Annotated in this window: 221 protein-coding genes, 1 tRNA gene, 2 rRNA genes, 2 pseudogenes and 1 riboswitch (2 of these 227 running past the window's edge); of the genes and pseudogenes, 136 read left to right on the plus strand and 90 right to left on the minus strand. The window is 43.4% G+C overall.

What is annotated here, in order from left to right; genetic code table 11:
* Both JJQ94_RS12365 and rrf read left to right on the plus strand, forming a co-directional pair.
* A 23S ribosomal RNA gene (locus JJQ94_RS12365) occupies positions 1 to 1,066 on the plus strand; it begins 1,913 nt to the left of the window's first position.
* Between the two features lie 116 nt (positions 1,067 to 1,182).
* Positions 1,183 to 1,296: ribosomal RNA gene (rrf, locus tag JJQ94_RS12370) — 5S ribosomal RNA — on the plus strand.
* A gap of 364 nt (positions 1,297 to 1,660) precedes the next feature.
* Here rrf and JJQ94_RS12375 read toward each other — a convergent pair.
* From JJQ94_RS12375 to JJQ94_RS12455, 17 genes are all read right to left on the minus strand, one after another.
* Positions 1,661 to 2,179, minus strand: a complete 519-nt coding sequence (locus JJQ94_RS12375; RefSeq protein ID WP_099031043.1) for a hypothetical protein — start codon at positions 2,177 to 2,179, stop codon at positions 1,661 to 1,663.
* A gap of 89 nt (positions 2,180 to 2,268) precedes the next feature.
* A complete protein-coding gene (locus tag JJQ94_RS12380) occupies positions 2,269 to 2,493 on the minus strand; it encodes a hypothetical protein (RefSeq protein WP_099031042.1) in 225 nt (74 codons plus the stop codon).
* Positions 2,486 to 4,126 (minus strand): hypothetical protein, encoded by a 1,641-nt coding sequence (locus tag JJQ94_RS12385; RefSeq protein WP_099031041.1) that lies wholly within the window; start codon positions 4,124 to 4,126, stop codon positions 2,486 to 2,488. Before JJQ94_RS12385 ends, JJQ94_RS12380 begins: the two co-directional genes overlap by 8 nt.
* Entirely contained in the window at positions 4,117 to 4,446 is a 330-nt protein-coding gene (locus JJQ94_RS12390) for a hypothetical protein (protein ID WP_099031040.1), read from the minus strand. The genes JJQ94_RS12385 and JJQ94_RS12390 overlap by 10 nt, the downstream gene beginning before the upstream one ends.
* Positions 4,434 to 5,246 (minus strand): hypothetical protein, encoded by an 813-nt coding sequence (locus JJQ94_RS12395; protein WP_141557622.1) that lies wholly within the window; start codon positions 5,244 to 5,246, stop codon positions 4,434 to 4,436. The genes JJQ94_RS12390 and JJQ94_RS12395 overlap by 13 nt, the downstream gene beginning before the upstream one ends.
* 8 nt (positions 5,247 to 5,254) lie before the next feature.
* Complete coding sequence (locus tag JJQ94_RS12400; RefSeq protein WP_099031038.1) at positions 5,255 to 7,327, minus strand: hypothetical protein; 2,073 nt, start codon at positions 7,325 to 7,327, stop codon at positions 5,255 to 5,257.
* Between the two features lie 2 nt (positions 7,328 to 7,329).
* The gene (locus JJQ94_RS12405) at positions 7,330 to 7,689 is read right to left on the minus strand and encodes a hypothetical protein (RefSeq protein WP_099031037.1); all 360 of its coding nucleotides are present in this window, start codon (positions 7,687 to 7,689) and stop codon (positions 7,330 to 7,332) included.
* On the minus strand, positions 7,686 to 11,426 hold the full coding sequence (locus JJQ94_RS12410) for a tape measure protein (protein WP_099031036.1): 3,741 nt from the start codon (positions 11,424 to 11,426) through the stop codon (positions 7,686 to 7,688). Before JJQ94_RS12410 ends, JJQ94_RS12405 begins: the two co-directional genes overlap by 4 nt.
* A 64-nt stretch (positions 11,427 to 11,490) precedes the next feature.
* Positions 11,491 to 12,237, minus strand: coding sequence for a hypothetical protein (locus JJQ94_RS12415; RefSeq protein WP_010604397.1), 747 nt, complete (start codon positions 12,235 to 12,237; stop codon positions 11,491 to 11,493).
* Positions 12,234 to 12,653, minus strand: a complete 420-nt coding sequence (locus JJQ94_RS12420) for a phage tail terminator protein (RefSeq protein WP_099031035.1) — start codon at positions 12,651 to 12,653, stop codon at positions 12,234 to 12,236. Before JJQ94_RS12420 ends, JJQ94_RS12415 begins: the two co-directional genes overlap by 4 nt.
* Positions 12,653 to 13,081 carry a gp436 family protein gene (locus tag JJQ94_RS12425; protein WP_099031034.1) on the minus strand — a complete coding sequence of 143 codons (429 nt, stop codon included), beginning with the start codon at positions 13,079 to 13,081 and terminating at the stop codon, positions 12,653 to 12,655. Before JJQ94_RS12425 ends, JJQ94_RS12420 begins: the two co-directional genes overlap by 1 nt.
* A gap of 3 nt (positions 13,082 to 13,084) precedes the next feature.
* On the minus strand, positions 13,085 to 13,567 hold the full coding sequence (locus JJQ94_RS12430) for an HI1506-related protein (protein WP_099031033.1): 483 nt from the start codon (positions 13,565 to 13,567) through the stop codon (positions 13,085 to 13,087).
* 63 nt (positions 13,568 to 13,630) lie between these two features.
* The gene (locus JJQ94_RS12435) at positions 13,631 to 14,545 is read right to left on the minus strand and encodes a Mu-like prophage major head subunit gpT family protein (RefSeq protein WP_095729138.1); all 915 of its coding nucleotides are present in this window, start codon (positions 14,543 to 14,545) and stop codon (positions 13,631 to 13,633) included.
* Positions 14,545 to 15,720: a phage protease gene (locus JJQ94_RS12440; RefSeq protein ID WP_236596600.1), complete on the minus strand. Its 1,176-nt coding sequence runs from the start codon at positions 15,718 to 15,720 to the stop codon at positions 14,545 to 14,547. The genes JJQ94_RS12435 and JJQ94_RS12440 overlap by 1 nt, the downstream gene beginning before the upstream one ends.
* Positions 15,721 to 15,854: 134 nt before the next feature.
* Positions 15,855 to 16,958 (minus strand): DUF3800 domain-containing protein, encoded by a 1,104-nt coding sequence (locus JJQ94_RS12445; protein WP_099031031.1) that lies wholly within the window; start codon positions 16,956 to 16,958, stop codon positions 15,855 to 15,857.
* Between the two features lie 176 nt (positions 16,959 to 17,134).
* Positions 17,135 to 17,392, minus strand: a complete 258-nt coding sequence (locus tag JJQ94_RS12450; protein ID WP_099031030.1) for a hypothetical protein — start codon at positions 17,390 to 17,392, stop codon at positions 17,135 to 17,137.
* A 173-nt stretch (positions 17,393 to 17,565) separates the two neighbouring features.
* Positions 17,566 to 18,024: a phage virion morphogenesis protein gene (locus tag JJQ94_RS12455; protein WP_099031029.1), complete on the minus strand. Its 459-nt coding sequence runs from the start codon at positions 18,022 to 18,024 to the stop codon at positions 17,566 to 17,568.
* 37 nt (positions 18,025 to 18,061) lie between these two features.
* Between JJQ94_RS12455 and JJQ94_RS12460 the strand changes: the two genes are divergently transcribed.
* Positions 18,062 to 18,132 (plus strand) — tRNA-Gln (locus JJQ94_RS12460).
* Here JJQ94_RS12460 and JJQ94_RS12465 read toward each other — a convergent pair.
* The 12 genes from JJQ94_RS12465 to JJQ94_RS12520 form a co-directional block, all read right to left on the minus strand.
* Positions 18,124 to 19,464: a phage head morphogenesis protein gene (locus tag JJQ94_RS12465; RefSeq protein WP_099031028.1), complete on the minus strand. Its 1,341-nt coding sequence runs from the start codon at positions 19,462 to 19,464 to the stop codon at positions 18,124 to 18,126. The two genes, JJQ94_RS12460 and JJQ94_RS12465, sit on opposite strands and share 9 nt — an antisense overlap.
* The gene (locus tag JJQ94_RS12470) at positions 19,457 to 21,016 is read right to left on the minus strand and encodes a DUF935 domain-containing protein (protein WP_099031027.1); all 1,560 of its coding nucleotides are present in this window, start codon (positions 21,014 to 21,016) and stop codon (positions 19,457 to 19,459) included. The genes JJQ94_RS12465 and JJQ94_RS12470 overlap by 8 nt, the downstream gene beginning before the upstream one ends.
* Entirely contained in the window at positions 21,010 to 21,165 is a 156-nt protein-coding gene (locus JJQ94_RS12475; RefSeq protein WP_172439961.1) for a hypothetical protein, read from the minus strand. Before JJQ94_RS12475 ends, JJQ94_RS12470 begins: the two co-directional genes overlap by 7 nt.
* A complete protein-coding gene (locus JJQ94_RS12480) occupies positions 21,165 to 22,823 on the minus strand; it encodes a terminase family protein (RefSeq protein ID WP_099031026.1) in 1,659 nt (552 codons plus the stop codon). Before JJQ94_RS12480 ends, JJQ94_RS12475 begins: the two co-directional genes overlap by 1 nt.
* Positions 22,823 to 23,404 carry a DUF3486 family protein gene (locus tag JJQ94_RS12485; protein ID WP_099031025.1) on the minus strand — a complete coding sequence of 194 codons (582 nt, stop codon included), beginning with the start codon at positions 23,402 to 23,404 and terminating at the stop codon, positions 22,823 to 22,825. The genes JJQ94_RS12480 and JJQ94_RS12485 overlap by 1 nt, the downstream gene beginning before the upstream one ends.
* Positions 23,405 to 23,406: 2 nt before the next feature.
* A complete protein-coding gene (locus JJQ94_RS12490; protein ID WP_099031024.1) occupies positions 23,407 to 23,709 on the minus strand; it encodes a VpaChn25_0724 family phage protein in 303 nt (100 codons plus the stop codon).
* Complete coding sequence (locus tag JJQ94_RS12495) at positions 23,696 to 24,154, minus strand: DUF2730 family protein (protein WP_095729147.1); 459 nt, start codon at positions 24,152 to 24,154, stop codon at positions 23,696 to 23,698. The genes JJQ94_RS12490 and JJQ94_RS12495 overlap by 14 nt, the downstream gene beginning before the upstream one ends.
* Positions 24,155 to 24,156: 2 nt before the next feature.
* On the minus strand, positions 24,157 to 24,378 hold the full coding sequence (locus tag JJQ94_RS12500) for a TraR/DksA C4-type zinc finger protein (RefSeq protein WP_099031023.1): 222 nt from the start codon (positions 24,376 to 24,378) through the stop codon (positions 24,157 to 24,159).
* Complete coding sequence (locus JJQ94_RS12505; RefSeq protein WP_099031022.1) at positions 24,365 to 24,817, minus strand: 3TM-type holin; 453 nt, start codon at positions 24,815 to 24,817, stop codon at positions 24,365 to 24,367. The genes JJQ94_RS12500 and JJQ94_RS12505 overlap by 14 nt, the downstream gene beginning before the upstream one ends.
* Positions 24,810 to 25,070: a hypothetical protein gene (locus JJQ94_RS12510; protein WP_099031021.1), complete on the minus strand. Its 261-nt coding sequence runs from the start codon at positions 25,068 to 25,070 to the stop codon at positions 24,810 to 24,812. Before JJQ94_RS12510 ends, JJQ94_RS12505 begins: the two co-directional genes overlap by 8 nt.
* Entirely contained in the window at positions 25,060 to 25,653 is a 594-nt protein-coding gene (locus JJQ94_RS12515; protein WP_099031020.1) for a glycoside hydrolase family 108 protein, read from the minus strand. Before JJQ94_RS12515 ends, JJQ94_RS12510 begins: the two co-directional genes overlap by 11 nt.
* Positions 25,654 to 25,727: 74 nt before the next feature.
* Positions 25,728 to 26,141, minus strand: coding sequence for a DUF4124 domain-containing protein (locus JJQ94_RS12520; protein ID WP_010604417.1), 414 nt, complete (start codon positions 26,139 to 26,141; stop codon positions 25,728 to 25,730).
* A gap of 382 nt (positions 26,142 to 26,523) precedes the next feature.
* Between JJQ94_RS12520 and JJQ94_RS12525 the strand changes: the two genes are divergently transcribed.
* Positions 26,524 to 26,685, plus strand: a complete 162-nt coding sequence (locus tag JJQ94_RS12525; RefSeq protein ID WP_172439960.1) for a hypothetical protein — start codon at positions 26,524 to 26,526, stop codon at positions 26,683 to 26,685.
* 35 nt (positions 26,686 to 26,720) lie between these two features.
* On the plus strand, positions 26,721 to 27,227 hold the full coding sequence (locus JJQ94_RS12530; RefSeq protein WP_099031019.1) for a hypothetical protein: 507 nt from the start codon (positions 26,721 to 26,723) through the stop codon (positions 27,225 to 27,227).
* 317 nt (positions 27,228 to 27,544) lie between these two features.
* Here the strand turns inward: JJQ94_RS12530 and JJQ94_RS12535 are convergent, their stop codons facing one another.
* Entirely contained in the window at positions 27,545 to 27,946 is a 402-nt protein-coding gene (locus tag JJQ94_RS12535; protein WP_099031017.1) for a helix-turn-helix domain-containing protein, read from the minus strand.
* Positions 27,947 to 28,081: 135 nt separating this feature from the next.
* Here JJQ94_RS12535 and JJQ94_RS12540 point away from each other — a divergent pair, with 135 nt between their 5' ends.
* From JJQ94_RS12540 to JJQ94_RS12615, 16 genes are read left to right on the plus strand one after another with little or no spacing between them, the layout of a single operon-like run.
* Complete coding sequence (locus tag JJQ94_RS12540) at positions 28,082 to 28,354, plus strand: helix-turn-helix domain-containing protein (RefSeq protein ID WP_099031016.1); 273 nt, start codon at positions 28,082 to 28,084, stop codon at positions 28,352 to 28,354.
* A gap of 56 nt (positions 28,355 to 28,410) precedes the next feature.
* Positions 28,411 to 28,788 carry a hypothetical protein gene (locus JJQ94_RS12545; protein WP_099031015.1) on the plus strand — a complete coding sequence of 126 codons (378 nt, stop codon included), beginning with the start codon at positions 28,411 to 28,413 and terminating at the stop codon, positions 28,786 to 28,788.
* The gene (locus JJQ94_RS12550; protein ID WP_010604423.1) at positions 28,778 to 29,257 is read left to right on the plus strand and encodes a hypothetical protein; all 480 of its coding nucleotides are present in this window, start codon (positions 28,778 to 28,780) and stop codon (positions 29,255 to 29,257) included. The genes JJQ94_RS12545 and JJQ94_RS12550 overlap by 11 nt, the downstream gene beginning before the upstream one ends.
* A gap of 11 nt (positions 29,258 to 29,268) precedes the next feature.
* Positions 29,269 to 29,424 (plus strand): hypothetical protein, encoded by a 156-nt coding sequence (locus JJQ94_RS12555; protein ID WP_157757237.1) that lies wholly within the window; start codon positions 29,269 to 29,271, stop codon positions 29,422 to 29,424.
* Positions 29,421 to 29,687: a hypothetical protein gene (locus tag JJQ94_RS12560; RefSeq protein WP_088531225.1), complete on the plus strand. Its 267-nt coding sequence runs from the start codon at positions 29,421 to 29,423 to the stop codon at positions 29,685 to 29,687. The genes JJQ94_RS12555 and JJQ94_RS12560 overlap by 4 nt, the downstream gene beginning before the upstream one ends.
* Positions 29,684 to 29,989, plus strand: coding sequence for a MarR family transcriptional regulator (locus JJQ94_RS12565; RefSeq protein ID WP_088531224.1), 306 nt, complete (start codon positions 29,684 to 29,686; stop codon positions 29,987 to 29,989). Before JJQ94_RS12560 ends, JJQ94_RS12565 begins: the two co-directional genes overlap by 4 nt.
* Before the next feature lie 2 nt (positions 29,990 to 29,991).
* The gene (locus tag JJQ94_RS12570; protein WP_099031014.1) at positions 29,992 to 30,912 is read left to right on the plus strand and encodes a hypothetical protein; all 921 of its coding nucleotides are present in this window, start codon (positions 29,992 to 29,994) and stop codon (positions 30,910 to 30,912) included.
* Positions 30,909 to 32,687: a DDE-type integrase/transposase/recombinase gene (locus JJQ94_RS12575; protein ID WP_099031013.1), complete on the plus strand. Its 1,779-nt coding sequence runs from the start codon at positions 30,909 to 30,911 to the stop codon at positions 32,685 to 32,687. The genes JJQ94_RS12570 and JJQ94_RS12575 overlap by 4 nt, the downstream gene beginning before the upstream one ends.
* 3 nt (positions 32,688 to 32,690) lie before the next feature.
* Positions 32,691 to 33,836 (plus strand): ExeA family protein, encoded by a 1,146-nt coding sequence (locus JJQ94_RS12580; RefSeq protein ID WP_141557621.1) that lies wholly within the window; start codon positions 32,691 to 32,693, stop codon positions 33,834 to 33,836.
* Positions 33,837 to 33,838: 2 nt separating this feature from the next.
* Positions 33,839 to 34,201, plus strand: a complete 363-nt coding sequence (locus JJQ94_RS12585; RefSeq protein WP_099031011.1) for a hypothetical protein — start codon at positions 33,839 to 33,841, stop codon at positions 34,199 to 34,201.
* The gene (locus JJQ94_RS12590) at positions 34,194 to 34,868 is read left to right on the plus strand and encodes a DUF7168 domain-containing protein (RefSeq protein WP_172439959.1); all 675 of its coding nucleotides are present in this window, start codon (positions 34,194 to 34,196) and stop codon (positions 34,866 to 34,868) included. The genes JJQ94_RS12585 and JJQ94_RS12590 overlap by 8 nt, the downstream gene beginning before the upstream one ends.
* A gap of 12 nt (positions 34,869 to 34,880) precedes the next feature.
* Complete coding sequence (locus JJQ94_RS12595) at positions 34,881 to 35,498, plus strand: DUF3164 family protein (protein ID WP_099031009.1); 618 nt, start codon at positions 34,881 to 34,883, stop codon at positions 35,496 to 35,498.
* Positions 35,499 to 35,508: 10 nt separating this feature from the next.
* Positions 35,509 to 36,156 (plus strand): gp16 family protein, encoded by a 648-nt coding sequence (locus JJQ94_RS12600; RefSeq protein ID WP_099031008.1) that lies wholly within the window; start codon positions 35,509 to 35,511, stop codon positions 36,154 to 36,156.
* Positions 36,149 to 36,550: a Mor transcription activator family protein gene (locus tag JJQ94_RS12605; RefSeq protein WP_095729168.1), complete on the plus strand. Its 402-nt coding sequence runs from the start codon at positions 36,149 to 36,151 to the stop codon at positions 36,548 to 36,550. Before JJQ94_RS12600 ends, JJQ94_RS12605 begins: the two co-directional genes overlap by 8 nt.
* On the plus strand, positions 36,544 to 36,789 hold the full coding sequence (locus JJQ94_RS12610) for a hypothetical protein (RefSeq protein ID WP_099031007.1): 246 nt from the start codon (positions 36,544 to 36,546) through the stop codon (positions 36,787 to 36,789). Before JJQ94_RS12605 ends, JJQ94_RS12610 begins: the two co-directional genes overlap by 7 nt.
* The gene (locus JJQ94_RS12615) at positions 36,779 to 36,970 is read left to right on the plus strand and encodes a hypothetical protein (protein ID WP_010604434.1); all 192 of its coding nucleotides are present in this window, start codon (positions 36,779 to 36,781) and stop codon (positions 36,968 to 36,970) included. Before JJQ94_RS12610 ends, JJQ94_RS12615 begins: the two co-directional genes overlap by 11 nt.
* A gap of 78 nt (positions 36,971 to 37,048) precedes the next feature.
* Here the strand turns inward: JJQ94_RS12615 and JJQ94_RS12620 are convergent, their stop codons facing one another.
* On the minus strand, positions 37,049 to 38,635 hold the full coding sequence (locus JJQ94_RS12620; protein WP_236596601.1) for an adenylyltransferase/cytidyltransferase family protein: 1,587 nt from the start codon (positions 38,633 to 38,635) through the stop codon (positions 37,049 to 37,051).
* Positions 38,636 to 38,828: 193 nt separating this feature from the next.
* Between JJQ94_RS12620 and JJQ94_RS12625 the strand changes: the two genes are divergently transcribed.
* A complete protein-coding gene (locus JJQ94_RS12625; RefSeq protein ID WP_236596602.1) occupies positions 38,829 to 39,848 on the plus strand; it encodes a tetratricopeptide repeat protein in 1,020 nt (339 codons plus the stop codon).
* 151 nt (positions 39,849 to 39,999) lie between these two features.
* On the opposite strand, the gene JJQ94_RS12630 is transcribed toward JJQ94_RS12625, so the two are convergent.
* Both JJQ94_RS12630 and JJQ94_RS12635 read right to left on the minus strand, forming a co-directional pair.
* A complete protein-coding gene (locus tag JJQ94_RS12630; RefSeq protein ID WP_099031005.1) occupies positions 40,000 to 40,779 on the minus strand; it encodes a nucleoside-binding protein in 780 nt (259 codons plus the stop codon).
* A 73-nt stretch (positions 40,780 to 40,852) separates the two neighbouring features.
* The gene (locus JJQ94_RS12635; protein WP_088530882.1) at positions 40,853 to 42,166 is read right to left on the minus strand and encodes a Na+/H+ antiporter NhaC family protein; all 1,314 of its coding nucleotides are present in this window, start codon (positions 42,164 to 42,166) and stop codon (positions 40,853 to 40,855) included.
* A gap of 271 nt (positions 42,167 to 42,437) precedes the next feature.
* On the opposite strand from JJQ94_RS12635, the gene dapB reads away from it, so the two are divergent.
* The 8 genes from dapB (at position 42,438) to JJQ94_RS12675 (ending at position 53,557) form a co-directional block, all read left to right on the plus strand.
* On the plus strand, positions 42,438 to 43,241 hold the full coding sequence (dapB, locus tag JJQ94_RS12640; RefSeq protein ID WP_099031004.1) for a 4-hydroxy-tetrahydrodipicolinate reductase: 804 nt from the start codon (positions 42,438 to 42,440) through the stop codon (positions 43,239 to 43,241).
* Positions 43,242 to 43,447: 206 nt separating this feature from the next.
* A complete protein-coding gene (gene carA, locus JJQ94_RS12645; RefSeq protein WP_099031003.1) occupies positions 43,448 to 44,584 on the plus strand; it encodes a glutamine-hydrolyzing carbamoyl-phosphate synthase small subunit in 1,137 nt (378 codons plus the stop codon).
* 16 nt (positions 44,585 to 44,600) lie between these two features.
* The gene (gene carB, locus JJQ94_RS12650) at positions 44,601 to 47,819 is read left to right on the plus strand and encodes a carbamoyl-phosphate synthase large subunit (protein ID WP_099031002.1); all 3,219 of its coding nucleotides are present in this window, start codon (positions 44,601 to 44,603) and stop codon (positions 47,817 to 47,819) included.
* 46 nt (positions 47,820 to 47,865) lie between these two features.
* Positions 47,866 to 48,342, plus strand: coding sequence for a transcription elongation factor GreA (greA, locus tag JJQ94_RS12655; RefSeq protein ID WP_010377973.1), 477 nt, complete (start codon positions 47,866 to 47,868; stop codon positions 48,340 to 48,342).
* A gap of 155 nt (positions 48,343 to 48,497) precedes the next feature.
* Positions 48,498 to 49,103: a hypothetical protein gene (locus JJQ94_RS12660; RefSeq protein ID WP_099031001.1), complete on the plus strand. Its 606-nt coding sequence runs from the start codon at positions 48,498 to 48,500 to the stop codon at positions 49,101 to 49,103.
* A 149-nt stretch (positions 49,104 to 49,252) separates the two neighbouring features.
* Positions 49,253 to 49,528: a hypothetical protein gene (locus JJQ94_RS12665; RefSeq protein ID WP_010377978.1), complete on the plus strand. Its 276-nt coding sequence runs from the start codon at positions 49,253 to 49,255 to the stop codon at positions 49,526 to 49,528.
* Between the two features lie 252 nt (positions 49,529 to 49,780).
* Complete coding sequence (locus JJQ94_RS12670) at positions 49,781 to 52,579, plus strand: collagenase (protein ID WP_099031000.1); 2,799 nt, start codon at positions 49,781 to 49,783, stop codon at positions 52,577 to 52,579.
* A 225-nt stretch (positions 52,580 to 52,804) separates the two neighbouring features.
* Positions 52,805 to 53,557 (plus strand): substrate-binding periplasmic protein, encoded by a 753-nt coding sequence (locus tag JJQ94_RS12675; protein WP_099030999.1) that lies wholly within the window; start codon positions 52,805 to 52,807, stop codon positions 53,555 to 53,557.
* Positions 53,558 to 53,638: 81 nt separating this feature from the next.
* Here JJQ94_RS12675 and JJQ94_RS12680 read toward each other — a convergent pair whose 3' ends face one another.
* Positions 53,639 to 54,079 carry a VOC family protein gene (locus tag JJQ94_RS12680; RefSeq protein WP_017219233.1) on the minus strand — a complete coding sequence of 147 codons (441 nt, stop codon included), beginning with the start codon at positions 54,077 to 54,079 and terminating at the stop codon, positions 53,639 to 53,641.
* Positions 54,080 to 54,258: 179 nt separating this feature from the next.
* On the opposite strand from JJQ94_RS12680, the gene JJQ94_RS12685 reads away from it, so the two are divergent.
* The 7 genes from JJQ94_RS12685 to JJQ94_RS12715 all read left to right on the plus strand — a co-directional run bounded on the left by JJQ94_RS12685 (position 54,259) and on the right by JJQ94_RS12715 (position 62,810).
* The gene (locus JJQ94_RS12685) at positions 54,259 to 55,431 is read left to right on the plus strand and encodes a sensor domain-containing diguanylate cyclase (protein ID WP_099030998.1); all 1,173 of its coding nucleotides are present in this window, start codon (positions 54,259 to 54,261) and stop codon (positions 55,429 to 55,431) included.
* A gap of 123 nt (positions 55,432 to 55,554) precedes the next feature.
* Complete coding sequence (locus tag JJQ94_RS12690) at positions 55,555 to 56,616, plus strand: DUF2066 domain-containing protein (protein WP_099030997.1); 1,062 nt, start codon at positions 55,555 to 55,557, stop codon at positions 56,614 to 56,616.
* Position 56,617: 1 nt separating this feature from the next.
* On the plus strand, positions 56,618 to 57,322 hold the full coding sequence (gene hda / locus JJQ94_RS12695) for a DnaA inactivator Hda (protein WP_141557620.1): 705 nt from the start codon (positions 56,618 to 56,620) through the stop codon (positions 57,320 to 57,322).
* A gap of 83 nt (positions 57,323 to 57,405) precedes the next feature.
* Positions 57,406 to 58,386 carry a phenylalanine--tRNA ligase subunit alpha gene (gene pheS, locus JJQ94_RS12700; protein ID WP_010604038.1) on the plus strand — a complete coding sequence of 327 codons (981 nt, stop codon included), beginning with the start codon at positions 57,406 to 57,408 and terminating at the stop codon, positions 58,384 to 58,386.
* Between the two features lie 13 nt (positions 58,387 to 58,399).
* Entirely contained in the window at positions 58,400 to 60,787 is a 2,388-nt protein-coding gene (gene pheT / locus JJQ94_RS12705) for a phenylalanine--tRNA ligase subunit beta (protein ID WP_099030996.1), read from the plus strand.
* 2 nt (positions 60,788 to 60,789) lie between these two features.
* The gene (gene ihfA, locus JJQ94_RS12710; protein ID WP_010377997.1) at positions 60,790 to 61,089 is read left to right on the plus strand and encodes an integration host factor subunit alpha; all 300 of its coding nucleotides are present in this window, start codon (positions 60,790 to 60,792) and stop codon (positions 61,087 to 61,089) included.
* A gap of 110 nt (positions 61,090 to 61,199) precedes the next feature.
* Positions 61,200 to 62,810, plus strand: a complete 1,611-nt coding sequence (locus tag JJQ94_RS12715) for an EAL domain-containing protein (protein WP_099030995.1) — start codon at positions 61,200 to 61,202, stop codon at positions 62,808 to 62,810.
* 30 nt (positions 62,811 to 62,840) lie between these two features.
* On the opposite strand, the gene JJQ94_RS12720 is transcribed toward JJQ94_RS12715, so the two are convergent.
* The gene (locus JJQ94_RS12720; RefSeq protein ID WP_099030994.1) at positions 62,841 to 64,460 is read right to left on the minus strand and encodes an alpha-glucosidase family protein; all 1,620 of its coding nucleotides are present in this window, start codon (positions 64,458 to 64,460) and stop codon (positions 62,841 to 62,843) included.
* Positions 64,461 to 65,095: 635 nt separating this feature from the next.
* Here JJQ94_RS12720 and JJQ94_RS12725 point away from each other — a divergent pair.
* The 5 genes from JJQ94_RS12725 (at position 65,096) to JJQ94_RS12745 (ending at position 75,531) form a co-directional block, all read left to right on the plus strand.
* On the plus strand, positions 65,096 to 67,954 hold the full coding sequence (locus JJQ94_RS12725; protein WP_099030993.1) for a TonB-dependent receptor: 2,859 nt from the start codon (positions 65,096 to 65,098) through the stop codon (positions 67,952 to 67,954).
* Positions 67,955 to 68,112: 158 nt separating this feature from the next.
* Complete coding sequence (locus JJQ94_RS12730; protein WP_099030992.1) at positions 68,113 to 69,627, plus strand: tryptophan halogenase family protein; 1,515 nt, start codon at positions 68,113 to 68,115, stop codon at positions 69,625 to 69,627.
* Between the two features lie 119 nt (positions 69,628 to 69,746).
* The gene (locus JJQ94_RS12735; protein WP_099030991.1) at positions 69,747 to 71,621 is read left to right on the plus strand and encodes an alpha-amylase family glycosyl hydrolase; all 1,875 of its coding nucleotides are present in this window, start codon (positions 69,747 to 69,749) and stop codon (positions 71,619 to 71,621) included.
* A gap of 3 nt (positions 71,622 to 71,624) precedes the next feature.
* Complete coding sequence (locus JJQ94_RS12740; RefSeq protein ID WP_099030990.1) at positions 71,625 to 73,124, plus strand: MFS transporter; 1,500 nt, start codon at positions 71,625 to 71,627, stop codon at positions 73,122 to 73,124.
* 10 nt (positions 73,125 to 73,134) lie between these two features.
* Positions 73,135 to 75,531, plus strand: a complete 2,397-nt coding sequence (locus tag JJQ94_RS12745) for a glycoside hydrolase family 15 protein (protein WP_099030989.1) — start codon at positions 73,135 to 73,137, stop codon at positions 75,529 to 75,531.
* 341 nt (positions 75,532 to 75,872) lie between these two features.
* Here JJQ94_RS12745 and JJQ94_RS12750 read toward each other — a convergent pair whose 3' ends face one another.
* Positions 75,873 to 76,892: a LacI family DNA-binding transcriptional regulator gene (locus JJQ94_RS12750; protein WP_039495539.1), complete on the minus strand. Its 1,020-nt coding sequence runs from the start codon at positions 76,890 to 76,892 to the stop codon at positions 75,873 to 75,875.
* A gap of 318 nt (positions 76,893 to 77,210) precedes the next feature.
* Here JJQ94_RS12750 and glk point away from each other — a divergent pair, with 318 nt between their 5' ends.
* From glk to adk, 6 genes are all read left to right on the plus strand, one after another.
* The gene (glk, locus tag JJQ94_RS12755; protein WP_099030988.1) at positions 77,211 to 78,212 is read left to right on the plus strand and encodes a glucokinase; all 1,002 of its coding nucleotides are present in this window, start codon (positions 77,211 to 77,213) and stop codon (positions 78,210 to 78,212) included.
* A 10-nt stretch (positions 78,213 to 78,222) separates the two neighbouring features.
* The gene (locus JJQ94_RS12760) at positions 78,223 to 79,242 is read left to right on the plus strand and encodes a LacI family DNA-binding transcriptional regulator (RefSeq protein ID WP_010378018.1); all 1,020 of its coding nucleotides are present in this window, start codon (positions 78,223 to 78,225) and stop codon (positions 79,240 to 79,242) included.
* A 290-nt stretch (positions 79,243 to 79,532) separates the two neighbouring features.
* On the plus strand, positions 79,533 to 81,386 hold the full coding sequence (gene edd / locus JJQ94_RS12765) for a phosphogluconate dehydratase (RefSeq protein ID WP_017219245.1): 1,854 nt from the start codon (positions 79,533 to 79,535) through the stop codon (positions 81,384 to 81,386).
* Positions 81,387 to 81,409: 23 nt separating this feature from the next.
* A complete protein-coding gene (locus JJQ94_RS12770; RefSeq protein WP_010378022.1) occupies positions 81,410 to 82,030 on the plus strand; it encodes a bifunctional 4-hydroxy-2-oxoglutarate aldolase/2-dehydro-3-deoxy-phosphogluconate aldolase in 621 nt (206 codons plus the stop codon).
* Positions 82,031 to 82,047: 17 nt separating this feature from the next.
* Positions 82,048 to 83,052, plus strand: coding sequence for a type I glyceraldehyde-3-phosphate dehydrogenase (gene gap / locus JJQ94_RS12775; protein ID WP_010604051.1), 1,005 nt, complete (start codon positions 82,048 to 82,050; stop codon positions 83,050 to 83,052).
* Between the two features lie 168 nt (positions 83,053 to 83,220).
* Positions 83,221 to 83,865: an adenylate kinase gene (adk, locus tag JJQ94_RS12780; RefSeq protein WP_010378026.1), complete on the plus strand. Its 645-nt coding sequence runs from the start codon at positions 83,221 to 83,223 to the stop codon at positions 83,863 to 83,865.
* Between the two features lie 220 nt (positions 83,866 to 84,085).
* On the opposite strand, the gene JJQ94_RS12785 is transcribed toward adk, so the two are convergent.
* The 3 genes from JJQ94_RS12785 to cmoA form a co-directional block, all read right to left on the minus strand.
* On the minus strand, positions 84,086 to 84,415 hold the full coding sequence (locus JJQ94_RS12785) for a hypothetical protein (protein ID WP_236596603.1): 330 nt from the start codon (positions 84,413 to 84,415) through the stop codon (positions 84,086 to 84,088).
* A gap of 347 nt (positions 84,416 to 84,762) precedes the next feature.
* Entirely contained in the window at positions 84,763 to 85,731 is a 969-nt protein-coding gene (gene cmoB / locus JJQ94_RS12790) for a tRNA 5-methoxyuridine(34)/uridine 5-oxyacetic acid(34) synthase CmoB (RefSeq protein ID WP_099030986.1), read from the minus strand.
* Between the two features lie 8 nt (positions 85,732 to 85,739).
* Positions 85,740 to 86,465, minus strand: a complete 726-nt coding sequence (cmoA, locus tag JJQ94_RS12795) for a carboxy-S-adenosyl-L-methionine synthase CmoA (protein WP_010378032.1) — start codon at positions 86,463 to 86,465, stop codon at positions 85,740 to 85,742.
* 115 nt (positions 86,466 to 86,580) lie between these two features.
* Between cmoA and JJQ94_RS12800 the strand changes: the two genes are divergently transcribed.
* The gene (locus JJQ94_RS12800; protein ID WP_099031045.1) at positions 86,581 to 87,255 is read left to right on the plus strand and encodes a DUF3334 family protein; all 675 of its coding nucleotides are present in this window, start codon (positions 86,581 to 86,583) and stop codon (positions 87,253 to 87,255) included.
* Positions 87,256 to 87,366: 111 nt separating this feature from the next.
* Here the strand turns inward: JJQ94_RS12800 and JJQ94_RS12805 are convergent, their stop codons facing one another.
* Entirely contained in the window at positions 87,367 to 91,098 is a 3,732-nt protein-coding gene (locus tag JJQ94_RS12805) for a response regulator (protein ID WP_099030985.1), read from the minus strand.
* Positions 91,099 to 91,203: 105 nt separating this feature from the next.
* Between JJQ94_RS12805 and JJQ94_RS12810 the strand changes: the two genes are divergently transcribed.
* The 8 genes from JJQ94_RS12810 to JJQ94_RS12845 all read left to right on the plus strand — a co-directional run bounded on the left by JJQ94_RS12810 (position 91,204) and on the right by JJQ94_RS12845 (position 100,593).
* Positions 91,204 to 92,325, plus strand: a complete 1,122-nt coding sequence (locus tag JJQ94_RS12810) for a hybrid sensor histidine kinase/response regulator (protein WP_099030984.1) — start codon at positions 91,204 to 91,206, stop codon at positions 92,323 to 92,325.
* Between the two features lie 386 nt (positions 92,326 to 92,711).
* On the plus strand, positions 92,712 to 93,554 hold the full coding sequence (locus JJQ94_RS12815; RefSeq protein WP_017219251.1) for an isopenicillin N synthase family dioxygenase: 843 nt from the start codon (positions 92,712 to 92,714) through the stop codon (positions 93,552 to 93,554).
* A gap of 322 nt (positions 93,555 to 93,876) precedes the next feature.
* Entirely contained in the window at positions 93,877 to 94,788 is a 912-nt protein-coding gene (gene nagK, locus JJQ94_RS12820) for an N-acetylglucosamine kinase (RefSeq protein ID WP_099030983.1), read from the plus strand.
* Positions 94,788 to 95,912 (plus strand): N-acetylglucosamine-6-phosphate deacetylase, encoded by a 1,125-nt coding sequence (nagA, locus tag JJQ94_RS12825; RefSeq protein WP_099030982.1) that lies wholly within the window; start codon positions 94,788 to 94,790, stop codon positions 95,910 to 95,912. Before nagK ends, nagA begins: the two co-directional genes overlap by 1 nt.
* Before the next feature lie 259 nt (positions 95,913 to 96,171).
* Positions 96,172 to 97,305: a transmembrane glucosamine N-acetyltransferase NagX gene (gene nagX, locus JJQ94_RS12830; RefSeq protein ID WP_099030981.1), complete on the plus strand. Its 1,134-nt coding sequence runs from the start codon at positions 96,172 to 96,174 to the stop codon at positions 97,303 to 97,305.
* A 262-nt stretch (positions 97,306 to 97,567) separates the two neighbouring features.
* A complete protein-coding gene (gene nagB, locus JJQ94_RS12835; protein WP_045988699.1) occupies positions 97,568 to 98,362 on the plus strand; it encodes a glucosamine-6-phosphate deaminase in 795 nt (264 codons plus the stop codon).
* A gap of 147 nt (positions 98,363 to 98,509) precedes the next feature.
* Entirely contained in the window at positions 98,510 to 99,412 is a 903-nt protein-coding gene (nudC, locus tag JJQ94_RS12840; RefSeq protein ID WP_099030980.1) for an NAD(+) diphosphatase, read from the plus strand.
* 2 nt (positions 99,413 to 99,414) lie between these two features.
* Entirely contained in the window at positions 99,415 to 100,593 is a 1,179-nt protein-coding gene (locus JJQ94_RS12845; protein WP_099030979.1) for a cystathionine beta-lyase, read from the plus strand.
* Positions 100,594 to 101,844: 1,251 nt separating this feature from the next.
* Here JJQ94_RS12845 and JJQ94_RS12855 read toward each other — a convergent pair.
* A pseudogene (locus JJQ94_RS12855) lies at positions 101,845 to 101,979 on the minus strand (IS66 family transposase); the annotation flags it as partial.
* A 271-nt stretch (positions 101,980 to 102,250) separates the two neighbouring features.
* Positions 102,251 to 102,340 carry an IS66 family insertion sequence element accessory protein TnpB gene (tnpB, locus tag JJQ94_RS24430; RefSeq protein WP_099030978.1) on the minus strand — a complete coding sequence of 30 codons (90 nt, stop codon included), beginning with the start codon at positions 102,338 to 102,340 and terminating at the stop codon, positions 102,251 to 102,253.
* A gap of 298 nt (positions 102,341 to 102,638) precedes the next feature.
* Here tnpB and JJQ94_RS12865 point away from each other — a divergent pair, with 298 nt between their 5' ends.
* The 12 genes from JJQ94_RS12865 (at position 102,639) to JJQ94_RS12920 (ending at position 113,633) form a co-directional block, all read left to right on the plus strand.
* Positions 102,639 to 103,658: a beta-ketoacyl-ACP synthase III gene (locus JJQ94_RS12865; RefSeq protein WP_099030977.1), complete on the plus strand. Its 1,020-nt coding sequence runs from the start codon at positions 102,639 to 102,641 to the stop codon at positions 103,656 to 103,658.
* 43 nt (positions 103,659 to 103,701) lie between these two features.
* A complete protein-coding gene (locus JJQ94_RS12870; RefSeq protein WP_017219259.1) occupies positions 103,702 to 103,932 on the plus strand; it encodes an acyl carrier protein in 231 nt (76 codons plus the stop codon).
* Positions 103,929 to 105,146 carry a beta-ketoacyl-[acyl-carrier-protein] synthase family protein gene (locus JJQ94_RS12875; RefSeq protein WP_099030976.1) on the plus strand — a complete coding sequence of 406 codons (1,218 nt, stop codon included), beginning with the start codon at positions 103,929 to 103,931 and terminating at the stop codon, positions 105,144 to 105,146. Before JJQ94_RS12870 ends, JJQ94_RS12875 begins: the two co-directional genes overlap by 4 nt.
* A 13-nt stretch (positions 105,147 to 105,159) precedes the next feature.
* Positions 105,160 to 106,971 (plus strand): acyl-CoA dehydrogenase family protein, encoded by a 1,812-nt coding sequence (locus JJQ94_RS12880; RefSeq protein WP_099030975.1) that lies wholly within the window; start codon positions 105,160 to 105,162, stop codon positions 106,969 to 106,971.
* Positions 106,964 to 107,389, plus strand: coding sequence for an acyl-CoA thioesterase (locus JJQ94_RS12885; RefSeq protein ID WP_099030974.1), 426 nt, complete (start codon positions 106,964 to 106,966; stop codon positions 107,387 to 107,389). The genes JJQ94_RS12880 and JJQ94_RS12885 overlap by 8 nt, the downstream gene beginning before the upstream one ends.
* Positions 107,386 to 108,273, plus strand: a complete 888-nt coding sequence (locus JJQ94_RS12890; protein WP_099030973.1) for a fumarylacetoacetate hydrolase family protein — start codon at positions 107,386 to 107,388, stop codon at positions 108,271 to 108,273. Before JJQ94_RS12885 ends, JJQ94_RS12890 begins: the two co-directional genes overlap by 4 nt.
* Positions 108,254 to 109,279, plus strand: coding sequence for a branched-chain amino acid aminotransferase (locus tag JJQ94_RS12895; RefSeq protein WP_099030972.1), 1,026 nt, complete (start codon positions 108,254 to 108,256; stop codon positions 109,277 to 109,279). Before JJQ94_RS12890 ends, JJQ94_RS12895 begins: the two co-directional genes overlap by 20 nt.
* 25 nt (positions 109,280 to 109,304) lie before the next feature.
* Positions 109,305 to 110,042: a 3-oxoacyl-ACP reductase FabG gene (gene fabG / locus JJQ94_RS12900; RefSeq protein ID WP_099030971.1), complete on the plus strand. Its 738-nt coding sequence runs from the start codon at positions 109,305 to 109,307 to the stop codon at positions 110,040 to 110,042.
* A gap of 9 nt (positions 110,043 to 110,051) precedes the next feature.
* Positions 110,052 to 111,464 (plus strand): FAD-binding oxidoreductase, encoded by a 1,413-nt coding sequence (locus tag JJQ94_RS12905; RefSeq protein WP_236596604.1) that lies wholly within the window; start codon positions 110,052 to 110,054, stop codon positions 111,462 to 111,464.
* Positions 111,465 to 111,466: 2 nt separating this feature from the next.
* Positions 111,467 to 111,943, plus strand: coding sequence for a MaoC family dehydratase (locus JJQ94_RS12910; RefSeq protein WP_099030969.1), 477 nt, complete (start codon positions 111,467 to 111,469; stop codon positions 111,941 to 111,943).
* Positions 111,944 to 111,995: 52 nt separating this feature from the next.
* Positions 111,996 to 112,919 carry a DMT family transporter gene (locus JJQ94_RS12915; RefSeq protein ID WP_039495567.1) on the plus strand — a complete coding sequence of 308 codons (924 nt, stop codon included), beginning with the start codon at positions 111,996 to 111,998 and terminating at the stop codon, positions 112,917 to 112,919.
* Between the two features lie 279 nt (positions 112,920 to 113,198).
* A complete protein-coding gene (locus JJQ94_RS12920) occupies positions 113,199 to 113,633 on the plus strand; it encodes a hypothetical protein (RefSeq protein WP_141557619.1) in 435 nt (144 codons plus the stop codon).
* 13 nt (positions 113,634 to 113,646) lie between these two features.
* Here JJQ94_RS12920 and JJQ94_RS12925 read toward each other — a convergent pair.
* A protein-coding gene (locus JJQ94_RS12925; RefSeq protein WP_201435417.1) for an IS3 family transposase occupies positions 113,647 to 114,827 on the minus strand; the annotation gives its coding sequence in 2 pieces (ribosomal slippage) (positions 113,647 to 114,569 and positions 114,569 to 114,827; 1,182 coding nt in all).
* Positions 114,828 to 115,136: 309 nt separating this feature from the next.
* On the opposite strand from JJQ94_RS12925, the gene JJQ94_RS24190 reads away from it, so the two are divergent.
* Positions 115,137 to 116,876 (plus strand): alpha/beta hydrolase family protein, encoded by a 1,740-nt coding sequence (locus tag JJQ94_RS24190; RefSeq protein WP_236596605.1) that lies wholly within the window; start codon positions 115,137 to 115,139, stop codon positions 116,874 to 116,876.
* Positions 116,877 to 117,204: 328 nt separating this feature from the next.
* On the opposite strand, the gene JJQ94_RS12935 is transcribed toward JJQ94_RS24190, so the two are convergent.
* The 4 genes from JJQ94_RS12935 to JJQ94_RS12950 form a co-directional block, all read right to left on the minus strand.
* Positions 117,205 to 117,756, minus strand: a complete 552-nt coding sequence (locus tag JJQ94_RS12935; protein ID WP_010371911.1) for a DUF4136 domain-containing protein — start codon at positions 117,754 to 117,756, stop codon at positions 117,205 to 117,207.
* Positions 117,757 to 117,863: 107 nt separating this feature from the next.
* Positions 117,864 to 120,641, minus strand: a complete 2,778-nt coding sequence (locus tag JJQ94_RS12940; RefSeq protein ID WP_099029760.1) for an ATPase — start codon at positions 120,639 to 120,641, stop codon at positions 117,864 to 117,866.
* Entirely contained in the window at positions 120,638 to 121,186 is a 549-nt protein-coding gene (locus JJQ94_RS12945; RefSeq protein ID WP_099029759.1) for a condensin complex protein MksE, read from the minus strand. The genes JJQ94_RS12940 and JJQ94_RS12945 overlap by 4 nt, the downstream gene beginning before the upstream one ends.
* Positions 121,187 to 121,190: 4 nt before the next feature.
* Positions 121,191 to 122,435 carry a hypothetical protein gene (locus JJQ94_RS12950; RefSeq protein WP_099029758.1) on the minus strand — a complete coding sequence of 415 codons (1,245 nt, stop codon included), beginning with the start codon at positions 122,433 to 122,435 and terminating at the stop codon, positions 121,191 to 121,193.
* A 156-nt stretch (positions 122,436 to 122,591) separates the two neighbouring features.
* Between JJQ94_RS12950 and nhaD the strand changes: the two genes are divergently transcribed.
* The 4 genes from nhaD (at position 122,592) to JJQ94_RS12970 (ending at position 127,648) form a co-directional block, all read left to right on the plus strand.
* Positions 122,592 to 123,839, plus strand: a complete 1,248-nt coding sequence (gene nhaD, locus JJQ94_RS12955; protein WP_010371900.1) for a sodium:proton antiporter NhaD — start codon at positions 122,592 to 122,594, stop codon at positions 123,837 to 123,839.
* Between the two features lie 144 nt (positions 123,840 to 123,983).
* Positions 123,984 to 124,154: riboswitch (Lysine riboswitch) on the plus strand.
* A gap of 88 nt (positions 124,155 to 124,242) precedes the next feature.
* Positions 124,243 to 125,589 carry a lysine-sensitive aspartokinase 3 gene (gene lysC / locus JJQ94_RS12960; RefSeq protein WP_099029757.1) on the plus strand — a complete coding sequence of 449 codons (1,347 nt, stop codon included), beginning with the start codon at positions 124,243 to 124,245 and terminating at the stop codon, positions 125,587 to 125,589.
* 122 nt (positions 125,590 to 125,711) lie between these two features.
* Positions 125,712 to 126,242 carry a DUF924 family protein gene (locus JJQ94_RS12965; protein ID WP_099029756.1) on the plus strand — a complete coding sequence of 177 codons (531 nt, stop codon included), beginning with the start codon at positions 125,712 to 125,714 and terminating at the stop codon, positions 126,240 to 126,242.
* Between the two features lie 80 nt (positions 126,243 to 126,322).
* A complete protein-coding gene (locus JJQ94_RS12970; protein ID WP_099029755.1) occupies positions 126,323 to 127,648 on the plus strand; it encodes a sodium-dependent transporter in 1,326 nt (441 codons plus the stop codon).
* A 62-nt stretch (positions 127,649 to 127,710) separates the two neighbouring features.
* On the opposite strand, the gene JJQ94_RS12975 is transcribed toward JJQ94_RS12970, so the two are convergent.
* Positions 127,711 to 128,511 (minus strand): DUF2989 domain-containing protein, encoded by an 801-nt coding sequence (locus JJQ94_RS12975; protein ID WP_099029754.1) that lies wholly within the window; start codon positions 128,509 to 128,511, stop codon positions 127,711 to 127,713.
* 188 nt (positions 128,512 to 128,699) lie between these two features.
* Between JJQ94_RS12975 and JJQ94_RS12980 the strand changes: the two genes are divergently transcribed.
* From JJQ94_RS12980 to JJQ94_RS13010, 7 genes are all read left to right on the plus strand, one after another.
* Positions 128,700 to 130,145, plus strand: coding sequence for a glyceraldehyde-3-phosphate dehydrogenase (locus JJQ94_RS12980; protein WP_099029753.1), 1,446 nt, complete (start codon positions 128,700 to 128,702; stop codon positions 130,143 to 130,145).
* 245 nt (positions 130,146 to 130,390) lie between these two features.
* On the plus strand, positions 130,391 to 131,518 hold the full coding sequence (locus JJQ94_RS12985; protein ID WP_099029752.1) for a M14 family metallopeptidase: 1,128 nt from the start codon (positions 130,391 to 130,393) through the stop codon (positions 131,516 to 131,518).
* A 154-nt stretch (positions 131,519 to 131,672) separates the two neighbouring features.
* Positions 131,673 to 133,343, plus strand: a complete 1,671-nt coding sequence (locus JJQ94_RS12990; RefSeq protein ID WP_099029751.1) for an alanine/glycine:cation symporter family protein — start codon at positions 131,673 to 131,675, stop codon at positions 133,341 to 133,343.
* A 108-nt stretch (positions 133,344 to 133,451) separates the two neighbouring features.
* On the plus strand, positions 133,452 to 133,778 hold the full coding sequence (locus tag JJQ94_RS12995) for a hypothetical protein (protein WP_099029750.1): 327 nt from the start codon (positions 133,452 to 133,454) through the stop codon (positions 133,776 to 133,778).
* 2 nt (positions 133,779 to 133,780) lie between these two features.
* Complete coding sequence (locus JJQ94_RS13000) at positions 133,781 to 134,062, plus strand: YeaC family protein (RefSeq protein ID WP_010371878.1); 282 nt, start codon at positions 133,781 to 133,783, stop codon at positions 134,060 to 134,062.
* Positions 134,052 to 136,736, plus strand: coding sequence for a DUF349 domain-containing protein (locus JJQ94_RS13005; RefSeq protein ID WP_099029749.1), 2,685 nt, complete (start codon positions 134,052 to 134,054; stop codon positions 136,734 to 136,736). The genes JJQ94_RS13000 and JJQ94_RS13005 overlap by 11 nt, the downstream gene beginning before the upstream one ends.
* 171 nt (positions 136,737 to 136,907) lie before the next feature.
* Entirely contained in the window at positions 136,908 to 137,507 is a 600-nt protein-coding gene (locus tag JJQ94_RS13010) for a polymer-forming cytoskeletal protein (protein WP_099029748.1), read from the plus strand.
* Positions 137,508 to 137,550: 43 nt separating this feature from the next.
* On the opposite strand, the gene JJQ94_RS13015 is transcribed toward JJQ94_RS13010, so the two are convergent.
* On the minus strand, positions 137,551 to 138,213 hold the full coding sequence (locus tag JJQ94_RS13015; protein ID WP_099029747.1) for an FMN-dependent NADH-azoreductase: 663 nt from the start codon (positions 138,211 to 138,213) through the stop codon (positions 137,551 to 137,553).
* A 107-nt stretch (positions 138,214 to 138,320) separates the two neighbouring features.
* On the opposite strand from JJQ94_RS13015, the gene JJQ94_RS13020 reads away from it, so the two are divergent.
* From JJQ94_RS13020 to JJQ94_RS13030, 3 genes are all read left to right on the plus strand, one after another.
* Positions 138,321 to 139,208: a LysR family transcriptional regulator gene (locus JJQ94_RS13020; protein WP_099029746.1), complete on the plus strand. Its 888-nt coding sequence runs from the start codon at positions 138,321 to 138,323 to the stop codon at positions 139,206 to 139,208.
* Positions 139,209 to 139,330: 122 nt separating this feature from the next.
* Positions 139,331 to 140,134, plus strand: a complete 804-nt coding sequence (locus tag JJQ94_RS13025) for a phosphate/phosphite/phosphonate ABC transporter substrate-binding protein (protein WP_099029745.1) — start codon at positions 139,331 to 139,333, stop codon at positions 140,132 to 140,134.
* Positions 140,135 to 140,165: 31 nt separating this feature from the next.
* Complete coding sequence (locus JJQ94_RS13030) at positions 140,166 to 141,779, plus strand: sensor histidine kinase (RefSeq protein WP_236596606.1); 1,614 nt, start codon at positions 140,166 to 140,168, stop codon at positions 141,777 to 141,779.
* Positions 141,780 to 141,878: 99 nt separating this feature from the next.
* On the opposite strand, the gene JJQ94_RS13035 is transcribed toward JJQ94_RS13030, so the two are convergent.
* On the minus strand, positions 141,879 to 142,250 hold the full coding sequence (locus JJQ94_RS13035; RefSeq protein ID WP_236596607.1) for a VOC family protein: 372 nt from the start codon (positions 142,248 to 142,250) through the stop codon (positions 141,879 to 141,881).
* A 228-nt stretch (positions 142,251 to 142,478) separates the two neighbouring features.
* Between JJQ94_RS13035 and JJQ94_RS13040 the strand changes: the two genes are divergently transcribed.
* Entirely contained in the window at positions 142,479 to 142,784 is a 306-nt protein-coding gene (locus JJQ94_RS13040; RefSeq protein WP_099029743.1) for an NIPSNAP family protein, read from the plus strand.
* A 27-nt stretch (positions 142,785 to 142,811) separates the two neighbouring features.
* The gene (locus JJQ94_RS13045) at positions 142,812 to 143,327 is read left to right on the plus strand and encodes a GNAT family N-acetyltransferase (protein ID WP_099029742.1); all 516 of its coding nucleotides are present in this window, start codon (positions 142,812 to 142,814) and stop codon (positions 143,325 to 143,327) included.
* Positions 143,328 to 143,376: 49 nt separating this feature from the next.
* Here JJQ94_RS13045 and JJQ94_RS13050 read toward each other — a convergent pair whose 3' ends face one another.
* A complete protein-coding gene (locus JJQ94_RS13050; RefSeq protein ID WP_172439910.1) occupies positions 143,377 to 144,276 on the minus strand; it encodes a DMT family transporter in 900 nt (299 codons plus the stop codon).
* 116 nt (positions 144,277 to 144,392) lie between these two features.
* Between JJQ94_RS13050 and JJQ94_RS13055 the strand changes: the two genes are divergently transcribed.
* The gene (locus JJQ94_RS13055) at positions 144,393 to 144,875 is read left to right on the plus strand and encodes a MarR family winged helix-turn-helix transcriptional regulator (RefSeq protein ID WP_099029740.1); all 483 of its coding nucleotides are present in this window, start codon (positions 144,393 to 144,395) and stop codon (positions 144,873 to 144,875) included.
* Positions 144,876 to 145,026: 151 nt separating this feature from the next.
* Here JJQ94_RS13055 and speB read toward each other — a convergent pair whose 3' ends face one another.
* The gene (gene speB, locus JJQ94_RS13060; RefSeq protein ID WP_099029739.1) at positions 145,027 to 145,947 is read right to left on the minus strand and encodes an agmatinase; all 921 of its coding nucleotides are present in this window, start codon (positions 145,945 to 145,947) and stop codon (positions 145,027 to 145,029) included.
* Between the two features lie 3 nt (positions 145,948 to 145,950).
* Positions 145,951 to 147,864, minus strand: coding sequence for a biosynthetic arginine decarboxylase (gene speA / locus JJQ94_RS13065; RefSeq protein ID WP_099029738.1), 1,914 nt, complete (start codon positions 147,862 to 147,864; stop codon positions 145,951 to 145,953).
* 472 nt (positions 147,865 to 148,336) lie between these two features.
* Between speA and JJQ94_RS13070 the strand changes: the two genes are divergently transcribed.
* From JJQ94_RS13070 to JJQ94_RS13105, 8 genes are all read left to right on the plus strand, one after another.
* The gene (locus JJQ94_RS13070; protein ID WP_099029737.1) at positions 148,337 to 149,287 is read left to right on the plus strand and encodes a calcium/sodium antiporter; all 951 of its coding nucleotides are present in this window, start codon (positions 148,337 to 148,339) and stop codon (positions 149,285 to 149,287) included.
* Positions 149,288 to 149,377: 90 nt separating this feature from the next.
* Positions 149,378 to 150,220 carry an alpha/beta hydrolase gene (locus tag JJQ94_RS13075; protein ID WP_099029736.1) on the plus strand — a complete coding sequence of 281 codons (843 nt, stop codon included), beginning with the start codon at positions 149,378 to 149,380 and terminating at the stop codon, positions 150,218 to 150,220.
* Positions 150,221 to 150,283: 63 nt separating this feature from the next.
* Positions 150,284 to 150,673, plus strand: a complete 390-nt coding sequence (locus JJQ94_RS13080) for a hypothetical protein (protein ID WP_099029735.1) — start codon at positions 150,284 to 150,286, stop codon at positions 150,671 to 150,673.
* 3 nt (positions 150,674 to 150,676) lie between these two features.
* Positions 150,677 to 151,321, plus strand: a complete 645-nt coding sequence (locus tag JJQ94_RS13085) for a DUF6058 family natural product biosynthesis protein (RefSeq protein ID WP_099029734.1) — start codon at positions 150,677 to 150,679, stop codon at positions 151,319 to 151,321.
* 118 nt (positions 151,322 to 151,439) lie between these two features.
* Entirely contained in the window at positions 151,440 to 152,573 is a 1,134-nt protein-coding gene (locus JJQ94_RS13090) for a type 1 glutamine amidotransferase domain-containing protein (RefSeq protein ID WP_236596608.1), read from the plus strand.
* Positions 152,566 to 153,477, plus strand: coding sequence for a dienelactone hydrolase family protein (locus JJQ94_RS13095; protein WP_099029732.1), 912 nt, complete (start codon positions 152,566 to 152,568; stop codon positions 153,475 to 153,477). Before JJQ94_RS13090 ends, JJQ94_RS13095 begins: the two co-directional genes overlap by 8 nt.
* Complete coding sequence (locus JJQ94_RS13100; protein ID WP_099029731.1) at positions 153,477 to 154,178, plus strand: response regulator transcription factor; 702 nt, start codon at positions 153,477 to 153,479, stop codon at positions 154,176 to 154,178. Before JJQ94_RS13095 ends, JJQ94_RS13100 begins: the two co-directional genes overlap by 1 nt.
* Positions 154,179 to 154,199: 21 nt before the next feature.
* Positions 154,200 to 155,462, plus strand: coding sequence for a sensor histidine kinase (locus JJQ94_RS13105; RefSeq protein ID WP_099029730.1), 1,263 nt, complete (start codon positions 154,200 to 154,202; stop codon positions 155,460 to 155,462).
* A 103-nt stretch (positions 155,463 to 155,565) separates the two neighbouring features.
* On the opposite strand, the gene JJQ94_RS13110 is transcribed toward JJQ94_RS13105, so the two are convergent.
* Positions 155,566 to 156,261, minus strand: a complete 696-nt coding sequence (locus JJQ94_RS13110; protein ID WP_099029729.1) for a hypothetical protein — start codon at positions 156,259 to 156,261, stop codon at positions 155,566 to 155,568.
* A 255-nt stretch (positions 156,262 to 156,516) separates the two neighbouring features.
* On the opposite strand from JJQ94_RS13110, the gene JJQ94_RS13115 reads away from it, so the two are divergent.
* Complete coding sequence (locus tag JJQ94_RS13115; RefSeq protein WP_099029728.1) at positions 156,517 to 157,368, plus strand: GNAT family N-acetyltransferase; 852 nt, start codon at positions 156,517 to 156,519, stop codon at positions 157,366 to 157,368.
* A 6-nt stretch (positions 157,369 to 157,374) separates the two neighbouring features.
* Here JJQ94_RS13115 and JJQ94_RS13120 read toward each other — a convergent pair whose 3' ends face one another.
* Positions 157,375 to 158,271, minus strand: a complete 897-nt coding sequence (locus JJQ94_RS13120; RefSeq protein WP_099029727.1) for a LysR family transcriptional regulator — start codon at positions 158,269 to 158,271, stop codon at positions 157,375 to 157,377.
* 109 nt (positions 158,272 to 158,380) lie between these two features.
* Between JJQ94_RS13120 and JJQ94_RS13125 the strand changes: the two genes are divergently transcribed.
* Complete coding sequence (locus tag JJQ94_RS13125) at positions 158,381 to 159,136, plus strand: SDR family oxidoreductase (RefSeq protein ID WP_099029726.1); 756 nt, start codon at positions 158,381 to 158,383, stop codon at positions 159,134 to 159,136.
* A gap of 24 nt (positions 159,137 to 159,160) precedes the next feature.
* Here JJQ94_RS13125 and JJQ94_RS24195 read toward each other — a convergent pair whose 3' ends face one another.
* On the minus strand, positions 159,161 to 159,364 hold the full coding sequence (locus tag JJQ94_RS24195) for an ATP-binding protein (protein WP_236596609.1): 204 nt from the start codon (positions 159,362 to 159,364) through the stop codon (positions 159,161 to 159,163).
* Between the two features lie 405 nt (positions 159,365 to 159,769).
* Here JJQ94_RS24195 and JJQ94_RS13135 point away from each other — a divergent pair, with 405 nt between their 5' ends.
* The 6 genes from JJQ94_RS13135 to JJQ94_RS13160 all read left to right on the plus strand — a co-directional run bounded on the left by JJQ94_RS13135 (position 159,770) and on the right by JJQ94_RS13160 (position 165,765).
* Positions 159,770 to 160,150: a BlaI/MecI/CopY family transcriptional regulator gene (locus JJQ94_RS13135; protein ID WP_099029725.1), complete on the plus strand. Its 381-nt coding sequence runs from the start codon at positions 159,770 to 159,772 to the stop codon at positions 160,148 to 160,150.
* 3 nt (positions 160,151 to 160,153) lie between these two features.
* Positions 160,154 to 161,482 (plus strand): M23/M56 family metallopeptidase, encoded by a 1,329-nt coding sequence (locus JJQ94_RS13140; protein ID WP_099029724.1) that lies wholly within the window; start codon positions 160,154 to 160,156, stop codon positions 161,480 to 161,482.
* 1 nt (position 161,483) lies between these two features.
* A complete protein-coding gene (locus JJQ94_RS13145; RefSeq protein WP_099029723.1) occupies positions 161,484 to 162,827 on the plus strand; it encodes a M23 family metallopeptidase in 1,344 nt (447 codons plus the stop codon).
* Entirely contained in the window at positions 162,787 to 164,043 is a 1,257-nt protein-coding gene (locus tag JJQ94_RS13150) for a DUF418 domain-containing protein (RefSeq protein ID WP_236596610.1), read from the plus strand. Before JJQ94_RS13145 ends, JJQ94_RS13150 begins: the two co-directional genes overlap by 41 nt.
* An 88-nt stretch (positions 164,044 to 164,131) precedes the next feature.
* Complete coding sequence (locus JJQ94_RS13155; RefSeq protein WP_099029721.1) at positions 164,132 to 164,716, plus strand: GNAT family N-acetyltransferase; 585 nt, start codon at positions 164,132 to 164,134, stop codon at positions 164,714 to 164,716.
* A gap of 116 nt (positions 164,717 to 164,832) precedes the next feature.
* Positions 164,833 to 165,765 carry a class I SAM-dependent methyltransferase gene (locus JJQ94_RS13160; protein ID WP_099029720.1) on the plus strand — a complete coding sequence of 311 codons (933 nt, stop codon included), beginning with the start codon at positions 164,833 to 164,835 and terminating at the stop codon, positions 165,763 to 165,765.
* A 305-nt stretch (positions 165,766 to 166,070) separates the two neighbouring features.
* Here JJQ94_RS13160 and JJQ94_RS13165 read toward each other — a convergent pair whose 3' ends face one another.
* The 3 genes from JJQ94_RS13165 to JJQ94_RS13175 form a co-directional block, all read right to left on the minus strand.
* Positions 166,071 to 167,453, minus strand: coding sequence for an alkaline phosphatase D family protein (locus JJQ94_RS13165; protein WP_099029719.1), 1,383 nt, complete (start codon positions 167,451 to 167,453; stop codon positions 166,071 to 166,073).
* Between the two features lie 178 nt (positions 167,454 to 167,631).
* Positions 167,632 to 168,393 (minus strand): AraC family transcriptional regulator, encoded by a 762-nt coding sequence (locus tag JJQ94_RS13170; protein WP_099029718.1) that lies wholly within the window; start codon positions 168,391 to 168,393, stop codon positions 167,632 to 167,634.
* Positions 168,371 to 168,832, minus strand: a complete 462-nt coding sequence (locus JJQ94_RS13175; RefSeq protein ID WP_099029717.1) for a carboxymuconolactone decarboxylase family protein — start codon at positions 168,830 to 168,832, stop codon at positions 168,371 to 168,373. Before JJQ94_RS13175 ends, JJQ94_RS13170 begins: the two co-directional genes overlap by 23 nt.
* A gap of 133 nt (positions 168,833 to 168,965) precedes the next feature.
* On the opposite strand from JJQ94_RS13175, the gene JJQ94_RS13180 reads away from it, so the two are divergent.
* From JJQ94_RS13180 to JJQ94_RS13195, 4 genes are all read left to right on the plus strand, one after another.
* On the plus strand, positions 168,966 to 169,973 hold the full coding sequence (locus JJQ94_RS13180) for a phytanoyl-CoA dioxygenase family protein (protein ID WP_099029716.1): 1,008 nt from the start codon (positions 168,966 to 168,968) through the stop codon (positions 169,971 to 169,973).
* A 115-nt stretch (positions 169,974 to 170,088) separates the two neighbouring features.
* Positions 170,089 to 170,559, plus strand: a complete 471-nt coding sequence (locus tag JJQ94_RS13185; protein WP_099029715.1) for a DUF3291 domain-containing protein — start codon at positions 170,089 to 170,091, stop codon at positions 170,557 to 170,559.
* Positions 170,546 to 170,905, plus strand: coding sequence for a cupin domain-containing protein (locus JJQ94_RS13190; RefSeq protein ID WP_236596611.1), 360 nt, complete (start codon positions 170,546 to 170,548; stop codon positions 170,903 to 170,905). The genes JJQ94_RS13185 and JJQ94_RS13190 overlap by 14 nt, the downstream gene beginning before the upstream one ends.
* Positions 170,906 to 170,910: 5 nt before the next feature.
* Complete coding sequence (locus tag JJQ94_RS13195) at positions 170,911 to 171,129, plus strand: DUF6500 family protein (RefSeq protein ID WP_099029765.1); 219 nt, start codon at positions 170,911 to 170,913, stop codon at positions 171,127 to 171,129.
* A 51-nt stretch (positions 171,130 to 171,180) separates the two neighbouring features.
* On the opposite strand, the gene JJQ94_RS13200 is transcribed toward JJQ94_RS13195, so the two are convergent.
* Entirely contained in the window at positions 171,181 to 171,366 is a 186-nt protein-coding gene (locus tag JJQ94_RS13200; protein ID WP_010604566.1) for a hypothetical protein, read from the minus strand.
* A gap of 146 nt (positions 171,367 to 171,512) precedes the next feature.
* On the opposite strand from JJQ94_RS13200, the gene JJQ94_RS13205 reads away from it, so the two are divergent.
* The 9 genes and pseudogenes from JJQ94_RS13205 (at position 171,513) to JJQ94_RS13240 (ending at position 176,442) form a co-directional block, all read left to right on the plus strand.
* The gene (locus JJQ94_RS13205; RefSeq protein ID WP_099029714.1) at positions 171,513 to 172,310 is read left to right on the plus strand and encodes a PhzF family phenazine biosynthesis protein; all 798 of its coding nucleotides are present in this window, start codon (positions 171,513 to 171,515) and stop codon (positions 172,308 to 172,310) included.
* Positions 172,297 to 172,590, plus strand: coding sequence for a hypothetical protein (locus JJQ94_RS13210; RefSeq protein WP_236596612.1), 294 nt, complete (start codon positions 172,297 to 172,299; stop codon positions 172,588 to 172,590). Before JJQ94_RS13205 ends, JJQ94_RS13210 begins: the two co-directional genes overlap by 14 nt.
* A gap of 4 nt (positions 172,591 to 172,594) precedes the next feature.
* Positions 172,595 to 172,738, plus strand: coding sequence for a hypothetical protein (locus JJQ94_RS24200; RefSeq protein ID WP_236596613.1), 144 nt, complete (start codon positions 172,595 to 172,597; stop codon positions 172,736 to 172,738).
* Positions 172,739 to 172,779: 41 nt separating this feature from the next.
* Positions 172,780 to 173,238, plus strand: coding sequence for a YaiI/YqxD family protein (locus JJQ94_RS13215; RefSeq protein WP_010371749.1), 459 nt, complete (start codon positions 172,780 to 172,782; stop codon positions 173,236 to 173,238).
* Between the two features lie 2 nt (positions 173,239 to 173,240).
* The gene (locus JJQ94_RS13220) at positions 173,241 to 173,678 is read left to right on the plus strand and encodes a GFA family protein (RefSeq protein WP_099029713.1); all 438 of its coding nucleotides are present in this window, start codon (positions 173,241 to 173,243) and stop codon (positions 173,676 to 173,678) included.
* Positions 173,675 to 174,076, plus strand: a complete 402-nt coding sequence (locus JJQ94_RS13225; protein WP_099029712.1) for an ACT domain-containing protein — start codon at positions 173,675 to 173,677, stop codon at positions 174,074 to 174,076. Before JJQ94_RS13220 ends, JJQ94_RS13225 begins: the two co-directional genes overlap by 4 nt.
* A 25-nt stretch (positions 174,077 to 174,101) precedes the next feature.
* A complete protein-coding gene (locus JJQ94_RS13230; RefSeq protein WP_099029711.1) occupies positions 174,102 to 174,650 on the plus strand; it encodes an HPP family protein in 549 nt (182 codons plus the stop codon).
* 31 nt (positions 174,651 to 174,681) lie between these two features.
* Positions 174,682 to 175,215, plus strand: a complete 534-nt coding sequence (locus JJQ94_RS13235; protein ID WP_099029710.1) for a GrpB family protein — start codon at positions 174,682 to 174,684, stop codon at positions 175,213 to 175,215.
* Positions 175,216 to 175,467: 252 nt separating this feature from the next.
* Positions 175,468 to 176,442 (plus strand): annotated as a pseudogene (locus JJQ94_RS13240) (transposase).
* A gap of 167 nt (positions 176,443 to 176,609) precedes the next feature.
* On the opposite strand, the gene JJQ94_RS13245 reads toward JJQ94_RS13240, so the two are convergent.
* On the minus strand, positions 176,610 to 179,024 hold the full coding sequence (locus JJQ94_RS13245; protein WP_099029709.1) for a hypothetical protein: 2,415 nt from the start codon (positions 179,022 to 179,024) through the stop codon (positions 176,610 to 176,612).
* Between the two features lie 74 nt (positions 179,025 to 179,098).
* On the opposite strand from JJQ94_RS13245, the gene JJQ94_RS13250 reads away from it, so the two are divergent.
* Positions 179,099 to 180,844 (plus strand): MFS transporter, encoded by a 1,746-nt coding sequence (locus tag JJQ94_RS13250; protein WP_099029708.1) that lies wholly within the window; start codon positions 179,099 to 179,101, stop codon positions 180,842 to 180,844.
* A gap of 90 nt (positions 180,845 to 180,934) precedes the next feature.
* Positions 180,935 to 182,200, plus strand: a complete 1,266-nt coding sequence (locus tag JJQ94_RS13255; protein ID WP_099029707.1) for a Xaa-Pro dipeptidase — start codon at positions 180,935 to 180,937, stop codon at positions 182,198 to 182,200.
* A 119-nt stretch (positions 182,201 to 182,319) separates the two neighbouring features.
* Here the strand turns inward: JJQ94_RS13255 and JJQ94_RS13260 are convergent, their stop codons facing one another.
* The 22 genes from JJQ94_RS13260 to JJQ94_RS13365 form a co-directional block, all read right to left on the minus strand.
* Complete coding sequence (locus JJQ94_RS13260) at positions 182,320 to 183,228, minus strand: hypothetical protein (protein WP_099029706.1); 909 nt, start codon at positions 183,226 to 183,228, stop codon at positions 182,320 to 182,322.
* A 9-nt stretch (positions 183,229 to 183,237) separates the two neighbouring features.
* Positions 183,238 to 184,032 carry a hypothetical protein gene (locus JJQ94_RS13265; RefSeq protein WP_099029705.1) on the minus strand — a complete coding sequence of 265 codons (795 nt, stop codon included), beginning with the start codon at positions 184,030 to 184,032 and terminating at the stop codon, positions 183,238 to 183,240.
* A gap of 18 nt (positions 184,033 to 184,050) precedes the next feature.
* A complete protein-coding gene (locus tag JJQ94_RS13270) occupies positions 184,051 to 185,067 on the minus strand; it encodes a hypothetical protein (protein ID WP_099029704.1) in 1,017 nt (338 codons plus the stop codon).
* Between the two features lie 56 nt (positions 185,068 to 185,123).
* Complete coding sequence (locus tag JJQ94_RS13275) at positions 185,124 to 185,396, minus strand: RebB family R body protein (protein ID WP_010371716.1); 273 nt, start codon at positions 185,394 to 185,396, stop codon at positions 185,124 to 185,126.
* A 538-nt stretch (positions 185,397 to 185,934) separates the two neighbouring features.
* Positions 185,935 to 187,308 carry an ATP-binding protein gene (locus tag JJQ94_RS13280; protein ID WP_099029703.1) on the minus strand — a complete coding sequence of 458 codons (1,374 nt, stop codon included), beginning with the start codon at positions 187,306 to 187,308 and terminating at the stop codon, positions 185,935 to 185,937.
* Positions 187,309 to 187,493: 185 nt separating this feature from the next.
* The gene (locus tag JJQ94_RS13285; protein ID WP_017218634.1) at positions 187,494 to 188,156 is read right to left on the minus strand and encodes a hypothetical protein; all 663 of its coding nucleotides are present in this window, start codon (positions 188,154 to 188,156) and stop codon (positions 187,494 to 187,496) included.
* 203 nt (positions 188,157 to 188,359) lie between these two features.
* Complete coding sequence (locus tag JJQ94_RS13290; RefSeq protein ID WP_099029702.1) at positions 188,360 to 189,202, minus strand: glycosyl hydrolase family 18 protein; 843 nt, start codon at positions 189,200 to 189,202, stop codon at positions 188,360 to 188,362.
* 163 nt (positions 189,203 to 189,365) lie between these two features.
* A complete protein-coding gene (locus JJQ94_RS13295) occupies positions 189,366 to 190,037 on the minus strand; it encodes a hypothetical protein (RefSeq protein WP_099029701.1) in 672 nt (223 codons plus the stop codon).
* A 135-nt stretch (positions 190,038 to 190,172) separates the two neighbouring features.
* A complete protein-coding gene (locus JJQ94_RS13300) occupies positions 190,173 to 190,670 on the minus strand; it encodes a hypothetical protein (RefSeq protein ID WP_099029700.1) in 498 nt (165 codons plus the stop codon).
* Between the two features lie 179 nt (positions 190,671 to 190,849).
* Positions 190,850 to 191,137, minus strand: coding sequence for an eCIS core domain-containing protein (locus tag JJQ94_RS24205; protein ID WP_236596615.1), 288 nt, complete (start codon positions 191,135 to 191,137; stop codon positions 190,850 to 190,852).
* A gap of 292 nt (positions 191,138 to 191,429) precedes the next feature.
* The gene (locus tag JJQ94_RS13310; protein ID WP_017218638.1) at positions 191,430 to 191,687 is read right to left on the minus strand and encodes a hypothetical protein; all 258 of its coding nucleotides are present in this window, start codon (positions 191,685 to 191,687) and stop codon (positions 191,430 to 191,432) included.
* Between the two features lie 27 nt (positions 191,688 to 191,714).
* Complete coding sequence (locus JJQ94_RS13315; RefSeq protein WP_099029698.1) at positions 191,715 to 193,124, minus strand: hypothetical protein; 1,410 nt, start codon at positions 193,122 to 193,124, stop codon at positions 191,715 to 191,717.
* 26 nt (positions 193,125 to 193,150) lie between these two features.
* Positions 193,151 to 193,618: a hypothetical protein gene (locus tag JJQ94_RS13320; protein WP_010371699.1), complete on the minus strand. Its 468-nt coding sequence runs from the start codon at positions 193,616 to 193,618 to the stop codon at positions 193,151 to 193,153.
* 15 nt (positions 193,619 to 193,633) lie between these two features.
* Entirely contained in the window at positions 193,634 to 194,641 is a 1,008-nt protein-coding gene (locus tag JJQ94_RS13325; RefSeq protein WP_099029697.1) for a hypothetical protein, read from the minus strand.
* A 39-nt stretch (positions 194,642 to 194,680) separates the two neighbouring features.
* Complete coding sequence (locus JJQ94_RS13330; RefSeq protein ID WP_017218642.1) at positions 194,681 to 195,040, minus strand: hypothetical protein; 360 nt, start codon at positions 195,038 to 195,040, stop codon at positions 194,681 to 194,683.
* Between the two features lie 41 nt (positions 195,041 to 195,081).
* The gene (locus tag JJQ94_RS13335) at positions 195,082 to 195,417 is read right to left on the minus strand and encodes a RebB family R body protein (protein WP_099029696.1); all 336 of its coding nucleotides are present in this window, start codon (positions 195,415 to 195,417) and stop codon (positions 195,082 to 195,084) included.
* A 16-nt stretch (positions 195,418 to 195,433) separates the two neighbouring features.
* On the minus strand, positions 195,434 to 195,625 hold the full coding sequence (locus JJQ94_RS13340; RefSeq protein ID WP_099029695.1) for a RebB family R body protein: 192 nt from the start codon (positions 195,623 to 195,625) through the stop codon (positions 195,434 to 195,436).
* 81 nt (positions 195,626 to 195,706) lie between these two features.
* A complete protein-coding gene (locus JJQ94_RS13345; protein WP_010371682.1) occupies positions 195,707 to 195,973 on the minus strand; it encodes a RebB family R body protein in 267 nt (88 codons plus the stop codon).
* Between the two features lie 71 nt (positions 195,974 to 196,044).
* Complete coding sequence (locus tag JJQ94_RS13350) at positions 196,045 to 196,311, minus strand: RebB family R body protein (RefSeq protein WP_010371679.1); 267 nt, start codon at positions 196,309 to 196,311, stop codon at positions 196,045 to 196,047.
* 138 nt (positions 196,312 to 196,449) lie between these two features.
* Positions 196,450 to 196,746, minus strand: coding sequence for a RebB family R body protein (locus JJQ94_RS13355; protein ID WP_010371676.1), 297 nt, complete (start codon positions 196,744 to 196,746; stop codon positions 196,450 to 196,452).
* Positions 196,747 to 197,046: 300 nt separating this feature from the next.
* The gene (locus JJQ94_RS13360) at positions 197,047 to 198,267 is read right to left on the minus strand and encodes an AraC family transcriptional regulator (protein WP_099029694.1); all 1,221 of its coding nucleotides are present in this window, start codon (positions 198,265 to 198,267) and stop codon (positions 197,047 to 197,049) included.
* Between the two features lie 109 nt (positions 198,268 to 198,376).
* Positions 198,377 to 199,447 (minus strand): AAA family ATPase, encoded by a 1,071-nt coding sequence (locus JJQ94_RS13365; RefSeq protein WP_236596616.1) that lies wholly within the window; start codon positions 199,445 to 199,447, stop codon positions 198,377 to 198,379.
* A gap of 703 nt (positions 199,448 to 200,150) precedes the next feature.
* Here JJQ94_RS13365 and JJQ94_RS13370 point away from each other — a divergent pair.
* The 4 genes from JJQ94_RS13370 to JJQ94_RS24440 all read left to right on the plus strand — a co-directional run bounded on the left by JJQ94_RS13370 (position 200,151) and on the right by JJQ94_RS24440 (position 203,421).
* A complete protein-coding gene (locus JJQ94_RS13370; RefSeq protein WP_099029692.1) occupies positions 200,151 to 201,455 on the plus strand; it encodes an NAD(P)/FAD-dependent oxidoreductase in 1,305 nt (434 codons plus the stop codon).
* A gap of 302 nt (positions 201,456 to 201,757) precedes the next feature.
* On the plus strand, positions 201,758 to 203,080 hold the full coding sequence (locus JJQ94_RS13380; RefSeq protein WP_099029691.1) for a methyl-accepting chemotaxis protein: 1,323 nt from the start codon (positions 201,758 to 201,760) through the stop codon (positions 203,078 to 203,080).
* A 148-nt stretch (positions 203,081 to 203,228) separates the two neighbouring features.
* Complete coding sequence (locus JJQ94_RS24435) at positions 203,229 to 203,294, plus strand: hypothetical protein (protein ID WP_442960340.1); 66 nt, start codon at positions 203,229 to 203,231, stop codon at positions 203,292 to 203,294.
* A 4-nt stretch (positions 203,295 to 203,298) separates the two neighbouring features.
* Positions 203,299 to 203,421, plus strand: coding sequence for a hypothetical protein (locus JJQ94_RS24440; protein ID WP_367302661.1), 123 nt, complete (start codon positions 203,299 to 203,301; stop codon positions 203,419 to 203,421).
* A gap of 516 nt (positions 203,422 to 203,937) precedes the next feature.
* On the opposite strand, the gene metG is transcribed toward JJQ94_RS24440, so the two are convergent.
* Positions 203,938 to 205,974, minus strand: a complete 2,037-nt coding sequence (gene metG, locus JJQ94_RS13390) for a methionine--tRNA ligase (RefSeq protein WP_099029688.1) — start codon at positions 205,972 to 205,974, stop codon at positions 203,938 to 203,940.
* 202 nt (positions 205,975 to 206,176) lie between these two features.
* Between metG and apbC the strand changes: the two genes are divergently transcribed.
* The 3 genes from apbC (at position 206,177) to JJQ94_RS13405 (ending at position 210,791) form a co-directional block, all read left to right on the plus strand.
* Entirely contained in the window at positions 206,177 to 207,280 is a 1,104-nt protein-coding gene (gene apbC, locus JJQ94_RS13395; protein WP_099029687.1) for an iron-sulfur cluster carrier protein ApbC, read from the plus strand.
* 2 nt (positions 207,281 to 207,282) lie between these two features.
* On the plus strand, positions 207,283 to 207,867 hold the full coding sequence (dcd, locus tag JJQ94_RS13400; protein ID WP_010371648.1) for a dCTP deaminase: 585 nt from the start codon (positions 207,283 to 207,285) through the stop codon (positions 207,865 to 207,867).
* Positions 207,868 to 208,325: 458 nt separating this feature from the next.
* Positions 208,326 to 210,791, plus strand: coding sequence for a bifunctional diguanylate cyclase/phosphodiesterase (locus tag JJQ94_RS13405; RefSeq protein WP_099029686.1), 2,466 nt, complete (start codon positions 208,326 to 208,328; stop codon positions 210,789 to 210,791).
* On the opposite strand, the gene JJQ94_RS13410 is transcribed toward JJQ94_RS13405, so the two are convergent.
* Together JJQ94_RS13410 and JJQ94_RS13415 are read right to left on the minus strand one after the other, a co-directional pair.
* Entirely contained in the window at positions 210,751 to 211,539 is a 789-nt protein-coding gene (locus tag JJQ94_RS13410) for a CLCA_X family protein (RefSeq protein ID WP_099029685.1), read from the minus strand. The genes JJQ94_RS13405 and JJQ94_RS13410 overlap by 41 nt on opposite strands.
* Positions 211,540 to 211,548: 9 nt before the next feature.
* A complete protein-coding gene (locus JJQ94_RS13415) occupies positions 211,549 to 212,139 on the minus strand; it encodes a tRNA-uridine aminocarboxypropyltransferase (RefSeq protein ID WP_099029684.1) in 591 nt (196 codons plus the stop codon).
* 119 nt (positions 212,140 to 212,258) lie between these two features.
* Between JJQ94_RS13415 and JJQ94_RS13420 the strand changes: the two genes are divergently transcribed.
* Both JJQ94_RS13420 and JJQ94_RS13425 read left to right on the plus strand, forming a co-directional pair.
* Complete coding sequence (locus JJQ94_RS13420) at positions 212,259 to 212,603, plus strand: Hpt domain-containing protein (protein WP_039495682.1); 345 nt, start codon at positions 212,259 to 212,261, stop codon at positions 212,601 to 212,603.
* A gap of 187 nt (positions 212,604 to 212,790) precedes the next feature.
* Positions 212,791 to 214,005 carry a pyridoxal phosphate-dependent aminotransferase gene (locus tag JJQ94_RS13425; protein ID WP_099029683.1) on the plus strand — a complete coding sequence of 405 codons (1,215 nt, stop codon included), beginning with the start codon at positions 212,791 to 212,793 and terminating at the stop codon, positions 214,003 to 214,005.
* A gap of 65 nt (positions 214,006 to 214,070) precedes the next feature.
* Here JJQ94_RS13425 and JJQ94_RS13430 read toward each other — a convergent pair whose 3' ends face one another.
* Both JJQ94_RS13430 and JJQ94_RS13435 read right to left on the minus strand, forming a co-directional pair.
* Positions 214,071 to 217,241 (minus strand): efflux RND transporter permease subunit, encoded by a 3,171-nt coding sequence (locus JJQ94_RS13430; protein ID WP_099029682.1) that lies wholly within the window; start codon positions 217,239 to 217,241, stop codon positions 214,071 to 214,073.
* A 5-nt stretch (positions 217,242 to 217,246) separates the two neighbouring features.
* Positions 217,247 to 218,422 carry an efflux RND transporter periplasmic adaptor subunit gene (locus JJQ94_RS13435; protein ID WP_099029681.1) on the minus strand — a complete coding sequence of 392 codons (1,176 nt, stop codon included), beginning with the start codon at positions 218,420 to 218,422 and terminating at the stop codon, positions 217,247 to 217,249.
* Between the two features lie 236 nt (positions 218,423 to 218,658).
* On the opposite strand from JJQ94_RS13435, the gene JJQ94_RS13440 reads away from it, so the two are divergent.
* Complete coding sequence (locus JJQ94_RS13440) at positions 218,659 to 218,907, plus strand: YkgJ family cysteine cluster protein (protein WP_010371625.1); 249 nt, start codon at positions 218,659 to 218,661, stop codon at positions 218,905 to 218,907.
* 258 nt (positions 218,908 to 219,165) lie between these two features.
* Here the strand turns inward: JJQ94_RS13440 and rsmF are convergent, their stop codons facing one another.
* Positions 219,166 to 220,605 carry a 16S rRNA (cytosine(1407)-C(5))-methyltransferase RsmF gene (gene rsmF / locus JJQ94_RS13445; RefSeq protein ID WP_099029680.1) on the minus strand — a complete coding sequence of 480 codons (1,440 nt, stop codon included), beginning with the start codon at positions 220,603 to 220,605 and terminating at the stop codon, positions 219,166 to 219,168.
* A gap of 154 nt (positions 220,606 to 220,759) precedes the next feature.
* Here rsmF and JJQ94_RS13450 point away from each other — a divergent pair, with 154 nt between their 5' ends.
* The 4 genes from JJQ94_RS13450 (at position 220,760) to JJQ94_RS13465 (ending at position 225,016) form a co-directional block, all read left to right on the plus strand.
* The gene (locus JJQ94_RS13450; protein ID WP_099029679.1) at positions 220,760 to 222,187 is read left to right on the plus strand and encodes a sigma-54 interaction domain-containing protein; all 1,428 of its coding nucleotides are present in this window, start codon (positions 220,760 to 220,762) and stop codon (positions 222,185 to 222,187) included.
* A gap of 141 nt (positions 222,188 to 222,328) precedes the next feature.
* The gene (gene ccoG, locus JJQ94_RS13455) at positions 222,329 to 223,711 is read left to right on the plus strand and encodes a cytochrome c oxidase accessory protein CcoG (RefSeq protein WP_099029678.1); all 1,383 of its coding nucleotides are present in this window, start codon (positions 222,329 to 222,331) and stop codon (positions 223,709 to 223,711) included.
* Positions 223,712 to 223,864: 153 nt separating this feature from the next.
* Entirely contained in the window at positions 223,865 to 224,440 is a 576-nt protein-coding gene (locus tag JJQ94_RS13460) for a cytochrome b (RefSeq protein WP_099029677.1), read from the plus strand.
* Between the two features lie 3 nt (positions 224,441 to 224,443).
* Positions 224,444 to 225,016 (plus strand): YceI family protein, encoded by a 573-nt coding sequence (locus JJQ94_RS13465; RefSeq protein WP_099029676.1) that lies wholly within the window; start codon positions 224,444 to 224,446, stop codon positions 225,014 to 225,016.
* A 94-nt stretch (positions 225,017 to 225,110) separates the two neighbouring features.
* Here JJQ94_RS13465 and JJQ94_RS13470 read toward each other — a convergent pair whose 3' ends face one another.
* Positions 225,111 to 225,941 (minus strand): TIGR02285 family protein, encoded by an 831-nt coding sequence (locus tag JJQ94_RS13470; RefSeq protein WP_099029675.1) that lies wholly within the window; start codon positions 225,939 to 225,941, stop codon positions 225,111 to 225,113.
* 283 nt (positions 225,942 to 226,224) lie between these two features.
* On the opposite strand from JJQ94_RS13470, the gene JJQ94_RS13475 reads away from it, so the two are divergent.
* The 4 genes from JJQ94_RS13475 to JJQ94_RS13490 all read left to right on the plus strand — a co-directional run.
* Complete coding sequence (locus tag JJQ94_RS13475; protein ID WP_099029674.1) at positions 226,225 to 226,812, plus strand: hypothetical protein; 588 nt, start codon at positions 226,225 to 226,227, stop codon at positions 226,810 to 226,812.
* A 69-nt stretch (positions 226,813 to 226,881) separates the two neighbouring features.
* Positions 226,882 to 227,859 carry an acetoacetate decarboxylase gene (locus JJQ94_RS13480; RefSeq protein ID WP_099029673.1) on the plus strand — a complete coding sequence of 326 codons (978 nt, stop codon included), beginning with the start codon at positions 226,882 to 226,884 and terminating at the stop codon, positions 227,857 to 227,859.
* A 114-nt stretch (positions 227,860 to 227,973) separates the two neighbouring features.
* Positions 227,974 to 230,217, plus strand: coding sequence for an NAD(P)-binding protein (locus JJQ94_RS13485; protein ID WP_099029672.1), 2,244 nt, complete (start codon positions 227,974 to 227,976; stop codon positions 230,215 to 230,217).
* 204 nt (positions 230,218 to 230,421) lie between these two features.
* Positions 230,422 to 230,686: the beginning of a TonB-dependent receptor gene (locus tag JJQ94_RS13490; protein WP_099029671.1), read on the plus strand. It continues 1,976 nt past the right edge of the window; only the first 265 of its 2,241 coding nucleotides appear in the window; it begins with the start codon at positions 230,422 to 230,424; its stop codon lies off the right edge, out of view.

Below are 230,686 nucleotides of genomic sequence, written 5' to 3' on the forward strand. Positions count from 1 at the left end.
GTGCCGGAAGGTTAATTGATGGGGTTAGCTTAGGCGAAGCTCTTGATCGAAGCCCCGGTAAACGGCGGCCGTAACTATAACGGTCCTAAGGTAGCGAAATTCCTTGTCGGGTAAGTTCCGACCTGCACGAATGGTGTAACCATGGCCACGCTGTCTCCACCCGAGACTCAGTGAAATTGAAATCGCAGTGAAGATGCTGTGTACCCGCGGCTAGACGGAAAGACCCCGTGAACCTTTACTACAGCTTGGCACTGAACATTGACCCTACATGTGTAGGATAGGTGGGAGGCTTTGAAGCAGAGACGCTAGTTTCTGTGGAGCCGACCTTGAAATACCACCCTTGTAGTGTTGATGTTCTAACTTAGGCCCCTGAATCGGGGTTGAGGACAGTGCCTGGTGGGTAGTTTGACTGGGGCGGTCTCCTCCCAAAGAGTAACGGAGGAGCACGAAGGTTTGCTAAGTACGGTCGGACATCGTACGGTTAGTGTAATGGTAGAAGCAAGCTTAACTGCGAGACAGACACGTCGAGCAGGTACGAAAGTAGGTCATAGTGATCCGGTGGTTCTGAATGGAAGGGCCATCGCTCAACGGATAAAAGGTACTCCGGGGATAACAGGCTGATACCGCCCAAGAGTTCATATCGACGGCGGTGTTTGGCACCTCGATGTCGGCTCATCACATCCTGGGGCTGAAGTCGGTCCCAAGGGTATGGCTGTTCGCCATTTAAAGTGGTACGCGAGCTGGGTTTAGAACGTCGTGAGACAGTTCGGTCCCTATCTGCCGTGGGCGTTTGAGAATTGAGAGGGGCTGCTCCTAGTACGAGAGGACCGGAGTGGACGAACCGCTGGTGTTCGGGTTGTGATGCCAATTGCATTGCCCGGTAGCTACGTTCGGAACTGATAACCGCTGAAAGCATCTAAGCGGGAAGCAGGCCTCGAGATGAGTTCTCACTTTGACTTAGAGTCAACTGAAGGGCCGTTGAAGACTACAACGTTGATAGGCGAGATGTGGAAGTGCTGTGAGGCATTAAGCTAACTCGTACTAATTACCCGTGAGGCTTAACCATACAACGCCAAAGTGGTTTAAGCGACAGAAGTTAATAGACTAAAGTAGACAAAAGAATTTAATAAGCTTTTTCCGGATTTACATTGATGAGGGAGACTTCATTGATGAACAGAATTTCCTGGTGACTATAGCGTTTTGGACCCACCTGACCCCATGCCGAACTCAGAAGTGAAACAAAACAGCGTCGATGATAGTGTGGATTACCCATGTGAAAGTAGAACATCGCCAGGGCCAAATAAGAGAAACCCGTTGCAGCAATGCGACGGGTTTTTTGCTATGTGTGATTTGAAAACCTCGCGAGGTAAACTCGCTCCCACTCCCACCATAGTATCAGCACAGTGCAACATGGTAGGAGGTGGTTTATCCGCCGATGGCTTGACTTCCTGTCGATGATGGTGAAGAACACACATGTACATTAAAATCCGTTTCAACACTCGCTCCCAGCAGATACACAGCGTTAACTCCCATTGAAGTTTTGTATTCTTTCTTGATGCCGCGCGCGAAAACCTAGCTTGAATTGCGCGAAAACTGAGAATTATTACGTTTTTAGTATTTTAAAACTTCTTTCAAATGCTAAAACAGCCCTGTTATTGTTTTAGTAGGTAGGGTCGTGCTCGATTTTACAAATCGCTTGTGATTTTATAATCGAGTTTAGTTCTAGTTGATTACTTCTTACTAATTTAAGCTCCTTCAGCGCCTTGTTGTGTTCTTCACTGAATAATTCATAAGCTTTGTGCGGTATGTTGATTTCTGACTTTATGGCATAGATACTGATGCCCGCTGAAAGTATCATAGAAGCTATTGATATGCAGATAGCCACCATAGCTTTTCTATTGGCATCTTTTGAGGATTGTCTAGCTTCTTTAAGCTCTACATATTCCAAATACCTAAAGTGATCTTCTGCACTTGCGAATATTTTTACATCAGGGTGATTGTATGAAGTGTAGAATGCGCTGTGATTATGGAATAACACAGATTTATAGTTTATCAGCAGAACTAGTTGCTTTTTCTCAGTATCATTTAGTTGAACATGCTCACATAGCTCTTGGAAACTGAACTCTGTTTGCTTTGTTGCCCACTCTAATACTCGTATCATAAGGTTATCATCATTCATTTTTATTCCCAGCAGGTCCTTATTTCTAGTTAATGAACTTTAAACGATTGGCGCTTCTTCTCACAATAGAGTTTATAGAATTAATTATCTCAAACCTCTACCTCACTATACGGCAAGTCCGGTGCTTGCCCTGTAATGCGATCATTCTCTATATATGCAGAGCCTTCTTGAACACTATCACCCAGTACGCGGCTGGTTGTGCCGTCGCTGTGCTCTACGGTGGTAGTGCCATCATTATTTACTGTTAGCACTTTTACTATACTGCGCTGTGTGCCAGAGAGGACCGATCCGAGTCTGTTTAGTGTGTTAGACATTGCGTACCGCCTGAATTGTTTGATTTACCATAATCGCGCCTTGGTTACTGATACTGGCAGAGATAGCCAGTGAGTCCACCGTTGCCTTGTATAGCTCGTCTTCGAACCTTACACCTAACAACATCCCCGGTCTGATTGGTGGCAGATCAGCTTTGAGCTTGGTGCGAATGGTTGCGGTTCGTTTATTGCCACTTCTGGCAAGCTCACAAGTACCACGTTGACGCGCGGCTTGTACATCGGTGATTAGATTGTCTACGATGTCGCGAGCGTAATCAGTGGCAGGAGTATTTTGGCGCTTGATTTTACATGCAACGCCTTGTTGTTCACCCCTCACAAAAACAACGTTGTGCTCAGGCTGAATGGTGTCTCGTGTATTGTGCTCTAGTATTAGAGCATCATTGAGAATGACATCAGGCGTTGCTTGCTCAGTACTCCACGGGTTAACTGGCCACTCAGGCACAACTGAGACGGTTTTGATTGTATCGTTAATGTCCAATATCGCGCCAATACTGCTGGCCACTTTTAATAGTGCGGCCGCTGGCGTCAATCCTCGATACGAAAACGCCCCCTCTGGGATTGGGTAATCAATCATTTTGTTGTCTAACGTCCAGCCAGTGTTTTCGAGTATGTCGGTCATGATACCTGCGAGCGTCTTATCTACGGTGTTTACGTAATTACGCTCCCGCTGATACGGCGCTGCAAGCTCTGCAAACCTTGAGCGTATCGACGCGCTGTAGCTATTATTTGCAAATCGATTGCTTGTACTGGGTTGCTCGCAAATCACCACAAACTCGTAGCCATTAATGACTAGCTTTAACTGTTGGCCAATTGCACGCTCCATATCTATTCTGCTGCAAAACTTGATGTTGCCCGTTGCAGCAAACTGGCCACGTTGCCATGTAATGTTGATACTATTTATCAGTATTTTTAAATCATCACTTAGTCGATTACAGCTGATTGATGGTTGCATGATGTAATATCTCTGTATCTGTGGCTCTATGGGGATTTTGGAATCAATAGGGGGAATGTCATCATCGGAGCGAACTGGCCCGCCGGGTAACCCCCAGTAGCAGACTTTTTCTATTGGCATCATTTTAATAGTTACTCTAAACTCCGGACTAACTTGGGACTTGTTCAGCGACATCTTTATCGAACCAGCCTTGGGATGCTCCACTCGATAACAGATGTACTTTCTTTCAGCTAGCCCATAATAAATCACGTAGTTACTTTCATGGGTTGCTGTTTTACCTCGCCACTCTATGCAACTTTTAGCGCCGACTGATTTACCTTTTAGCCAAGAAAAGTCACGTTCAATTGAGTATTGTGCGCTTAAAGACCATCCAAATGAACACTCTTTCGTGCCACTTTTGGTTTGATTGAGGTAGTTGAAATATACATTATTGCCTATCGAGCCTGCTGACGATGAAATTAGTTGGTTGATAGTATCTATGTCTTGGGCTCTCCCAAATGCCAATGCTACGTTATTAGTAATGCTTTTCTGGCTAGATAAATTAAAATCCATCTCACAGGAAATGTACTCAATTACTGGGGTATCACCACCTCCAAATGTAATTGTTATTGGGGATGTTTTATTACTCGCTTGCTGAGCAAGCTTAATGACAATCACAGCCATACAACTTCAGGTTTACAGTTATCAACGGCCTCAGCCTCAAGATCCTGTTCATTATCTATTGCTATTAATAAGAACTCATTCAGTGGTCGGGCATTGTACGTTTTAATAACACACTCTTTATTTGTTGGACGAGCAGCGCCGATGAGTTTGTAGTTATTTGCTTTGTCATAGGCCAAAACCAATTCATTGCTATTCTCTCTCGACGTATCAAGCTTAATAGAAAAAACATAGTGGGCTGCACTATCTTTGGCTGGCAGATCTTCTCGACGTCCAATCAATCTTTCACTGCTTCCTATAAAGCGACGGCTTACTGTAAACATAAGTACACCTCACCATTGGCATGGCTATTCCAGCTGCCCGTTCTGTGATATTTAAAGAACTGATACCCCTCTATATTTAAGTCATTGATTGAGTTGAATAATGCACCAAACATTCCTGGGAAAAAGGCTTCAGTGCCGTCTATGGTAATGCCGCACTGGTAAATTAGATTCTTTTCGCCCACAGGCTTAATTTTAGAAACTTCCAGTATGTAATGGTTTGGTTTTAACTTAATAAACTCACGACCAGCCATCGCACGAATAAACATAGTGTGGTAGTCAGCTCCAAATGGAAATCCTCTATCCATTCTTGTGTCGTCCCAACCGTGGAACCCACCTGTTATACAATTGGGAGCCGCCCCTTTGCTGTCGAGGCTGCCTATAAATGCACAAATTCCGTTATCACTCAGGACGTAGCAGCAATACTCATTAGCTAAAATTGTCCAATTTGCACTGAGCTTAGGCATAGTTGGAACGCTATCAGGGGAGTACTTTGGGCCACTGGAATCAATATCAGGCATCCTATTAACGCCATCATTAATAGTGGTCATTGCATCGTAGCCGTGTATTGCTAGCCCTTTTGAGTAGTTCACGGCGGGATATACCTTAAAGAAGTAATCATCATTGGCTGTTTTCAATACGATACTATTTGTACTACTAAATGGGGCACTCCAGCCCGCAGGTGAGACCTCTCCATATCCATCTACTAACACCTTTTTTAATACATCAACCGTTCCAGCGTCTGAGTTATTACCACTCGGAGCACCAACGTCTGTGCTTTGGAATAATTTAAGTCGATTCATTGCCGAAATCATGAGTTACTGCCTCTAAATGCTAATGTTGATTTATCATATTGAATGTCACTGTGTCCTGGGCTTACCGAGCGTGTCAGCATAACTGGCTTACTTGCAGTGGTGGTTTCAAATAAAAACGCTTCGCCTGGGTTTAGCCCTGAGCCTAAAGCCTCTTTGCGTAGAACAAAAAATGGTGAACCTGCATTAGCATTAATGGGTGTGCAGTCGCTGGTAATGTCGCCGTTATAAATGGTGCCTACATGCTCGCCAACTACATAAAACGCAGTGGTGCTGGTAAATACTATTGCCCAACGCTGGGCAATGGTGCCAAGGTTGCTCAGCTCGATTGGGTATTGTGTGGTGTTGATCGCACTCGATGCCGGAGAGCCAAAATCACCAAAGTTATTTTGCCAGGCTGAGAGTGTCCGTTCATCTTTAGTCAGCGCTTGTAAGTCGCCGAGCACATAGGCGCTAGAAACGGTTGCGCCAACGTCATATGTTCGTTTAAGTGGTGAGAGTATTTTGAGCGTGTCGCCGTCGATTGCATCCACTAAGACCAACTCACTCAAGACGGTGGTTATGATGAACGGGCCAGAAAAGTTGGTAATGCCAGGCTTGATTGTGACTTTGCCTGTGGCTTTGTCATAGCTGTAATTGTCATCATTGGCGCTGTAGAGCGATAGCCCCTCATTATCAACGATATCTACCCAGTTAGCGTCAACGGTTACCGTTAATTCTTGGCCATCGCTCAGTGTTGCGTGTTGGGTCCGGTGACGGTCTTGCACGCACACAAGATTAAACTCATGAAATATTGGTACATAGCCGCCTTCCGGTAGTTTGCTGCGGTCAATGCCACCAGGTGGACTAGGCACATTGATAATAGTGAGTTCATCATAATCATAGGTAATAGATTCCTGCACCATATCTACTGCAAACACCAGTGAAACCGTGCCATTACTACTTACTGAGCCAGTTATATTAGTACCAGTGATGTTGCCGTTGTCATCGCTAGATGCACTATATTCAGTGCCTGCCTCAGACGTTGCGCGAATATAAATACTATTTCGAGCAAATGATTGAGACGGTAACGCAAATTCGATTTCTCGCAGTGAAAGTGGCTTTAACTGAATTAACGCGCCCAGTTCTTCGCTTACCGTCCCGCTATAATCGATTGGCTCTAACTCTGTAATTACGCCCGTATCATAATCAATCGTCGCGATAATGTAGCCAGAATGGATAAAGCGACCAGCGCCATCATCTGTGATTATTTGGCTAGAGCCGGATTTTTTTAGCTTAACCGTCCCTTTAACAATGGTTTCTGTCGCGCCTAATGTGATGTTTTGACTTGAGCCAAAAGAATGAAACCTAAAATCCAGCTTTGATAAGTAGTAGATCCAAAGAAAGTAACCGCTAGGCAAATATCTTCCTTCATACGTTTCCCCTGATACCACCGTGCCGTTGATAGTGTGCTGCTTCCAAAGAGAAAACCACGAATGCTCGCGCACAACAACTCTTGTGTAATCGAGCAATAAGTCTGGAATATCGATACTAAACTCACTTAAATTACCAAATGACTCAATCTTTTTGTATCGATATCCCGTTACATCACTATCGCTGTCCATCTGTGGTCTCAGTCCTTGTTTAGACTGAGTACGGGTAACACTTGGCGCTAAGGAGCGCTGCAAGTCTCGCACTCTTAGGTGCAGTTCGCCGCTTTGATATGGCGATGTTAAATGACTCAACCCGTGGTACTTGGTCGCGCTTGCAGTCATAAGCTCCAACATATCTTCAAGCAGTGAATCGTCGCGTAAATCTGGAGATTCAACCAGCAATGTGTGAACTAAAGGGTCTTCTGGTTGGTCGGAAATAAATACATGAGCCTTAGATAATTTTGTTGCATCATCCGTTGCCACAGCAGGGTAAAGCTTGACCAAATCAAAAGCGCTGCGTGCATGGTCGACGTCGCTGATTGAGCTAAATACATCATTTAGCTTTCCGCTTACCACCGCGTTGTTGGTGCGGTGGCCGCCTGCATTGGGGGCGCTGCCAAGCCGCTGGGGCTTAAATATTTTAAGGTGACTTCTTAACATGGTTACACCGTTTTTAGTCGTAAGGTTATGTTTTCAAAAAAATCAGGTGCTGCATCCGAGTAATAACTGACGGCGCTGCCCGTGACAGGCTTTTGGCTGTGGTCCCAAACCACGGTGTATACCGTGCCTCGTATCGATATATCAAACACGGTTAGTGTGGTTCGGCTATGGTCAAATAGTGCAATGTAGGCATTCGCTGCCTCCAGCACACTCTCAATTGTGATAGGCCGACCAGGTAGCAGCGTTTTTTCAATATGGGGCGCGCCGTTAATGGCGAGTTCCGTTTGCTCGGCAACGGCTTGATAATCGTGCTCATCTGTCCACACGGCGTGTGGTAGTTCTATGGCGTTAATTACTATCATTGGGCGTTACTCAATTGTTCAAGCTCTTCTAATAGTTGGTCTCGAATGGTGGTGTACAGCTCAGCAGTGTTGCCACTGGGTAATTTGAGTTCCAATACAATGCGTTTACCGGATTGCTGGCCTGTCAGTAGGGTTAGCAATTTATCGAGTTTGCCATTAACAGCATCACTCAGCGGGGAGCTATTGTTTGGCCTAGTCAGCACAGGGCTTGGGCTGTAATACTCAGTGTTTTCACGCGGTGTGATTGTGTTTGAGCGTGTGGGATTACGCTTGGCACTGGCAACTTGTTTGAGCGATTCACGCTGGCGGTCAATTAAATCTCGCAATGCGCGCTTTTGTTCGCCATCGATATAAACGAGCTGTTTAAATATCCGGTCATAAATTTTGGATAACTCTGACGTTGATGTGGATGCGTTAATTGCACGCTCAAACTGCGCGTACTGTTGCTGCTGCATTTTCTCGCGCTCGCGACGGGCGCGTTCGGCAATGACTTCATCACTTTCAAATCGATAAGCTGCACCGCGCCCAGTTTCGTACTTTTCCTGATAGTCCACTATCTGCTCAACCGTTGGGCGGTTGCGGTTTTGGTAGTTACTCATGCTGGTTGCAGCACGGTTGGCGCTTTGGCTTACACGCTCTAACTCTTCTTTTTGCTCGCGCAGGCTTTTTAGAGACCGCTCATTGGCCTTTGTTGCATCTTCAGTTGCGCGGGTTCCTCGCTTGGTTGCATCCGTTGCTGCATCCTGAGCACTCTTAAAATCACCGAGCAAGTTGTTTACCACAGACAAGATTTGGCTAACTCGGTCTTTTTTGTGCTGGTAGTCTTCAGCTGACAACGCACCGACTTGGTACTGTTGATTAACTTGCTCTAGCTCTTGCTCCAGTTTGCGCTGCTCAGAACTTAGCTGCTGCAAGCTTTTGGTTTCTAGCTCTCGTACGCGAGCTAGGTCGGATTCTTGCTCTATAACCAACCCTGTTTGATGGTTAAGGGCAGCTTGCGCCTTTCGCTTTTGCTCAGCGCTTGCAGTGGAGCTATCAAGTATCCTCTTGTGATTTTCCATTGCAGCTTTGGTTTTATCCAAAGCCGTAGCAAAGCGGTTTACTGCATCGCTATTAATGTCTGTGGCAGGCTTGAGTTTATTCGCAGCATTAACCAGTTTATCCAATTCAGCAGTTAAACCCAGTGCGGCCGCTGCGGCTTGAACGGACGCAGGCACAGTTTGGTCAGTTGCACTAGCAGCTTCAATTGCAGCTTGCGCCCACTTCAAAAATGCTTGCTGTTGCATAGCAACTGGTTCGTTGCTTTGTTGGAGTAGTTCAAACGCTCCTTGCAGCTTGGTAGCCGTTTGAGTGAGTGCGTCGGCGCTGGTGATACCTAGCTCTTTATAGGCTTTACTTACATCATTGGTCAGATATGCTTGGCGCTCTAGCGATTCACTGTGTGCTGTAAACTTCGTTTTTAATGAATCGAGTAACACTAGCTGTTGGTTATACTCTTCTCCAGCACCAGCGAGCGCGGTACGTGCCGACTCAATGGATTGGATAAAACCATCAACACCAGCGCGTACACCATTTAGGTTTTGCGCCTGTTGCTCTAATGTTTCGATCACACGCAGCGCTTCAGGTATGGTGAGCCTGAGCAATTCTTGGCGCTTGCGCTCTTCTTCAGCGGCAATGCGTGTGGCTTCGGCGAGCGCTTCGGCTTTACGTGCTGCGTTTTCATAGGCTCCGGTGGTTTCATTCATGACCAGCGTGCCAGCAGCCACAGCTGCTTCCACTTCTTCTAAACTGGTAACAAGAATGCCTGTGGTTGAGCTTATTAACTCAAGCTCACCTTTCAGTTTGGCGGCCTGTAGCTCGGCATTGCGCTGGCTTTCCGCGACGCCTGCTTCAGCAACTTTTAAATTTTGATACTCACCAATCAGGTTAATAACCTCATTGGTTAGCGCTAAATACACACCGCCTCGGGCAATCACACCAGCCACATTACGCCAGCGGTTTGCAGCAACGGTCGCAGCATTGGTGGCTGTTGTCGCTGCGGTTATAGCGGCTCTATAGGTAACAAATGCCCGGGTGGCACTCACTGCACCTGCCACAACACTACTAAAATAAGAGCCGATTTTAAGGGCCAGCCACGCTTTGGCTACAAATCCTATTTCTTCACGGTATTCATACAGCGTAGTGATGGTGTCTTTTATCGCTGTGCCGGTTGCCACAATGGTGTCGCTGATTGACTGCGCCCATTCTTGCAATCGGCCATCAGCTGCCATTGCTGCGAACTCTTTGTTTAGTTCGCCAATTTGGCCCTTGAGCCAATCCATCGCGCCAGACTTAGCGATGAGGTTATAAAACTGCTCCAGATTGTCTTTGGCGTTAGAGACTTGGCCGCTAAATAGTGCCATTTGTGCAGCCGCACTGCCTGTGCTGGTTCTGCCCATTTCATCAATCAGCTGCTTGATAACGTCACGGCCTAGCTGGCCTGCGCTACTTAACTTTTGTAGTTCCTGGACGTTTTTACCCGTGACCGTTTGCAGCATATCCCATACAGGAATACCACGTTCAACTAGCTGCAAAATCTCTTCACCTTGCAGTTTCTGTTTAGCCCAAGCTTGGCCAAGCGCAAGGCTTATTCCCTCAACCTCTTGAAACCCACCACCTAGCTTTAGTGCGCTGTCCGTGATGGATTGCAGCGTGCCGTCCATTGGGTCGAGGCCGAATGCCTTGAGCTTCACAAATGCTTGGCTAACTTCACCCATTTGTAGTGGCGTATTTTTAGTAAATTCAGTTATCCAGGCGCTGGCCTTTTCACCTTGGGCAATGCTGCCCATGAGACCATTCATTTGCACCTGGAGCTTTTCAAACTTATCGCCCGTTTCAAACACGGAGCGCACGGCTTGGCCAACTTGGTCTAACCCAAAGTAGGCAGCAGCAACCGCCGCGATTTGGCTTGCGACGTTACCCAGGCTTTCTGCATGTGCTTGTTGGGCAGCACTGCCTTGTTTTAGGTCTTGTGTAAACCCATCAACGGACTTACCAGCTTTAGCAAAGCCTGCGGCTAAATTACGCTTTGCAACGGTAAGGTCTTTAGTATCAATGCCTGAGCGTTTTAGCTCAGCTTGCAGAGAGTTGTGTTTGGTAATTTGCTGTGTCAGCTCAGCCCGCATTTGCTGCAAGTCTCGCTCTGCAAGGTCAATGCCTCGCGCAAGCTCTACAAATGGCGCAGTGGTATCTTGTGCTTGTTTTTGTAATAGGTCGAGTGCATGCGCGGCGGCAGCCGTGGCAATCTCTTGCTCTTCGAGTTCACGCTTCGAACGCTCAAAGGCACGGATAAGTTCTTGTTGATTGCCTAGCTCATCTATGACATCCGCAAGGACGCCTGCTTTTTGGCTCGCGTTCGTTGTAGCAGTGCCAACCTGATTTAAGTCGCCACTCAGCGCTTGGGTATTACTCGCCGTGGTTTTCGCTTTATCTGAAACGTCTCTGAGCGATTCACCAAGCTTAGCGCTTGCGGTAGTTGACGACGCTAAGTCATCGGCAAGTTCAGTTGATTGCTTACTCGTTTGCTTTGCAGCTTGGGCCGCCTCATCTAAATTCTGGCCGAGTTGGTCTGTGGCAGGTGCAGCATCATCTGCGCTTTGCTCAATACGGCGCAGCTCAGCAACTAACTGTTCAAGGTTTTGTTTGCCAGTGGCTTCGGCCACTATTCGGAGTGCAAGTTCAAGAGTCTTATTAGCCATTACAACCGCTCAGTTTGAAAATGAGTTTAAGGATTTGAAAAAGGGGCCGAAGCCCCAACGGGAGCTATGCGTCTAGTTCGGTATAGGTGAATGGGGTTGCTTTACCAGCTGGCAGCTTGGCAGTACCTGCTAGGCCACCACTCACAAACTCACTGGCTGCGAAATCAATTTCTTTATCTGGCATCAGTGATACGTCGTATACTTCAAGCTCGATAGCTTTACCGTTGGCAAGGTTGGTTCCCTCACCAAAAATACGTGCTCGAACTTGTGATTCAATGCCACCTTGGATGGTTTTACCGCTTCGCGCATTGTGTTGATAGCTCACGGTAATGCTGCCACCTGCATCTACTTCGCCACCTTTGACTGAGCGGATCAAACCCAGTGCATAGTTGATCTCAAAATCAGTTCCCAGTGTGAGTGTGGTAGTTGCCTGCTTAACTGTAAGACCTTCAGCGGCTAGGTTCTTATGGCCAAGCTCTAGCCAGCCCTGATTGGCGGGCAAGGTTTTTGCTGCATCCGTTACCGTGCCGCTGGCTTCGTTTAGATCAACCACTTTACCCATCAGCGCCATTGCCAATAACTCAGAGGGTTGGTCGTCAAACTCGCACGACACTTCAGCAGGCTTGGCAATCTTGACGTCATCTAACGCTTGGCCATAAGACTCTTTTTTACGAGATGCACGAGTCTTGGTCTCAGCTTCTGTTTTGATGCTGAGCTTGGTCATATTGATAGGGCCAAAAATACCGAGGCTTTGGCCTTGTGGGTTTAATCGGTCAATAAAGAAATTGCCCGCTACTAGTAAGCCACTCATGTAAGTGCTCCTTTAAACTTCATTTGACAGGTAACGGCCAGCGGGTAAAACGCATGGCCACTGGTGTATCTTGGTTTGATTGGGGTGTTAACGCGCTGCCAAGGGCCAGCATCGCCAGTCATCTTTCCGGCAATGGCACGGATAGTGGCGGCAATGTTTTTGCCTGCGGTTTTGCTGCCTTTTCGCTCAGCTAAGATGACAAGCCAAGTTTGCGTTAACAGGGTATTAGCTCCAGCGTAAGCGCTCTCCTTTAATTGCTCGCCGTAGTAGAGATAAAACAAGCTCGGGGTATGATTGGTTTTGTCTATCTCGGCTAAGTCATCGAGTGCCTTAACGTGGCGTATGCCAGGCACTGCACTTAGGGCAGTTTCTAACAGTTGGCCCGCTGCTAAAAAGTCATCTTTAATTTCAAACATCAGATGAATCCCTTGGCTTTGTTGCGAGCAAATACGCTGCCTGCTGATTCCATCACGGCGGTGTCGTTAGTCTCCGCTTTATCACCTTGACTATCGATACCCAGCGACACTGTGCCTGCATTCACCGCTTTTAAAAACTTCACTGCATCCATGTAGCGTTGGTGAATATGCTCCGGCGCGTTATCGCCGCTTAAAAAGTAGCGGGCAATATCACAACAAATGCGCACTAATGCCGTGGGTACAATGTTAAGTGGCAGCATGTAACGGCCAGATAAGTAGGCGTTAATCTCAGCTGTGGCATCTTCAAGGGCTTGCGTGAGCACAGCCATATCCACTTCACCTGGTGTGCTGTGCTCACGCTCAGTAAGCAGCACCAAGTCTTGGTGGTTAAAGCGGTTTTGCATGTCTTCAGCGGCAGCGTAAGTCATGGCTTATTGCTCCACGTTCTTTAGGGCAGATTGATAAACCTGCCATGCAGCATCACGCTGAGCAGCGCTTGGCTTTAGTTCACCAGTGACTGTCTCACCATTTTCATCATCACTGATTGAAATGGTTAGCTGCTCGACCGACGGCTTTTTAGTGAACTGCTCAATGGCCATTACACCAATGAATGGGTGCAGCTCAGGGTCAACACCTGCAAGGTCAATTTCAACGCCCTCTACACTGGTACAAATACTTCCTGGCTCCATGTTTGGTGTCGTTGTTGTATCTTCACTCGCTTGAGCAATGCGCGACACCGCAAGGCGTGGATCTTTTTCCAAATTTTCCAGTTGTTCAATAGAGATTTTTTCTGCGGGGATGTTGTTTTCACCACTTTGCAAAGTGATCCTCGCTCGCCTATAGCCCGTGGGTTGTGAGTTATGGATCTTGATAAAAGCCAAACCAATGGCGCTAGCAATCTGAGTCTTTTCCATTTCATAGGTTCTCTCTGGAAGCTCTGGTGTGTAACTCACCAGAGCAATTAACTTACGGGTGAATTAGGCGTCTAAGTAGTCCGCTACGCAGAGCTTCAAGCGGCCTTTGAGTTCATTAGATGTGTTGTTTTCGATTTCACGCTCAAGCAGTTTGGTTGCGACATCTTCAAGCTCTGGTGGCACAACCAATTTAGTCGGGCGAATACCAAGCTTGCGGCCACCGTCAGCTTTAAAAGTACGCATCTTTTTAATTGCGTCCCACAGGTTGTCGGCATTCAGGGCGCGTTTGTTCGCAAAGGCTAATTGCCAGAAGCTGAAGCCTGCGGCATCACGACAATCTACGCCGTAACGGAATAGCTTTTTGGTGAACACGGCTTCGTCATCGACTTTGGTCATACTGACAAAAACGGGCTTCTTCCGTTCTTGGAATATGATTGGCTTAATGACTTTCGAGCCATCAATCACATACCAAATTGGCCCTGTATAAGTGCCATCTTCAGCCATGTTAGCAACGCTTTCAACTGCGCCAGTACCGTCTGCTTTTTCGTAAACAGGGTGGTCAGTATCAAAATAATTTTGGCCGTCATAGCAAAGCGTGGTAAAGCCCGCTCTAAGCAGCGGCCAGCACACTTCATCCGGGTGAATGCCCGCTGAGCGTCCCATTTCTTGCATAAGTGGCGCATATACGCCTAGCTCATCATCTTCAATGTCGTTGCGGTCAACACTGACTGTGCCTTCAAAATCTTCATTCACAATCGTGTAGCCGTGGGCTTTCATGGATTCAAGCTGACGCTCTCCAACCCACTTTTTAAGTGCAGGGAACTTACCGAGCCAACCATATGTATTTGACTTAGTGTTGGAGCTGATCACCGTTGCTATTTCGGTATATTGCGGCTGTGCTTCACCAAGGCCATCTTGGAAGTTCTTTTTAAAGCCCGTTTGTAGGCTGGTTAATAATGCAGGAGTAATAATCGCCATTACTGGTCTTCCTCTTTCAGTGCTGCGTAATCTTTGTGGCTAATACCCAGTTGGTCAGCCGCGTATTTATCCTCGGCAGACAAAGCGGCAACGCCTGTTTTGTCCTGCGATGGTGTTGGGGTTGGTTTGGACTGCTGAGCGTTTAGCGCTGCAATAGGTTGTCGGCTATCTAACACCGCATTGAGGGCGGCAAGTCCGCTTTGCTCACCAAGTTGTTTGAGGTAATCAATCTCGGCGGCAATCACGCGGCCCTCAGCTTTGGCTTTATCAATAGCGGTCTCAATAGTCACCCCTTGGTGCTGGCTATTGAGTGCGGCCAGTTCGCCACGTAGTGCGTTGTGTACATCAACTGGCACAAACTTGGTTAAGTCCACTTTAGTATTCGACGTGGCTTGTTGAATTTGTGTGTTCAAGGCAGCAATTTGCTTGTCTTTACCTTCTGCGCCGTCGGCCTTGCTTTTCAGCTCGGTAATGGCCGCTTTGCCTTTTTCGATATGCTCGCTGGTAACATCACCGTCTACGGTAATGCCAAGCGCAGCGAGGAGTTGCTGGGCTTCGTTCATCTTGGGTGCTCCTGAGGAGTATTGCAGGTTTAACACTGCTACCTCTTCCATGCCCAGTACTGCGGGGTCATTGGTTAAGGCAACGTGAAGTAATTTGAATGGGCGACCTGTAGACTTGTCGTAAGCAAACACGGGGCTAACGTAGCGGTACTCTTTATTGCGCAGCGCACTCAGTGCCGCCGTAGTCCACTTTACGTTCTTGGCATACACGCCTTCGCCTGGCACATATTCCAAACTGTCAGATGCAAACCAACCAGCCGCTGGTGCAGGTTGGCCGTTCTGTGCTTTAAATAGGGTTTGGTGGTCGTAATCAAAGAGGTAATCGTTAGCACGGCTAAGGGCAGCGGTTTTAAGATTATTAAACGCCGTTTCATCCATTAGCCATTTGTTGCCAGGTACTTCAAATGGTCTACCGTCATGGCCAGAGAATGCCCCATCAGGCATAAGCAGCACACGAGGGCTAATACCACTTTCTTCAGGTTCGCTTGCCAAGCTACATACCGCAAGGCCAAAGTGCTGCGCTTGTGTATTACACACAGCAACAGAAGTCACCTCCATGTGTGATTGCTTGTGCTGGCAGTTTATGGTTTGTTGCGTTGAGGTATTTTGCATGTTCTGGCACTAAAACGTTTGTCTTGGTGCCAGTATGTGGAATTGGGTTGGAAGTGTATTTTAAACTGGATTAAAAAACTTATTGAGTAGAGTTCTTCTATCAGCCTTAAGGCTTGGTTTCGTATACCTCAACTTTAAATCATGTCCAAAATTGAAGTACAATCACCCAGCAGTTCAATTGAGTTTGATCTTGAACTCATTCCGAACTCTGATAAGAAGGCATTTGCAAAAATATCTTTTGGGCCATCTCCTGCAGTATTTAAGATTCGATTTATACTGCTAGTGAATAAATCTGCGATTTGCATGAAATGCAGATCCTTTGAGTCTACAGAGCGAAACTCATCTAGATATAGGTCATCATTGTATTTGGTTGCTGAATGTATGCGCAGTTTTTCCTTTAAATCGGCGAGCATTAATTTATCAGGTCCCTCACTTGCCATGTCTTTGTCGAAAGAAAGAGATCTAGGTAATGGTGCTCTGCCTGTTGAGTTTTCATGTTCAACTCCAAGGCATAATAAATTAAAGAAAAGTTGATTTAAGGCTTGGTCGACATTCTTTATACCTTTCCTTTCAACATGAAGCGCCTTAAAACTGAAAGTCGAAGAGTGTTCTTTGAGTAGACTAAGAAACTCAAGGTGGAGCTGAAGATTATTTTTATCAATGCGCTTGAAGTGAAATTCGCTAGTTAAGTTTTTCTCATTTCTAAACTTTGCAATTGCATCTATTAATTTTCTTGTTCCTATTCCATTTAGTATCCATAGGCTACCAACGATGAGATAGGTATCTGTTTTGCCACTTTCGTCAGCAAAAACACTGTATGACTTAGATGGTTTATCACGGACTATTACATCAGATCTTTTGTCTTCTTCTAACTTTCCTCGCCGCTTTCTAACTTCTTCAGAAGCCAGAAATAAATTGTGGTCATTTTGGATATGAGCCCGACTTCTTGCAATACTTGGTAATCTCGTGGCTTGCTTATAATTATTCAGATCAATATAAGAGCCTCCAACCAAGTCACTCTCAAATGCCTTCCAGTATTCAACTTGTAAGGTAACATCAGAGTTTCTTGTCTCAGGTTTATGGTTCAGCAGCCAGGCAACTCTTTGTTCTAAAGTATTTAAATTACAATTTGATAAATCATTGAGTAGCTGCTGGCGTTTTTTCTCGAGTTTCTCAAGTTTCTTTGCAGCTTTTTCTTCTTCAGTAAGTGAGCTACTTTGATTATTCTTGATATCCATTACTATCCTTAATAGCTTAATCTAACACTATAAAAGTTATATTGACCAAGTTAGATAAGCATTACATGATTAGAAATTTTGCTATGGTAGTTCCATTAAAAAGCATCAAACTGGGGGCTTTGTTCGATGCTAAAGAGGCTAAAAGTCGTTTTAATAGCTCATCAAAACTAAAACGGTTAACTAACTTCGACCGCGAAGAAGTTTTTACCTACTTCATTGTTATACGAGATGGACCAAGCCTCACTCTTTACATGCTTTTCAACTTCTTCCATTACTTTTTTAGCAACACCGTAAGGTACGTGCTTTTCAAACGTAATATTTCCCGAGAAAAAACCTTCTTTAGTTAAGCTCTTCTCTATAATCTCAATTGTTTCATTTAGCTCTTTTTCAATAAGCTCATCGTATTGACTTAAAAAACTTTGTTTATCTAGCATTATTTTAATTCCTTTAGGCTCAACTGTATTGAGAATTTAATTTAGCAGTAATATTCCATCAAGCCAACTTAGAAACGTTTCGAAACGCCCTTAACAGCCATATTACACTACGCAACACCCAACGCTAGCACTTGAACATGTAAAAACGCCTCAGAGGGCTTCTGAGGCGTTTTTTAGTTTTCGGTAAAATAGTGACTCAACACGGCTAGAATATCGGATTCCTCATCGGGGCTTACTCCCAGATATTGCCGCTGGTCTATCGCGGCAGGCCCTGGTGCCATTTCTGGCAAGCCGCCAAAGTTATGAATAGCAGCGTAAGGTTTGTTACTACTAATCTGCGCCCAGAACGCGCCGCTATCTGCGGTAATGCTTGATGCTAAGCCGCCAGCACTTACCTGTAGCATTTGCCCGCCAACACGTTTGGGGTTTTGTTTTAGGTAGTTTTCACTAAGCGCTGGCCATGCGATGCCTGTTACAGGGCTGCGCTCTTCTGCAAATGCATCTTCCGTTGCGCCTTCCATGATGGCGGCTATCTCATTCATTGGGTCGCTCAGGTCGTTAAAGCGCTGTGCTATTTGTTCAAGCACCTTAGTTGCATCACCGCTTGTGAGAATTTCAATTCTAGTGGTCATATTGTAATCACCGAGTCGTTGGGTAATAATTGTTTGTGGCGGTGGTGTACCCCGATAGGTAAGGGGCTGTCTGACAGTGATGTGAGTTCGATTCTCACCCTACCGCCATACCTCATACAATCCACCGCTAATAGCTGCATCAATGGTGTGTGTCTTAACCTTTAGTGCATTAATTAATGTGTCTAACTCAATTCCTTTACCCTGATAACGCACCACAACCTTAATTGACTCTTCACCCTCACGCTTCACATAAAGCAGTTCGTTGCGTTCACGTTCCCATAGTACTTGAGCTTTTGGATCATTCATCAAAGTGCTTAACTCTGTATAGGCCTTTAGCGCTAAAGCTGTACCGTTTGCTTGGTGTTTCTCGCTATGCGCATGAGCCAGCGCGCGCTCAGATAAAATCAAAGTACGGGCCGCATCAATGCCCTTATCTTTAAGCTTTTGGCGAATGTCATCATTGAGAAATGACACCACCGTTTTATGTTGTGGCCGTGGGCCAAACGCTCTAAGCCCAGCAGTATCGCCAGCAAGTTTTGCTGCTTGATACTGCTCTATACGCTCAATGCTTTTACGCGTCCACAGCTCAAATGCTTTAGCCCGTTCATCACTATTGTTGAGTGCTTGGATAGTTTCAGCGCGTAGCTGTGTGCTTTCCACTTTGCCTAGCTTCTGTGCCACGGCGACATCGGTGCCAAAGGCTGATTGGCCAGGCGAATAGGCCCAGCCCACATCTGGCGTCATCACATCACCACTAGGCAGTTTAATCCTAGCGTGCTCAGTGGTTTTAACTTCGCCAGATTCGCGGCTCACAATCTCTGCATCAAATTGCTGTACATAGCCGCTACCGTCTTCTACGGTTAAGCCACGCGCTTTTACTTGCTCTGCCGTGAGCGCACGAACGCGACAGCGACAACCCCAGCCATTGGGCGGGAATATGGTTTGCCAAATGGGGTCATCAAATCGAAAGACCTTGCCATGCAGCAGCCTATGTTCAGGCCGTGTTTGTGCATCATCAATAGCAACATACTGCCAATACGGATGCGTTTTACTGCGAGCCAACATGCGGCGATAGCGGCCACTCATATAGGCGGTTTGTAGATTGGTGCGGTAAATATTATTTAAGCGATAGGGGCTGCCCAGTTGAACGCTATCACCTTGCTCATTCTTGGTTTTTCCCCACCAACCAAGCTTTTGCAGCTCGGGCGTTAGCTGATCTCTAAATTGCTTTGCCGTTAAGCCTTCAGCAAGCGCCCTGTCGGTGTACTTGCGTATGGCCTCTAGTACTTCCATGCTTTGCACCCGCGCCACAGTAAATGCTTTGGCATGCGCCGTAGTCAGCACATCGTGCCATTCATCGCTGACGGTGTAGCCTTTAGATTTAAAGTACGCCACAGCATCCGCAGGCGGTTTATTAAAAGCAATACTGAGATCAATCATTGATCATGCCCCAAATCTCACTCACAAAAATCAGCTTGGTGAGCATTTCGGTTAGTTGGCCTTGGTCGATTGTGGGATAAAGCTCGGCAAGCTCAATAGCTGCCAGTTCTTCACTTTGGTTAAGTTTATCTAGCAGCGGTTGCAGTGTTGCTTTGTACTCTTCGCGCATATCGCCACTGGTGATTGCATCAATGGCAGTATCTAGCTCTGTTTGCGTGCTGCGTGTTTGGTATTCCGCATTAAGTGCGGCCACTGCTGTATTGAGTGCAGCGGTGTTATTGCCAGGCATCGGCTCGCTTGGCACTTCCAACACCGCTTCGCCTTCGCTTGGCTCAGGTATGTTCAAACGCTCATGCACCCATGTTTTAGGGATCTGCATTCCAAGGCTCACAAGCGAGCGCAGCGGATAAGCTAGATCGCGCATTTCATCACTAGTCGAGGTATCAAACTCAAAACGTGGCAACCGGCGATTACCGTTGTACGATTTGCCATTCAGTGCGTACATAGGGTAGATCACATCGCGGTTTATGGTCTGCTCAAGCTGGTGTAAATCGCTAAGTGTGATGTCCTCTTTTACTTCCTGGTGGACACTACCAAGGGCATTTGTGCTGGTTTTACCGTCCGCTTGGCTTGTCAGCGTGCCGCCTAACACCGCTTTAGACTGAGTTAGTTCACACCACCGGATCATACTTTCAAACGGATCTGCTTGGCCGTTAGCTGCACTTTGAAAATCAATTTCCATTCCACGCGGTATGATACCGCCAGCGTTATGGCCAATTGCCATCACTGCGCGCAGAAGCGTGGCTTTCTCTGCATCGGTTGCGCCACTGGGGTATTTGCCCACTCGCACAGGTAAGCCATAAATCTCTAAAAACTCCGCTAAGTCTCGTACGCTAAAATTCTTAAATAGGAATGGCCAAGCAAGTACTGACAGCAAACCTGCACGATGCACATAGCCACTCTTAGATTTATGAATATGCAGCGCCCAGCCAAATGGATTCAACGCTTCGCCTTCGTCGCTGCTGTCATTAAGCATAATGCGATTAAAGTCTGCGGGGTGGGTTTTAAATATGTTTTGGTCTCGGTATGCGTAACCTGTGATCAACTGCTGCTTCTCGATGTAGTCCCATTGCAACTCGTTGGCACAAAAGCCTTTTAGCATGGCGTCTGTTAAATCAAATTTAAAATCCGTAAACCAAGTCGCATCCTCTAAGACCTCGGCGATCATTTCTGCGTCGCGCTTTTCAGCGGTTGAGGCATTACGAGGGGGCTTAATTTTCCAATCAAACCCAAGCACAGCGCGGCGGCGTTTACCCAGTTCGCAGCTTATGTGGCCGTCTTTGTCCTCAACATCTTTGGCCAAGTCGGCCATCGCAGCCAAATTGCCTTCTTCCGCTTCTTTCAGCAAGCTGGCCAGCTTTGCAGGGGTTAGTCCTTGCGTTGGGTGTTCAGCATATTGCCTAAGCAACATGCCCACTTGGGCATTGTCTTCGGTTTGATTTTTATCTAGTTTATTAACTGATAGCGGATCGCCATTAATGTCTACTAGCATAGTTTTACTCGCAAAATAGGTTTGATTGATACCACGTATACATCGAGGTCAAGGGTGTAGCGCTCTGCGGCTTCATAGCTTGGGGCTTCAATATCGATAAAGTCGCTATCGATGGTAAAGGCATATTCGAACTTGATACGCCAGCGCATTACCAGCACCCCGCGCCCTGAAAACTGCCTAGGTCGTCGTAGTTAAAGTCGTTGCTGCCACTTTTGCTTGGTAGCGGGGTAAACTCAATGGCGCTGCCATCCATCCAACTGGCGCGGTTGGCCATGGCTAAACCCACCGCAAAGTCGCCGTGGCGCTGGCGGCCGTCACTGCCTTTTTCTGAGCCTTTATCAATTTTTGGGGTGCCGTTACGCACCGAGATTTTTTGCATGTCGCCCAAGATGTCTTGGTGCTTAGGGATGAGTATGTTTTGGTCTTCAAACTCGGCTTTTAGCTTGGGCATCCACTCCCTGTACCAATTGTCGTTAAGCATGACTTGCTCAACCATTTCTGTGCCGTAATGCAGTGCTGCGGCTTCGGCCAAGTAGCCACCGTTACCCGTGGCGTCAAACGCTAAACCTTGTAAACGCGGCAAGCGCTGGGTGAGGTAAAGCATAATGTAACGCTGGGCATCGTAAGTTAGGTTAGTTAGCTCAACCACGAACGGCACGCGTTTAGCCAATGCTTTACTGATTTCGAGAGGCACAAACACCGATAAATCCCCACTGCGGGCGAAGTCTTCCCCAAAGCTGTGGTTTAGCTCGGGGTTAAGTTTGTTCAGTTCAGGGTCTAACTGCTCGGCTATCCAGTCATCAATAAACTGTTGGCGGCGGGCTTCAGGCCAGCCCATAAAATCGCTAGGGGCTTCAAGGCGTAAAATTGGGATGGTGTTCACCATCGCCGCTTCAATCAAGGTGCGGCCAATGTAGGCACCACCGCCTTTTTTCGGCTCACAAAAATACTCTTCCCGGGCATCTTCTTGACTGGCTGTGTCATTGAGTAAGTCATCAATCCACTTGCTCTCGGCTTCTCGTGTCCATTTCTTTTTCTGACGCTGACAAATACGTTGATATAGCCCTTCTTTGCACGCGTCAGCTAGGGTAATGGTATGCACTGAGTAGCGTTTTTTACCCGCGCGGCTATCTTGAATTAACTCATTGAATAGGTTGTCTACGCCATTGTGCGTGCTGATCAAACGCACTTTAGCGCCCCACATGGTGAGTGCGAGTGCGGCCTTTAATACTTCCGCTAGTCGGTCATGGAATGCAGCTTCGTCAATGGTTACGTTACCTTGCATACCACGCAAGTTTGCGGGGTTAGAGCTGAGCGCTTGGATTTTAAAGCCACTGGCAAAGTAAATAACAAAGGTTAAGATCTCTTTGCCGTCTTGGCCGTCGTCAATAAACAACTCTTCTTGAATATCACCAGCAGCCTTGTTAAATGCTTTGGCCCACATGGCCGCCGCTTCAATAAACTCGCGGGCCATTTCTTTGTTCGAGCCAACATAAAAATGGTTAGTACCTTGGGCATCTTTGCTTTTACTGGCTTCTAGCACAGCGTCGGCAGCCTCAGCCCATGTAATACCTGTACGGCGACTCTTTTCTGCAATTTTTAGTGGTGATTGATCAGCTATCCAGCGCTTTTGATAGCCTAGTAGTAGCTCGTTAGGATCAAATGGTATGAATATCGGCAGGCCGAATTTTTTTTCATACTCGTCGCATTGCTCTAATTTTTGCTGTAAATCAGATAGCGCAATCTCTGCAACATGCTCTAGTTCTTCAGCTTGAATGCGCTTCGTTTTATCAACAATATCAGCCATTACGCAATACCCAATATTTGGTTTTTAATGAGCTGAGCACCCTCAGCGGTTAGGCCCGCCTGTATGGCGCTTTCTTCAACCTTTGCGGCTGCTTCTTCAGCGAACGCTTTACGTATATCTTTTTCACGTTGATGCACTTTCATGGCGGTTTCTTCTAGCCACTTGGTTGAGCGCATTACTTCTTTGATTTCACCAATATCTATGTCGGCGTCTTCGTCGGGGTTCATCAACTGGCGTTGCATGGCTTTAAACAACTGAGTTCGGCCCATTTCTAAAATGAGTTTTGACGTTTCGCCCATCGGCTTGTCGCCCAGTTCTGCAACCAGTGCTTTGGTCGCGGCTTGCGTTTCACGCAGTTGTTTACCTATAGCTTCCGTCTTTTGTGCATGGCGACTTAGGCCACTGCGCGAAATAGTCGCCTCCTCATCCATGCCCGCATCGAGGATCAGCTGATTTACAGCAACCAAAATATCAGCTTGTGAATTGCCACTATCGCGTAGCATTTCATCAAGCCGCTTTTTTATCTCGTCCGGCAAAGCGTCAATCTTACTGGGTTTGCCTCTGCGTACAGCATCACTCATAGCTATAAACTCCGAGGTGCTGGGCGTTTAATGCCTGGTACTGTGCTGGTGCCTTCAGCTACATCAATGCCAGCGCTCGTAATGCGTGCAACCCATGTATTCTCGCTGAGCTTTTCGTTTTTAATGTAGCCGTTTTGTTCCAGCCAATTCAGCAGGGTTTTAAGCTGGTCGAGGCTACAGCCGAGGCCAAAGCGCTTCAGCACATCTCGCAACATGCTAGTGTTTGCGCCATAGTCCGCAGACTCTTTAAGCGCAATCAAAATACTGATCCGTTGGTGTTCAGCTTGTACTTCATGCATCGCCATTGCGTTTCTCTCTTAGTTCGTTTTCCATCAGCAAATCTGTGAGCTTTTGCACATTACTCAGCCCCGGCTTTACCGATTCAATGTTGGTGTTTAGTCGCTCAATTTTTAGCTCAAGGTCGTGTAAGTCGTCGGTTGTAGGCATTTTCTCAATGCGTCGTTCAAGCTCTCGCACATCATCACTCACCGCACGTTTTACTTCCGCTAGCTGTTCTTGCAGTTCGCTTTTGTGCGCCCCCAGCTGCTCGTGTAACTCGGTTTTATGTTTGCTGAGCTGGTTTTGCACGTTTGTTTGCGTGTCGCTAACCTGTTGCTGGGCGGCCGATTTATAGCTGTTAAATTCTTTGCGTGAGGGGAACCGTACATACAAAAATGCCATGATGAATACACCCATCACACCGAGCGCCCACACAATCACGGTTTGCCATTTTTGAAAAAACTCATACATGGTTAAACTCCATTTACTCGTTGTCTGCGCTCAATCAGCGATTGGCAATCAACACAGGTTGTACAGTTGTGAATGGCAGCCTTTCTGGCCTGTGGTATTTCAATGCCGCACTCGATGCATTCATCTAGGTCTACGTCAGCGCCTGCAAATTGTTTACTGTGCTCCGCTAGTTTGCGGCTCATTGACTCATCAATGATTTGCTGCGCTTTATCAGCGATGTCCATCTTTTGGTTTCCTTAGATTTTGAATGGCTGAAGCAGCCATGCTTTTAACACCCGGGGCGGCTTTCTCAACGGTGCGCCCAATTACATAGCCGCCAATGCCGAGCTGTAGCAGTTCCCACGCTTGCTCGCTGAGCCTAAACGCCAGCACGCCGAAAGAGTCCAGCACAATGAGCACCAAGAACGTCAGCATGGTGATAGGTCGCCAGCAGCGTTGCAGGCGGCTTTCGCCTTTGGCTTCAGCGGTAATAATTTGAGATTGCGCAGCCAGCACTTGCCCTTGTAGCTCAACAATTCTGCCCTCAAGGGCCAATACCTGCGCATGGCGCTGGTTGTCGATTTTTGCAAGTTCATTAGCAAGCTGTTGCCGCTCTTCATCGGATGTAAAAACATCATCCAATAGATTGCTAACCACTGTGCCTAGTCTTACCCAATCACTCATGGCGCGCTCCAAATGTCTCAGCAAGGCGCTGTCGCACTTGTTGATAGGTGTTATGGCCGTTTAGTCGGCACTGGATATCTGTCTCACAAACAGACTGCCAACCACGTTTGAATTTGGACTGCATCGTGCCGTCGTAGCTGTGCAGCGGTATTTGGTTGGCATCAAATGGCTCGCCGTTCTGGTGTGCGGCAACCTCAGCCTTTAATCGTTTTATGCGGCCTTGTTTATAGCTCCACTCCCAGTTACGCCCCACGGTACACCTCGGCATAACAGCGTTCGGTAATGTGGCTTAGGCGGTTCATCCAACCATTTAGGTTAGGGATTTGGCTATTGTCATCTAGGCAAATGCGCGCATATTTACGGGCGCGGCGGCTGATCAGCTGGCTAATAAACAGGTTAGGTAAAATTGACTGACATTTTTTGAGTGTACGTGAGCCAAATACGCCATCCACCTCAGCATCTGCAATGCGTTGTACTATTCGTGTAATGCCGCTTAGTCCATGTTGTACGGAGCCATCCAAGAGCATGAGTGCTACGCCGCTGTTTAACTCATCGCAGTGCATCGGCTCCCAATAGTCGCGATAGTACAGTCGTATAGCATGGTCAATGGTGAGGTTGGCGATATCGAGTCGAGGGTATGCGAGCTGGCTAATGCCAAATTTAGTTAGGCCGCCACGGTCAGACGCAACATCGTTTAGGCCGCCATCGTCACGCAAGCCGCCCTCTAAATACAAAATGGTTAATACGCTACGGCTAAACGCATCACTGTAGCCACGCAACGCAGCGGCAATATTGGGTAGTTGGCGGTAATGTTCGAGTTGTTGAGGTGTGATCATTTGGCATCTCCATCAGGCTGTGCTGATAGAGTGCCAATAGCGTTGGTGAGTGTATTTTAAACTGGATTAAAAAATTACAGCAGCTCTTGCACGCTACTTAAGCCAGTGCCACTGTGATTTAAGAAACAAGAGGAATGCGTTGTGCCGTCATAGGCCCCATAACTGTTTTTTGCTTTGACCTCCAATCTAAGCACTTGTCTTGCTCCACTGCTGTCATGTGTCCATATTTTTCTATAGCTAACAAGTTGTACCGAGTCAGGATCTTTCCAAGCACGATTTTCTTTGACGTAAGCGAGGCATTCTTCAACCAATTTGTCAGGCGATGGCCTAGTGCTTGGTGCGTTACTTCTTACTTTTACTTTTTCAGCATCTTTAGCACATGGCCTATCACTATATGTTATTACACCATCTACGTCGCATTTGTAGACTTCAAACGCAAGGGTAGAACTACTGACGCAAAGAATAAGTGGGATCATCATTAATTTCATAAAACTATCCTTAGTTAGGTTGGCTTTTTAATATAAGCGAAAAAACCGATAAGTAAAAAGGCTTTTAAGTAAATTTGTTAACATAAGGTATCAATAAATAACCAGATATCTGGTGTTTTTTTCACAACGAATCCTGGTCCACTTTCAAAGAGTAACGCTAAATTCGTGCGCTCTGTCGCAAATCATTACAATTATTCCGAAAATAAACACAAAACTGTTTGCCTAACATTTGGCAAATGTTATAGTTGAGTTAATGGATTGAGTAACCAGTAGTAACGTAGCACGGACAGCCACGGCATCCGTTCCCATTTTTAATCTAAGTTAAAGATTATTTCTCAATTTTGCTGCTATGCTGTGTGCTCTATTTCAAAGGAGCAAAACCATGAAGAACCAAAAAAATACACAAAAATCACTATCATCAGCTGACTTAGCAAAGGTTGTAGGTGGCAATGGGAGTGGTAATAACCCGATTGAATACCCAAAAAAGAAAACTGTAGAAAGTAATGCATTCGTCGAGTCAGTGATTGTTTCTAACGTATTTTAGAAACACAGATTTAACGAGTACTAGGGAGAAGTATAATGTTGGCTGGCTATTCTGAACTACTAAACCAATTAAATAGTTGGTTATGGTTAGTTTCAATATCATTGCCGTTTGTTGTGTTGTTTATGGGCAAGGGTAGCCAGTCATACTTTATTGTCGCTGCTGTTTGGTGTACAGCTCAATTGTTTAATCTTCAATTTGAAGAAAAGCTCTGGGCCATCGCAACTGAGCCTGGAAACCTATTTTATTGGTTTGGTTCTTGGGCCACAATTGATGTTTTGTGTATTGCATTAATCATCTTTTGCCATAAGTCACTAAAGATAAAGATTGATTTTGAAGCTTTTAGTATTTCAATATGCTTAGCTATGTTAGCTATTCTCCAAATACTAACTTACCTTGATGGAGTAGTATGGCAGACTTATTTGCTAGGAGAAGCTTATACACTGGGAGTCAATACAGGCAACCTCGCCAATAGCTTAATTTTAGCAGTTCCCATCGTTTGTAAAGCCATCGAATCTTTCAATCTTAAAAGGGGGACCACGTAATGTTCGCTGTTTCATACATATGTATATTGTTTGTATTCATTACGTACCTTGTGTGCCAGCTTTTTAAATATAAATCAACGCCCGAAGACCGCGTTCGGAAGCTTATCGAAAAGCGTGTGCAGCGTGACTTTCAAATTAGGGCACACAACATTTTAGTAAAAAAACCAATGATCAATAAAATGGTAAATAACGATCATAGGTATAATGCATTGCTCGACTGGAAGAAAGAAGTTGAAGATTATTACAGGGACTATGAAGCACAGGTTGAATTAGAAGTTTCTCAATACAACGTTATCAAATTAAAAATCTAAAGAGAGTTAACCCTCTTTAGATTTTACCGATATTTCAGGCATATCTTTAAAATCCACATCCTCGCCAGCTGCCTTCTTTATCGAATACAAAGCGAAGTTCAATACTGTATTAAAAGGGGTTTCCCTTGATTTGGTAACCCAACCAAGCTCAGCTGTATCAAACAAAAATGAGGTCATTCCTTCCAATATCTGAGTTTCAGAATAATTTCCGTGGTTTTTATTACCTGTCAGTACGTACTGGATATCCACTCCAAACTCAGCAAATGCAGCTAGTTGAACCGCTGTAGGTGATGTTGAGCCTTTCTCCCAGTCAACCAAAGTTCGTCTTTTTGCGCCTGCAATTGCGGCAAAGCTCTCTTGGTTCATTCCCAATTTTTCACGCTCTTCTTTTAGACGAGTTCCAATCATGTGCAGATATCCGCCATAAATATATTGACATGTGCAGATATCTGCACAATAATCAACTCAACATTTAACCAAACCCTTTGCTAACCGTTCGCCAAAACACTTTAGAAAGGGTTTTATTCAAAAAGGTAGAGTACTATGAAATCAACGGAAATTAAAGAAGCCATCGCACACGAAGGCTATACACTATCAATGGTTGCAGATGCTTTAGGCGTGAACCTAGCAACTGTTTCTGGTGTGGTTTGTGGTCATACTCAATCCCGCCGTATTGCCGCTGCAATTTGTAAAATCATCAATAAGCCCCTCAATGTTGTATTTCCTAAAACGGATTTTTACGAGGCCCCTACCGTATTAAAGGGAGAAGACCGCAAACAAAGTGTAGAGCAGCTTAAGCAACTCTTGGCGTCGTAAGGGCTAAGTAACCACTTTACTAATAACTGAGTTACCGAACTTACAGGAGCCACACAATGCACATAATTAGCCCGTACATAGCACAATGCTATCAGCGCCAACAAAGCCGTGTTTTGTTGTTGGTACAAGCGATTAACCACCACTCTGCGCTCAATATGCGTATAGCTGCCAAGTTCAACAATAAGTTGACGCAGTTCTTTAGCGCTCGCGCAGTGCACAGCGGCACAAGGTTTATCGTCAATACACAGCCATTCAAGCAGATTTTTAAACTGGTAAGTAATAAAGTCGGTTTGCATGGTTTGATCTCCCGTTTACGTGATGATCAAATTCTAGCCAGTAAGATCCTCTATTTGGAAGTTCCAAAAATTCTTTCTTTTTGGAATGGACTATTTGCTGCACCTCGCTTGCAAAAAGGAGGTTGCTATGACTACTAAAACAAAACGCCGCCAATGGAATCGAGTTGTCGCTCGTAGCCTTCAAGAGTCCCTACAACTTTGTAAAGAGCATGCTCAAGCAACACGCAATATGAGCGTGCCACGCATTGCTGATAGAACGGGGGTTAGTAACGATATGCTCTATAAACATCTTGGTAATGGCGATATGCCAGCAAGCTTGCTAATACCATACATGGCAGCAACAGGTAGAGAGTACCCACTCCAATATATGGCGCATAGTCTAGACAAACTTATTGTTGATATGCCCAAAGGTAAAAAGCCTAGCATGCCCACCATTAACCACCTGAATCAGTTTGCAAACCAAGTGATTGGCATGGTGATGCAACTAGAAGAAGGCAACGGTAACGCCCAGCACGTAGCCGACCAAATTGTTTTACTTATGCAAGATCTTGCCTATCACAAGCTCGAAGCTGAAAGGCTCGACGACCCACAACAAACCCTGATTTAGGAGCAAATAGTATGACTATCAAAGACCAAGTTGCGCCTAAAAAACGCCAACCAGAGCAAAATACAAGTATTTGTATTGGTAAGCATGCAGGTAAAACTGTGCTGCTAATGAGTATGGAGCAGCTAAAAGCACTGGCACACGGAAAACCACAAGGAGAGAACGCATGAGCTTATTAACCAAACCCGTTAGCGCTGAGCATATAAGCGTACACAACAACCGCCCTTTAATTCAGTGCAATTGTTGTAAACGAATTGAGCAAGCAAAGCAGGCGGTAACTAAAAGCGCATGGCTGCAAGCTGCAAATCATATTGGATGGCGTCATGTTCAAAGTGAGGCGTTTGATATCGATGTTGTGTGCCCCAGTTGCGTGAGTGATTTTAACAACCCAGTTAGAAAACCAATGAAGCCCATTAAGAGAGTGTCAGCATGAGCCAATACATATCAGCACAAGTGCAACGTGTACTGGCAGCGGTTGAGTTGATGGCGGGTAAAGAGCTGGATGGTGTTGAGCCAAAGCAGCTGGCCCAGGAGTTAGACACTAGTCCAGCAGATGTAACGCGCATATTGGCAAATTTGGCACATGCGGGATGGGCTGAGCGTCTACCGGGGAATGAAAAGCGCTGGCGCTTACATAAAAAGCCAGTGCAGCTGAGTAACACGGTAGACCACAACATGAAAAACGTACTGCGCAACTTACAGCAAGAGTACAACAACTACAGTATTTTGAGGTAGTTATGAGCGAGAAAGATATAACACCGACGGTTGAGAAAGCACTAGTTGACGGGAAAGACTTACTTGCTTCAAAAGAGCAAGTATTAGTTGAGTTAGGTCAAATACAGGCTTTTGACTTTATACAAAAACTGGCGACTGTCGCCAGTTTACGCTTACTCCAAAAAGCTAAAGAAACCAAAGCATATAAAGGGCTAGCCTATTCTGATGAAAGTGGAAAAGTGGCGACTGTCGCCACTTGGGATGAGTACTGTACTCACAAGTTGGGTGTGGCAAGACGCACTATTGATGACCGATTAGTGAATCTTCAACAATTCGGAGAAGAGTTCTTCGAGCAGTCACAACGTATGCAGCTTGGTTATCGGGACTTAAGAGCCTTACGTCAATTACCTGAAGAAGATCAAACATTGGTTATTGAATCAGATGCCGTTGAAGCAGGTGATAAAGAAGCCGTAAAAGAGCTAATCGATGAACTCAAAGCCAAGCATGCCAAAGAGAAAGACAAGTTAGCACAGGAGCTGGACGCAACCGAGCGCATGCTCAAAGTGTCTCGTGATTCTTCATCCAAAAAAGAAGAAGAAATCATCAAGCTTAAAACCGACTTAGAAAGCAAAAAGTTTAGTGCCGAACGCTGGAAAGGCGAAGCCAAGTCATTTTTTGAGGCATTGGCTAAAACCCAAAACCAAGTGCGTGAAGGGTTTAACCAAATGTTGGTGCTTAGTGAGCAACTAGAGACGGTAAAGATTGATGATAAAACCTATGATGCCGCTAAATCCGCATTTTACGCTGACAGCAAAATTTTACTAACTCAGCTGGCTGGCGTGTGGAACGAGATACACCGCACCTATGGCGACTTAGACGATGCGCGCCCCAGTGGTGAGTGGCTGGCAGAAATGGGCTTTGAAGGCACGGAGGTGATGGAATGAACGCATTATCTTTAGAGTACTGGGCAGAGCAGCTAGACAACGCAGGTCACGGCCAAAAAGGCACAATCCGCGAAAAGGCGTGTGAAACACTGGGCCTAAGCAAAGACGCGCTATATCGCAAACTCAAAAAGCTAGGTTGGCAAAGTGGCAAGGCTAAACGCAGTGATGCAGGCACAACAGCGATGGACGATGAAGCCTTGAATATGCTGGTGGCCATTTTAAACCAAGGGGTACGTGATAATGGTAAGCGGATCATGGATGTTACCACGGCTAAATCAATCTTGGTTGCTAATGGCTATGCCTGCTTAAGTACAAGCCAGATCAGCCGTGTACTAGCTAAACGTAATGCCTCAGTTAGCGCGTTAGATAGAGCAACACCGCATGTTCAAATGCGCAGTTTAGCGCCTAATCATGTACATCAAGTAGACCCTAGTTATTGTTTGCTTTATTACCCGCCAGGTAAAAAAGGCAAAGTGCAGCGTTACGCAAATGACTCTGAGTTTTACGCAAATAAGCCAGAGAACTTAGAGCGCATAAAGCACTTACGAGTGTGGCGTTACGTATTGGTTGACCACAATAGCGGCATGATCCGCGTGCGTTATTACGAGTCAGCGGGTGAAACGCAAGCCAATATGTTCGACTTTTTAATGTGGTGTTGGAAGCAACACGAAGGCTCGCCATTTATGGGCGTGCCACAAATTCTGTTGTGGGATAAAGGCAGTGCCAACACAGGTAAAGCAATTACCAATGTATTAGATGCACTCAAAGTTAAAAACATACCCCATGAGGCTGGTAACCCCCGCGCTAAAGGGGCTGTGGAAGTGGCAAACAACATTGTTGAAAAGCAATTTGAAAGCCGCATTTTGTTTGAACCGGTTAGCAGTGTTGACGAGCTAAACGAGTCGGTATGGGCATGGCAAGAGGCATTTAACGCCAACAAAATACCTGGCATGAACTGCAAGCATAGTCGGCACAAACAAGCACGTTCCGATGTATGGCTAACCATATACCAACCACAAAACCGCGACTACCTGCGCATGCTGCCAGATGAGCAAGTTTGCAGACTACTACTGACCAAAACAGGTGAAACACGGAAGGTGAACGGTGATCTGGAGATCACTTATGTTCACCCACGTACCAAACAGCAGCACCGCTATGACGTTAGTGAACTGGAGCATGTACGTAACGGGATCACGGTTTCGGTTAGTCCAATTATTGTGGGTGATACGCCGGATTTATTAGTAGGTGTTACAACCCCCCTTGATGAAGTGGTGTATCACCAAGTTCAACCAGCAGATGTTGGTGAAGATGGCTTTAGGTTAGATGCCCCTGTAATTGGTGAAGAACACATCCAAAACAAAGACACGGCGACTCAAAGCGCAGCTAAAGCAGCGGATAGGCTCGCTTTTGAAAATCTCAGTGATGCAGAAATCAAGCAGGCTAAGAAGAAAAAGCTAGCTCCATTTGGGGGCGCTTTGGTCGCTCACACACACCTCAAAAATGTTGAGCACGACACCCGCATTGCGCCTAAAGGAGAAACTATTGAGCCAGACAATCCGATTGCTAAGCAAGTCGCCGAAGGCTCGCGCAAAGGCAAAGTGTTGGACTCGCTCGATTTACGCATGGTTGTAGCACAGCGTTTGGGTAGGCCCCTGCGTCCTAACGAAATTGATTGGCTGCATGGCCAAAGTATTGCTGAAACGGAAGTGTCAGCGGTTGTTGAACAGTTGCACCTAGGAATTGCGGAGACTCCAGTGCTGAAGATAGCGAGATAGCAGTTGAAAATAACAAAGCTTAGCCATGTGTTTGAAGTACTGGGAGTTAAGCAAGCCCAAGTAGTAAAAGCATTAGCCGCTAAAGGGCTGAAATTTAGCAAAGCTAGTTTAAGCCGTGTAGCAACACAAGCCGACTGGCCAAAAACCTGTGATAGCAAAGCGATTAAAGCAGCCATTGCAGAGTATTTAAAAGAACTCGGTGCAACCAGCGAGCAACTAACCGATTTGTTTACTTGGTATGAGCCAAACAAAAACGCACAACCTGAAGTTGAATATGAAGATCCGGAGCCTGAAATGCTAACAGCTAACGCAAAGAAGTTTTTTAAACTACGTCGTGACCCGTTTGAAAACGAGATAACGAGCGAGGATGACCTATTTTTGGTTGATGCCCACCGTATTATTTTAGAAGACATGCTAACGGCCGCGAACGCTGGCAGCATGATTGCACTCTATGGTGAGTGTGGAAGCGGTAAAACGATTATTCGCCGCACTTTTATTCACCAAGTGCAACAAGATCATCCTGATGTGATTTTGATCCAACCCGCACGATTAGACCGTCGCAAAATAACCGCAGAGTCTATCTCTACCGCTATTTGTAGAGCACTACAAATCAAACATAAACCAAGTGCTGAAGAGCGTGATGCAGCAATAGAAGAGGCATTAATTGAAAGCGCCAACAACGGTCATTTACATCTAATGGTAATTGATGAGGCACACGATTTAAGCGCTGATATGATCAAGCTACTCAAGCGTATTTGGGAGTTAACGCACGGGTTTAGGCGTGTGATGGGCATTGTACTGATTGGCCAGTCGGAACTTGCCAAAAAGTTAAGTGGCCAGCACGTTCGTGAGTTTAGCTGGCGCTGCAATCAAATAAAGATGCAGCCGCTAGGGATTTATGTTCCCGAGTATATTCGCCATAAGCTATCTCGCGTTGGTGTAGATGCTGACAAGATCTTTACTGAGGATGCCCTCAGCGCGATTCGCGGCAAGTGTATGGGGCGCATTCGCCACGGGATTGCATTGGATGATGCCGAGCTAGACCGCTCGTACCCACTCAATGTAAACACTTGGCTTGCTAAAGCCATGAATGCCGCCGCTCAAATTGGTGAGCAGCAGATCACAGAATCATTAGTTTTAAAGGTGTAGCTATGAGTCAAAAGGTAGAAATTACACTCACTGGCGTCGCGAACGTCAAGATCACAAAGCACGTCACGCTACCCAAAGCAGAAGCCGACAAACTGCTGGCTGACGACAGCAAAATGCAAGAAATGCTGACACGGCACAATTCGGTTGAGGTTAAAGATTGGGACCACGTATTCGGACAAAAGCTACGTGAATTTGCTATTGCCACGCCCGAGCCTGGTTTCGCATGTGCAAATCATCATTGTGGTTGGGTAGGCAATGAAAGTGACAAAGCCGCTGTGTATGTAGGAGAGCTACTATCGAGTGCATGCCCTAAATGCCATTCGGTAAAGTTTTATAAAGTTCAGCAGGTGGTGCCTCGTGGATAAGCGCATTTTAGACAAGATCAAAAAGTGTTTAGCGTTGGCTAAGTCTGCAACTAACGAAAATGAAGCCGCAGCAGCTATGCGGTCAGCGCAAGCGCTAATGGAGAAACATCGCATTAGTGCTGAAGATGTGGGCTTTTCTGATATAGACGAGCGCCGAACAACGTGTGGCGCTAATCGGTTAGTTAAGTATCAAGCCATGTTTATTAACCTGATTGAACGTGCATTTGGTGTGGATGCATTTGTAAACCAAAACTTTTGCGCAAGTAGTGATATTCACTTTATTGGTATCGCCCCGCAGCCTGAGCTGGCTAGCTACTGCTGGGATGTTATGTGGGCAAAGCTAAAAGCGGATCGGACAGCTTATGTTAAGCAGCAATCAAACCGCTGCAAACGCAGTACCAAAATAGCCAGAGGTGATCGATTTGCTGAAGGTTGGGTAATCGCTGTTCACCAACAAATTACCCAGTTTGCCCGTACAGACAATGAGAACCAACTCATTGAAGCATATAAGGTACGTCATTACCCAGACCTAGCACGGAGCAACTGCGCAGCGCGTGGCAAAAAAGCTAACGTCGGCAATGCGATAAGCGACGGGTTTAGGGCAGGAAAAGAGCACTCTATACACCGCCCAGTAAATGGCGAATCTCAACGTAAACTAACGCAGTAAGGTGAAGAAGTGATGGAACAAGAATTTTATATAAATAGAAGTGGTTACAAGGTCCCAGCAGATAAAGTGAGCGACAACGATAAGGCGCAAAATGCGTTGGTGTTAGAACTGGTGCAGCGCGCAAAGCAACTAAACGCAGAACATGAACACTTTAAACGTGGTGTGTATTCGCAAGTAAACGACTTTATTGCAGAGATGGCCCACAACTACAACGTTGAGATTGGCGGAGCCAAAGGCAATATCACGCTAACCTCGTATGATGGCAAAAGCCGTGTAAAGGTTGGTGTTGCTGACGACATTAGCTTTGGCCCTGAAATCCTGATAGCAAAAGAGCTGTTTTTAGGTGTGGTGAATGGGTTACTGGAAAAGCTAGACGATGAAGCACAGCTAATTAAAGACATCGTAATGAACGCGTTTGAAACCGACAAAGAGGGCCAATACAGCAAAGCTAAGATCATGGAGCTGCGCAGTAAATACCGTTACAGCCACAAGTCGGACGATTGGGCGGCTGGTATGCAAGCCATAGATGATGCGTTTATTTTTGGCTCAACAAAAACCTACGTGCGGTTTTATGAACGCAACGAGCTGGGTGCATGGATTCAGATCCCATTGGTTAGTAAATCTCTATAAAGGTGGCGTTATGTATTTATCAAAATCAAAACTGATTCAATTAATACATGTAGGCAAAACGAGTTTAGGCTGGGACGAAGATTTGTATCGTCAAGTTTTAGTCGAACTGACTAAAAAAGAAAGCTGCAAAGGTATGAATGTAGGTGAGCTAAACAAAGTGCTGTCTCACATGAAAGACAAGGGCTTTAAAGTCGAGGCTAAAAAGAGTGGCAAAGGCCGCAACTCGCCTATGACTCGTGATATAGCTCCCGAAGACAAAACCCCGCTGGATAAGCTGCGCCAAGTGTGGATCGCCATGAGTCATCGCGGCTATTTGCGCGACGGTTCGGAAGCCGCGCTACTCAATTGGAGTAAATCACAAGCTAAGCGTATGAACAGTAACATAGCTATTGAGCGTTTGGAGTGGCTACGCGCACCTATGGTTCATGCACTGATTGAGCAGTTAAAAAGCTGGTATGCGCGTCTGATGGCAAAAGACATGAACGAACTAGCTCCTGATTTAAAAAAGCTGCCACTGAACGATGAGGAAAAGTTCGAGGCGGCGCGCATTGTGTATAAATATAGCAACTTTTCAAATTGTAATGTTGAGCAGCTTGAGAGTGCTCTTAACTTCACAGGCTTAATGCTTGGCCGATATGAGGAGTCTAGTAATGGCTGAACAATTTGGTAAAGGCTCAGAACGTGGTATTGGTATGTTGCTGGCTATCTTTGAGGTTGTTACTCGTGGTGTTGCCGACGTAGTTGGTGCTGAACAAGCAGGCCAGATAGGCCGTGAAGCTGTAGACCGGGTTCGTCATACATTTGGGGGCGAGAACGTTTATGTTTGCAAGGGCGTATCACTGGATACAATTCTGAAGCACAACAAAATCTGGAGCGAGTTTACTGGAGATAACCACGTCGAACTAGCTAAGAAGCATGGCTATTCTGTGCAGTGGATATATGAAGTTGTTCGTACCATGAACCAGCTGAAAACGGATGAAGTACAAGGAGACCTATTCGATAGTTGCAAAGGTAAAGGGACTAAAGATGGTGGAGGGCATTCACTATGCTGAAACGTGACGACGAGATCACAGTAAACACATGGCTGTTGCTGCTTCTTCTATTTACCACGCTACTACTCGGATTCGAGTTTGGAAAAAGGGTATATATAGAAGAGCAATTAAACGAGCCAGAGCAAACAGTCAGATTTGGTCGCAACGGCGGCCCATCAATTCCACCTACAAAACCCGAAACACTACCTTTATATAAGGTAATTTGGGAGCTAATGAGTGAGGAAGAAAATGAAGAGTAATATAGCAGAGCAATTAGCCCCACATTATATAGCAGCGTTTTTATCAAAGTGTGGTTGTGAGACATTTGCAGATGTTGCGGAGGCAATGCAAGTGATGATCGATACAAGTAAAGAAACGCAAACTGCGTATGCACAGAATGGTGAGGCTCAAAAAGCGGTAACTGTTCCGTCTATTAATTAGCAAAACAAAAAAGCGGCGCAAATTTTTGAGCGCCGCTGATTTTCACAATATCAAACTCATTTTAAAATAGGCTCTCACTCAATCCCGAACTCTCCCACATATTCCCGCAGTTTTCGCACAATTAGCTATAGAGTTTTTGTACATTGGATCACTTTCTTTAATTTTAGTGCTAGAAATTCCTTGGGTATAAGGGATATAAACAACCCGAATATTGTGTGGTGCTAAAGCTGCTTCCAATGCCTGCCAGCGGGGCGTGTGTTGCCATTCATCACCGCAGATCACAAGGTTTACTCTTTGTTGTGCGATCCAGTGCGCTGCTCGCTCAGTATCAGCCATTGGTGCACCGACTAAAACCGCTTTATCTACGCATGCTAATGCCTTAATAATACTTAAGCGCTCGTCTTGATCCATTATTGGCGGTCGTCCCTTACTTTTTAACGCAAAAGCATCCGGTGCGACCCCAACAACTAAGTAGTCTCCATGTGATTTCGCTAACGACAAATACGTTAAGTGACCAGGGTGAAGCAGATCAAAAAAACCAAGCGCTAAAACACGGCACGGCTGTTGTGATTCCATCTGCTTTAGTACGAACTGCATAAGATTTTTTAAAAGACTGTCATGAGGCTTGAATTGTAATAGCACCCTAAGTATTACATGCATTTTTTTGAAGTTGCCTTTTTTCCACTCAGTGTAAAGGTGAGAGTAGGCATAACAGTAATATAAGTAGGAATCTTGCATAATATTCGGGGCGCAGACGATGGTATCAAAATTTGCGTCAGGTATTTTCCAATCCAACCCATATAATGCTTGTAAGATTTGCTCTGGATACTGGGGATAACAAATTTCTCCGGCAGGTGAGCTGATGCTCACAACTTGAATAGCAGAGAAACGCGTCACTCTATTCCAAGTAAAAGGTACGTCTTGCATCCATAAACCTGATATTGTATCTCCAGTGCTTTGCTCTGTGGCATAACCGCAAAGGTCAAGCACTAAGCCTGATTGGTGGCGAAAACATCGAGGGTTTATAAGTCCATAGGATTGTGCTTCTTCCTGCCAACCAAGATGCTGTAAATGTTCGATTGCGCTTTCCATGTGAGACCAGTCGATACCAATATCAACATCTTTATCATTTTCTAAGAGTTGACCTTCACGTTCTAACCCAAGCAAAGTACCAGCCGTAGGGAAAGCATAAAATCCCGCCTTTTTTAAGGATGACAACGTTTGTAGTAATAGGAGTAATGCGTTTTCAGGAGTTAGTTTAGTTGAGCTCGCGCTTTCATGTATTGGTACTTCGGATGATTGAACTTCTGCAATGTTTGTCAGTGCGTCATGCTGTAAGCGCCATTCTAGTGCTTGATAGAAGGTTTGAGCGGCGAGTGGTAGTTGTCTGTTTTGTTGATAACTGCGAGCGAGAATATAATAGCTATCTGGTACATCTGGGTGTTTATGTAGCAGTGCTTCAAGTTGTTCAATCCACTCACTCCCGGCTTGTCTGCGCTGTGCCAATTGTGCGAGATATAAAATGACCTGCTGAGAGGGTTGCTGTTGATATAGCTGCTGAAATGCTTGTTCTGCTGCTTGGTCTTGGCCCGAAGTAAAATACTCGATAGCCTGTGTCATCTTTTTATTAAGCTGTGACTGTTTAATTACTGTGTCTTTCTGCATTGATTAAATACCTTGTTGTGCTGCTTTTAGTTTTTGTAGTCACAGAGTCCATATTTTGATGACCCACTTTAATGGATTTGATGTGTTTAATGTGAAGTCGCTAGCGGTTTTATACTGCTGCACGATCGGGCATTTTGCCAACCAGCGGAAGCTCCACTATGATTACTTTAAATCAGGAAATCGGAGAGCGAAAGTGCTACCAGTTTTAATTATTTTTTCTTCTCTGACAGGACTTGCCCCTGATGAATTGTTTAAGACATTACAGGTTATTCAAGATTTAAACATCTCTAACCCAACACAAGCAACTCGGGTATATGAAGCCGCGTTACCCAAACTTCCAGAACAGCCCTCTAAAGGTATCTATGAGTTACATCGCGCCGGTTTAGAAGCTGCAATTAAAACAAACGATACGGTCAGAATACGTGAAATAGTAGCGCTATTTTCCGACAATACTGAGTGGCTTGCGTATTTGCAAACTGAGAAAGGGCAAATTGCAAATTACCTCGCGATTTATTATCGCCGGATCGGTAAGCCTGCGCTTGCGCAAAAAAACTATGAATGTGCACTTAAGTACTCAACTCACGAGCAAAAGCCACTTATCGTTAATAATCTCGCCGTTTTATATCGAACAACAGGGCAGTTAGAAGAAGCAATCAATATTTTAACGCCGACATTGTCTGAGGTGAAGGATGAACAACTGGAAGCGGCACTTAACAATAACTTAGCTAATGTTTATTTTGATATGAGTAAGTATCAGCATGCTGCAAGACTATATAGGCAAGCTTTCCTCTATCATCAAAAAGCAGAGCAAGCTTACGAAGCGAGCTATACGGGGTTAAATTTATTAAATGTTTATTTGCTTGCCAATCAGTGGAAAAACTTTAGGCGCTATATGAATACAGTGAAAACTCAGCTAAGTGCGGTAGAGGATAAAGAATTATCTATTGTGTTTACCTGGCAGGAGCTAATTTTTCAAAAAAGTAGAAATGGCATACAGCCAAAAGCAGAGCAAGTTGAGTTTCTTATTTCGACTTTACCCCTGTTGTTCCAAAGTGATTTCGGCAGCAATATGGAGAAATATGTTTATACAATGCAACTCCCAGAATTGATAGCATCTTACAATGCGCTGTTGTCTGAGCAGCAAAAAGTGGCAGCCAGTGTATCGACGAATGCTTCACAATTGGAAGTTGCGCTATCTTGGTGTGAGCACTAATCCATCACAAAAAAATTATTACTACAGTAGAACACAACACAGTTTTTTATACGTTGAATGGTAGATGTAGTCAGGTGGAGGCTGATAAATAATGAGTACCTTTGACTCAACCATCACAGAGTAAAGTCAAAGGTCAAAAGCGAGTTCAAAGTTAGAAAGTCCACGCTAGATGTAGCTGGGGAACAGATTCTTTGGTATTTGTGCCAAGTTTGTTGCGCCAATACTGCCATTCAACACCTAACATTAATTGGTTGTCAGGCATGCCTATCGCGTAACCGAGATCCCATTGTAGAATTGGCTGCGCGAGCAACCAGCCTTTTACGTCATTACCCAACTCGTTCTCTCGCTCGCCAATATATTCTACGTGACCTGTGAGATAGAACTTTTGCTCGCCTATTGTGAAGGGGTAACCCCAAGCGAGATCTATCATCCAGCTATCACTTTCTTTAGGCGCACCGCCATGACTAATACCTTGGCTATCGTCTTGATAAAGTGTGAATGTAGAAGAGAAAAAATTGAACCCTTCAAAATTCCAATTTACTTTGACACCAGGCAAGTATTTCATCACCTTAGCGTCTCCGGCTGCATTGAAACCCATCGTTAAGCTAACGTCAGCTATGGCGTCGAAAGAAGACTTAAAGCCAGCAATCTTTGACATCGATAAGCTTGAATACCACTCTCCATAAAAGTCACCGTCTTGGTAACCATCACTAAGGTCATCTTTACTGTAATCGATAAAGAAGAAATTATCGCCATAGCGATATCCAGACGCATGTTGTAATGAGTAAACCGTTGCCGTTGCTTCGTTTCTGCTAAACGGGTTTTTGAAATCACCGTGGTTTATATGTAGTTGCGTTGTACTCCAATCAGCTGCATAACTAAATGCGCTAAAAGCAAGTGAGGAGGAAATGATGAGCGTGTTGATTTTCATTTATTAATTCGGATAGCGTTAAAAATGAAAGTATAACAAAAGCGCCCAAAGTTGGGCGCGTAAACCGAATAAATTATGCTTTATTTCTTCTTAGGCAGATAACGGTAATGGCTGTGAAAGCCAGAATGAAACAGTAATAAGAAGAACTAGATACATCCCAAGGGCTGATTTTAAAAGTGGCCCCGAGTAGCAGTGCCTGTGCACCATAAGGTAAAGAGCCTTGCATAACACAAGCAAAAATATCTAATAAGCTTGCTGAACGCTTAGCTGAGATTTTTCCATCTTCAGCCAGTTTTTTAGCGACAGGGCCAGCAACTATGATACTTACCGTGTTATTTGCGATACACAAGTTACTTGTTAACACGAGCGCAGCAATACCGAGTTGATCAGCAACTTGACGGTGCCACTTTGCGATAATGCTGGTAATTTTTTGGATCTGTTTGGCTAAAAAATCTAGGCCGCCATTGATACGAATAAATTCAGATAAACCACCAATGAACATAGACAGCAAGAAAATCTCCTGCATATCACTAAAGCCTTTATAGATATCGTTTAAGAATGCAGCACCTTGATAGTCACCGACAAAACCCATACAGCCAGCAAACACGATACCACTAAAGAGCACAACAAAAACATTGATACCAATCACCGCCAAGACCAAAATAAATGCGTATGGTAAAACCAATAACCAATCAAACGGCTTGGTTTCTACAACTTGCGGCTCTGGGGTTAAAAACACCAATAGTAAAACAGTCAGCAGTGCAGCTGGCAGGGCTATTTTAAGATTCTCTCTAAATTTATCTTTCATTTCACAGCCTTGCGTTCGCGTTGCTGCGATTGTGGTATCAGAAATAATGGATAAGTTATCGCCAAACATTGCGCCCGAAACGATAGTGCCAGCCATAAGTGCTGGATCAATTCCGGTTTTCATCGCGACGGCAACAGCAATAGGTCCAATTGCACCAATTGTGCCCATGGAGGTTCCCATTGCGGTAGAGACGACAGCAGAAATAAGGAACAAGCCGGGTAATAGAAATGCCGGAGGAATAAGTGATAAACCGGCGTTAACAACAGCGTCAACACCGCCAGTGGCACTTGCAACCGCAGAGAAAGCACCTGCTAATAAATAGATGAGGCACATGGTGATGATATTGCTGTGTCCTGCGCCTTGAATAAAAGTTTCGACACTGCGGTTGATGGTATCTTTATTAAGTAAAAAAGCGAGAACGATGGCTGGTAAAATCGCGACAGGAGCCTTTAATTGATAAAACGCATAGTCAACGCCTTGCGATTGCAAGTACAATCCTGCGCCAAGAAAAATCCCTACAAAGGTCAACAGCGGCAATAATGATAGTTTTGCCTTTGTTTGATTGTAATTTGGTTGCATAGCACTCCCCAACAATAAAGCACAGCCAATAGCCAGCTGTAAAACCGCACAACACACCTAAGATGAAAATCTCTCAACTTCAATAGGTGAGCGAGCGCGGCAGTTTATATGTTTAGACGTCTAAAGTCTAATGTTTTATTATTTTCAACTTAACTGACTATGACACACAGATACGGTAAACTCTACTCCCGCAAAAACGCATTTCTATTATCCGGTTAGCCATCGTTGCTGCCTTTTGGATAATCAACATCGCAAATAAAAAGGGTAACGTATGACAAGAATAGGTATTTACGGTGCGAATGGCAGAATGGGGTTAGCATTGATTGAAGCCTGTTATTTGTCGCAACAAGTAGAGCTGGCCAACGCTTTTGTACGAGATAATTCACAATATCTTGATAAAGCAGTTAATCAACTGCAGCCTCAAGCAGACGCAGATATCTGTTTTAGCTCCGAGCAAAGTAAGCTTGAAAATGTTGACGTATTAATAGACTTTACTTTGCCAGAGGGCATGAAGCAGCATTTATCAGCTGCAATTGCTGCTAAAAAACCGATGGTGATCGGTACTACTGGACTGACAGCAAGTGAAATGGCGCTGTTGGTGGAAGCCGCAAAAGATATCCCAATTGTGTTTTCTCGCAACTATAGCGTTGGCATTAACTTGCTACTGAACCTAGTACAAACAGCCGCACAAAAGCTGGCTGACGACATGGATATTGAAATTTTCGAAGCGCACCATCGCAACAAAATCGACGCGCCCTCAGGAACTGCGCTAGCTATCGGAGAGGCGATTGCAGAAGCAAAAGGCTGGCAACATGATGACGTTGCGGTTTACGACCGAAGTCAGAGCCATGAAGCGAAATCTCAACAAGAAATCGGTTATTCGGTCCTCAGAGCGGGAGATATAGTAGGTGAACATACGGCTTACTTCTCGACAATGGGGGAAAGGCTCGAATTAACACATAAAGCAGCGTCGAGATTGACCTTTGCATCAGGTGCTGTAAGGGCTGCGCAGTGGCTAAAAGATAAACCTGCAGGCCTTTATGATATGCAAGATGTGCTAGATTTAAAGAAGTAAGTATAACATTTTGAGGCTTTAAAGTAAAAAAAGAGTTTAATGGCTTATTTTTATAATTTTTGTGATTTATATTAGACGAAAAGGTATTCATACTGTAGACTATAACGAATTTGCCAAAATTTTAATAACTGCGTGTTACCAAGCGCTTTGTAGACGGGATGTTGAGCGTTTTGCTTTCGCCCGTTTTTTACTATTAGGAGGTTAACTTGACTAAATCCGCTCTGTTAGTCCTTGAAGACGGCACGGTGTTTCGCGGTACTGCTATCGGTGCTGACGGTATGTCAGTCGGTGAGGTGGTATTCAATACGTCAATGACGGGGTATCAAGAGATCTTAACGGATCCTTCATACGCGGAACAAATCGTTACGCTTACTTACCCACATATCGGCAACACCGGTACTAACAGCGAAGATGAGGAAGCGGACAAGATCTGGGCAAAAGGCCTAGTGATCCGTGACTTACCACTGCTTGCGAGTAATTTCCGTAACGAACAATCATTGAGTGATTACTTGAAAGAACGCAATATCTTAGGGATCGCAGATATTGATACTCGTAAACTAACTCGCATTTTACGTGATAAAGGCGCCCAAAACGGCTGTATCATCGCAGGTGACGAAGTAAACGAGCAAAAAGCGCTAGAAGCGGCGCAAGCATTCCCTGGCTTGAAAGGGATGGATTTAGCAAAAGTAGTAACAACAGAATCTCAGTTTGAATGGCGTGAATCAAGCTGGACTCTAGGCGAGGGCTTTAAAACGCTTTCTGCTGAAGAAGAAAAATTCCATGTTGTTGCGTACGATTTTGGTGTGAAAAAGAACATTCTTAGAATGTTAGTTGATAGGGGCTGTAAGTTAACCGTTGTCCCAGCAGAAACCTCCGCTGCTGACGTACTTGCATTAAACCCTGATGGCATCTTCCTATCAAACGGCCCTGGCGACCCTGAGCCATGTACTTATGCCATTGAAGCAATCAAAGCATTTTTAGAAACAGATACTCCTATTTTTGGTATTTGTTTAGGCCATCAGTTATTAGCACTCGCTTCTGGTGCGAAAACAGTAAAAATGAAGTTTGGTCACCATGGTGGTAACCACCCGGTTAAAGACTTAGATCGTGATGTCGTGATGATCACTGCACAGAACCACGGTTTTGCTGCTGACGAAGCAACGCTTCCTGATACGCTACGTGCAACGCACAAGTCACTGTTCGATGGCACACTGCAAGGTATTCACCGTACTGACAAGCCAGCGTTTAGCTTCCAAGGTCACCCTGAAGCAAGTCCTGGTCCACATGATGCGGCACCGCTATTCGACCATTTCATTGAATTAATGCAATCTCGCAACGCTTAATTAGACCGGAGTAATAATGCCAAAACGTACCGACATAAAAAGCATTCTGATTTTGGGCGCAGGCCCAATCGTTATCGGCCAAGCATGTGAATTCGATTACTCTGGTGCTCAGGCCTGTAAAGCGCTTAGAGAAGAAGGCTATAGAGTTATTCTTGTAAACTCTAACCCTGCGACTATCATGACTGACCCTGAAATGGCGGATGCAACTTACATCGAGCCTATTCACTGGGAAGTGGTAGAAAAGATCATCGAAAAAGAAAAGCCTGATGCGGTGCTGCCTACTATGGGTGGCCAAACAGCACTTAACTGTGCACTAGACCTAGATAAGCACGGTGTGCTTGCTAAACATGGCGTTGAGCTAATTGGTGCGACAGCAGATGCAATCGATAAAGCGGAAAACCGTGAGCGTTTTGACGCGGCGATGAAAAATATCGGCTTAGAATGTCCTCGCGCTGAAATTGCACACTCAATGGATGAAGCGCATGACATCTTAACTCGCATCGGGTTCCCATGTATTATTCGTCCTTCATTCACGATGGGCGGCACCGGTGGTGGTGTTGCGTATAACATGGAAGAGTTTGACGAAATCTGTACTCGTGGTCTTGACTTGTCACCAACAAATGAGCTGCTTATCGATGAAAGCCTATTAGGCTGGAAAGAATATGAGATGGAAGTGGTTCGTGACAAAAACGACAACTGTATCATCGTATGTTCAATCGAAAACTTCGACCCAATGGGCGTACACACTGGTGACTCAATCACAGTTGCACCAGCACAAACGCTAACTGATAAAGAATATCAAATCATGCGTAACGCCTCGATGGCGGTACTTCGTGAAATTGGCGTTGAAACTGGTGGTTCAAACGTTCAGTTTGGTGTCAATCCTGTTGATGGCCGTATGGTTATCATCGAGATGAACCCGCGTGTATCGCGCTCTTCTGCGCTTGCGTCAAAAGCAACGGGCTTCCCGATCGCTAAAATCGCTGCCAAGCTTGCCGTAGGTTACACGCTTGATGAGCTTCAAAACGACATCACAGGTGGTGCAACTCCAGCATCATTTGAGCCGTCAATCGACTACGTAGTGACTAAGATCCCTCGTTTTAACTTCGAAAAGTTCGCAGGTTCAAACGACCGTCTAACTACGCAAATGAAGTCGGTTGGTGAGGTGATGGCAATTGGTCGTAACCAACAAGAGTCATTACAAAAAGCACTACGAGGCTTAGAAGTGGGTGCTACGGGTCTGAACCCAATCGTTGCACTAGACGCACCAAACGCAAAAGAAACGATCATCCGCGAATTACGCGAGCCAGGTGCTGAGCGTATTTGGTATATTGCTGATGCGATGCGTCACGGTATGTCTGTTGAAGAGGTATTTGAACTCACTAAAGTTGACCCTTGGTACCTAGTTCAAATCGAAGACATCTTAAAAGACGAAGCGACAATCGCTGAAGTGGGAATGGCAGGTCTAAACAAAGACTTCCTGCGCCGCTTGAAGCGTAAAGGTTTCTCAGATGCTCGCATTGCCGAAATCGCAGGCGTATCAGAAAAAGAAATTCGCAAGAAGCGTCACCAGCTTGAAATTCTGCCAGTTTACAAGCGCGTAGACACATGTGCTGCAGAGTTTAGCTCAGACACCGCTTACATGTACTCAACGTATGATGAAGAATGTGAAGCGAATCCTTCTGACAAAGACAAAATCATGGTTATCGGTGGCGGTCCTAACCGTATCGGTCAAGGTATCGAATTCGATTACTGCTGTGTACACGCAGCCCTTGCGATGCGTGAAGATGGCTATGAAACTATCATGGTTAACTGTAACCCAGAGACAGTTTCAACAGACTACGATACGTCTGATCGCTTATTCTTCGAGCCAATTACACTTGAAGACGTGCTAGAAATTGTCCGTGTTGAAAAGCCAAAAGGCGTGATCGTTCAGTACGGTGGTCAAACTCCACTTAAACTGGCACGAGATCTTGAAGCGAATGGTGTTCCAGTTATTGGTACTTCTCCTGACGCCATCGACCGCGCAGAAGACCGTGAGCGCTTCCAACAGCTAGTAGAGCGTCTAAACCTACTTCAACCAGAAAACGCAACGGTAACGTCACTAGAAGAAGCGGTTGCTAAATCACAAGAAATTGGCTTCCCACTGGTTGTTCGTCCATCATACGTACTTGGTGGTCGTGCAATGGAAATCGTATACGATGAAGACGACTTACGTCGCTACATGACAGAAGCGGTGTCTGTTTCTAATGAAGCACCAGTACTACTTGACCGTTTCTTAGATGATGCAATTGAAGTAGACGTAGATGCTATCTGTGACGGTGAGAACGTTATCATTGGCGGTATTATGGAGCACATCGAGCAAGCCGGTGTTCACTCGGGTGATTCGGCCTGTTCATTGCCTGCACATACGCTGCCGCAAGATATTCAAGATGTGATGCGTAAGCAAGTCCGTGATATGGCGCTGGAACTAGGTGTTGTTGGCCTGATGAATACCCAGTTCGCGGTGAAAGACGGTCAAGTTTACTTGATTGAAGTTAACCCGCGTGCAGCTCGTACCGTACCATTTGTTTCAAAAGCAACAGGCATTGCACTGGCAAAAGTCGCGGCACGTTGTATGGTTGGTCAATCTCTTGAAAGTCAAGGTGTCACGAAGGAAGTTATCCCTCCATATTACAGTGTGAAAGAAGTGGTATTGCCATTCGCTAAGTTCCCGGGTGTTGACCCAATGCGTGGCCCAGAGATGCGCTCGACGGGTGAAGTGATGGGAGTTGGTGAAAACTTCGCCGAAGCATTCGCAAAAGCCCAATTAGGTGCATCAAACACTTTACCACGTGGCGGCCGCGCGCTACTATCTGTGCGTAATGGTGATAAGGCACGCGTAGTTGAACTAGCTAAGACAATGAAAGCAATTGGTTTTGAGTTAGATGCAACGAATGGTACGGCGACAGCGCTTGAAGAAGCGGGTATTGAAGTACGTCGCGTAAACAAAGTATTCGAAGGCCGTCCTCATATTCTTGACCGTATCAAGAATGGTGAGTACAGCTATATCGTTAATACTACCGAAGGTCGCCAAGCTATTGAGGACTCGAAGGTGTTACGTCGTGGTGCACTTCAGCATAAGACTAACTACACCACTACGCTAAATGCAGCGTTTGCAAACTGTACAGCGAATGAAGCTGACGACAGAAATTCTGTAAACTCTGTTCAAGAACTACACCAGCGTTTGAACTAAAAAGAACAAGGCCAGAGCGTCAGCTCTGGCAATGAGTGAGATACTTATGCAATCAATTCCGATGACAGTACGAGGCGAAGAGTTGCTTCGTGATGAACTGAATCATTTAAAAAAAGTTGTTCGCCCGAAAATCGTTGCAGATATTGCAGAAGCACGTGAACACGGTGACTTGAAAGAAAATGCTGAATACCATGCTGCACGTGAGCAGCAAGGTTTTTGTGAAGGCCGAATTCAAGAAATTGAAGCTAAGCTTTCAACAGCACAAATCATCGACGTGACTAAAATGCAGAACAACGGCAAGGTTATTTTTGGTAGTACTGTGACTATTGTTAATGTAGATACAGACAAAGAAGTGACTTATCGTATCGTTGGTGACGACGAGGCCGATCTTAAGAACAACTTGATTTCTGTTAATTCACCGATTGCGCGTGGATTAATCGGCAAAGAACTAGATGATACAGTGAATATTCAAACGCCAAATGGTGCTGTTGAATATGAAATCATTGAAGTTGAATACAAGTAATCCTTTCTTTTAAAGCCCGCATCCGCGGGCTTTTTACTATAACAATCATTTCTACTTTAGCTGCTGTAATGCCGTGTAATTGCCATTTTTCTAAATTCTTATAGCTTTGTTTGATGCCTATGTATTTTTGGAACAAACATTTTTAGGAGAAATGGATGTCATTTGAAGTAGATCAATTCAAAACACAAGGGTTTGAATTGTTTATGTCAAGCTGGAAATCTAGGTTGGCAGGCGCGGGTGCGCGGGATCTCTCCCAGAATCAACATTGTTTTTGGCGTACCATGCGTAGTCGATGTGCGATTGATCTTTGTAAGCAGAGTGAGCTTTTGCAAGGTGTGAGTTTAGCAAGATATGATACCTATCTTATTCTTACTGCTTTGCTGTATACCAATAGCTTGTACGCAAACTCAGATTTAATCATTGGTTATAATCTACCAGATTACTTTTTTACCAGTAACAGTTCGGAAGCTCGACACAACTTCTCTCGTGAGTTACTTGATTCGCTTAAGCTCACTCAGCCCTTGTTCTTAGTTGATGAATATTTTGAAAATTTTGAGATCAATACCGTTGCTTATGACGAGCTAAATGAGGCTAATCCCGTTTGGCACGATATAAGTAGCGAATTAGGCACTTTACCCAGCTTAGCGAATGTCACACGATCAGAGCATCAGCTTTCCTTGAATCTATTACACTTCGTACCGAAGCTATTCTCTGGTAAGCAACTTGCTGAGCAAGTAAATTATTTAGCTGAGATAGAGTAGGGTTATACACATCTGACATAGTTTGAAACGAATTTGATTTAGACTTTTAGTGCGAGCTTGTTACACTCGGATTGTTCCCAAAACCAATCAGGCACCGGTTCATAAATGATATGTTAGTATGAGCCGGTATCTTTATCAGGAGAATAACCATGAGTTTATTAAAAAGCGCATTGTTTAAGACGTTGAAAAATAAGTCTACTCAGCAAGTCGCTTCAGTGGTATTGGATAAGGCACTGAAGCAGGGAAAAGAATACCTAGATTCAAGAAACACCAGCAGTGGTAACGATACAGATGAGTTGCTTTTAGGGCTACAGCATTTATTAGCACAAAAACCAAATGACGGTGTTTATTCAATCACGCTATCCACTTATCGAGTGAGAGTAAAAATTACTTCCGGTGCTATTTCCCATATTGATAAGATCTAATTTATTCCACTCACTGTAAATTTTTATTCCTTCTTTTCGTCAATTGGTTGGACTTTTAATCATAAAGATCAACCAATTGGGTGTATTTATAACCTACGACCTTCCCCTTTGGATACGCGTTTTTAAGATTATGGTGGCTTTTCCGTCGAGCCACTATTCCATAAAGTTATATAAAATATATTGTATACATTGTAATTTTAGTGTTAAAAACCTATAACCCAATCGGGTTTGGATACACAACAGGAAAGGTACATGATGAAAATTACAAAACTCACTTTGGCGTTATCTGCGCTTACAGCGATAAATTCAGCCAACGCACATCAAGAATCACAGCGACTCTTTAAGCCGCTCGATGCATCGGTTCAAGTGGAAACGAACATTTCCCATGGCCATGAGCACAAAGATTTGCATGATAGAGCACCCGTTGCACATACACCAACAAGGAGTATGCCGCTATTATCTGCTAAACACACGCCATTATTGCAAGCGATGGCAGTAAGCCAAAGTGAAGCGATTGCTGCATGTGATTTAAATAGCTTAGCAAGTGCGAGCAGTAGCCAAATTGTTACTGAAATAAAGCAACAGGGTACGAGCTGTATCAATGCTTTGTTCTCCGCTGACAGCAGCATCCAAACACAAGTATTCACTTCAGATAAAATGTACGCTGCGGCGCAAAATGCCAAATCGCTTTCGCAAAGCTATTCAGGCAACGGCAGTGCCGACCTCGAAGCGCTTTATTTATTTATTCGCGCTGGCTTTTATGTTGAGTTTTACAATGATCAGGTGACTTTTGCTACTTGGGTTAAGCCTGCGGTGAAAGATGCGTTGGATGCCTTCGTTAGCAATAGCCATTTCTACGACGACAATGATGCCCATGGTAAAGTACTCGGTGAGGCTATTACTACAATGGACTCATCGGAACTACAGGGGCACTATCTGCCAGTTGTAAAAGCATGGCTATCTAAATGGAATGAAAGCTACGCTCAAAAGTGGAATATGCGCAGTGCGGTAAATGGCATTTTCACTATCTTATATCGTGGTCAGTGGAATGATAACTTTGTCGCTTTGGTTAAAAACGATCAACAATTGGTGAGTTTACTAGGGAGCTTCACCGCACAAACTTGGATGGTAAATTCAGACTCTGAATATCTAATCATCAATGCTGCGAGCGAATTGGCTCGACTTAAATTATACAATGGTGCAGCTATTCAAGAGTCAGTCGACACGCAATTAACCGCTTTATTCTCGCGTTATAACAGTTATGGCTTTGGCGATGGTGTCTGGTTAGCTGCGGCTGATGTCGCGACCTATTATGCTGATTGTGGCCAGTTTGGGATTTGTAATTTTGATAAAGAACTAGAAGTAAAGGTACTTTCTCAACAACATAGTTGTAGCGATACGATAAAGGTTAGAGCACAAGCGCTCACGGCCCAGCAATTAACTTCAGCGTGTCAAACCATGGAAGCGGAAGAGGGGCGATTCCACACGATGCTGGAAACAGGTAGCTTACCTGTTGCCGATGATAACAATGATTTTCTGCAAGTGAATATCTTTAATAGCAGTGCAGACTATAAAAAATATGCCAAAGCCATTTTTAAGATCAGCACCGACAACGGTGGTATGTATTTAGAAGGTAATCCCAGCGATGTGAATAATGTTGCTAATTTTGTTGCATACGAGGCCAGTTATGCAAAACCGGATCATTACATCTGGAACTTAGAGCATGAATACGTGCATTATCTTGATGGGCGTTTTGACCTGTATGGTGACTTCAATGCACCGACTAAGCCTATCGTCTGGTGGAGTGAAGGGGTGGCTGAGTACATTGCAAACCTCAATGATAATCAAGCCGCAATAGATACAATCAAAGATGGCTCAGTTTATACGCTAGCCGAAATCTTCAGCACGACTTATGACGGTTTTGATCAAGATAGAATTTACCGTTGGGGTTATTTAGGAGTGAGATTCCTGTATGAGAAGCATTTTGATGAAGTGCTCGCAATGCGACAGGAAACGAGACAAGCAAATTGGAATGCGTACCAAGCCCGTATGGACCGACTCGCATCACAGTATCAATCAGAGTTTGTTCAATGGTGTAATGAGCTTGCCGCTGGTGGTCAGAATAGCGCACCAACTTCAGAGATTAATGGCCCGTACTCTGGTGACGTTAATCAAGCGATACAGTTTTCAAGCCAAGGTAGTGTCGACCCAGATGGTGATGCACTCACTTATCTGTGGCGTTTTGGTGATGGTAGTCAAAGTAATGAAGCCAATCCCACGCACAGTTATGTGCAAGCAGGCGAGTATCAAATTAGCTTAACAGTGAGTGATCCTAGCGGTTTGAATCACACTAGCAATACAGTGGCTACCGTGAGCGCAACGACGTCAAACAAACTACAGTCTGGCGTAGCTGTCACGGTTGCGGGCGAGCAAGATGAGCAAGTTGCATTTTCAATTGATGTTGTGGCTGGTAGCGATAAATTAGTCATCAGCACGTCTGGAGGCACAGGTGATGCCGATCTTTACGTTAAGTTGGGCTCGGCGCCAACGTTCAGCGAGTATGATTGCAGACCATACCAATCCGGTAACGAAGAGGTATGTGAAATCACTACACCTGCCGCTGGCACCTATTACATTATGCTGCATGGTTATAATCGCTTTGAAAATGTGCAGTTGTTAGGAGAAATCGTAACAAATTCAACAATAGAGGACGTATGTCAGTCGCAGGGTAGTGTCTCTAATGGTAGATTAGCAGCGGATGAAACAATTTGCCTTGGAAGCCAAGAGCCGATGTGGTTTAGCCTTGAGAATGTAAGTGGTCAACAATCGGTGGTGATCAAAACAGCTCATGGTAGTGGTGATCTTGGGCTTGAATACAGCAATGCAGGATGGCCAAATGGCACTAATGTGGATGCAAGCTCGTTCAATCAAGGTAACCAAGAGTGCATTGAGATAAGTGCGCAATCTGAATATTGGGGATACTTGAAAGTGTCAGGAGCACCAACGGGGGCAGCGCTGAAAGTGTCTTATAACAAAGATGGTTGTCAGTAATTGCCTAATACTAAGGCAGACATAATGAAAGTAATAAAACGGGTGATACAGGTCACAGTTATTACTTGTTCATAATTTGTTTTTGTTATATTTTTGTAAAATAAGGGGCCTTTGGTCCCTTTGCTCATTTAAAAGCATGTAAAAGGAATTAACCGATGTGCCGAGAAGGAGCTAGGCTGTAGTTTTAGACTGTATTAAAAGTTTAGGTTAGACACGAGGCACTCAGTGTTAAAAAAGTATTGTATTGCCATTGTTACTTGGTTAATGGTGGCCTTTTCAGTGACAGCCGCTGAAACCCAAATTCTCTACGTATATCATCACAAGCCGCCCTATATTATTGATCTAGAAGCGCAAAAAGGTCTTTATTTTGATTTAGCAAAACTGATTAATGCCGTGCAAAAAGAGCTGCAGGTAGAAGTACGTTTTGTACCACGTAAACGCTTAGATAAGCAGCTCGAACAGCAAACGCTCAAAGGATTTATTTTAGGGGTAAACCCAGCTTGGTTTGATGACCGCAAAAAACAAAAGTATTTGTGGAGCGGCCCGTTAATGTATGACACGGACGAATTCGTCTCACATGTAGAGCAACCGTTTGAATATTATCACCCTAGCTCATTGTACGGTAATCAAGTTGGCGCCATTGCAGGGTACTACTACCGCCACTTAGATCAAGGAGTGGAGCAAGCCAATATCCAGCGAGTGAATGTAAATTCCGAAGAAGCACTATTGGAGATGATCCTCAAAAGGCGGGTGAGTATTGCCATTGTTAGTCGCTCTACGACAGAATATCTTATTGCTAAAAATGGTTGGAAGCGAGTGTTCCACTTTTCTCAAAATCCCCATGAAACCTATTTTAGAGCAATATTGGCGCCTAAAGATTCAGCATCGGATTTTGAGGCGCTACAACAGGTGTTAGATTCCAAGCCTTTCAAAAAGCAACTGGTGAAACTGCTTAAAAGCTACCATCTTGCTTATTGAAGTAAGGGGGAAAGGAGCGGTAGTTATTCTGATTTCAGGTTAGATACATCGCTCCGGTGCTATAGTGATTACCAGTAATTATTACCAACTACCCGTATTTTCCATTGACTGCCAAGGCTCGGCTGGAGGTAACGCATCACCTTGTTGGAGTAATTCGATAGAAATTCCATCTGGAGATTTAACAAATGCCATGTGACCACAGCGCGGTGGCCGGTTGATCACCACACCTGCATCTTGCAGCTTTTGGCAAAGTGCATAAATGTTTTCTACGGCAAAGGCCAAGTGGCCAAAATTACGACCACCACTGTATTCTTCCGGATCCCAGTTATAGGTAAGTTCGATAGTAGGAGAAAAGCTTTGCTGCGCTTGCTCAACTTGATCAGGGGCGGCGAGATAAATCAAACTGAAGCGGCCTTGTTCACTGTCATAACGTTTTACTTCAACGAGACCTAAGAGGTCGCAATAAAACTTCATTGATTCATCAAGATCACGTACTCGTACCATGGTATGTAAGTATTTCATTATGTATTCCGTTTAGACTCTAGTCAGTAAATTTTAAAGTGTTACACATCAGATTGAAAGGTCAACAGACCTCAGGCACCTAGATGACCGGATAAAAAAGTAATTGATTTCTGGTAATTTTTAGTACTGCTAGTTAAGCTTTTGTGAGATTGAGAATTAATGATTCAAAAGGGCGCTCAATGATGGCAGAACTTCCTGAAGTAATAGATAGCATGACCGATATCGTTTCGTGTTTAAACACCAGCGAATCTTTGGAGCACTTCTTGTTGAATGTGCACTGTATTGTGCAAAAAATTACTTACGCGGACAATTTCTATGTGGTTTTGCAAAGACAAGATGGCGAGTTTGAATTTCCCTATTTCCATGATGTCAAAGACAGTATTTCGCTCGAGGAATTAAATAGTCTAACTAGCACAGAAATAGACAAAACGCTTACTAGTTATGCGCTGCGCTCTGACAGTGTAAAGAACTATTCTGAGCATGCTTTGATGGCACTGACCGAGAAAGGGGTTATTGAAATGTTAGGCAGTTTCCCCAAGCAATGGCTGTGCTTTCCGCTAATCAATCGCGACAAGCATTTAGGCGCGTTTGTGATCCAATCCTACCGTCGTAGCGATGAATATTCAGAAGCCATGGTGGATTTGTTGTATACCGTTAGTCATGTTATTGCGTCTGCGATGGATGCATTTGCAAACCAGCAAGCACTCATTGAAGCGAATAAAGCGCTTAGAACCCATGAGCTTGAACTGGAAGCAATGGTAGAAAAACGCACCCATGAACTTAGTGTGAGTTTAGAGGAATTAAGAACAGAGGTCGAAAAGCGCAAATCACTTCAAGAAAAGCTAGAATTTGATGCCTACCACGATAACCTTACGCAATTGGCGAATCGAAAATACCTATTTAACGAGCTGAATAAAATGTCTGCTCGCTCGATGCGACAGCCAGTAAATGTGTATTTAGGGTATCTCGATTTAGATAACTTCAAGCCGATTAATGATAATCACGGCCATCATAGTGGTGACGAGGTTTTGGTACATGTAGCAAGACGTCTACAAGAAGCGTTACGAGAGTATGACTTTGTTTGTCGTATTGGTGGAGATGAGTTTGTCTTTGTGATTAATGAAAAAATTGCTCGGGACTTGCTTGAAAGCTTAGCAAATCGCCTTTTGGGTGTGATAAATGAAGATATCTTGCTTACCAATGGTGAGTTGGTAAATGTCGGTTGTAGCATCGGCATGGCGGTTTCTGAGGGCGTGGAATTCAGTGCGGAATCGTTGTTAAAAGTAGCGGATCAAGCGTTATATGAGTCGAAAGGAAAGGGCAAGAATCAGGTCTCATTTAGCTTCAAATAACACTGAATATAAGATTAATATTTTGTTATTTATCATGTTTTTATAAAATTTCATGATATTGCTCGTTGCCCTTTGCTTTAAGCAGATGATTGATTTAGGATCAGGCTTTATAGTCAGAAAAACATGGACATTATGATCATCAGGCTGATCCTTATTGCACTGTTTTGTTTTGCTATGACGGCAAAAGCAGTTGAAGTTCAAAATTTATATGAAGCCTCGCTGAGTGTTAGCGACAAATCTCGCGCAACGCGAGCGCAAGCGAGCCAACAGGCATTATTAAAAGTGTTGCAAAAGCTCACAGGTAAAGCCGATGATTTTTCTCACCCTTCGATCCAAGCGAGCCTTAAGCGCATCTCAGATTACATGCTGAGATATGAATATTATGATCGACAAGGCGTAACCAAAATAAAGGTGGAGTTTGAGCCTGGTAAGGTCGAAGATCTAGTCAGAGAAGCTGGCCTACCGCTTTGGGGTAACCGCCGTCCTATGGTCGCGATTTGGATGGTGATTGAAGATAATTTCCGCCGAGAGTTTGTTACGCAAGAAAGCTACCCCCAACTCGAACGCCTGATTTATGACACCGCAGACGAATGGGGCGTGCCAGTGGTTGTTCCTTTGATGGATCTTGAAGATCGCAGTAATGTGAGTATCGCAGAGGTGTGGGGAAACTTTTCTAACGAAGTTGAGGAAGCGTCATTGCGTTATGAGGCGGAGCGCGTTATCACCGCACGTTTGTTTCAGCCCCCCCATACAAATTCTTGGCAGCTAGACTGGCGCTACACTGATGCTGAATATTTTGAGCCTGAGCAATATGTCGGTGACAAACAGCAAGTCATTATTGATATGGTGAATCAGCTATCTAGCACCTTAGCTCAGAAATATGTTATCGATCCTAATCTCACTTTAGAAGCCCATCGAACTGAAATTGTCGTTGAGCAATTACAGTCATTTACGGATGTAGAAATGGCGAAGCGTCGTTTGCTATCTATGAGTACCGTGGTGGGTGTCGATGTGATCTACCGTGCGAAAACAGCAGTGAAGTTTGCGATTGAACATACCTCAAATGTATCAGACTTGCGTAAAACGATTGCATTGGAGCAAAGCTTTAAGGCGTACGAAGACCCGAGAGCCTATTATCAAATCGCAGACGACAACAACCTTAAATACAATTGGGTGGGTAAATAGGATGGAATCGCCACGTCAAATGGCGTTGCCAGTGACGCTGCCTGATGACGAAACCTTTGCCTCTTATTTTGGCGGTGAAGCTTCATTGGAAGTAAGCCACTTAAAAAATGGTCTTGCCCGTCGTTTAACCGGTTTTCAGTACACTTATCTGTGTGGATTGGCAGACTCTGGCAAGTCGCACTTGCTTTATGCCACGTGCATTGAAGCGCAAGAGCTTGGACTCTCGACTATTTTATTGTCGGTGCGAGAAGTGTTGGATTTTGGTCCCTTAGTGTTAGATGGGCTCGATGCATTGGATGTAGTTTGTATAGACGATGTGCATTTGGTTGCAGGGGATGAAGCGTGGGAAAAAGCCTTATTTAACTTTTTCAATCGTTTTAATGAAAAAGGCAAATGCCTAGTGGTTACTGCCGATCTGTTGCCCAACATGCTGAATTTGTCACTACCAGACTTAGAATCGCGTCTAACCTGGGGAACGACCTTTCAGATCCGCTCGATGAGTGATGATGATAAAGCCGAAGCCTTAGTAAAAAGAGCGCATATGCGTGGCCTTGAGCTATCCGATGAATGTGCGCGATTTTTGCTCACGAGATTGAGTCGTGATATGCGCGCTTTACTTGATGTATTGGATAAACTCGATCACGCATCCATGGCTGCGCAAAGAAAGTTAACAATTCCTTTTATAAAAGCCACTTTAAAGCTGTAACAGGGCTAGAATATCGCCTTGCAATTCAGTTATCATAAGAGATTAAATAACAGCAAATTACCTCAGCAAAGATCAGGTAGACAATGAATTTAGAAAATATTTTAGCGCAAGCGCTTGAAGCCGTTGAGCAGGCAAGCGAAATTGCGCACCTTGAGGAAGTTAGAGTTAACTACCTTGGTAAAAAAGGTGAGATCACAGGTCTTCTTAAAACGCTAGGCAAACTAGCACCAGAAGAGCGTAAAGATGCAGGTCAAGTGATTAACCAAGCTAAGACCCAAGTACAAGATGCGATTACGGTAAAACGTGAAGCGTTAGCCAATGCAGCACTTGAGCAGAAGCTAGCAGCTGAGACGATTGATGTGACGTTGCCGGGTCGTACAATGCCAGCTGGTGGTCTTCACCCAGTTACTCGCACTATTGAGCGTATTGAGCAGTTTTTTGGTGAGCTAGGATTTGCTGTTAAATCTGGCCCAGAGGTTGAAGATGACTTTCATAACTTTGACGCGCTAAATATTCCAGAGCACCACCCAGCGCGTGCCGATCATGATACTTTCTATTTCAATCCTAAATTGGTACTACGTACACAAACCAGTGGCGTTCAGATCCGTACTATGGAAGCTGAGCAGCCGCCTTTGCGAATTATCTCGCCAGGTCGTGTATACCGTAACGATTACGATCAAACACATACGCCAATGTTCCACCAAGTTGAAGGCTTGATGGTCGACACTAACGTGAGCTTTACAGAACTTAAAGGGATTTTGCACGATTTCCTACGCAACTTCTTTGAAGAAGATATGGAAATTCGCTTCCGTCCTTCATACTTCCCGTTTACAGAACCTTCAGCTGAGGTGGACGTAAAAGGTAAAAATGGTAAATGGCTTGAAGTACTAGGCTGCGGCATGGTGCACCCGAACGTATTACGCTCGGTAGGCATTGACCCTGAAAAATACACTGGTTTCGCCTTTGGTATGGGGGTTGAGCGTTTGACGATGTTACGTTATGGCGTAACTGACTTAAGAGCTTTCTTCGAAAACGACTTAAAATTCCTAAACCAATTCAGATAAGAGCGACAAAAGTATGAAATTCAGTGAAAAGTGGTTACGCGAGTGGGTCAATCCAGCAATTGATACTGATGCGCTATCTGAGCAATTATCAATGGCGGGTTTAGAAGTTGATGGCGTAGACCCTGTTGCCGGTGACTTCCAAGGTGTGGTTATCGGTGAAGTGGTTGAATGTGGTCAACACCCAGATGCCGACAAACTTAGAGTAACAAAAGTAAACGTAGGCGAAGACGAACTACTAGATATTGTCTGTGGTGCCGCTAACTGCCGTGCCGGTTTAAAAGTGGCGGTTGCTAAAGTGGGCGCAACGCTTCCAGGCGATTTCAAAATTAAGAAAGCTAAACTTCGTGGCCAGCCGTCTCACGGTATGCTGTGTGCGTTTGAAGAGCTTGGCATGGCGGAAAGTTCAGACGGTATTTTAGAACTCCCTATGGATGCGCCAATCGGTCAAGATATTCGTGAATACTTCGGCTTGAACGATGTAACGATTGATGTCGATTTAACGGCTAACCGTAGCGACTGTTTAGGGATCAAAGGTCTGGCTCGTGAAGTTGGAGTACTAAACAGCATCGACGTAACAGAAGTTGCTATCACGCCAGTTACGCCAACGATTGATGATAAAATCTCTATTGAACTGGTAAACAGCGAAGCATGTCCACGCTACTTAGGTCGTGTGATCAAGGGCGTTAATGTTAAAGCAGAGACCCCGTTTTGGATGGTAGAGAAACTGCGCCGCTGCGGTGTACGCTCAATTGATCCCGTTGTTGATGTTACGAACTACGTATTGCTTGAGCTAGGTCACCCTATGCACGCGTTCGATTTAAGCCAAATAGAAGGTGGAATTAAAGTACGTAACGCCTTTGAGAATGAAGAGCTAGTATTGTTAGACGGCAACACAGCGAAGCTTAATCCATCAACACTACTGATTGCTGATGATAATAAAGCACTTGCGATGGCAGGTATTTTCGGTGGTGAACAGTCAGGTGTTAGTGAAGAGACAAAAGACATCTTGTTAGAAAGCGCGTTCTTTGCACCGCTTGCGATTGCAGGTCAGGCACGCAGCTACGGTTTGCATACCGATGCATCGCACCGTTATGAGCGTGGTGTAGACCCTGTACTTCAGCGTGATGCGATGGAAAGAGCAACAGGCTTGCTACTTGAAATCGTTGGCGGTGAAGCAGGACCGATTGTTGAAGCAGTGTCAGAGGCGGATTTACCAAAAGAGCGTCAAGTAACTTTACGCCGTGAGCGTTTAGACCGCGTGATCGGTTATCATATCGAAGATGCTAAAGTGTCAGATATCTTAACGCGTCTGGGCTTAGCGGTAACATTTGCAGACGACCAGTGGCAAGCTCAAGTGCCAAGCTATCGCTTCGACATTAGTATCGAAGAAGACTTAATTGAAGAAGTTGCTCGTGTATTTGGTTACAACAATATTCCAAATGTGGCACCAACCGCTGCGTTAAAGATGACAGATCATCAAGAAGCATGTTTGCCAGTAGCGCGTTTTAGAGATGAGTTAGTAAGCCGTGGTTATCAAGAAGCCATCACATATAGCTTCGTTGATCCAAAAGCACAACAGCAGCTACACCCAGAAGCCGATGCATTAATTCTTCCGCACCCAATTTCGGTTGAAATGTCTGCAATGCGTGTAAGCCTGATGACAGGCCTGATCAATGCGGTTTCTTATAACCAAAACCGTCAACAATCGCGTATTCGCTTATTCGAAACGGGTCTTAAGTTTATCAAAGACGACAACGCGGAAAACGGCGTACGTCAAACTGCTGTGATCGGTGGTATCGCGTATGGTAACACGCATAACGAACATTGGTCTGTGCCTTCACGTAAAGTGGATTTTTTTGATGTGAAAGGCGATGTAGAAGCATTACTTGCGCTTTGTAACGATAAAGCCCGTTTTAGCTTTAAAGCAGAAGCGAGCGATGGTTTGCATCCAGGCCAATCAGCTGCAATTTATGCAGACGGTAAAAAGGTTGGTTTCATCGGTGCAGTACACCCTCAGCTATTAAAGCCGTTAGAGCTTAAAGATACACCATATGTATTTGAAATCGACATGGCTGCTTTAGAAAATCGCTTGCTTCCAGAAGCAGTTAGTATCTCGAAATTCCCATCAAATAGAAGAGATATTGCTATTTTAGTTGCAGATGACGTAAAAATAGGCGATATTTTAGAGTGCATTGAGAAAGTTGGCGGAAATCAATTAGTTGACCTAAACTTATTCGATGTGTACAAAGGGCAAGGGGTTGAACCTGATCATAAGAGTTTAGCCATTGCTCTAACATTACAAGCGGTTGATAGAACGCTCGAAGAGAAAGACATCAGCGCGGTTGTAGAAAACGTGGTGGCCGAACTGGCCAAACAATTCAATGCATCGTTGAGGGACTAGATATGGCGCTTACTAAAGCCGACATAGCTGAACACCTATTTGAAAAACTGGGGATCAATAAGAAAGATGCCAAAGACTTAGTTGAAGCGTTTTTTGAAGAAATCCGCTCAGCGCTAGAAAACGGCGAGCAAGTGAAGCTCTCTGGGTTTGGTAACTTTGACCTTCGCGACAAGAAGGAACGCCCGGGTAGGAACCCAAAAACTGGGGAAGATATTCCTATCTCTGCGCGACGCGTGGTAACTTTTAGGCCTGGCCAAAAGTTAAAAACCCGTGTTGAGGTCGGCACAAGCAAAAACTTGTAATATAAGAAAGCCTTGGTGGTGATACCAAGGCTTTTTTTATATTGAAATAGTTTTGTCACATATTCAAGCTACACTCTGCGCCTGTTTGCGTTCCGTGGAGTGAGGAGCTTATGCGAGGAGCACACTCCTTAAGCAAGTTGTTTAAGAATATCTTTATTGCTTGGTTGTCTTGCAGCTTTGTATTTTCAATTGTGGCTGCCTTCACTTATGTGCATCAAAAAGAGACCGCTAAATCCAACCTTGTCACTGTAGCGAGTCGGATTGTATCTGACATCAACAAAGAGTTTGTCGTTGTAGACGATACCTTAAAACATGCCATCCACCTTTCTCCGAATTGCGACCCTGAGAGTCTACACTACATGCGTAGATTGGTTTTTGAAAACCCTGGTATGAGCGAAATAGGGATCGTAGATAGTAAAGGGAAATTGGTCTGCAATTCTTTTGGGCAACTCACTCCACCTGTGAATACCAGCGCCCCAATAAAAAAGCCCGGGCTTAGATACTATGGCCCAATCATTACAGACTATTTAGAACTTCCAGCCTTTGTTTTAGCGCGCACGAGAGACGATGGTTATGAGGTGAATGTGTTGATGCCGGATCATTGGCTAAAGAGTATGCTTGATATCTCAGCTCATCATAATACCGATTTTGCTGCCTTGGTCGACAATAGCACGGGTGTGCCGGTTTTTTTAAATGGTAAATACGCTTTGCCAATCCGCCAAAAACTATTTCCAACTGCTAATAGCCGCGCAGTAGAAGGACTCTTTGATGATGCAAAGGTAAAGTTTGCGTACATTGCAGCTATTCCGAGTTTGCCGCAGATGAGCTTAATCATTGCAAAAAATGATGAGCAATTAGTGAGCCTAGGTTGGTTGTGGCTAGTACTTTGGAGTGTGTTGTATTGCGCCTCTTGGGTTGGCCTCACGTTGTTATTAATCAGTTATGACAAGCGCCAGCTAAGCAGTAAAACACAAATATTAAGAGCATTGGCAAATGATGAGTTATTTAATGTGTATCAACCTCTCGTGAATGCACAGATGCCATCGATAGTGGGCGTGGAAGTACTCATTCGTTGGCGTCACCCACTTGAAGGAGTGCTCGGTCCCGCTTACTTTGTGCCTGAAGCTGAGCGTGATGGTACTATTTTAGATATCTCGATAGCGCAAGTCGAAAACGCTGTGCGTGATTTGACGGACATCTTAGCCGCTCAGCCAGATTTTAAGGTGTCTTTTAACGTTAATGGTTTACTTCTGGGCTCTAAACGCTATATCGACGCCTTACTTGCTGCAAAAAACCAAATATCTTCATTAACTATTGAATTAACTGAACGTGATGTGCTGACGCAGGCTCAAACGAAAACGGTACTAACCGAGCTCAAACGTGCTGGAATAGAAATCGCGATTGATGACTTTGGCACGGGGTATAGTGGTTTGCAGTACTTACAAAGTTTTCCGATCGACCTGCTGAAAATAGATCAGAGCTTTGTTGCATCAATTGGCCTAGATACTTTGCAATCCCCGGTTTTATCGGCAGTGATTGATATGGCGGGAAAGCTGGATAAAAAACTGATTGCTGAAGGGGTAGAAACTCAAGCTCAAGCTCGTTATCTCAAAAGTCGAGGGGTGAATGTTCATCAAGGTTGGCTTTATTTCAAAGCACTGGAACTGCCGCAACTACAGCGTGAGATGGATAAAGTGTTAGATAACAAAAGAGCGGCTTAACCGCTCTTATTTAATAAAAAGACCCAACTATTATAAAATCTCGGCGAAGTAGCAACCAAATGCATCAAGTGTCAGTACATTTGCGCTTGCCGTGCCACTTAGGTGCTTAAGGTCACACTGCGTTAATGCAACTTCAGGAAGTGTCACGCTTTGTTGAGTAGCTGCTAAGTTGAATGCGCACAGCAGTGTCTGGGTTTGTGTTTTACGGTAAAAAGCTAACACGGGCTCTGGGGTATCAATAAACTCAATGTCACCTGTTTTTAGTGCAGGTTGCGCATTTCGCCACTGTAAAAATGCTTGATAGTAGCTGAGCGTTGAATTGCTATCTACTGCTTGTTCGTCTACTGCTCGTAGAGCATGTGCTTCAGAAACTGGTAACCAAGGCTTAGACTCCGAGAAGCCAGCATTGGTTTTTGCCTTCGTCCACGGAAGTGGCGTTCTACAGCCATCACGGCCTTTAAAGTTTGGCCAAAAGGTAATGCCATATGGGTCCTGCAGCTCTTCGAAGGCAACGGCGGCTTCGCCAAGTCCTAGCTCTTCGCCTTGATACATACAGACGCTACCGCGCAATGAACCGAGAAGGGCGGTGAGCATTTTGACCTGTGTATCGTTTACTTTGCCATCTGTACTCCAGCGACTTGCTACCCGTTCTACATCGTGATTTGCAAACGCCCAACATGGCCAACCTTCGGTCATAACTGACTCTAGGCGAGAAACCGTTTCTCTGATGTACTTTGCACTATAGTCGTTAGTTAGGAGCTCAAAGCTATAACCCATGTGTAGCTTGTTACCATCGGCCGTGTACTCTGCCATTGTTTGCAAAGAGTCTTCTGAGCTTATCTCACCCAAGCTAACTGTGCCTGGGTATCTATCTAATAAGGCACGGATCTCTTCCATGAACAGTAAGTTTTCAGGTTGCGTATTGTTGTAATAATGGTACTGAAAAGCATAAGGGTTGTCTTCGCTAAAGCCACGACCTTGACGAAGCTCAATAGGCTTAGCTGGATTATTCCTAAGCTGCTTGTCGTGAAAACAGAAGTTGATGGCATCTAGTCTAAATCCATCAACGCCTTTTTTAAGCCAAAATTCGACGTTATCTAGTACGGCTTTACGTACTTCAGGGTGATGAAAGTTAAGATCCGGCTGCTCAGTTAGAAAGTTGTGCAGGTAATATTGGCAACGTCTAGGCTCCCACTGCCAGGCAACACCACCAAAAATGGATAGCCAATTGTTTGGTGGACTGCCGTCTGGATTGGCATCGGCCCATACATACCAATCTGCTTTGTCGTTTGTTTTGTCTTCACGACTTTCGACAAACCAAGGGTGTTGATTTGAGGTATGACTAAGTACCTGATCAATAATGATCTTAATATCACGATTATGTGCTTCGCTGATAAGCGTGTCAAAATCGTCGAGTGTACCAAACATAGGATCTATATCGCGATAGTCGCTAATATCATAGCCAAAGTCTTTCATTGGCGATTTAAAAAATGGTGAAATCCATACTGCATCAACACCAAGCGATTTAATGTAGTCTAGTCGCTGAATAATACCCTGTAAGTCGCCAATACCATCTGCATTACTGTCCTGAAAGCTACGCGGATATATTTGATAGATAACCGCGCCTTTCCACCATTCATTATTTGCCATGCACTTTCTCCAGACTATGTGCGTATTTGTTCTGTGGCAGTGCTGAGTATCAAGTAAATACTATGCTGGGCACTTTCACCACTAATTTTGCCAAAGAATACGTCATGCTCATGGGGCTGTAAAAAACCTGCATACGTATGCAGGTTTTGTTGGGTAAATTTATGATAAGTCATTTACATAATTTTATTTTATAAAATAAATTTACCAATATTGACCTTTAAAAGGGAAGAACCAGACAAATAAAGCTTTGTAAGAGTGAACTTTTGGTAAGACCAATTTAACTTGGGTATGGCTAGTGATGACATGTTGAGGATATTTTAATGCTCAGTCGACAATAATAGCCCATGAAAGTTAAGATTTAGTGAAATTAAAGCAGGTAAATAAATGCCGTCGGTCTTATGACCTTAACTAATAAAAGTATATATTTATCATTAGGTTGAGTTTTATTCCTGTAAAAAGCCTGTAAATTTCGTTGAAATGCACTAGCTTTGAATACGTATGCATAAAGTTGTTTACAAATTTAATCAGCCGCTAGTATTTGACTGACAACAACTGTGCTCGTTTGTTTTTTCATCAGTTTGCACGCCTGATGAACAAATCGCACAATATAATATGGTTAATTGGGATAAAACATTATGTCTAAGTTCAAACCGAGTATGCTAACGCTTGCGCTGATTGCTGCGGGTGTGAGCCATGCTGCTCCTGTTGAAGATAACACTGCTAATAATGAAGAAAATAACGTTGAGGTGATCGAAGTTCGAGGTATCTCGCGCAGTATCATCGCCTCAATCGATAAAAAAAGATTTAGCGACACCATTGCAGAAGTAGTTGATGCTGGAGACTTAGCTTCTTTACCTGACGTGTCAATCGCTGACTCCTTGAGCCGATTACCTGGGATCACCGCGGTAAGAGCAAGTGGGCAATCTTCACAACTTAATATTCGCGGGATGAACGGCGACTTTATTCAAACCACATTAAATGGACGTGAGCAGGCGAGTACTAGTGGATATACCGCAGGTAGTCGCTGGATTTCATTTGACCAATATCCGTCAGAATTAATTAATCAAGCCGCAGTGTATAAATCACCAAAAGCATCGCTGATTGAAGGCGGTGTTGCGGCTACGGTTGAACTTAAAACGGCAAACCCTCTCGATGCCGAAAAAGAACATAATTTTAATTCTTCGGTAAGATATTCCTACAATGATGCTGCGTCAGATGTGGGCGCGGATTCAACAGGCGAACGTATTAGTTTTTCATATCGAGGTAAATTCCTAAATGAGACACTTGGTTTTGCTATTGGTGGGGCGTATCTAAATCAACCAAATAACGCAATTGATATTTCAGCGCATGCTCCTACACGCTCTCAAGATTTTGATGGTAATGGTACTGAAGAGCGCTCAGTTAATGGCTTTCAATACCGCTCAGCCAAAGGCAGTGATGAAAGACTAGGACTGTTAAGCACCCTAGTATATCAACCAACAGACGCGTTTAAAGTCCAGTTTGATTATTTCCATTCTAAGTTCGAGTCGGAAGATAAAAAGAGCGGCTTAAATATTGAAGGGTTTTCAAAAGATATTAACTCGTTGTATACGGTTGATAATGCAGTTGTTAAAGATGGTTTTCTAGTCGCTGGGGATGTAACTATTACGGATCCCAATGGCCCATGGGTTGAGATGCGCTCTGAAGACCAATCAACGGACTCAACCACCGACAGCTTTGGCTTAAACTTGCAATACACGACAGATTCGTGGGAATTAAAGTTCGACTGGGCTCATAGTGAAGGGGAAAAAACGCGTAGAGATATGATTGCTTCAATGCATGCATACGAATACGGTACTTCTACACTGGAGGATGGAACGTTAGTTAACACCTGGCAAGAATTAAGAAATCAAACGTTTTCTTTTGAACAAAGAGAGAAAGACTCACCACTGTTAACACTTGGCAACGGGTATACCGACCTATCTAATATGCGACTGGGTGATTGGGAACAATTCCCTCACAAGTACACAGACGAGTTAGATAGCGTTAAAGTTGATTTTAAATATTTTATTGAGAACAGCTTTATTTCTTCGATTGAAGTTGGTGCGCGTTGGTCTGATCGTGAATTTACTGATCAACGCTCTACATTTAGATGGGGCGCACGCGAAGGTCAAAATGGTTATCAGTTACCGGATGGCACTATCGTCACGAACAAAGGCTGTGAATTTAATGATCAGAACCACCCGTGTATTCCTCACGATTTGACGGGATATGTTTCGGTTAGAGATACTCGAGGCTTCCAATACTTGGAATTAGACCTTGAAGGTATCGCTAATGAAGTATTTGGTCCGGGTAATTATGAAGCGCAACAAACTTGGGGCCACAATTGGACGCTCATTGAAAGTGGAGCTGTTCGAGAAGAAGTATTAGCCGGTTATATTATGGCAAATATAGATACCGAAATTGCCGACATACCAGTGACGGGTAATTTTGGCGTTCGAGTAGTAAGAACTGATACGAAATCGATAGGTATTCAACAGATCCAAGGTGATGAAGTTGGTGACTCAATTATCGATGACAATGGCGTTGAAAGAACCGATTATCGCCATGTTAATTACGGTCCTGAATATACAGACACATTGCCTTCACTAAACCTCAATTTCAGAGTGAGTGACACAGACCAAATTAGGTTTGCAGCTGCAGAAGTTATTGGCCGTCCACCTGTCTACCAGCTTAGAGGTGGTGCAGGGTCTTGGGCTGACACTGCAAATGATGGTACTAGTCCTCGTTATAATGTGTGGTCAAAAGGTAATCCAAATTTAGACCCGTTTAGAGCGACTCAAATTGATTTATCTTATGAGCGTTACTTTGAAGATGGTGGTGCTTTTGTTGCCGCTATATTCTGGAAAGATATTGAATCTTTGATTGAAAGTATCACTTATCAAGAAGGTGAAGTTGACTGGGCTGATATTGGCCTAGAGGTACCAGATGGGTTCGTTGCAGGTCAATACCAAACGACTCAGAACAATGATCAAGGTGGATACATAAGAGGTATTGAGCTTGCTTATACCACGATGTTTGATAATTTATCGGGCGTCTTTTCAGGCTTAGGTTTTAACGCTAACTATTCATATACCGAGAGCGAAACAACGGTGGATGGCGGTGGTAACTTCCCTGATCAGCAATTGCCACTCCCTGGTCTATCAAAAAATGTTTGGAGTGCGACGGTATTTTGGAACATAGACTCGTTCACAACACACCTGAATATCCGTTACCGTGATGAGTATGTGTATGAAGGGGCTTCACCAGGTGGCTCTTCTCTAGCTTGGGCTGATGAATATACCGTGGTTGATTGGCAGGCATCGTACAACTTTGAGAATGGTTTGGAAGCCGTCTTACAGGTTAATAACCTAACTGATGAGCCAAATACCACTAACTATGGTACTGCACTTGCCACTGGTGAGTACAAAGAGTTTGGTCGCCAGTATTATTTAGGGTTTAACTATAGCTTCTAATTAGTCGCAAGCATCCATGGCCACCAAAGTAACACCTGCTTTGGTGGCTTTTTTATAATCGCTCACAGTGTAATGAGTGGTTATCATCAATTATCTAAATTGATATGTTTGTTTCACTTTCAATACGTGGTTTTTAATAGGTTTAAGGTGCGAAGGCGATGAAAAGTCAGAAAATAGTGATTTTAGGTGGTGGAACTGCAGGTTGGATGGCCGCAAATATGATGGCAAAAAGCTGGGCAGATAAAGCGATAGAAATCACTGTGGTTGAATCTTCTAGCATCGGGACTATTGGTGTTGGTGAAGGGTCTACTCCGCAGTTCAAAGGATTTATGGACTATTTAGGTATCTCGGAAGCCGAGTGGATGCCGGCTTGTAATGCGACCTATAAAAATGGCATTCGGTTTATAGGTTGGTCGACAAAGCCTGGGTTTTCTAGCTATTTCCACCCATTTCCTGCACAACCTGACGACTACAGTGCACCGGCTTTTTTTCATAACAGCTTTGTTCGGCGTAAGGCGATTGACGTAGAGGGCCATCCAGACCACTTTTTTTTAGCGACTCACTTGGCTGATTTAAATAAATCCCCAATTGCTGCAGAAAGCTTCCCATTCGAAATTAATTATGGTTATCACTTTGACTCAGCTTTGCTTGGCCAGTTGTTGGCACGCAAAGCGGCTGAGTTTAATGTAAAACACATTGATGCCACAATTACCGACGTTCGAAAACACCTTGATGGTGATATTGCAGCACTAATAACGTCTGATGGTACAGAAATCGCTGGTGATATTTTTATTGACTGCTCGGGCTTCAAAAGTTTACTGCTACAACACACTTTAGGTGTGGGTTTTGAGTCATTCGAGTCCAATTTATTTAACGACGCTGCGGTCGTTATACCTACCAAGCAACTTGACACTATTCGCTCCGAAACACAATCTGTTGCGCGTCAATTTGGGTGGTCTTGGCACATTCCACTAACGAACCGTATCGGTAACGGTTATGTTTATAGTCAGCGTTACTGTAATGCGGATCAAGCCGAAACCGAGCTAAGGGCTGCTTTGGGTTTGTTGGACTCAGATGTAGAAGCTCGGCATATAAAAATGAAAGTCGGGCAAGTTAAAGCGCACTGGAGTAAAAACTGCATAGCGATTGGTTTATCTCAGGGATTCATAGAGCCATTAGAAGCAACCGCTTTGCATATAGTCCAGGAAACCGTTCAAAGTTTCATTGAGTGCTACCAAGATGCGGATTTTACCGATGGTAACAGAGATAAACACAACCGCGCTTTGAGCGAACGATATCAGGCTATTCGAGACTACATCGTCGCCCATTATCGTGTCAATAGTCGCACTGACACCAACTACTGGCTTGATAATGCCAACAATAACAACTTATCGCGGTCACTCTATCAAATTTTACAGACTTGGGTTTCTGGTAACAACTTATCGGATGAATTAGTTCGCCAAAACGTTGAGCAATATTACCCTTCAGTCAGCTGGCATTGTTTATTGGCAGGTTATGGTATCTACCCAGAACAAGCTCAGCTTAAGTCAGGCAACGCCCTAGCAAACCAACATAGCATCGAAAAAGTGAATGACTTCATTAGACGATGTGGATTGAATTTCAAAGATCACCGAATGGAGCTAGAAAGCTTTGTGGCAAATGTTCACAAGTAACTTGGTATTAATCGTTATAAATAAAATCTAATTAAGGGTCTCTCTGAATACATATGTAATGGGTTCAGTACGTTCGTTGACGCAAGTAGACTCTTTTAAAACAGCATTGTGACAACACTATGAAAAATAAATCTCTACTATTGGCTGTGTCAGCGCTTTTGGGTGGTGCAGTAAGTTTAAGCGGCTGTGGCCCCAAGCCAGTTGATAAAAAAACCGAACACATGACGTTGCAATCGGAAGTGGCGCCAGTGAGCAAACCCGTTGTTTATCAAGTCTTCACAAGGCTCTTTGGCAATACCAAAACGGTGAACAAACCTTGGGGAACAATAGAGGAAAACGGCGTAGGTAAGTTTTCTGATTTTACTCCTACGGCATTACAACAAATCAAGGCAATGGGCGTGACCCATGTTTGGTATACCGGCGTGCTCCATCACGCAGTAGTGACGGATTATAGTAAGTATGGGATCAGCCAAGATGATCCTGATGTTGTAAAAGGCAGAGCGGGTTCACCCTATGCAATAAAAGATTACTACAACGTTAACCCAGATCTTGCGAACGATCCTTCTGCGCGACTGGCTGAGTTTGAAGCCTTAATCAAACGCACACATGACGCCGGCTTAAAAGTGATCATTGATATTGTGCCAAACCATGTCGCACGTAACTATGAGTCACTCGGTGCGCCTAAAGGAGCTGTTGATTTTGGCGCGAATGACGATACGCAAGTTGCATATGCTCGGGACAATAATTTTTATTATGTGGTTGGTGAGGAGTTTACAGTACCAACGAGTGAAAGCTATCAGGTGTTAGGTGGTGGATCTCATCCATTGGCGGATGGAAAATTTGCAGAAAATCCAGCAAAGTGGACCGGTAACGGTGCTCGTGCGGCAAAGCCTGATATTAATGATTGGTATGAAACCGTCAAAGTGAATTACGGTGTGAAGCCTGACGGTAGCTACGATTTCGACCGCTTGCCAGATGACTATGCTCAGCAAGATTACCGTGCACATTTTGAATTTTGGCAACACAAGCAATTGCCTGATAGTTGGTACAAATTTCAAGCCATTACGCACTTTTGGTTAGAAAAGGGCGTAGACGGTTTCCGTTACGATATGGCGGAAATGGTGCCAGTAGAGTTTTGGAGCTTCTTAAACTCGTCGATTAAAACAAAAAATCCTGAAGCTTTCTTGCTTGCAGAAGTCTATAACCCCACTTTATATCGCCCGTATATCAAACAAGGGAAGATGGATTACCTCTACGACAAAGTGGGTTTTTACGACACGTTGAAGGCGTTAATGCAAGGCAAAGGTAGTGCCCAAGCCGTGTTGGATATTCATCAATCGGTAGCCGATATTGCCCCACATATGTTGCACTTTTTAGAAAACCATGATGAGCAGCGTATCGCAAGCCCTGAATTTGTAGGCGATCCGCTAAAAGGTAAACCCGCTATGGTGGTCAGTCACCTGATAAGCACAGCGCCATCAATGATCTATTTTGGACAAACATTAGGTGAAGACGGTTCTGAGCAGGCGGGGTTCGGCAGTCCAAGCAGAACCAGTATCTTTGACTATATTGGTGTACCCGAACATCAAAAATGGATGAATGACGGGAAATTTGATGGCGCGCTACTTTCAGGTGAGCAAAAGGCGCTTCGTAATTACTACGTCAAATTACTCCATCTTGCAAAGCAGCCGGCGATTGCGGCTGGTGAATACGAGCAAGTCACCCTGAGTGTTGAGATGCCAAGCAATGCTGAAACAGTCATGGCATTTGGCCGTAAATTAGGTCAACAAAAGCTGTTGGTCGTGAGCAACTTTAATTCAGAACAAGAACAAACAGTCACCGTAAATCTGCCTAAAGATTGGCATGGTGCTTATAACGATATTTTAGAGTCACACCCGACTTTACAATTACAACCAACAACTGATGGCGAGCATGTCAACGCAACGATCACGCTAGCGCCGCTTGCCAGCGCGGTTTATCAATTAGAGAAGTAACCTATGCAACAAGAACAACAAAAACCACAACTCAGTTTTTGGCAGATATGGAATATGTGCTTTGGGTTTCTTGGGATCCAATTTGGTTTTGCACTGCAAAACGGCAATGTGAGTCGTATTTTTCAAACCCTCGGTGCCAAGGTCGACGACATCCCCATATTGTGGGTTGCAGCGCCCTTAACGGGTTTAATCGTGCAGCCAATTATCGGCTACTGGAGTGATAGGACATGGGGAAAACTTGGGCGTAGAAGACCATTTTTTTTGTGGGGAGCTATTCTCACCACGCTATCGCTTTTCATCATGCCAAATTCTCCAACGCTTTGGATTGCGGCGGGTATGCTGTGGATAATGGATGCGTCTATCAACGTCACGATGGAGCCGTTTAGAGCATTAGTAGGTGATAATCTGAATGAAAAGCAACGTGCAACAGGTTATGCGATGCAGAGCTTTTTCATTGGTGTTGGTGCCGTGGTCGCGTCTGCGCTGCCTTGGATGATGACCAATTGGTTTGAGGTGAGTAACACAGCTCCTGCTGGACAAATTCCCGACTCGGTAAAATACGCATTTTACTGGGGGGGAGCTATCTTGTTCATCTCAGTATTGTGGACGATTCTAAAAACGAAAGAATATAGCCCTGAGCAACTCGCAGCCTTTGAACAAGCGCAAATGAATACGCAAAGCGCAACACTGTCAGACTTACCTGTGAACTTTTTAAAAGGCAGTGCGGTGAGCGGTTTAATTGGCGGTATTGTGTTGTTTGCCGTTGCACTTCTTGACCTTGAAAAAGAGCTGTATTTGCTCAGTGGGCTGCTTATCGCTTTTGCAATTGTATTTGTCATTGCGCATGTGATGCAGCAAAAACAGCGTGTAAGTAATGGTTTTTATCATGTTATTTTTGACCTATTTACGATGCCAAAGACCATGCAGCAGCTTGCTGTGGTGCAGTTTTTTAGCTGGTTTTCGCTATTTGCCATGTGGATCTACACCACCTCAGCGGTGACGAGCTATCACTATGGTACGTCAGATGTAACGAGCAAGCTTTATAACGACGGTGCTGATTGGGTCGGGGTGTTATTTGCAGCTTACAATGGCTTTGCTGCTATTGCTGCGATGGTGATCCCATTCACGGTTAAGCACATTGGTCTCAAAGGGGCACATGCAGCTAACTTGCTTTTTGGCGCAGTGTCTTTAATTAGCTTCAAATTTATCGGTGACCCTACATTACTTTGGTTGCCAATGGTGGGCATTGGCTTTGCTTGGGCATCTATTTTGTCATTACCTTACGCGATGTTAAGTAACGCTCTGCCAAGCAACAAAATGGGTGTATTTATGGGGATCTTTAACTTTTTTATCGTGATCCCACAATTACTCGCCGCCAGTATTCTAGGTCTAATTCTACGTCATGGTTTTGATAACCAACCGATATTCGCACTCGTCATCGGAGGCGTGTCATTTTTACTCGCTGCATTAGCTGTTTCAAGAGTCACAATAAAGGCTCAATAAGGAGAACAAGATGATTAAATTATCGACAATCGCACTTGCCTTGGTAAGTGCTGGCCTCATGGGTTGCGGATCACAGCAATCTGGCAATGAAACCCTGACGGCACCAGGTGCACCTGGCGTTAAACCTTATTGGTCATACTCTGGAAAAACGGGGATTGGTACGTCGTACGAAGCGTACAAAGACGGCAAGTACAGCGATTCTGCGGCTACTAAAGCAGTTTCAAAGGTATGGTTTTCTGTTGCAAAAGGGATGATCACAGAGACCATGTTTGGACTTATTCACCAAGCGCAGATCAAAGACATGCAATTTATCATCGTGGGTGACGGCTTTGCAGTGAAAGAATCTGATACTGACGCCCTAGATGTCACGATTGACTATCTTTATAAAGATGCCAGTGGACGACCGTTATCGCTGGCTTACAAAATTTTAAGCACGGACAAACAAGGTCGCTTTACCCTTGAAAAGCACATTTTTACAGATCCAGATGGACAAACTTTGTTTGTTCGAGCAAAAGTAGATACTGATCTCAAAGATGTACAGGCTTTTGTGAACGTTAACCCATACGTGAATAACAATGGCTTAAACGATTTTGCGAAAGTGACAGAGCAAGGTCTGTTAGCATGGGAAGGTAAGAACTATCTCTCTTTGCAGAGCAAAACCGGCTTTGTTGAAGCATCTGTCGGTTTTACTGGCACCAGCGATAATTTAGCGGCACTTGAGTCTACAGGACATATAGCGCAAGCTTATGCGTCTACAGGCAAAGAGAGTGGCAACGTTAACTGGTTGGCAAACCTAGGACAAGTAAAGGACAGCAGCACCTTTGACCTTACCTTGAGTTTTGGTCATTCCCAGCAGCAAAGCTTTGCTGAGGGGGCAGCCACATTAGCCAAAGGTTACGATAAGGTACTGGCTGATTATAATGGCCAAGGCGAAGCGACTGGCTGGCAAGATTATCTCGAAAGTTTAGCGCCACTAAAGTCCATGACGGCAAATACCGCAGACAACGGCAAGTTACTTTACACCAGTGCGCTTGTGCTTAAGGCGCAAGAAGATAAAACCCATGCCGGTGCGCTGATAGCATCGTTGTCAAATCCGTGGGGGGACACGGTGCCAGCAGAGCAAGGGCATACCGGCTATAAAGCAGTATGGGTGCGTGATTTTTATCAAGTGGCGATGGCATTTTTGGCGATGGGAGATACACAAACAGCACTCACTGCTTTTGAGTATCTAGAAAAAGTGCAAGTTACGGATAAAACACCGGGTAACCATGGCGATACCGGCTGGTTCTTACAAAAAACGCATGTAGATGGCGAGCTTGAGTGGGTTGGTGTACAACTTGACCAAACGGCAATGCCGATTATGCTGGCATGGAAACTGTGGCAAGCGGGGGTGCTAAGCGATGATAGACTGGTTTATTGGTACAATAAGATGTTAAAGCCTGCGGCTAACTTCTTAGTTGAAGGGGGACTGGCTAAAATATTGTGGAATGACACGCAAATCACACCGCCTGCGACGCAACAAGAGCGTTGGGAAGAGCAAAATGGCTATTCACCATCGACTACCGCGGCAATCATTGCAGGCCTGGTGACGGCGAGCGACATTGCTAAATTGGCCGGTGATAAAGCGGGACAAGAGAAATTCCTTGCGACGGCGCAGCAGTACAATCGTGACGTTGAGTCATTCATGTTCACAACCAAAGGGAGTCTGCAAAGCAAACACAGTGACGGTCAATATTTCTTCCGTATTGGACAAGACGAAGATCCTAATTCCAGTACGACTCTAAATGCCAATAATGGCCGTAACGGAATGGATAAGAAGCAGATCATCGACGGTGGCTTTTTAGAACTCGTGCGTTACGGGGTTAGAGGGGCTGACGCACCGAGCATCGTGGCTACCATACCCGAATACGATGATGAGTCGATAGCTGAAAACTTAAGAGTAAAATATAGCTTTAAATTTGATGGCGATGTTAATAGTTATCCGGGGTACCGCCGTTACGGTAATGACGGTTATGGTGAAGATGAGAAGCGTGGTATCAATTATGCCGAAAATGGTCAGAATACCGATGGTCAACGCGGCCGAGTGTGGCCTTTCTTTACCGGAGAGCGTGGTCACTATGATATTGCGCTGGCGCTGCTCGATGGTGAGTTAAGTGCGGATGAACAGAGCGAAATACAAAATACTTATGTGAAGGGGATGGAGCACTTTGCTAATGAAGGCATGATGTTACCTGAGCAAGTATGGGATGGTGTGGGTAAAAATACCTTTGGCTATGAACTTGGCGAAGGAACGAACTCGGCGACGCCTTTGGCTTGGACACATGCTGAATACGTAAAGTTAGTGCGCTCTCTTAATGAAAAGCAAGTATGGGATCACTACCCAATTGTAGAAAGTAAACTGAAATAACAAACAGTAAGTAAGCACATAAAAAATGCCGAAGATGAGTTCGGCATTTTTTATTCGATTCCGCTGAAGATCTAGGGCCTGTTTATCTTTCAAGTTTGTTTTTGCAGCAGTTTGATTGGTATTTATACAAGGCAGAGCCTGCGTAGCATAGTTGTTCTATGTGAGTCAGGCGATAACACAGTAGAAATGCCAATAAAGCGCTGCCCTTTGGGTTCACCTGAGTGCGCTTTGTTCATTGTTGCTCAACTTTTGCCTAGATTACTAGGCGGCAAGTCGAGCGTCGCGACCAAAACACACTCAGGAGAACAAAAATCAAACAGCAAAGGTCAAACAGGCCCTAGCTATCGCGAAGATTGTCTAACAATAAGCTTGGGCGGCAAGAGGGTAGAGGCTACCGCTTCACCTCGGATAAGCGTAAGTAAGTTATCGACCAGCATTTGTCCTGCCAATGTGGTGTTTTGCTGCACAGTAGTTAAAGAGGGAGATACATAACCCGCCGCGGCAATGTTATCAAAGCCAACGACATGCACATCATGAGGCACGCGAACGCCTGCTTCTTGAAGCGCCTTAATCGCACCAATAGCAATGAGATCGCTAGCTGCGAAAAGCGCGTTAAATTTAACATTGTTGGCGATTAATGAGCGAGTCGCATGATACCCAGAGTCTTCTGTGGAAATCGCATTTGCCATCTTACGGTCGCTCACCTCAATACCTTTTGCTTTAAGGGTGTCTCTAAAGCCTTTAAAACGCGCAAAAAACTCCGGGCTGTGATCCGAGGCATCGCCAATAAACGCACAATCTGTTCTGACCATGTCGATTAAATGCTTTGCAGCCAATACACCACCACCGTAATTGTCGCAGCTCACAGTTAGGTCTGGACGGTTATCAACCGTTGCCCCCCAACAAACAAACTTTGTGTGGTTGTCGAGTAGAGTTTGTAACTTTGACTGGTAATCGATGTAATCACCATAGCCAAGTAAAATTAACCCATCAGCACGGTGACTATCCTCATAATCTGCATGCCAATCACTGCTCGTCGATTGGAACGATACTAAAAGGTCATAGCCTTCTTTTGCGCACGCTCGGGTAATACTGCCAAGCATACTTAAAAAGAAAGGATTAATTTGCGACTCGTCTTCTGTGGGGTCTTCAAATAACAGCAAAGCCAATGTACTACTTTGCTGAGTGCGCAGATTACTCGCGTTTTTATCGACCTTATAGTTAAGCTTTTTAGCAATCTCATGAACGCGACGACGAGTTTCTTCGTTAACCAAAGGGCTATTTCTTAGGGCGCGCGACACCGTAGATTGCGAAACGCCAGCATAATGGGCGATATCAAATGAAGTTGCTTTACCTTTCATGTTCTTCTCAACGCTTAAGACAGTGACATTGTCAGCCATTCAATTTTTTTTTCAACCAATTTCACCGAATTTGCAAATTTTTATTGATACAGTCTGACACCGGTGTCATAATGTCGATGTTTTATCATTTTGTTGTCAAAACGTATTTGGCTGCCCTATGCCAAGGGCAGCATTTTTTTACCAAATTAACAGAATAACAGGTAAGAGCAAAAGCCAAGGCGTGCAAATTTTGGCGAGTTGAGACAATAAATTGCAGGACGTGTGCTGGCAGCCCTGATGTTAGCCCAAGCATAATCGCAGTGATAAAGAGATAATAATATGAGCCAGACAACAAGCCATTCATCCGTGCCGTTTGAGCCGATTGTCGTTGCCGACATCGGGGGAACAAACGCCAGATTTGCAATCGTGTCAGATTTTGATACGCGCACTAACCATTTTGTAATTACGCATCAAGCCACTTTTCCTAGTGCTGAATTCCAGTCTTTTGAATCCGCTATCCAAAAATATTTAACTGAGCTACCTGTTGCGCAACCAAGCAGAGCATGCCTCGCGGTTGCCGGTCCTATCAAATCTCAGCAAGTTCATTTAACTAATTTAGGTTGGCATTTTAATTCCGAAGACATCAAAGCTCAGTTCGATTTTGCCGAACTTGCCGTGATCAACGACTTTGCTGCCTTTGCCTATGCGGCGCCCTACTTAGCACTAGAGAAAAACCTAGTGATTAAGCAAGGTCAGCCTGAGCTAGGTGCAAATATCGGCGTAATGGGTCCTGGCACTGGATTTGGTGCAGCTTGTCTTGCTAGAGATATTAACGGCAGCGCGGTGATGAGCTGTGAGGCAGGGCATATCTCACTTGCACCGGTTACTACCTTAGATAAAGAGCTGTTAACGGTACTGCGCGCGAGTATTCAACATGTCTCAGTCGAGACGGTGTTTTCAGGCCCAGGTATTGCGAGACTCTACAAAGCCATGGCAGAAGTGCGTGGTGAGCAAGCTAAAGATCTTAATGCGGCGCAGATCAGTGCGCTCGCGAAAGAATGCAAAGTGTGCGATGCAACATTGAGTCACTTCTGTGACTGGATGGGTAGTGTGGCTGGTGATTTAGCACTAACTTTTGGTGCCTTAGGTGGTGTTTATATAGGTGGTGGGATCTTGCCGAGGATGAAAGAGCGATTGCAAGCAAGTAGCTTTGTTGAGCGCTTTACCGAAAAAGGCATGATGTCACAGTACACGAGCCAAATTCCAGTTACTTTGGTGGTACAAGATAATATCCCACTGATTGGTGCAGCAGCATGTATTCATGAGCGACGCCGGGCTTAAGGGAAAATCGATGAAAAAAGTAACTATTAATAGCGTTGCCGAATATGCCGGAGTGTCTAAAAAGACAGTATCTCGGGTATTAAATAACGAGCCAAATGTTAGTCCAGCAACGCGGGAAAAAGTCCTGAAGGTCTTTGAAGAGCTGAATTATAAGCCTAACCCTATTGCACGCGGTTTGGCACAAAATCGTAGCTTTATCATCGGTTGTTTATACGACAACCCATCAAAAAGCTATATCACGCGAGTGCAAAGTGGTGCGCTAGAAGCGTGTCAGAAACATAGTTACAATTTATTGATACATCCTTGTGAACTGCGCGGCCAAGACCTTATCGACAATGTTGATCAGCTGCTTACCACATCGAGACTTGACGGTATTGTGCTTACTCCGCCGTTTTCAGACTCCAACGAGCTTATTGCTTTTCTAAAGCAGCGTAATATTCCCTATGCACGCGTTGCTTCAGCCATTGAAGGCGATGATTCGATTTCAATTCGCAGTAATGACGAGCAGGGCGCTTTTGAGTTAACCGAGCACCTGATCAATTTAGGTCATACCGAAATTGCCTTTATTAAAGGTCACCCTGATCACAGTGCCACAGAAAATCGTTTCTCTGGTTACCAAAAAGCACTAGCAAAGCATGGTATAGAATATCGAGAGCGGTTAGTTGCAGAAGGTAACTTTAGTTATCACTCAGGTGCAGACAGTGCAAAAGCTATATTGGACTTAGAGCCAAGACCAACGGCTGTATTTGCATCAAACGACTACATGGCTGCAGCAGTGTTAAAACTTGCTACGCAGCGAGAGATCAAAGTGCCCGAGCAGTTATCTATTGCTGGGTTTGATAACGCACCTATCGCAAGGCATATTTGGCCGGGTCTGACGACGATAGCACAGCCTGTGGAAGAAATGACTCGGATAGCGGTAGAAGAGCTGATTAAGCATATATCTCAGCCGCAAGAAGCACCGTTTCAGCAAGTTTTAGAAGCTAAGCTCATCACTCGAGAGTCGACGAAAGCGCGCTCGAATTCATAACTTTTTCAATTTTTATACTTGCCCCAAAGCCCAACGCTTAGCCGTTGGGCTTTTTATTTTCGGTGGTTATAATTTGGTCATTTTAAAAAGTTAGACTAAATTTATAAGAAGGGTTGACACCGGTGTCAGCTTTATGCGTAAATATAGTGACACCGGTGTCAGGTTGGGGTGAGAGACAACCTGATAGCGTACCTTTGAACGGGTAAATCAAAGCAGCTCTGTACAAGGATTACCACGAATGCTGGTAATCGTGCAGAGCCTTTTTCCTCTAACACTAGAGAGTCAGTAATATGTTGCATCCACGAATTCAGGAAGTCACCGAACGCGTCATTGAGCGAAGCAAAGCAACACGTCAAGCCTATTTAGCTCGAATCCAACAAGCAAAAAAACAAACGCGCGTACGAGCGGGACTGGGCTGTGGAAACCTAGCACACGTAATGGCTGCTTGCTCAAGCAGTGATAAAGCTCGCCTAAAAGAAGACGAGCAACCAAACCTAGCAATTATCAATTCGTACAATGACATGTTGTCTGCGCACGAACCTTATAAAGAATATCCAGATTTAATTAAAGCAGTGGCAAACAAGTTTGACGCGACTGCGCAAGTAGCAGGTGGTGTACCTGCTATGTGTGACGGGGTTACCCAAGGCCGCGATGGCATGGAGCTGTCTTTGTTCTCTCGTGACGTCATTGCCATGTCAACAGCGGTGGCATTATCACACGATGTCTTCGATGGGGTTTTCTGTCTTGGTGTATGTGACAAAATCGTCCCAGGATTATTAATCGGTGCTTTGTCTTTTGGCCATTTGCCCATTTTCTTTTTACCAGCAGGTCCAATGCAATCAGGGATCCCGAACAAAGAAAAGGCACGTATTCGTCAAAAGTTTGCACAGGGCTTAGTCAGCCGCGAAGAGTTACTGGAAGCTGAGAGTGCTTCATACCACAGTGCAGGTACTTGTACTTTCTACGGTACGGCGAACTCGAACCAAATGCTAATGGAGATCATGGGTCTTCATTTACCTGGTAGCTCGTTTATCAATCCATACACAGAATTAAGAGATGGCTTAACGGCGAGTGCGGTTGAGACCATGCTAACTCAGCTACTTGACGGTAAAAGCGGTAATGCACTTGCGGATATAGTGAGTGAAAAAACTGTGATCAATGGCTTGGTCGGTCTGTTGTCTACTGGTGGTTCTACCAACCATGCCATTCACTTAGTCGCAATGGCAAAAGCGGCAGGCGTTCAAATCACTTGGAAAGATATGGCTGATTTGTCTGAAGTAGTGCCGTTATTAACGCGTATCTATCCAAATGGTCATGCCGATGTAAACCACTTCCAAGCGGCTGGTGGCATGGGCTTCTTAATGCGTGAATTAAGAGATGGCGGCTTCTTACACAATGACGTAAAAACGATTGTGGGTGAAGGGCTTGATGCTTACACGATGGAACCACTATTGGATATCAACAGCAATGTGATCATCAGCGATAACCAAGGCCCTGCCAAAGTGAAGTGGGTACCAGTACCTGAGAATTCACTGGATGAAGAAGTACTTCGCCCAGTAGCAAATCCATTTAACAAGCAAGGCGGCTTGCAACTACTTAATGGTAATTTAGGTAAAGCGGTGATTAAAGTGTCTGCGGTACAAGAGCAGCACCAAACGGTGACTGCACCAGCGAAAGTATTCAGCTCTCAAAGCGAATTACAAGAAGCCTTTACTGCTGGCAAGCTTAACCAAGACTTTATTGCTGTGATTAAAGAGCAAGGCCCTAAAGCGAAAGGTATGCCCGAGTTACATAAACTGACACCTGTCATGGCTACATTACAAGACCAAGGTTTTAAAGTGGCGATTGTGACAGATGGTCGTATGTCTGGTGCGTCTGGTAAAGTACCTGCGGCGATCCACCTTGCGCCGGAAGCGGTTGAAGGTGGTGCAATTGCAAAAGTACACGAAGGTGATTTGATCACCTTAAATGCACCAAAAGGCGAATTAGTGCTACACGTCTCTGATGAAGAAATGGCACAGCGCGAATTACAGCTTTCACCGCAATCGCAAACATTTGGTACGGGTCGAGAGCTATTCTCAGGATTTAGACACGTAGTGAGCAGTGCAGATCAAGGCGCATGCTCATTTGGCATCGAAGAATAATAACAGTGGGAATGAGGGTGAGCATGAGTATTAAAGAGATATTGTCAGCAGCACCAGTGGTTCCGGTTATCGTTATTGATAACCTCGAAGACGCGGTGCCGCTTGCTACGGCATTGTTTAATGGTGGCTTAAAAGCACTCGAAGTGACACTTCGTACACCGGTGGCAGCGCAAGCGGTAAAAGACATTAAAGCGGCTTTACCAGACGCCTATGTCGGTACTGGTACGGTAGTGGATAAGGCAACCTTTAATGCCTCTGTAGAAGCCGGCGCTGACTTTATGGTAAGTCCAGGTGTTAATGACGAATTATTGGAACTGGCTAAGTCGTCAAGTATTCCATTTCTTCCAGGTGCTGCAACGCCAAGCGAAGTGATGAAGCTTGCAAGTCATGGTTTTGAATTCTTAAAGTTTTTCCCAGCAGAAGCAGCAGGCGGTGCACCAATGCTTAAATCCATTGGCGGACCAATTCCACAAGTAAAATTCTGTCCAACGGGTGGTATTTCGTTGGCAACTGCACCTAAGTATCTTGCACTCGACAATGTGGTATGTGTGGGTGGTACTTGGATGCTTGATAAAGCACTTATCGCAAACAAAGACTGGCAAGCCATTGAAGCGCTTGCGAAACAAGCAAGTGAAGTAAAATAGATTAGGGGACAGTTATCATGATTAATATCGCAATTAATGGCTATGGACGTATCGGTCGTAACGTACTTCGTGCACTGTATGAGTCAGGTCAGAATAAAGACATCAAAGTCGTTGCCATCAACGATCTCGCACCTGCAAACGTAAACGCGCATTTGACTCAATTTGACTCTGTACATGGTCGCTTTCAAGAGCAGGTTGTTCTTAACGACAACACACTCGTTATCGGTGGTGACGAAATCACGCTAACGCAAGAGCGTGACCCTGCAAATCTTCCTTGGAAAGCGCTAAACGTTGATATCGTGCTTGAATGTACAGGGTTGTTCACTTCTCGCGAAGCTGCGGCTAAACACATTGAAGCTGGTGCGAAAAAAGTGATTGTATCTGCGCCGGGCACAGATATGGATGCAACGGTTGTTCATGGCGTTAACAGCGAAGTGCTAAATGCTGAATCAACCATTATCTCTAACGCATCTTGTACCACAAACTGTCTTGCGCCTATTGCAAAAGTATTGAATGATACTATTGGTATTGAGCAAGGTAGCATGACAACCATTCATGCCTACACCAACGATCAGAATCTATCAGACGTTTACCACCCTGATTTATATCGTGCGCGTAGTGCCACTCAGTCGATGATCCCGACGAAAACGGGCGCGGCAAAAGCGGTTGGCTTAGTGCTTCCTGAACTTGCTGGCAAACTAGATGGTATGGCGGTTCGTGTGCCAACCATCAACGTATCACTGGTTGATTTAACGTTTGTTGCCAAGCGTGACACTTCAAAAGAAGAAGTGAATGCAGCAATCAAAGCGGCCGCTGAGGGCGCGATGAGTGCAATCCTTGAGTACAATGAATTACCTTTGGTTTCTATCGATTTCAACCACAATCCAGCTTCTTCAGTGTTTGACTCAACACAAACCAAAGTAGATGGAAAGCTGGTAAAAGTGATGGCTTGGTATGATAACGAATGGGGCTTCTCTTGCCGCATGCTAGACCAAGTTAAAGCACTAGGTGCATTTTTATAATCAGGATTAATTTCTGACCAAAAGCTCTGCAGATCGCGGAGCTTTTTTGTTTTTGACGGAAAAATTGCCATTCTTCCTTATCAATTAGTATAAGTTCCTTGAGGATCGGCACCGTATATGGAAAAATTCACCACACAAACACCAATAACTCCAAACGAGGATTCAATTATGCGCATCATCTTGCTAGGCGCGCCGGGTGCAGGTAAAGGTACTCAAGCTCAATTTCTAATGGACAAATATGGGATCCCTCAGATCTCGACAGGCGACATGTTACGTGCAGCTATCAAAGAAGGGACTCCGTTGGGTCTTGAAGCGAAAAAAGTCATGGATGCAGGTCAACTAGTATCTGATGAAATCATTATCGGCTTGGTAAAAGAGCGCATCGCAAAAGAAGATTGTGCAAATGGCTTCTTGCTTGATGGCTTCCCACGCACAATTCCACAAGCAGATGCTATGAAAGAAAATGGCATCAAAGTTGACCATGTTATCGAATTTGACGTGGCAGATGAGATCATTGTTGAGCGTATGAGCGGTCGTCGTGTACACCCAGGTTCTGGTCGTGTTTACCACATCGTTTACAACCCGCCTAAAGTAGAAGGCAAAGATGACGTAACGGGTGAAGACCTAATCATTCGTGATGACGACACTGAAGAGACAGTACGTAAACGTCTAGCGATTTACCATGAGCAGACAAAACCTCTAGTAGATTACTATAGTGCGGAAGCGGATGCTGGTAACACGCAATATCACAAACTAGATGGTACACAAGCTGTTGATGCGGTAAGCAAGCAGTTAGGTGAACTATTGGGTTAATAACTAAGCGTTTGCTTGGTTAACATGTAGGAGTCCAAAGAGACTCCTACATTATCTCTAAACTAGCTAAATCGTTTTAATAAGTGCTGTAGTGGAAAGTAATGCTTTCTTTTCGACTTGGCTCTGCATAATGGAAGTTGCCTGTGGCTTCTACTCTATGAACGATAGAGGCTGAAATACCCGCTTTAAATGCCTCACCATTAAACGTAGTTGTATTCCCTTAATCGTTAGGATTAATTTCAATACACTTGAAAGGTGCCGTGCTGTATGCACGACTGAAACAAAGCTCCACCGTTTCATTGCCAGGATCGGCGTAACCCGCTGAAGTATAGCTAACTCCAGTGATAGTACCCGTTTTACTTCCATATGGGATATCACTTAAATCGATGTTTAATACAGAAAACTCTGTAGTCGAAAGACCGCCTGCTGAGCTTAATACTAGCATCCGACTAGGTTGTTTTTCTTTCGTGATCATAAAATCGTCAGCAATTGCTTGACCACTAAGTGCGAGTGAAGAAATGAAGAGGGCGGTAAGAGACATCTTTTTCATTAACAATTCCTTATTGGATAGTCTAATTCAAGCTACGCAGTGCAACTGCATAGTGGCGTGATTGTAATGAAGGGAGAATGTTTAGGTTAACCTTATACCAATTAATCTTAATACTTGCTCAATTTGAAGGAGCAAATCTGACGCCAACTGCGTTAAAAATTTCTCATTTAGAACAACTAAATAGCAAAATTTTCGGCTTGTTATCGAAGATATTTTCTCGCCTCAAAATAGATCACTTAATTAAGCTTAATTGGTATTATTTTTGTAAAATAATGCAACTAAATCAGCAGGTTATGATTTTGTTTTGATGAATCTTATGAGTAAGGGGCTGGTGCCCCTTACCGGTTTTACGCTTTTGCGATAAATATAGCACGGAGCGGAGCGGGATAGCCTTCAATGGTTTTGCTGGTGTCATTTGGATCTAAGAAATCAGCAAGCGACTCTGTTTCCATCCAAGGGGTTTGGCGCTGCTCGTCTAACGACGTGACATCTTTGTTTACCACTTTGATATCTTTAAAGCCCACGCGCTCGAGCCATAATGTTAATGCGTCGCAGCTTGGAATAAACCATACATTGCGCATCTTGGCGTAGCGGTCGGTCGGCACTAAAACTGTATTTACATCACCCTCAATGACGAGTGTTTCTAGCACTAATTCGCCACCTTTTCTTAGCTGAGACTTTAGCTGCGCTAAAAAGTCGATTGGTGAACGACGGTGATATAGCACGCCCATTGAAAACACAGTATCAAATGCTTTTAACTCAGGCAGTTGCTCTACACCTAGTGGTAGTAAATGCACGTTTGGATCGGGGTTAAAGTGTTTAATAGTTTGGAATTGGCATAAAAATAGGTCGGAGGGATCAATGCCAACAACAAGCTCTGCGCCTTCCCCGCGCATACGCCACAAGTGATAACCAGAGCCACAGCCGATATCCAATACATTACGGCCATGAAGGTCGCTGATATGGGGGAGCAGTCGGTCCCACTTCCAGTCGCTGCGCCACTCAGTATCAATATGGACGCCATGTAAATGAAATGGTCCCTTACGCCATGGCATCATGCGTTTTAGTAAATGCGTTAACTGCTTTTTATGACCTTCATTAACGTCTGCGCCAGTACCTATCTCAACCTTGGTTTTTATATCAACATGCGTAGTTGAGATCTCTGGTAGATTTTTAATGACTTTTTCCCATTTCGGCCAGTCGCCATGTTGGGCTTCTTTTTGCCAATGGCTAAGCTGTGCAGGCAACGTTTCTAGCCAATGGCTCAGTGGGGTTTTCGCAATGGTTGCATAAAAGTCGGTAAACCAATGATTCATAATTGCCTCTATTTTATTGCTACCATTGAGCAGAAGTTAAAGCACTGATACCACACTTGAGTTTGATTAAAGCCAATATCCTCTAATCTTGTCATATGGGTACTCAACGAGTCCGTGCGCATCACGTTTTCAATCGCGGTGCGTTTTTGGCTGATCTCTAATTCTGAGTAGCCATTGTGGCGTTTAAAGTCGTGGTGAAGGTCGATAAGTAAGTTGTCTTTAGTACCGTTTTCACCGCGGATTTTTTCACTTAATAGCAGTACGCCACCAGGTTTTAAACCCTGATATATTTTTTCGAGAACCGCTTTGCGGTTTTCTGGTGGGATAAACTGTAGGGTGAAGTTCATCGCAACGACAGATGCATTGCTAATCTCTATTTCATTGATATCACCTAAAGTGACCGAGACTGGGACGTCAGATTTAAAGCCTTTTAAATGCAGTTGGCAGCGCTCTACCATAGGCTGTGAATTATCCACGGCAATGATATGACAGTTTTCTTTATCTATATTTCTACGCATGCTTAGCGTGACCGCGCCTAAAGAGCAGCCTAAGTCATATAAGTTTGAGTTACTTTGCGCATAAGTACCCGCAAGTTTGCCCATTGTGCTTACTATTGTCGCGTAGCCCGGCACTGAGCGCTGGATCATATCTGGAAACACTTCGACGACATTGGCGTCGAAAGTGAAATCTTTTACTGCTTGCTCAGTGGCATAAATACTGTCTTTGCCCGTCACATTAAATCTCTCTTTGAAAATAATCTCGCTATTTTAGCATTTTATGCTGGATAGTCAGTGATAAATTCAGTAGCTTGGCTACTATTAACAATAAGAAGTAAATATGAGACCAAAAATGGCGAAAAGCAAAGTGATTAGCACAGAAGACATCCTCTCAACGCTATGCCACTCAGTAACAGAAGTTCTGTCGTCGGCAAGCGGCAACCAAATTAACTATTCCGCGATGGTACAAAAGATCACCCGTACCTGTATGAGGCCTGACATCGGCTGTTTCGTATTGTTTGATGGCGGCTTTACCGGTTTAGTCGTAACTAATTTTACCGCGCAAGCAGCAATGGAGGTGTATACCGATTACATGCGCAACATGGGCATGCCTGAAGAAGAAATTGCGCATAGTCATTTATCCGATGACGTTGCCAACGTATTGGGTGAGTTGATGAACCAGATTGTTGGTGATTTCACCAATAAAGTACGTGAGCAACTACATACCTCTATCACGCAAAACCAACCTAAGATGATGGCTATCAACAAACAGGTGCAGATCTCGGTAGACACAACGATGGATCGCCCGCAGGCGAGACGCGTTACCTTTACCACTCAAGGCCAGAATATTTTCTATCTTGAATTGGCAATGGATAAAACTGAATTTATTAAGCTACATGACTTTGATATTGCGGAGTCGGTAGACCCAGATGACATTATTGCAAGTCAGGCTGAGAAGAAAAAGCCAGCGGAGCCGCAGGAAGAAGATGTTATAGATGACGACTTTATGGATCGGTTAGGATTGTAAAACCGTATTTAAGTACTTGTCTTTTAGCACATATAGAAAGACCACACCTGTGGTCTTTCTGTTAGGTAAAAATCTTCATTTCGCCCTCGGATAAAATATATAGCAATAGCACTAATGCAGTGCGCCTTTTCCTGCATTAAGCTCAGGTGCTTCTTCTACATGTTTAATGGATGTTAGCATCATAAAGGCTTCATTGAACTCAAAGCGGGCGATGGCGGTTTTTAATTTCTGTAGTTCTGGTTCCGTCAAATAGCTACTTACCGAAATTGAGTCTACTAACTCTGTGGCTTGAGTATCATAATCTCTTAACGCACACGCGAGCTGGATGAGTTCCTCTAATTGACTATTACCACCTTTTTCTTCGTTGTTTTTCGTTACATCTACTACCTGTTGAGTTACCTCTCTTTTACGGCGCTTCTGGCATTGTTCCAGTGCATATTTAACGTATTTAATCAGCTCGTCAATTTCGCTCGCATTAGGTGGGCGGACGTTAAGAGAAGCCTCAATGTGCTTAAACTCTTCAGTTAGCTTAACAATCGAAAGGTTAGCGCTAGCGCCTTTTAATGCATGTAGCATGCTATGTGCAAGTTCAAAATTCTCAATGGCTAAAGCCTGTTTTAAATTGATCAGCTCTTCAATCTGCTGGGACAGGAACTTTTCTAAGATATCGAAGTAAACCTTCTGGTTGCCCGCGGCTCGAGCAATACCCTCGGCAATATCAATGCCTTCAAACTCAATGACCTCATCAACTTCCTCTACCTCTGTAGTGACTTCTGTTGGGTTTGCTACGGGCGTTGCTAAAAGGCTACTGGTCTCAGCACTTGCGTATTTCAAAATACTTTTAACGAGTTGCTCAACGTCGATGGGTTTGGTGACGTGGCCATTCATACCAGCATCGATGCAAGTCTGGATGTCTTCTTCCATGGCGTTGGCGGTCATCGCGAGAATAGGAAGTGTATTTTTATCGAACTCTATACGAAGGTTTTGCGTCGCGGTAATGCCATCCATCACTGGCATTTGCATATCCATTAAAACAATATCTATGTATTTGCTATGAACTTGCTCAATGGCTTCTTGCCCATTATCAGCGACTGCCACTTGAGCTCCGAAGCTAGATAAGATCTCCACTGCGATTTCCTGGTTGACGGGTTGATCCTCCGCAACCAAAATCGATATGCCATTTAGTGCTTGTTTACTAATCGTTTGTTCTTTTTTGGTGATAGTGGTTCTTATTTCTGGTGAGTCAAACACGGCATTTTGAATAACGTCCACAAGATTTGACGGATTAATCGGCTTTAAAAGTACACCATCGACTAAACTGGCTTGGCTATCGTTGAGGTTTAATTCTCGACCATAAGCTGTGACTAAAATGAACTTACTTTGCGACACATCGACTTGCGATTGCAGCTTAGTGATCAGCTCGATACCATCTAATTTTGGCATATGCCAATCGACGAAAATAAGATCTGGTAAATCTTGTGTCAGGACGAATTGATTTAATGCCTTATGAGGGTCTAAATAAGAGCAAACCTGCATACCAAAGTTTGTTAGCATACCGCTTAAAACGTCCAATGCGTGTTGGTTATCGTCAATGATTGTTGCTGATAGCTCTGATAAGTGGGTAGAGGCCATTTTCGCCTGACTCAGCTCGTCACTGACTTCCATTTCTAATGTGAAATAAAACTCCGAACCGACGTTCTCCTCACTCTCAACATATATTTCTCCCCCCATAAGCTTGACCAGTTGCTGTGAAATCGTGAGGCCGAGTCCAGTACCGCCATATTTTCGGGTGATCGAATTGTCTGCTTGCGAGAAAGATTGAAATAGGTTTTTTTGCTGGCGTTTATTCATACCAATACCGGAGTCTTTGACGCTAAACTTAATTTTCGCTAACCCTTTTTCGACATTGACGAGGGCAACATGAATAACAACCTCACCGGTTTCTGTGAATTTAACCGCGTTACCCGCTAAATTGATGAGTACTTGGCTTATTCTAAATTGATCGCCAATCACACAGTAGGGCACTTGTGAGTCAAGATCAAAGACCAACTCTAGTTGTTTTTCTTGGGCTTTTACACTGACGATGGTAGCAACACTGTCGAGTAACTTTTCTGTTGAAAAAGCCTGATATTCTAACTCGATTTTACCAGCTTCGATTTTCGAAAAATCGAGTATATCGTTGATTAATCTCAGTAATTGCTTTGCCGCAGTATCTATTTTTGATACGTAGTCGTGCTGTTTTGCATTTAATTCGGTCGCGAGTGCGAGATGAGACATACCAATAATCGCGTTCATTGGGGTTCTAATTTCATGGCTCATGTTGGCGAGGAATTCGCTTTTCGCTTTTGCCGAGTTTTGAGCCAAGTCTTTTGCCTCTATGAGCTCACGTTGCAGTTGGTTCCTCTCCGAAACATCAAGGTACATGCCAACAATCCCAGCTACAGCGCCATTTTCATTAAAAAATGGCGCTTCGTATACAATCAGTTCCCGCGCCTGCTCTTGGCCATCGAGCAATAGTACTTCGTAAGTTTGCTCTTGGGTTGTGGTGATAATTTCGTGGGCTTTGGACTCAAATAGACTGGCTATTCCTAAATCAAAAATCTCGTCTAGTTTGGCGCCAATCACATCTACTTCAAATTGATCTAACAGTGCCAAAAAGGACTTGTTTACCCCCATAAATACACCGTCAGTAGAACGATAGTACGTAGGGTTTGGGATAGCATTGATAATGTGGTGGGTAAGTTCAAGTTGTTCGCTTAAGGCCGACTCTGTCTTTTGTTGTTTTTCGATATTTTCATTAATAGCAAGCGCGAGACTTAAGTCCTTACACAAGTACTCAAGCGCTTCAAATTGGCTGTCTATCAACGCCTGAGCACTACCGACTAGCAGCACATAAACTACATGATTACCGATGGCTAGTGGAAAGCAATAACGGCTTTGCAACTTCACTTCAACTTCTTGTTCTTTGAGCCACAACGGTTCTTGTTGTACTTGTGGTTCATTATTTGTTGCGCAAAACGCTATCGTGGACGCAATAATTGAGTGGCTTGGTGTCACCCCATGGCTTTTCACTAACGACAAGGTGTCGTCTTCTGAATTGGCATAGAGGCAAACACTCGGTGCATTGAACTCATTGGCAATAAACTCTAGTGCGTGGCGCACGATAGGCTCGGAACCGGTGATTGATTTTAGTTCGCGATTATAGTTTTCGATAATTGCGGCTGACGCCAACTTTTGGCTTTGAGAAGTGGTGGCTGCATGGATCGCTTGTGTGAGCCGTTTTACATCGGCGTCACTGTTTGTGGGTGCTACTGAAAGAGGGGCGCCGTTTAACGCTTGTGCACGTAGCGTATTGACGATGCGATAGAGCGGGGAGAAATGTTTGGTGCGCATAAACCAAACATAAAAGCTTAAAAATAGTGTTAACACCGCGAAAGCAAGGCCAGTAATCAACAGTATTTTAAGTTGTTGATTGGTGCTTGTTTCGAGTTCTGCGTTTGCAATGAGAGGCAGTTGTGAGATGGCGTTTTGATAACTTTGAGGTAAATCGACCTGTTCAACCGTATCTGCTAAAAATCGAGATTTTAATCTTGCTTGGGTTTCATAAATTTGTTGTAGCGGTAGTGGTAATGAGTGACTTGGTGCAGATTTGATGTCATCGAGCCATTGGGCGTTTTTATCTTTGCTATACATCTCAAGTGAGAGGTGGTTGTGATAAGCGGTATTAACGTCGGTCGCGAGTGTGCTATGAGTGGTTGTTGAGTAGTAGATAAGCGCTGCGCTTCCTAGGGCTGCCATCAAGGCGAAAAGTGCGATCCAACTTAGTAATGCTTTTGAGGACATAAGTTATTATTTACGCGTGAATTTATATATAAACATAGTCGCGATATACAATTTCTCAAGCTATGCTGTAAAAAGTGTCTATCGTAAGGACTTGAGTAACGTTACATGTCAGACATTTTAATTGTTGACGATATGCCGGAAAACCTCCAGGTATTGCAGCTCATACTAAGAAAGGAAGGATATAAAGTATTAGCAGCACGAGGGGGGGACATTGCCTTAGGTATCGTTAAAAAGCATCAGCCTGAATTAATTATTACTGATATAAAAATGCCAAATATGTCGGGAATTGAACTATGTAAAGTGCTTAAGTCCGACAATTCGACGACGGCCATTCCCGTTATTTTTGTGAGTGCTTATGAAGACAGCGAGAGCTTGGTACAAGCATTCGAGGTCGGTGGTGTTGATTACATCACCAAACCCTATAAACCCGCTGAAATCATAGCCAGAGTAAACACCCAATTTAAGTTAATTGAAGCGCAAAAATTAGCGGTAAAACAGCAGCTATCTAAAGCCATAAACCAAATGGTGATGGGGATCGCACACGAAATTAATACCCCGCTTGGTACCAGTATTACGTCAAACACCTTTTTAGAAGGCGTCATGCAAGAGCTACAAAGTGCACTCACCGCAGGTACGCTTACGCAGGATGGGTTGGTTACGGGGTTTGAACAGATCAAAGACAGTAGTGCGCTGTGCAGCCGTAATCTAGAAAAAGTGGCTAAGTTTGTCAGCTTATTAAAATCGGTCTCTCAGTCTGAGCGAGATAGCAGCTGTGCTGACGTTAAATTACAAGAAATAGAAACAAGACTGAAAAAAGATTTTTCAAAGCAAGACGTACAAATCCAGTTTGTTGGTAACACAACAACAGAGATTTATGTGGATGGACAAGCTCTGGTTGAGGTACTGAGCAACTTAGTTGAAAATTCCATTGCGCATGCTTGGATTGACCATGATCACCTTGCCACCATCACCTTTACGCACTCGGGTAACAATTTACATGTGAATTATACTGACAATGGAATAGGGCTTAGAGGAGTTAGTACACAAGAGTTATTAAAACCATTTGTTACAACAAAAAGAGGTAATGCAGGCCATGTTGGGTTAAGCGCAAATTTAACTGCCAACTTGATTTCAGGGGCACTCAATGGAGAGTTTAGTGTGAAAAATACACCGCAAGGGTTGGAGTGGGATATCCAAATACCGATAGATGCCCCCGATAATGCTTGATCTGCATCAAAAGTCTCAGGTCCTATACATAAAGGCGGACATAAGTCCTTATATCATTTGTCCTAATTCAATAAGCTCGCTCGCTGTTAAAACGTAATCTTTAAAAAGTACTCTGCTAACCATGTAATTAGCTACACTTTTTGAAGAATTATCGACAACACGATCGTATAAGGGCTTTTTAGCCTTTGCTGTTGCTGTTTTTAGCGAGTCTTGTTAGATGCAAGTTTACTGCTTAAAAACAACCCCCTAGGTTAACAGACCCGATAACATACGCCTTACCTTCTACTAGGTACGCAGTGTTGAGATGACACGGGAAGTGCGTTATTTACTCCAATGTGCAATTGAGTAAATAACCATGAATTACTAATAATTTTGGTGGAACCATTATGCAACAGTTACCTACCGTAGACTATCAATCGCCAAATGCTGCGAAAGAATTTGTAGAATCTTTAAGAAACACGGGTTTCGGTGTACTAAAAAATCACCCAATCCCACAAGAGTTGGTTGAATCAATCTACAAACATTGGCAAGAATTTTTTAATTCAGAAGAAAAACACGAGTTCCTTTTCAATAAAGAAACCCAAGACGGTTACTTCCCACCAGAAGTCTCTGAAGTTGCGAAAGGTTTTACAGTAAAAGACATTAAAGAGTACTTTCACGTTTATCCAAAAGGTCGCGTACCGGCTCAATTAGAAGCGGAAATTCGTGAATATTACCGTTTAGCGAGCGAGTTTGCTCAAGAACTGCTAAGCTGGGTGCAAGCTGAAGCGCCTGCAGATGTGAGAGCGAGATTCTCTATTGACCTTAAAGATATGATCAAAGAATCAGAGCAAACATTACTACGTATTCTTCATTACCCACCAATGACAGGTGATGAAGAACCAGGTGCAATTCGCGCCGCAGCTCATGGTGATATCAATCTACTTACTGTATTACCAGCGGCAAATGAGCCTGGCCTGCAAGTGCAAAGACAAGATGGCAGTTGGTTAGACGTACCATGCGACTTTGGTTCGTTGATTATTAACATTGGTGACATGCTGCAAGAGGCGTCGGGTGATTACTTCCCATCGACAATTCACCGTGTGATTAACCCAACAGGCAAAGCGTCGACGAAATCTCGTATTTCATTGCCGCTATTCTTGCATCCAAGACCGGATGTTGTGTTGTCAGAGCGTTACACTGCAGATAGCTATTTGCAAGAGCGTTTGAGAGAACTTGGGGTCAAGTAACCTAGACTTACGATAGCGAATAACCTGAACGATAAGGTTAAATCGATAAAGCGACTTGATGTAATATTGAGTCGCTTTTTTATTATGTGTCTAACAATCCCTAATCTCTGTTAGTCCTTGTAATTTGACGATTATTGCAATTTTTCACTGACAATCCTCACAAACTGTGCAATATTAGTTTTTTTCAAAATGAAGAAATTTCTTGAAAAATTTAATGACAACGCTGTCATTTGTTGTGTAACATCAATTCAACATGAATGAAAAACCGTGTCCAACGAAAACAATAACGCGGTCTAATCTAGAGCAAAGTAGGGGTCTTTACATGATGGCTAAACAGGTTAACCAAGACCAACTATACATCGGCGTCGATGGTGGTGGAACAAAATGCCGCGCTACAATTTATTCTCTTCAACATGGCGTTTTGGGTACGGGTCTAGGCGGTCCTGCTAATCCCTTACATGGTTTAGAGCGCACGCTTGAATCTATCATGGTGTCGACACAAATGGCGTTACAAGACGCAGGTCTTCGTGTTGAACAAGTACATGAGCTAAATGCAGGTCTTGGTCTTGCAGGTGTTAACTTACCCGCGCTCTATGACAAAATCATGCAATGGGAGCATCCCTTTAAACAAATGTTCCTTACCACAGATTTACACACCGCGTGTATTGGTGCTCATGAGGGTAGCGATGGTGCAGTGATTATTACCGGCACCGGCTCCTGTGGTTTTGCCTTAGTTGATGGTAAAACAGTGAACTATGGTGGTCATGGCTTTGCTCAAGGCGATATGGGTAGTGGTGCTTGGATGGGGTTAGAGGCGGTAAAAGCTGCGTTACTCGACCTCGATGGCCTTGGCGAAAAAACGTCATTGAGCCAAGTATTACTAGAGCACTTCAGTGCGAAAGGGGCAATGGGTATTGCAGAGCAAATGGCGGGGCAGCCGTCTAGCGGCTATGCAAAGCTGGCTCGTTATGTATTAGAGCAAGCAAAACTAAATGATGAAATTGCCCTTTCAATTGTGAATTCAGGTGCGGAATATATCAGTCGTTTAGCTCAGCGTTTACTTGAATTAAACCCGCCTAGACTCTCTATGATCGGCGGATTATCCGAGCCGCTACAACCTTGGCTCGACCCAGAAGTTGCAAAGCAAGTCCAATTACCTAAACAACCTCCTGAAATGGGGGCTATTTACTTTGCTATTCAAAGTGCAGGTCAAGAATTTAAAAAGGCGAACTAATGACGACTCAATGTTATTTTGCTCCAGAGTTTTTTGATGGTGAATGTTTTAAAAATAACGTTTTTTTCGAGGTAAAGAACGGTCAAATTCGTTATGTAACTGAGTCGCAAGTAACCAATGTTAGGAAACTTTCAGGGTTAGTTGTTCCAGGCTTTATTGACGTTCAAGTTAATGGTGGTGGTGGCGCATTTTTTAACGCCGAGCAATCCACGACATGCTTGGCGACTATGGTTAGAGCACATGGCCAATTTGGTTCCACGGGATTAATGCCAACCCTTATCACTGACAAGATTGAAGTGATGCAACAAGCGGCAGATGCAACAGCAGAAGCTATTGCTACTAATCAGCCCGGAGTGCTTGGGATCCATTTTGAAGGTCCACACTTATCTCATCCTAAAAAGGGTACGCATAGCGAAAAGTTCATCAGACCAATTTCAGAGCAAGAGTTTGCGGTTTACGCGCGTCAAGATTTAGGCATCAAAATGGTGACTTTAGCACCTGAAACTGTGCCACTTAGCGATATCGAACGCTTGATTTCACTGGGTGTGAAAGTGTGTATCGGTCATTCAAACGCGGATTATGAAACGGCTAATGCCGCGCTCAGCGTTGGCGTGGATGGCTTTACTCACCTATTTAACGCAATGTCTGCGTTCACTTCCCGTGAGCCGGGCGTTGTCGGCGCAGCGCTTTGGAATGACAATAGCTGGTGTGGTTTGATCGTTGATGGCCATCACGTTCATCCATTGTCGGCGCAGCTTGCGATTCGTACTAAGCAGCGCGGCAAAATGATGCTAGTGACGGATGCCATGCCTCCGGTTGGTACAGATGATACGGAGTTTGACTTTTTTGATGGCAGAAAAGTTATTCGTACCGGTGATCGGTTAAATTCAACAACCGGTGAGCTTGCTGGCAGTGTATTGGATATGGCAAGTGCAGTGCGAAACACCGTCAATACGCTTAACGTGAGCCTAGCTGAGAGTTTACGCATGGCCTCTCTTTACCCTGCGCAATATCTTGGCCTGTCTCAAAAGGGGCATCTAAGATCGGGCGCTGATGCTGATTTCGTGGTGCTCGACAGCGATTTGATTGTGAAGCAAACCTATATTGGTGGTCAGTTGCTATAACTGATTTGCAATTGAATAGTGGACGGAAACGGCCGCTTAAGTTTCCCTGATAAAACCCCGCAGTAGTACCGCGGGGCTTTGTTTTTTTAAGCTTAGCCGGTATTTGGTTAAGCATGGGTGGATCGACAACTCAGGAAGTTATTGTCGTGTGCGTAATGATAGAGTCATGATTGCAACGCGCATCAAAACTAACCTTGAGGCAAATGGATTTGCTTGATTGAGCGATCCATAGTTAATGTTTTCACGCGGATAAATAACAATGACAACGAATAATAAGCCAAAGCGACTTGCGTCTTTAGATGCCTTACGCGGCATGGATATGTTCTGGATCTTAGGTGGCCAGTCTATTTTTGCGGCACTGTTTGTATTGACCGGATGGCAAGGGTGGAAGGCGTTTGAAGCGCACACGCTGCACAGCCCTTGGCATGGCTTCACTTTTTATGATCTTATCTTTCCACTGTTTATCTTTTTATCGGGTGTGGCGATGGGCTTGTCGCCTAAACGTATCGACCATTTGCCCTTTAATGAACGTAAACCGTTTTATCTCAAAGCACTGAAGCGCCTTTTGTTACTGTGTGCTTTTGGCGTGTTATACAACCATGGTTGGGGAACTGGGATCCCAATGGATCCTGACGGTGTTCGCTACGCCAGTGTGTTAGGTCGCATCGCGTTTGCTTGGTTCTTTTGTGCTTTACTGGTTTGGCATACGAGTTTGCGAACCTTGGCCTATGTGGGTGTAGGCATATTGTTATTTTATTGGTTACTGCTTTGCTTTGTCCCAGTTCCTGGTGGGCAAGCGGGGGACTTAAGTGCAAATGGTGTTGGTAGTTGGAATGCGTTCATTGACACGTATTTACTACCAGGGATCAGTTATCAAAATCGTCCTGTTGACCCAGAAGGTGTGCTGTCAAGCTTACCTGCCATTGTAAATGCTATCGCAGGTGTATTTGCTGGTCGTGCTATTGCTAATGCACAAACGCAGGGAGAGTGGAAAACCGTTGGTATTTTGACAGGCTCTGGTGTACTCGTCTTAGCACTAGGTTGGCTTTGGGACATGCAATTTCCAGTTAATAAAGAACTGTGGACAAGCTCATTTGTGCTAGTAACCGTAGGCTGGAGTGCAATTCTACTTGCGGTATTTTACGCGATAGTAGATGTACTCAGCTTTCAACGTTGGGCGTATCCATTTGTTATTATAGGAGCCAATTCCATTATTATTTATTTGGCCTCAAGCTTAGTGAATTGGACCTTTATTAGTAAAAGCATATTCGGTGGCGTGATTGCCGCCGTGCCAACAGCGTGGCAGCCGCTAATTGCTGTTTTTGCGCTACTGGCGGTACAGCTTTTAGTGCTGCATTGGATGTATAAACGCCGTATTTTTGTAAGTGTATAATATTCACAAGCCTCCTTTCAAAAAGCCCACCGTTGTGGGCTTTTTAACACCTTTCGATTGCATAGAGTAAAAAATATCCATATTTTTTTTCACTTTTGCTTTACAAGCGAATTATTTCTGATAATAATGACAGCGTTGTCATAATGGTAATAACCTAATGTTGTGTATCCCAATTAGGTTCGATCTGACCTTGCTTTGATTGCACGCGAGGCAAGGCTCAGATCCCATTTTATTCTAATCATCTCAACATTTGGTTAATCGTATGCAAGTAGTCATTTTAAAAGACGCTGCCGAAGTGGCAGCATATGGTGCAGACATTTTTACAACGCAATTAAAGCGTAAAGCTAACTCTGTGTTGGGATTAGCGACGGGTTCAACACCGGTTGCTTTGTATCAAGAATTAATTAAGCGTAACCAAGCGAACGAAATCAGTTTTGCTGAAGTTACCAGCTTTAACCTAGATGAATATTTAGGCCTCGATGGCTCGCATCCACAAAGTTATCGTTACTTTATGCAGCAGCAGCTGTTTGACCATATCAACATTGATAAAAGTAACACGCACGTACCGCCGGGTGATGCAAAAAATCCAATTACGGCGTGCGGCGAGTATGAAGCGCGTATTAAATCTGCTGGTGGAATTGATGTACAACTGTTAGGTATTGGCAGAAATGGCCATATTGGCTTTAACGAGCCATCTTCTGGGTTGACGTCACGCACTCGGGTTAAAACCCTAACGAAAGCGACGATTGATGATAATGCTCGTTTTTTTAAAGCTGATGAGTACCAACCTCACTTGTCAATCACAATGGGTATTGGCACGATTTTAGATGCTAAAAAAGTCGTGTTATTAGCGACTGGTGAAAATAAAGCTGATGCCGTTGTTGCTATGGTGGAAGGCCCGTTAACAGCTGCATGTCCGGCTTCAGCACTACAAATGCATCGTGATGCTGTAATCGTCATCGATGAAGCTGCGGCATCTAAGCTAAAAGATATTGAATTCTATAAGCATATTGAAAACGAAAATCAAAAGCTGTTGGACTATCTTGCCTCTCTGTAGTGTGAAATCACACTGTAGTTTTCAAAAGCCCATTTATGGGCTTTTTTTTTGCCTGTACCTTTGTGCTATGGTAGTTTTAAGGTCTCGCCGAAGTGGATAAAATGTTCCAGAACACGAAGGAATAGGGGCTTGCTGTATTACACTCAAATGACGTTAGACAGAGCGTCTAACGAAAGAAAAGATCAAAACTGGTTATTATCTCAAATGGGTGACAATAGTCGCTGGTTATTAATTCAAGACGACGCTAATTTAGTGCGTGTCCGAGATAATGAATTACATTATCTTTCTCGAATAGAAGTCGCTGATTTAGCACTCCAAGACGCGATATTCTTAGGTCGTGACGAAGCGCACAGCTATTTTGCGCTTGACGTCTCCAAACAACGAGACAAGCTTTCTTTTATTGACTCCGAGTCAGAATTCATCGACATGCGCCAAGTGGGTCGTAACTTACCAAGGCAACAAGGCTCAATTGGCGTGCTTGCACGAGGCTTATGTTACTGGCATAAAACCCATTGTTTTTGCGGACGTTGTGGGCAACCCAATAAAATGGTTGAAGCAGGTCATGCAAGACGTTGTGTTAACCCCGAATGTCGTCATATGACGTTTCCACGTACAGATCCAGCCGTTATCATGCTTGTCACTCATGTTTTCCCTGATGGCGTTGAGCGCTGCTTGTTGGGCCGTCAGGCAATTTGGCCAGAAGGCGTATTTTCGACGCTGGCTGGGTTTGTTGACCCCGGCGAGTCGTTAGAGCAAGCCGTTATAAGGGAAGTGATGGAAGAAGCGGGTGTTGAAGCATACGACGCCACTTATATTGCCTCGCAGCCTTGGCCGTTCCCGTCTTCACTTATGCTTGGATTTATCGCGAAGGCGAAAACCACAGAGATTTTTGTCGAGCAAGATGAGCTTGAGCAAGCAAAATGGTTTTCACGGGCGGAGCTTAATACATTTTCAGAGTGGGGTGATACAAAGCCCGGCTATAAACTCACCAGAGAAGACTCTATCTCCAGATATTTAGTTGAATACTGGCGTGCACAATCAGAAGAGTAATTATGAAAAAGCATACTAAAATCGTTGCTGCTGGAAGAAAAGCAGAATATACCAAAGGGGTAGTAAACCCAGTTGTTCAGCGCGCCTCTACCGTGGTTTTTGAGAGCGTTGCAGAAATGCAAGAAGCGATAAAAGGCCGTGGACATCGCACATTGTTTTACGGCCGCCGTGGCACCAATACCCATTTCGCCTTGCAAGATGCCATTACAGAGCTTGAAAATGGTGCGGGTTGCGCCTTATATCCGTCCGGTGCTGCTGCTATCGCACAGTCACTACTGTCATTTTTAAAAGCAGGTGATCACTTGCTGATGGTGGATACTGCGTATGAACCAACCAGAGATTTGTGCGATAAGCTGTTAAAAGGCTATGGTATCGAAACCACTTATTATGACCCTATGGTTGGTGCTGGTATTGACGCGTTAATTCAAGACAATACCAAAGTGTTGTTCTTAGAGTCTCCAGGTTCAATCACCATGGAAGTTCAAGATGTGCCTGCGATGGTTGAAGTTGCAAAGCGCCGTGGCGTTATCACTATGCTTGATAATACGTGGGGCAATGGCTGGCAATTTCGTCCGCTCGATCATGGTGTTGATATCAGCATTCAAGCGGCAACTAAGTATATTGTAGGGCATTCGGATGTCATGATGGGGGTTGCCGTTGCAAATGAGCGTTATTGGCCTGAGCTTAGAGAGCACTCGTATTTACTTGGTCAATGTACTTCTGCAGATGATGCTTATTTAGCACTACGTGGGTTACGTACTATGCCTGCGAGGTTAAAGCAACACGAGCAGTCGGCAAAGATAGTGGCGAAATGGCTCGAAGCGCATCCGCTCGTGGATCACGTTAGACATCCCGCTTTTGAGACTTGCCCCGGTCATGAATTCTTCAAGCGAGACTTTGATGGCAGTAATGGTTTATTTTCAATCGTAATGAAAGAAGGTAGCCAAAAGGCGATTAACCGTTTCTTAGATGCCTTATCCCATTTTAAAATGGGTTTCTCATGGGGCGGCTATGAAAGCTTAGTTACAGCCAATAAAACCATGGAGCATTTGCGATCAGCCACAGGTTGGACACTTGGCCCCGTGATCCGCCTTCACATCGGTCTTGAAGACGTAGAAGACTTGATAGAAGATTTAGAACACGCACTTAAGGTCTACGAACAAAACCTCGCGAAATCTTAAAACCAACTACAAACTTGTTTAATTGTTGCGTCGTGTTTTGGTTTGAGCACAGCGCAACGCCTCAAAACCACTTGTGCGACATCCTTGGTTTGCTGTGTTTGTACTTATATAAAGTATTTGGCCTTCAGCCTACAAATATCTCCTTTTCACAACACAGTTAATAATATATTGAAAAATATATATATTTTAATGTTATTGAACTTATCAACTTTTAGTCTTTCCCCTTCAGAACGAAATCATCTAAAAATCATCATAACGTCAGTTATCGAACTTTGGATCTTGTTAGCGTGAACCCGTAACGTTGACTTTTAAAGGAAATGCTATGCTGCGAGCATGTATTTTTAGCGTATTTTCGCTCTCCATACTGATGATTGCCAATAAAAGTAATGGACAATAAGAGAGCCTTGTAAAGCTCACGGGTGCTTATATGGGACAAACGCCACCAGGAGAAATTGCTGAGCCTTTTGCGCCAGGCATTATCTCAACATCCGGTTGGGAACTAGAAGGGGTTTTCTCCCCAAATCTAAAGGAGTTTTACTATGTCACTCGAGGTGACAATAACAAAGGCGCGATCGTCAATGGCTTTCGTGAGGTAAACAATGTCTGGGAAAAGTATCTGGAATTTCCTCGCAATGGCGAAGTGACCTTCTCGCCAGATGGTGAACGTATGCATATGGCAAAAGGTTACAAGGAGCGAACTAAAGGCGGCTGGTCTGCTCGAAAGAGTGTGGGGCCAGAAATTGATAGAAGTGATTTTGGAGTTATGCGTTTATCGGCCTCATCGGCAGGGACTTACGTTTTTGATGATAATCGAGGAGAGGTGATTCGGATTTCGCGGCTACTTGATGGTAACCGAACTGAACCAGTAGAGCTGGGCGCTAATATTAACTCAGGACGATGGACCGCACACCCCTTTATCGCACCAGATGAGAGTTACTTAATTTGGGATAGCGAGCGCCCGGAAGGATTCGGCAGTTCGGATTTATACATCAGTTTTAAACAACAAGATGGCAGTTGGGGACGTGCTATCAACATGGGTGATAAGGTAAATTCAGACAAATGGGATGCTTATGCTACGGTCACTTCGGATGGCAAATACATATTGTTTAATCGGGGGATGGATAACGAGAATTCCAATGTCGACATCTACTGGGTAGATGCAAAGATAATTAATGAGTTAAAAACGAAAAATGGCTATTCTGAACCAAAAAGCCAAGGAGATTTCCCAAGAGATCAGGTGCACGGTATTTCGCTTTCCGCACCACTTGTAGTGAAGTTAAACAACCAGTTCTTTCGGCCTATGACGAACGGTTTGATAGCATGCTCTGCACGACCAAAGTCTATCTTTAGGTGTCTGTCATCTAGGTAGCGAATGAGTGTTGACCATTATCTGAGTGTGTTGTGGACGGCTTTGCCCTAGCTTCGATTTTGGTAGCACCGTTTGCGCTGATTTATCTAACCAGTAAGTACTTTTTATTTATTAATTTTAATTAGGCAACTTCGTGATCTAAAAACCTTGTTATAACCATAACTGAATGGCTTAAGAGCAATGACGGACTAGCCAGACAATAACGACTGCTATTGTTCGGCGCTTAGGGTAGTGACGTCATCGCCTTCTTTGTCGGGCTATTTAAACTTGTCTTTTTTCAAGCCGCTTTTACCACAAAGCGAAGCCGGTGTTATCCCAATACAACACCTTCAGCTTGTTCTTATTTTTATTATAAAACGCAAACATTTGGCCGCTCATTGCAGACTCAGCCAGTATTCTATGGCCTTGTGTTTAGGTGAAGTTTACTCTGCTCCTAGCCTTTTTAGCGGAACTTTCGTCAGGTGCTATTGCAAGTCAGTTAAAATTTTTATCCAGCGACTCCTCGTTCAGCGCCGTGTACAGAGAGCCCACACCATCAAGTAGTAATCAACATCTTTAAATTTATGTAAATATTTAAATTTAGAAATGTTGATTTGGGGTGAGGCTTTTGTTAATTTTGGTTGGGATTTAAGCATTATAAAAGCAGTAATAACATTAAATTAAAGGAATAACGATTATGACAGCCGTCATTAGAGGGATCGGTGTATGTGTCCCACCAAAGATTGTTACTAACGATGATATTTCAAAAACACTTGATACCAGCGACCTGTGGATTCGTGAAAGGACGGGAATAGAGCGCCGGTACATGGTAGATGGCGAGATATCCACTATGGATCTCGCGATTAAAGCCGGGCTCAGGGCAATCGAATCGGCACAAACCAATAAAATAGACATGGTTATTGTTGCAACAACCTCTCCCGAAAGACTTTGCCCGGCAGTTGCTCCAGAAGTGGCTGACAAAATGGGGCTTAAAGGAGTCGCGGCATACGATATCACGTCTGCTTGCGCCGGATTTGTTTATGGCATGGCAACCGCAAAGGGCTTTGTGGAAAGCGGCATTGCCGATACTGTTTTGCTTATTGGCGCGGAAGCATTTACAAAATTTGTTAATAAAGATGATAGAACCACTTGGCCAATTTTTGGCGATGGTGCAGGTGCCATGGTTATCGGCAAAGGAGAGCCAGATGAACTAGGTGCGATTGGCCAATTTGATCTTGGTGCTGATGGTTCTCTCAGCGATGCATTATGCACACATGCAGGGGGGGCAAGGCAAAGGGTTAAGGACTCCTTAGGGCAACATGCGCAAAGCCATGCCTACTATCTCAGTATGAATGGCCGGGTCGTATATGAAAATGCAGTTTCACAAATGACCCAGTCTTCGCTCAAAGCGGTCAGACAGAACGATCTGACCATCGAAGAGTTAGACTGGATGATCGGACATCAAGCCAATATCAGAATTCTTCAAACAGTAGCGTATGAGTTAGACCTACCGGAATGTAAAGTAGCCAGCAACATTGCTGATCATGGCAATACGCTTACGGCTTCAATTCCATTGCTACTAAACGATTATGCACACAGCAACCAGCTAAAACCAGGTCAGAAACTTCTAATCACAGCATTTGGCGCAGGTTTCTCCTGGGGGTCAACGGTTGTGACCTGGCCAGATCTCAGAACCTATCAAAAAGAATGGAATTAATTTTCCAATCATTTTTCATCAACAAAAAACAAGCGAGGCAATTATGTTTTCACTAAACGAACTTAAAACGATCATTGAAACTAGATTCAAAATGGATGTATCTAAAACTTCCGGAGATACTTCTCTCGAAGATATCGGTTTTGATTCTCTTTCTCAGCTGGATCTTGCTCAGGCGATCCATAAACAACACGGCATTAAAATTAGCGATGATGATATGGAGTCAATCTCAACGCTAGATGATGTTGTTAACTATGTCAGCGGGAAACTGTCATGAGCAATCAACCTGTGGTGATTACCGGTATGGGGATGATCACCCCTGCAGGTAACTCTGTTTCAGAAAACTGGGACAATATCATCAAAGGCGAAACCAAAGCGGCTTTAGACCCAAGTCTCGAAGATTGTCCGGTTAAATTAAGTTGCAGAGTCAACAATATCGATGAACTGGATATGGAAGTAGCCAAACCTTGGTTTTGGGACGACTATGCAAAGTTCGCCCAACTTGCCACTCTTGAAGCTCTGAGAGCGGCGGGATTGGATCACAAAAATTGGGAAGATCCGACACGCGTAGCTGTTTTAATCGGCTCTGGCGCCGGCGGTACACAGACATTGGAGGCGCAACATCGCGCTATGTTAGAAGGTGATTATGAAGATTTATCTCCTCTGACATTGCCAATGGGGTTATTAAATATGGCTGCCGGGCAAGTTGCTATTGAGGTAAATGCGCTCGGACCGTGCTTTTCTCCCTGCAGTGCCTGCGCGTCAGGTGCTATGGCAATTGGGCTAGCTAAATATCTAATTAACAACGACATTGCCGATGTGGTCATTGCGGGAGGAGCGGAAGCTGCCATTACTCCTTTCTATGTCTCGTCGTTTGCAAAAATGCGGACGTTGAGTTTAAACCCCGATCCTGCTACGGCTTCGCGCCCGTTTGACAAAGAGCGAAACGGGTTTGTTATTGGAGAGGGAGCCGGTGTTCTAATCTTAGAATCTCAGGCACATGCGAGCAAAAGAAATGCCCCTGTAGCTGGTCATTTATTAGGATATGGCTTTTCGGCCGATGCTCATCACGTAACAACGCCTCACCCTGAAGGCGAAGGCGCATTTTTGGCGATGCAAACGGCACTAAAAGATGGGCAATGTCACCCTTCAGATGTTGGTTACGTTAATGCGCACGGGACATCAACTAAAGGCAATGATGTTATTGAAAGTGAAGCGATAAAAAGGCTATTTGGCTCACAAGTACCAGTTAGCTCAACAAAAGGAGTCACAGGTCACTTACTAGGCGCAGGTGGTGCTATTGAGGCTATTTATTGTCTCAAAGGGCTTCAAAGCGGCGTTATCCCCGCCAGTGCGAACTTGAAAGAGTTGGACCCAAATATCAATGTAAATGTAATTGCAGGTAACTCCATTGAGCAACAGTATCGCATAGCGCTATCAAATTCATTTGGTTTCGGAGGCCAAAACGCGGCGCTGTTGTTATCAAATTAATAAGGAAAATTATATGGAACTACAGACAAAAAAGGACTTGCAAGGCTTTATCTACAACCGAGCTTATGACTTGGATCATAAAGATCTGCAGGTTTTATTACGAGACAATATTTTCAAATACCAAAGTGGTCTTAATATGGCCGAGTTGGGTAAGCTATCTTATAAAAGAAGTGAATTTATACACTCTAAGATTGAATCTCCTCTAGAGGTACTGGCAAATCCCTCTAGGCTATTTGCCCTTGCTGAGTGGGCAGGTTTGCTTGATGTATCTTGTTTCTCAATCATCATGGTTCACTATAATCTAACTATGGGTACATTCTATGACCATGCATTACATAACCAAGCGACCGCTGCAGAATTAGAAGAATTAGATAACCTGAAATCTTTCGGGCCTTATATGGCCACTGAACTAGGGTATGGAAATAATGTTGCCGCATTAAAAACGGAAGCAATCTATGACCATGATGAAAAGTGCTTCTTTCTGAATACACCTGACTGCCTGGCACAAAAATACATGTCATACAGCGGCTTTTCAGACATACCTAAAATAGCCGTTGTAATGGCAAGACTAAAAATTAAAGAGAAAGACCACGGTGTGTTTCCCTTTGTTGTTCGTCTTTGCGACGAAAACGGGTTACGTGACGGTATTCAGGCGATACCTTGCCCAGAAAAACCAGTGCAAGGTCTGGACAATGGCCTCACTTCGTTCCACAACCTGAGAGTCGAGCGAGACCACGCTTTGTTGGGCGAGATCGCAGCTATCTCAGAAGACGGAGAATTTGTAGCCAATATTAAGAATGTACGAGCAAGATTTTTAAAATCTATGTCGCGCATCATGCCCGGTCGCCTTTGTGTTTCAAGTGCTGCGCTTGGAGCAGGCAAAGCGAGCTGTTACATTGCCTTGAAATTTGCTCAATATCGTTTATCTAATGCGCCAGGTGCTAGCGATACTGCAATTATACATTTCCGACCATTCCAGCGAGCGTTGTTTGTTAACTTGAGTAAAGTGTATGCCATGTCTGCATTAACAAACGATGGCAAGACTAAATTCCTCGATGGTGATGGCAAAGTAGATAACGACTTAACAACTCAAATTAATATCACTAAAGCCATTGTAACCTGGGAAATGGCTGATGTTGTCTCAAACTGCCGAGAACGAGTTGGCGCTCAGGGGATATTCTCTATAAATAAAATCACTGAATATATTTCCTTGCTGCAAGGCTTAGTAACGGCTGAAGGTGATAACCAAGTCCTAATTGCCACTGCGGCTGGGCAACTTGTCAATCAGTCTCCTGCGGCGCTTACCCATACAGGTGATGAGCGCCTGAGTGAACTGTCTGTAGAGAATATCATTACACTGTTAAACGCGAGAGAAAGCCACTTACATAAGAGCATCTCAGAGAATAAGATAAACTCAGCAGGTAGTTTCTTTGATGAGTGGAATGACAACGCAAATGATTCTATTAAGTTAGCCCGTCTGAGAGGCCATCGATTAGCGTTGCAAGCTCAGGCGAAATGGCAATGTGAGTCTTCTGTAGCCCAATCACATTTGGAAACTTTAGGTCGCTTGTTTGGGTTATCACTTCTAAAAGAAGATTCAGCCTGGTATTGCAGTTGTGATCTGGTAGAGCGTGATCTGATTCATGGCCTGGACAGGGAAATCGACAGGCTTTGCCTGCTCCTAGAGCCTCATATCAACACACTCATTGACGCGTTTGGCTATGACGAAGCACTTTTTGATGCACCCATTTGCTTTCCTGATTATGGCGAACAGTTTACGGCTAGATCCGAGCGCATGAATAGCGAAGGAAAGCGTTATGAATAAGCACTTATATAAATGCCCCGTGAGATGGTCTGATATGGATGTCTATGGGGTAGTAAATAATGTATCAATCATGCGTTTGCTCGAAGAGGCCAGAGTTGATTTTATTTGGGGGATTTCAAAAAAAAATGGCGATGCATTTTTCGATCAAGGCTCGGTAGTTGTGTCTCATTCTGTTAGATATCATGCTCCATTGGTTCACAAGCATGAGCCCGTGAACATTACAATGTGGGTAAGTGACATATCCGCAGCGACAGTAACCATTGCATATACCGTGCATGATGGCGATCGGCTTTGCACTTCAGCTGAAACAACTATGGCACCTTATTGCTATAAAAAGTCACGGCCCCGGTCTTTAAGTGCAGCAGAAAGTGCATTTTTCGAGACCTACCTCCATCAGGATAGTGGTGTTACTTCATGAAGTTAGCAACTATTTTAAGCAAGGGTAGTCGCTACCCTTGCTTAGTTGACTGCAATGGTGATTTAAGAGATGTGTCGAGCATTATCGGTTCTTGGTATGATACGGCGCTGTCACTTAGCGCACTCAACACCTTAATTTCCGATGTTAACTTAACCTTATTACCTAAGTTTAATGACCAGGAAGTTCAGTTTCTAGCGCCAATACAGCCAAAACAGATCATTTCTATAGGACTAAATTATAGAAAGCATGCTCAGGTAGCGGGCCTTCCTTTACCAAAGGAACCCATTATTTCTTGCAAATCAATTGGCTCTGTATGTGGACCGACAGATCCAGTGTTAATCCCTACGCACGCCAACCACGTCGACTGGGAAGTTGAACTCGGCGTTGTCATCGGCGAAACCTGCCAATTATTGGAGTCAGAGCAACAAGCATACAACTCGATATTAGGGTACTGTGTCGCCAATGACTTCTCAGATAGACAATGGCTACTTGAACGTGAAGGTGAATGGGTAAAAGGCAAATCTTTTCAAAGTTTTTGTCCTCTAGGACCATATGTTGTGACTGCTGATTCCTTCTCTTACCCTCTGGACCTAACGCTAACTTGTTACGTTAATGGGGTCTTGAGACAAAATGGAAGTACGACAGACATGGTCTTTACACCTGCCTTTTTAGTGCATTATGTCAGCCAGTTTATGACCTTGTACCCAGGTGATGTAATACTGACTGGAAGCCCGGATGGTATATCCCTTGGAAATGACAATATACCCTACCTCAAGCCCGGAGACCGCGTTACAACACACATCAGTCAGCTAGGTTATCAAGAGCAACTTTGTCAACGTTACCCACAAAGTGAGGACATTCTAAATGAAGAATACACCATCTGACTTTGGTCTGACGATGACGCCCCATATGGTCACGATAGATTGGCATGAAGCTAACGGCTGGGGCGATATTCATCTTCATAAATATCATGACTTGTCTCTGGCGCCACATTCTCAGTGCTTTCATTATGCTCAAGGTGTATTTGAAGGGTTAAAAGCATTTAGGCAAGCAAACAACGATGCGGCATTGTTTAGAGCTTATGATCATGCTCGTCGTTTTCAATCTTCATGTGAGCGCTTAGCCATCCCTGTGTTAGGTGAAGATGTGTTTGTTGATGCGTTGCTTACGCTGCTTAAAGCAGATCTTCAATACCTTCCTGATATTAGGGAGGGTACGCTCTATTTCAGACCCTTCATAATCGCAACTGAGCCATCATTAGGCTTCTATGGTCGAGCTAAAAGCTTCAAGTTTATTGTTATCGCGTGTCCCATGAGCAACTATTTTAGCTCAACCAAAGCCATTAACATTATGGTTGAGTCCAATTACAGTCGTTCAGCTAAAGGTGGAACTGGTGCCGTTAAAGCGATTGGTAATTATGCCGGAACCATCCTCTCTCAGCAGCAGGCCAAAGAACAGAACTATCACCAGGTTCTGTGGTTAGATGCTAACCACAACAAGTATATAGAGGAGTTAAGCTCCTCAAATATTTTCTTTGTTTATAAAGACAAAGTTATAACACCTCGCCTAAGTGGCTCGATTCTGCCGGGGATCACCAGAGATACCACCATCAGTCTTATACAGCAAAATAACTTTACCGTTGAAGAATCAAGCATTGAGCTGCAACAACTTATTAATGATTGGTATAACGGCGATCTGTTAGAGGTCTTTGTCACAGGTACCACCGCGGGTATCACCTCAGTTAAAAAAATTGATTATTTACAGCACAGCCTTAATTTTGAACAGTATTTGACCGCGCAAACACTCGCTCAGAAGTTATCAGATATTCAAATATCAAACACACCAAATAATCAATCATGGCTAACCAATCTGAATTGTCATAAAAAATAAAACAATTAATTTCAAGGAATTAGATATGCATAACAACATTGAAAAAAAAGCGGCTTTCGTATCGGGAGGCGCCAGAGGTATAGGACGAGAAATCGTTCGTCACCTTGTCGCACATGATTATAATGTCACATTCACCTATCGAAATAACCGAGAAGCCGCAGAGTCACTAATTCAGGAATGTGATGGTTCTGTGCTCGGTGTACTTAGTAATGCAGCAGATAAAGATAGCATTTGTCTGGCAATTGAGAAGCACATTACGCAATTTGGAAGATTAGATTATTTGATAAACAATGCGGGTATAAACAGAGATAAGGCTTTTAAATCCCTATCTTACGAAGACTGGCAACAAGTTATAGATACTAATCTATCAGGTACCTTTTTACACTGCCAACAGGCAATCAAATATCTTATAGAAACACAAGGAAGCATTATTAACATTGCGTCTGTATCTGGCTTAATAGGCGTAGCAGGCCAGGCAAATTATGCCGCTAGTAAAGCTGGCATATTGGGTCTCACTCGTTCACTTGCCAAAGAGTATGCAAGCAGAGGTGTTAATGTTAATGCTCTAGCCCCTGGTTTTATCGTAACGGATATGACAGATAAACTGCACGAGCGAGTAAAGGAGCAAGTACTGGACTCGATCCCGATGAAGCGATTTGGCAGTGCAAAAGATATTGCAGAAATTGTCACTTTCTTAGGCTCAAACTCTTGTAACTATATGACAGGGCAAGTTATTCCTGTTGATGGTGGACTTTCAGTTTAAAAAGGAAAGATGATGGTAAGTCAAAATGCATTAACGGTATTTGAAGCACTAAAAAATCTTGGTGTCGACTGTTCTATGGATGAGGATCAATGCGTCAAGCATGGACAAGATCAGTCACCTATTTCTACCGTGATTTCTCCTGATATAGTCGTGTACCCGAAGCATACTCAGCATGTGATGGATATTGTATCTATTGCTAATCAAATGAAAATGCCGATTGTGCCTTTCGGAGCTGGTACCTCTGTTGAGGGTCACGTGCTGCCAATTCATGGGGGGATTGCCATGAATATGACACACATGAACCAAATTCTCGAAATTTCTCCTGAGTCTCTTACAGCAAAAGTGCAACCAGGCGTTACCAGAAAGCAGCTTGATCAGGCACTTGCTGCATATAATTTATGTTTTCCAATTGGTCCAGGAGTGAATGCGACGCTAGGTGGGATGTGCTCAACCGGTGCCAGTGGTACCAATGCTGTTAAGTATGGAACTATGAAAGAAAACGTGCTCGGGCTTGAAGTTGTTACAAGCGAAGGAAAGCTTGCTAAAACAGGCACCAAAGCGAGAAAAACAAGTGCAGGTTATGACTTGACTAGATTGATGATCGGCAGTGAGGGAACGTTGGGTGTATTCACCGAAATTACTTTGAAGCTTTACCCGGTACCAGAGCAAATATCTGTGGCCATTTGTTCTTTTGAAAGTATCTCTGACGCAGTCAACTCCGTTATTAGTATAATTCAGAATAGTATTCCTATTGCTCGAGTAGAGCTGATGGATGGGCATACTGTTTCTTTAGTGAATGATTATAGCCAACTTGAACTATCTGAAATTCCAAAATTAATCTTGGAGTTTCATGGATCGTCGCAGTATATCAGTGAACAAGTTGAGAGAGTAAATTCAATCGTATCTCAGTTTGGTGGTTCCGAGTTTAATTGGGCAACAGAAAAAGAAGAAAGAAACAAACTATGGCAGGCAAGACACGATACCTATTATGCCGCTATCGCCTCAAAAGAGAACGCTCGTTCAATTAGCACTGATACATGTGTTCCAATAGATAAATTGGCTGATTGCTTACTTGAATCGATTAATGAGGTTAACGACTCAGGTCTCCCTTATTTCCTTGTGGGGCATGTTGGAGATGGTAACTTTCATTTCGGATACTTGATTGACCCAGATATTGAAGCAGAGAGGCAAACAGCTGAAGCATTAAATTCCAGACTCATCGAACGTGCGATTAAGTTTGAAGGGACTTGTACAGGTGAGCATGGTGTTGGAATGAGAAAAATACACTATCTGGAACAGGAATTGGGGGCCGAGTCCATTAACCTTATGCAAAAAATTAAACAAGCGCTAGACCCTAATAATATCCTCAACCCGGGAAAAGTGGTGCTGCTGAGTTCAGTACAGGAAGACATAGAAGGTTAAGTATGCACACATTAGTAAGTACACCATTTGATGAACTACACCTAGGTAAAAAGGTCACTTTATATAAAAAAGTTACTGAATCTGATGTCGAACTGTTTGCACAAGTATCTGGCGATTGTAACCCGCTTCATCTTGATGAAGTGTTCGCTCAGCAAAGCGTTTTTAAAACTAGAGTTGCGCATGGCATGCTAAGTGGCGCGTTGATAAGTGCCGCGCTGGCGATGGCAATGCCCGGACCTGGGAGTATTTATCTTGGTCAGGACCTAGCATTTTTGGGCGCGGTAAAGATTGATGAAGTTATACGTATAGAGCTTACAGTGCGAGAGAAAATAGGGATCAACAAAGTTCGTATCGAAACTAACATTTTCAATAGTGACAACAAGAAAGTGGTTGCAGGAAATGCTCAGTCTTATGTCAGTTCAGATCAACACTCTATTGAAGTGAAAGCCTTTCCATTTTCTTATATTGGTATAGTCTAATAGAAATGTCTTAACCGCAGGTTCAATAACACTGAAAAAGGAGTGAGTTAGAATGCAAAAACAGGAAGGTTTTAGAGGAAACCTCGAAATGATTGCTTCAATGACCATTGCAGGGACCATAGGCTGGTTCGTTGTGATGTCAGAACAATCACCGGAAACGGCAGTTTTCTGGCGTTGTTTATTTGGGGCCACTTTCATGCTTTTAGTTTGTTTGTATAAGGGCATTTTTAAACAAGTTAAACTCAATAAGCCGTCACTCATATTACTAACAGTTGGCGGTGTAGCTTTATCACTCAACTGGCTGTTTTTATTCAAATCCTTTTCGCTATCATCCATTGCAATTGCTACGATTACTTATCATATTGAACCGTTTATACTTGTCTTGCTTGGCGCTATCTTTTTTAAAGAGCATATTTCTACGGACAAAGTGTTGTGGCTAATATGTGCCTTCTTGGGAACCATATTTATTATTGTGGGAAAACAAGAAGGAGGGGCGGCGCTCACTGATAAAGACACTTACTTACAAGGCGTATTTTATGCGGTAATAGCCGCGTCCTTCTATGCAATTGCGGCTATCACGGCCAAAAAGCTGAAGCATATCCCACCTCATATTATTGTGGCATTTCAACTTTTTATTGGTATTTTTGTGCTTCTTCCATTTACTCCTTTGGGAGATATTTCTGCCATTTCGGCTGTATCTTGGTCTTTTTTAGTTACGATAGGGATTATTCATACCGGGCTGATGTGTTTACTATTATATAGTGCCATTCAGAAAATACCGACCGCTTTGGTGGGAGCGTTGTCTTTCATCTATCCGGTCGTTGCGGTTATCGTTGACTGGGCGGCATTCGATACACGCTTGACGTTACTGCAATTCGCTGGTGCCAGTGCAATTTTGATAGGGGCGGCTGGTGTCAATCTCAATTGGCGGATCACAAAGAAAAAGTTAAAAGAAAATCGGAATGAGCTCGTTTAGCTCAAAATAACCTGTATTAAACCAGGCAGTCGGCTTTTCAAGGCACACTGTCTGGTCTGTACTCATTCATTTTAAGCACCTCCATAAAAATACCAGATACAACTCACAGAGCATTTTCTGATTTGTAAGCGTGCAGCGAACCACACCTAGAGGCTAACGTGCCATGTTAGTAAACTGTCGATTTCACACTGTGGCTGAGCCAATGCGTTTAAGCAATGCATCACATAGTCGAATGGTGGTTCGCTGCACGCTTACCTCCTTTCAGCACCACTTATGGTGATGAAGTTAAACAACCAGTTCTTTCGGCCTATGATGAGCGGTCGTGGTCATTTCGGCTTTTCCCTGTTGCGAAACGGCACACAGGAAAACCCGGTTAAGTTAGGTGGTGATATAAATCAAGGAGGCTGGATAGCACATCCTTATAATGCGCCAGATGAATCCTACTTGATGTGGGACATGGTACGAGAAGATGGCAAAGGTGGTGCGGATATTTATATTGGCTTTAAGCGACAAGTTGGCGCTTGGTCAAAGTCTATCAATATGGACGATAAAATGAATACCGATCCCCACGAAAGTTCACCTTGGGTGACGTACGATGACAAATACTTGTTTTTTACGCGAGGCAATAGGGAAGTAAAAGCAGGCGGTGAATGCAATTGGGTTGGTAAATGGTATTGGGTCGATGCGAAAGCTATCGCTGACCTAAAACCTTAAGTGTATGTAGTGGTCAACTAATTTTGGCCACAGTTTTAGAATCTTGGTATCTAACCTCAGATTCATTTGGCGCTAAACCAGCATTATAATGATGAGGCCTAACGTTGTTATAATATCCGTTGATATAATCACTCACACCATATTTAGCATCTTTAAAGTTTTCGTATCCAACCTTTGGCATCCACTCCGTTTTAAAGCTTCTAAAAAATCGCTCCATTGGCGCATTATCCCAACAATTTCCGCGCCTGCTCATACTTTGTGTAATTTTATAGCGCCATAAACGTTGGCGGTACTTCAAGCTTGTATAATGGCTTCCTTGGTCTGAGTGAAACATCAATCCACTTGGTTTACCTCTGCTTTCATACGCGAGTTCAAGCGCTTTTAGCGTTAAGTTAGTATCTGGCGACAACGACATTGCCCAACCAACGACTTTACGTGCAAATAAATCAACAACGACCGCTAAATAGGCCCAGCGATTGCCTGTCCAAATATACGTCACATCACCGCACCACACCGTATTCGGCTCAACAACATCAAACTGCCTATCTAGCAAATTTGGGATTTCAAGATGCTCATTACCACCCCTTTTATATTGATGTTGTGGTACTTGGCAGCTCTCTAGTTTTAGTTTAACCATTAGCTTAGCGGCGCGATAACGGCTTAATTCAAAATCGTTATTCGTTGCGATTGCTGCGATTGTCCGTGCCCCAGCTGAACCGCCGCTCATTGCATGTATGGCTTTAACTTCAGCTTCTAGCCTTATTTGCTCTGGTGTTGGCGTTGTATCCCGTATGGCCCAATATTTATAGCTGCTGCGATGCACATTGAATACGCTACACAACACGCTAATTGGGTAACGCTCTCGTTGATTTAATTTCTCAATTAACGAGAATTGTTCAGGGAGTCTGACATCAAGAGAGCGGTAGCCTTTTTTAATATATCCTTTTCTAATTCAATACGTTGGATTTGCTTTTTAAGTTCGCGGATTTCAATTTGTTCGGGTGTCATTGGTGAAGCTAATGGGGACTGGCCATTCCGTTCTTGCTTTAATTGAGTTACCCACTTACTTACAGTTGATTTACCAACCCCCATAGCTTTGGCTGCATCTTCTTGCGTGTAGCCTTGATCAACTACAAGCTGAGCTGTTTCTAATTTGATTGCAGCAGAATACGTTGCGCGTTTTAATTTCGTCATTTTTTCACCCAAATTTGTATGCAAATAGCATAACATTTCTTTCTTAATGGGTGGCCAAATTAACTATGCCACTACAGTAACAACCTTAAGTGTAGTATTGCGTTACTCGGCTAGTTGCTAGTCATAAGAGCAGAATTAATGTTTTACTTTAAGTGCAACCTTCAGGCTTTCATTCAACAACTGATTTAAACCTTTATTGAGTTACTTGCGTCTCAAGGAGCATAATTATAAAAAATTGTATTTTTTAATAGCAAGATCGATTTGCTATACAATACCACGTGCTAAATTTTGACATTAGGGACAATTTTGATGCTTACTCGTTTTTCGTACTTTTGTACCATTCTATCCATAGTTACCACCTCATTTTCGACATTAGCTTCAGATGTTTTAGATTGTGTTATTGAGAGATATAGTCAGCCAAATAGCCCGTTTACGGGTTTACCTAATCCTGCCGAACAGGGCGAACATAAATACACAGTAATGAACTATGGCGAACGACCATTTTTATTTGCTATATCAAAACCTGATGTAATTGCTCCAAATGTGAGCTTACCTAGCTTTCTTTCCGACTATTCTCGTAACCAAGGATATGAGGACAATGCTTACCACAAATTTAAAAGTAGTAATTTACCTTTGGAGGCTAAAGTTTGGCTTCCGTTGGGAGCCCAACCACTACCGTTAGTATTATTAGTCCATGGAAATTCTGCTCCAGGGTTTGATTATCTAGGTGAATTACTCGCCAGCCGAGGTCACTTTGTTGTGCAAGTAAATCAAACTTATTTGAATGATTTATTGGGAGAAAATGGTGCCCGTGGTTGGATACTGCTTGAACATATTAAGCTGCTGCAAAAATGGAATGCTGAGCAAGGTCACGCTTTTTATAACAAAATAGATTTAGAGAATATCGCTTTAATAGGGATGTCTAGAGGAGGGGAGGCTGTTGCTTTAGCTGCATCATTTAATCAATGGAAGACCTTACCAAATAGTAGTGAATCAACAGAGTTTGGTTTTAACATTAAATCCATTGTCGCATTAGCCCCAATGGACGGGCAATATCAACATACTGATGGTAGAAACATCCTGAAAAATGTTAACTATTTAGTGTTACAAGGAGGTCATGATGCGGATGTTTATCAGTTTCTTGGTAGCCAACAATGGCATCGAACTCACTTCGATGATGATAAAAACTACTTAAAGCAGTCCATTTATATTTATCGTGCTAACCACATAAACTTTAATCAAGATATGTCTGATGATTTCCATTGGGGAAGCAGCAAAGATTTTTATTCTAAGCTATTAACACCCAAACAACAGGAGAATTTAACTAAAGTGTATGTTTCTGCTTTTTTGGAAGCTACATTGGCGAACGCAAAAGAGTATCGAAAAATTTTTAGACAACCTGTGGCTGGTGAGTTTGGTCTTCCTGACGATATTTATGTCAGTCGCCATATGGCATCTGATTTCAAAGTTATAGAAGATTTTGAAAATGTAGCTAAAAAGGAAAGTACCGTTAAAGTCCTATCCGATAAAACGTTAACAGAAGTGCCAATCAATATAGACTCAGAGCGCCTAAGAAACGGAACTAAAACTTCTAATAATGTATTAAAGGTTCAACTTAAGAAACAAGTTGAAACACGGTTGAGCATTAAGCTTTCAGAAGCTGAGTTGTTACATCAAAATCGCAAAGGAAAATCCTACCTAAGTTTCTCACTGGCTCGAGCTGATTCAGGAGAAAGCGAAGGATGTGGATCATACAATTTGTTATCTGATACTAGGGTAGAGCTACTTGATAAGTCTGGTGCAGTATTTAAAAAAAGTATGGGCGCATCTGGCAGTGTCTCCCCTTTATTAATTTCTGACTTCTCTGAATTGGAAAAAGGTGATATGAAATATGCGCCGACAGAGCCAGTATTGCAAACCTTTACGCTCCCTATTGAATTGAATAAGCCAATCAGTGCCGAAAGCGAATTAGAGCTTGTCTTGATTTTTGCACCGAAGCGAGATGTATCTATCATCGTGGATGATATTGGGATAACTAGTTCTATATAGCTCATCAGCTTTCTTTTAAAGAAGCTAGTCATTAACGCATTAGGAAAGTTAGTTTGCCTTAAGGTGAGGCATAAAATCGTTCTTAACGGCGGCTATTGGCACTGGGTCGACATGCGGTTCTAAATTGTATCTGTCCAAATACGAGTTGGGTGAGCGTCCGTTATCGCAATTGGATTTAAGATATGAAGTTGCTGTTGAACGGCCGAGTTTGGTACTTATATTTGATTAAGCCCTAACAATCAAACCTGACAGATAAAGTTAAGACTTATTCACCATAAGAATAAAGGTGAGGAATTCGGATCAAGACAAGGCTTGATCCGGTTTTCTCTTAGTGTTGTGGCTGTGGTGGGAAGTTGGCCAGCAATTCCGAAATGGTTTTGTTAATTGACGCTGTTCTTTGATCTGGTGATTGGTTGCTACGTAAGCGACCTTCTTTTGCACCGCGCCAAACTAGCTGGTTAGACGCTTTGTCTATCATATCGAGTACTAGCGTGCCCACTTCATATTCACGTGTTGTGGTCTGTGTTTGCCAGCCAATACCCCAGTAATTCCAACGCGCACCATAAGTGGTGTGAAGCGAGTCAGATTCAATTTTTGTATCAACTGATGCGTGATAGTTAACCAGTAAGTCGGCCGATTGCGGATCGGTGAGGGTGAAACCTTGTTTGCTCATTTCGTTTTGAATTGCACTGCGGATCCGCTTTTCCATTAAGTCATTGACTTGGTATTCACGACCATTATTTTTTAGGTCCGCTTCGGGTGACCAAGCATAGGTTTTGTAGTTAGCGAATTGTACAGACTTATCATAATCCCAATCAGGGGTTTTGGCGCAAGCCGCTAACATCAGCACCAAAGTGGCGATAACAATATTCTTAAACATGTGTCTTTACTCCTTAGTCGGATGTTTGCTCTACCTTAACGTGTTAAGGCGTTAAATGGTAGAGACAAGCATCCTTTAATCATTGTGTCTAAGACATTAACTTGGGATTAATGTTCCACTTCTATCCAGTCTTTTTCATCCACCCAGTTTTGGCTACCTTTTGCAACACTGCGGATCGGCACCAAGTAGTCACAGCTGATCTGTGGTTTCACCGATGCAAAAATTGGCACAAACCCAAAGCTTAGCGCGGTTTCGATAATGGCCTTTTGGTTTTGCGGGTCGATGTCCGCGGCTTCATCAATGTAAATTGGGATGCGATACATCGCTTGCTCTTGATCAGATAACAGATAGCGAATAAATAGCATGCCACATAAAAGCTTGATGGTGATCCGCGTACCGTTTGAACCGGCCGAGTCAATTTTATCAAAGTGCTCAGTATCACCTGCGCGGTTGACCACTTCAAAGCGAATGTCAAAGAGATCGGTTAACGTCAATCCCGCTTTATCACTTGCAAGTTTGATGATGTGATCTTTCGCCTCATTAACAGACTTTTCTGAGCTAGGCTGCTCACTAAGTAAGTCTAAGCTTTCGCCTTTTTCATATAAATCTGAAGTGCTAATAATGGTATCTATGCTATCAACTAGCATCTTACGAGGGATGACATTGATTTTGAATGCCTGCAAGTTAGAGATACGATGCTGGCTTATGCCTTTGTTAAAGCTGTTCATCTCTCGGCGTAAGCGGTCTAAGTCTTGACGCAGTCCTTTAATGGTTGCGGCCACTTCAGTGAGTGCCACTCGTGCTTGTTTATCGACGGCATCTCGTTCGTTATCTAAGTTATGATACGCGCTGATCAGCTTTTGATACTTAATGGTAACGTCTGACTCGTTTTCAAACTTAGTGATCCCAGCATTGTAGATATGCAAGTAGGTATTACGCACATTAACGTCTAAGTTTCTAAGCTCATTACAATCTTTATTAAACTGGTGGATCACTTCAGAGAGATTATCAAAATCAAGATTAATTTCGATTTCATACGGTGCCAGCTTACCCGAATATAGGTCTAGTGTGTGGTCGATACGTTCTGACTTCACTTGCTTTAGGCGGTCGGCTTGGCGCACCAATAAGTCTTGCTTGCTTTTAATGATAGAACGGCGGTCTGAAATCGAACCAGCATTACGTTGAATATCATGTAAATATTCATCAACTTGCTCTCGTTCCATCTCTAGTTGCTCTTTTAGTGCTTGTTGAGCATCGACTGATTGCAACATAGTTTGATATTGCTCAAAGCGCTTCATGGCCGCTTCGGTAGCCATGAGTTCATCATAAAGTGCATCACGCTCTTTTTGCTTTTCAGCGACGTTTGCGGCTACTTCACGCTGTTGCTTTAAATCGCTAAGTGATTGTTGTAGTGACTCCAGCTGTGCTTGCAGTTGGGCTTTGTTCTCACCGCTTTGCATTTGCACTGGACTTAGTTTTTTCAACTTAACGGTAGCACCTGGTACTTTAAGCTCACCACCTTGAACTGACTTAGATAGCGACTCTAAAAATGCGCCAAAGGCTTCTTCGTCGGTGATATCAATTTCACCTTGAGAGGTGGTTGAAAACGATAACAAATCTGGATTCAAGATCCGTGAGATCTCTTCCACTTCTTTTAAAGAAAGATCTTCACGCATACGAGTAAACAGGTTGAACTCAAGGTTCTTGAGTTGCAGTTTTAAACTCTTAATTTGCTTTTGTGTTTCATTAATGCGGAAATCAAGGGTATGGAGACTTTGCCCTTGTGCACTATTAATAGAGAAGGAAAGTTGCTCATATTCCTTTTTCAACAGAGTTAAATTGGTTTTAAGCGTTGCATGATTAGTCAGTTCAAATTCACGTTTTAACGCGTGGAAATCGGTAAACCATTGCTCTATTTGGGTTTGCTTACGCTCGATATCGCGAGACTGTTGGACGTACAGCTGCTGCTTAGACTCAAATTCGTGCTTTTCGGCTTCTATGTCTTCTAGCTGTGTTGCCAATTCTGCAATTTGCTCGTTGTGATAGTTATCATATTCGACCAAAGCTAAATCGAGTTTCGGGGCGTAAGCCGCCAGTTTACCTTTTAATACAGCCTCATTTTCAAGCATTTTCTCAAGGGCTGAAATTGGCTCTTGCATCGACTCCAGCGCATTCAGCTCACGGCGCGCACGGTTGACCTTATCAAAAGCGCGACGCCAGACTTCATAAAAGTCGACTTTAGAGTTCGACATATGGCGTTCGAACACCTTGAGCATAAAGCGCTTTACGTCCTGCGCACCGAGTTTGTGCAGATTCAGAATACGACGGAATATTTCTTTGTATACTGGTGCATCTTGGACATTATTCAGCGGGATCATCTTCAGGTTGATATCACCATCAAATGGTGTGGCGCCACCTGTGAGTAGGGCATTAAGTTCTTGTGCTTTTAGCTCTACAGGTTTGAGTTGTTTTTCCTGTAAGTGATTAAATAGCTTAGTGTACTTGATGATACTTTTACCTTGGGTGTAATCATCAAGATTCAGTTTGCCTTGATAGCAAAAAAACTGGTGCGCGTAACCGGCAATTTTACCCAGTCCCGCAACGCCAATGACCACATCGCCGTGGGGGAGGTTGGCTTCAAGCAAAATATAGGATTGATCAGAAGAAAAGTAGAACTTACGCGTTTCTTCTAAATCGTGACCATCCCATTCAGTCAGTCTTAAATCGTTGATAAGTGGAAACTGCAGCGCATTGATCACCGAGCTTTTACCGGTGTTATTCGGAGCGCAGATAGACGCGCTTTTATCCAGAGGAATGACACACTTAGCGTATCCGGCGGTATTTAATAATGCTAGTTTACTTAAGCCGTACAACTGCTCGCTCATAGCTCGTCCTCAATATCATATTGTTCTTCGTTTACTTCCATTAGCGCGTCAATGTAGCGATAAATCGGTGCAAGTAGCATAAAGCCTTGCTCAACCTCACGGGCTAGACCCAGTCTCACCATACGTAAAAACACGTCTTTTCTGAGATCTGAGCCCGAAAAAATCTCCAACTGGTCAAAAAGATGCTTATTGAGCTGCACTATGGTTTGCATTAGCTCTAAATCGCAGCTTTCATCAAATAGTACGCGAAGCGGATCTTTACCTTGGTTGGCATAGTGCTCAATCAAAATATAAATGGTTAGGGCAATCGCACGGGAAATTTTCCCCATATTTGGCGTGCTTTCATCGCTTGCCAAATAGTAAAAGCCACGGGCATCGTGCTGTAAGTCATGGCCTAAGGCTGAAAATAGCGCTTGATAGCTATCAATTTGCTGATCTAATTCTTGCCAAAGGGTAGTGTCTTGCTCACAGATATGATACCCGCTCACCAGTTTTTTATTAATGGCTTGGAGTTCATTGAGCATGTCTAAGTTAATTGTCGTCATAATGCTAATCTTGTTTTGCTTTGGCACTAAATGGATATAAAGAGAAGGTATGCGATGCGATAGTGATCTTACTCTTTTGTTGCTCTTGGCTAAGCGCCAAGTCAGATTCGTTGATCAGCTTTTGATAAAGAAACAGCATTTCGTCTGCTTCAAGATCTGGGTAGCTATCGCTTAAAAAGCCCAATAGTGCCTGGCGCTTTTTACCGGTTTGTTGAAATCTCGTTTTTACCGAGTTGTAATCTGGAATGTTAGGGCTTTGATAAGCTGGCACATCGTCGTGATCGGGTAGCTGATATTCTTCATGCTCAAACTCAACGAGACTTGCCATATAAGCGACCATGTGACGCTTTTGCCCAAGGTTAAAACGTTGAATGTCTGACACAAATTCTGGTTGAACTGGTGAGAGTAAACGGTCAACGCCGCGTTTTCTAATTTGTCCAAGGACTTTAGAGGCTTGGCGTGTAATGAGTGTATTGCGGCGTAACTCTTCACGTAACGGCATGAGGAGATCGGCACTGCGGCTTAAGCTTTCTCTACCAATGAGGTGCATATCTAAAATGCGTGTTCTGAGCTGCTCCAGCATACGTTTGTCTGCAGCGCCACGACCTAATTGTTCAATTTCGTCAATTTGTTCACTGACCTGAAGCTCTATTTGATCAAAGCAGCGTTGGAATGGGCCATGAATATCGACCATTTCCAGCATAGGTTCGATATATTCGTCAAACGCTTCCAATACGGCTTTATATCTCATGCCAAGAGACAGCGTTGAGGTGTCAGACTTTGCTTGTTCAACCAAGTTCATGATAGCGCTTTCGTTATGCTCGAACAGCTTAACAATTTTACGAACGCGTTCGTCCATAATGCGGCTGAAACGGCGTAGCTCAGAGTAGTCGGCCTCTTCACCAGCTTGTGCGATGCGATTACCTAATCTTTCTAAGTCTTTTACCAGCACCGTGATCTCTTCCGCTAAACCAAGGCTCTCTTCTTGTAAAAGAAAGCTGGCGAAGTCAGCGATTGCACGGTTGATTTCTAACTGTGAAGATTTAGCTAAAGGGATAATAATTTCTTGTTGGAGTAATCGATTGGTTTCTTTATAAATTCGTTCACTCGACCAGCTAGGGTTTTTCTGTTTTAGGATGTTTTGTACATCTTTTAGACTGAAATCTGCGAGCTTAAATCGTTTAAAAAGTAGATCGAGTACGCTCCAGTGTTCATTTATCGTATTTAATAATTTTTTTGCTGGGATCATAACTTTCCAGTGTGTAGTAGCTAAGTTACATCGCTACTTCATCAATTTGTCACAAAATGTTTATCGTACGTAGCATGGGGGCTGTGATGGTGCTAGAATCCGCCGCGAAAACGAACCCACCCCTTGTTACATTTAATTACAGGTTGTTTACGCATTATGGTCACGCCCATTATTCTAACCCTGATCGCCATCGCTTTTATACTCATCGTTATAGAAGATATTATTCACGTAAACAAGGCCAAAACAACGCTTTTTTTTGGTACTTTATGTTGGATTATCGCCTTTATCTCTCCAATTCATGGTCAAAGCCCAGAAATTGTACAAATTGAGTTAGACCATAACATTTTGGAAATCGCGACGCTTTGGCTGTTCTTAATGGCTGCAATGACGTTTGTGGCCTACTTGAACTCAAAAGGGTTTATCCAAAATATTGTTCACCGGATCATGCCAACCCATATTAGCGAACGCAAGCTAATGTTTTTGGTCGGTGCTTTTGCATTCGTATTTTCGTCAATATCGGATAACATCACCGCGACGCTTATTTCATTAGCTGTAGTCATGTCTTTGAAATTAGACCCGAAAAAGCTAATTAGATATGCGACGTTAATTATCTTCAGTGTTAACTCCGGTGGGGTATCATTGATCACTGGTGATGTAACCACCTTGATGATATTTCTAGCCGATAAAGTGACTATCCCGGATCTGCTTTTACTAATAGCCCCCTCTATTTTTAGCGTATTTATCTTAGCTGCGATGCTGTCAATCGGCATGAATGATAAGATCACCTTTGAAAAGGCTGAATTACGTAGAATTGAAAAGACCGATATCACGATTGCGCTCATCTTCTTATCAACCATTTTTGCCACGTTATTCTTAAGCGTGCAATACCATGTACCGCCGATGCTAACTTTCTTATTTGGCTTGTCTTTGATGTTCTTAATGGCGCAATTCTTGATGCGCAAGAAGGACGTCAATAAGAAAATCATCGACTATATCCGTGAAATTGAATATGACACCTTGTTGTTCTTTGTGGGTGTGCTGTTATTAGTTGGTGCGTTGAAAGAGGTCGGTGTACTGTCTAAGTTTACCGATTTATATCTGCATCTTGCGCCGGAATACGCAAATTACTTGGTCGGTTTAATGAGTGCGGCGGTAGATAACGTGCCTTTGACGGCGGCACTATTAAAAGCAGACATTACGATGACTCCAGCGCAATGGCTAACCTTTACTTATGCGACTGGCGTTGGTGGCTCTATGCTCATCATTGGCTCTGCAGCGGGGATCATTGCAATGAGTAAGGTTAAAGCGTTAACCTTCTCAAGCTATCTTAAAATGAGTATCTACCTGCTTATCGCATATACCATTGGATATAGTGGCGCGTATTTCGCGGGTCAACTTATTTAAGACCAATGGATTTAATTTTTACCGCTCTGGGATAAGTTTTTCATAAATAACTTGACACCTAGACGGCTAAAAGATAATTTTCTTACATCGCCCGCATTGATTGCGGGCTTTTATTTTGCTTTTATTCAGATTAACAAAGGCAAAATAAACAGAAGAGGCGCGATGCTTAGGTAGTTAGTGTGAGGTGACGAGACCAATGACCACTAGTGAGGGAAGTATTCGCCGAGGAGAAAAGTTGCTCGTCGCAACGATTCTTCGGTTTACGAGGCTGAATCCTCGGAACTGTCACCGTATTGGTGGAGAGCTTCTGGCAAAGGTCATTTCAAGCGTTCGTCTTTCTAGAAATCCCATGCCGAGTTCTCCTTATAAAATTTGACTGTGCCAACAGTCGAGAGGAGAGAAAATGAATTCGCAGTATGTTGTAGCCAAATTTGGCGGTACCAGTGTCGCTGACTTTGAAGCTATGTCTCGTTGTGCTCACATTGTTCGTGACAACCCAAATGTTCGAGTGGTCGTTGTGAGTGCATGTGCTGGCGTAACCAATCACCTTGTAACGCTAACCCAACAAAAGGAAGATGAAGCCGGGCGCAAAGCAGTTGTTGCAGCGGTTGAAAACATACAGCAAGCGATTATCGACCAAGTGTCTTTGGATGCTGATCTTGCTGAGGGTTACAAGCAAACTTTCAGTGAATTTGAAAGCCTTGCGAGTTTACCAGCACTTAGCAGACAGCAATGCGATGAAATGCTGAGCTTTGGCGAACGTTTTTCTTCTTATTTGTTTACCCAAATATTACGTAATAACCAAGTTCAGGCGTCGCGCTTTGATGTGCGTAAAGTGCTTAAAACAGATAATCAATTTGGTAAAGCGAATCCGAATGTTGCAGCTACGCGTGAAGCCGCGCAAACCAGTTTGGTCGCACTACTTGGCGACACAGTGCAGGTGACGCAAGGGTTTATTGGTAGTGACCAATACGGCCAGACGACCACGCTGGGTCGTGGAGGCTCTGACTATAGTGCTGCATTGTTAGCTGAGGCAATTGATGCGTCTAGCGTGCATATTTGGACCGATGTCATTGGTATTTTTAGTACTGATCCGCGCTTGTGCGCAAAGGCTAGACCTATTCCTCGTTTAAGTTTCGATGAAGCGGCTGAAATGGCTACATTTGGTGCTAAGGTGTTACATCCCGCAACCATATTACCAGCTAGTCGTAAAGGTATTTCAGTATTTGTTGGTTCAAGTCGTGATCCGCAAGCGGGTGGTACTTGGATTGAAAAAGAGAAAACGGCGCAGGCAGGCATTCGCGCTGTGACACAACGTAAAAACCAAATACTATTGACGCTAAAAAGCCCTGAAATGCTCCTTGCTAGCGGCTTTTTGGCTCGTATCTTCACCATTCTAAGCAATTACAATATATCGGTTGACTTGGTAACGACTTCGGAAATTAGTGTCGCGCTTACGCTAGATAATGCGCCGAATGCTTCTCGACCAGAGTTAGAACAAGCTTGTTTGGATGAACTTGGCGAGTTTTGTCATGTGACCGTTGAAAATAATCTTACTTTAGTGGCCATGATAGGTTCTGAGATCCAGTTGAAGAAGTGTCAACTTAACCTCATGGATGTGTTGTCAGAGTTCAATATTCGACTAATATGCCATGGTGCGAGCAAGCACAATCTGTGCTTTTTAGTTGAGCAACAGGAGTCAGATCAGGTCGTGCAGTCAATTCATGCTAAATTACTAGAGGTTGCGTAAGTGAATTTATTGTTGTTAAGGAACTAATAAAAAAGTTGCATTATTGAGCAAGGGGTGGCACTTTGTTTATAACGGTTAGGGTCTGCTGACCTTCAAGTTTGTTTTTCCCTAGGAGTGCCATCATGAATTATAAAGACGTCTACGAATTCTGGTTTGTTGAATGCACTGAATCAGACTGGTGGAAGAAGTCTGCGGACTTTGATCGCATAATAAAAAATCGCTTCGGTATTTTGCACCAAATGGCGCACCAAGGTGAGCTTTCGAGCTGGAGAGCGACACCTCTTGGCGCGCTGTGCGAAATCATTATCTTAGATCAGTTTTCACGCAATATATTCAGAGACACTCCAGAGGCGTTTGCCAGTGATCCTTTGGCGCTGAGCCTCACCCAACACGCCATCGAAAAGGGCTATCACCGACAGCTTAACGATACTGAATTGATGTTTTTATACCTACCTATGATGCACAGCGAAAGTCGCATCATACACCGTGCCGCGGATCATTATTTTCGAGACCTGCCTAACTATGATTTTGAAGTCGCGCATAAAAAAATTATCGATAGATTTGGCCGTTACCCCCATCGAAATGAAATACTCAATCGCGATTCAACAGAAGAAGAAATGGACTTTCTAGAGACGCCCGACTCGAGTTTCTGAGGCGCACCGAGAACCTCTCGCATTTTCAGCGGAAGTACGTATAATCGGCCGTCTACAAAAAATAATGATTGATTACAGACATGGCTCATACGCGCGATGGATTTCAAAGCCGACTTGGCTTTGTGTTAGCAGCAGCTGGTGCGGCTGTTGGACTTGGTAACATTTGGGGATTTCCCACACAAGCTGCAAACCACGGTGGCGGTGCATTTTTACTGGTTTATTTTGCGGTGATTTTCTTACTCGCATTACCTGCACTTTACACAGAATTGTATTTAGGCCATCAGGCACAAGCAAACCCAGTTAAAGCACTCAAAACAGCCTGGCGTGAAGGTAATCCGAAAATAGGGGCCGCGGCGGGTTATATCGGCCTTGCTGGTGCTATCGTGATGCTAAGCTTTTACTCCATTGTGGCTGGATGGATGCTGTCTCATGCACTTGATCCTCTTGCGCAAATGGCAGAATTAGATGCCGCACACCAGTTTCTTAGCGGTGACTCGATGCTTAGAAACTTTATCTTTACGCCATTGATGTTAATTCTGACTGCGAGCATTATTCTCAAAGGCGTAAAATCAGGCATAGAAGCCTGGTCGCGCAGACTCATGCCGTTGTTGCTGGTATTACTGCTTTGCCTTATTGGTTATATGGCGACTTTAGATGGCGCTGCAGAAGGGTTTAGAACGTATTTAGTTCCGGACTTTTCAAAAATTAGTGATCCTGATTTGATCATCGCGGCGATGGGGCAGGCATTCTTTTCGTTGTCGTTGGGAGTGGGCTGCATGATGATTTATGGCTCGTACTTAAAACCGAACGAAAATCTACCTAAGCTCACGTTTAGTGTTGCAATGCTAGACACCAGTGTCGCATTTTTGGCCGGTTTACTTATTATCCCTGCTATATTTGTTGCGCAGCAAAATGGTGTTCAAGTATTTCAAGACGGCAAATTAATCGGTGAAGGCCGGTTGATTTTTGCCATTTTACCCGAGCTATTTACCAATATGGGGGAAATGGGGTTATTAGTTAGCCTGACTTTCTTTGTGCTTATGTCTATTGCGTCGGTAACTTCTACCATTTCTTCAACAGAAATTCCGGTATCGTTCTTGGTTGAAAACCATGGCTTTAAACGTAAACAAGCGACTTGGTTGGTTACGTTAGTTATCTTATTAGCATCGAGCACGATTATTCTAAATTTTGATTGGCTGTTCGAATTGGTGATCAGTCTCTTCACGCAATATCAGCTACCATTGATGGGACTCTTCTACTTTATTACTGTTGGCTGGGTTTGGAAACGCGGTAATCAGCTTCACTTAGAATCCCGTGGTGCACATTACTGGTTTGCTCAATATGTTAGATTTGTTTGCCCAGTCTTGATGACCGCAGTATTTATTAACGTAGCACTTGCAAAGTAGTGGTGATATTATTTTCAAAAACGGGAAGCATAGGCTTCCCGTTTTGATTTTGATAATAAGGCTCAGAAATCACGTGGGGAAACGAATTCCCCAGCTTGAATGCTCTCATAAGTTCGTTGCGCCAATGAATCTAAGTTGGCTAAATCTTTTCCCATTGAAGCCAGTTGGTTTGTCACTGGAATAATATCAATATCTTCAACCCCAGAAAGCTGAGCCACTCGGGCAAACGTATATGCGTGCTTATACTTTTCATGTTTGTAGAAGATACTGACTAAAGATGAATAGACTTCAGGGTTAGGGGTATGGCCGCTTTTATTCAGCTCTAATACGCGGTAGAGAATATCAACGGTTTTATCATCATCTACTTTGGCGTAAAACTCTGCGAGGAAAAGCTGAATTTCGGGATCGTTTTGCACTCTAGAGTCGTCCTGCATATTCAAAAGCTTGTTCATTGCAGTGCGATCATTGTTACGAGACCAATGATAATAAAGTAGGCCTGGGTGGTTACTGTCTTTTGTTTCATTATAAATACGTGTCATTTCTTTTAGTGCGGTAAGATGACCTTCCACTCGTGAAGTGGTTTTTTCTTTTAACTTGATGTGCTCAATTTTGGCGGCGCGAGAAACACATAGGTTGTAGCTTTCTAAATTTTGCAACAAGTCATATTTGTTTTCGTCCGTCGGCGACTTGTATTCGTGGTAGCGCGCGTAGATAAGCGACGCACGTTCGTCTTTACAGTGACTGTCTGTATTTAAGTCTTCACAAAAACCAGGCGTTTCGCTACACACTTGGTTCAATGTTAGGGTGTCGTCGCAACCAGCAAGTAGTAACGCTGCAAAAACTAGCGACTTTTTAAACGCCATAGTTTGACCTCAATGATTTTTTATAATTATAGGGTGTGATCCCCTAATAAACAGGGTAGAGCTAATAGTTTACTAGTTTAACGCAATGAATTGCTCGGTAACAGTGGAGAATCATGGCAGTTTAAATTAGAATAGCTGTGCCCATTCGGGCTATCCGTTCAAAGAAAATTGTTTATTAGGCAGAAAAAATGACCTTATCTCACGAGCAAGAATATCAAAACAGCTGGCAAGAGCGTCAAGATTATGCAGAAAGCATGCAACCCCTAATCGGTCGTCTATACCGTAATAAAGGCGTTGAAATCTCTGTATATGGTCGTCCTCTTGTGAGCGCAAGCACCATTGATGTTATCAAAGCACACAAAACAGTAGCACGCTTTGAAGAGCGCAAACTACGTCTTCGTGAAAGCTTTCCATTCTTAGAAGTGATCAGCAAAATGGAATTAGCACCAGGTCGCGTTGACCTTGGTAAGCTAGCTTATGCCTACATTTATAAAAATGCAGGTGAAGGTCGCTCAATCGAAGAGTTTTTAAATGCAGAACTTGCAGAATTACTAAACCAAGGTGCACGTCCAGAACCTCGTGACGTCGTTCTTTATGGTTTTGGTCGCATTGGCCGTTTATTAGCACGCCTACTTATCGAACGTGGCGGCTCTCACGCTGATTTACGCCTACGTGCAATCGTTGTTCGCGGTGGCCACGATGGTGATCTTGAGAAACGTGCAAGTTTACTGCGCCGTGACTCAATTCATGGTCCTTTCAATGGTTCAATCACAGTAGACCATGAAAAAGGTGCGATTAAAGCAAACGGTAACTACATTCAAGTTATCTACGCAAACTCACCTGAAGAAGTAGATTACACAAAATACGGTATTGAAAACGCACTTATCGTAGATAATACAGGTGTTTGGAAAGACGAAGATGGCTTAGGTAAACACCTTAAGTCAATCGGTGCGTCCAAAGTGCTACTTACAGCGCCAGCTAAAGGTGACATCAAAAACATCGTTTATGGTGTTAACAACTCAGACATTCAGTCTGAAGACAAGATTGTTTCTGCAGCAAGCTGTACAACTAACGCAATCACACCGGTATTAAAAGCACTTAACGACAAGTTTGGTATTAAGAATGGCCACGTTGAGACGGTTCACTCTTACACCAATGACCAAAACTTGATCGACAACTACCACAAAGCTGAGCGTCGTGGTCGTAGTGCAGCATTGAACATGGTTATTACTTCAACCGGTGCTGCAAAAGCGGTTGCTAAAGCACTTCCAGAGCTTGCTGGTAAACTAACTGGTAACGCAATCCGTGTACCAACACCAAACGTATCAATGGCAATTCTTAACCTAAATCTAGGTAAAGAAACAACCGCTGAAGAGCTAAATGAATTCCTTCGCGAGTCTTCACTTTACTCTGAACTGCGTGACCAGATTGACTACACAGCATCAACAGAAATCGTGTCTACTGACCTTGTGGGTAGTCGTTATGCAGGTGTGGTTGACTCAAAAGCAACCATCGTTGATGGCGACCGTGTAGTACTTTACGTATGGTACGATAACGAGTTTGGTTACAGCTGTCAGGTTGTACGTGTAATGCAGGACATGGCGGAAGTAAAATTCCCGAGCCTACCTCGCTAACACGAAATTTACGATAAAAAGCCAGCACCAGCTGGCTTTTTTAGTTTTTGAAACAAGTTCGTTGTGGTAGGCTTGCAAAGATAGGTCAGCTACAATTAGCTAACAAAAAGTTACACCTCAACTTTGTGCAAAGACAGGCACAATATTACCTCTCTTTGAGGTTTGATATTATTCTAGACTGAAGCATAGTTGAGTATGGTAACAGTGTATTTACACAGCAGTTTTTAACTTATTTAGGGAAACCTATGCGCATTACGAGTAATTTCGATAGTGGTAATATCAAGGTGGTAAAAGCAGAATCACCTGCAGATATTCAACTAGAAATCAATAAAGACAATGAGTCTGACTTTTTTCAATGGTTTCACTTTAGACTTGAGTCTACGCCTTTTTTAGAGCACAAAATTCATATCAACCAACTACTGAACTCAGCATATCCAGAAGGTTGGGATGACTATCACGCGGTTGCATCTTACGATCGTCAAACTTGGTTCCGTGTGCCAACCCGTTATGAGAATGGCACATTAACTATCGATTTTGAGCCTGAATGTGCTCACACCTACTTTGCTTATTTTGCTCCTTATAGTTATGAGCGTCATTTAGACCTAGTCTACTGGGCTCAAGCCCACGACGCGTGCGTTGTAGAGACTCTAGGTCAAACGCTTGACGGCCGTGATATGAGCTTACTCACTATTGGTGAGCCGTCAGATGAGAAGAAAAAGATTTGGATCACGGCGCGTCAGCACCCGGGTGAAACGATGGCAGAATGGTTTGTTGAAGGTCTACTTCACAAACTATTGGATGACGAAGATCCACATACCGCTGCACTGTTATCGAAAGCGGTATTTTATGTCGTGCCAAATATGAATCCGGACGGCAGCGTTCGTGGCCATCTTCGCACTAATGCAAAAGGCGTAAACCTTAACCGTGAATGGCAAACGCCAACACTTGAGAACTCACCTGAAGTTTATTATGTATTAAATAAAATGCATGAAACTGGGCTGGATATGTACCTAGATATTCATGGTGATGAAGCACTACCGTATAACTTCGTTGCGGGCAGTGAAGGTATTCCGAGTTATGATGAGCGCCTACAGCGTTTGGAAGAATCTTTTAAGGCGGCACTGTTAACTATCACACCTGAGTTCCAAGATGAATTTGGTTACGACAAAGATGCACCGGGTGAAGCAAATCTTACCGTTGCTTCGTGTGCTGTTGGTGAAGCGTTCAAAGCGTTGGCCTATACCGTTGAAATGCCGTTTAAGGACAATGCAAATCTGCCGGATCCTTACTTCGGCTGGTCAGACCGACGTTCATATCAGTTTGGTCAAGACACGTTAGCTGCAATCTTAAATGTGGTTGATGACTTAAGATAAGCTTAAAGACGGGTAATCACCATTTTGATTACCCGTTTATTTTTGTGCGTTTAAAAGAACAACAAAAAATAATATTTAAAACAAAGTAGTATTTAAAAATAATAAGGTAGAGCACCTCGACAGGGTGTAATAACAACAATAAAGGGGAATATTTGTGGATGCGTTAGGCAGCTTATTAGATAGCTTAGATGGAATGTTAGGTGGTTCACCTTGGTTCCCGTATGTACTGTTAGGGGTAGGTTTATTTTTTACAATCTACTTGAAATTTCCACAGATCAGATATTTCAAACATGCGTGTAAAGTCGTTACCGGTAAATATGATAAAAAAGGCCTAGAAGGCGATACCACGCACTTCCAAGCACTCGCAACGGCACTCTCTGGCACGGTTGGTACTGGTAATATTGGTGGGGTGGCGCTGGCAATTTCAATCGGTGGACCAGCAGCATTATTTTGGATGTGGATGACGGCCTTTTTTGGTATGACAACCAAATTTGTGGAAGTTACGCTATCGCATAAATACCGCGTACAAACAGATGATGGCACAATGGCTGGTGGTCCAATGTACTATATGGATCGTCGCCTAAACATGAAATGGCTAGCGGTATTATTTGCAATTGCCACTGTGATTAGCTCATTTGGTACAGGTAGTTTGCCGCAGATCAACAACATTGCTCAAGGCATGGAAGCGACTTTTGGTTTTGCGCCTATGGCCACAGGTGCGGTGCTTTCTATTCTACTTGCTTTGGTTATTCTTGGTGGTATCAAGCGCATTGCTGCCATCACTTCTCGCGTTGTGCCATTAATGGCTGCGATTTATATTCTTGGTTCTTTTGCCGTTATTTTCTACAACGTTGAGAATATCGTTCCTTCTTTCCTTTCTGTATTTACAGATGCCTTTACGGGCTCTGCGGCAGCGGGTGGTTTCTTAGGGGCTTCTTTTGCGTATGCATTCAACCGTGGGGTTAACCGAGGTTTGTTTTCTAACGAAGCGGGTCAAGGTTCAGCACCAATCGCGCACGCTTCGGCAAAAGCCGATGAGCCAGTGTCTGAAGGTATGGTTTCAATTCTTGAACCGTTTATTGACACAATCATTATCTGTACCTTGACGGGATTGGTTATTTTGTCATCGGGTGTGTGGACTGAAAAGTTCGAAACCCATTTTGAGCGCTCGTCTATGGTTATCTTAGACGGTAAATATGACGAATCGAATCAACAAGACCGAGATGCATTGTACGCCTATTTGAATGGTAAAAAAGAGCACAATGTCAAACCTTTCAATGGTGAGATTGAAGTCGTACAGGGTAAGGCGGTAACAGAAAACTTTACCGTGATCCACTCGCGTTCTATTGGTGAGCAAGTACGTTTTGGTATTACAGAGCGTCACAAGTACACGGGTACCGTCGAAGTGAAAGACGGCTTGCCAACAGACAACAGTATCAGCGTGATTGGGTATTCTTTGGTGCACTCGGCAGAGCTGACAACCAAAGCATTTACCCGAGGTTATTTGGGCGAAAATGGTAAATACATCGTTTCGATTGGTTTGTTGTTATTCGCGTTTTCTACGGCAATTGCATGGTCATACTATGGCGACCGCGCGATGATTTATCTTCTAGGTAGTCGTTCGGTCATGCCATATCGCGTGTTCTATGTTGCAGGTTTCTTCTGGGCGTCGTTTGCTGATACGACACTGGTGTGGAAGTTGGCTGCAGTGGCCATCGTCGTGATGACGTTACCTAACTTATTTGGTATTTTACTGCTCAGAAAAGAAATGAAATCTTCGGTTAAAGAATACTGGGAAGATTTCAACAAAGAACACAAACAGTGAGCGAATTTTAATTAAAATTATCTTGTCATGTAAGGACAAGACTTCGCAAAGGTAGTAGAATAGGGCGCCTCACAGGTGCCCTTTTTTGTATTATGGAGAAGTAACACGATGGCAATAGCACAGTGTCCAAGCTGCGGTAAACCTATTTCCTCCAAACATAAGTCCTGCCCGCATTGTGAAACCAATTTAGCAGACTTTTCTCAAGAAGACAGAGAGAAAGCGGCCTCTAGAAATCGCGTAAAACGTCAACAATCTGTAATGAATTACTCGTTTATTGCACTGATCCTAGTGCTAGGTGGATTCTTATATATCTATTGGCAGCAGCCTGAACCTAACTCGTTTGAAATGATCGCAAGCAAAAGCGCTATAGGCATTGGTGCGGTTTGGTACTTAATTAATCGAGTCATCCTCGTTATTTTGAAAAAGAAAAAGTAGTAATGAATGTAGATAGCTTAGTTCAAAATATTACCCCTGAAGTATTCGAGCGTTTGCAATATGGTGCGTCAACCGGAAAGTGGCCTGATGGTACGCCGCTAAGTGATGCGCAAAAAGAGCAAACTGTGCAGTTGGTCATGCTATATCAAGCAAAAGTAGCTAAGTCCAATGAGCAGTTCACCATCAACGAAAAAGGTGAAATGGTGCAAAAATCCAAACGCGAATTACAACAAGAATTCAAAGCCGACAATGAAATAGCTAGGTTCAGTGAAAATGATCTTTAAACACCTTTTTACACCGAAATGGAAACACCCTAAGGTTGACGTTCGCTCGCAAGCAGTGGACAAGTTAGACTTAAGCAAAGACGCAACTTTACTACACACGCTAGCACTTGAGGACGAGTCTGCGCAGATCAGAAAAAAGGTACTTACTAAGGTAAATGACCTTGGTCTTTGGTGGAAAGTTTATAAGCAAGATAGCGAGCTAAAAGAGCTTGCTGAGCAGAAAATTTCGAGTGCGGTCATTAATCAAGACACCGCACTGCAGAGCAACATTCGTGAAGAATACATTGAACGCTATGCGCCAGCTAAAACGCTTGAGAAAGTCGCGTTAATTGAAACCGATTTAACAAACAAAGTTAAACTCCTCAAGCGCCTTGCGAACGCCACGTTAATCGAAAAATCATTCAAAGAAGGTGATGAAGCACTTCAGGTTGCCATGTTGGAACTGATTGCACAGCATTCACTTGAAAAGAGTGTCCTAAAGGCAGCCAAAGGTGAAGCGTTTACTTCTCTTAGTGGATCACTGGAGCAGCAGCGATTAGCAAAAGAAATGCCAGCTCAAGTTGCTGAGCAAACGCGAGTTGTGCTTGCTAAGTTAAACGCGCTAAGAGATAAGCAAAACTATGAAACGGTGAACGCGCAAGCACAGCAGTTATTTGCACAGTGGCAAAGCATTGAGCTTAAGTGGTTAGATGCTGAAACGGTAACTGCATTAGATGCAAAGTATCAACAAGTAGCAGATAAATTAAACCGTCATCTCAATGAGTTACAAGTTAAACATCAAGCACAGCAAGCTGAGTTAATGCAAAAGCAAAATGAAGCCCTAGAGGTCGCTGAATTAACTGCTGAACTTGAAGCCATTGAAAAATCGGTCGAAATTGCATGTAAAACACTAGACTTAGCCTCGCACGATGCACTGGTTAAACGTAGTGAAGTATTAAAAGGTAAGGTGTCTGCACCTCAATATGTCACTGTTGAAGCGCTTGGCGAGTTCACCCGAAAACTGCAAAATATTGAGCGTGATCTTGCTGATCTACCTGCGCTTATTGCCGCAAGTGAAACCTTCAATAACACCTTAGCAGAGTTGAAGACGGTTGAGGTACCAACTTCATTAGAAGCGCTTGATACCCAAGTGCAAGTACAAAAAGACCGCTATGTTGCAGCGCGTAAAGCACTAGATTCACTGCCTAAGGTATTGCATAAATCAGCAAAAGCTGAGCTGTCAGATGCAAGCCAAGCGTTTATGACAGCTATCGAACCGCTGAAAAATGAGCAAGAAAAAGCACTCAAAATCGCGAAGAAGAAAGCACGCGATGTTCAAAGATTAATTGATCAGGGTCGATTTAACGTGGCATTTGGTGTTTTTAATGGCTTTATTGAGCAGTTTGAGTTGCTTACGCCAAGCTACAAAAAGCAGCTCGAAAACCAGCATGAAAGCTTGTCTCAAGCATTAAAAGACCTTAAAGATTGGCAAAAGTATGCCGCCACACCTAAACGTGAAGAACTGCTTGCGGAGCTTGATATCAAACTGGCTGAGGAGTCGGTAGACCCAGTTAAGCGTGCTGAGGAAGTAAAATTACTTAGAACACGTTGGAACGAGCTTGGTCATGTTGAAACGGAACAGGAAAAGGCGCAAGCAGCTCAATTTGACGAAAAAATTGAGTTATTGTTTGCACCTTGTCGCGCTTACTTTGCGGAGCAAGAAGTACAGCGTGAGCAGGCAAAAATAGCGCGTGAAGTGGTGATTGAAGAAGTGAAAGCGCTGCTAAGTGCTTTGGATAACGAGGGTATTGATTGGCGAGAAGTGGAAGCACAATTTAATCGCCTAGCCAAAGCGTGGAAAAATGCTGGTAATGTGGATGCTAAAGTCTATCAAAAGCTGAATTCGATTTACCGTGAGCATCATCAAGCGGTTTACGAGAAACTTAAAGCCTTCCATCAAGCCAATGCCGTTGAAAAGGCAAAGCTAGTTGAAACTGCGCAGCAGCAGTTAGAGGCTGAAGATTTGGCAGCAGCTTGTGACTTACTGAAATCATTGCAAAAACAGTGGCAGCAAATTGGTTTTGCTGGTGCCAAGCAAGAGCATACTTTGTGGAAAGCATTTCGTGCCCATAATGATGCCGTGTTTGAAAAACGCAGTGCACAGTATGCAGAGCAAAAAGCACAGGAAAAGTCGCAGGAAGCCGAGCAGCGTCAGTTGCTAGCAGAGTTCGACAGCAAAGTCATCGAAGCGATTACTCAAAATGAACTGGCTGCCATTCGTGACGAACTCAATACGTTTATTGTAGTGCCAGGACTGAAGCAAGAAAAGAATCGTTTATTGTCACAAGTGAAGTCGAAATTAGATGATCTATTTTCTTCACAGCGTCGTGAAAAGTTCAATGAACTGGTGGAAGCGGTAGACACTGATGGTGATATTCCAGGCTCTTGGCAAGGTAGTAATAAAACCTCGCTAAACGCCGCTCAGTTGCTGTTAAGACTTGAGATTTTAACGAATCAGTCATCACCGGAAGGGTTGCAAAGCGAGAGAATGTCTGAGCAAGTCGCGATGCTGGATGCAAAACTGCAAGGTGAAGAAAGCAGCCTTGAGACTTACCTTATCAGTTATCTAGCTGAGGCTGACAAAGCCGATTTAGTGACTTCAAAAGGCAGGTTACTTGCTGTTTTGAATGCTTAGACTCACACTCAAGAACCTACTCAGATCTCCTTGAGTAGGTTTTTTATCGAACTAGAATTCTATTCGCGCTTAATACCACTCGAGCTTAATTTGAACGTTAAAGTCACGTGAAACTTGCTTAGCACCGCTCAAGGTAGTTGCGAAAATTGCCAATAACAAGAAGAAAAAATAATGACCAACAAACTTTATCAATATCCACTCGCGCTTGCGTTTACCTTCAACTTGGTTGCATGCTCTGTCGGTAATCTTAATGCTACTCATGGTGAAAACCTAAGACATTTTGCTGGAAATATTGATGTGGCAAGTGGCCAAAGAGCGGGGAATTTATCCCTACAAAATGGCAATATTACGCTAGCTGAAGGGGCCAAAGTTAAATCCGCAGAAGTGACCAACGGTAATATTCTGCTTGATAAGCATAGCGAGGCGCAGTCGGTTCGTGTTGATAATGGCAATATTATGCTGATGGAAAAAGCGCACGTATATGGGAGTATTCAAGTTACCAATGGTAATATTGAGGTTGGTGAGTCGGTTTTTATTGAAGGAAACGTAATCAATGCGAGCGGAGATATTACGATTGCCAGCGGCGGTACCGTTCAAGGTGATGTGATTTTTCGTCAGGCAGGATATATTGCTTCTAAGCTTGAGGATGACTTACCAACGCTTACAATTAGTGATGGTGCAACGCTTGTGGGCACTATCCAGCTTTATCGTCCTATTAATATTGAGCCTAAGCATCTAGAAAGTAAGATTACCTATCACTATAAACATTAAGCTGCGTGAGAGTATGGTGAGCGCAATACGCTCACTTGTGCTCTTACTTAGCGCTAAGTATTTGCGCTAGTTTGTGTACTTCATCGATAGCACTTTGTTTGGAGTTTTTATGCCTGTCGTCTCCAAACTCTTGATACTCAGATGCGATTTCATAAAAGTCTTCAGCACCTAAATATGGAGCCAGCTGCTCGATATGGCTACTTAGGTGATTCAAATGATATTGTGACTCACCTTTTTTAAATGCAAACTCCCCCCAAGAGGCCAGTAATACCAGTGTTTTACCTGATAAAATTGGCTCCAGTGGTTTATCACCTCGCGCTAAATCAAAGCTGAAGGTTTTATTTACTCGGATCACCATATCAAACCAAGCCTTTAGCACGGCAGGCATTCCGTAGTTATACATAGGACTTGCGATCACAATAATATCGGCATTGGTCACTTCTTTGATAATTTCGTCAGACTCAGCGAGTACTAAGCGTTGCTCTTCGCTCAACACTCCTTTTGCAAATGCAGCCGCGATAAATGTTTCATCGATGAATGCTGGTTGTTTCACGGAGAGGTCGCGATGGGTGATTTCTACTTTATGTGTTTGGCAGCTAAATTCTGTCAAAAACTGCTCACCTAACATCCGACTAATTGACTGATGTTGCGAACTCGTCTCGCTATACTTTCTTGCGCTACTACTTATATATAGAATGTTTTTCATGATTTTTATCCAGTTGTTTACTGTGTTTTATTTTGTGCTTACGTAAGCAATGTGACAACTGAGAAGAATCCACAAATAGATGAGATAAACTAATTTATAGGTTTGCTATGTTCACACATTTACCGTCTTTGAATAACATAAAAACCTTTGCGGTTGCTGCGCACTACTTGAGCTTTAAAGATGCGGCGCGGGTACTTAATGTTACGCCTACGGCAGTGTCACATCAGATAAAGTCACTTGAATCACAGTTAAGAGTTCAGCTTTTTGAGCGAAAAACGCGAGCAGTGCAATTAACATTACAAGGACAGGCACTGGCAAAGGTGTGTATTGATTCACTCAATATACTTGATAATGCGTTTATTGAGTTTACTGAGCAAAAGAACGACTTGCTTATTTCATGTTGTAATTCATTTGCTGCACTTTGGTTTGCTCCGAATATGGCTGCCATTAATCATGCTTTCCCAAACCAAACCGTCACAATATGCGCGAGCGATCAACTCATTGATTTAAATAAAGAGAAGCATATTGATATCGCCCTGCGTTATGGCAAAGCGGATCCGAATTCCAATGAAACTCATCTTATTACCGAAAAAATAGGGCTTTATGCTAGTCCAAGTTATCGGGTGCCAGACCAAGGTAAACCTGTACTATTTCTCACCCATTGGCAAGACGAAACGGGGCTTGAAAATATTCCTTGGCGAGCGCACATTGACGAAAGTCATTATGACTTGCGTTATTTTGAGCAAGAACACTTTGTCTTGCAGGCGGCTGTGGCCGGGCAAGGGCTGGCACTATTGAGCGATGTATTAGCTGAGTCAGCAGTTATACAGGGGTGGTTAAGTAAAAGCACGACAATGGAGGAATTTTCAGGCTATGGCTATTGGCTCAGGCAAACGACTTATCGCAAGAGTTCGGCGATTGTCCACCAGTTTACCATTTGGCTGGCAAGCGCGTTACAAAATATCAAGGCCAACAAAGATAAGGATATAAGATAAAGTAAAGATAAAGGACAGGCACTTTTATCAATGAGCAAATAAGCCGTTTTTTAATATTGATCTATACTTTTGTGGAACTTAAGTCCTTATTCGAAAAGTGTTTATTGCTAGGTGGTGATGTGATGATAAAAATCCTGCTGATGAGTCTCATTTTTTTTCCCGCTTTATGTTTGAGTGGTGATTATACCTTCGCCTTTGTGCCGCAGCAGTCTGCAAATAAGTTAGCCAAAAATTGGCAGCCTATTCTCGATTATCTCAGTGATAAAACCGGAGATAACTACACGTTTAAAACCGCTAAAGATATACCAACCTTTGAAGCCCGCGTGCTGCAGCAAGAGTATGATGTGGCATACATGAATCCCTATCACTTTGTTGTATTTAATGAGCGGGCAGGTTATCAAGCTATCGCCAAGCAAAGAGATAAAATGATAAAAGGGATCATCGTGGTTAAAAAGGGAGCGGGTATTACTGACTTATCGCAGTTGCGAGGAGAGACGCTCGCTTTTCCGGCTCCTGCTGCATTTGCTGCGAGCATTTTGCCCCGAGGGGAATTGGCGAAACAAGGTATTGAATTTACGCCAAGATATGTATCTTCCCATGATTCCGTTTATCTCAACGTGTCGAGAGGATTTGTCAAAGCAGGGGGCGGTGTCATGCGTACTTTCAACAACGCCGATCCTAAAATTAAATCACAACTCGACATTCTCTGGACGACAAAAGGTTATACACCACATGCATTCGCCGTAAAAAGAGCAATGCCAGAAGATGCAAGGCAAAGATTAGTCGCGGCGTTGACCTCTCTTGAACTGAGTGAAGAGGGAATTAGGCTACTCGAAGCGGTGAATTTTAAAGGAATTATGGCAGCGTCGAACGAGGACTGGCAAGACGTAAAAGCATTAGAATTAGAAACCTTGGTTGGCAAATAGTACTCGGATGATTAAGAAGCGCCACGACTGAATGAAAAGGCTATCGTTAAGACTCAAAACCATGATTGGCACCGCTATTATTGAAGCGGTGCTGTTGAGTGCACTTATATTTGTGGTGATTGATTTTATGATGGAGTCTGCAAATGACGCCATGAATAAACGCGCAACCACGACCGCAAGCTTGTTTGCGAGCGCAACCAAGGATGCTGTGCTGTCGTACGATTTAGCCTCGCTAGATGCTTTTACCAATGAGTTATTAAGTAACCCAGATATCCTTTACGTTAAAGTGATCGATGGTGAAAACCAAACTCTTTCCTTTGCGGGAAACGAGCGCTTTAAAGCGCGCATATTTGAAGATGATACGTTAGTTGCGAAAGTCACCGACGGTATTTTTGATATTCATGCTGATATTGTTGAGGGAGGGACACTGTTTGGCACCATTCAGATAGGCATTGATATTGGTACGATAAATCGAACGATGTCTGAAGTAAAACGCTGGACGGTTTCTATCGCGCTGTTTGAAATGGCGTTAGTTGCTATTTTCTCCTATTTTCTGGGTATATACCTCACAACCAATCTGTATATATTGAAAAGCCAAGCTAAATTTATCGCTCGTAATGTCAAAAAAGGCGTATTTGATTTCAAATGGAAACCAATACAAAGTAAAGATGAGTTACAAGAACTGTCTTTAGCGTTTGATGAGCTATCACAAACTTTAGCCGAAGAGCATGAGCGTCGAGAGCGATATAAGCATGATTTGATTGAGCTAAATAAACACTTAGAAGAATTGGTGGCACAGAGAACTGAAAAGCTGAATCAGAAAAATCAGCAGCTTGAGGCCACCAACAGAGAGCTTGAAGCCGCGCAGCAACAACTTGTTCACTCAGAAAAAATGGCCTCTGTGGGTCAATTGGCCGCTGGAGTTGCCCATGAAATAAATAACCCGCTCGGTTTTGTGATGAGTAACCTCGATGTGATGCGTCACTATCATGGCGATTATGCCGAACTTGCAAAGCGTGCGGTTCAGCTCGGACTTGAACCCGGTGAACGTAATGCGTTCAATCAATTTGTTCAAGACAAAGACTTTGCTTTTATTAATAGCGATTGTACTGAACTGATTGATGAGTCGATGACCGGGCTACAAAGAGTTTCTGCGATTGTGAACGATCTCAAACAGTTTTCTAGAGCAGATACTATTCAATTGCAACCTTGCGATATTAATACCTGCATAAAGACAACGTTAAATCTGGTGAAGAGTAAGCTCAAGTATCATGCTAACGTGATCACACAGTTAAGTGAAGTCCCTCAAGTGCTGGGGAACCAAGGCAAGCTAATTCAAGTAATGACAAACTTGCTCATCAATGCAGCGCAAGCATTAGAGAGTGAGGGAGAAATTAAGGTAAAAACGGATTTGGAAAATGGCAGTGTTGCGATCAGTGTGCAAGACAGTGGCGTTGGGATCCCCAAGGAGATCATTGATAAGATATTTGACCCCTTTTTTACTACTAAGCCTGTCGGTAAAGGCACTGGGCTCGGGCTCTCCATTAGCTACGATATAATCAAAGAGCATGGTGGAGAGTTATTGGTTGAGAGTGAAGAGGGTGTTGGGACATGTTTTACTATTTTATTGCCGCCATGTCAGTAAGAAGTTGGGTGATTTGATTTGGAGGGTAAGCAGCGTGTTACTATGGGTTGGTTTGTCAAGACCTGTTACACCTTGAAGCGCTAGCTGCTTTTGCCAAATTTATTCATTTACGACAAACGCGCGAATACGATGTTTATCTGGGTCTAATACGATAAAACTAGCGCCATATACCTCGGCTTGCGGGACCTGAGCAAACTCAATATCTAGTAACTTCCATGTATCGTATAAAGCAAAAAACGCCTTTTGGCTTGGTTGCATAATAGAGATTTCAGTACCGCCCCCGGTAATGCGACTTGGTGGTGTAAGGGCTGTGTTTTGTTTAAGTGCAATGGAGATGTTGTTTGCACACTTCATAGAAACAAAAGTTGGAGAAAGCTTTACAGTCTCACATTGGAATAGCTGTCTATAAAACGCTTCGCTAAGCTCGATATCGCTTACATATAACACCAAAGAATCAACGGTGACCATCATGGAATTCCATCATTTTTTAAAAGTTGCAGCTACGATACTCTCTCGGTGTGTCAGTTACTGTCAGTAGCATTACGCTGAGTTAATACCTTGAGTTGAGCATTTAATCGAGACAGATAGTCCCATATCACTTTAACTTCATGTTATTAACGCTTAAAGTAATCTCGCACACTGTCTAACGGTGTATAGAGCAATGTGAAACTGGTGTTTTTAACAAAAAGGAAAGGTTGTATGGTTACTTGCTACTTAAAATATGTTGTTGATCCGGCAAAAATTGCTGACTTTGAGGAATATGCCAAAATGTGGATCCCACTCGTCAATCGCTTTGGTGGGCAGCATAATGGCTACTTTTTACCATCGGAAGGTGCAAGTAATATTGCCTTGGCATTATTCACCTTTCCCAGTTTGGCGGCCTATGAAACGTATCGCAACGAGTCGTTTCAAGATGCACAGTGTCAGGCTGCAATTAAATTTGCAGAAGATACCGGTTGCATAATTAGCTATGAACGCTGCTTCTTTAGACCTGTATTTGAATAAAGGTGATTAAATGGAGCTGAACATCCCGTGCAACTAGATATTTCTGCCAATCTCAAACTACAAAACCTTGCTTTGACGCATGCAAAGCCATTATTTGATTGTGTACAAAGTAGTCGCGCAAGTTTACAAAATGTGCTGCCGTGGGTTGCGACATTACATACCGAGGCTGATGCAGAGCGTTACATCGACACACGTATAAACAACCAAGTCGGCGGACTTTGGTCTGCTATTGAATTTAATTGCGAGTTTTGTGGTGTGTTTGGGATCAAATATATGGATGCTCAAACGCAAACTGCCGAAATTGGCTATTGGCTTGGCGAAAAGGCAAGAGGTCAGGGCTTAATCGGTCTAGTGCTTGAACAGGTTATTGCCAAGCTTCGAGAGGTAAGTGATATTAAAACTGTGGAGTTTCAATGTTTACAGTCAAATATTGCGAGCCAGCGGATCATTGAAAAAATAGGCGGCCAGTTTGTTGAGTCCTGTGTCAATGATCTGGGCGTAGCAAGTGACGAGTCGCTATATATCTATCGACTCGCACTTTAATTTCGTCTATTTAAGGGAATGAGCGCATAGTTGCTATGCGCTCCTCTGATTAGTTTACCTCACACTTTGTAGGCACAGCTCGGTTTCGTAGGGTGGTGACGATAATTTGCGGCAATAGCGGCATTACAATCATGCCAACCATCAAGCTATACTGAAGCGGCGTGAACGTCTCGCCCAGTAGCACCAGCCCCGTCAAAATACCCGCAATCGGATTTGCAATACCACCAAAGGTAAAGTCCACCACAGACATACGTTGTAGTAACCACACGTACAAGCTATAACCCAGCGCGGTGTTCAGGAGCACAACCCATAATATGCCGCTGAGATTGGTCGTCGAGAAATTGTTAAAAGCCGCAATATACTTAGCTGGTGCAATAACACCGTGAACGCTTGATGCGAGCGTGAGAATAACGCCGCCAATAATGAGCTGCCAAGTTAACACTGTCCACCAATGCATGCGATCACCAAGAGACTTAGTGATTGAGCTGCCGATCACGATACAGGTTATTGCCGCAAGTATTGCCGCTAAACCAAGAGGGTTTAAACTCAGTGAACTCGGATCAAATAGCGACCAAGCCAACACAATAAGCGCCGCGCCGCATAACGCTTGCACCAATCCCGGGCGTTGCTTGTTGACTAACCAATGATAAAGCATGGCGAACACCGGCACAGACACCATGCCCACGCTAGATATGGCAGATGGTAGCGTTAACGACATCACGAAGATCATGCTAAAAAAGGCCGCGATATTAATCGCCCCAAGGCCGAATAGTGTTCTCCAGTCCGCTTTTTTTGGCAAACTCGGCTTAACTGCCAGCAAAATAAGCCCAGCCGGCAGCGCTCTAATAGCGCCAAGTAAAAGAGGCGGCCAGTCCGCAAGGGTGTATTGTGTCACCGCATACGTGGTGCCCCATAAAAATGCAGGGATCATCGCGAGGAGTATATTCACATTAATTATCTTTATGTTGAGATACTTTGCGCTAAGGTATTACTAAAAACACTTTTTGTAAAGTATCTTTATGTTAAGATATTTCTTTACAAAGTTTGTAGTCGGGGCAAATATTGATGGATGCAATTGATAGAGTACAAGAGCAGTGGGCTCGCGAAAAACCACAGTTAGAAACAATGCCCATGGCAATAATGGGTCGCTTAGTGCGCATAGCTAAACATATGGAAGCCGAAGTTGAAAAGCTGCACAAGCAATACGGCTTAAATTTGGGCGAATTTGATGTGTTAGCTACCTTGCGCCGCAGCGGCAAACCATTTCGTTTAACCCCATCAGAGCTATTTAAAACCATGCTACTCACCTCTGGTGCGATGACCAATCGTTTAGATAAGCTAGCGGCAAAAGGCCTTATTAAGCGTGAGCACTGTATAGAAGACCGCCGCAGTGTAACAGTTGAATTGACAGCCGAAGGCCTCGCCCTGATTGAAGAGCTGATTGAACCGCATATCGCCATTCAAGCCCAATTGGTTGAAGGGATGAGTAGAGAACAGCAAGCATTGTTAAATGGTGTGTTAAAAGAGTGGTTAACGCAATTTGAGTGAGGATGTAAACAGTCTTGTAGGAGGCGGTTTACCCGCCGAGAAGTTATGTTTTCGAGCGTTGACCTGGCGATACTGTCACTTGACGATAAAGCCCAAACCCCAAACAAAAAAGCCACCTTGTTAAGGTGGCTTAGTCCAAACCCGCATCCGGTTATTTATGCTTTACAGCCCACAGATGCAGTAGTTCGTGTGCAATGGTGGCGGCGGCGATTGCGGTGAGCTCGCTTTGGTCGTAGGAAGGGGAGACTTCTACTACGTCCATGCCTATCATGTTTAGCCCTTGCAGTGCGCGTAAAATCTTCAGCACTTTGTCGCTGGTTAGGCCGCCGCATACAGGGGTGCCGGTGCCTGGTGCGAATGCTGGGTCTAGACAGTCGATATCAAAGGTTAAGTACACCGGCAAGTCGCCGACGCGTGCTTTGATTTGCGCTGCTATTTTTTCAGCGCTTAAGTCGTTTGCTGTCATAGCGTCAATCACGCCAAACTCGTGGCCTTGCTCTGTGTACTCGGTTCTAATGCCAATTTGCATTGAATGCTCTGGGCTTATTAGGCCTTCAATGGGGGCATGATAGAACATAGTACCGTGATCATAGCGTGAGCCTTGGCTGTACGTGTCTGTGTGCGCATCAAAATGTACGAGCGCCATTTTACCGTGAATTTGCTGGTGAGCACGCAGCAGTGGCAGGGTCACAAAGTGATCGCCGCCTAGGCTTAATAGCGTTTTGCCTTGCTGCAAAATTTGCAGAGCGGCTAGCTCGAGTTGCGCAGTGAAATACTCAGGATCGCCAACTGGGTAAGTGAAATCGCCGGCGTCCTGAAGTTTAATTTTGTCCCACAATGCAAATGACCAAGGGTATTTTTTACTTTCCCAAGCTAAGTGCACGGATGCGCGACGGATTGCATCTGGACCCAAGCGTGCGCCTGGGCGTCCAGAGGTTGCCAAGTCAAATGGCAAGCCAAGTACCACAACGTCTGCATCAATATCTGTGATATTGCGTACCATTGGCTGACGTAAAAACGTCATGCCGTTGGAGTACAGAGAATGATCGGTGTGATCGAATAAGTGGCTCATGGGTTAAAAATCTTCCAAATAAGTATAGCCGTCAAGGCCGGTTTCAAGCTCTGCCAGGCAAGTAGCTCGTTCTTCAAGCGGTAGTTTGCTTTCAACTAAGTTGGCAAAGTTACGCTTAAATTGTTCAACATCAAGGTGTACATAACGCATCATATCGGCAACGGTGTCGCCCGCATCAACATTACCAAGCGCCAATTCGCCTTGGTCATCTAATGTGGCTACAACGGTGTGGGTGTCGCCAAATAGGTTGTGCATGTCACCTAAAATCTCTTGGTATGCACCCACCAAGAAAAATCCCAATAAATAGGGTTTATCTTTGCAAAACTCTGGTACTGGTAGCGTGGCTTCAATACCTTGGCCATCCACATAATGCTCCACCGTACCGTCAGAATCACAGGTAATATCCAGTAATACCGCGCGGCGCTTTGGCGCCTCTGTTAACCCGCTGAGTGGCAGGACAGGGAATACCTGTTCAATACCCCAAGCGTCTGGCAAAGATTGAAATAGCGAGAAATTCACAAAGAATTTATCCGCAAGCTTAGCACTGAGTTCGTCAATAATTGGGCGATGGAAACGGTTTTTGTTGTCCATACGCTTGTTCAGCTCATAACATACGCGCAGATTTACTTGCTCCGCCCATGCTCTTTGCTCAAGGCTTAATAGGCCCATCGCAAATTGGCTGTGTACTTCTGCCAAGTCGCCTTGCGTATCATGAAAAATTTCAATCAACGCGCGGTCATCACTCTGCTCGTTGAGCGCCTGCCAAGACGTCCACATATTATGTAGTAATCTTGGGGCGTCACTTACCGGTGCCGTTATCTCTTCTACTTGATAGCTTTCGGTGCCAATCACATCGGTGATTAATACCGCATGGTGGGCAGTTAACGCACGACCCGACTCAGAGATGATCTTTGGCATTGGCTGATTGTATTGCTTACAGGTATCGCCTACGGTGTAAACGATGTTGTTTGCATATTCAGCTAAGCTGTAGTTCATCGAGTTGGACGACTGACTGCGCGTCCCATCGTAATCTACTGCAAGTCCGCCACCTACGTCTAAATTCAGCAGGTTTGCACCTAAACGGCGTAATTCGCAGTAGAATCTAGCGGCTTCACCCACACCAACGCGCACGTCACGAATATTGGCCATTTGCGAGCCTAAGTGAAAGTGCACCAATTGCAGCGCGTCTAGCATGTCAGCTTGCTCTAATTGGTTAACAACCGTTAGGACTTGCGATGCAGACAGACCAAATTTGGACTTTTCGCCGCCGCTTGCTTGCCATTTACCTTTACCTTGCGATGCCAAACGTACGCGTAAGCCTAAACGTGGTTTAACGTTGAGTGCTTTGGCCTCTGCCATCACGATGTCGAGCTCAGAACGCTTTTCTAAAACGATATAAACCTGATGACCTAATTTTTCACCGATAAGCGCAAGACGGACGTATTCTCTGTCTTTGTAGCCGTTACATACGATCACTGCGCTGGTTTTTTCACTGAGCGCCAGTACGGTAAGTAACTCAGCTTTACTGCCAGCTTCCAAGCCAAGCTGTTTTTTATCGCTGGCCGCTTGGCTTGCGATAAGCCCCTCAATGACTTCTTTTTGTTGGTTTACTTTAATTGGGTAAACCAATAAATAATCTTCTGGGTAGCTGTAATCAGTAATCGCCTGATTAAACGCACCAACAATATTATGTACGCGCTGTTCTAGAATTTGTGGAAAACGCACTAGCGCAGGTAGGGTATAACCCTCAGATTTAATTTGTTGTGCAATGTTTGTCAGAGTTACGGCGTGCTGTGGCTGCTGTTGGTTCGGCATCGCAGTAACCTCTCCCTGATCATTAATACCAAAGAAGCCTTGGCTCCAGTGGCGCACGTTGTAGCATTCACGTGCTTGCTCAGAAGAGGTAAATTTGGTCATTCAAGTTCCTTAACGTAAGTTAGAGTTCAGCCTGCAGTGCGCCATCATTGGCGGCTACTCACTGAGTGATAGGTAGAATTAACCTGAACTCGGCATAACAACTTATTCTCTGGCAGCTGTTATCCCTTACTACAGCGTTAAATTTGTTTGCAATAGGCCAGCTATTGACGCACAAATTTGCCTTGTATTAAGAAATAACATCTGGCCAGAGCGATATTACGCTTTTGAGCATGGATATTTTAGTTGATTAACTAACTTTTTATCCCGAGTTCAGGTTAATTAATTTTCGCGCATTAGACACAAATAGAAAGTCTCAGTCTAATGAGTTATTTTGCTCGTCAAGAGTGACAAATCTTTCCCTCAGTTTAGTTGCGCTATAACGTGAATTAAGTGAGTGTAAACAAGGAGTAGTAAATTCTACTCTCGTGGTTTTTTCTAGTTAACGTTCCATCAAAACGCAAGGTTTGCATCGATGACAATCAATATTATTTATATCGCTTTAGGTTTATCACTGTTGGTATTTGGTGCTGATCGTTTAGTCGCGGGTGCATCTAAACTGGCTGCAAGTTTCAACGTACCCAGTTTACTAATTGGTTTAACGATTGTGTCTTTTGGTACCAGTGCTCCTGAGCTTGCGGTCAGTGTGCAATCTGCAGTTGCAGGGCAAGGCAGCCTAGCTGTTGCCAACGTGCTAGGCAGTAACACCTTTAATATTTTATTTATATTGGGTATATCAGCGCTGATAGCACCGCTGGTGGTTTCACAAGTATTGGTAAAAAGAGATATTCCAATGCTAGTGATCGCCTGTTTTATTGTCGCTGCGTTGGTTTGGGATGGCGCACTAAGCCGGTTTGATGCTGGATTGCTGAGTTTGCTCTTGTTGCTTTATGTTGTGTATTTATTTGTGCAAGGTCGTGCGCTTAGTCACAAAAATGATGAACCAGCGTTATCGCAACAACCAAACCGCTGGCGTGAGCGCGCTGTTAACACGGTGCAATTTATTTTAGGGCTTGGCTTGTTGATATTTGGTGCACAATTGATGGTTGATAACGCGGTGCAACTTGCTCGTACTTTAGCGGTGGATGAAGTGATGATTGGCTTAACCATTATTGCAATAGGTACTTCGCTACCAGAAGTGGTTACCTCAGTAACGGCGAGCATAAAAGGGCATGCTGATATTGCGGTAGGAAATGTGATTGGCAGTAACTTATTCAATTTACTTGGTGTACTAGGTGTTGCGGGACTTATCAGCGATAGCCCTTTGGAAGTGACAAATCGTATGCTAAGTGCGGATGTTTCAGTCATGATCGTTGCAACTTTACTTTGTACTCCACTGCTTATTTCAGGCCTGAAGCTTAGTCGTCGAGAAGGTGGTATCTTGTTTATGGGCTATGTTACTTATTTCATTTACACGTTGAGTTAATAAAGTTTCAGAAGTTTCTGAAACTTTATTGCATTTGTTAAGTGAACTAATTAGTATGTTATTGGGAAAACTTAAAAATGAGAAAGGACAATGAAAACAATAACATCAGCAGTACTAGGGCTTGTTGCGGTCAGCTCAGTGGCCAGTGCCAACCAAGAAACGCACCAAGATAACTATCAATTTGTGGAGTTAAACGGTAACAAACTTGCCTACGCCTGTAAGGGAGAAGGAGAGACTACCGCACTTCTACTCGCCGGGATGGGGCTGGATGCCCATGAAACCTATAAAAATACCTTCCATAATGCAGAGCCAAAAGGGTATCGCTTGTGTTTTTATGACAGAGCAGGGACCGGGAAAAGCACTTTTGCAAAGCCTCGAGTGCGCACGATACTGGAGCTTACGGACGAGCTTGAGGCATTCACTAAGGCTACCGAAATGGATAAATTAGTGCTTGTGCCTCACTCTTTTGGTGGGTTTGTTGCAAGAGCTTATGCCAATCGAAACCCCGAAAAAGTGAAAGGTATGGTGCTTATCGATATTGCTCATGAGTCTTGGTATCAAGATATGAAGAGTAAGATGTCTAAAGCGGGTTGGAAGATCATGGATTGGATCATCAACTGGGAGCGTAATACCCATTCGCTAGAAGATTTTGAAGAGGCTTCTTCCCATACAGCAATGTACAAAATCAGTCGAAAAATGCCGGTTACCATATTGTCCCGTGGGATCCCTCATGTCTCGATTCGCTCAGCAGGTATGAGTTATGCTGATGTCGATATTTACACCCAAACTTGGAATGACGCCCAAATAAAGCTGCAAAAAATTGGCGACAATGTCACGCCCATTACCATGGAATACGCGTCTCACCTGTTTGATGAAACAGATCCATTTATTGCTATTAAATATATTGAAGAAATGGTGAGCAAGGTCAAATAATATTTTTTACTCAAAGGGTTAGCAGTTATACTGCTGCTGACCTAACTAAAAATAATAAAAGCAATGTTCTCTCATCACATCATCAGTTCAAAAATCACTACCTTCTTATTAGCCGCAGCTGGATTGGCAGGGTTTGTATTGTCAGTACTGGGTGTATTTAACCATCTGGAATTGACGTTAATCCTGGACTTTACAGCAAGCTTTTTATGCTTGATGGTCGCGTTTAAGTTATATCAAAAGCAACTCAGGGCCTTAAATTGGGCAGCGGTGATCGGCGCGCTCATGTCCATTGGCGTAGTCGTCGATGATACGCTAGTCCAATTTTCATCAGGGCTGCTGTTAACGGTTCAGTTGAACCTAGAAACCATAGCCGTAAACATCAACTTGCTTGGCTTGATTATCATCGCGACTGCGCTTACGGCAAAAATAAAGCTAACAAATGCAAAGGAATAATCAATGGAATTACTTAATTATCTGCAGACGCATTTTATTACCAAAGAGAGCTTGCTGCGCGAGTCGCAGTTATCCTACCTTGAATTGGCTACGTTAATTGAAAAGCGTTTGATGCCAAAGGCCGCCTATAAGTTAGCATTAAAGCTCGAATGCGACTCTTTCTTTGGCGAGCACAGTGATGAAAGCAGCCTAGAATTTTATCCGCAAGGCGCTTTAGTGTGGCTTGGTGCTGTGTCGCAAGTAACGGATGAAGCACAAGCCTTTGCACTCTTCAGTAAACGTTATAAAGACCAACTGCATAGATTAAAAGCGCAAGGTCTTAATCCGCGAGATGCAAAACTGGATCAAGACATAGACGCACACTTAGAAAGTGAATGGCAACACTTCCTTGGCGGTATTTATGGACTTTGTACTAAAACGGGTTTACCTGAGGATATTGCGAATAAAGAAGCCGCTATTGTTATCATCAACGAGTATTTGGCACGAGATGAACACTTGAGCCCAGATGAACTAACCAACCTTCACCAAGTGGTCGATTTATTGGATGAGGCAAGTGCCTTATTCGCGCCTCATGAGCTTGAACGTAGCTCGCGCAAGCGCTTAATAGACGACGTAAGAGCTAAATTTCCAAAGCCTTTAACATCATAATTAACTGTTTTTTGTTTTTTAATAATGTGAATTGACTTCACTTCACATCCATTTCACACCTGTCCGCATAAAGTGTCTGTAACAAAACAACACAAGGGTCAACAGGCCCGAGGACAGGATGATGAACAAATCACTATTAACCTTATCTCTCGTTGCTGCGTTGTCAGCAACTTCAATCAATGCGGTTGCACAAGATAAAAACACACCTCATGTGCTCATGGTGCTCAGTAGTTATGGCGAAATGGGGGCTGATGGCACCTTAAGCAAACCCGGATTTGAATTTGATGAGCTCAGTAAAGCGTATGCTGTGTTCAAACAAAATGGCGTAAAAGTCACGTTAGCCTCGCCAAAGGGCGGTGAACCAATGGCCGATAAGTTCGATAAGAATAAATCCTACAATCAAGCATACAGTAACGATACGACTGCGATGGCGCAGCTTAAAAACACTAAAAGACTGAGTGAGTTAGAGCCCGCGCAATTCGATGCTGTGTTTGTGGTTGGCGGCAAAGGCCCAATGTTCGACTTGCATGGCTCCAAGCCGTTACAGGCAATTATTCGTGATATCTACATTAACAACGGCGTAATTGGTGCGGTTTGCCATGGTCCTGCGGCATTGGTGGATGTGAAACTTGAAAATGGTGAGTACTTAATCGCTGGTAAGCGGGTAAATGGCTTTACTAACGAAGAAGAAGCAGCTTTTGGTAAAAAGTGGACTAAACAGTTTCCATTCCTACTTGAAGATAAACTCATTGAGCGTGGTGCATCGTTTGTGCAAGACGGTTTGATGTTGAATCAGGTCAGTATTGACGGTCAATTGATCACAGGGCAAAACCCTTTTTCTACGGTAGATACTGCCAAAGCGATGGTTGCGGCGCTAGGTCTGACGGTAAGCGAGTTACCTCGTTTCAAAGACGATGAAAGTATCTTGTTGGTAGAGCAATTTTTTTCAGATAGCAGCAAAGCGAAGGCGCGTTATTTAGCGGATAAGTCATCGTTTGATCCTATGTTACTTGGGATCTCTGGTTTATATCAAGCGCAGCATGCGCAAACTGCTCATCAACTCGCAGTGGCCGTTGAGTTGATGCAGTTAACCCTTGCAGATATTGATCATCCCATGCTGTACGAAGCACTAATAAATGCACAGCTCAAACTAAATGATATGTCTGGCGCAAAATCCACATTAGAAACAGCGCTTAAAAAGCACGGTACGGCGGAGAATCTGATTTCACTAAAGGAGAAAGTTTATGGTTAAGCAAAGCTGGAGAAAAACAATGTTAGTAGTTACTGGAATTATTGCAGGCGTTGCCGCTGTTTGGTACGCAGTCTTTGGATTAAAACCATACAGCGTTACGTCGGAGGAATTAACGCAAATATATAGCTATGAGCAAAAAGCGGTGGAGGTAAATCTATCGCCATTAAAAGCCAATCACTTTGCGCTTGAGTACAAAACGTTTGATGGCGATAAAGTCAATGGGCATATTCTCTACCCAAGTAATTATGATGAGACTAAACCAATTCCTGTTATGGTGGGTGTCCATGGTATGGGTCGAAGTGATGTGCGCTGGATACAAGAGAGCTTTAAAGGACGCGACACATACGAGCAAACGGATGAACTTACCAAAATGGCACTAGCAAAAGGTTATGCTGTTATCGCTATCGACTCGAGAAACCACGGTAAACGTAAAAATCCAGACTATAACCTTATTGATGTTATGCATGATTTAGATTGGTGGGGAAAACGCGAACCATACGAAAACATGGTTATCGATTCGGTAAAGGACCACAGGGTACTGCTTGACTGGATTGCAACCCAACCGCAATTTGATCAAAACCAAATCAGCGTTGCGGGATATAGCATGGGAGGTCAAATCAGTTTAATTTTAGCAGCACTGGATAAACGAGTAGATAATGTGTTATCAATTGTGCCGCCTTACCTGACTAACGCGGTGGCACGAGTGGCGATTAAAAACTTCGCAACGGCTGTTGATTCTCCCAAGGTGTGGTTGGTCTCGGCTGATAACGATGAATACGCGAGTGAACGTGAAAATGAAGCATTATTCGAAGCACTTGCGAGTGTTCAAAAACATCACGTGGTGATTGAAGGTGAGCATATTTTGCCAGAAGGCTACTATACAAAACTACAAGGTTGGTATTAATGAAAACAAGCTCACAACTCAATATTTTAGTGATTGAAGACAACCCCGCGATTGCAAGTAATATAGCTGATTACTTCGATATGCAGGGGCATAGTCTGGATTTTGCCTATACGGGGGAGCAGGGTTGTGAGCTTGCATTAACGCAATATTTTGACTGTATTATTTTGGATATTATGCTGCCAGATATTGAAGGGCTTGAGGTCTGTCAGCGGTTAAGGATTAAAGCCGACAGGCACATTCCCATCATAATGTTGACTGCTCGAGATACATTGGACGATAAATTAGCAGGATTTGCGCAGGGTGCGGATGATTATCTCACCAAACCTTTTTCGCTAGAGGAGCTAGCAGCTCGAGTCAGCGCATTAACTTGCCGATTAAATCCCACATTTGCTGCAAGAACACTAAGTGTAGGGGACGCAGATAAACAGGTTACGCTCAATTACCAAAATCAAACGGTAACGCGGGGTGAGACTGCACTCGTGTTACCGCCAATTTTGTTCAATATTCTTAAAATCCTGATGGAAAGTTACCCTCGAGCGGTATCAAAGAGTGAGCTTGTTGAGCGTATTTGGGGCGAGGAAGGCACCGACTCTGATTCTTTACGGTCACACATCTATCAATTACGCAAAGCGGTAGATAAGCCATTTCCAACTGCCATTATTAAAACCATTCACAGCGTTGGCTTAGTGCTGGATTTATAGCTGAAATAGCAACCGAGAAAAATGAAAACAAAACAACTAAGAAACCGCATCATCACTTATTTTGTCTCTATCGTCGTGCTGCTCAGTGTATTATTCTCACTGATCACTTTGCTTTTTAGCTACATCATAGAAGACAGCTTTTTTTATCAAATTTTAGAGGATGAAAGAAAGCAGATAGCGCTTCAAATCGTCAATAACGAGACGCCAAAAGCGCATTTTGACTTCGTCACGTTTCATCCTACAACCGAGACGTTGCCCACGGTTGTGAAAACACTGCTCGCAGAGGAGCCAAACCGCAAAGAGTTTAGTGCAGAGGCGGGTAAACATTATCATATCGCCTTTCTAAATAAGGATGACCGTGGACAAGGCATATTGCTTGCTGAAGTAAGCGGCCATCTTGTGGTACGCGAACTTAGAGGTTTGATGCTTGGTTTTTCACTGACCTTATTGGCGATTGGACTAATAATTGCGTTATTGTTAGCGCTCGGTACAGTAAAGCTCGCGAAAAGACTACTTAAACCTTTGGATGAGCTAATGGTAATTGTAGAGGCGAGTCCCGTTGAAAACCTACCGACCAATTTTGCATCTCAGTTTTCGCAAAATGAAATTGGTAAATTTGCACAAACGCTTGAATCAGCCCTTGCTCGCATTCGAGCATTCGTCGAGCGTGAGCGCCAATTTACCAGAGATATTTCCCATGAATTGAGAACACCTGTCACCATTTCCCAAGGGGCGGTCAGTTTACTCAACCACACCGAGTTAAATAGTAAACAGCAAGAGCTGGTTGCAAGAATAGCGGAGTCTGATCAGCAGATGCAGCTAACACTAGAAGCGCTACTAGCCCTTGCTCGGGAAAAAGCAGATACACCGGAGCAGACTAATCTACAATCCGTGATTGAAGCCTGCATTATCAATAACCAAGCGCTGTTTGAGCATAAAGTCCTAAGTATTGACTTACCTGGCAATGTATTTGTTCCTATGGCCGCGCAGGAGCTAAGATTGGTGGTGCAAAACCTGTTACAGAACGCTGTGCATCATAGCCAAGGTGAGCAAATCCATATTCGTTATCGAGATAACACACTAACGATTGCGGATAATGGCCGAGGGTTACCACAGACCTTTACGGCAAACGAGCAGGCCTTTGAGTCTGGAATGCGGGGTCCCAATAGTTTAGGCACGGGCATTGGGTTATCGCTAGTAAAGCGTCTTTGTGAGAAGTTTTCTGTGGAGGTGATGATTGAAAGTGGCGAAACGGGTGTGTCGGTTCACTTAAAGTTTGCTTAGGGTCGTTGTTGACCTGACCTAACAGAGGATGAAAAGGCACGGCGACTTTCGTTATCGTGCCTTGAGAGAGTTTAATTGATACAGCTAAGCTTCTTAATTGAACTTAAGAAAACTCGGCGATAACCAATACTCTCTTGTGCTTAGCACTATAAAAAACAATCCCTTCACCACCGCCCTCAAAATAAGTGGAGAAGCAGAAGGTGCCAAGGTACGTAAAATCTACGTCATGCTCTTCATCAAAAAAGCCAATTTCACGAGTGGAGTAGTGGCTGTAATTCTCGCCGCTTTGCTCATCCATAGCGTCAAAATAGCGCGTTTCATCATCACCTTCTTCATCCCACAAATAGGCGTCCCAATTGCAACCGAGTATGGGTTGGCCACCTAATTCAAATAGCGGATCGCTTTCATCGTTTTCGTCAAGAGAGTAGTTAAGTCGTTGATGTTTGGCGTAGAAGCTGGCTGCTTGCTGATAATATTCGCTATAGTCTTCGAAACCCTCATTCTCTTCACTTAGATTGTCAACATTGTGAGCGTCAACCTGCCACCCAATGTCTGTCAGTGAGTAGGAAATATAAGGAAGGTCGCCATCAAAAATTTCCATAGAAATCGGTAATGCGATAAGTACATTATCATCGCTGTTTACGTCTAACTTTGAATAGGCAAGTAGTCCTATTGGTAATAGCTGATTGTCATTAAACGCGACCTCTTGGCTGCTCGGGAATGGCTTGTAAAAATCAGTCGCTTGTAACACTTTTGTCGCAGGGCATGCGAGCGCCGAATCTTTAATGTAGAGGGCCATAAAACAACTCCTTTTTATGGTTTATTTTGTGGTGCACACCATATAGCGATGCGTGTGGAAAATCAATCAGTGTAATAACAGTTCGGGCGTTAGTGTGCCTGTCCTTTATATTTCTCCTTAGTGTGCCTGTCCTTTATATTTCTCCCTTTATATTTGCTCCAAATTTGAGGCTTATTATGCCTATCACTGGGCCATTGCAGTGCAGGATTGTCCGCTATAATTCAAGCTACATCAGGTGAGGAAAGTAGATACGCCATGGAAAATAGAGCATTTAAAATAAAAGTAATGGACCTAACTGAATTAGAAATTGCAGCAAAGTGGGCTCTGCAAGAAGGGTGGAATCCTGGGCTTAGCGACGCACAGTGCTACTATCAGGCCGATCCGAATGGCTTTTTAATTGGCTATCTAGGCGATGAGCCTATCGCTTCGATTTCGGTGGTTAAGTACGATGATTCATTTGGTTTTTTAGGCTTTTATATTGTTAAACCAGAATATCGAGGTCAGGGTTATGGGATGCAGATTTGGCAGGCAGGACTTCAATATTTAGCTGGTTGTAACGTCGCACTGGATGGAGTGGTCGCGCAGCAAGAGAATTACAAAAAATCGGATTTTAAGCTCGCCTATCGTAATATTCGCTACGAAGGAGTGGGTGGTGGCGAAGCGCCAGATTGCTCAAACTTAGTGGTACTTGAAAGATTACCGATAGAAGAGGTCATTGCGTACGACAGTGCGTTTTTCCCAGCAAAAAGAGTAGCCTTTGTTAATGCTTGGATTAACCAGCCGGACTGCTACGCTTTGGGTATTAAGCAGGGTGACATACTTGCAGCCATAGGTGTGATCCGCCCTTGTCACGTTGGCTATAAAATAGGTCCTCTTTACGCTGATAGCGCAGAACATGCAGAAACACTCTTCTTAGCGCTTAGGTCCAAGGTATCAGCAACTGAGGCCATTTACTTGGATGTGCCAGAAGTAAATGCAGTTGCTGTTGCGCTTGCACAAAAGTACAAGATGTCGCTTTCTTTTGAAACCGCGAGAATGTATACCGGTGAACGCCCCGATTTGCCATTAATGCAAGTGTTCGGGGTAACTTCGTTTGAAATTGGCTAGTTTGATTCAATCGAAGCGGTATTGCTGATAGGTTGAAGTCAATAGCGCAACAAACTCCCGTACCTTTGCGGGAGTATATTGCTTCGACAAGTACAGTGCGTGAATAGGATAACTTTCATCGTGTAGTTCAGGTAGTAGCTGTACACAACTGCCCATAGCTAATTCATCTTTAAATGCCCATAGCGGCCCGTAATGCACACCAAGGCCAGCGTTTACCCAATTTTTTAGTACTGCAACACTATTGGCGACGAGTTTACCACTTACCGCAACGGCTTCACGATGCAGGCCTTTACCGAGAATGAGCTGATCACCAAGCTTAGGTTTATTGTAAAAGATAAAGTCCAGTTTGCTTAAATCGCTAAAGCGTTGTGGTTGTCCCATGCGCTCAATATACGATTTAGAGGCCACCAAGACCCTTGGTACTTGGCCTAGTTGTCGGCAAATCAAGGAGGAATCATCCAGTTTGCCAATCCTAATTGCAATATCGATTTGCTTAGCCTTGAGATCTTCAAAATGACTGCCGAGCAGTAACTCGATATTGAGGTCTGGATAGGTGGTTATCATGGTTTGTACCACAGGAGCAATGAAGCGCTCGGCGAAGTCTTGTGGAGCTGCAACCCTTAATGTGCCAGAAGGCAGTGCTGAGGTGCCCGAAATCGACTCTTCTAATTCCCTTTTTTCATCTAGTAGTTGTTTTATACCTTTATAGTACTCAAGCCCAACTTCAGTTGCGGCCGTTTGCTTAGTGGAGCGCTGTAAAAGCTTTACTCCTAATCGACTTTCTAAGTTTGCGAGCTTTCGGCTTACCGAGGAGGGATCGGTACCTATCACTTCAGCCGCAGATTTGAGGCTGCCAGATTCAACGGTAAGAACAAACAAATCTTCTTCAGTAATCGATTTCATAGCGGATGTAAAAAATGCAATTAGTAAATGACTAAAATCACTATACCTGTATCCCTTTCACCTAGCTACACTAAAAGTCGATTGAATATTTCAAGTAGGAGAAATAGGTATGTCTAAGCAATTAACAGGTAAGGTTGCGTTTATCACTGGGTCATCCAAAAATATGGGGAAGGATTTTGCCATTGCGCTGGCAAAGCAAGGCGCTGATCTTGTCATTCACTATCATAGTGCCCATTCTAAACCACAAGCACTTGAAACCCAGAAGGAAGTTGAAGCTCTTGGTGTTAAGACGACGCTAGTACACGGAGATGTCAGCAATAAAGCGCAAGTAATGAATATATTTGAGCATATTATTAGTGAGTTTGGCGGCGTAGATATCGTTATCAATAATGCCGGTACTATCAGCAAAAAACCGTTTGTTGAATATAGCGAGGAAGATTTTGACAGGCTATTTGGGATCAACTGTAAAGGGGCATTTTTTGTGATGCAAGAAGCCGCTAAACATATTCGTGATAACGGTCGGATCATTAATATGGGCACTTCGCTGTTGGCAGCATTTACTGGAAATTACGCGCTCTATGCTGGCTCAAAAGCGCCACTTGAGCATTTCACTCGTGCGCTGGCAAAGGAAATCGGACATCGAGGGGTGACCGTCAATACTATTGCACCAGGTCCAATTGACACAGACTTTTTCCATGGCGAAGAAAACGAGCAAACCGTTAATTATTTGCAGTCTGCAAGTGTAATGAACCGACTAGGGCAAGTGGATGATATTACCCCTGCGGTGCTTTATCTTGCGTCGGAGCAATCACGCTGGACGACTGGGCAAACTTTGTTTGTTAACGGAGGCTTTGTCACTCGTTAAGTATGCTATTAGGGCACAAGTTGGTTAGGCGGTTTGTGCCAACGTTTTGTTCGCCAACAAGATGGTAAAAGTGGTGCCATTTCCGGCTTTGGAATTGACTTTTAAGTCACCTTCTAAATGCTTTTTGACGAGATTATAGGTGACGGAAAGTCCAAGCCCGGCATGACCATGTTGGCGAGCTGTGGTGTAAAACGGCTCGAAGATCCGGTTTAGGATCTCATTACTCATACCGACGCCTTCGTCTTTGACTCGAATAAATATTTTATTGTCAGTGATCTCTAAACGAACTTTCCATCACATCCACTTGCTCTTGGAAGGATGACACCGCGTTAATTGAGACGCAAAGTGGGGTATTTACCTCGTGAGCCAATCCTGAAACTAAACTACCTAGGCTCGACAATTTTTCCGCCTCTACCAGTTGCTGGCGGATCACATGAATGTGGCTAAGGAGCTGATTGATGGCGAGGCTAACATCAGTCTGTGGTTATCAATGTCGATACGTTTTTCGAGACTCGAGCTTTCAATAATGTCGCCATTTTTCGTTGTGAAAATTCAAAAAAGCACAGTGTGCGACTTGTGTCGCACTTTTTTGTTTGTTAATGTGTGACATATGTCGCAGTTGTGAGAAAAACAATGAAACCAAACTCAACCGAACTAATCGTTTTAAAGATCCTTTGGCGTGAACAGCCAAGAACAGGCAAAGAAATTCACACAGAAATAGGATCAAAGCTCAGCTGGAGCTATTCATCAACTCGAAAAACCCTAGAGAGAATGTGTGAAAAGGGTTATCTCGCCGAGCAAATGCAAGGCAATAAAAAAATATACTCAGCTGTCCTTGCGAAGGTACCGACTCTCGCACTTTATGCCCAAGAGTTTGCAAAGCAAATCATGGAGTTGGATGAGCCTCTTCCAATCGCTATGTTTTCAGATAGTAAGTTAATTGCAGCGGATGAATTAGATGAATTAGAAGCCATGTTAGATGAGTTAGCTAAGGCGCAAGGTGATAAAGAGTAGGGTATGGAACTAATATTACTTTCGGTCTTGCTGTGGGTGGCGCTTAGTGGCTTAACGTACGCACTTGGAGTGAAATTCTCCGCTCGGTATTTACAGAATAAAGGACTTTGGTGGGGCGTGTTGGCAGTGACTTTTGTGCCTTGGATCCCACTTGAACACATGGAGCAACACAACGCCATTCCAGCCATACTGTTTAATGCCAATTTACAACAATTTGCAGAGCCGCTGCTGGCAATGACGAAGCGCACTCAAGTTGGGTCTGACTGGCTCAATCTGACGCTTATGGCTTTATTTATAGTCTATTGCGTTGGGCTTATTGCTCATTTTTTGGTACTTGGGAGACAGTATTGGCGAGTAAAACGCCTCTGTAGTACTGCCTCAAAAATAAAACTCGGCGCACGGAGTTGCTATCAATTGCCAATTACTTGCTCTCCTTTTGTGTTCGGACTGTGGCAACCTAAAGTGTATTTGCCGATGGAATTTGACACGCTACCAGAGGCAGAGCAGCAAGCACTTATTCTGCATGAGTTAACACACATAGATAAAGGCGATCATATTGCCGTCGTAATTTGGCGAATACTCGCGACGCTTGCTTGGTTTAATCCGTTTATTGCAAAAATGGAACAGGGCTTTATTCGAGCGATGGAATATCGCTGTGATGAGGTGACGATAGCGAAGCACAGCCTTGAGCCTGTGGCTTATAGCAAAGCATTAATGAACTCTTTAAAACGGGCTGCTGGGCAGCCGAAAACGATGAATATGACAGCAAGTTTTGCGTCTAACTCATTGACTTTAGATGACTATAAAAAGCGTTTTAGCGTTATTCTTAAATCTAAAAATAAGCCAAACAACCTAGTGTTGATAGGGTTTTTTGTGTTGCTTAGTTCAGGTTTAGCCTATGGTAATATTCAGTGGACAATGGGAACGGCAATGGTCAGTAAAACATGGACATACCCAGTCGTCAGTCCTGAAATAACGTCAAGGTTTGGGCATGTATCGAACTTTCGTCACAATAAAGCACATCAAGGACTGGATCTAGCTGGTGGTATTGGTGAACCTGTGATGGCGGTTGCCAGCGGCACGGTCACGATTGCAGATGATAAAACCTTGCCTGCGAATTACGGTAAAGTGGTGTTGATCCATCATGACAATGGTTATCAAAGTCTCTACGCACACCTAGATAGCATTGATGTTGAAGTGGGTGAGCAAGTATCGCAAGGAGAAGTGATTGGTACCATAGGTGAAACCGGTCGAGTTACCGGTCCACATCTACATCTAGAAGCTCTGCATAACAACACGCGCATTGATCCGCTGACCTTATTGGAAAATTAACATGATAAAAAAGCTTTCTATCGCCATTGCAATGATGGCAACTTTAGGCTGCTCGAAACAACCCGAGCAGATACATTCGGTTAATAAAGCGCAAGAGAACACCTTTGTGTCGGCGCAACCAGATCAAGAGCAAGCTGTTGTACATAGTGGAGCCGCTGGAGCTTCAGCCGCGGCCCAAATCACCCAGGAGCTACAGCCAGTTCAAGATATTCGTTTACTTGAACTTAAATCGGGTGAGAGTTTAGCTAATCTTTTAAGTGGGTTTGCGTTTAGTGACCGAGATAGTTGGCTGGTGGAACAAGCCGTGAGTACGTGGACATCGCTGACTAAACTCAAGGCTGGACAGTTAATAGAAGCAGAGCTTGTAGACGGACAAGTACAGCAGATCCGCTTTGAATATGCATTTGCACAGGTTATTGAGATTAAAAGAGTAGATGAACAGTGGCATGCATCGCTAAGTGAGCTTGAAACCGTCACGCAAACAAAGCGTTTATCGACAAGCATAGATTCTAGTTTTTTTGTGGACGCCAGCAAAATTGGGGTGCCTAATGATATTATCAATCAAAGTATTGTGGCCTTATCTCACCTTGTCGATTTTCAAAGAGAAGTATATGCCGGCGATCAAATTGATTTTGTATTTCAAGAACAGCAGCTTGTGGCAGCCGAAGATATACTCAAGCAAATCTCCAAACCTTTAGAATTACAACATGTTGCGCTACTTTCAGGAAAAGAAAAATACCGCTTATACCGGTTTACTGATAATGGCGGAACGACCGCTTTTTACCACCCTGATGGTACTCTCGCGCAAAGCTTTCTAATGAAAACTCCGCTTAACGGTGCTCGATTATCGTCAAACTTCGGTAAACGTCATCACCCTGTATTGGGCTATACCCGAATGCACAAAGGGATCGATTTTGGTGCGCCTGTTGGTACGCCTATTATGGCTGCGGGTTCTGGAAAAGTACTCAAAGCTGGGTGGGGCGGCAGCTTTGGTAATCGCGTAGTGTTAGATCACGGTAAAGGCTATCAAACACTTTATGCTCACTTAAATGGCTTTGCGAACGGCCTCAAGGCTGGGACGCGAGTAAAGCAAGGCGATGTGATTGGCTATCTTGGTAATACCGGCTTGTCGCAGGCGCGTCACTTACATTATGAAGTGCATAAAGACGGAAAAGCCATCAATCCACTCACCCTAAAACAACCAAAAAACACTAAGCTAAGTGACACGCAATTTGATGAATTTAGCGCGCAGGTAGCACAAATTACCACACTGCTCGATAGCGAAAACACAAAGCTGGCTCACAATGAAGGACAGTCGGGCAGCATGGGTAATGCCGATGACTAGCCCTGAAATAAATCGCATTAACAGCCTCGACTTTATTCGCGGGGTAGCAATCCTGTGTATTTTACTTATCAACATCGAAAGCTTTGCCTATCCCAATCCATGGGGCAGTTACCAATATGGCTTTATGACGGATATAGACAGTGAGGTAAGGTACTGGGTTTATGTATTTGCTCAGGGCAAGTTTTACGGACTGTTGGCGATGTTATTTGGCGCAGGTCTCACCATTATTCTTCAAAAACAGCCATTTGAATTTGCTATTAAATTAAGTGCGGCAAGGCTAGTGGCTTTATTTATACTCGGCCTTGTTCATGCTTATTGTATTTGGAGTGGCGACATTCTTTATCACTATGCCGTGATAGGAATGATTGCCACCACCGCCATATTACTTGGCGCCCGGGCCATTAAAGTCAGCATAGTAATTTGTTTGGCGTTTATGTTAGTTGCAGGTTTTGGCAGAGCAGAGCGTACCAACGCCCAATACGATGCCTACCAAGCAGCACTTAATGTGGACGAAGCGTCTCGCACACGAGACCAGCAAAAAGCGATTAATCGGTGGCAGAATAAAACCGAACCACGGACACCCACCCATCGTACTTTGGAAGAAACGCCAAGCTTAACTGAGTATTGGCAGGAAAACTTCGACAGTCCGCAAGTCCACAAAGGTAAGCTGTTTTATTCAAGTATTTTTTGGTCCACGCTAATGATGATGCTGATAGGCTCGCAGCTGTTTCAATGGGGATTGTTCTCAAAGACTAAACTTAGCCCATTTGCGGTTGTGGCACTGCTTTGCTTGATTGCGGTGTCGTGTTATGCCACTCAAGCTCGCTATTTTCATTGGCTGCAAAGTTCACATATCCCAGTGTTGTCTTACGCTAAACAAATGATCATTGTACTTAACCGGGAGCTGCAAGCGATTGTTTACTTGGTTTTGTTATCTTTACTATATAACTGTTGGTTACATCGGTTCAAATCCCTTGAGGCGATAAATCAAGTGGGTCGATTTGCGCTGAGTAATTACATTGGACAGCCACTGTTATTGGTGGTGATATTTTATGGCATTGGATTACATAATACGCTAAGTCGCAGTGAGCTCTTGCTCTTATGGCTTGTTATTACGGCAGTGCAGCTGCTATTAAATGTGATTTACGGGCGATTCTTTAAGGTGGGTCCCGTTGAACGAGTATGGCGCAAACTAACAATTAAGTTACATGCATAATCGACTCGAATTTTTTACAAATTCGAACTTCATACCTAAGCTAATTTTGACCTAATATTGAAGTCGACACGTTAGCTTGAGGTAAGGTATGGAAATAGAAATAACACAAGGATGGGATATTGAGCATGCGCAAGCGGCTGCTGAGCTTTATGTTGACGCGTTTGGTAGCAAATTCACAGCCGCAGTGCCGGATCGCAATAAGCTGATCACTCTTATCGCGAAGAGCTTTATCTCAGAATACTCTTTTGCTGCCTTTGCAGACGGCAAGTTAGTGGGGATTGCGGGCTTTCAATATGGCAAAAGCGGTTTTACAGCGAATATGGGCTTTACTGGACTCATTGACGAGTTAGGCTTGCTAGGCGGGATTAAAGCCGCAGCGGTGTTTACCCTATTTGAGCGAAAGCCTGCGCCCAATGAAGTGGTGATGGACGGCATCGCTGTTGCAAAATCGGTCAGAGGACAAGGTGTTGGCACTGCGCTTCTAGTGGCACTGCAGCGCTATACCAAACAAAGCGGGTTTCACGCTTTACGACTTGATGTAATTGATTCTAATCCCCAAGCAAAAAAGCTTTATATGAGAATGGGCTTTGTTGCCTCCCATCACGAAGATTTTTCTTATCTCAATTGGTTAATCGGTTTTAGCGGGGCAACAACGATGTTGTGGCGTCCATAGGACCGGTTCTCTTTGCTGCTAAAAATAAACGTGAATGATAAGCAGACCTTAGGCATTTGCTTTTGCTTTGAAGTAACAAGTAAAATGCCGAACTTTATGCATAACCAGACACCGACATGACAGCAATAAATCCTGTATCGACCCTACTTAATCATCTGCAAACCCAAGAAGTACCAAACGAGCTTAGGCGTTTATTTCATGGACGTGGTCGTTGCTATGAAGGGCTTGAACAAATCACAGTAGATTGGTTACAAGGTCAGCTCCTAGTTTCTTTATTCAAGGAGCACGACGTTGACTTGATAGCGTGGTTAAAGCAGGCCTTATTATCACTTGTGGAGACAGAAGCGTTTAACGGAAAACTCTCTGCTATTTTGTTACAACATCGTTATTTGCCTGACTCAGATCTCGAGGTCTTATATGGTGAATTAACAGCTATGCCTATCGTTGAAGAAAATGGACTTAAATATGGCTTAAAGCTCGGCGTAAAGCAGAACATGGGACTGTTTTTAGACATGCGTTTGGGTCGTGAGTTTGTTAAAGCTCAGTCAGCGGGTGCTCGGGTACTTAATCTGTTTTCTTATACTTGTGGGTTTTCTGTTGCTGCGATTGCGGGCGGTGCTGCCCATGTTGTGAATCTAGATATGGCAAAAGCGGCGCTCAAGCAAGGCCGAGTCAACCACCAACTCAATGAACACGACCTCAGTAATGTGTCTTTTTTAGGCCATGATTTATTTAAATCTTGGGGAAAAGTACGTAAATATGGGCCGTACGACCTTATCGTAATTGATCCGCCAAGTTTTCAGAAAGGCAGCTTTGCACTGACCAAAGACTATCAACGTATTTTAAGAAAGCTTCCAGAGTTACTTACGCCAAATGCCCAAGTGTTGGCGTGTGTGAATTCTCCCGATGTTTCAAGCCAATTTCTGATTGATGAAATGACTAGAGAGGCACCAACACTTACGTTTGTTGAACGTTTACAAAATCCACCTGAATTTAAAGACATTGATGAGCAAAGTAGCCTCAAGTGTTTACGATTTAAAGCGGATTAATGTAGCGCAGATTTGATTTGATACTGGTTCAATTTGAGAGATTAAATTTGATGCTAGCGGCATTAAAAATGTTTTATGTAGAACAACTAACAAAATTTTTGCTTTGTTTAAATTGATGTAGGCACCTTGGTGATGGTTGAATGCGTAAGTGGAGCATTGATCTTGGGGTGCAGCAAGTACGCTATTGGCAGTATGTTTAGGTAAAACGAACAAAGCGCCGGGGGAATAGCATTGTAATGAAACGTGATTGCGAGCAACCGAAAAAACTAACCCATCGGTTTATGCTCGCACTCCCGCATCTTTTGTCAAAATTGATAGCTTTTACTGCCCAATTTTTTTCCTTTTCTAGAGTAAAACTCAACCTTTACCTTGTCTGTAGAAATGCAAAGACGAGTAAAGGCATCTTCAGGGTAGACCTCACTAGCGTTTTCTACTTTGTATTCATTGGTCGTAGTGGTATCTAACACACCACTGAGCTTAAAGCCTTTTCGATTTGGATGAGGGTATGGCCAGAAAAATGCAGAGGAAACGATTGAGGTAACTTTGATGTCATTATTGATTTTTACTTGAGATGCCATGCAGGCATGGACATCTCCCGAAAGAAACAGCACCTTAGGAATTTGCTGGCTGTTTATGCACTCAAAAATTTCATCTCTTTGATTGATAAATCCATGCCACTTATCCTCTGATTCAGACTCATAGGGAGGAACACTAGTTACAATGACTTTTACCTGACCATTGCCATTGTTCAACCAGCTGAGTAGCTCGGTCATTTGTCTAGGACCTATAATTTCTTTGTTGGTATGTGAAATATCTCTTTCTGTACGAGTGTCGCAGATAAAAAAGTCACAGCAACCATCTTGGTAGCTGTACCAAAGGTGAGTTGGCGTTCCCGTGATCCTATTATTTTTTAAAGAAAAAAGCGGGCTGTGGCTAGCTTGATAAGTTGTATATGCGTGTATTGCAGAAGGAAACTTTGTGACCCAATCCTTTTTGTTGGCTGATGATGGCCAATTATCTTCTATTTCATGATCATCAAGTATCATATAGGTCGGAGTGCAGGACATCAGTTTACGTATATGTGGTGTGTTTAATGCTACGCGATACCTGCTGTTAAATTCATCGACATAAGTGTCAGCACCAACAAAGTTGAGGTCATCGGCATAAATTTGGTCGCCACACATGATAACTTGATCGACTTCCTTGCCTTCGTCTATTTGCGTTAATATCGAGCGGAATGTTCTGTCGCCTCTGTCGTCCCACCACATGCCTCCAAATAGGCGTAAAGCGTATCGACAAGAGCCAAAAATAATATTTCTTTTAGCTGTAGTGTCTGTTGAGGCGGTTTTAAATTGGTGAGATTCTATATTTTGCCAATTAAGGATTTTCTTAACATTAATTTCGGCTGTATCTAAATCGGAAAAAAACCACCCAACTTGATATTCATATTTGGTATTAGAATCAAGGTTGGGTATTACTATTACACCTGTGAGGTCAAAGTTAGGGTTCATCTTAAAATACATTGGGGAGGAATATTTCGCATTAGAGCGCTTTTTATACCTAATGACACCATGTGCTTTTCTTGGTCTGTGGTCAGCGATTGATAATTCGGCTCGACCAAAAATGCGAACCTGATCTCCTGAAGTGTAACCGACGATTGGACCAACCGTCAGGCGCTGAACGTCCATATAGATCTCCTTGCCTAAAATAAGTGGTTTGTTTTTTGTTCAGTTTTAATTAATGATAGTGTAAAAATCATCAATCGCAATTATTGAGCAATCATTTAAGGGAAGATTCAATTTTGGTACCATTTTTATAATGGTGTTTTGGTTGATTAGAAAAGGAAACTGTATATTAATTAAATGATTATTTTCTATTTTTATTATTGTTCGCACATTCGATGAGCTTTCTATACTTTGCGGGAGTGATCTTTAATATCGTGCCAAACTCTCTGATAAAGTGTGACTGATCTGAGTACCCACATTCTTGTGCTATTTGAGAAAGTGCGAGTCTCGGATTTGCTTGTAGTCTTTCTTTAGCCTGTCTGGCACGATAAATTCGCTCTAGCTGTTTCGGGGTGATACCACAGAGTTGTTTCATATTTCTTTCTAGTTGCCTTGTACTTAACGGAGCTTGATCATAAGCCTCATTGAGTGGCACATACGCAGTGAGTAGTTTAACGAGCTTTTGCGTGTAGTATGTAGAGCTATGAAGCGGTACAAGTGTATTTAAACTGGGTGCGAGTAACGATTTGAACGTAAGAAAATCGGATCTGTCCTGCAGTTTTTCTGCAAGTGTAGTTAGCTCTTCGGGCAATGCAAGTGGATGTTGAACATGTTGTAATTGTGCGAATCCGCCTGGGTGAAAGCGCACTCCGCAAAACTGTGCCTTTGCGGAGTAGCTAATTTTTCTTGATTGTGTGGCGGTAGCCTGCATATAAACGGAATGTGTTAATGCTTCTCCGTCAATGGCTATAATTCCCGTTAAGGGGAAAATAAATCCAGTTGCCCCGTCGCTTGGAAGCCAAGTTTCTCCGCGCTTGTGTGATTGTGCAAACCAGATAGCTTGCACATAGTTAGCGATTTCACCTGTTGGGTTTATTAATTCAAGTGTTAGATCTGTGCTCATTGAACTCTACATTCGGCTTAAACATTTTCACGATCCGATTCCAGCTGTTGATGGCATTAATAGCGATAGTTAACGTGGTCAAAGCTTTATCATCAAATTCTAAAATGAGTGTTTGATAAAAAGCGTCGTCAATCATTTGTGCGTTTGTTAGCTTTTCACAAAGCGCTAATGCCAGTTTTTCTTTATTGGAGTATAGCGGCATGTCTTGCCATGCACTTAATCCAATAATACGATTAGTGGTTTCACCATACTCTAGTGCCTGTTTAGTGTGCATTGCAATACAAAAAGCGCATTGATTGATTTGTGATGCTCTAAGTTTAATAAGCTCCCAGATTGTGACTCCAAAAGTTGCATGTGCCTGCTGTTTTAATAATTCCTCTTGTCCCAATAAGTGCTGAATAAGCTCAGGTGCCTGATTGAAGTAGTCTGCTCTTTTCATTTCTAAATCCTCATGTTTAGTGATACGTATAGTGTAATGAGGTGTAAGCGGTAAAAATTGAAAAAAAACGTCTTTGTAATACAATTTTAAGGAGGGTACACATAACTCTAATTTAAAGGATGGTTGTAAAATAATGTGTGATGTAAACCTTGCTCTAGCGCTTTATCATTTATCCACACTCAAAAAAATCTGGCTTCAGGCCAACAGCACTTTTACAAATAAACAGCAGCAGGTAGAGCCAGTTGGTTTCGAATTATATAAAACGACTTTTGACATACTCGGCCTAAGTCTATCTCAAGCACATCAACTACAGTTTCAGTATGCCCATGACTACGATAGCTTTATTGATGCAATTGTAACAATTGCTCAGCCGAGTAGTGAAAAAATAGCACTGTTAAAACATGTCACCTGTCATTTTCCTTGCCCCGACAGTTATCAAGAAAAAATAGCTGCTGTTCAGAATATGCCGAATGTACTCACTGAGGACGACCTGAAATGCTGGCAGGACAACGGCTATGTCATCGTTAAAAATGCAGTGAGTGCTGAAGGTTGTGCCAATGCGAGAAACGCCATCCAAGACTATTTGGAGATAGAGTTAGCAGATCCAAAGACTTGGTATAAGGTTAACCAAGAAAAATTGAGTCGCAGTATGGTGCATTTGGTACAACATAAAGCACTGGAAGACAATCGGAATTCGATGAGAATTCATAAGGCCTTTAGCCAGTTATGGCAAAGCGAACAACTGATAGTTTCAACCGATCAGTGTGGTTTTAACCCGCCTGAAACCGTGCAATGTAGTTTTCAAGGTCCTGATCTACATTGGGATTTAGATTTCTCTAAGCAACTTAAGTTTGGCACGCAAGGGATTTTGTACCTATCAGACACGGAAGAAAAGCAGGGTGCAACAACGATTGTGCCAGGATTTCATACAAAGCTAGAGTCATGGCTTGCAACTGCCCCATGGGATCCATGTATACCAAACACTGAGTACTTACATCAATTGGGTTCCAAAGCAATTGCAGCCAATGCGGGAGACATGGTGATTTGGCACCAGTTTTTACCCCATGGTGGCAGCGCGAATACAGCAAACGCACCTCGTATAGTGCAATACATCAATATGCATCCATTCCCAGAAATGTAGAAGGTGAAAAAATCTCTATTTGGTTAAATTTTGTCTTAACTTGGCGGCGAGCAAACAGTAGTATGATTGTGAAGTTTGGGAGAATGTAGCAACTCACCATAAGGAAAAGCCGTCGATGCAATTAGCACAACTCAATATAGCCACCGCTAAATACCAAATGGATGCGCCAGAAATTCAATACTTTGTAGAAAGTTTAGACCGCATTAATTTACTCGCAGAGCAAAGCCCTGGCTTTATTTGGCGCTTAAAAGATGAAACCGGTAATGCAACAGAGATTGAGGCGTTTGATGATCCAAATATTATCGTGAACATGTCTGTGTGGCAGTCGGAGCAAGCGCTCAAAGATTTTATGTTTAAAACCGCGCATAAAGAATTTTTGGCTCGCAAAAAGGAGTGGTTTCACCGCGCTGAGCAGGAAACTTACGTGTTATGGTGGGTTGAAGAGGGCCATATCCCAACGCTTGATGAGGCGAAAGAAAGACTCGATTACCTGCGTCGTTTTGGAGATTCGGCTTATGCCTTTACGTTTAGAAGTAGTTTCACCGAACTAGACGTAAGGGAGAGGGAAGCTTGTGAAGAAGATTAATCTTGGCGAAAAGTATTCGTTATTTTCTGAGCTCTGGTCGCCGAAAGTAATTGCTCAGATGAATGATTATCAATTTAAACTTGTAAAAGTCGAAGGTGAATTTGTTTGGCACCAGCATGACCAGACGGATGAGGTTTTTATCGTGATAGCAGGAGAGCTTAATATTGCATTTCGCGATGAGGTGGTAACGTTGTGTGCAGGTGAAATGATAGTCGTACCTAAAGGTGTAGTGCATAAGCCATTTGCTGAGCGTGAGTGCCAAGTTATGATTGTTGAGCCGTGTGGTGTGGTGAATACCGGTGATGTTGGTGGTACACTTACCGCAGATAATGATGTATGGATTTAACGAAAATGCGCGCGGCACTAAGAAGTAAGATAATAGAGGTATGTGATAAAAAAATTGCACAAAAAGGGGATAATGTTAGCGTTTCATTTTACGCTTTTTTTGCCAATAAAAACACAGAACCTGCACTGCTCATGGAAGCGGCAACTTGGTGGATACAAATCCACGAGCTTGATCACTTCGAAAAGGCACAAAAGATAAAAACAATAGTTGAAAGTGGAAAATAGGCCTTAAAGGACATGGTTTTGGGTCATCAATCGAGATGACCCAACTGGCAGTTACAGCGTGTAAAAAGACACAAAAAATACTGCAACAGATGCAAGTGCAAACATAGTGTACTCAGTGATCGTTTGTTTGCGTTTCTCATCATCAGTTTTAGGGGCTGTCGCTATCATTAGCAGGCTAGTGACAAACATTGCTAATGAATATAAGCATAAGATTGATAAGGTAGCATCTGTAAACATATAAGCCTCAACTTGGTTCTACTCATTTTAACTACGTGCATCATGGTCTCACAGATCAACCTCAACACACGTTTATTTAAGTTGTATTCGCTTCTAATTACAGTAAATTATACTGTGTTTTTAGGTGTTTCTGAAAGGAGTAAAAGATGCAAGTTGAGTATTTTGTGGTTGACGCATTTACGCGTAAACGTTTTGGTGGCAATAACGCTGCAATCGTTGAGGTTGAAAATTGGCTTAGCGACGGCCTAATGCAGCAGATAGCCATCGAAAATAACCTTTCAGAAACCGCCTTTTTGAAGCCAATTGGTAACAATCATTATGAGATCCGGTGGTTTTCTCCAATTACTGAAATTGATTTTTGTGGTCATGCCACGCTCGCCGCTGCGTACGTGCTTTTTAATCACAAGGGAAAGTCAGGTGAGATAAAATTTCAAACCCAAGAAGTCGGGACACTCACAGTTAAGCAAGTGGCTGATGGTCGCATTGTGATAGAATTTCCGAACTTGGCCCCTGAGTTAACGGAAGCCCCCGACGCACTGCTGGAAGGGCTTAACGTAACACCGACGCGGGTACTTAAAAATCGCCAAGCGTACTTTGTGATTGTTGAGACCGAGCAGCAAGTACGCAGCTGTGAGTACGACAGCGATAAACTGAAAACCCTTGCGCCTTTTGATGTTGTGGTGACAGCAAAAGGCGATGATGTTGATTTTGTGTCGCGCTACTTTTGGCCCGCCAACGGGGGCGATGAAGATCCGGTTACCGGCTCAATTCATGCCGGGTTAGCGCCATATTGGGCAAAAGCACTAAACAAACAGAAACTTCATGCACATCAGGCTTCAACACGTGGCGGTGAGCTATTTTGTGAAGTGACTGATACGAATGTCATCGTATCTGGATTTGGTGTACTTTACGCAAAAGGAATATTCGAAATTGAGGACGAATAAGATTTGCTTCATACAGGCAAAAGACAGTGACTTTGATTACCTAGTGGCACTGCGTAAAGCGACCATGGTGCTGCACTTGGAAAATGCCGGGCTGTTTTTGACTGAGGCTGAACATAAAGCCCGAGTATTATACGAATACTCAAGCTCACATTTGATATACGTGAACGAAAAGTGTGTTGGCTTGGCTAAGTTTAAGCAACGTGAACATGACTATTACCTCTTTCAGCTGCAAATAGAGCCCCAGCAACAAGGAAAAGGGGCTCGGTGCGCAAGTCATTAAAAGCTTGATAGAAGCCCACTCAACATTGCCTTGGGTATTGACGGTGCTTAAAGCTAATCCCGTGAAGCGTTTATATGAAAAGCTGGGATTTGTGCAGTTTGATGACGATGAACATGAGTTTCATTTTAGGCGTGAACCTAATCCCTAAATTTAGTATTCTCTAGCCAATTTAAATTTAAAAGAGTTGTTATGGCAAAACAAATATGGGTAGATGCCGATGCCTGTCCCGTGGTAATAAAAGAAATGCTGTTTCGCGCTGCGGTGCGTACTTCTACCACGGTTACATTGGTTGCAAATCAATATCTAAAAACGCCTCCGTCTCCTTTTATTCAAAAGCTTCAGGTTCCAAAGGGATTTGATATTGCAGATAACGAAATCGTGAAGCGCGTTAATGAAGGTGATTTGGTTATTACTGGCGATATTCCACTCGCAGACGAAGTCATTGAGAAAAAGTGCACCGCACTTAATACGCGCGGTGAATTGCTGACGAAAGAAAACATAAAATCTCGCTTAAATATTCGTGACTTTATGGACACGATGCGTGCCAGCGGCGTACAAACTCAAGGGCCACCACCTTTGTCTCAAGCTGATAAGCAAAACTTCGCCAATCAATTGGATACTTGGATCACCAGAAACACAAAGGGGTAGGTATGGCTTACAAGGCGAGTTGTTTGTGTAAAGCGGTTCAAGTTGAGATCCGTGGACCAATCAGCGATATCATTCACTGTCATTGCTCTTTATGTCGCAAATCTGCGGGCACGGCTTATGCAACCAATGGCTTTGTGCTGTGGAGTGATTTTGTGATTCTCAGTGGCGAAGAGGCACTAAACATCTTCGAGTTTAAACCTGGAAGAAAGCGCCATTTTTGCAAACATTGTGCAAGTCCAATTTTTAGTTCGAATGAAAGCGATCCGAAACGGGTGAGGTTAAGACTTGGCATTTTGGACTCGGATATCAAAGAGCGGCCAATATCACATAATTTTGTCTCTTCAAAAGCCAATTGGGACGACTTAGATGCGCCGCTTCCTCGTTACGATGCATTTGAGCCTAGCCGCGATTTATCAACAACATCGGGAGGTAATTTGTGACGGGTATTAGTGATTTATCGCAGTTATTAAAAGACATTTCGCCGACGCTTGATGAAACACCTTATGTATTTTGTACAGTGCAAAAAAGCCTTGCTGAGTGCGTAATTTTCAATCCAATTGCGACCTTTGTGGAGCGCGAAGGGTTAACGCTGGTGGTCACCAAGCAAATGGCAGACGAACATGGATTGGATTACAGCTGTGTGATGAATAAAATTACTTTGCAAGTGCATTCGAGCTTAGAAGCCGTGGGGTTAACTGCTGCATTTTCTAATGCACTGAAAAATGTTGATATTAGCGCGAATGTAATTGCTGGCTTCTATCATGATCATATTTTCGTACCCGTAAATGATGCTAAACGGGCGATACACGCGATACAAACGTTGGCAAAATGGCACTGAAAAATCTCGAAGATTGTTAGATAGCATGAAAGTTTACTTTAAAAGAATGGCCTCCAAAGGTGTGTGCCCTCCGAGAAAACCGCTTAAGAAAATCCTTTGGTCATGGGTTGGTGCAATGGTGGGGATCTTGTTGATTACGGTGATTTCGAACCTCGCTTTACCATTTGGTGTTGGCAGCGCATTGCTCATCGGCTCTTTTGGTGCAACTGCCGTTTTACTCTATGGTGCTCCGATGGCGGAGTTCTCTCAACCAAGGAATTTACTGGGCGGGCATTTCTTTTCAGCCTTACTCGGCGTCAGCATTTTCATTTTGCTTGGAGAAGAGAGTCTGTTTACAGCACCGCTTGCCGTATCGCTTTCTATTGTCGTGATGCACATTACTCGAACTTTGCATCCACCCGGTGGAGCGACTGCGCTAATCGCTATTATAGGTGGTGAGTCCGTTCATAACTTGGGATATATGTATGCATTTTATCCGGTGTTAGTGGGGGCTGTACTGATGTTATTGGTCGCGTTGTCTGTGAACAACATGTCGCGCAACCCCAAGCGGCATTACCCCGTTTATTGGTTCTAACTACTTTATATAAAAATTTAAAAGGACAGGCATGTCAAAAATTGAATTCGTTCCTTACCAATTAGTCTCAGCTAGCTTTAATCCATGGCGTGAAGTATTTGTTGAAGTTGCAGAAGAAGTGATGGTGGCACTAGCACACCCTGAACTTGAATTTCTACACTTTGGTTCTAGCTCTTTTAAGGTTGCCGGCAAAGGGATCATCGATATCTCTGTGTTATACAAACCCGGGCAATTAACTCAAGCTGTTGGACATCTGAAAAAGTTAGGCTTTAAAGATCAGCACAGCGATAATCCATTTCCTGATACCCGTCCGAGAAAAGACATCGCGGTGATGTATCAAAGTGAGTTGTTTCAAGTGCATGCTCATGCTATTGAAAAAGGGAGTGAAGAACATATAAAACAAGAAAAATTTAAAGCTTATATGCTTAGCAATCCTGACGCGCGTGCGGAGTATGAAGCTCAGAAGCGGTTAGTAATAGCGCAAGGTATAGCCTCTCAAGATGAGTACGGAAAAGCTAAAGCACCATTTGTAAAGCGCACTTTAAAGGACATCCACTTTAATTAACTAAAGCTCGAATAAATCATATCGTTATAGCTGTTAGTGTTAGAACTAACTGCTAACATTTAATTCCGATAGCTCGCTATTTGTGCTTACCTACACTACGTAGGCGCACTGGTCATCTCAGGATGCGAGATTGGTGTTTATCTAGTTATAAGTTTTAAGGACAGGCACATTTATGTTGATGTTTACAAATTTAAGGCATGTGTCTAAGCTTTAATTTCTTCAATTAGCATTTGCATGTTCAAGGAGTGAACAATGGGATTAGCAAGGAAGTATCAAATCAACTTGTCAGATACACGTTATTATCATTGTGTATCACGTTGCGTCCGCCGCGCCTTTTTGTGCGGTGAAGATATGTTGACTGGCAAATCTTATGAGCATCGGCGGGCCTAGGTTGAAATGCGATTGCTCTTTCTATCCAAAATATTTTGCCTGGATGTCTGTGCTTATGCGGTAATGCCTAATCACACCCATGTGGTGTTGTATATCGATGATCAAAAAGCACAAAGACTCAATGATAAAGCTATTTTGCTACGCTGGAGCAAGCTTTATAAGATATCTTCACACGCTCAGCAGTTCCTGCAAGGTGAATGCTTAAATGAGGGGCAAAAAGGTGTATTGAGCAAAGAAATAAATGAATATAGAAGCCGCTTAGCGAGTATTAGCTGGTTTATGAGAGGGCTCAATGAGCACATCGCTCGACGTGCTAATCAAGAGGATGAATGTACCGGACACTTTTGGGAAGGGCGATTTAAATCTCAGGCCTTGCTTGATGCTTCAGCCTTGTTAGCATGCATGGCTTACGTAGACTTAAACCCAATTCGTGCAGAATTAGCTAGTAACCTCGAAGATTCAGAGCATACCAGCATAAAGCTTAGGTGTGAGTTTGCAAAAAGATGCAAGCAGCCAAAGTATCTAGCGCGGTTTTTAGGAAATACCAAAAGACATGTGCACAAAGGAATTCCTTTTGAATTACGGTCATATCTAGACTTAGTTGATTCTACAGGAAGATGCATTCGTGCTGATAAACCCGGGTTTATCGATCCGCGTCAAAAACCTATTTTGGAACAATTAGGTCTAAAAGCATGTAATTGGTTTAAACTTACTACCCAGCTTGAGCAAACCTTTCACGGTGCGATCGGTAGAGCAGATTCGATAGAGGCTTATTGTGAGCATCGCAATTTAAGGCGACGAAGTAATATTTCGCAAAGCCAGCGACTTTTTACGTAATATGAATTAACGTAGATGGCCAATTTAATATGGATTGTAAGTGTCTAGCTGCTCGCTCAGGTTGAGGGAGCAGTTAGTCGTGTATGTTGTATGAAACACTTAATCTTATTTGCAAAAAACCGTCGTTTCTACTTTATTTGGCTTTGTAGATTCCCAATTAATTGTTTCTACAAATTGATTATTTTAACTAGCCTAATTGGCTCACCATCAATGTCAAACTCACCTGTAATCTCAAGTAATCCATTTTTTAATCCTTGTAACTTATCTACTTCAATTACTTGTGTTTGATAAGGTAAGAAAGTAACAGGCTGCTGCCAAAGTGAACCTTCATTTTTAAATGATTGAAATGGGGTAAAATCGACGCGTAAGGCGCCACTCGATGCACCTGAATAGGGACCGGTTAGCGTAATGGTTATATTTTCACGAATAGTTACTTCCATTTTTACCCCATCAAAAGGTTTCTCTGGCGTTCGAAGAGGCTTATGTTGTGTTAGTCCGTTCCAACTAATCACTAAGTTCTGAAAGGTGTGTTTTGGCAATAGAACACGGTGTTCACCTGAAGCTAGAATTTTTATGTAGTTACTGTAAGTTAGCGCAATATCATGGATACTGGGATTGTTGACGTAAAGATAGTGCATTCCATCAGAAAAGTAGCCCTGAGTGTTGATACCACTTAACGTAAAGAGTGCTTCGTCGCCAAGTGTTGATTGCCAATTTTGCATCAAGCGGTCGAGGATTTTATTCTCAGTTTGAGTGACTGTCCTTGATTTCTGTTTGCTAAATATTTCGCGAAGTGTGGTCATACAGTCACTTAACTGAGCGCTATATTCCACACAGGTGTTAAAGGCTCTGCGAAGTAGCGATGCACCTTTAAAGTGCCAGGGATTAGTGGTGTGTTCATTCGTGATCAAGTAATCATGCGCGGCAAAGTAGGGCGCTATTCTATGATTATTATTTCGGCCAAGAAGACTGATTTTTTGCAAGCTAAGCGCTGAAATGTCGATTTGGCTCAATTGTAACCTAGCCAGTTGCTCATGGTATTGTGTTTTCATTTTAATAACTAGTGCATCGTCCTGTTTTGAAAGCGTGAGCGCAAGTTTATGATATTGCTTGATATCCATGCGTAATTGCGGCAGCAGTGCGATAGACTTCGAGGAAAACAATGCTTGATTGCTTGAGACCGTTAACTTTACTCCTTCTTGAAGGGTAAATTGCAGTAAGTTGTCTTTACTAAAATCAACTTCTTCAACTTTAGAGCGTCCAAGACGCGCATCTAAGCTTTGGTTTGTTAAATCGGCGATTAACGCAAAGCCAATTTCCCCACGTCTAATCTGCTCCGGCTCGAAGTCGATTAGTGCTGCAACACTATTCTCATCAAGTGAGTTGATTAGAGGTGTTTTATCTGGTGCGGGAAAATCCATCACGGCATGTGTAGAAGAAAAGTTTGGATGAATGTCAAGACGATTAAGTGCTTTGCTTTTGGTATTTCTGAGCCAATATGCAGCACCGTTTTGCTCCCAAGGCCCATCGACAATATAAAAACTTGGCGTGGCAGAGCGCACAAACGCTGCAAACTGCTGTTCAAGCTGGGGCCAATTGGGGAAGGTCCGTTTTAAGAGTGCATTTGCAGTTGACAAGGTGTTTTCAGAGTGAGGATTTGCGTCCATTAATTTGCCGATAAAGCGTTTAAAATATTGATATCGCTCAGGGTCGCTCAATAAAAAATGCACGATAAAAAAGTTGAGTCCGCGTTTGAGTGATGGGTCATCATTGATTGCTTCGAAAGATGGCTGTCCATTTTGGTGATATTGCTGTAAACCTAAGTGCAGATAATTCATTGGAGCACGGTCGAAAACCATCACAGTTAGCTGCTTTTTATTTGGATCATATACGTGGCTTGCGATGGCATCTGCCATCCCCTCAGTGATCCAATTGGGTGCCCAAGTTGAGTGACCGTTCAGTGCCATATGAAACGCATGCATGGTTTCATGGATCACGATGTAGCGCTGGTGATGCTGGCGATGACTCGGAAAGTTGTACCCTGCACGGTTATAAAACATGGTTTCGCCGCCAGCCGTTTTATGTACGCCTCGCAAAAAGCCATCGTCCAGCATGGCTTCTTTTGTGCGTTGGCGTGAACTGCCATAGACGACAGCAATTCTCTTTTTATCAATCGCCGCGGGTGCCATACCAAACAATTCAACATAGTGAGGGTAAGACATTTCTAGTAATTCTAAATAGAGTTTTACTTTGTCCTCAGGAAAGTCACTTTTTAACGCAAAATGTTTACTCACCCACCAGTCATACCCCCGCGAGTTAGCTATTTTTCCATCGCTATAAGTGAGCGGAATTTGTTTACCAATATATTGGATATCGATGTGTTTCAACGTACTAACTCGGCCATTAACGCTTACTTCAGAGCGCATATCAGCGGGGCTTGGTATAGCGACAATATCGCTTCGAGTAGTTTTACATCCGCTGAGTAAAGCAAGTATTGCAATTAGAGGAGCAAATACTTGCCGGGGCTTTTGCACAGAGGGTATTCGACGATAAAAGGTATGGAATAGATAAAATAAAGACATGATACTTTTCTCTCGTTATTATTTGTGTATATTGTATGCAATATAAAATAACAAAGATAACAGGTATTGTCATTATGCAAAATCAGCAGCAGTGGTGTGAAGCAGATCTCACTGGGACAAATTGGTCAAAATCGTCTTCCGGATTTGGTCGAACTTTTTACATTGCGAATATCATGGAAATATTTGAACGGCTCGCTTGGTATGGCTTTTTCGCCGTGTCATCAATTTATATGACAACACCAAAGTCGCAAGGCGGTATTGGCTTTACTGATATAGAGCGTGGCGCCGTACAGGGGATTATTCCCTTCTTTTTATATCTTTTGCCTGTTTTAACTGGTGCGCTGGGAGATCGCGTTGGGTATAAAAAGATGTTCTTTTTTGCATTTTTGGTCATGACGCCAAGCTATTATTTATTGGGACAGGCACAGAGTTTTTGGCCGTTTTTCGCTGCGCTGAGCTTTGTTGCGCTGGGCGCTGCTTGCTTTAAACCTGTTGTCGTTGGTACCGTAAGCCACAGTACAAACGATGGTAATCGTGGTCTTGGATTTGGGATCTTTTATACCATGGTGAATATTGGTGGATTTTTAGGTCCATTGGTTGCGGGATATATGCGCGCCATTAGTTGGGATGCGGTATTTATGATGTCGGCGGTTTGGATTGCCATAAACTTTATTCCCTTGATGTTATTTTACAAAGACCCGCAAACATTGCCTAAAACCAAGCAATCTCTTACTCAAGTATTAAAAACTGCACAGTCGGTGCTGGGTAATACACGTTTAGCACTTACGCTGTTTGTCGCACTGGCGCTCTTGATGTCAGCGGGAGTTGGGTTTGCTAACTACAGTCAAGGGTTTACTTGGATTGCAATTTGGTTCTTTATCAACTGGATGTGGGACAGAACTCTAATAAATCGAGCGCCAAATAAAGCTTGGTGGCAACAACCGATGAAGGTGAGTAACCTGCCGTTTGCGTTATATTTGCTGATCCTTGCAGGCTTTTGGACTGTTTATAATCAGCTTTTTTATACTTTACCTGTGTATATCCGTGATTATGCAGATACCCGAGATATATTGGCGTGGTTTGGCGATTCTGGCGTCGCGTTTTTAGCACATGTTGATATTGATAAGTTAACTGCTGCCATTTTTGCGCTGTTCAATGAGCTTAAGGAAAGCGGCGCGGTATCCATTGAAACCATTAGGCTTGAATGGGTTCACCTCAAAGTGAATGTCCCGCATGAGCAAATACAGTTGATACTGCAAACCCTAAATGCGCTTCACGATAATGGACAGGCACTTTCACAGCACCAAGCGCAAACCCTTGCTGCACAACTCGTACAATATCGTCAAATCAACCCTGAGTATCTCATTAATTTAGACTTTGCAGCGATCGTAGTCGCACAAATTTTGGTGAGCTTTCTCTGTCAGCGATTTAGACCATTTTATGTGTTAGTCACTGGCTTACTGGTGATGGCGGTTGCGTTTATCGCATTACTTAGCGATAGCGACTGGTTAAGCGGTCAGCTCATTGTCACTGTCATATTGCTTATCGCGCTTGGTGAAATGCTTGCCTCTCCTAAAAGCCAAGAGTATGTCGCGAGTATCGCGCCTCAATCTCAAGCTGCGTTGTATATGGGGTACTACTTTGTTTCTATGGCGCTGGGCTTCTTATTTGCTGGATTTTTATCTGGTTGGAGCTATAAAGTGTTGGTGCAAGAAATGGCGGCACCAGAGTTAATGTGGGGGCTATTTGCGGCTATCGCACTTATAACCGCCGTTGCATTATTCTGGTTTAACAAAGTGATAATAGACAGAAAAGAATAGTTTTTTTGAAATGGGAACAGTTATTGGTCGCGATCGATTTGTTTGCAAGTCATATTCTTTCTACACTCAAGCAAAAAATGAGGAAGTAACATGAATAAAAAAATATGGATGAGCACGGCACTCTTTGTTTCAAGCAGTGTGTACGCGCAAACGTATGTTTTAAACGCTGACTCTGCGATTGATGTGGTGTCAGGCAAGCTTATCTCACCTGCAACTGTGGTCGTTGAAGACAATAAAATTATCTCAGTCGGAAAATCAAATCGTAAAGCCTATCCAAAAGGCGCTGAGGTGATAGACCTAAGCGGCCACACATTATTACCCGGTCTATTTGATATGCATGTCCACCTAACTTCAGACGCACATGTTCATGGCTACAAAAGGTTGCAACGCACTGCACCTCGAGCGGCAATCACTGGGGTTAGAAACGCCAAGCGCACACTAGATGCGGGCTTTACGTCTGTTCGTAACCTCGGTGCTGCTGGCTATGCTGACATCGCGCTGAGAGATGCCATTTATGATGGTGACGTAGCTGGTCCACGTATAAACGCAGCAGGACCTTCTCTTGGGATCACTGGCGGTCATTGTGACAACAACCTCTTAACCCATGAGCATAAAGTCTTTTCAGAAGGGGTTGCGGATGGTCCTTGGGCAGTAAGGCAAAAGGTACGTGAAAATATTAAGTATGGCGCTAACTTAATCAAGTTCTGTGCAACAGGTGGTGTACTATCTAAAGGCACTAAGGTGGGTGCTCAGCAATATTCTCAAGAGGAAATGACAGCTATTGTGACCGAAGCGCATTTACGCGGCTTAACAGTTGCTGCCCACGCGCATGGCACTGATGGTATCAAGTCTGCAATTAAAGCGGGTGTGAACTCGGTAGAGCACGTGAGTTTTGTTGATGATGAAGCCATTCAACTGGCCAAAGACAAAGGCACGTATTTCTCTATGGACATCTACAATACAGAATATATCCTTGGCGAGGGCGAAAAGGCAGGTATTTTGCCTGAAAGCTTGGATAAAGAGCGTAAAGTCGGTGCTACTCAGCGTGCCAGTTTTATAAAAGCGGTAAAAGCAGGCGTGAATATGGTGTTTGGCTCTGACGCTGGCGTTTATCCTCACGGTGACAACGGTAAGCAGTTTAGTCGCATGGTGAAATTTGGCATGACTGAACTACAAGCCTTACAGGCTGCCACTATTAACTCGGCGACGTTACTCAAGCAAAATACACAATTAGGCTCGCTTGAGGTGGGCAAACTTGCTGACATTATTGCGGTTAAAGGCAACCCACTAGAAGACATTAGTGTGATGGAAAACGTCACCTTTGTGATGAAAGATGGCCAAATAGAAAAGCAATAGCCAAACGTTCTGCGCAGTTCTTATGCAAAGAACTGCGCAGTTTTGCAATATATCGTTGTAATCATAATAAAAATCAGTGGACAGGCAACGCTTTGAGACAGACTACATATTTTATCGTATTAACTGTGGTTGCTCGGTAAATATTGTTCCCAATTCGACACGGCAAATGGATATTCACCCGTTACATCTACTCGACTGCGCCAAAACTGCATCGCGCCAGTATTAATCCCTTGATAGACAAAAATAACATCTGCAGCAACTCTATCTCCACTGTTGCTAACATTGACGTCAACATTGATTAGCTGATAACCATTGGGATTAGGACCATCTTGGCGGCTTTGGTAGTAAAGGTGAAATGACTGTTGGTATATTGTAGGGTTGTTATATAACACATAGTTTAACGCGCGTGTTGCATCACTATTACCTCTAGATATATTGAGCGAAGTTATTTCAGTAACAAGGTTTTGAAACTTATCGTTATTTGCCTTGACGCCGTGCAACACCTCACCAAATGGCAGTACCATCACTGGAATGATTGCACTAACTAGTACTGTGTTTGGTGAGTGCATCTCGCCGATAATTACTACTTGTCCGGTTTCACCATTTGTTGTTCGATCCAGTGCGGTAATACATTGAGTTAACAGTTCATCCGTTGGAATGAGTAAAGTATAAAGTTGCTCAATGTAGCGATTGTCCAAGACCCATTTCATGCTGCGCGCGATGTAACGATTTTTACCTAAACTCAAGCCTTTAAACAGCTCCTGATTAAGTTGCTTATTCCTGTTGAGCCTTCGTAGCGCAATGTCGTCATTGACGTTCTCCAACATGGGGAGCTGTGTTTCTTGGTTGCCCATTAAGCTATTTTGATATAGCTCTTTTTCTAGATTAAGGGTCGGAAATTGGGCATTTATCACACCAACGGCATAGACAAAGTTTGTGAATACGACTGAAGGTTCTGAGTTTGTTTCATCGTTGGCCAACTTCTGACTAAGTGGCAAATTTTGTTGAGTGGATAATGATTGGTTCATGAAGCCTCCCTAAATACTTTTCGCAAATGGCGCTAGTCTGGATGAAACAAAAGGATAGTGGTTGGTTACGTCGATATTACAGGCATAGCGGCTACGATCTGAACTACACAGAATAAACTCAACAACGTGGCGCATTGGTTCAGAGTGTATCTGTTGCAATTGAATAGCTTGAATATCATTAATCAATAAGTGTTGGCTGCTATCAACGACGATTTGATAGAAGTGACTCAAAAAATAGTTACTGGCTCTGTCTTTTTTAGTTAACCCAATAGTAGGCTTAAGTGCGGGCAGCTCAAGCTGTTGATTGGCTGGTTTACCATCTTTGAGTATTGGAACTTGGATATCGGTAACTGCGATTAGGTGCTTTACCGTGGCGGTTGGTAAAGCGATGTCATCGTAGTGCTGTGCGGCATGTTCGCCTGTTAGCTCGCCAATAACCACATAAGTATTTTTTTGCTCTGTTGTATTGATCAGTGCATTCAGTTGTGTCGGTGTATCTGGCTCAAGGATGTAAGTGTCTACCAGGTTTATGGTAAGAACCCATGTTGCCTGCTGCGCTAAATATAAAAATGGCCTGTAACTCAACTGAGGTTGATTGTCCATGGTTACGCGATAGTTGAACACTTTATAAAACTCTTCGGGATTGGCCTTTATAGACAACGCAGCAGCTTCATATTGCTTTTCGAGGTTTAAGGTCGGAAAGCTTGGTTGAATAACACCAATTGCATAAATAGATGTATCATGGTTGTCATGAGGCGCAAACTGTATTGGCACTGTTTTACCATTGTGAATTGAGGTCTTCATTTCTATCCTTCCTTTGCATTAATCTTGTGGCATCGTATTCAGCAGCGGGAGGAATTGTTGTATTTCTGTATTGATAAAAGGATACAAGCCACTCACGTCGATACGACAAAAGTAATAGTGATGTTTAGCAGAAGCGTTTTCTTTATAGGTTAGCGTAATATCAACAATCTTATGTTCAGACACCGCGTCAAATTGGGAAAACGTGATGTCGGTTAGAGAAGCACTTGGCAGGGTTGCGGACCCAAGACGCATTTTATGGGTTTGTAAGTAGATATCTGGATAGCGAAATGCAACAAAATTCTTAGCTCTATCAAAGTCATCACGGCCTGCATTTGGTTCGACTTCTAGTGCTTTTATCACATCTTGAATGGCATTGGTTTCCGCACTGGAAATTTTTTGAATTGTATTATGCAGCTCTGACAATGTTTGATGATATACCTGATGACAAGCTATCTCAGCTAAATTGGTGTCGTGGTTATTAGAGGAATGGCCAATGACACAAGTATACACAAGCTCCAGTGTATCTTTAGGTGGCTGTAGCGCTTCAATTAGCGCTTCTAACTCGACTTTTGTCGCGGGAGTTAAGTGGTAACTTAGCTGTTTTTGAATGACTAAAATCCAAGAAACTTGCTCAGCAAGATAAAGATACTTGTCTCTGTTAGGATCCCCAATCGGCAATGATTTATTAGTGAAAACTTCGTAATAGGCTCTTTCATCGACTGCGAGCTCCATTGCGGCTTGTAAAAATTGCTTTTCTATTCCCTCATTAGGAAAGACTATTTCTACTTGGCCCACTGCATAAATGTAGTCAAAAGCGGCGCATTGCACGGAAGTAGGATGCTGAATTTCCTGCGCTTGCATTTGCTCGGATGAGTCAAGGTCTTGCGGGGTGCTCGGTAGCCTAGCATCGTTTGTTTCTACCGGCGCTATGCCAAAAGTGTCTGAGTCACAAGTTTGGCTATCTTGTGTTTCAGCTTTTTTAGAACTGCAAATTGCGGGATCTGCTGAGGTGACCTCAGGGTGTAATTCGCTCATATTATTCTCTTTTTTGATGAGGAAGTGCTGATGGAGCACAGCACTTCACTTTGATGTTAACTACTTGCAAGGATCTTCTTCGTTGCAATACCTGTAGTTGCTGTGTCTATCGAATAGAGGGTTGTAACACCCATAGTGGTGGCAGCTTGAGCAGTAACAGCCATTTGCTGCTGAGCTGTGGTTGCATTATGAGCTGCGTTTGCAAGCGCTTGTGAAGTTGCTTGGAACAAGTTACCCATTGACATTGCTGGAGCATCACCTAGTACTTTTACGTTTGCTTGGGTGACTGAGTCAGTGATTTGATCGTTTACAGAAGTTGGAAATGCCATAATTTTTTCCTTAATGGTTAGTTGCTTTTTAGCGTTATTAACTAAAGAATAATGTAGCCCGCTCCGTCACAGATGTTTTGGTTTAACTAACTGTTTTTATGGTAGATTAGACGACTTTCAAGCGCGCAATATTTAACAGTGTTTGGTGGTTTTTACGCATTGCGGCTGTACGATTGAGCTAAGGCTGGTATTGACGGTGTAAAAATAACCCCATCGTGAGAGCTCCATACTTTCCTCGCAATGGGGTTAGTCATTAGCTATGCCTGTCCATCAAAAGGTTTAAGCTACAACTCGTTTATCAGCTAAGGAATGCTTTATTCGCTGTCAGCTTTTGATTCACAGCGAACTTGCCCCTTAGCTCAGTCACCTGCTGACTAAACCACTTTTGATAAAGTGGGCATAAATTGACATTTCCAACTGAGTTGGCATTTTTAACTATATCGCGGGCCGCTTTTACCAACTTGGTAGAAGTTATGATGTTTGCAAATTGTGAGTTTAACCAGTCTGTGAAAAAGTAAAAGGTGTGAGTGTGAAGAGATCACCACCTAAGTTGAGTTTGATGCTCAGAAAGTCGACTTATGCCCTCACGAATATCCGTCATGGATATCTCTGTGCGCGCTTCGCTGAGCAATCTTAATGATACAAAGCGTAATACATTGATAATATCTGCTCCACTTAGTGGATATTGCTCTGCAAGTTTGTTTAAGCATACGTTGCTTGACAGGCTAGATTGGTGACAAAGTCCGCTTTGCCAAATTTCCAGTCGCTGTGCAGCCCTTGGTGCTTGAAATTGGACAATCGATTCAAATCGGCGAAAAAACGCGTCGTCGATATTATCTTTATAGTTTGAAGCTAAGATCACCACACCGCTAAAGCTTTCAATACGCTGCAGCAGATAGGCGACATTTTGATTAGCAAACTGATCGTTAGAAGAGGTGGTTTTTAAGCGCTTAGTGAAAAGCGCGTCCGCTTCATCAAAGAAAAGGATCCAGTCACGATGCTCTGCAAGGCTAAACAGCTGTTCAAGGTTTTTCTCTGTTTCTCCAATGTACTTTGAGGTGATCAGCGATAAATCGACCTTATAGACTGATTTATCTAGTATTTTTCCAAGTACGCTCGCCGTTAGGGTTTTTCCTGTTCCGGGAGGGCCGTAAAACAGTGCACGGTAACCGGGGCGGAGTTGTTTACCAATTTTCCATTGCGTTTGTAGTGTCTTGCCATATTGAACCCAAGTAATAATTTCGTTTAGCTGATGACGAGTGGTATCTGGTAGCTTTACATCATCCCATTCAAGTGCTGTGTTTACTTGGGTTGCAGGAAACTGATGACTTGTTTCTGGCCGATATGGCTCTGCAGTAGTGAACATTTGTATAAACTCGGGTTTAAGAACCAGGGGGATGTTTAATCGTGATATACCCTCAGATTCTCGATGACTGTCCACCATAAGGTTAAGCAATTGGCTGGAGTGGAGCGTTTGAAGGACATCAAACTCCGTGTTGAGATTATTTCCGTCAAGAATGAATGCCGCCGTGATCCCCGTTGTGAATATCTGCCCTTGAGATTCTTGTATACCAAACTCACTGAAAGGGCGGTTTGTTTGTTCGTTGATTGACAGGAAAATGTCGAGTACAGGGGCTTTGATAACCGGAACAAATGCTAGAATAATTAATAATCTTTCAATCAGGTTTGGCTTGCTGCGGGTAATAAAGTCCGCAAATTGAGAGTCTGAGTTATCTAGCGTAGGTGGCAGTGGAAATTCTTGCTCAGTATTCTCGAGTGACTGTCCAAAGTAATGTGACACACGATATTGAATAGCATGCTGCAGCCAGTCGCACTCTTGTTCTACGTCTTTGGCATTTAAAGCCGCTTTGGAAGGAGTTTGAGCTAAAGGCTCAAAGTTAGATTGCCACATTTTACTTCCTTATTTTCTAAATAAGCGTTCCACAGTGTAGTTTGTACGGCTGCGAATCTGATTGGCAACTTTAGGGATTATGTTGGTATAACAGACTAATTGCTGCAGGTTCTTTTATTTAAGAGGTGGTTGGTTACGTAAAAGAGCAGGCGAGTTGGTTATCCTGCTCAGTCTTTACATAAAGATCATTGAAGTGCCCAGTAAATTGGGTAAGTACCTGAGTTTTCGCCAATCATAATTGTGCGTATTGTGGTGCCACTGTTTGATTCTTCAAATGGAGTATAAGTTGATTCAAGTACACGGCCGTTAGTTTGCTGCTGTAGCTGCACCTCATCGCCTAAAATACCTATTGAATAACCTGACTGAAATATATAGTGTTCAATTTCTTGTATTTGATCAGATTTAGCACCATTGTCATTGTCTTTTAGCTGTAGCCAAACTGTCGTACCGATAGGAATAGAGGCGCTATTTAACAGGTCAAGAACGTTGTTAGCTATATCAAGAGGATTGTTATTTGTGTTATTGATAGAAGACACATTGAGGATAAACATCGGCATCAATGCCAGCGCGTATCCGTGCTTGTCACTGGTGCCCGTAATTCTGTCGGTTTCTTGAGCCGTTAGCGCAACATCCCACTCATTGTCTTGTGTGTTAAGGTTGCGCATACAAAAGCTATAACCTTCGCCTTTATATTTGTCTGCGACACTTGGCTTCATGGTACCGTTATAAATAAAGCCTTTTGCACCTGGGTGGGCAACACTGGAGTAGGCCAGATTGGGATCTGGCATATTCGTTACTCTGACATAACTTGGATCGTCTTTTGAACCTAAAGGTTTTTTGGCGTTCATAATCTAGTCTCACTTAATGCGTTTAATTAATTCAGGGTGAAAGCAACCAAATAGATAAATTGGTTGAATTAACTATAAGAGAGGCTGGTTTTACCAACTTGGTAAAAGTTATTTTTCGGTTGGTATATTTTACTTTATCGCTTTTATTGAGGTAAATGTAGGAAGAAAGGCCGACAAAGGCGGCCAAAGAATAGAAGCAAGATTCAGTTTTTAAGTGCATTTTTGATGGTTTTAATCCAATCGCCATTTGCGTCACTTGAAAACTGCCAGTTCATAATACCACCCAGCTCAGTGGTGTTTTGAATGGGGTCAATAACCGCTTGAATAATAGTCTCTGCCGGCATGTATCCAGAGCCTGCGTCGTGTGCTGTCACAGGGAACCCTGCAATAATTTTCTTCGCAGACATATTCGGTAGCTTGATATAGTCCATATAGGAACTAACGATTTGATCTGGGCATGCGCTCCAAGGTGGATTGTTGTAAAACTGAACGTTTAACCAGTCAATATCCTCTCCAACTTGTTCGACTATTTTAAGATAACCTGCCATGTAACCACCATGCTCTAGGTAAGGAGGTTGCGGGGCGTGGGAAATACAGTAGCGGGGTGAGGGCAGTTGTTTTCTCAGAGACCGTGTTAATGATACGAGAAACTGTACGCCGTCATAACTTGCATTCGCGATAAATGCAGCACTATCTTCATAGTCGATATCAATGCCGTCCAGATGATTATTTTTAACAAAGCCCGCCAAGGAATCAGCCAGCTTGTCTGGATCTTGAGATAACGAGTAATATACGTTGTGATCCATATCGCCACCACCAAATGAGATCAATACTCTTTGCCCATTTTGCTGCATGGTTTGTATCGCTTCTATCGTTTGGGCTGTGAAGCTGGTCTCTGTGGCAGCAATTGCACCGCTTAAAATTAGCTTAAACGGATTGTTTGAAGCCGAAGATAAAAACGCCAAGTTTACTACATCGTAAGGAAGCTCACCGGCATTGGCCAAAGGAATAGCACCTGAATTATAGTAGGTAATGGTTTTAGACATCATCGCTCCTTATGAGAAAAAATAATCTGTTTGCGAAAACTAGTTCAGTTTACGGATGTTTGGTATTATAAAGGACTACAGGACAAACTCCTGTAATGGGTGTTAGACCCAGATGCTAGCCGTTGTGAACGGCAACGTTTGAACTTATTTGATACATTCCCCTTTAGAGTCTAGGTTTCATAAGAGAGGCCAAAAATTTCGATGCTAAAGATGGATTTGAACGACCCGCAGAATCAATGATCAACTTAAAAATTTCCTCTTCATTTTTTTCTGGAAATCTAGATTTATACTTTTCCATTAATTGGTTCATCGTCAACCCTTCCTTTTTCATAAAAACAGATAACATTCTTCCTAGAGGCGTAATTTTCTCTCGCGTATCTTCCATTTGTCTGTTTCGTACTTCTATAGCTCCTTCTGTAACAATTTGGTGAAGATTTGGATCCACCTCTTCTCCTTTTTGTTTTGCCTGTTCAGCGTCGTTGAAAATCTCACTTGCCACTACTGGAATATTTTTTACCTTGCTTGTGTAGTTCTGTTGTCTCACATTACTATCGTAGCGCAACATGTATAGCAATGCAGCCGTGGATATAGCACCTAACACCGGCAAGAGACCCATGCGTTGAATTGGCTGTGATAAGTTTGCCTTCTGAGTTGCTTCGTTAGCGAGTAACAGCTCTTGAGAACTATAATTTTCCAACTCTTTCACCTTTTTTTGTTCAACAGCGTTTCGTCGATTATCCGCAAACTCATGCTTAATATGGATTTTATTCTGAGCAACTGAATTAACTGCTAGTCTATTTTTATTTTCTTTCGATTTCTCAACTTGTGTATACATATCTTAAACCCTCTTAATTTGTATATGGCATTATCACAGCCGCGCTATCGCTAAGTTATTAGAATTACAGCGACGTAGTTATATGAGATTCTAGGTAGTGCTCTATATTTAGTTGGTTCGACTCATCTGAAAGCGCTACCTTCTAAGTGAGCTTCCAACAATATATTTTTCCCTACCGTCTTCAGGGCCCCCTATATAAGTACTCATCATTTCATTGATTGCGGCTTGCATTAGTACCTTTGGCTCGCCATCACCAGGGCCTTTGTCTTGCACAGCATTTTTCATATTTCTTAACATCTCAGGCCAGTTACCACTGGCTAAGCGACTGTATTGCTTAGTTAGATCCTCGATTGCTTTATCTATCTTTTGTCTATAGGCAAGGCGTTCAGCCTCTCTAGCTCGTTGCAGTTTCTTTTGCTCATAAAGATAAAATTCAGCGTCGTTATCTGCGCCAGTGTCAGGCCCAAAGTTCATTTTCTGTAATGTACTAGGAATATTATTAGTGGGCTTAGGAGTGAATACTCTTTTTAATTTACCGGGCTGCTGAAACCTAAAGCAGCCAGTATTTGAAGTACTGATATTTGATGACACTTTTTGGTCTCGTTTTAGGGATTGAGCTAGGTGTGTATACATATCTTATTCCTTATAAATTAGGTCTTAACATTTAATCTGAAGCCTTGATTATCGTTAATGCAAACATCGATGTATTATCAGTGGCCATGGCGGTTATCAATTTCATTTACATAGGTATCGAACTTGCCTAATGAAATAGGTGAACTGCTTAACCGGCATTTAGAGGGTCACTGGAGTATCTACTCAATTTTACCTAAGCGCTGTGCCAATTCTCCCCAGTCCGTTGCTTGCTGCTCCAGAGTTGGGTCGTCATTTACAGCTATGCCATTTACCTCTGTGGTGGGCTTTACTATCCCCAGCGCTTGTTGAACAACATGACCAAGCTCGTGGGGAAGGTGTTTCTCTTGACCTGGGGCCAAGTAAATATCCTTACCCTGAGCATATGCATGGGCTTGTACTCTTGAAGGCTTTGACGAGTTGTAGTGCACTCGCACATTGGCTAAATTAACGCCGGTGAGCTTTTCCATGCCCCGTCTGAGGCGTATTGGTAAAGCGCAGTTCTGAAGAGGAGCGTTTTTCGCTTTTCGCTGACTTGCAGGACTCTGCCTTATCGTTCCGGTAGTGTGATGCTGTCTGGTCTTGAGTTGATAAAATGTCATCGTGTTGTTTCGTGTTTGTTGGATACTTTTACTATAGGCATGGTATAGCGGTAACGATTGGTAAAAAGTCTGGAGTCGTTGGTATTTATTCGTAAGGTTACTGCAAATTGAAAGAAGGTATGCATGAAAAATACCCGACTGAGCCGGGTATTTGTGACTTTTATTCAGTAGCTTCAACAGCTCGGGTTGCTTGTTGCTCTGCTTCATCTGGGGTTGAGGTGGCAGGGGCATCAAACGCTTGCTGATAGACACTCTGATCTGCTGCGACGACGGCGTTGTTCGCGATATTTTCAGCCTCATAAGGCGTAGCCGTAGCGTAGCCTGTGGACTGAGCTGCCGTAGCGACCTCAGCTTGTGATACTGCTTGCATTGCTTGTTGTTCTGCATTGAGAACGGATTGTTCATTTTGAGTGGTCATGATGGAATATCCTTACTAATGGTTAAATTATGCACTGTGTAGTGCTTCGAATGGGCCTTCAACCCAAACATCGTTATGAGTAAACAAATTGATGAGCTCTAGCGGCCGCGAGTCAGCTAGTTCAGATAAAGAAGTTTCCCAAATATTGCGTTGGGAGCGCACTTTGATGAGCTTATGCTTGTCCTGTTTCCAGTTTACTGGCAGAAATACACATCTTTCTTTGGCCTTTTGACCGTAGAGTCTATCGTTGGCAGAGAGAAAAACTAAGTTTCGTTTGTGGTTATCCGCAAGGTTAGACTCTTCCACGCAATAGCGTAATGACGCTCGAAACCAGTTTGGAAATGGCAAACTGGATGGCTGGTTTTGGTGAGTCGTGGTATTGTCTGTGGTTGCTTGAGGACTCTGTTGATTATGCCAAGTGTGTAGTGCATCTATAGCCAAACTTCGGTATTGCAAAAGCGGGAGTGAGTCAATAAAGGCTGGCAAATCGTCATTTTTACTTAACTTAAAGCGTTCATAAGCAAAATGTAATTGGCCAATTGCGTTCAGACGTGAAATAACCAGCTCTGGGCGGTTTAAACCAAGTATTTCAATCGTAGTTTGACCTTTGGTTAATTGTATTGCGCTATCCTTGTCTAATGACTGAAGCCATCTCGTAAACGCAGGCGATTCCATCAAGTCGTGTGACTCTTGAAGTAATTCGGGCTGTGACCAAACAAGCTGCTCGGCTTCATTGTGACTGATAGATTTGCTGTCCATCAAAAAAGTAGACAAAACATCAAAGGCATAGGCTCGACCTGATTGAGGGTCAAAGCGGACAAATTGTCTTGGGTCTTCTAGGTAAGGGCAGACTAGTAAGGGCTGCTCTTGGTCGATATTAATCAGTGGCGCACGTTCGCCAACAAGTGGAAATTGACCACCTTTATATTGCTCGTGACAAGCATTACAGACAAAAAGTAGGTTGTTTTGATCATATGCCAATGAAAAGTACGGCGAGCAGGTCGCCACTACGTCTAAATGTGTTGAAACCGGTCTTTCCAGTAACTCAACAGGCCTGAAGTGGCCAACTTCGCCGGAGTTTGTCGCTAATAAATAGCTTTCGCAATAGGCACAGCAGCCATTACTGAGTTGTTGCAAGTGAGCTTTCAAATGATCGGATGCAAATAGCGCTGTATCAAAAGCGGCATAGTTAAACCCCACATTAACCAAGTCTTCTGTTAAGCCTGTCAGCCTGAGCGTGATAAATACTAGGTTATTTACTAAGTCAGGAGCGTAGCCCTCGCTTACTAGCTGCTTTCTATCTTCAATTGTCAGCGTATGATATTTAGGTGCGTCTACCAGGCGCGCCATGAGTGCTTGCATCTGTTTATTTGCTGCTGCAATTTTTACGTCTTCGTCTGGTAACCAGGCTATAGGTTTACAATCTATTTGGATCATTGTGGTCAGGCTCCCTGCAACTTGTTTTATTCGCCTTGCGTGTCAGCACTGCGCTGCATTACATCATGTTGAAAGACTTGATTTTGATGCATTAGCTGCTTTTCCATGTTTTTTAGCGTTTCTTCCATCGCTTGTTGTGCGGCCTCAGCACTTTGGCGAGCTGCGACTTCCTGCTCCGTATATACTTGCTCTATCTGTGCTTGCTGGTCCTCTAATTGTGTTACTTGCGCTTGCAGTAATGTATCTTGGTAGGGCGTTTCGTGAGCGTCAGATTGGTTTATTTGAGTCTCACTCTCGAGCGCATTATGAATGCTGGCGAGATGTTGACGAGACTGTTCAATTAGCTGTGAAGATTGCTGTAATGACATATCTATAGTGTGTTGTGCGCGATTAAGCATGGTATCAATGTCGGCTAAAATGCTATTCATTTGTTTCGGCATAACGGCTTGAGAGAGTTCACCAAGCGCTGTAACCTTTTGATTTTTGGTATTCATTGTTCAGTCCTCTTATTATGCAACCAGCGGCCAGTGATTTTGCACACTCAGACACCCTTGGCTATCAACATCAAGCAACGCTTCGCTGTGATATAGGTCATATAAATAGTGCCGGCACTGGCCGGCCTGACAGACATAGCTGTCTTTTGCTAATGAGTTGATTAGCGTATGTTGAAGCGTTTCAAGATAGTCATTTGCAGCTTGCACTAAATCGCCCTTACCTAGGTCTATGTTAAGCACGATATTAAGTAAGCCTGCGCTGAAACTGCTAAAGCCCAGATATTTTCCACTTTCATGCCATTGCTTAATCGCATTGTGTAGATCAATAGCTTGAAGTTCGTAGGTGACCACAGGAGAATCTAAGTTGGCATTAACCACCGGAGAGAGGGTAGTAATTGCGTCATTTAGCGCACTAATAGGACTTGGTGAGCGCTTTTTCCACTCAAGGTAAATACATAAATATCGAGCAAATTCACTTAGATTTTGTGCTTGCTGAGTTGCCCATTGGCACGCTGGGATAACGGTTTGATTTGATAGTTCATAGTAACGCTCACAATAACAAATAACATGGTATAAGTTGAGTTGATCCTTAAATGAGGCGCTCCAACCCAGAGCATGGTAACTCAAGTTATAACGTCGATAAAACAGTGCAATTTTGTTCAGAATCGTACTATCTAACAGACGGTATTTGGTTAATAGATCAGCTAAAATTGCTTTGCCTTTTTCAGAGTCTCGATTGCTCAAGGTCGCGAGGTCTCTGAGATCATTAGTAGTCAACTCGAGTAGTTTTTTCACATCGATTGAAATGGGAATATGATGTAAGTAGATCAACGTTGAATTCATCAATCCCAAGTAAAGCTGCTCGATAAATTGCGCTTCTGACGAAAAGCGCATTATCTCGCTCTGTTGTATGAGGGCGTTGACACTCTCTTTTCCCTGATTTAAAAATTGGATCAAGGTTTGCGTTTTGTCGGAAAATTGCGCCAACTGTTCAATTTCTGTGTTATTCACTACGATCGTCATGTTTGCCTCCCGTGCCAGCGTCAGTGACGTGAGCCCCCATTAGCTTCCACCACTTGGAAAATTATTGAGTAGATCACTGGCAGAACTACCGACATCGCCAAAGTTTTTCGTACCATTTTCAACCATCTTGTTAGCCGCTTCGATGATACTGTTGTATTCTTCGACCTTACCAGTCGCCAGCATTTGTGAAATCGCAACCCCCATTGCGGTAGTCGCCATGGTATTGATATTTCTTAGGTTGTCGGTTGCATCTTGAATTGCAATTGCCGTTGATTGAGAAACTGACTGATAAGCCTTACCGGCACCAGAGAGTTTATTTAGCTCGCCGCTTAAGCTGGCATTTTTGATGATATCAAGCGTCGCTTGTGTTGATGGCCCGACATTTGTTAACTCATTCATATGCTTTGCCTCGGTTAATTTAAGTTATGTTGGGTTTACCTCTAGGTGCTTTTTTTGCTATCAGGGTCGAGGTATTGGTGCAGGAGTTTTTGTACTACCTCTTCAATTTTGCTTAGATCCAGTTGTTCTTCAGGCGTTATGGGTTTTTCTGGTTTGGGCGGTGATTGCTGTAGCATTTTTGCACAGCTCGCCGCCGCAGCAGCAGAAGCTGAAGTTTGAGCATTTTGCTGTGCAGTGACGGCGTTATACATCGACATCCCCATGGTTTCGGTTGCCGCAATATTGAGCATGCCCATTGATTGCATTGGAGCAGAGCCCGTTAATAGGGTATTAACTTGATTCACTGAATCTGAGATTTGGTCGTTTACTGTACTCATTTTGCTAATTCCTTTCTTATCCTGGTTTAACAGAAGCCACGCCAGAGCTGATAATGAGTGCACAGCACTGTGCTACACTCGCATTGGATATCATCTGACCTCGAGCTTCGTTCTGCACGGCGTTATCCATCAATAAAGAGATAGAGTTTCCCATTGTGATGGCGGCTACACCGAGCGAAAAAGTTTGTGCTTCGACAAGGGGTAACATGGTATTTCTCCAATTTAGCAGCACTTAAGTCTTGGTGAGTAAAGTCGTACTGATGTTGGAGCCATCAGTACGACTTAGCACTTAACGGTAGACTTTAGTGATGCCTTCCGCCGTAGTTGCCGTATTGATACTCATTAGGGTATCTACGCCTTGCACCAATGCGGCTTGAGCAGTCACATTATTATTTTGCTGTCCAGTTGTTGCATTGTGTGCAGCGTTTGAGAGTGCTTGGCTAGTAGCAATCATAAAGTTACCTGTTGCCACAGCAGGTGCGTCACCGAGTACTTTCGTATTCACTTGTGAGACTGAGTCAGTGATCTGACTGTTTACAGCTGTTGGAAATGCCATAACTATCTTCCTTTTAAAGTAGTAAATGTCTAGGCTTTAAAGCCCGTTAGTTTGTGACTGAACCGAGTACGTTATGCAAAAATCTTACTTGTCGCGATGCCAGTCGTTGCAGTGTCAATGGAGTAAAGTAAATTTACGCCCATTGTTGTTACTGCTTGCGCAGTAATATTTGCCTGTTGTTGTGCGGCCGTTGCGTTGTGAGCCGCGTTCGCCAATGCCTGAGAAGTTGCCTGAAAGAGGTTTCCCATAGCGATAGAAGGCGCATCGCCTAGCACCTGTACATTGGCTTGTGTAACAGAGTCTGTAATTTGACTATTTACAGCGGTTGGAAAAGCCATAGTGTTATCCTTATTGTCGTTAACAAGTTCAGCCTAAATATCGTTAGCTGTATTTGTAGGTATCTCACATTCCCAGATAAGCGTCTTCGTTGAGTCGCTGCTGTGCGCGATGTTGAACAAGTATCGGGGAGCCGAGAATTAACCTAATCCAGCAACCGGCTGTTTTTGTGGTTGAAGAATACTTTTTGTTGCAATACCTGTGGTTGCGGTGTCAATAGAATATAAAGTAGTCACCCCCATCGTTGTTGCCGCTTGCGCTGTCATTGCAGCTTGTTGTTGAGCTGATGTCGCATTGTGCGCCGCGTTAGCTAATGCCTGAGAGGTAGCTTGAAATAAGTTACCCATAGACATCGCTGGAGCGTCGCCTAATACCTTTACGTTTGCCTGAGTGACCGAGTCGGTAATTTGATCGTTTACTGCTGTTGGAAATGCCATAATTCCACCTTTTTAGCTTTAAGTTTGACGAATAAAAAATATGAGTGGTGCTTAGGTCTAACAAGCTAGATGGAGCTTCCTAAACACTGAGGTTAGTATAGGAAACGCAGGAGGGTTAGAATTGGCAGTACTTCGCATAATTGTTGGTATAACTCAGGAACTACTTGGTAGATTTATCTGAATCACCAGAGGTGAAATACCAAAAATTGAATCTGGTCGCTAAGAAATATTCTAACCATAGCTATAGATAACTAAGTGCTGAACACGAGAGGGGCATTCAGCACACGGTTGTACCGTTATTCAGTGTTTTGTACGGTGATCTCGATAGGCACCGGGGCTGACGCCAACGACAGACTTAAACTTTCTAACAAAAAAGCTCAGATCGGAGAAGCCGACATCGTCACATACCTCAGTCACTTGACTATAAGGGTCTTCACGCAAAAGCGTCATTGCTGTCTTGATCCTTATCCGCAGCAAAGTTTGTTTAAATGACTGTCCAACATAACGTTTGAATAAGAACGAGAGATGAGAAGGGCTGACGCACGCATAACTGGCGACCTCGCTTAGGCTCAGTGGCTTCTTAAAGTTGTCATCAATATATTGCAGTGCTCTTGCTAAAGCGGGATGAGGTTTATTGACAGGCTTTAGCTGTGATAACGGAGTAAAGTCGGCTCCATCAAGATTCTCTGAAGGGGTATAACTGTGTTCATCATCGCAGGCTATCAGTGTTTGCATGGCTTGGGTGAAATCGCTTTCAGCTTGTATTAGTGGGATAAGGTTACCCTTAGTTGGTGCGGGTTTATTTTCCATTGCGGGGAATAGAGTCAACAGAGTCTGTTTAGTGATTTCAGGTTGCTCACATAAGAACGTCAGTTTGTCTAAACAACGTTTGAGCTGTTTTACGTTATGTGGCCAATCATAACTGGTTAAGACTTCTAGCGCAGGTCCTTGAAATTGCAGTTTGGCGAGATGTTTACAAGTATGTTTGTAGTGGTTTATTAAGGCAATGATGTCTTCTTTACGGTTGTAAAGAGGAGGTATGGGTAGCTCAAGACAATGATAATGCAACCAACTCAAAAAGGAGTCGGACTGCATGTGTGTGTCTGCAGAGGTTTGTTTTTCCGCGCTAGTTGAGGTGATTAATCGTGGCGCGGGAGACTGCGGGGAAAGGGTGAGCCAGTAGTCTTTGATTGACTCGGCCTGCACTTGAGTCAGTGCGTCGATATTTTTGAGGTAAATAGTACCGCTTTGAGCTCGGTTGACAAGCTCTTCCAATAGGGTTGCTGCGCATTGACCTTGCCAATGGTTTACACACGATACAATCATATCTTCAGAATGCGATTTACTCAGCTCATGAATATGGCAAGCGGCTAAATGCTTCCCAGAACCGGGTTGACCAACAATATGTATGGGTAAATCACATTGTGCTAAATGCTGAATTTGCTGTTTCAGTTTGAAAAGTACATCACTACTGCCAATCCAAGGTTGTGCTGAAGGTGTTAATTTTACGAGTGTGGACATGGTGTTTCCTTATTTCTCATGTTGCAGAAAACATGCCATTCAAGGTTCATTTGAATGGCATGTTATGGGGTCAAGGAAACGATATGGATATTTTGACTCGGATATTGGCTCAGATACGGGTCACTTGGTTTTGTGTATTCGATTGATGGTGTTTATACCAATCTAGTTCTAAATCTTTTGCGTGACTTCTCAGAGACTCCCATACGAGAGGGTGCACAAAACTGTAGTGTTCAGCGTCTTGGGTTATCAATCCACTGCTCAACATTTTGTGTAATACACACAGGGGAGCACGAATTTTTCTATGTTCATTAAATTGGTGAAGTTGTTTCGTATCGAAGTGTTGCCCAATTCGCGCTGCAAACTTAAGAGTATTTACAACTTCACATGGCATCGAGTTGAGGCAGTGTTGAGTAAGTTGCTGTAGGGTTTCAGGAAGTTCTGACTGGGGATGGGTGGCACAAAGTAGTTGAATTAAAAATAATGGGTTACCACATGCCCGTTTTAAGGCAATAGCTGTTCTATGTTGATGTTTGCACGGAAGCATATCTCGGCTCAATAATGTGTGATGTGCTAGTTGCTGCATCGAACTGATATCTAGTGGCTTTAGATAGATAATATGTGCAGAGGAGAGCCATTTGGGAGGATGAGTAAAAGCATTTTTTTTCTGGGCAGACAGGATAAATAAAATACCAAAATGACATTGGACTTGTGTAAGTATGCTCAAAAAGTACCTGCTTTGCTCGCTTAGAGTGTGTGCATCGTCTATCAAGATCGCTTGCACTTTTTTGTGATCGAGATATTCCAGTAGATCACTGACAACCGTTTTATCAAGCAACCTTAAGCGCTCGTCTGAAAATTGACGAAGCGTCTGCTTGTGCGCAAGGCTTAAAGACAAGTCCGCCCATTGACGCATACGAATTGCGCTCAGCGGTGTGCTAGAAACGAGGTCTATTTGATGGCCTATCTCTACTTCACTATGTGCCTTAACAAGTAATAATGAGCGAACAAAATTGGCAACAAAAAAGTGAGGGTTGTTGTGATTTAAGCAGGAGTTAGTGCTAAATAGGAGGTAGTTTTTCTCCGCTCTTTTTAAGTGGCAAATAAAGGCATTGAGTAACGCGCTTTTACCTATTCCTGTCATACCCTGTAGTAAGATGGTTTGAGCGCTAGATAACGCCACCGCTCTACTAAAAATGATATGTAATTGATTAAGCTCCCATTCTCTTCCATATAATGGAGTGGGCTCGTCGTTTAACAAATAGCTATATAGCCATAAAGGAGATTCAGCTTGATCGATTAATGTATCAATACTGACTTGGAAATACTTTGCTAAATTTTGAATAGTTCTGCAGAGTACTCGATTACCAGATTCTGCTCGTTTTATTGTGGAAACCGATACTGGGAAGCGTTGGTTTGTACAGTTTTCAGCAAGCTTCTCTCTACTTAGGGCTTTTTTTTCTCAGCATTAGTAACGTTGTTTTATTTACCGCAATTCTACCTAGGTTAGGTGTAGTCATTATTCAGATCCTTGTCGTTATGTTATTGATACATCATTATTGTTGCTAGCTGTGTTTGTTGTTAATAATTTATTTATATTATTGCTTCTTTTCTATTACAAGATCTTACAGTGTTTAATTTATTGTTTGATACAGTTTAAGGAGGGGAGCTTCGGGTTTGGTATGTCATGGAAAAAGTGAGGTTTGCGAGTCAACGCTATATAACGACTAGCACTATGTAGTGACTAAGTATTACTGACAAACGGACTAAAAAAGCGCATAATTGAAGGCGTTGCCAGACAAGGTATTTCATGATGGATTTGAAATACCTAAGTGCTTTTCAAAGACCCTAGAGTACTTAAGTATTATACTTTTAAGGGCAACATGATGAATACGCAACTTCCTAAAATCGTGATAGTCGGTGGTGGTGCTGGTGGTTTAGAACTGGCAACACAACTAGGACACAAACTCGGGAAAAAATGCCAAGCAGAAATCTTATTAATTGATAAAAATCGCAGCCATATTTGGAAACCGCTGCTTCATGAAGTCGCGACAGGGTCTATAGACGCTGACTTAGATGGTGTTGTTTATTCTGCTCATGCAGCAAAGCATTATTATCAGTTTCAACTCGGCAGTTTTTGCCATGTAGACTCCACCAATAACACCATCACGCTGAGTGAGCTAAAAGAGGAACTCGGTCATCGTATTCTCCCAGAGCGACAAGTCAACTATGACTATTTAGTGCTTGCCATTGGTAGTATTAGCAATGATTTTAATACGCCGGGGGTCAAGGAGCATTGCTTCTTTCTCGATTCAAATCAGCAGGCTGAGCGATTTCAGCATGCACTTCTCGATAACTTTACACGCTTACACCAAGACGATGACCCGAAACATTCGTTAACTATTGGCATTGTTGGTGGTGGTGCCACAGGCGTTGAGCTTTCAGCTGAACTGTATCATGTGTCTGACATGTTGAAAATGTACGGGCTGAGTAAAATGACTGCCAAACGCCTTCGTATTGATTTAATAGAAGCAGGTCCTCGAATATTACCAGCACTACCTGAGCGTATTGCCAATTCAGCTAAACGGGAGCTTGTGAAGCTAGGTGTCACGGTGCGAGAAGGCACTCAGGTAAAGCAGGCAACTGAAGACAGTTTTATCACTAAAGAAGACGAACAGCTAAAGGCAGACATCAAGGTGTGGGCTGCGGGGGTAAAAGCACCTGACTTTATTAGAGAGATTGGGCTGTTCGAGCTTACTCGCAATAATCAAATTGAGGTAAATCAATACTTACAAAGCAGTGTAGATGAGCATATTTATGTCATCGGTGATTGCTGCGCGTTTACGCAAGCGGATGGCACTCAAGTGCCGCCGCGTGCTCAGTCGGCGCATCAAATGGCGCAATGTGTAGAGAAAAATCTAATCGCAACGCTAAAAAATCAACCTTTACACGAGTTTACCTATAGTGACCACGGCTCCCTAGTGAATTTATCTCGTTATAGCACCGTAGGTAGTTTAATGGGAAACCTAACCAGCAATAGCTTTTTTATTGAAGGCAAGATAGCACGATTCATGTACATCTCATTGTATAGAATGCATCAGCGCGCAGTTCATGGTATCGCAAAAACTTTTGCACTATGGATAAGCGAAAAGGTGCTCAGAGTGGTGCGGCCAAAAATGAAACTGCACTAAGTTAAGCAATTTTTAGCATCTCTAAAGTCGATGAAAGTCGGCTTTTTGCTTTGTTGGCTCCATTTGTTAGCGAGGTAGCCGCTCCGAAATTCCAAGAAGAAAGAATGCCAGAAAAGGCAACAAGTTACGATAAATTGGAACGAAATTATGCCAGCATGTTAGCACTGGCATTTTCGATTATGTGGTTGCCTATGCGGGTTGAGTGATTTTTGAACTGGAAAGATCAACAGCCCCCAGTGATATTGTCACTTTTATGTCCTAAACTAGTGAATGTTATTCACTTTATTAGTTTGGGACTATCAATGTTTTTTTCAAAAAAACAACAAAACGAAATTGAAGAACTTAAAGCAGCTTTATATCCATTAGAGCAAGTGCAACAGGGTCTCTATAAAGAAATGTTAGTGCTAAATTTGCTTTACGATGGCCGTATATCTGATGCTAATGACAACTTTCTTCGTGAATTAGGGTATCAAGAAGATGATTTACTGAATATTTTCTTCAATGACATCGTCACAGTACAATCGCAAAAATCACCCGAATTTGCTGCGCTACAAAAAGCAATCGATAACCAAGGTCACTGGTGTGGCGCGCTACAAGTAACCCGGTTTGATGGCAAAGAAGATTGGCTGCGATTTATTGTTCACCCTGTAAGAGGGCTACAAGACCAACTGCTATATTTTACAGTGTTTGGCTCCGTTTTAACCAATACGATCGCAACATCTCGAGAGAAAAGTGACACGATAAATGCCATTCAGCGCTCAATGGCCGTTATAGAGTTTGACCTACAGGGCCATGTTCTAAAGGCGAACCAACAGTTTTTAGGTGTGATGGGCTATAGCGAAAAAGAGATTGTTGGCCAGCATCACCGTATTTTTTGCTGTGCAGAAGAAGCAGACTCAACTGAATATGAGCAGTTTTGGGAGAAGTTGCGTAGCGGCCAATTTGTATCTGGACGATTTAAGCGTATAGATAAGCAGGGCACTACAGTTTGGCTTGAAGCATCATACAACCCCATTTTTAATGATGCGAATGAGTTATACAAAGTGATGAAATTTGCATCCGTTATAACTGAGCAAGTTAATCGTGAGATGGCGGTTTCAGAAGCGGCTGAAATTGCTTATACGACCTCGCAGGAGACAGAACACGCGGCGGTGCAAGGTGCAACGGTGATTGATAATACTGTAACGGTCATGAATGAACTTGCAGTACAAATGGAACAAGCGGCTAAAGAAATTTCAGCACTTGATCAACAATCAGAGCAAATAGCAAATATAGTACAAAGCATAAGCAGTATTGCAGAACAAACAAATCTATTAGCGCTTAATGCTGCGATTGAGGCCGCAAGAGCTGGCGAACAAGGACGCGGCTTTGCTGTGGTTGCAGATGAAGTTAGGCATTTAGCTTCAAGAACTTCTAAAGCCACAGAAGAAATCGTTGAGGTGGTACAGCAAAATAGAAGCTTAACAAAAAATACCGTAAAAGTGATTGAACAAGGTAAAGAAAAAGCGGAGCAAGGCCTTTCTTTGTCGAATGAATCAGGCAAAGTGATGAATGAGATTCAACATGGCGCGCAGAAAGTTGTCAGTGCAGTTGAACAATTTGCAGATCAGTTATCATCAAAATAGTGAGTGGTTGGCATGACGAATTGGCCATCGACGTGATAGAAGACGGTTCAAAAGGTATTTTCTATGGCGGGCAAAAGCTGATAGTGCCTAAACATCACATCACGTTGTTGTGATCAACTCTTCTGAGGTGCACACCGGATTTCCAAGTGTGCCAAGTGGGTGGCGCTATCGAGTGTTCTATTTTGATCTCGCATTTCTACAGCGGCTTTTTTGATAACATGAGCGTGCACTTAGAGCCTGTTGTTAATTGCACCATCATTGATGATAATCGTTTATTTTTAGGTTTATTACAGCTTCATCAAGCCATGGAGCAAGCCAGCTTCACACTGACAAAAGAGTGATTGTTGCTGATGGCCTTAGAAAAAGTGTTCACTCAGTATGACTCAGTGACAAACCCTGAAAGCTCTGCTTTTATTGATACTCACAAGCGTGTTTCGTGCAAGAGATTATCTTTTTGATAACTGGCAAGATAACATTTCACTCGATGAGTTAGAGTGTTTAACGGATAGTACTCGGTTTCAATTAATTAAAGGTTTTAATCTAGCTTTTGGCCTGATTCCACACCAATTCCTCCTGCAAATTAAAATACAAAAGGCCAAGCTGCTTGCCAAAGGCATGACTTGTGTCGACACGGTGCTAACCTCTGGCTTGTTTTCAATTTTGTACAAGAACATGCCTTGCGATTTCTGTACTTTGTGTGCTTTCACAAAGGAGAAGTTTTAACCATGAGTTTGTTTATCATTTGGTTTAGTGCCATGTTCCCGTTAGTTTTCGATAATGAAATTTGGCGCACAGGTTTGGTATAAGCAAAAATAAAGGCTTCTAAATATAGAAGCCTTTATTGGTTAATACAGTGATTACATCACTCGCATGCCAGGCTGTGAGCCTTCGTCTGGATTCAAGATGTAGATTTCTTTTCCACCAGGGCCTGCAGCTAGCACCATGCCTTCTGACATACCAAAACGCATCTTACGAGGTTTTAGGTTTGCAACCATTATCGTTAACTTGCCGATAAGATCTTCAGGTGAATAAGCCGACTTAATGCCTGCAAACACTTGGCGCGTTTCACCACCTAAATCAAGCGTAAGTTTAAGAAGTTTGTCTGCACCTTCAACATGCTCTGCTTTGGCAATTTTTGCGACACGTAGATCAACTTTGGCAAAATCATCGAATTCGATTTCCGCAGCGATTGGCTCTTTGGCAAGCGGGCTATTCGGATCTGCTGCTACAGATTGACCACCCACTTTCTTTTCAAGACTTTCTTTAGACGACTCGATCATCGCATTCACTTTATCAAGTTCAACACGCTGCATTAGTGCCTTGAACTTATTGATTTCATGATCAACAAGGGCGTTGTCAACGCTTTCCCAACTTAGCTCAGTGTTTAAGAAAGCTTCTACATTTTTCGCCATACCTGGAAGGATAGGCTTTAAATAAGTCAGTAATACACGGAATAGATTAAGACCCATAGAGCACACTTGATGTGCACGCTCAAGCGTCTCTTCATTCTTTGCAAGCACCCAAGGCGCTTCAGCATCAATAAACTGGTTTGCCTTGTCAGCCAGGGTCATAATTTCACGCACAGCGCGGCTGTATTCGCGGTTTTCAAAATGTGTCGCGATTGAATCCTTTGCAGCAACAAAGCTAGTTAGTAGCACTTCGTCCATAATAGAGCCGCTTAGCTTGCCGTCAAATTTCTTAGTAATAAAGCCTGCGCAGCGACTCGCGATGTTTACCACTTTGCCCACTAAGTCTGAGTTTACGCGTGCCGCGAAATCTTCTAGGTTGAGGTCTAAATCCGTAACGCCGCTGTTTAGTTTAGCCGCGTAATAATAACGTAAATATTCAGGATCTAAGTGTTCAAGGTAGGTACGAGCCTTTACAAAAGTGCCTTTTGACTTAGACATCTTAGCGCCATTCACGGTGACAAAACCGTGAGCGAATACGTTATTTGGTTTACGGAAATTAGCGCCATCAAGCATTGCAGGCCAAAATAGGCTGTGGAAGTAGATGATGTCTTTACCGATAAAGTGATAAAGCTCGGCGTCAGAGCCTTCACCCCAAAACTCGTCAAAGTTTAGGCCTTGTTTCTCGCAAAGGTTTTTGAAGCTTGCCATGTAACCGATTGGTGCATCCAACCAAACATAGAAATATTTACCAGGAGCGCCCGGAATTTCAAAACCAAAATAGGGGGCGTCACGGCTGATATCCCACTGCTGCAAGCCGTCTGCAAACCATTCGTCTAGCTTGTTCGCCATTTCAGATTGCAGACTACCTGAGCGTAGCCATGTTTTTAGCATGTCTTCGAATGCAGGTAAGTCAAAGAAGTAATGCTCTGAATCTTTCAAGATGGGTGTCGCACCAGACATCACCGATTTTGGCTCAATCAACTCTGTTGGGCTGTAGGTTGCACCGCAGGCATCACAGCTGTCGCCATTTTGATCTTCAGACTTACAAGTCGGGCAAGTACCAGTAACAAAACGATCTGGTAGGAAAATGCCTTTCTCTGGGTCAAACAACTGTGAAATCGTGCGCTTTTTGATATAGCCTTTTTCGTCTAAACGAGTGTAGATTAGCTCGCTTAGTTCACGGTTTTCGTCACTGTGTGTGCTGTGATAGTTATCAAACTCGATATTGAAGTCTGCAAAGTCACGCTGACGCTCAATACTCACCTGCTTAACCATTTCTTCAGGCGTGATACCTTGCTTCTGTGCATTTAGCATGATTGGCGTGCCGTGCGCATCGTCCGCACATACATAATAGGCTTCATGGCCTTGTAGCTTTTGGAAGCGAGCCCAAATATCGGTTTGAATATATTCCAGCAAGTGGCCTAAGTGTGTGGGGCCGTTTGCGTATGGTAATGCACTGGTAATGAGAATTTTTCTCTTCGTCATAACGATTCCATGAATTTAGCGCGATCTTTCTAATTGATGGTGTTGAATTGGTTGATTATTCACCGAGTTAACACTTGAATGGACAAGTGTGCTTAGTGACTCACCTTCGTTCAGACCATGAACCGCGAATTGACTGGTTTTAATGAGTTGAATGTTACATAATTCCGTGGCTATTTTCATCACCCAGAGGAGTTTAATTTGTATGTTTGGACTGGAAAAATGGTTTGCCAAGGGGAAAAACACCAAACAGGCGATCATTGAGCTTTTAAATGGCTATCGTAGTGCCGCATTACCAGTGGGAATTGATGCAAATTGGGTGATCAAAACACAAGAATCAAAGGCGCAAATTCAAGTACAAATTAATTTTCCATTTGCCATCCAATGCGACCAAGATGTTGCTAGTTATCTACAGCAACACTTAGGCAAGCCCGTTGAGGTGACATCGAAAGTCGTCGTTGTCGGCAGACCAAAATTTAAAGCCATTAAACATATTATTCTTGTTGCCTCAGGTAAGGGCGGGGTGGGTAAGTCTACCACTGCGATTAATCTGGCGTATGCGCTACGTGCTCAAGGCGCGAAAGTCGGTGTGCTAGATGCTGATATTTATGGCCCTTCACTACCGAGCTTACTGGCTCTTGAGGATGAAAAGCCTCAGGCGAAAGATGATAAAACCCTATTACCAATTGAAAAGTCGGGCATTAAAGCCATGTCTATCGGCTTTTTGGTCTCCGCAGAGGACGCCACTGTTTGGCGAGGACCAATGGCTTCTCAAGCGCTTACTCAATTGTTAAATGAAACGGATTGGGGTGAGCTGGATTATCTGATTGTTGACATGCCACCTGGCACCGGAGATATCCAACTTACCATGACGCAAAAAGTGCCAGCCAGTGGTGCGGTGATTGTCACCACACCGCAGACCTTGGCGCTTGCGGATGCACAGAAGGGCATCGCGATGTTTGAAAAAGTGCAGCTCCCCATTTTAGGTTTGGTCGAAAATATGAGTTACTTCAATTGTGAGCAATGTGGTAGCCGCAACCATATTTTTGGTCACTCAGGTGGCACTACGTTGGCGAGTCGCTATGGCGTGCCTTTGCTTGCGGAAGTACCGCTCAACGAACAGATCAGAACAGCAACGGAGCAGGGCGAAGATATCATTGCCGGGACCCGTGAGCCTAATTCAGAAAATAAGACTGACAATCATGGTATAGCGGATCACTATGTTGATTGTGCCCAACTGGTTGCCAGTATGTTATATTACCAATCAGACTCAACATCGGGTGTTGAGATTGTGATGACGGAAGACTAAGAATGAGATTATCGGATACCCATATTCGAGAAGCGATTGAACAACAACGCATAATCATCGAACCTACACCTAAGCCAGATATGATATCAGGCGTTACCGTGGATTTAAGACTGGGTAACAAGTTTAGAGTGTTTCAGGACCATGCCGCGCCTTACGTTGATCTCAGTGGTCCTAAAGATCAGATCAATGCCGCGATGGAATCTATCATGAGTGACGAAATTGTGTTAGAAGATGGCCAAGCGTTTTTCTTGCACCCTGGTGAGCTGGCTCTGGCAATGACGTATGAAAAGGTAACGCTACCTGCCGACCTTGTTGGTTGGTTAGATGGCCGCTCGTCGCTGGCAAGGCTAGGTTTAATGGTTCACGTTACTGCGCATCGTATTGACCCCGGTTGGTCTGGAAACATCGTATTGGAGTTCTATAACTCAGGTAAGTTGCCTTTGGCACTTAGGCCAAACATGAAAATAGGTGCGATGAGCTTTGAAACGATGACAAGTGCTGCGCAATTCCCTTATAACGAGCGTAAGGACGCCAAATATAAGGATCAAAATAGTGCGGTTGCTTCGCGTATTAGTGACGACAGTTAATTGAATAGGTAGGCGAGAGGGTTTGTGTGTAAATAGTTGGCCTATTACAAACAAATCTGACGCTTACGGTGGGAATAACAACGGCTAGAGAACAAGTTGTTATTCCAAGTTCAGATTAGCCCCTCTGCTTACCTAAACGGCATGCCATCTTTACATTTTTGACTCCTATCAAATAGCCATAACGATTTAAATTCAATAATATTTTTGCATTTGCTTTGATCCAAACCATACTTATTGTAATGCGTTTTTTATGTTGTCGGCGAAAGCGTCATGTAAATGACTGCAGTAGACAAAGTGAAATAGGTATTAGTGCGCGAATGACGTTGCCTCCTGATTTGCAAAGAGAATCTCATAACCAATGTTTTCGGATTGGTGTTTTTCTTGAACGTTAACGCTTGGTTTTTTGCATAACGAATAGGCTGATAAATCACCGCCAAAGTGACTCAAGGAGAATGGGTATGTGGCTTAGCGCTGCTAGGTATGCCACACTGATGTTTACGATAATTGTGTGTTGCATCTTTGCGATGCCGGCTACTGCTGAAACGCAGCTGGCCGCAGAAACAATAGAAGCAAGACCTTTAATTTCAGTAGGCTATGGTGACTTTTCCGAGGCCCAGTTTAGTGTATCGCAAGAAACGGTAATTATTCCAAAGGGCGTTGCGGTTTGGCTTAGAATCACCAACCTCGTTCGTGATGATCTGTCAGACCAAGTGCTAACAGTCGCACGTCCATCCATGGGTAGTGTTGAGTTTTTTACCACGGATCCTATTGGAAAATTAATTCAAATCCCCGCAAGTAATAATCATACATCGTTATCCCATTTTTCACCCCATTTGGTGATTGATGCAAATAGCCATATTGAGCCGATCATTGTTAAAGTTCAATCACCCTATGTTTCCTTGTCTAGAGTGAGTATCGAACCTTATGAAGTTTATATAGAAGATACCAATGCTCATCTATTTTTAACTGGGTTGTTTCTAGGGGTAATGTTTTTATTGAGTATTTTCATGCTCAGTACCGGTATTCTTTCGAAACGCGCAAGCCTGCTTTCGGTTGGTGGCTATTTGCTGTCATTAGCCTGCCTTTACGTCACCCATAAAGGACTCGCTGATATCTTTTTCAGCTACCAAAATAGTATTCATTTTTTACATTACAGTGGCAGCTTTGTGTGTTTTGCACTTGGCTTCAGCCTTTTGTTTTTTCATCATTTCCTTACTAAAAATAGGCTTGATAGAAAGCTAAAGCTAACCATCAAGACGACTGCTTATATCTATTTACTCAGCGGTGTCGTTGTGGCGTTTGCGAAAGTGGATTTACCGTTTGCACTTCAGTCCATAATGGTTATTGGTGCAATTGTATTAAGTACGATGATTTTGGTAAGCCAAGATAAAGACAGTCGTAAAGAAGTTTATTTTTGCTGCGCAATTTGGTCTCCCATGGTGGCGGTATTAATTGGCTTTGCTGGAAGCCAATTAATACAGCCAAGTGAGCAAATATCAATCGTAAATCATGTCTTGATCAGCCTACATTTAATGCTCTTACTACTGTTTGTAGTCTGGCATGATGCGGAAAAGCGGCGTATGTATATTCATTACGCTGAGTTTGATAAAGAGACTGCACTGCCCAATAAATTCGCCCTGTTTGGTTCGCTCGCTAAGCTTGAAGAGCAAAATAAAGCACATACATTGTTGCTTTTTAAACCACTGATCCTGCCATCAATAAGACTGAGCTTTGGCTTAACCTTTGCAAATCAGCACATCAATAAGTTATTCAAAGAGGTCTCTGAGCAGATCAATACTTACGGTAGCGCTGCCGTTGCAAATAAAGGAAACACGCCTATTTACCGCCTAGAAGACCAAGTGTTTGCCATCGTGCTTGATGGTAAAATTGAGGTCAGTCAAGTTGAGCAATATGTATGTATTTTATCAGCTGTATTCGAAGAAGGGGTTGGGTATAAAGACACGCAGATTGTCGATAGTCTAGAGGTTGGTGTAGCAAATTATCCAATGCATGCAAAATCCACTGAGAAGCTTATCCAGCGTGCTCTGCAGGCTCTTAATACTAAGTCACACAATGGTCAGCGTTGGCATCTATTTGACGTTGAAAGCTCTATTTCGACTGAGCGACAATTAAAGCTCACCTCGTTTCTTAAAAATGCGATAGAACATGAACAGTTCAGTTTATTCTTTCAGCCGCAGGTAGATCTCAGGACTGGAAGGGTATTTGGCTCGGAAGTGCTACTGCGCTGGCTTCACCCTGAACTTGGTTACATACCACCTGATGAATTTATTCCGATTGCGGAGTCTTCAGGGCAAATTTACGAGATCACAGAATGGGTGATTGAGCATGCACTTCATTACCAAGCCGAGATAACCAAGTTATTACCTGAGCACGTTATTTCAATCAACGTATCTGGTCGTGATTTGAGTAGAAGAGAGTTGTCGGTACAGCTTATTACGCTTATCAATGAATTATCACTCGCACCTTCTCAAATAATGATAGAGATCACGGAATCTGTAACGATAGGAAAAGAAGCAGAGCTTAAAGGGGTGTTAGATGATTATCGTTCAATTGGCGTAAAAGTGGCGATAGACGATTTTGGCACTGGATATTCTTCACTTGCATACTTGAGTAAGCTTGGATTTGATGAACTTAAAATTGATAAAAGCTTTGTGATGGATATCGAGACATCCAAGAGCAACCAAACGATATGTAAAGCGACGTGTGATATGGCACACAGTTTAGGATCAAGGGTGGTGGCAGAAGGGGTTGAGGATATAAATAGCTACATTCGTTTGCAGGCCTATGGCTGCGACTTTGCACAGGGCTATTTCATTTCACGTCCATTACCGTTCACGGAATTTATGAGCTGGCTAAGTAAAGTCACCTATGCCGGCGATATAAAATCTTTCCTAGTTCGCTGAAGTAGTGAAAAATGGGCTCAGCGCATCGTTCTCTATGTTCACATGTTGGGTAAACCCCCAGTTTTTCTTGCTCTGAACCTTTAATTCCCGCGGCCAAAAATGAATTTGAGATATCGCTATGGTAGGCGATAATGGCCTCGAACATCCGAGCTGTTAGCTCCTCAGGCAGTGCGTAATAAATCTGTTTGTTTGCGCTATCAGCAACCTTGGCTGTATGAAAATACCGATTTGGCTTTTGATGTTGTTCATCTAAAAAGGTATGCGCAAAAAATGTTGCTAAAGCATTGTTCAGTGGGTGTAATACGGTTTCGGTAGAAAGTAACCAAGCTGATGATGCAAAAGGCTTTTTTGGCTGTGTTATTAAATGCGGGCAGATATAGTGATCAAATGCATGCCACCATTCGTGGGCAAGTGCGCCACCACCGGCATTTTTTGCCAAGGCGAGTGTTCTAATATTTGCTGCGTAATGCGCTTGAACACCTTGTTGACCGCCTGTACCAAAAGCAAAATTAAGCGTCCCTCTAAGGCCAATGACCTGTGGCGGTACTTGTAGTATTTGGGCTAGATCTGCGAGGGCATCATAAATGAAATTGGCGGATAAACGGGTTTCTTCTGGCGTAACCCAATGACCAATGGTCATGGTTTTAAAACCAAAGGTCTGTTTGATTTCACTGAAATCAACTTGATCGCCGAATCGATAATCGGGTCCTCGGCGAGCGTATCCGCGCTGTAGTCTCGAACTTGGCATTTTCTTCCTTTAATACCGAGCCTTAACATTGTCAGGCATTAGCTTCATCTGTTCTTTCACCATGCCTGCTTGAAGTTTGTAGAGATCTGAAGTTTCGCATTGATCTGCAGTCTCGAGAAATTGAGCCGCGGCTTCAAGTGTTGATAAACTGTATTCATGTTTAGATTTACGAATAGTATATTTACTCGCATTTACCGAATCGAACTTAAAACTGGGCAACTGGCTTAGCCACGGATTGAGGTTGTAAAGCTTAGTGGCTTTCTTCCAAGTACCGTCCAATAAGATGATGGCATCAAGCTTTTGACCATGGTTATATTCTTTAGTTAAGATCTTGGCGTGACTGTTTGGGTAAAGCAGTGCAACATGGTTTACGTTGCAGAAGTTAATCAACTCTTCAAAGTCAGCGGTATTTTCTCCAACATACAGCGCAAACCTATCTAACTGCAAGGCGAGGAGCTTTGCCGTATTTTTGGCGACTTTTACTTCACTCGGGTGCTGCATGATAATAACTTGAGTCGCATTTGGTATCACGTTACCAATATAGGAGCATACGCAAGTGTTTGTGGGAAACTGACAGACTGGACAGGTATTACGTTTCATGATTGATGAGGTGTTTCTTAATATAAATCACATTTTATCATATCTTGCTCGCATTTACTTTGCACAAGAAACCAGATTTGGCTAGCATAAGCAATAGAATATTAAATTTAAGGAAAATTATGAGCATCGTAATAGATGAAGGTGCCCTAGAGAACATGCAAATGTTATTGGGGGAGCAATTCGAAGATACGGTTCATTTTTGTTGTTCTGAATTCGAGCGGTTAGAATCGGAGTTGATGCTGAATTTGAATCAGGATCAAGAAGCTGCTATTCGTCATGCTCACAGTTTGAAATCTAACGCTGCTCAGTTTGGGGCTGCCAGTTTGAGCGATTTAGCAAAGACGATAGAGCATGCCCTCATGCAAGGGGAGCAGGACATTGTTGATGACTCTATTGAGAAGCTTGCAGCACAAGTCGCGGGTTCAAAAGCGAAACTGCAGCAGTGGGTGAGTGCACAGTCTTAAATCCAGCACAAGCCAAAGAGCGGAAATAAGGTCGTTTATACGGCCTTTTTTATTGATATTGCTCTTATTCATCCCACTCCAACCACTTCACTTTGTAAGTTGCTTTTTTGAAGCATAAAAAGTTATCACAAGCATAGAATTTAGACGGCATTGTGATATATGCTTGAGCAAAATGAGGGGGTTATAGATGCTACAAATAACAAAAAGTAATAAGCTCAATGGTGTGAGTTACGATATTCGTGGTCCAGTATTGGATCAAGCAAGAAAAATGGAAGACGAGGGCATGAAAGTCCTCAAATTAAATATTGGTAATCCGGCGGCATTTGGCTTTGATATGCCAGAAGATATGCACCGAGACATCATAAAAAATTTATATTCTGCACAGGGCTATTGCGACTCAAAAGGATTATATTCTGCCCGAGTTGCCGTGTATCAATATTATCAGCAAAAAAGTTTTCCTAATATTAGTGTCGATAACATCTTCATTGGCAATGGCGTCAGTGAATTGATCCAAATGACCGCACAAGCCTTACTCAATGATGGTGACGAAGTGTTGATCCCCGCACCGGATTATCCGCTGTGGACTGCCGCTGTTAAATTATCAGGCGGTAATCCAGTGCATTATCTTTGTGATGAAGAGCAAGACTGGTTTCCAGATATCGAAGATATCAAGCGTAAAATCACGAGTCGTACAAAGGCTTTGGTGTTGATCAATCCAAATAATCCGACCGGTGCTGTATATGACAAAGCATTGCTTGAGGCATTAATTGACGTTGCCAGAGAACACAAGCTATTAATACTGAGTGATGAGATCTACGAAAAGATTTTATATGACGATGCGGAGCATTTTTCAATTGCGAGTCTTTGCGATGATATCCCGGTTATTACTTTTAATGGTTTAGCGAAAACCTATCGTGCGGCCGGGATCCGCATGGGCTGGATGGTGATCAGTGGTAAGCATTCAGTGATGCGGGATTTGATCACAGGCTTAGAGATGCTTGCGTCTATGCGATTATGCGCCAATGTTCCTGCACAGTTTGCTATTCAACAAGCGCTTGGAGGCATACAATCCATCGACCAACTCATTGAACCGGGTGGGCGTTTGTATGAGCAGCGTGATATTGCGTTTAAAGGTTTAAACGATATCGAAGGGATCAGCTGTGTAAAGCCAAAGGGCGCGCTTTATGCGTTTCCAAAAGTGGACATGAAGCGGTTTAATATTAAGAATGATGAGCGCATGGTACTGGACTTGCTCAAAGAAGAAAAAATTCTACTTGTCCACGGACGCGCTTTTAATTGGCCTAGTGCGGATCATTTTAGATTAGTGTTTTTACCACATAAAGATGATTTACAGCCCGCAATGGATAGAGTAAAGCGCTTTTTTGCGCATTACAGTCAGTAATACCTTGTAAAAAATAAAAAAGCTCGGAAATTTCCGAGCTTTTTTGTGGGCTAGTAATGTGTTACTTAGTGAGTATTAGAATTTAGCTCTGGTGTTGTTTGTTGGCTATCAGCCGAGCCTTTACCTTTAAACCATTTGCGGCCAACGCGTTTGACATCTTCAAGTGCCACATATTGACAAGGGATCAGTACGAGGGTGATCACCGTGGCAAACAACACACCAAACGCAAGCGATACCGCCATTGGAATGACAATTTTAGCTTGTAGGCTCGTTTCCATGATGATTGGTACAAGTCCGATAAAGGTGGTCAACGAAGTGAGCAAGATTGCTCTAAAGCGTTTACATCCAGCCTCGACGGCTGCGGCTTTTAAATCAATGCCTTCTTCGCGCGCTTTATTTACAAAATCCACCATAACCAAAGAGTCGTTCACCACAACCCCTGCCACGGCAATAATACCAAAGAACGACAAACTACTCATTGTCATTCCCAATATCATATGACCGAATACCGCGCCGACTACACCAAATGGGATCACAGACATGATGATGACAGGCTGAGAATAAGAACGTAGAGGAATTGCCAGTAGTGCGAAGATAATCATTAATGACAGGGCAAAGTCACGAATTTGCTCAGCAACACTGTCCATTTCTTCTTGTACGCGACCCGCCACTGCACTTTGAACGCTAGGGTAGTTCTTTAATAGACTAGGAAGATATTCGTCACGAACCTGTTTTGCTATCTCAAATGGTTGTGCGATTTCTGTATCAACTGATGCCCAAACATTAATCGTGCGTTTGGCGTTTTCGCGGCGAATTCGGTTCACACCATCAACCAATTTTACATCAGCCACTTCTACCAACGGCACTTCTGCACCTTGAGGCGTTAAAATACGCACGTCCTGAATGTCACTAATGGCATCACGGTGTTCTTTAGGGTAACGGATCATTACTTTGATCTCCTCACCATCACGTAAAATACGCTGTGCTTCAAGGCCGTAATAACTGAAGTTTACTTGGGATGCAACATCCGCCAACGTGAGTCCAAGGCTATACGCTAATGGTTTAAGCTCAAGCTGCACTTCATCAGTTGCTGATTGCATAGAGTCATTGATATCACCAACACCTTCAATAGTTGCTAGCTTGTCTTTTAGTTTCTGTGCGACTTCGCGGAGCTCTTCTTTGTGTTTACCTTCTAATCTAAAGCTAATATCTCCGTCATCACGACCACCATTCATGATGCTATCTTGAATGTTTAGCGATTTAACACCTGGCAGTGCAGGCATTGCATCACGCCAGCGGGCGCTGAGTGCAAAGGTATCGATTGGGCGTGCATCTGGTTCAACCAAGATCACCATAATATTTGCGCTTGTGCGGCCATTCATATTCACCATGTAATCACGGATCATTTTCTTGCCATACTCAGCCTCAATTTCTTTGTCGACATTCAGTACCATTTGCTCAACTTTTTGAATTGACTCAAGCGTCGCGTTTTCTGACGAAGATAAGTTCATATCAATCGAGATACGTGGAAAATCATGTGGGATTTTTGGGTTAGCAACAAACTTCACTAAGCCACCAGCAAACATCCCCGCGCTAACAATTAAAATGGTTAAAAAGCCAACGATAACGGTATAACGGTAGTGAATACAGCGTACAATGAATGGGCGGTACGTGTTTTCAATGAAAGATTGAAGGCCGCTATCCATTTTTTCCCTGAGGCGGTGGAACGGATTTTTAGGGTTGCTTGGTTTGTCTTTCATTGCTGCTAAATGCGCAGGTAAAACCAGCTTAGATTCAACCAAAGAGAATAATAAACACAGAATTATCACGCCACCAATTGCTTTAGAAAATGCCGCCGTTGGTCCGGTTGCTAATGTTTGCGGTAAGAAAGCAGCAACAGTAGTAAGCACACCAAAAGTGGCAGGGATAGCAACACGTTTTACCCCACGAACGACATTATCGAGGCTATGACCATGTTTTTCTATTTCCGCATGGGCGGATTCACCGACGACTATCGCGTCATCAACAACAATCCCCAACACCAAAATAAAGGCAAAGAGTGAGGCTAAGTTAATCGTTACGTCTAAATAGCCCATTGGCATCATTAAAAATGCGCCTAAGAAGCTAACTGGCAACCCCATCATTACCCAAAATGCTAAACGCACACGTAAAAATAGAGCAAGCATTAGCATAACTAATACGCCACCTAACGCCATATTTTCTAGCATCATGTTAAGGCGGCCATTGAGGTAATAGGTCAAGTCAATAAAAGGTTCAAGTTCTACACCTTGTGGCAATGAGCCTTTCTTTGCCTCAAGATAGTTCTTAATGATATCTGCAACTTTGGTGATGTCTTGGTCTTTTGACGCGCTAACTTCATAAACCAGTGAGTTCTTACCATTGTATTTTGAGTATTGAAGTCCTTCTTCAAAGCCATCGTTAATAGTGGCCACGTCGCCTAAGCTAACCTGTGCACCGTCTGGTAGCGTTAGTAAGGGGAGTTTTCTAAACTCGTCACCGCGATAGGCTTGGTTTTCAACTCGCATTGAAATATAGCCATTTTCGGAGCGAATTTGGCCAGCAGACATGTTCGCAGAGAAGCTCTTTACTGCATCCGAAATTGCTCTAAAACTTAGGCCGTATTCGCGCATTTTATCAGGGCTTATCTCAATAGAGATTTCATAGTTCAGGCCACCATCAAAGCGTACAAGGTTAACGCCAGGTAACGACAGCATTTCTTCATGAATGCGATTACCAAGCTCTTTAAGATCATGGGGACTCAAGTCGCCATTGAGCGACAACCACATCACTTCTTGGGTTGCCTTGTCGTGACGTACAATAGGGCGTTCCATTCCAGATGGGAAAGTTGAGACGGAGTCCACCTGCATCTTGACTTCGTCGAGTACTTCTTTGGTGTTGTACTGCTCGTCTACTTCTATCCAAGTTTGCGAGTAACCGCGATTAGAGTAGGTGATCAAGCGTTTGATCCCTTCGAGACCTTCCATGGATTCCTCGATCTTAATCGTGATCCCTTCCTCGACCTCTTGAGGTGCCGCGCCCGGATACACAGCTTGAACACTTATCCAGTTACTATCGTATTGTGGAAACATTTGCTTGCGGATCGAAAACGCGGTAAGCAAGCCGCCCACAATAATAAATATCATCAATAAGTTTGCTGCAACTGGGTTACGAGCAAACCAAGCAATTAAGCCTTTTTCTGTACTTTGACTATGCATAAACCTTACTCCTCTTTGAGCGCCAGTTGTGTGTTAGCGCCTTGCGAAGGAGTATCGTCTGTACGAAGTTGCATCCCTTCAGAAGGATAGTCCAGTGCTGAAGTAATGATCTGTTGGCCTGACTCAACGCCGTTATCAACGACGACCATGCCATTGTACTCTCTAATAATATTGACCTTTTTGTAGCTCAGCTTGTTATCGTCATCCAATGTCGCAACGCGACCTTCTTTCACTAAGTGATGAGGAAGCATTGTGGCATTTTGCACTAACAAACCTTGAATATCAGCATTGATATAAGCGCCAAAACGTAGTGGTTTTACGTTGTTGTGATAAGGCTGCTCGACTTGAGCAACAAGGTAGGTCATGCGGCTTTTGTTATCGATAACGCCTTCACTGCGGACTATTTCGCCTTTCCAACTCATCGGTTGACCAGCGACTTCTGCTGTGATCACGACATCGGTGCCAACACCTTGTTGCGGTAAGTATTTCAATTCATTATCGGCAACAGGGAGGCGTACTTCTGCAACAGATGTCGCATTGAGTTTACCAAAGCCATTACCGGGATTGACTACACTACCAAGGCTTACGGTGCGAGATTCTATAATCGCATCGTAAGGCGCTTTGATGTAAGTACGCTCTAAATTTCGGTTCGCTCTTTTCACCGCAGCTTGCGCAGCTTTAAAGCTTGCTAACTTTTCAGCGAGCTGAGGTTTTCTTAAATAGAGTTCGGAAGGTATTTTTTCGTTAGCATTTGCTTTAATCCTTTGCCATTCTGCTTTTGCTACTTGCACCTGAGCTTGTTCTATTTCTAGCGCTGAGCTGGCTTGTGCTAAAGCCGCTTCGGCTTCAATCAGCGACGCTTCATAGTCATTCGGGTCGATGCGAGCAAGTACGTCACCTTCTTTGACAAAGCCACCTTTGACAAACTTGTCAGACAATGAAATGACTTGACCGCTGACCTGAGCAACAAGCTCAGTACTGTATTTTGGCATCACGATACCGTATGACGATACGTTGAGCCTCACTGGAGCTGTATGAATAGGTTGAACCTGTACGAGAGGATGTACTATTTCTTCTTTCTTCTCTTCTGGAGGTTGTTTCATTGCAGACATGGCAACAGCCGCTGCAATTCCCACCGCAAGAACGGCAATTGGTAGAATTATTTGTTTTTTACTAGCCACGTTAAAATCCTTCCTGTTGAATGATTTTTAATGACCCAGATTAACGGCTCTAGATCATCGATAAGCTTAAGAATACGCGAATAGTTATGTCGAGGTGTTTAAATCCAGACTGAATATGTAACAAAGCTTTGCGTACCTAAATTTATCGTTACATTCTTAAAAGCGATTGATGCTTTTACGTGTAGTCGATTTTTCGATAAAATGCACCACTTATTGTCAAAATTGCGAGAAGCAGAATGGATTGTAGGCTTGGCTGTGGCGCTTGTTGTATAGCACCAAGTATTTCAACACCCATTCCAGGTATGCCAAATGGTAAACCTGCGGGGGAGCGGTGTATTCAACTAGATGAAAATAATCTGTGTAAACTGTTTAACCAGCCAGAGCGCCCACAGGTGTGTTTGCAATTTAAGGCCATGGAAGATGTGTGCGGTGACAGCAATGAAGCGGCGATGCAGATCATCACTGAACTCGAAATGTTAACCTAACTAACCTCAGGTTAACTAAAAAAACGCCCAGAAACTTACCTGCTAAGTTCTGGGCCTAGGGAAAGGCTCAAGATTGAGCCGTGCGCTAACTAAAAACACCTTCTAAGACTGTAGGGAGAAGTAGAAAGTACTGTTAAGTTTAGTTAACCTTTCATTCTTTTTACAAATAAATGAATGATTTATTAAGTTTATATAAAACAAAGAGTTGTTATTTATATTCATAATTGGTCTTAAAAATATCAAAAGGGTATATTCAGGTTATACCCAAGTTATCAACAGGTCGTCTTTAACTAAATCCCGAGGTAAACTGTTTTTAACTTTATTTTTTTGCCATTTTCCTAATCCGATGGCACTGCCACATAGCGTGAGGATCACTTCTCCCGTTAGTTTGGTAACTTCATCTAGGCGTATATCCTTGCCATTAAAGTAATCTTTAGCCTGCTCTTTTGTTAGCCCTAAAGTGTTTTTAGATGCTAAGTGACCGAAAGTAGTTGCAAACTCATGCTCTAGTCTTACCCCATTTTTATGGGTAGTACCGATTAAAATCCCTATGCGAGAATATTTGATCTTATCTTGGATTGCTTCAAAGTTGTCAGGAAATAGCCACACCTCTTTATCGCGCTGCATCAACTTACCGTCAAGTTGGGCAATACCAAACTGTTTTTTTAGTACGGATAACAAGAGTTGAGTGGTTTTCTTGTCTAGTTCTTCAAAAGGGAAAGCGCCTTTTTTCTGCTTTGGATTTTTAACGGCAACAGAGTGTAACTTCTTAAATCGAGCAATGAAAAACCCCTCGCTATCATATAGCTGAGGCCACACATGTAAGTATCCTTCGGACGTTGTTGCTTTTTCAGCACCCTCGAATAAAGTCGATAGGTTTTCGACTGCTACTGCTTGAGGGTAATTATCAATGAGGTGTTGGCATACTTGCTGATTTTCCAACGGTGTTAATGTGCAAGTTGAATACACTAAGGTACCACCTGGCTTTAATGCTTGAAATGCGCTGTCTATCAGTTGCTTCTGCACTTTTGCTATTTCAACATTAGATTCAATTGACCAGTTTTTAAGAGCATTTGCGTCCTTTCTAACAGTGCCTTCTCCAGAGCATGGTGCATCAAGCAAGATGTTATCAAAACATTCATGCATATAATCGCCAAAGATACAGCCGTCAAAATGAGACAACGCAACATTTCGTATACCCATACGTTTCATATTTGCTGCAAGCGCTTTGAGTCGAGATGACGATAGCTCATTAGCGATTAGTACGCCGTGTCCATCCATATAAGCTGCGAGTTGCGAAGTTTTCGAACCTGGTGCTGACGCCATATCCAAATTAATATCGTCACTATTGATGGTTGATTTTAATGCCGTTGGCGGCAACATGGAACTTGCTTCTTGGACGTAGATGCAGCCACTTAAATGGATATCTGTGTTGCCGATAGCAAGATTAGCTTCTTCTTGTTCACTTCTTGATATCCAAAAACCTTCTTCACACCAAGGGATTTGTTCTGCCTGCCAATCGCTTTTTTCGCAGTAGGTTAAGAATTCCGTGATAGACATTTTTAGGGTATTGACTCGGACTGCTCGGCGTAAAGGAGACTGGCACTTATCTATAAAGTCTTCGATGTTAAGGTGGTCTGGTAAGTAGGTTTTTATGTCGTTTAGAAACGCGCTGGGAATATAAGTTGATTTGTCCACGCAGTTACTCAATTTGAAAGCTTTATCTTATTTTACACTTTCATGAGTGAAAAATGCATGTTTGTTGTGGCAATGATGATTATTAAGCATAACTCATGGCTGACAGTGAAAGGCTATGGTTATATAATGTTCGCGAAATATCGCGAGGATTGCTATGTCTATTATCAAACACTTTTTGGCGGACCCTAAATTATTATTGAATGCGGTTGGAGAGGGGATCTATGGTTTTGACCTTTCTGGTAACGCTGTTTTTGTAAACCCGGCGGCAGAGCGTATGACCGGGTGGCAAAGTGATGAGCTTTTGGGGAAAAAAATACATCAGTACCATCATCACAGTCATGCAGATGGGAGTGATTATCCTGCTGATGAATGTAACATCTACAAAACGATGTTTGATGGTAAAACACGACAGGTAACCAATGAGGTGTTCTGGCGTAAGGATGGGAGTTGTTTTCCTGTAGAATATACCTCAACACCAATCTTTAAAGATCAGCAAATTATCGGTGCAGTCGCGATATTTCGCGATGTGTCGCAACAGCACAAAACTGAAAATGCACTAAGAGAGGCGTTGAACAAAGTTCAAGTACTTACTGAGCAACTTAAAGATGAAAATGCCTACCTGCTAGAAACATTAAATGAAAATTGGCAAGACTCAGGTTTGGTGGGTAGTAGCGCAATATTTCAGGCCATGTTGGCGCAGCTAGAACTGGTTAGTCAGACCGACAGTACGGTATTGGTTTTAGGGGAAAACGGCACGGGTAAAGAGCTTGTTGCCAGAAATCTGCATCGCCTTAGTGAGCGCTCATCGCAACCTTTCGTTAAAGTAAATTGCGCTGCTTTTTCACCAACCTTGATTGAATCTGAATTGTTTGGACATGAAAAAGGTGCATTTACAGGAGCGAATGAAAGACGTAAAGGACGTTTTGAACTGGCGGATAAAGGGACCATATTTTTAGATGAAATTGGTGAGTTACCGCTAGAGGCGCAAAGCAAGTTATTACGTGTATTACAAGAGCGAGAGTTTGAACGTGTAGGGGGAAGTAAGTCGATTCAAGTAGATATACGGATAGTCGCGGCAACCAACAGAGATTTATGGAAAATGGTCGAAGAGGGAGTGTTTAGAATGGATTTATATTACCGTTTAAACGTTTTTCCTATTCGAGTGCCTGCACTACGAGAGCGTATAGAGGATATACCAGTATTGGCCAACAACCTCATCGTGCAGCTCAACAAAAAGCTGGGTAAGCAACTACGCGGGATCTCTAAAAAGGCTATCCATGCGTTACAGCGTTATGATTGGCCAGGCAATATTCGAGAGCTCCAAAACGTGTTGGAGCGCGAAGCGATATTATCTAAAGGTCGTTTACTTGATTTATCTCAAGCACTTAACGCTACTGAGCAGCATAAACCTGAAGACGGTGAGCTGACTTTAGCGCAAGCGGAAGCTGAGCACATATTAAGAGTGCTAGAAATAAGTAACTGGAAGATCGCTGGCAGCAATGGGGCGGCTGATAAGTTAGGATTACCCGAAAGTACGCTGAGGTCGAAAATGAAAAAGCTAAAAATTGCCAAGCTTTCGTGATATTTCGCGAGTAATCGTGATATTTCGCGAGTCACTTGTTTTGTTGAAAATAAAGATTATATAAAACAAGCTATTATAAAGTTTCAGATTGGTCTGAAAGTTGCAATATCAAATTTGTGTATTATCAATGTAGCAAATAATATGAAGTTTGATATCAAAGAAGAAGACATGATCATTAAGCCCTATAAACAAGAAGGGCCTATTTACGTCAGAGAGCAAAAAGGTTTTTTCCAAAAAATAAGAAGAAACCTTGGCTGGTTTTTAATGTTAACTTTCGTTCTCATTCCTTGGATCCCGTACAACGAGCAGCAGGCCATCTTGCTTGATTTTGGTAAACAGCAATTTAGGATATTTGGTGCTACCTTTCTCCCTCAAGACTTTATGATTTTAGCCTGGATTTTTATGGTGGGTGCCTTTGCTCTATTCTTTGTCACGACTTGGTTGGGTCGCGTTTGGTGTGGTTATACGTGTCCACAAACGATTTGGATGCTGATGTTCACTTGGGTTGAGCACCGAGTGGAGGGGACTCGCAACCAAAGAATAAAGTTAGACAAATCAAACTGGGATAGCAAAAAAGTCGCTAAGAAAACAGCCAAACATGCTATTTGGTTGATAATTTCGGTGTTAACGGCCACTTCATTTATGGCTTATTTTATACCTGCAAAAGAACTGTATCTCGACATGTTTACGCTTGAGTGGACTGGCCTTACTTCCTTCTGGGTATTTTTATTCGCATTTTGCACCTATGGAAACGCGGGCTTTCTACGAGAAAAAATGTGTACCGTGGCATGTCCATATTCTCGTTTCCAATCGGTCATGTTTGACAAAGATACATTGGTCGTCACCTATGATAGTGAGCGTGGTGAAAATAGAGGTCGTCGCAAACGCAAAGAAGATCCAAAACAGCTAGGGCTCGGCGACTGTGTAGACTGTAATTTATGTGTTGAAGTTTGCCCTGCTGGTATTGATATTCGTAATGGCCTGCAATACGAATGCATTAACTGTGGTTTATGTATCGATGCGTGTAACGAAACGATGAATAAATTCGGCTATCAGCCAGATTTGATTAAGTATCAAAGTGAGCATCAACAAGCAGGTAAAAAGTCCAATCCATTTAGGTTAAAAATAGTAGGCTATGGTGCAATTACCGTATTGATAGTAGTTACTATGGTGATTTGGGCATTCAATCGTACGCCAATAGAAGCCTCTGTTATTCGCGACCGTAATGCGCTTTATCGCGTTAATTATGAGGGGTTAGTCGAGAACCCATACACCTTAAGTGTAATAAACAAAACACAGCACGATTTAACTTACACCGTGAGCTTAAAGGGGCTACCAGATGCGAAATTAACAGCCCCAATCACAACGCATATCGCTGGCGGCGACATGGCATTAATCCCTGTTACGGTGACCGCTGATGGCTATGAGCTAAAAGGTAAACGGACTCCAATCCAATTCACGATAGAATCGCAGCAAGATGCCAAGATTAGCATCACGAAGCACAGCTACTTCTATAAAAATTAGTTTACACTCCCCCCGACTCAAGGCGCTTGTATTATGAAGCGCCTTTTTTGTGTGCATATATGCACAATCTGACGCTAAATTTATGGCTTTCTCTCTGAACTTTTAGCGTATAAGCTTACTCTTATTGAGAATGAGTTTTATTAGCTGAATATTATGTTTAAAAATACATCACAAAACTATGGTTTGTTAGCCATCATCTTTCACTGGCTCAGTGCGCTTGTGGTATTTGGCATGTTTGGCCTTGGATTGTACATGGTCGAACTCAGTTATTACGATCCTTTCTACCGTGACGGCTTACACATTCACAAAAGCATCGGGATACTGCTGGCAGCTTTGATAGTACTTCGGCTGATTTGGAAGTTCACTAACCCTAAAGTGAGGCCCGAAAGCGAAGCTACTCCCATGGATAAATTGCAAAACATAATGGCGCATGTCGTTCACGTCGTTTTGTATCTTGGCTTGTTTGGGCTGTTTGTCACAGGTTACTTAATCTCTACCTCGGATGGCAGAGCAATAGAGGTATTTAACTGGTTTTCTGTTCCTGGTATTGGGGAGCTGTTTGAAGAACAAAGCGATATTGCAGGCACTGTGCATTTATACATTGCTTGGGGGCTCATTGGATTAGTGGCGCTACACATTGTGGGAGCGCTCAAACACCACTTTATTAATAAAGATCGTACCTTAGTTCGAATGCTCAAGGTACCAAATGCTACAAAAGTTGAGGATTAAAACATGAAAAAAACAATCATTGCATTAAGCATGGCGGCTATAACCTTATCGGCTGGAGTAAATGCTGCGGATTATGTAATTGATACTAAGGGTGCACATGCCTTTGTAAACTTTAAAATTAAACATTTAGGATACAGCTGGTTGCATGGTCGATTTAATAGCTTTGAAGGCGACTTCAGCTATGATGCAAAAAATCCAAATGCATCAAAAATCAATGTAGTGATCGATACCGCTTCTATCGACTCGAATCATGCAGAGCGTGATAAACATTTACGCGGTAATGATTTCTTAAACGTTAAAGCAAACCCTAAGGCGACTTTTAAGAGTGACTCGATTACTTTTAGCGATGATACAAATGCGAAGGTGAAAGGAAGCTTCACACTCAATGGGGTAACAAAGAATATCGAGTTTGATGTTCAAAAAGTGGGTGAAGGTAAAGATCCCTGGGGTGGATACCGAGTTGGCTTTGAAGGCGAAACCCAGTTAAAACTTGCTGATTATGACATCGACTATGATCTAGGCCCGGCATCAACGCACGTTACCATCGGTTTGCACTTAGAAGGTATTCGTAAGTAATCTCTACTAGCACCACGTGTTACTACATACGTGGTGCTGCGCCTTATATTCTAGGAGGAGTCCACTTTTCAAGCGCAATATCAGTTTTAGAAAGTTAGTTTTTAAAAATACTAGCTAGCTGTGGTTGAAATTGCTCTGGTAACCAACGAGACATGGCCAGTCTAAACTGCTCGTTTTTGTGGGCTTGCTTTAACGCTTCGCTAATTACAGCTATCTGTTCCTTACCAATCGCATTGTTATTACAGCCCGCATATCCAGCAGTTATCTGCGAGGCGATACTCAATCTGACTTGTGTCAATTCATCTTGCTTATCAACATGCAATTTGTGGTAGTGGTGTTCGCTTGGGTATCCGAGTATCACGTCGACTCTTTTTTTGAGTAGCATGATAGTCAAACTCTCTAACGTATCTCTTCCTGGTCTTACGAGCACTTGCTTGGTAGGTAAACTCGCCAATAGTGCATCAATTTCATGACCAAACGACCGATTTGCCGCCACACCTACGGTTAGCCCGTGCTCAGTTACGAGCGTTTCCAAATCAATTGCGCTGTTGGTAATGCCAAGCGACTGTGCGACATCTTTCCTTAGTGCGGCAGAGGTTGACAATCCAATGGTAGAATACTCATCACTAAAAGCGATATGTCTTTGCCGCTCGGGTGTTTTATAGAGGGAGATCATACAATATTGGTTGTTGAAATTAGAGAGCTCATGTATCGCCCTCGATGCGGGGAACACTTTATAATTGAAGGTGTAGTCGGGCATCTGTTGTTGGATGAGTTTTATCAATAACTCGTCCCGTCCTTGCCCCTCCAAATCGTCAGAAAGGATATAATAAGGCGCGAAGTCTATAGCAATCCAAGTTATTTGTTTTGCAAATACAAAACTGGATTGAAAGGCAATGAAGAGGAGTAAGATGATTTTGATCAAATTGGGTCACTCTTGCTGAACTTACAATAAGCTTAGCACTGTTTGCGATATTGATGATTAAATTAATGTTTATTTAATTTGTATTTAATGTTTACAGAGGTTGGCAGTATGCTAGCTTTAAAAGAGGTTTTAGTTTTGGGTAAAAGCGTGCTAATTAAAGCTTAGTCAAGCGATTGAATATAGAGTTTGATTGCAGCGCGTTAATCCAATATAAGTAGATAAGGCCGCATGGCAAGGAAAGTCATACAAGCCAATAACTATAAATTATTAATAAGGAAAACCGATGGCTATATTAATCGTTACCGATATTTTCGGTTATACGGATCATATTGATCGTTTTGCTAAATCGCTTGGAAGTGACGTGCAGGTGCTTTCACCATTTATAGAAGAACCAAACAGTGTCTCTGAGTCGGATTGTTATGATCTGTTTTTGGCGCAATGTGGTCATCGTTTATATGCTGACAAAGTATCAGCAGCGATTTCTGAATACAAACCAAAACTTATTATTGGGTTTAGTGCAGGCGGAGCTGCTTCGTGGGTTGCATTGTCTGAACAAGGTGCATCTCACTCTGTTGAGCAGCTTATCGCATTTTATCCCAGCCAAATACGTAATCATCTAAATATTAAGCCTAGTTGCGATGTGTCTATCTTCTTTGCTCAAGTTGAATCTCATTTTGACGTTGAGCCTGTTATAAAACAGTTAAAAGATAAAAAAGGGCTAGATTGTATCCGCACGCGATATTTACACGGTTTTATGAACAAGCTTTCGGGTAATTATGATGAATACGCATACTCGCATTATCAGTATTTTTGCCAGCGAGAGGCACGTAACTATATCGAGGTTGTGCAACGAGAGGCGGAGTTTTCATAACAACATACGCAAAAGCGGCTTGAGCGAACTACACTAAACACTAACTTATCATACTTTAAGGAGTGAAAGATGTATCCCGAGTTGCCTGATTATCAACATTTTTATAGTAATCCGATCGCCAAACCTCCATGTAGAATGCTAAATGCACAAATGTATGGCTTTTTTGTCAAAGGAAAGAAATCAACAATCCAAACCTATGTTGATAAAACGCTTAATTCGGTTTCTAGTAGTGAATTTGTATTCAGGGCCTTAACGGATTGGTGCTTATTGACCTTTACTGATATTGAAAATATCACATCAAAAGTGCCGCCATTTAGTAACTATGGATATATGCAAGAAACCGATGTCATCATCTGGTTACCAATTCTGCAAGTCAATCTCGAAACGTTAAAAGCAGAGCATCTGTATTGGTATCCTGCGTTTATCTCTGTCAACAATATTAACGCGCTGATAAATGGGCGAGAAATATGGGGCTACAACAAATATTTATGTCGCTACGAAATGCCTGATAACTTTGGCGACCCGCTGAACTTTTCCCTCTCTCTGGAGACCTTTAAGGAATTTGATCCCAACGTCAAAATGGCATGGCATGAATTGTTATCCATTGAACCTGAGGATGACGGGGAGTCATGGCTAAAAGAAGTGTTGGAAGTGGGTGAAGAAATTGCTGAGCTTTTCAAAGATTCGGTGTCTGATTTAAATGTCGATAGCCAATTTCTTAAGCAGTTCTTATCGGGTTTTACCCACCCGCAAATGGATCAAATATTATTTAAGCAGTTTCCAGATGGTCATGCCGAGAAGTCTGTATATTCGGCAGTGGTACATTCCCCTTCAGAGGTGAAGAAAATCCACAAAATCGGTTTTATCAAAGATGACTTAAGCCTGAACCTACAACGAATGGATGCGTTTCCACTCGATAAAATATTTGGCATTCCATTAGGCAAAAGCGAGGTCAAACTACCTTACTTTGTGAAAATGGACTTCGATCAGGCAGGAGTAGAAGAAATTGTTTCCAGTGCTCAGAGTATGGCTAATCTCCATCGTTAGTGTATTTGTGGCATAAAAAACACGATTTTTTACTAAAGCGATATTTGCATGTTTAGTTGTCTTCCTATGTGGCTTTAGGTGTTGCTCGTCAACACGTTTGAAAAAGGAAGGTTTATGAGTAAACAAAAAGTAGCAATACTTGGCGGCGGCGTTTCGGCGATGACAGCTGCGGTATACATGACTGAACAAGAAGATTGGCAAGAGCGCTATGATATTACCGTTTATCAGCAAGGTTGGCGTTTGGGAGGCAAAGGGGCTAGTGGTCGTAATGCTGAATACGGCGAACGTATTGAGGAGCATGGTCTTCACGTTTGGTTTGGTGCTTATGTCAATTCTTTTAGGGCAATTGAGACAGTTTATAATAAGCTTGAGCGCTCAAGTGATATCCCCATTCACACTTGGCAACAAGCACTAAAACCGCATAGTTTGGTCGTGTTGCAAGAATATATCGACCAGCAATGGCAGACTTGGTCAGTAGATTTCCCTGAGATCCCAGGTAATCCAGCAAATGGCACTCTCGATTTACATTTTTGGCAGATTTTAAAATTACTTGCGGCTTGGCTACACAAGTGGATTGATGATTTGGAATGTGAAGTTGAGAAAACGCACAAATCCACACAACTCAAAACTAAAAAAGAAAGAGATAAAACGCTGCTTGCTCACTTGGGACAGGACGTTAAAAGCTTTTTTGATAGTATCGAAGATAAAGCCAAGACCTTATTTGATGACGCAGAAAACCATGTCCAAGAGGTTGTATCCACACCTAAGCTGTTAATAACGCAACTCAGTAATTTTTTAACGGTGCGTGAAGCTGATCATCGTTTGGAAAATAAGAAAGATCATTTAGTTGTTTGGTATATGGTTCGAAAAATTAGGCGTTGGTTGCAGTCTGAAGTAAACGACTTAATTGATGACAACCCTGTCATTAGACGTCTGTATATATGTATAGATTTAGGTGTTGCGATGACCATAGGCATGCTCCGTGACAAAGTCTATTCACGAGGGTTTGGTTATCTTGATCGATACGATTTTAAACAGTGGCTCAAGCGCAATGGCGCAAATGAATCGCTTTCTGTGGAGTCTGCGCCTGTCCGCGGCTTTTACGACCTCGTTTTTGGCTATGAGGACGGTGATTTTAAAAAGCCAAATGTCGAAGCGGGAGTTGCGGCTTTGGCTATGCTTCGGATTATGCTGTGTTATCGCGGTGGCGTGATGTGGAAAATGCAAGCGGGGATGGGAGATATTATTTTCTCTCCTATCTATGAGCTGCTCAAACATCGAGGTGTTAAGTTTGCGTTTTTTCATCAGGTTGAATCGTTACATTGTGCACAGGATGATGATGGTCATTATGTTGATAGTATTCAATTAATTCAACAGGTTAAACTAAAGGAATCGCAATGTTACGAGCCTCTGGAATTAGTCAGAGACTTGCCATGTTGGCCAAGCTCGCCACTGTGGCAACAAATTGACCCGCAGCAAGTGGCACTACTTAAAGAACATGAGATTAACCTAGAGTCTTACTGGTCTAATTGGGAGGTAGTTTACCAACAAGCGTTTGGACAGAGATTACCGAGAAAAACACTAAATAAAGGTACTGATTTCGATTTAGTGATTTTTGGGATCTCTGTGGCAGGTCTTGAGCCACTTTGTCAGCAATTATTGGCTAAAGATAACAGCTTAAAGTTGCAAGCTGAAAAGGTTAAAACTGTTGCGACTCAAGCATTACAGTTGTGGCTCACTAAAACTGACAATGAACTGGGTTTTCACGATCCTTCTGGCAGTAATGAGCCACCTATATTAAGCGCATTTTCTCAACCCTTTGATACTTGGGCTGCGATGTCTAATTTACTTGAGGTTGAAGATTGGCCAAATAAACAGCCCAAGAACATTGCCTACTTTTGTAGTGCTTTTACCTGCGCAGATTATCCACCTCCGAGCGATCATGAGTTTCCTGAACGCATGAAAGCTCAGGTAAAAGAAAACGCATTGCAAAAACTTAGATTACAGATGCAGCCACTGTGGCCAGAGGCTTATCATGGTAACGACTTCGATTGGAACGTATTGTTTGATATTGATAATAATGAAGGTGAAGTTAGGTTCAACACTCAGTATTGGAGGGTGAATGTCGACCCCAGTGAGCGTTATGTGTTAAGTGTTGTTGATAGCAGTCAATTTCGACTGCCTACGGACGGCAGCGTCTTCAATAACCTCTACATTACCGGAGATTGGATTAAAACCGGTGTCAATGCTGGTTGTGTTGAAGCTGCTGTGATGGCTGGCATGCAAACGAGCAGAGCTATCACTGGATATCCTCAAAGCATTAGTGGAGAATCAGGGTTTGAGCCGTTTAACCTTTGAGTAGTTAGTCATACTGATGGAGTAGCTCAACTACATTTCAAGCCTTGCAATTTGCAGGGCTTAAACCCCATATTGGTATAATTTGCATGTGTTATGAACCATAACTTGAACCTTAAAAAGGTAATCGGGTTCATTTGTTTGGGGGTCTTTTTAATTCAGCTATACTGATAGTGCAATTGCATGATATAGCTCGGGATTCAAACTATGCCACATCCAAATGTGCTGTTAAATACGATAACACTAACATTACTCTCTGTCGTATCGATGGAAACATCAGCACAAGTCGAAGAAGAAATCGAAGTCATTGAGGTATACGCTCAAAAAAGAAAGCAGTCTATCAACGATGTTGCTATCGCTGTTAAACCCTTATCCAGACAAGTCATTACTGAAGCCGCACTGAAAGATACGACCGAACTGGGTAGTTTAGTTGCGAATGTAAAAATCAGTCAAAATGCAGCTGAGGGCACAC

Source organism: Pseudoalteromonas sp. GCY (assembly GCF_016695175.1).
Taxonomy (GTDB): Bacteria; Pseudomonadota; Gammaproteobacteria; order Enterobacterales; family Alteromonadaceae; genus Pseudoalteromonas.

Bases quoted from the DNA above. Each gene is read 5' to 3' on its own strand.
- JJQ94_RS12390 (WP_099031040.1), bottom strand. From the start codon at position 4,446: ATGTTTACAGTAAGCCGTCGCTTTATAGGAAGCAGTGAAAGATTGATT.
- JJQ94_RS12475 (WP_172439961.1), bottom strand. From the start codon at position 21,165: ATGCGCTGGCGTATCAAGTTCGAATATGCCTTTACCATCGATAGCGAC.
- JJQ94_RS12410 (WP_099031036.1), bottom strand. From the start codon at position 11,426: ATGGCTAATAAGACTCTTGAACTTGCACTCCGAATAGTGGCCGAAGCC.
- JJQ94_RS24440 (WP_367302661.1), top strand. From the start codon at position 203,299: ATGAGCGTGCACTTAGAGCCTGTTGTTAATTGCACCATCATTGATGAT.
- JJQ94_RS12615 (WP_010604434.1), top strand. From the start codon at position 36,779: ATGAAGAGTAATATAGCAGAGCAATTAGCCCCACATTATATAGCAGCG.
- JJQ94_RS12680 (WP_017219233.1), bottom strand. From the start codon at position 54,079: ATGAAATACTTACATACCATGGTACGAGTACGTGATCTTGATGAATCA.
- JJQ94_RS12395 (WP_141557622.1), bottom strand. From the start codon at position 5,246: ATGAATCGACTTAAATTATTCCAAAGCACAGACGTTGGTGCTCCGAGT.
- JJQ94_RS13420 (WP_039495682.1), top strand. From the start codon at position 212,259: ATGAGCATCGTAATAGATGAAGGTGCCCTAGAGAACATGCAAATGTTA.
- JJQ94_RS13310 (WP_017218638.1), bottom strand. From the start codon at position 191,687: ATGACCACTCAAAATGAACAATCCGTTCTCAATGCAGAACAACAAGCA.
- JJQ94_RS13185 (WP_099029715.1), top strand. From the start codon at position 170,089: ATGCAATTAGCACAACTCAATATAGCCACCGCTAAATACCAAATGGAT.
- JJQ94_RS13295 (WP_099029701.1), bottom strand. From the start codon at position 190,037: ATGTATACACAAGTTGAGAAATCGAAAGAAAATAAAAATAGACTAGCA.
- JJQ94_RS12425 (WP_099031034.1), bottom strand. From the start codon at position 13,081: ATGACTTACGCTGCCGCTGAAGACATGCAAAACCGCTTTAACCACCAA.
- JJQ94_RS13235 (WP_099029710.1), top strand. From the start codon at position 174,682: ATGTCAAAAATTGAATTCGTTCCTTACCAATTAGTCTCAGCTAGCTTT.
- JJQ94_RS12740 (WP_099030990.1), top strand. From the start codon at position 71,625: ATGCAACAAGAACAACAAAAACCACAACTCAGTTTTTGGCAGATATGG.
- nagA (WP_099030982.1), top strand. From the start codon at position 94,788: ATGACGACTCAATGTTATTTTGCTCCAGAGTTTTTTGATGGTGAATGT.
- JJQ94_RS12885 (WP_099030974.1), top strand. From the start codon at position 106,964: ATGAATAAGCACTTATATAAATGCCCCGTGAGATGGTCTGATATGGAT.
- JJQ94_RS13070 (WP_099029737.1), top strand. From the start codon at position 148,337: ATGACAATCAATATTATTTATATCGCTTTAGGTTTATCACTGTTGGTA.
- JJQ94_RS13330 (WP_017218642.1), bottom strand. From the start codon at position 195,040: ATGAATGAGTTAACAAATGTCGGGCCATCAACACAAGCGACGCTTGAT.
- JJQ94_RS13325 (WP_099029697.1), bottom strand. From the start codon at position 194,641: ATGACGATCGTAGTGAATAACACAGAAATTGAACAGTTGGCGCAATTT.
- JJQ94_RS12905 (WP_236596604.1), top strand. From the start codon at position 110,052: ATGATGGTAAGTCAAAATGCATTAACGGTATTTGAAGCACTAAAAAAT.
- JJQ94_RS13485 (WP_099029672.1), top strand. From the start codon at position 227,974: ATGAGTAAACAAAAAGTAGCAATACTTGGCGGCGGCGTTTCGGCGATG.
- JJQ94_RS12530 (WP_099031019.1), top strand. From the start codon at position 26,721: ATGTTGGCTGGCTATTCTGAACTACTAAACCAATTAAATAGTTGGTTA.
- JJQ94_RS13450 (WP_099029679.1), top strand. From the start codon at position 220,760: ATGTCTATTATCAAACACTTTTTGGCGGACCCTAAATTATTATTGAAT.
- JJQ94_RS13195 (WP_099029765.1), top strand. From the start codon at position 170,911: ATGCGCGCGGCACTAAGAAGTAAGATAATAGAGGTATGTGATAAAAAA.
- JJQ94_RS12485 (WP_099031025.1), bottom strand. From the start codon at position 23,404: ATGAGTGATGCTGTACGCAGAGGCAAACCCAGTAAGATTGACGCTTTG.
- JJQ94_RS24190 (WP_236596605.1), top strand. From the start codon at position 115,137: ATGCTTACTCGTTTTTCGTACTTTTGTACCATTCTATCCATAGTTACC.
- JJQ94_RS13380 (WP_099029691.1), top strand. From the start codon at position 201,758: ATGTTTTTTTCAAAAAAACAACAAAACGAAATTGAAGAACTTAAAGCA.
- JJQ94_RS24205 (WP_236596615.1), bottom strand. From the start codon at position 191,137: ATGGAAAAGCTCACCGGCGTTAATTTAGCCAATGTGCGAGTGCACTAC.
- JJQ94_RS13320 (WP_010371699.1), bottom strand. From the start codon at position 193,618: ATGAATACCAAAAATCAAAAGGTTACAGCGCTTGGTGAACTCTCTCAA.
- JJQ94_RS13125 (WP_099029726.1), top strand. From the start codon at position 158,381: ATGTCTAAGCAATTAACAGGTAAGGTTGCGTTTATCACTGGGTCATCC.
- JJQ94_RS13270 (WP_099029704.1), bottom strand. From the start codon at position 185,067: ATGAGCGAATTACACCCTGAGGTCACCTCAGCAGATCCCGCAATTTGC.
- JJQ94_RS13085 (WP_099029734.1), top strand. From the start codon at position 150,677: ATGGAATTACTTAATTATCTGCAGACGCATTTTATTACCAAAGAGAGC.
- JJQ94_RS12470 (WP_099031027.1), bottom strand. From the start codon at position 21,016: ATGCTAGTAGACATTAATGGCGATCCGCTATCAGTTAATAAACTAGAT.
- JJQ94_RS12865 (WP_099030977.1), top strand. From the start codon at position 102,639: ATGACAGCCGTCATTAGAGGGATCGGTGTATGTGTCCCACCAAAGATT.
- JJQ94_RS12670 (WP_099031000.1), top strand. From the start codon at position 49,781: ATGATGAAAATTACAAAACTCACTTTGGCGTTATCTGCGCTTACAGCG.
- JJQ94_RS13410 (WP_099029685.1), bottom strand. From the start codon at position 211,539: ATGCCAAGTTCGAGACTACAGCGCGGATACGCTCGCCGAGGACCCGAT.
- JJQ94_RS12380 (WP_099031042.1), bottom strand. From the start codon at position 2,493: ATGTCTAACACACTAAACAGACTCGGATCGGTCCTCTCTGGCACACAG.
- JJQ94_RS12895 (WP_099030972.1), top strand. From the start codon at position 108,254: ATGAAGAATACACCATCTGACTTTGGTCTGACGATGACGCCCCATATG.
- JJQ94_RS12935 (WP_010371911.1), bottom strand. From the start codon at position 117,756: ATGTTTAAGAATATTGTTATCGCCACTTTGGTGCTGATGTTAGCGGCT.
- JJQ94_RS12495 (WP_095729147.1), bottom strand. From the start codon at position 24,154: ATGTATGAGTTTTTTCAAAAATGGCAAACCGTGATTGTGTGGGCGCTC.
- dcd (WP_010371648.1), top strand. From the start codon at position 207,283: ATGAGATTATCGGATACCCATATTCGAGAAGCGATTGAACAACAACGC.
- JJQ94_RS13135 (WP_099029725.1), top strand. From the start codon at position 159,770: ATGAAACCAAACTCAACCGAACTAATCGTTTTAAAGATCCTTTGGCGT.
- JJQ94_RS12400 (WP_099031038.1), bottom strand. From the start codon at position 7,327: ATGTTAAGAAGTCACCTTAAAATATTTAAGCCCCAGCGGCTTGGCAGC.
- JJQ94_RS12875 (WP_099030976.1), top strand. From the start codon at position 103,929: ATGAGCAATCAACCTGTGGTGATTACCGGTATGGGGATGATCACCCCT.
- JJQ94_RS12435 (WP_095729138.1), bottom strand. From the start codon at position 14,545: ATGGCGATTATTACTCCTGCATTATTAACCAGCCTACAAACGGGCTTT.
- JJQ94_RS13095 (WP_099029732.1), top strand. From the start codon at position 152,566: ATGGTTAAGCAAAGCTGGAGAAAAACAATGTTAGTAGTTACTGGAATT.
- JJQ94_RS13015 (WP_099029747.1), bottom strand. From the start codon at position 138,213: ATGAAAAACATTCTATATATAAGTAGTAGCGCAAGAAAGTATAGCGAG.
- JJQ94_RS13480 (WP_099029673.1), top strand. From the start codon at position 226,882: ATGTATCCCGAGTTGCCTGATTATCAACATTTTTATAGTAATCCGATC.
- hda (WP_141557620.1), top strand. From the start codon at position 56,618: ATGGAATCGCCACGTCAAATGGCGTTGCCAGTGACGCTGCCTGATGAC.
- JJQ94_RS12535 (WP_099031017.1), bottom strand. From the start codon at position 27,946: ATGATTGGAACTCGTCTAAAAGAAGAGCGTGAAAAATTGGGAATGAAC.
- JJQ94_RS13110 (WP_099029729.1), bottom strand. From the start codon at position 156,261: ATGGCCCTCTACATTAAAGATTCGGCGCTCGCATGCCCTGCGACAAAA.
- JJQ94_RS13260 (WP_099029706.1), bottom strand. From the start codon at position 183,228: ATGAACCAATCATTATCCACTCAACAAAATTTGCCACTTAGTCAGAAG.
- JJQ94_RS13205 (WP_099029714.1), top strand. From the start codon at position 171,513: ATGCAAGTTGAGTATTTTGTGGTTGACGCATTTACGCGTAAACGTTTT.
- JJQ94_RS12965 (WP_099029756.1), top strand. From the start codon at position 125,712: ATGAATTATAAAGACGTCTACGAATTCTGGTTTGTTGAATGCACTGAA.
- JJQ94_RS13155 (WP_099029721.1), top strand. From the start codon at position 164,132: ATGGAAATAGAAATAACACAAGGATGGGATATTGAGCATGCGCAAGCG.
- JJQ94_RS13415 (WP_099029684.1), bottom strand. From the start codon at position 212,139: ATGAAACGTAATACCTGTCCAGTCTGTCAGTTTCCCACAAACACTTGC.
- JJQ94_RS12720 (WP_099030994.1), bottom strand. From the start codon at position 64,460: ATGGCAAATAATGAATGGTGGAAAGGCGCGGTTATCTATCAAATATAT.
- JJQ94_RS12565 (WP_088531224.1), top strand. From the start codon at position 29,684: ATGAGCCAATACATATCAGCACAAGTGCAACGTGTACTGGCAGCGGTT.
- JJQ94_RS12440 (WP_236596600.1), bottom strand. From the start codon at position 15,720: ATGCAAAATACCTCAACGCAACAAACCATAAACTGCCAGCACAAGCAA.
- JJQ94_RS13340 (WP_099029695.1), bottom strand. From the start codon at position 195,625: ATGTTACCCCTTGTCGAAGCACAAACTTTTTCGCTCGGTGTAGCCGCC.
- nagX (WP_099030981.1), top strand. From the start codon at position 96,172: ATGACAACGAATAATAAGCCAAAGCGACTTGCGTCTTTAGATGCCTTA.
- JJQ94_RS12915 (WP_039495567.1), top strand. From the start codon at position 111,996: ATGCAAAAACAGGAAGGTTTTAGAGGAAACCTCGAAATGATTGCTTCA.
- JJQ94_RS13335 (WP_099029696.1), bottom strand. From the start codon at position 195,417: ATGAGTACAGTAAACGACCAAATCTCAGATTCAGTGAATCAAGTTAAT.
- carB (WP_099031002.1), top strand. From the start codon at position 44,601: ATGCCAAAACGTACCGACATAAAAAGCATTCTGATTTTGGGCGCAGGC.
- JJQ94_RS13115 (WP_099029728.1), top strand. From the start codon at position 156,517: ATGGAAAATAGAGCATTTAAAATAAAAGTAATGGACCTAACTGAATTA.
- metG (WP_099029688.1), bottom strand. From the start codon at position 205,974: ATGACGAAGAGAAAAATTCTCATTACCAGTGCATTACCATACGCAAAC.
- JJQ94_RS13475 (WP_099029674.1), top strand. From the start codon at position 226,225: ATGGCTATATTAATCGTTACCGATATTTTCGGTTATACGGATCATATT.
- JJQ94_RS12735 (WP_099030991.1), top strand. From the start codon at position 69,747: ATGAAAAATAAATCTCTACTATTGGCTGTGTCAGCGCTTTTGGGTGGT.
- JJQ94_RS12415 (WP_010604397.1), bottom strand. From the start codon at position 12,237: ATGAGTGGCTTACTAGTAGCGGGCAATTTCTTTATTGACCGATTAAAC.
- JJQ94_RS13120 (WP_099029727.1), bottom strand. From the start codon at position 158,271: ATGAAATCGATTACTGAAGAAGATTTGTTTGTTCTTACCGTTGAATCT.
- JJQ94_RS13465 (WP_099029676.1), top strand. From the start codon at position 224,444: ATGAAAAAAACAATCATTGCATTAAGCATGGCGGCTATAACCTTATCG.
- JJQ94_RS12985 (WP_099029752.1), top strand. From the start codon at position 130,391: ATGCGCATTACGAGTAATTTCGATAGTGGTAATATCAAGGTGGTAAAA.
- JJQ94_RS13230 (WP_099029711.1), top strand. From the start codon at position 174,102: ATGAAAGTTTACTTTAAAAGAATGGCCTCCAAAGGTGTGTGCCCTCCG.
- JJQ94_RS12605 (WP_095729168.1), top strand. From the start codon at position 36,149: ATGGCTGAACAATTTGGTAAAGGCTCAGAACGTGGTATTGGTATGTTG.
- JJQ94_RS13090 (WP_236596608.1), top strand. From the start codon at position 151,440: ATGATGAACAAATCACTATTAACCTTATCTCTCGTTGCTGCGTTGTCA.
- JJQ94_RS12815 (WP_017219251.1), top strand. From the start codon at position 92,712: ATGCAACAGTTACCTACCGTAGACTATCAATCGCCAAATGCTGCGAAA.
- dapB (WP_099031004.1), top strand. From the start codon at position 42,438: ATGACAAGAATAGGTATTTACGGTGCGAATGGCAGAATGGGGTTAGCA.
- pheT (WP_099030996.1), top strand. From the start codon at position 58,400: ATGAAATTCAGTGAAAAGTGGTTACGCGAGTGGGTCAATCCAGCAATT.
- JJQ94_RS13030 (WP_236596606.1), top strand. From the start codon at position 140,166: ATGAAAAGGCTATCGTTAAGACTCAAAACCATGATTGGCACCGCTATT.
- JJQ94_RS12805 (WP_099030985.1), bottom strand. From the start codon at position 91,098: ATGTCCTCAAAAGCATTACTAAGTTGGATCGCACTTTTCGCCTTGATG.
- JJQ94_RS12980 (WP_099029753.1), top strand. From the start codon at position 128,700: ATGACCTTATCTCACGAGCAAGAATATCAAAACAGCTGGCAAGAGCGT.
- JJQ94_RS12560 (WP_088531225.1), top strand. From the start codon at position 29,421: ATGAGCTTATTAACCAAACCCGTTAGCGCTGAGCATATAAGCGTACAC.
- JJQ94_RS13100 (WP_099029731.1), top strand. From the start codon at position 153,477: ATGAAAACAAGCTCACAACTCAATATTTTAGTGATTGAAGACAACCCC.
- JJQ94_RS12550 (WP_010604423.1), top strand. From the start codon at position 28,778: ATGACTACTAAAACAAAACGCCGCCAATGGAATCGAGTTGTCGCTCGT.
- JJQ94_RS12570 (WP_099031014.1), top strand. From the start codon at position 29,992: ATGAGCGAGAAAGATATAACACCGACGGTTGAGAAAGCACTAGTTGAC.
- JJQ94_RS13220 (WP_099029713.1), top strand. From the start codon at position 173,241: ATGGCTTACAAGGCGAGTTGTTTGTGTAAAGCGGTTCAAGTTGAGATC.
- JJQ94_RS13160 (WP_099029720.1), top strand. From the start codon at position 164,833: ATGACAGCAATAAATCCTGTATCGACCCTACTTAATCATCTGCAAACC.
- JJQ94_RS12760 (WP_010378018.1), top strand. From the start codon at position 78,223: ATGAAAAAAGTAACTATTAATAGCGTTGCCGAATATGCCGGAGTGTCT.
- JJQ94_RS13035 (WP_236596607.1), bottom strand. From the start codon at position 142,250: ATGATGGTCACCGTTGATTCTTTGGTGTTATATGTAAGCGATATCGAG.
- JJQ94_RS12635 (WP_088530882.1), bottom strand. From the start codon at position 42,166: ATGCAACCAAATTACAATCAAACAAAGGCAAAACTATCATTATTGCCG.
- JJQ94_RS12750 (WP_039495539.1), bottom strand. From the start codon at position 76,892: ATGAAAGGTAAAGCAACTTCATTTGATATCGCCCATTATGCTGGCGTT.
- speB (WP_099029739.1), bottom strand. From the start codon at position 145,947: ATGAGCCACTTATTCGATCACACCGATCATTCTCTGTACTCCAACGGC.
- JJQ94_RS13255 (WP_099029707.1), top strand. From the start codon at position 180,935: ATGAATAAAAAAATATGGATGAGCACGGCACTCTTTGTTTCAAGCAGT.
- nagK (WP_099030983.1), top strand. From the start codon at position 93,877: ATGATGGCTAAACAGGTTAACCAAGACCAACTATACATCGGCGTCGAT.
- JJQ94_RS12745 (WP_099030989.1), top strand. From the start codon at position 73,135: ATGATTAAATTATCGACAATCGCACTTGCCTTGGTAAGTGCTGGCCTC.
- JJQ94_RS12445 (WP_099031031.1), bottom strand. From the start codon at position 16,958: ATGGATATCAAGAATAATCAAAGTAGCTCACTTACTGAAGAAGAAAAA.
- JJQ94_RS13150 (WP_236596610.1), top strand. From the start codon at position 162,787: ATGAAGGACAGTCGGGCAGCATGGGTAATGCCGATGACTAGCCCTGAA.
- JJQ94_RS12490 (WP_099031024.1), bottom strand. From the start codon at position 23,709: ATGGCGATGCATGAAGTACAAGCTGAACACCAACGGATCAGTATTTTG.
- JJQ94_RS13170 (WP_099029718.1), bottom strand. From the start codon at position 168,393: ATGAGCACAGATCTAACACTTGAATTAATAAACCCAACAGGTGAAATC.
- cmoB (WP_099030986.1), bottom strand. From the start codon at position 85,731: ATGAATCATTGGTTTACCGACTTTTATGCAACCATTGCGAAAACCCCA.
- JJQ94_RS13350 (WP_010371679.1), bottom strand. From the start codon at position 196,311: ATGGCTTTTCCAACCGCTGTAAATAGTCAAATTACAGACTCTGTTACA.
- JJQ94_RS13265 (WP_099029705.1), bottom strand. From the start codon at position 184,032: ATGAAGACCTCAATTCACAATGGTAAAACAGTGCCAATACAGTTTGCG.
- JJQ94_RS12715 (WP_099030995.1), top strand. From the start codon at position 61,200: ATGCGAGGAGCACACTCCTTAAGCAAGTTGTTTAAGAATATCTTTATT.
- JJQ94_RS12620 (WP_236596601.1), bottom strand. From the start codon at position 38,635: ATGCAGAAAGACACAGTAATTAAACAGTCACAGCTTAATAAAAAGATG.
- JJQ94_RS13080 (WP_099029735.1), top strand. From the start codon at position 150,284: ATGTTCTCTCATCACATCATCAGTTCAAAAATCACTACCTTCTTATTA.
- JJQ94_RS24195 (WP_236596609.1), bottom strand. From the start codon at position 159,364: ATGAGTAATGAGATCCTAAACCGGATCTTCGAGCCGTTTTACACCACA.
- JJQ94_RS13345 (WP_010371682.1), bottom strand. From the start codon at position 195,973: ATGGCATTTCCAACAGCTGTAAACAGTCAGATCACTGACTCAGTCTCA.
- gap (WP_010604051.1), top strand. From the start codon at position 82,048: ATGATTAATATCGCAATTAATGGCTATGGACGTATCGGTCGTAACGTA.
- JJQ94_RS12540 (WP_099031016.1), top strand. From the start codon at position 28,082: ATGAAATCAACGGAAATTAAAGAAGCCATCGCACACGAAGGCTATACA.
- JJQ94_RS12600 (WP_099031008.1), top strand. From the start codon at position 35,509: ATGTATTTATCAAAATCAAAACTGATTCAATTAATACATGTAGGCAAA.
- JJQ94_RS12685 (WP_099030998.1), top strand. From the start codon at position 54,259: ATGATGGCAGAACTTCCTGAAGTAATAGATAGCATGACCGATATCGTT.
- JJQ94_RS12660 (WP_099031001.1), top strand. From the start codon at position 48,498: ATGTCATTTGAAGTAGATCAATTCAAAACACAAGGGTTTGAATTGTTT.
- JJQ94_RS12845 (WP_099030979.1), top strand. From the start codon at position 99,415: ATGAAAAAGCATACTAAAATCGTTGCTGCTGGAAGAAAAGCAGAATAT.
- JJQ94_RS13005 (WP_099029749.1), top strand. From the start codon at position 134,052: ATGATCTTTAAACACCTTTTTACACCGAAATGGAAACACCCTAAGGTT.
- JJQ94_RS12465 (WP_099031028.1), bottom strand. From the start codon at position 19,464: ATGATTGATCTCAGTATTGCTTTTAATAAACCGCCTGCGGATGCTGTG.
- JJQ94_RS12910 (WP_099030969.1), top strand. From the start codon at position 111,467: ATGCACACATTAGTAAGTACACCATTTGATGAACTACACCTAGGTAAA.
- JJQ94_RS13075 (WP_099029736.1), top strand. From the start codon at position 149,378: ATGAAAACAATAACATCAGCAGTACTAGGGCTTGTTGCGGTCAGCTCA.
- JJQ94_RS12525 (WP_172439960.1), top strand. From the start codon at position 26,524: ATGAAGAACCAAAAAAATACACAAAAATCACTATCATCAGCTGACTTA.
- JJQ94_RS12630 (WP_099031005.1), bottom strand. From the start codon at position 40,779: ATGAAAATCAACACGCTCATCATTTCCTCCTCACTTGCTTTTAGCGCA.
- JJQ94_RS12940 (WP_099029760.1), bottom strand. From the start codon at position 120,641: ATGAGCGAGCAGTTGTACGGCTTAAGTAAACTAGCATTATTAAATACC.
- JJQ94_RS13290 (WP_099029702.1), bottom strand. From the start codon at position 189,202: ATGTCTAAAACCATTACCTACTATAATTCAGGTGCTATTCCTTTGGCC.
- nagB (WP_045988699.1), top strand. From the start codon at position 97,568: ATGCAAGTAGTCATTTTAAAAGACGCTGCCGAAGTGGCAGCATATGGT.
- JJQ94_RS13000 (WP_010371878.1), top strand. From the start codon at position 133,781: ATGAATGTAGATAGCTTAGTTCAAAATATTACCCCTGAAGTATTCGAG.
- JJQ94_RS13275 (WP_010371716.1), bottom strand. From the start codon at position 185,396: ATGGCATTTCCAACTTCTGTAAACGATCAAATCACTGACTCAGTCACC.
- JJQ94_RS12975 (WP_099029754.1), bottom strand. From the start codon at position 128,511: ATGGCGTTTAAAAAGTCGCTAGTTTTTGCAGCGTTACTACTTGCTGGT.
- JJQ94_RS12405 (WP_099031037.1), bottom strand. From the start codon at position 7,689: ATGATAGTAATTAACGCCATAGAACTACCACACGCCGTGTGGACAGAT.
- JJQ94_RS13175 (WP_099029717.1), bottom strand. From the start codon at position 168,832: ATGAAAAGAGCAGACTACTTCAATCAGGCACCTGAGCTTATTCAGCAC.
- edd (WP_017219245.1), top strand. From the start codon at position 79,533: ATGTTGCATCCACGAATTCAGGAAGTCACCGAACGCGTCATTGAGCGA.
- JJQ94_RS12950 (WP_099029758.1), bottom strand. From the start codon at position 122,435: ATGATCCCAGCAAAAAAATTATTAAATACGATAAATGAACACTGGAGC.
- JJQ94_RS13215 (WP_010371749.1), top strand. From the start codon at position 172,780: ATGGCAAAACAAATATGGGTAGATGCCGATGCCTGTCCCGTGGTAATA.
- JJQ94_RS13040 (WP_099029743.1), top strand. From the start codon at position 142,479: ATGGTTACTTGCTACTTAAAATATGTTGTTGATCCGGCAAAAATTGCT.
- JJQ94_RS12515 (WP_099031020.1), bottom strand. From the start codon at position 25,653: ATGATCACACCTCAACAACTCGAACATTACCGCCAACTACCCAATATT.
- JJQ94_RS13055 (WP_099029740.1), top strand. From the start codon at position 144,393: ATGGATGCAATTGATAGAGTACAAGAGCAGTGGGCTCGCGAAAAACCA.
- JJQ94_RS12505 (WP_099031022.1), bottom strand. From the start codon at position 24,817: ATGAGTGATTGGGTAAGACTAGGCACAGTGGTTAGCAATCTATTGGAT.
- JJQ94_RS13200 (WP_010604566.1), bottom strand. From the start codon at position 171,366: ATGTTTACAGATGCTACCTTATCAATCTTATGCTTATATTCATTAGCA.
- JJQ94_RS12945 (WP_099029759.1), bottom strand. From the start codon at position 121,186: ATGACGACAATTAACTTAGACATGCTCAATGAACTCCAAGCCATTAAT.
- JJQ94_RS13025 (WP_099029745.1), top strand. From the start codon at position 139,331: ATGATAAAAATCCTGCTGATGAGTCTCATTTTTTTTCCCGCTTTATGT.
- JJQ94_RS12770 (WP_010378022.1), top strand. From the start codon at position 81,410: ATGAGTATTAAAGAGATATTGTCAGCAGCACCAGTGGTTCCGGTTATC.
- JJQ94_RS12420 (WP_099031035.1), bottom strand. From the start codon at position 12,653: ATGTTTGAAATTAAAGATGACTTTTTAGCAGCGGGCCAACTGTTAGAA.
- nudC (WP_099030980.1), top strand. From the start codon at position 98,510: ATGACGTTAGACAGAGCGTCTAACGAAAGAAAAGATCAAAACTGGTTA.
- JJQ94_RS12730 (WP_099030992.1), top strand. From the start codon at position 68,113: ATGAAAAGTCAGAAAATAGTGATTTTAGGTGGTGGAACTGCAGGTTGG.
- ccoG (WP_099029678.1), top strand. From the start codon at position 222,329: ATGAAGTTTGATATCAAAGAAGAAGACATGATCATTAAGCCCTATAAA.
- JJQ94_RS13430 (WP_099029682.1), bottom strand. From the start codon at position 217,241: ATGCATAGTCAAAGTACAGAAAAAGGCTTAATTGCTTGGTTTGCTCGT.
- JJQ94_RS13245 (WP_099029709.1), bottom strand. From the start codon at position 179,024: ATGTCTTTATTTTATCTATTCCATACCTTTTATCGTCGAATACCCTCT.
- JJQ94_RS12785 (WP_236596603.1), bottom strand. From the start codon at position 84,415: ATGAAAAAGATGTCTCTTACCGCCCTCTTCATTTCTTCACTCGCACTT.
- JJQ94_RS13405 (WP_099029686.1), top strand. From the start codon at position 208,326: ATGTGGCTTAGCGCTGCTAGGTATGCCACACTGATGTTTACGATAATT.
- JJQ94_RS13250 (WP_099029708.1), top strand. From the start codon at position 179,099: ATGCAAAATCAGCAGCAGTGGTGTGAAGCAGATCTCACTGGGACAAAT.
- greA (WP_010377973.1), top strand. From the start codon at position 47,866: ATGCAATCAATTCCGATGACAGTACGAGGCGAAGAGTTGCTTCGTGAT.
- JJQ94_RS12375 (WP_099031043.1), bottom strand. From the start codon at position 2,179: ATGAATGATGATAACCTTATGATACGAGTATTAGAGTGGGCAACAAAG.
- JJQ94_RS13180 (WP_099029716.1), top strand. From the start codon at position 168,966: ATGTGTGATGTAAACCTTGCTCTAGCGCTTTATCATTTATCCACACTC.
- JJQ94_RS12585 (WP_099031011.1), top strand. From the start codon at position 33,839: ATGAGTCAAAAGGTAGAAATTACACTCACTGGCGTCGCGAACGTCAAG.
- JJQ94_RS13165 (WP_099029719.1), bottom strand. From the start codon at position 167,453: ATGGACGTTCAGCGCCTGACGGTTGGTCCAATCGTCGGTTACACTTCA.
- JJQ94_RS13440 (WP_010371625.1), top strand. From the start codon at position 218,659: ATGGATTGTAGGCTTGGCTGTGGCGCTTGTTGTATAGCACCAAGTATT.
- JJQ94_RS13145 (WP_099029723.1), top strand. From the start codon at position 161,484: ATGATAAAAAAGCTTTCTATCGCCATTGCAATGATGGCAACTTTAGGC.
- JJQ94_RS12880 (WP_099030975.1), top strand. From the start codon at position 105,160: ATGGAACTACAGACAAAAAAGGACTTGCAAGGCTTTATCTACAACCGA.
- JJQ94_RS12555 (WP_157757237.1), top strand. From the start codon at position 29,269: ATGACTATCAAAGACCAAGTTGCGCCTAAAAAACGCCAACCAGAGCAA.
- JJQ94_RS13010 (WP_099029748.1), top strand. From the start codon at position 136,908: ATGACCAACAAACTTTATCAATATCCACTCGCGCTTGCGTTTACCTTC.
- JJQ94_RS12870 (WP_017219259.1), top strand. From the start codon at position 103,702: ATGTTTTCACTAAACGAACTTAAAACGATCATTGAAACTAGATTCAAA.
- JJQ94_RS12665 (WP_010377978.1), top strand. From the start codon at position 49,253: ATGAGTTTATTAAAAAGCGCATTGTTTAAGACGTTGAAAAATAAGTCT.
- tnpB (WP_099030978.1), bottom strand. From the start codon at position 102,340: ATGAGCGGCCAAATGTTTGCGTTTTATAATAAAAATAAGAACAAGCTG.
- JJQ94_RS13360 (WP_099029694.1), bottom strand. From the start codon at position 198,267: ATGTCCACACTCGTAAAATTAACACCTTCAGCACAACCTTGGATTGGC.
- ihfA (WP_010377997.1), top strand. From the start codon at position 60,790: ATGGCGCTTACTAAAGCCGACATAGCTGAACACCTATTTGAAAAACTG.
- JJQ94_RS12810 (WP_099030984.1), top strand. From the start codon at position 91,204: ATGTCAGACATTTTAATTGTTGACGATATGCCGGAAAACCTCCAGGTA.
- glk (WP_099030988.1), top strand. From the start codon at position 77,211: ATGAGCCAGACAACAAGCCATTCATCCGTGCCGTTTGAGCCGATTGTC.
- lysC (WP_099029757.1), top strand. From the start codon at position 124,243: ATGAATTCGCAGTATGTTGTAGCCAAATTTGGCGGTACCAGTGTCGCT.
- JJQ94_RS12890 (WP_099030973.1), top strand. From the start codon at position 107,386: ATGAAGTTAGCAACTATTTTAAGCAAGGGTAGTCGCTACCCTTGCTTA.
- JJQ94_RS13140 (WP_099029724.1), top strand. From the start codon at position 160,154: ATGGAACTAATATTACTTTCGGTCTTGCTGTGGGTGGCGCTTAGTGGC.
- JJQ94_RS12575 (WP_099031013.1), top strand. From the start codon at position 30,909: ATGAACGCATTATCTTTAGAGTACTGGGCAGAGCAGCTAGACAACGCA.
- JJQ94_RS13105 (WP_099029730.1), top strand. From the start codon at position 154,200: ATGAAAACAAAACAACTAAGAAACCGCATCATCACTTATTTTGTCTCT.
- JJQ94_RS13460 (WP_099029677.1), top strand. From the start codon at position 223,865: ATGTTTAAAAATACATCACAAAACTATGGTTTGTTAGCCATCATCTTT.
- JJQ94_RS12595 (WP_099031009.1), top strand. From the start codon at position 34,881: ATGGAACAAGAATTTTATATAAATAGAAGTGGTTACAAGGTCCCAGCA.
- adk (WP_010378026.1), top strand. From the start codon at position 83,221: ATGCGCATCATCTTGCTAGGCGCGCCGGGTGCAGGTAAAGGTACTCAA.
- JJQ94_RS13300 (WP_099029700.1), bottom strand. From the start codon at position 190,670: ATGTATACACACCTAGCTCAATCCCTAAAACGAGACCAAAAAGTGTCA.
- JJQ94_RS12995 (WP_099029750.1), top strand. From the start codon at position 133,452: ATGGCAATAGCACAGTGTCCAAGCTGCGGTAAACCTATTTCCTCCAAA.
- JJQ94_RS13315 (WP_099029698.1), bottom strand. From the start codon at position 193,124: ATGATCCAAATAGATTGTAAACCTATAGCCTGGTTACCAGACGAAGAC.
- JJQ94_RS13285 (WP_017218634.1), bottom strand. From the start codon at position 188,156: ATGAACGCCAAAAAACCTTTAGGTTCAAAAGACGATCCAAGTTATGTC.
- JJQ94_RS12970 (WP_099029755.1), top strand. From the start codon at position 126,323: ATGGCTCATACGCGCGATGGATTTCAAAGCCGACTTGGCTTTGTGTTA.
- JJQ94_RS13425 (WP_099029683.1), top strand. From the start codon at position 212,791: ATGCTACAAATAACAAAAAGTAATAAGCTCAATGGTGTGAGTTACGAT.
- JJQ94_RS13355 (WP_010371676.1), bottom strand. From the start codon at position 196,746: ATGGCATTTCCAACAGCAGTAAACGATCAAATTACCGACTCGGTCACT.
- nhaD (WP_010371900.1), top strand. From the start codon at position 122,592: ATGGTCACGCCCATTATTCTAACCCTGATCGCCATCGCTTTTATACTC.
- JJQ94_RS12800 (WP_099031045.1), top strand. From the start codon at position 86,581: ATGGCGAAAAGCAAAGTGATTAGCACAGAAGACATCCTCTCAACGCTA.
- JJQ94_RS12500 (WP_099031023.1), bottom strand. From the start codon at position 24,378: ATGGACATCGCTGATAAAGCGCAGCAAATCATTGATGAGTCAATGAGC.
- JJQ94_RS12520 (WP_010604417.1), bottom strand. From the start codon at position 26,141: ATGAAATTAATGATGATCCCACTTATTCTTTGCGTCAGTAGTTCTACC.
- JJQ94_RS12690 (WP_099030997.1), top strand. From the start codon at position 55,555: ATGGACATTATGATCATCAGGCTGATCCTTATTGCACTGTTTTGTTTT.
- JJQ94_RS12385 (WP_099031041.1), bottom strand. From the start codon at position 4,126: ATGGCTGTGATTGTCATTAAGCTTGCTCAGCAAGCGAGTAATAAAACA.
- JJQ94_RS13370 (WP_099029692.1), top strand. From the start codon at position 200,151: ATGAATACGCAACTTCCTAAAATCGTGATAGTCGGTGGTGGTGCTGGT.
- JJQ94_RS13020 (WP_099029746.1), top strand. From the start codon at position 138,321: ATGTTCACACATTTACCGTCTTTGAATAACATAAAAACCTTTGCGGTT.
- JJQ94_RS12920 (WP_141557619.1), top strand. From the start codon at position 113,199: ATGAAGTTAAACAACCAGTTCTTTCGGCCTATGATGAGCGGTCGTGGT.
- fabG (WP_099030971.1), top strand. From the start codon at position 109,305: ATGCATAACAACATTGAAAAAAAAGCGGCTTTCGTATCGGGAGGCGCC.
- JJQ94_RS12725 (WP_099030993.1), top strand. From the start codon at position 65,096: ATGTCTAAGTTCAAACCGAGTATGCTAACGCTTGCGCTGATTGCTGCG.
- apbC (WP_099029687.1), top strand. From the start codon at position 206,177: ATGTTTGGACTGGAAAAATGGTTTGCCAAGGGGAAAAACACCAAACAG.
- JJQ94_RS12480 (WP_099031026.1), bottom strand. From the start codon at position 22,823: ATGGCTGATATTGTTGATAAAACGAAGCGCATTCAAGCTGAAGAACTA.
- JJQ94_RS12455 (WP_099031029.1), bottom strand. From the start codon at position 18,024: ATGACCACTAGAATTGAAATTCTCACAAGCGGTGATGCAACTAAGGTG.
- pheS (WP_010604038.1), top strand. From the start codon at position 57,406: ATGAATTTAGAAAATATTTTAGCGCAAGCGCTTGAAGCCGTTGAGCAG.
- JJQ94_RS12450 (WP_099031030.1), bottom strand. From the start codon at position 17,392: ATGCTAGATAAACAAAGTTTTTTAAGTCAATACGATGAGCTTATTGAA.
- JJQ94_RS12545 (WP_099031015.1), top strand. From the start codon at position 28,411: ATGCACATAATTAGCCCGTACATAGCACAATGCTATCAGCGCCAACAA.
- JJQ94_RS12610 (WP_099031007.1), top strand. From the start codon at position 36,544: ATGCTGAAACGTGACGACGAGATCACAGTAAACACATGGCTGTTGCTG.
- JJQ94_RS13280 (WP_099029703.1), bottom strand. From the start codon at position 187,308: ATGTGGCAATCTAACTTTGAGCCTTTAGCTCAAACTCCTTCCAAAGCG.
- speA (WP_099029738.1), bottom strand. From the start codon at position 147,864: ATGACCAAATTTACCTCTTCTGAGCAAGCACGTGAATGCTACAACGTG.
- JJQ94_RS12430 (WP_099031033.1), bottom strand. From the start codon at position 13,567: ATGGAAAAGACTCAGATTGCTAGCGCCATTGGTTTGGCTTTTATCAAG.